The following is a 230686-nucleotide window of genomic DNA, read 5'->3' on the forward strand; positions in this document are numbered from 1 at the left end:
GCTGCTGATCGTGCCGTTGTTCTGGTTGCGCACGCGTCCCCGGACGGTGTTCGCGATCGTCTCGCTGGTGAGTTTCGGCCAGTGGCTCATCGACGTCCGGCCTCTCTCCTTCAACCTCGCCGTGCTCATCGCCATGTACGGCGTGGTGTCCCGCCGCCCGACACGCTGGGCGGTCGCGGCGGGCCTGGTAGCCGAGCTGGGACTCCTCCTCTCCTTCGGGCAGATAGCGGCGGATCCCAACCTCATCAGCTTCACCAGTGCCTCGGTGTTCGTCGTCGCGATCTGGATCGCGGGAATCTACGCCAACACCCGGCGCCGCTATCTGGAGAGCCTGGAGGAGCGGGCCGAGCGGGCCGAGCACGAACGTGACCAGCAGGCCAGGCTGGCCGCGGCGGCCGAGCGGGCCCGGATCGCCCGCGAGTTGCATGACGTGGTCGCGCACAACGTGAGTGTGATCATCGTTCAGGCCGATGGGGCGGGTTATGCGATCGACACCGATCCCGAGCAGGCACGCGAGGCCATGCGGACGGTGTCGGCCACGGGGCGGCGGGCACTGGCCGAGATGCGCAGGATGGTGGGCGTGCTGCGGACCGACGAGGTCACCGAGGAGTACGCGCCGCAGCCGAGCCTGTCGCAGTTGGACGAGCTGGTGGCGCAGGTGCGCTCGTCCGGGCTGCCCGTCGATCTCCGGGTGACCGGCGGCCCGCGGGAACTTCCCCAGGGCGAGCAGCTGACGGTGTACCGGATCGTCCAGGAGGCTCTCACCAATACCCTCAAACATGGCGGTCCCGGTAGCAGGGCCAGTGTGGAGATGGAGTACTGCGTGCGCGAGCTGCTCTTACGGGTGACCGACGACGGCCGCGGCGCCGCGGCGCCCGGACACGAGGGTGGGCACGGCCTGGTGGGCATGCGAGAGCGGGTCGCCATGTTCGGCGGGACCGTGGAGGCCGGGCCCCTGCCGGGCGGCGGGTTCCGGGTGACCGCGCGGCTGCCGGCCGGGGAGAGTCGGGCGGCTTGAGCGAGCAGGTGATTCGCGTGATGCTGGTCGACGATCAGGAGTTGTTGCGTGCCGGGTTCCGCATGATTCTCAGCTCGCAGCCGGGTATCGAGGTCGTCGCGGAGGCGGCCAACGGGGCCGGGGCGGTGGAGGCCGTACGGACGACGGAGATCGACGTCGTGCTGATGGATGTGCGGATGCCGGTCATGGACGGGGTGGAGGCGACCCGGCTCATCTGCGCGGCGGCCGAGAGGCCCCGGGTGCTGATTCTGACCACGTTCGACCTGGACGACTACGCGTTCGCGGCCTTGAAGGCGGGCGCCTCAGGGTTCTTGCTGAAGGATGTGCCGCCTCCGGATCTGGTCAGCGGCATCCGCTCGGTGCACAGCGGGGACGCGGTGGTCGCGCCGAGTACGACGCGGCGGTTGCTGGAGCGTTTCGCCGTCCATCTTCCCTCGCCGGGGGCGGCCGAGCAGGCGAGGCTCAGCGGGCTGACCTCTCGGGAGCGGGAGGTGCTGGTGCTGGTGGCCCGGGGCCTGTCGAACACGGAGATCGCGGATCGGCTGAATCTGGCGGAGGCGACGGTCAAGACGCATCTGGGCCGGGTGCTGGCCAAGCTGGGCCTGAGGGATCGGGCCCAGGTGGTCGTGTACGCCTACGAGACGGGACTTGTGACGCCGCATTCGACGGATTAGCGGCCCTAAGCCGTTGACCGGACGATGCCGCGAGCCGTTCGGTACGGCGAGCCGTCAGTCGGAAGGCGCGGACAGAAGCACCCGGACCTGGGTGTTGCGGTAGCCGGCGCGCTCGAAGGCCGCGGCCATGGGCGCGTTGGTCGTGTCGGTGGTGGCCGTGATCAGTTCCGCGCCGTTCTCCGCGTGGATGCGGGTGATCTCGGCGAGGATGTCGTCGACGTAGCCGTGGCCGCGCAGTTCCGGGACGACGCCGAGGTAGCCGACGTTGGGGTTGTAGGGCGTCGCCGACGGGATCGCGAGCCCGGCGACCGCGCCTTCGGGGGTGTGGACGATCCGCCACCACTCGCGTTCGCCGGGGCAGTCGAGGTAGAAGTCCATCTCGTGGCGGGCGGTGGCCTCGGCGCCCTTGGCTGCGAGGTTCCTGCGGGTCTCGGCGTCCAGGCTGCCTTCGGCGATCCGGCGGAACACCTCCAGGAACTCCTCGTCGGAGGCGTCGGTGAAGGTGAGCCGGCCACGGGAGGCGGGAACGCCGAGGTCGGGTGTCCACTCGAAGCGCAGCCGTTCCACCTCGTCGGTCAGCCCGGCCGCGAGTGCGGCCTGGCGTCGCCAGGCCAGGGCGGCCGAGACGGCGGGGTCCGCGCGCCAGCCGTTGGGCAGCGTCAGGTTGTACAGGGGCGGCTTGCTCGCGCCCTGCTCACCGAACGCCCGTAGTCCCGCGGTGAGCAGTTCGGCGGCCACGGCCGCGCGGTCGGGGACGGAGGCGTCGACGTACAGGCAGTCCAGGGCGATCGGGTGCGTGCTGTCGGACTGCCCCCACCACAGCGCGCGTGCCATCACCCGGTCGCCGTCCTCGGCGATCCAGGTCCACTGCGGCCGGTACATCCCTTCGGCCAGTTCCGCGAGGTAGCGGTCGGCGGGGATCCAGCTGATGGGTTCGTCGACCGTGCAGGCGACGACACGGTCGAGGTCGGCTTCGGTCGTGGGGCGGAACAACATTCGGAACTCCAGAACTGTCAGTGATCAGTGTTTGACGTAGGTCGTGATCGCCACGCCGCCGTCGAAGGAGCGGGTGGCGGTGAGCGTGAAGGGGGACGGGGCGAAGGGGCCGTCGAACAGGGTAATGCCGAGGACGATCGGGTTGCGTTTGATGACCGGCTCGTCGATCTCGCCGAGCAGTCGGGCTGCCGGTTTTCCACCGCCGCACAGCCGGATGCCCGTCCCGTCCCGCTGTTTCAGGTCCCGGACGAGCCCCACCGGACGCCTCGGCCGAACGCCGAACGCCGACTGGCCGAATGCCGAATGGCCGAATGGCCGAATGGCCGATGCGGGACTACCCCGCAGGTAGCACCGGGCTCGCGCGGAGAGTCCTGCGGCGGAGAGGAAGTCCGTCCGCCAGTCCGATGAATCCCATCCGTCCCGTCAATAGCGTTTGTCCAGCCATAACGCATATGTTGCCGAGGAGAATCAACGTGACCATCACCGGAGAGGTCGGCGCGTGGAACGCGCGGGAGGACGCGGCACCGGCCGTGACGGCCAGAGGCCTTACCAAGGTGTACGGCCAGGGGGACACGGCCGTACACGCCCTCCGAGGGGTTGACGTCTCCTTCGCGACCGGCGCCTTCACCGCGATCATGGGCCCTTCCGGCTCGGGCAAGTCCACGCTGATGCACTGCCTGGCCGGGCTGGACACGGTCAGCGCCGGGCAGGTGCACATCGGGGACGTGGAGCTCACCGGGCTGGGCGACAAGCCGCTCACCCTGCTCCGCCGTGAGCGGATCGGCTTCATCTTCCAGGCGTTCAACCTGTTGCCCACGCTGACCGCCGAGCAGAACATCCTGCTCCCGCTGGAGATCGCCGGGCGCCAGGCCGACCGCGATCTGTTCGACCGGGTCGTGGAGACCGTGGGCCTGCGCGACCGGCTCGGCCACAAGCCGACCGAGCTGTCGGGCGGCCAGCAGCAGCGCGTCGCGGTGGCTCGCGCCCTGATCAGCAAGCCGCAGGTCATCTTCGCCGACGAGCCGACCGGCAACCTGGACTCACGCAGCGGCGCCGAGGTGCTGTCCTTCCTGCGCACGTCGGTACGGGAACTCGGCCAGACGATCGTGATGGTCACCCACGACCCGGTCGCGGCCTCCTACGCCGGACGCGTGGTGTTCCTGCGCGACGGCCTGCTGGTCAGCGAGTTGGCGGAGCCGAGCCCGCAGTCCGTGCTCGACACGCTGATAAAGCTGGAGGCCTGAGGTGCTGAGGACGACCCTGGCCGGGTTGCGGGCGCACAAGCCGCGCCTGCTGCTCACCTCTGTGGCGATCGCGCTGGGGGTGGGCTTCATCGCGGGCACGTTCGTGCTCACCGACACCATGGAGGCGGGCTTCAGCCAGAGTTTCTCCGCGGCGGCAGACAAGATCGACGTCGCCGTGCTCCCCGCTCAGGACACGAGCGCCCGTGAGGCGCCGCCCATGTCCGGCGCCACGCTGGAGAAGATCCGGGCCGCCGACGGTGTGGCCGACGCCCAGGGGCTGGTGCGGGGCTCGTCCGCCCTGATCGGCAAGGACGGCAAGGCCGCCGGGGACTTCCCCACGGCGGGCATCTCCATCCCCGAGGGTTCGCTGAACCGCACCTCGGTCACCAGCGGTGCCGCCCCGAAGACCGCGACGCAGGCCATTCTCGACGAGAACACCGCCGAGGCTCAGGGCTTCAAGGTCGGCGACACCATCGCGGTGCTGGACTCCAAGGACGCCAGGCACGAGTTCACGTTGGTGGGCCTGTTCGACGTCGGGCTCGACCAGCAGCTCCTCTACAGCGGCGCGGTCGGCTACACCACCGAAGCGGCCGAGGCGATGACCGGGGTGAAGGGCTTCAAGGAGATCGACGTCGCGGCCGCCGAGGGCGTGACGCAGGAGACGGTACGAAATTCGGTCGCCGCGGCCCTGGGCACGGGCTACCGGGTCGTGACCGGGGAGCAGTACGCCGCCGACCTGGCCAAGGGCAACGGCGCCAGCACCGAACTGCTGACGGCGGGCCTGCTGATGTTCGGCCTGGTGGCGATGTTCGTGGCCGCGCTGGTCATCTACAACACCTTCAACATCCTGGTCGCCCAGCGGACCCGCGAGATGGCGCTGCTGCGCTGCATCGGGGCGACACGCGGGCAGGTGTTCGGCTCCATCGTGCTGGAGTCGGCCGTGGTCGGCCTGCTCTCGTCGGTGCTGGGCCTGCTGCTCGGCTATCTCCTGGGCGCGGGGGCACTCGCCGTACTCGCCGGGTTCGGCACGGCGCCGATCACCGGGAGCCCCTCCCTGACCACGCGCACGATCGCTCTCGGCCTGCTGATCGGCCTTGTCGTCACGGTGGGGGCCGCGCTGCTGCCCGCCCGGTCGGCGACGAAGGTCGCGCCGATCGCGGCGCTGCGCTCGCAGGTCGAGGAGCACACCTTCAAGGCCGGCCTGCTCCGCGTGATCTTCGCGGCGCTGTTCCTGCTCGTGGGCGTGGGCGCCACGGTGGCCGGGGTGGGCATGGGGCCCGGCGAGACCGCGCTCTTCGCGGTGGCGGCGGGCGGTTCTTTCGTCTTCCTCGCGGTGCTGATCCTCGGGCCGGTGATCGTCAAGCCGCTCGGCGCCTTCGTGGGCTGGCTGCCCGCCAGGCTCTTCGGGGTGCCGGGCAAGCTCGCCGTGGACAACTCCCGGCGCAACCCGAAGCGGTCGGCGACCACCACCGTGGCGCTCACCGTGGGCGTGACGTTGATGACGCTCATCGCGGTCCTCACCGGCACGATGCGGGCGACGTTCACCCAGCAGATCGACGAGCAGTTCCCCGTCGACTACATGGTCCAGACCCAGGACCGCGGGCCGGGATTGCCCCGCGCCCTGGCCGAGGACCTGCGGACCAGGCCCGAGCTCACCTCGGTCGTCTCATCCCGCGAGACCTCCGCGACGGTCGAGGGCAAGGACGGGGAATATCAGGTCGGGGCGTTCACCGCAGGACCGGACTTCAGGCCGAAGCTCGACGCGGGCTCGATCGACGTCCTCAAGCCCGGGACCGCGGTCGTCGCCGACTACGTCGCCGAAAGGCTCGGCGTCAAGGTCGGCGACCGGATTCCGGTACGGACGACGAAGGCAGGGACGGTCGAGCTCACGATCGTGGGCACCTTCGAGTCCGGGGAGGCCAACCTGACCGACGTGACCGTGCCGGCGGAGGAGTTCGACCGCTACTTCGGCCCGGTCGCCGACAGCTGGGTGATGATCGACGCCAAGGAGGGCGTCAGCCCCGAACAGGCCCGCAAGGCGGTCGACGCGGCGGCGCAGCCGTACCCCACGGCCAAGGTCGCCAGCTCCACCGAGCTCCGGGGCGCGTTCGACGAGCAACTCGACACGATGTTGACGCTCATCACCGGCCTGCTGGGACTGGCGGTCCTCATCTCGCTGCTGGGCATCGCCAACACGCTGTCCCTCTCGGTCCACGAGCGGACCCGGGAATCGGCGCTCCTGCGGGCGCTCGGGCTGACCCGGCCCCAGTTGCGTCGGATGCTCTCGGTCGAGGCGCTTATCCTGGGGCTCATCGGCGCGCTGGTCGGCGTGGTGCTCGGCGTCGTGTTCGGCTGGGCCGCGGGACGGACGCTGGACGATGACGTCGCGTTCCAGCTGCCGGTCCTGCAGATCCTGGCGTTCGTGGCCCTGTCCGGTCTGGCCGGGCTGCTCGCCGCGGTGCTTCCGGCCCGCAGGGCGGCGCGCGCCTCCATCGTGGGGTCGCTGGCCAGTAGCTGACCGGGGCCACCCGAACGGGCGACCGGCCGGACCCGTCCGAACCGGTGACCGGCCGGAGCCGCCATGGGCCACACGGCCGGAGCCGCCGCAGGCCGCATGGCCGGAGCCGTCCCCGCGGCCGGGGCGCCTTCCATCGGGGGCGGCGCCCCGGCCACAATCCGTCCGGAGGCGGCGCCCCGGCCGCCGTCCGGCTTACCGGGGGCGGCGCCCCGGCCACTGCTCGGCCACCGTCTCGGGGTTGAGCAGCGGCCGGATGACAAGCTCTCCGGTGGCCCTGTCGATGACCACGCATCCGGCTCCGACCGTGTCGGGCAGCACGCTGGGGTCGTCCGCCTCGGGCTCCTTCGACCAGGCGACATAGCCCTCCTTGAAGGCATAAATCCTGATCTCGGTGGCAGAGCCCGGGTTGCGGACCCCGTTGAAATACTCCTCCGCCACAGCCCTGGCCTGGTCGGGATTCACAGTCGCCTTCCCTCCCGGTCGATCACGACGCAGAAGACGCCGGTCACCGATTCGTACGGCGGGTCGACCGCCATGTGACCCCGCTGCGCGTCGATCCAGATCACCTCTCCCTCGAAGTTCACCGCGTTCCACGCGTGGCTGCCACCGGCCGGCCAGCGGGTGATGATGATCGCGGCGGCCCCGTGTCCCCCGGCCAGCAGCGCCTGGGCGATCGGGACGTAGGCGTGCCGCCCCTGCCCCACGTACTGGAACCGCTGTCCCAGCCATCTCTCGGCCCTGGCCGCTCCACCGGCCTCGCCGCTGAGCAGCGGCTTGCCGACCCGGTCGTACTCGGGCCGCCGGGGCGCGGCCACCGCCGGCACGCCGTGCCAGGTGGACAGCACCGACAGCGCGCAGTCGACCGCGTTGGTCGCCCTGAACGGGTCCTCGGCGGCCCCGGCCCCGTTGATCAGCCTGATCCACATGCCCCGGGGATCCGGGAAGCGGCGCGGGACCCCCTGTTCGGTCACCGGCACGGCTCGCACCATGTCTTCCTCGGTCTGCGGGTCGGGCCGCGCCAGCCCACCGGCCACGCCGTACGGCCTGCACCGGTCCAGCACCGCGGGCCGCCACTGCATCCGCTGCATCCGCTCGGGCTCCCGCATCCGCTCCGGTTCCCGCGCCCGCTCGGGTTCCCGTACGGACTCCCGCGGCCCCGCCGCCACGACCGGCCCCTGAGGCTCCAGCTCGAAGTCCCGCCACCGCTTCCCGTCCGCGGTCACGACGGGGTTGTAGACGCCCGCAGGCAAAAAACACTCAGTCACGCGGTCCCCCTCGCCCAGCCACCGAGAGCCCGATGTTAGGGCGACCGGCCGCGCGACGCGGACCAGTTGACCAGATCGGGGGCCTGGAGCTTGGGGGCTCATCGCGGAGACGTTGACCGGAAGGCGTCGGATTCGCCTGGTTCCTGTTGTCGTGCACCGGGGCAGGCGCGCCAGGATGAGCGCCTCGGCGGCCGTCCGGTTTCGGACGCACAGGCCCGGCCGACGATCGCGCGCCGAGCCGCTAGCGATCCCCCTCGCCCTGTGCGAGCTTGGTCAGGACGGTGTCCGAGATGTCGCCGAGAACTTCGATCTGCTCCCTGGTGAGCAGGTCGATCAGGTGACGGCGAACGGACTCGACATGGTCGGGTGCCGCGGCCTCGATCGCGCGCAAGCCCCCCTCGGTGAGGACGATGACCGAGCCTCGGGCGTCGGTGACGCATTCCTCACGCGTGACCAGACCGCGTTCCTCCATCCGGCTGATGTGCCGGGACAGCCGGCTCTTGGACCACAGCATCCGCGCGGCCAGCTCGTTCAGCCGCCACCGACGGTCCTCCCTGGAGCTCAGCGCGGACAGCACGTCGTAGTCGGCGTCGGACAGGCCCGAGTCGCGAGTGAGGTCACGGGCGATCTGGGCGTCGAGCAGCAGGCGCATCCGGCGGTAGCCGAGCCATGCCCGGAACTCTCCCTCATCGAGCCATCGCGGGTTCGTCATAGGGCCACCCTAACAATTAGTTGACATGTAACCAAAGCGTCGGCAGACTCTGTTTACACGTTAACAACTTGAAGGAGGGCACGTCATGCCGCTGTTGAAGGTCATTGTCGCCAGCACCCGGCCGGGCCGGGTGGGCCGGAACATCGGCGACTGGTTCGCCCGGCACGCCGTGGAGCACGGCGGATTCACCGTGGAGATCGTCGACCTGGCCGAGGTGAAGCTGCCGTTCCTGGACGAGCCCGAGCACCCGGCCACGGGAAACTACCTCCATCAGCACAGCAAGGACTGGAGCGCCACGATCGGCGAGGCGGACGCGTTCGTGTTCGTCATGCCGGAGTACAACTACGCCTTCAGCGCGCCGCTGAAGAACGCGATCGACTTCCTGTACCACGAATGGCGCTACAAGCCCGTCGGCTTCGTCAGCTACGGCGGGATGTCAGGCGGCCTGCGCGCCGTCCAGATGATGAAACAGGTGGTCACCACCCTGCGCATGGTGCCCGCGGGCGAGGCGGTGACCGTCTTCACCCGCAGGCAGCTCGACACGGACGGCCGGCTGATCGCCGACGACGACCTGTCCGCGTCGGCGACCGGGATGCTGGACGAGCTCGGGCGGCTGGCCCAGGCGATGTCCACGATGCGAAGCGCGGTCTGAGGCCTGAGGTCTGTCCGAAAGCGGATCAAGGCGAAGAATGATCATGTCCCGCGCCGGAACGGCCGGCACCGCCCCGGCCGTCGATCGGCTCAGTGTCCTGCTCCGGACGCGAATCCGGCTTCCCGTACGCCGCGTTCGAGCACGCGACCGGTTCAGGCGACCTCGACGGTGATGGTGTGCCAGCCGGTGGCACCGTCCGGGACGACATCGGCCAGGGCCTCGGTCTGGGTGTAGCCGGTGGCGTCGGTGGCCCGCACCTGGATGGTGTGGCTGCCCGGAGTGGCGTCCCAGTCGTCGATCACCCATTGACGCCAGGTGTCGGCCGTCGGCGCCTCGGCCAGCCGGGCCTGCCGCCACGCCCCCCGGTCGACGCGCACCTCGACCGCGTCCACTCCCTTGTGCTGCGCCCAGGCGACGCCCGCGATCACCGTACGGCCCGCCGGGACGCTGTCGCCGTCGTGCGGCAGGTCGATCCGCGACTCCGTCTTGATCGGCCCCTTGGCCGACCAGCCCCTGGCCGTCCAGTAGGCCTCCTCCTGGTCGAACCGGCTGACCTTGATCTCCGTCACCCACTTGGTGGCCGAGACGTAGCCGTAGAGGCCGGGGACGACCTGCCGGACCGGGAAGCCGTGGTCCACGGGGAGAGCCTCGCCGTTCATCCCGAAGGCCAGCATCGAGTCGCGGCCGTCGAGAACGATGTCGACCGGGGTGCCGGAGGTCCAGCCGTCGGCGGAGGTGTTGAGCAGCATGTCCGCGTCCTTCTGGACACCCGCGTCACGCAGGAGGTCCGCCATGCGGACGCCCAGCCAGCGGGCGTTGCCGATGTACGGTCCGCCGACCTCGTTGGAGACGCAGCACAGCGTGACGTCGGCCTCCTCGATGGAGCGCTTCATCAGGTCGGCGAAGGTGAGCTCGACGGGCCGGTCCACCATGCCGTAGATCTTCAACGTCCAGTTGCGGGGGTCGACCTGGGGCACGATGAGGGCGGTGTCCACCCGGTAGAAGTCGTTGTTCGGGGTGACGAACGGCGACAGCCCCTTGATCCTGAAGTCGACTCCGGCGGGAAGCGGGGCCAGCGGGACCGTGGGGCGCGGCAGCGTGAGGTCGACCCTGGCCGCGCTCACCTCCGCCCGTCCCGACAGCATCTGCCCGGCCACGCCGGCGACCCCGGCGACGACGGCACCCCCGACCACTCCGGTCAGCAGTCCTCGCCGGTCGAACGAGCGGAGACTGTTGCCCGCCCGCATGATCGGCGGCACCGGTGCGTCCTGCCGCTCCGCCGCCTCCGTGCCGGTCTCGGTGGAGAGGGGCGAGCGGGGGGCGGACGGACCGACGGCGGGCGAACCAGGTGAGCGGGAGGCGGACGGATCGGGAACGAAGGCGCGGCCGATGAGGCGGTGGAGGGCGAACATGGCGGCGGCGACGCCTACCAGCGTGGGGACGACGTCCACGACGCCCGCACCGGGGCGGGTCAGGACGGCGAGGATCCCGACGACGCCGAATACGGCCAGGCCCACCAGGCCGTACCGGATCTCGCGGAGGGCGAGGATCCCGATGCCCGCGGCGATCGCCGCGAGGACCACGAAGATGCCGAGCAACAGGATGGTCTTGTCGTTCTCCCCGAAGGCGCGGATCGCCCAGTCCTTGAGCCAGGCCGGGGTGAGGTCGACGGCGGCGTTGCCGACCGCGACGACCGGGAAGGCCGAGGCTTTCACCAAACCCGCGACCAGCAGGGAAACCCCGACCGCCACCGCGCCGGACACCAGGCCGATCAGCGCCGCCGCCCACGTGGGCGTGCGCCTGTTGCTCTTCATACTCCGACGCTACGCCCACCCGGGACCGTAAGATCTTACGCGCCGATTACGTACCTGCTCGGGCCATCACAATCGGCTTCTCCGCCGGGGTCCGGCGTCGATCCACGCCGGTTCCCCACGCCACCTCTCCCCGTGAACCCGCGCCGGTTCCCCACGCCACCTCTCGTCGCGGATCAGCGCCGGTTCTCCCCGCCGCTCCGTACCCGTCCTCGCCGATCCACCCCGGTTCTCCGCGCCGACGATCGGCTGGAGGAGTCTCATCGGCGAACGACTTCCGAAAGACCCGCTATCGGACCGTTTCCACGAGGATCGGGACCAGCGCGCGGAAGGCGCGGCCTCGGTGGCTGATGGCGTCCTTCTCCCGCGCCGACAGCTCGGCGGTCGTCCGGCTCTCCCCGTCGGGAACGAAGATCGGGTCGTAGCCGAAGCCGTTGCTCCCGCGCGGCACGTCGATGATCACACCGTGCAGCGCGCCCTCGGCCACCCGTTCCTCCCCCGAGGGCAGGGCCAGCGTCGCGGCGCACGCGAAGTGGGCCGCGCGACGATCGCGCGGCACGTCCGACACCTGCGCGAGCAGCAGGTTCAGGTTCGCCTCGTCGTCGCCGTGCTTGCCGGACCAGCGGGCGGAGAAGATGCCCGGCATGCCGTTCAGCGCGTCCACGCACAGGCCGGAGTCGTCGGCGATCGCGGGAAGACCGGACTGCTCGGCGACCGCGTGAGCCTTGAGCAGGGCGTTCTCGGCGAACGTCAGGCCGGTCTCGGCGACGTCGCCGATCTCGGGGAACTCCTCAAGACCGACGATCTCGATCGGCACCGAGGCGTCGGCCAGAATCCGGCGAAGCTCGACGATCTTTCCTGCGTTCCGGGTGGCCAGGACCACTCGCCGCACGCTCACGCCAGTGTCTCCCGCTGCAGGCGGGTGAGCTCGGCGCATCCGGCGATGCCGAGGTCGAGGAGTTCGTCCAGCGCGGCGCGGTTGAACGGCTTGCCCTCGGCCGTGCCCTGGACCTCGACGAACTCGCCGGAACCCGTCATCACGACGTTCATGTCGGTCTCGGCCGCGACGTCCTCGGTGTAGCAGAGGTCCAGCAGGGGCGTGGATCCGACGACGCCGACCGACACGGCGGCGACCGAGTCGATCAACGGGTCGCCGCTGCACATCTTCCGCTCGCGCATCCAGCGCACCGCGTCCGCCAGCGCCACGTAGGCTCCGGTGATCGCGGCGGTGCGGGTGCCCCCGTCGGCCTGGAGCACGTCGCAGTCGATGACGATCGAGTTCTCGCCCAGGGTCTTGTAGTCGACGCAGGCCCGCAGGGAGCGGCCGATCAGGCGGGAGATCTCGTGGGTCCGGCCGCCGATCTTGCCGCGCACCGATTCACGGTCGTTGCGGGTGTTCGTGGCCCTCGGCAACATGGCGTACTCGGCCGTGACCCAGCCCTGGCCGCTGCCCCGGCGCCAGCGTGGCACGCTGTCCTGCACGGAGGCGGCGCAGAGCACCTTGGTACCGCCGAACTCGACGAGCACCGATCCCTCGGCGTGGGCGAGCCAGCCACGGGTGATGGTGACGGGGCGGAGCTGATCAGGAGAACGTCCATCTGCGCGAGCCATGAAACTCACCCTAGGTCATACTGAGCCCCACTCCGTGCGAGCTCCATCCGCCCTCCGAATCCGCCCCGGGAGGCGTCTTCCAGGATTTGGCCGCAGTCGTTCCAGGGCACGAGGTGGGTCAGCACCAGGGTTCCCACGTCCGCCCTGGCCGCGTGCTCGGCGGCCTGCCGGCCGTTCAGATGGAGATCGCGGGGGAGATCCGGCTTGTCCACGAACGAGGCCTCGCACAGGAGGATGTCGGCCCCCGCGGCGAGCTTGACCAGTTCGGCGGACTCGCCGGTGTCACCCGAGTAGGCCACCGAGCGCCCGCCGTACGAGACCCTGAACCCGTAGGTCTCGACCGGGTGGTTCATCAGCGCGGCCGTCACCTCGAACGGGCCCACCTCGAACACCCCGGGCGTCAGCCCGATGAAGTCGAAGGCGGTCTCCAGTCTCGGCTCGTCGGGCATGGCGTAGGCGGACGACAGCCGCTGCGGCGCGTCGGGGGGCGCGTAGACCGGCACCCGGGGCTGCGGGCCCTGCGGGGAATAGGTGCGCACCACGTGGTAGGGACACATGTCGAGGCAGTGGTCGGCGTGCAGGTGCGACAGGCAGATCGCGTCCACGTCGTAAAGCCCGATGTGCCTCTGAAGCGCGCCGAGCGCGCCGTTGCCGAAGTCCAGCAGCATGCGGAACCCCTCGGCCTCCAGCAGATAGCAGGAGGAAGGGCTGTTCGGGCCGGGGAAACTTCCCGAGCACCCGATGATTGTCAATTTCAAGACGGCCTCCTACTCTCACATTGCGACGCTACGCGTCGCGCCTCCGGCACCGGTGACCGGCGTCTTCTCGCCGCTCACCCGCTGCCGTTCGTTTCTCCGTCCAGATCACGTGAGCACCCTCACGAGTGCCGCCCGTTGCTGGAGACATCCCCCACCACGGCGACTTCGACCGCCTCGATCTCGGGTCCGAGGAACCGTCGCCCGAGCTGGGCGAAGACGGCCGAGTCGCCTGTGGCGCGGAAACGGTGCCTGGGCGCGCCCCCTACGGCGGCCAGGCACCGGTCGTGCAGGATCCGATAGACGTCCTTGGCCGTCTCGTCGGCGCTGGACACCAGGGTGACGCCGTCTCCCACGACGTAGGAGATCGGCCCGGTGAGCAGCGGGTAGTGCGTACATCCCAGGATCAACGTGTCGCATCCGTCGGCCAGCACGGGCTTCAGGTAATCGCGGATGACCTCGATGAGCTCGTCGCTCATCGTCTCCCCGCGTTCCACGAACTCCACCAGCAACGGTGCCGCCACTCCGGTCAGCCGGACGTCGGGTGCCGCGGCGAACGCGTCGTGATACGCCATCGACTCGATCGTGGCCCTGGTCCCGATCACTCCGACCCTGCCGTTGCGGGTGGCCCGTACGGCACGGCGCGTCGCCGGCTGGATCACCTCGACGACGGGCACGTCATAGCGTTCGCGCGCGTCCCGCAGCACTGCCGCGCTGGCGCTGTTGCACGCGATCACCAGCATCTTGACGTCGTGCTCGACCAGATGGTCCATCACTTCCAGCGCGTGGGAACGAACCTGCGCGATGGTCTTGGGGCCGTACGGCTGCCGCGCGGTGTCGGCCACATAGAAGATCGATTCGTTGGGCAACTGATCGATGATCGCTCTGGCCACGGTGAGACCGCCCACACCGCTGTCGAATATTCCGATGCTCGCTTGCGACACGGTTCCCAAGGTTAGGCGAGCCGGCCCGACAGATCACGGTAAGAATCCTCACACGGCCGATTCCCCACCCGGCCGCACCCGTCCGTCCCTGCCGATCCGGTCACACCCGGTTCGGCGGCGCCTCGCTCAGCCGCGCCCGACCCGGGCCAGTTGACGGGATTGGGCGATCAGACGGCCGGTGGAGTCCCGGACCTCCACCTCCTCGTCGAACCAGCCGTCGCTGATCATGCGGCCGCTGCCGAGCAGGGTGAGCCAGCCGGGGGCGGGCAGGGCTCGCAGGTGCCAGGTGAGGTCGACCGTGGGCGCCCAGCCGCGTTCTCCGGCGGAGAAGACCACCGGCGGGAGCGCGTCCACGGCCAGCGCGAGCACGTACGGGTCGGGGTCCTGCGGCTCGGCCATCCGGAAGTAGGCGCGGGCCTCGGGACGCCCGGTGGGCCTTCCGTCGAGCCAGCCGATGGTGGGCGGGTCGAACGCCATCTCCATCTGCGCGTTGAGCGTCATGTTCGACTCGGGTTTGGGATCGGGCAGCCTGACGCACTCCTCCAGCGGCGGCATGACCACCGGGGGACCGTCCATCCAGTCGGGGGCGACGTCGGCGAGGGTCGCCGTTGTGACGAGGGTCTCGATGAAGGACCTGTCGTCCTGGACCAGGGTGGCGCGGGTCATCGTGGCGGTGCGGCCGGTCTTGATCTGCTCCAGCCGCACCCGGGCGGGACCGGGGCGGGGCGCCCGCAGGAACTGCGCGCCGGTGGTCACCGGGTGCGCGTGGGGGGAGGCGTCCACGACGGCGCGCAGGATCACGGCCATCAGGTAACCGCCGTTGAGCGGACCACCGATCGAGTATCCGGAGTCCAGACACACGTCATAGGTGTTCTCGTCCACCCGGATGGCCTGTGTCGCCTCGTCGAACTTCGTCATCCACACTCCCGAACCTTGTTCTAGAGGGCTCACTTTACCCATTCCGGGCGAACCTCGCCTCCCCGGTCTCCCGAACATCCTCCGAACGGGGAGAACACACTTCCACCGAGGCGGCGGCCGTTTTTCAGAGAGGCGCCAGAGGGCTCCGGGAAGATTCCAGAGGATCGGGAGCCCCGGGAGGGCGTTCGGGGCGGGTGGCGGATTCCCGGGGACACCGGAGCCTGTCCACGACCCGGGCAAACCGATTCTTAGAGAAATACCCGGGCCTTCTACGACATTCCGTATCGGCAACGGTTCGGCCCCCCGGGGCGCGGGGCCCACCGTCAAAAACCGGCAAGATCATCTAATCGGGGCCGGTCAGAGCCCTGGACAGGCGTTGATTGTGCTTAGACGACGCAATCGCGCAGTTAGTTCAATGCAAGCCGATTGCTAGCAATGTGCACTAACTTACTTAGCTATATCCAAGAAACCCACATTGTGAGTGAGCATGCCTGCCAATAACCCCCCTGACCAGTCGCCTACGCCGGACGAGCAGTCCGACAAGACGATCGCCTACCGCAGGAACGAGGGTGGGCAGCAGAACAGCCAGCCACACACCCAGGGCTACCCCCAGCAGGGCGGATACCCCCAGCAGGCCCAGCCCGGATACCCCCCGCAGGGACACCCCCAGCAGGCTCAGCCCGGATACCCCCAGCAGGGGCACCAGCAGCCCGGATACCCCCCGCAGAACGCGGGCGGCTACCAGCCGACCCAGCCCGTCCACCCCCAGCAGGGCGGATACCCCCAGCAGAACCCCGGGGGATACCAGCAGGCCCAGCCCGGTTATCCCCAGCAGAACCACGGACAGCCGGCGTACGGCCAGCAGCCCGGCTTCTCGCAGCAGCCCGGCTTCTCGCAGCAGCCTGGCTTCTCGCAGCCGGCCTACGGCCAGCAGGGCGGCTGGCAACAGCAGAACACCGACTACCTGGGCACCGGGCAGCCGCCCGCTCCGCCCTCCCGCAGGGGTGGCAAGGGCTGGCTGCTCGCGGCGATCGCCGCACTGATCGTGGTCCTCGTGGGCGGTGGCAGCGTCTTCGCCGTCAACCTGCTCAGTGGCGGCGGCACGCAGCCGCACGACGTGCTGCCCGGTGACGCCATGGGGTACCTGCGTCTCGACCTCGACCCGGCGGCGAACCAGAAGGTGGCGCTGTTCAACATCGCGCGGAAGTTCACCGTCACCAAGGACTCCTTCCGCGGCGACGACCCGCGCACGGCCATCTTCAACCTGCTCAAGAAGGACACCCAGGGCCTCGGAAAGATCGACTACGCCGCCGACGTCGAGCCGTGGCTCGGCAGCCGCATCGGCATGGCCGTGCTCTCACCCCCCAAGGGCGTCACCGACCCCGGCTTCGTCTTGGCCGTGCAGGTCACCGACGAGGCCGCGGCCAAGACGGGGATCGCCAAGCTGATGGGCGAGGAGAAGTACGGTCTCGCCTTCCGCGAGGACTACGCGCTGATCACCCCCACCCAGGCGGAGGCCGACCAGGCTGTCAACGCGGCACCGCTGTCGGGGAACGTCGACTTCTCCGACGACCTGGGCGCCCTCGGCGAGACCGGCGTGCTCTCCTTCTGGCTGGACGCGGGCAAGCTGGTCGCGCTCGCGCCCGAAGTGACCGCCCAGGACCCCGCCGTGCTCGCGCAGATCAAGGATGCCCGCCTGGCGGGCGCGCTCCGCTTCGACGGCGACTACGTCGAACTCGCCGGCATCGGCCGCGGCGTGCAGGACATGGGCCTCGGCACTCCCGAGCCCTCTCGCATCGGCACGCTTCCGGCCTCCACCGCCGGCGCGGTCTCGATCTCCGGCCTCGGCGACACGATCGTCAAGCAGTGGGAGCAGCTCATGAAGGCGAGCGAGCAGGCCGGCAGCGCGTCCTTCAAGCAGTTCGCCGACCAGGCCCAGCAGAAGGCCGGACTGGCGATCCCCGCCGATCTGGCGACACTGTTCGGCCAGAACCTCACCCTGGCCCTGGACGGAAACGGCCTCGACGGCAACCAGCCCAGGGTCGGCGCCCGGATCACCACCGACCCGGCCAAGGCCCAGGAGGTCGTCGGAAAGATCGAGAAGTACCTGGCCGCCTCCGGGACCGTGGCCCCGCAGCTCGCCAAGGTCCCGGGTGACGGCACCCTGGTCCTGGCCAGCGCCCAGGACTACGCCGCCGAGCTCGCCAAGGACGGCACCCTGGGCGACAGCGAGAGCTTCAACCTCGCGGTTCCCAACACCGACGAGGCGACCGTCGCGGTCTACGTCGACCTCGACAAGATCGAGAAACTCTACCTCGCGGACATGGAGGGCGACGACAAGGCCAACCTCCAGGCCCTGCGTGCCGTGGGCATGAGCGGAACCCAGTCCGGTGGCGACTCCTCGTTCGCCCTGAGGGTCCTGTTCAACTGAACGGCCAGCCGGTGATCAGCGATCTCCGGTGAACGGAGACGACAAGGGCGGGCATCCCCATCGGGACGCCCGCCCTCGTCGTCGGTCCTGCGATCCGCAGGACCGCTTCACATCAGGACCTCGTTCGCCCCGGGAGGACGGTCACGCCCAGAGCTGACCTTCGAGTCGTTCCTCGGCGTCGTCCAGCGTTCCCTCGTAGGCGCCGGTGGACAGGTATTTCCATCCGCCGTCCGCCACCACGAACGCGATGTCGGCCCGCTCCCCCGCCTGAACGGCCTTGCTCGCCATGCCGAGGGCGGCGTGCAGGGCCGCTCCGGTGGATATCCCGGCGAAGATGCCCTCGGTGCCCAGCAGCTCCCGCGTGCGCCGGAGCGCGTCAGCGGAGGAGACGGAGAAGCGCGTGGTCAGGACCTCGGGGTCGTAGAGCTCGGGGATGAAACCCTCGTCCACGTTGCGCAGGCCGTACACCAGCTCGCCGTATCGCGGCTCGGCGGCGACGATCCTCACGTCGGGGACGCGCTCGCGCAGGAAACGGCCGACGCCCATCAGCGTGCCCGTGGTGCCGAGGCCGGCCACGAAGTGGGTGACGGACGGAAGGTCCTCGAGGATCTCCGGGCCCGTCGACTCGTAGTGGGAACGCCAGTTGGCCGGGTTGCCGTACTGGTAGAGCATCACCCAGTCCGGGTTCTCCACGGCCAGGCCCTTGGCGACCCTGACCGCCTCGTTGGAGCCGCCCGCCGCAGGGGAGGAAATGATCTCCGCTCCCCACATGCGCAGGAGCTGGCGGCGCTCCTCGGAGGTGTTCTCCGGCATCACGCAGATCAGCTTGTAACCCTTGAGCCGGGCGGACATCGCCAGCGAGATGCCGGTGTTGCCGCTCGTGGGTTCGAGGATGGTGCAGCCCGGCTGGAGGAGCCCGTCCTTCTCGGCCTGCTCGATCATCCACAGCGCCGGGCGGTCCTTGATCGAACCTGTCGGGTTGCGGTCTTCGAGCTTGGCCCAGATCCGCACGTCCTGCGAGGGTGACAGCCGCGGCAGCCCGACCAGGGGTGTACGGCCGACCGAGTCGATCAATGAGTCAAAGCGCATGATGTACGGCTTTCGCCTCGGGTCAACGAACAAGGAACAGCGGCGTGCGCCGCCGGCCCGGAGAGGCAGGCGGCGCTGTGCGACCTAGCGTGCGCCGCCGGCCACGGCGGGCAGGACGGTGACCGTGTCGCCGTCCGCGACCGGGGTCTCCAGCCCGCCCAGAAAACGGACGTCCTCATCGTTCAGGTACACGTTCACGAAGCGACGCAGCGCGCCCTTGTCGATCAGGCGGTCCTTCAGCCCGGGGTGTCCGGACTCCAGATCGTCGATCAACTCCTCCAGCGTGGCGCCCTTGGCGTCGACGGCCTTGGCACCGTCGGTGTAGGTGCGCAGGATGGTCGGGATGCGAACCTCGATGGCCATCGCGGGTCAATCTCCTTGTGTCGTCAGTCGTCATGGGAGTGCCGCCCACCGGATTCAGAACACCGGCGGACACGGGGGGATTCCGGGATACCGATCAGCGACAGTCGTAGACGACGACGGACGGGGTGTGCGCGAACAGAAAGTTCTGCACCGGCGCGACACCCGCTTGCCGCGCCCACGCACCGGGACGTGAGAGCACGACGTCCTCCGGGCTCGGGTCAGCGGTCAACATGCTTTCCAGTTTACCCACCTCCGCACGGCCGTATCGGTCGGCAGGTCACCGATCACCCCAAAGTGATCGTGACCTCTTCCTCGTTCACGACGCCGTCGGTGATCCGGTAGGAGCGGAACTCCGCCTCCTCGCCCAGCTCCTCGCGGGTGGAGACCAGCACGTAGTGGGCGTTCGGCTCGGAGGCGTAGCTGATGTCGGTGCGCGAGGGGTACGCCTCGGTCGCCGTGTGGGAGTGATAGATGATCACCGGCTCCTCGTCGAGGTCGTCCATCTCCCGCCAGACGCGCAGTTGTTCCAGCGAGTCGAAGCGGTAGAAGGTGGGTGATCGCTCGGCGTTCTCCATCGGGACGAACCGCTCGGGGGAGTCCGAGCCGATCGGCCCCGCGATCACGCCACAGGCCTCGTCCGGATGGTCGGCCCGGGCATGCGCGATGATCTTGTCAACCAGTTCCCGAGAGATGGTGAGCATGTCTGGAAGTTACCAAAGGGCACGGACCAGGGTGTCCTGGAGGTAGGTCAACCAGTCGTAAGTGACATACGCCGGGTAGCGGGGATCGTCCTCCGGCATCTCGGCGATCTCGTCATGGATCTCCTCGGTCACCTCAAGCCGGGTGCCGAGCGCCAGCCGTACGTCGTTCAACGCGCGCATCCACGCCTGCGCCTGCTCCTGGGTGAGCTCCACCCTGCCGGGCTCGGCGCTGTCGAGCATGGTCTGGGCGTCGGCCCGCTTGCCGTCGCGCAGGGTCGCCTCGGTGTAGCGGCGGAACTCTGCGGACTGCTCATGATCCTCGTAGGCCGAGGGGAACAGCCGGGCCAGCACCGGATCGGTGGACTGCTCGGACGGGCCGATGCCGAGCGCCCGCTCCAGAGGGTCGTCCCCGGTCTCCCCCGGCTCGATCAGGCCCAGGATCTGGGAGACCAGCGAGCGCAGGATCGAGACCTCGGCCGCGTCGAAGACCGTGATCACACCGCCCCTGCGCCCAGGCATGAACCCCGAACTCACTTCTCACCCACCACTCTTCGCCGGTTTCGCGGGATGCTCGGCCACCGCCCGCCACGCGACGAGCCACCCCCGGCCCGAGGCCCGCTCATGAATCCCGCTGAACGGTGGCCCACAGGCCGTAGGAGTGCATGATCTGCACGTCGCGCTCCATCTCCTCGCGGGTACCGCTGGACACCACGGCCCTGCCCTTGTGATGCACGTCGAGCATCAGCTTCTCCGCCTTCTCCTTCGAGTAACCGAAGACGGATTGGAAGACATAGGTCACATAGGACATCAGGTTGACCGGGTCATTCCAGACAATCGTCAACCATGGCAGATCGGGCCGTACGTCGATTGACGGACGCTCGACCTCCGTTGGAGCGGTGCTACCCACGTTCACCAGTCTGCCCTACCCCGGCCTTAGTCTTCGACTCATGACGATGGCCATGAGCAGTGCGTTGCTTACTGATCACTATGAGCTGACGATGCTGGAGGCCTCCTTGCGCAGCGGGGCCGCATCACGGCGTGCGGTGTTCGAGGTGTTCGCCCGGCAGCTGCCCGGAGGGCGGCGATACGGGGTGGTCGCGGGGATCGGCCGCGTCCTTGAGGCATTGGAGCGCTTCCGCTTCGAGGACGAGGATCTCGCCTTCCTCCGGGACAACCAGGTGGTCGACGAACCCACCCTGGACTTTCTCGCCGGCTACCGGTTCTCCGGGCACGTGTACGGCTACGCCGAGGGCGAGTGCTACTTCCCCGGCTCCCCCATCATGACCGTGGAGGGTACGTTCGCCGAGGCCGTCCTGCTTGAGACGGTGATCCTGTCGGTCCTCAACCATGACTGCGCGATCGCCACCGCGGCCTCCCGGATGATCCGCGCCGCCGGATCCAGGCCGATCATCGAGATGGGCTCGCGGCGCACCCACGAGATGTCCGCCGTGGCGGCCGCCCGCGCCGCCTACCTGGCGGGGTTCTCCGCCACCTCCAACCTCATGGCCGGCCACGTGTACGGCGTGCCGACCACCGGGACCGCGGCCCACGCCTTCACGTTGCTGCACGACTCCGAGGAACAGGCCTTCCAGGCCCAGATCAACTCCCTCGGCGCCGGAACCACGCTGCTCGTGGACACCTACGACGTGGCGCAGGCCGTACGGACCGCGGTGGAGCTGGCAGGTCCCAACCTGGGCGCCGTCCGCCTCGACTCCGGCGACCTGGCCGAGGTCGCCCACGAGGTCCGTAAGCAACTCGACGCGCTGGGGGCGCACAAGACCCGGATCATCGTCACCAGCGACCTTGACGAGTACGCCATCGCGGCCCTGGCCTCCGCGCCCGTGGACGTCTACGGCGTCGGGACCTCGCTCGTCACCGGCTCCGGCTCACCCACGGCCGCGCTGGTCTACAAGCTCGTGGCCCGCGAGGACGCCGACGGGGTCATGCGGCCGGTCGCCAAGAAGTCGGTGGGCAAGCCCAGCAGGGGCGGTCGCAAGGACGCCTTCCGCAAGCTCGACGCCACGGGCACGGCGGTCACCGAACTGGTCACCGTCTCCGGCGACCGGCCCGCGGATGCCCGCCCGCTCCAGGTTCAGCTGGTCAAGGAGGGCGAGGTCGTCGGCAGGGAAAGACTGGAGGTGGCCCGCGGGCGGCACCGTGACGCGCTCGCCGAACTCCCGGCCACGGCCCATCAGCTATCCCGGGGTTACGCCGCCATCCCGACCGTGTTTGACTAGGGCCCGTGGCCACCGCATTGATCATCACCGATGTCCAGAACGACTTCTGCGAGGGCGGCAGCCTGGCGGTGGGAGGCGGCGCCGAGGTGGCCGCCGCCATCTCCCTGCACGCCGCCTCCCACCACTACGACCACGTCGTGGCCACCCGGGACTTCCACGTGGATCCCGGCGCCCACTTCTCCGCCGAACCGGACTACGTGACCACCTGGCCCGTCCACTGCGTGGCGGGCACTCCGGGTGCGGACTTCCACCCGGCCCTTGACACGGCACGCGTCGAGGAGGTGTTCAGCAAGGGCGCCCGCACCGGCGCCTACAGCGGTTTCGAGGGCGCCGCCGCCGACGGCACGAGCCTGGCCGACTGGCTCTCCGAACGCCAGGTGGACACGGTGGACGTCGTCGGCATCGCCACCGACCACTGCGTACGGGCCACCGCTCTGAGCGCGGTCAAGAACGGTCTCGCCGTACAGGTGCTGCTGGATCTGACCGCCGGAGTGGCCGCGCCGACCACCGAGGCCGCCCTGGCCGAACTCGACTCCGCCGGAGTCCGGCTCACCGGCGCCCCGGTGGTCCGCCCGGCCTGACCGGCGCCCCTCAGCTCGGCGGCATTCCCAGCCATTGGATGACCCGGTCGAGCTTCCCGTCCATGACCCCGAAGTTCTCCTTGAGCTCTCCGACATCCGTCTTCAGGTCGGAGACATCCGCCCTGACCTCATCAAGACCGACCTTGAGACCGGCGACGTCCGTCTTCAGGACGGAGACATCGGTCTTGAGCTCGGAAACATCGGTCTTCAGAACCGCGACGTCGGTCTTGAGCTCGGATACATCGGTCTTCAAGACGGCGACGTCCGTCTTGAGCTCGGAAACATCGGTCTTGAGCTCGGAGACGTCCGTCTTCAGGATCGCGACGTCCGTCTTGAGCTCGGATACATCGGTCTTGAGCTCGGATACATCGGTCTTCAGAACCGCGACATCCACCCTGACCTCATCAAGACCGACCTTGAGACCGGCGACATCCGTCTTGAGCTCGGAGACATCCGTCTTGAGCTCGGAGACATCGGTCTTCAGGACGGCGACGTCGGTCTTGAGCTCGGAGACGTCCGTCTTCAGGACGGAGACATCCGTCTTGAGCTCGGATACATCGGTCTTCAGGACGGTGACATCCGCCCTGACCTCGTTGAGACCGACCTTGAGCTCGGAGACATCCGCCCTGACCTCGTTGAGGTCTTCCTTGGTGGCGAGGGTGTCCATCCTCACCATGATCTGCTCGAACATGGGCGCGACGTACTCCCTGATCTCCGCGCGAACCAGCTCTGACAACACACGTCCTCTTTCCAGAGAAGGTACTGGGATCCGGTGGAGGAGCCGGAGGTGGTTGCGGGCCGGCAACTTCAAGGATGGTAACGCTTGGAATGCGCACGATCACCGATTGGATATGAAAGGTTAAACACCGTCGCGACCCGGTGCGACAGGAGTATCACGGAGAGTTGCAATCCTCATACCACCGGTGGTGATCTCACGTGTTCATGCTCGGTATCTCATGGCTGGTCCTGACCCCTCTGTGCCTGTGGAATCTGTTCAGAGGCGGGACACTGATCCGACTGACGAGCGTCATGGCGCTGGTCTCGCTGGAGGCGGCCACGATCTGGGCCACTTCAGCCGTCCAGCCCCCCGCACCGGCTCCGGTCGCCGCGTCCCCGTTCCCGGCGGGAACAGCGGCTCCGGCGGAAACGGCGGCTCCGGCGAGAACGACGGCTCCGGCGGCGAAAGGTACCCGGCACGCGGCGTCCTGCCCCACCCGGCTGCCCGCTCCCGAGCGGGCGCGGCTGGCCCGGCATCAGGGCACGCTGCGCAGCATGACGTTGTTCTGGACGGCCAGGACGGACGAATGTGACACCGCGACCGTCGTTCTGCGTCACAGGAACCGTGCGATCAAGGTCTGGATGCACGAGGGAGATTTGAGGCGCAAGCCCAACGACGCCAGGACGCTCCCGGTGAGTGTGGCGGGCGGGGTGGCCTCCATGAAGGTGCCCCTCGCCCCGCCGCTGTCCGGCACGGGGACGATCAGGGCGATCGACGGCCGGAGTGGCAGGCCGATCGCCCTGAGGTGAGCGGGTCGCGTCTCTAGTGGGACCGCTGGGTGGCCCACTGGCGGATCTTGCCGATTCGCTCCTGGATCTGCTCGGCGGAGGCCTGTGCGATGGCCGGCCCTCCGCAGGCCCGGCGGAGCTCGGCGTGGATGACGCCGTGGGGCTGCCCGGTGCGATGGTTCCAGGCGCCGACCAGCCCGTTGAGCTCCTTGCGAAGGTTGGCGATGAGTTCGTGCGGGGCGAGCTGGGGCTCCTTGGGCTCGGGCTTGTTCCGCTTGGCCTTGAGCTGGTCGGACTGGCGCTTGCTCAGCAGGGTCCGCACCTGGTCGGGCTCCAGCAGTCCGGGCAGTCCGAGGAAGTCCTCCTCCTCGGGGGAACCGGTCTCGGCGGCGCTGCCGAACTCGCCGCCGTCGAAGAGCACCCGGTCGAAGGTGGCGACCGCCTCCAGGGTCTCGAACGGCAGCTCGTCACCCAGGACATCCGGATTGTCCTTCTGGCGCTGGGCGTCGTCGAGGAGGAAGTCGTCGAGCCCCTCCTCGGGCAGTTTGCGGTCGAGCACATGGTCGCGCTCGGTCTCCATCTCCCCCGCCAGCCCCATCAGGGTCGGCACCGAGGGCAGGAACACCGAGGCGAACTCGCCTCGCTTGCGCGCGCGGACGAAGCGGCCGACGGCCTGGGCGAAGAACAGCGGGGTCGAGATGCTCGTGGCGTAGACGCCGACGGCCAGACGCGGGATGTCGACGCCCTCGGACACCATCCTGACCGCGACCATCCAGCGGTCCTGGGCGTCGGAGAACTGCTTGATCTTCTTTGATGCCTCCGGGTCGTCGGAGAGCACGACGGTGGCGCCCTCCCCGGTGATCGCCCGGATGTGCTTGGCGTAGGCGCGGGCCGTCTCGTGATCGGTGGCGATGACCAGGGCACCCGCGTCGGGCACGCCCCTGCGGACCTCGGTCAGCCGCCTGTCCGCCGCCTTGAGCACCTGCCGGATCCAGTCGCCCTTCGGGTCGAGCGCGGCCTTCCACGCCTGGCCGAGCTGGTCCTTGGTCAGCGGGGTGCCGAGGGTCGCGGCGATCTCGTCGCCGGCGCGGGTCCGCCAGCGCATCTCGCCCGCGTAGGCGAGGAAGATGACCGGCCGGACGACGCCGTCGGCGAGGGCGGGGCCGTATCCGTAGGAGTAGTCGGAGACGCTGCGGCGCACGCCGTCGCCGTCTTCCGCGTAGGTGACGAAAGGGATCGGGTTGACGTCGGACCGAAAGGGGGTCCCGGTCAGCGCGAGACGTCGCGCGGCGGGCTCGAAGGCATCGCGCACGCCGTCGCCCCAGGACTTCGCGTCGCCGGCGTGGTGGATCTCGTCGAAGATCAGAAGTGTCTTGCGGGCCTCGGTCCGGGCACGGTGCAGGGCGGGGTGCATGGAGACCTGGGCGTAGGTGATGGCCACCCCGACGTAGTCACGGGAGGTCGTGCCCTGGCTGTTCTTGAACTCGGGATCGATGGCGATGCCGACCCTGGCCGCGGCATCCGCCCACTGCTGCTTCAGGTGCTCCGTTGGTGTGACGATTGTCACGGCCCGGATGACCCCCCGCGCCAGAAGATCGCTGGCGATGCGGAGTGCGAAGGTCGTCTTGCCCGCGCCCGGCGTGGCGACCGCGAGAAAGTCTCGCGGCTCACGGCTGGAGTACAGGTCAAACGCCTCCTGCTGCCAGGCGCGAAGCTTTGGCGCGGTGCCCCAGGCGGCACGGTCCGGAAATGAGGGCGACAGGTGGGATGCGGCGAAAGTGCTCACAGTGTCATCAGCGTAATCGGCGTCGCCGACAAGACGTGCCGATCCGCCGAGATCCTCGTCAAGGTCGCCTCCACGTGCTAGAGATTTTTGGATCCCGTACGGCCGTGCCCGCCTCCTCCGGCAGCCCCGCCGTCCCCGGCCCCGCGGAACCTCCTGTCGTCTCCGGAGCGCTCCCCGGCGGCGTGCGCCGTACAACGGCGGCCGGGCCCGCCGTCGCGCCGCCAGGGCGCCCGTGAGAACCGTGAGGACGCCGGTGTGAACCCGTCCACGGGCCCACCCGCCGGTGACGGGACGCCATCAGTGAATTCCCATGATCAGCAGGTCGATCTCGGCTCGCAAGGTGAGGCTGTCCGGTTGGGCCACGGCGACCACGACGACCGGACGCCCCCCGGAACCCGTGAGAAACACCACATTGAGATAGGAGGGCCGGTTGACCACGTCCCGGTACACCGCGCGCAGGGAACGGCTGTGGCCGGTCCGCCCGCCCACGGTGATCGGCTGGTCCTCCAGGACCTCCACCTCGTCGCCGTGGAGCAGCAGCCGCGCGTACACCTCGCTGAGCTCGACCGTCGCCTTGCGCACGTCGGCCACCTGCTCGCCCGGTCTGACCATCACCGTCGCCGATCCGCCGTTGCCCACCACCGAGGTGAACGCGGTGACCGGCGGCACGCTGCCCGCGAGCCAGCCGTCGGGCAGCGGGTAGCTCACCCCCGCGGCCGTGTCGCTCATCTGGCCGGGTGGAGACGAGGAGGAAGGAAGCACCCGTAACACCAGGACGACCAGCCCGGAGAGGATCCCTCCGCAGACCGCCAGGGCGAGCGACGCGAACAGGAGGCGCCGCAGGCCGTCGCCGGTCCGGCGCGGCGGCGGGGGCACGGGCATGCCGTACCAGCGGGCCGAGGGCGGGAGGTCGTCCCCCGGCTCGGGGATCCGAGGAGGCCAGCTCATGCCGGACCGGTCGCCCGCCCGCGCGGACTCCTCGGGCGACCGCTGCCACTCGTCGTTTTTTCCGGACTCGTACGGCGGGCGCGCCCGGCGAGGTCGTTCGTGCACGACGCCTCCTCATGGCGGTCACGGTTCTCCTCGTCCTACCATGCATGCCGGGGCGCGGTCCGGCTATGGGTGATCACCGTTATGGGAGGACCCAATGAGTCAGGAGGTGTCTCGCATGCGTCCGGCGACGATCACCCCGAGCAGTGCCACGGCGGACATCAGGACGACGATCGTGGTGTAGCCGGTGGAGATGTCGTCGTGGCCGACCAGGTTGACCAGGACCCCGCCGAACCCGATCGTGAGCGCGCTGCCCAGGGTGTCGACGACCTGGAGGGCCGCGGAGTTCGCGCCCTGTTCCGCGTCGGGCGACTGGAGCATCGCCGTCACGTTGACGCTGGTGACGCCGATGCCCATGCCGAATCCGGCGACGACCCAGGCGGGCACGACGATCCATCCGGTGATCCCGGGGACGAGCGCGAGCGACGTCAGCAGGATTCCCGTGGTGACCGCCGTGGCGCCGAGCCGTACCAGCAGGGGCCGGTCGTAGACGCGACGGGTCTGCAGGTAGGAACCGGCCGTCCAGCCCAGGGCGCCGATGGTGAGCGCGATCCCTCCCTCCAGGACCGAGAAGCCCCGCACCTCGGTGAGAAACAGCGGGATGAACGCGTTGACCCCGAAGAACGCCGCGGCGAGCACGCCGCGCATCATGACCGTGGTGGGCAGACCCCGGCCGAACCTGAGCGCCTTCGGGGGCAGCAGCCTCGGCAGGCCCACGGCCAGCCCGACCAGTCCGGCGGCGGCGATGATCCCGCTGGACACCGGGAGGAGGTGCAGCCGGTCCACGCCGTACAGCAGCACCCCGGCGCCGGCCGCCGCGGCCGCCGCCGACAGGGTCATCGCCAGCGGCCGGGACCGGGGGCCCGTCCCCGGCTCGGGCGTCGGTCCCCGTCCGGTGCGCAACGCGGGCAGGAGCATCACCATGGCCGGGATCACCAGCGGCACGATGCCGTAGAAGACCCACCGCCAGCCGACCGTCTCGGCGATGATCCCGCCGACGCCGGGTCCGATCAGGGCCGGCAGCACCCAGGCGGCCGACAGCGCGGCGAACACCTTGGGCCGGGCGTCGGGGACGTAGACCCGCACGATCATCACGTAGATCGCCACGATGACCGCGCCGCCGCCCAGTCCCTGTACGGCGCGCGCCAGGATGAACAGTTCCTTGGACCCGGCCGCGCCCGCCATGGCCATTCCGACCACGAACAGGCTCACGCCGAGCAGGAAGGGCAGGGCGTGGCCTCGCCGGTCGGACCACAGTCCCGTGACGACGTTGGCGAACAGGCCGGCGATGAGGAAGGCCGAAAAGCTCATGCCGTACAGGTCGAGCGCGTTGAGATCCTTGGAGACGGCGGGCATCACGGCGCCGACGGACATGCCTTCGAACGCGATCAGTGTGACGACGAGCAATATGCCCAGGGACGCCGTACGGTATTCGGGACCGAAGATCCGTGGGGGTGCGTATGGAGTGTCGAGTGTCTTCGGTGCTGTCACCGGTTAAGGGTAATGTCCGCCTTCAGACTCCGGTAGGTGGACCACGTCTCCTGCATCTTGAGCGCCTGACCGGCGGTGAACTCCGACATGCAGCGGTCGTCGGAGTAGTCCATGAAGTTGTGGATCGGGTCCGCCCCGTCGTCCTCGCAGGTGTCCTTGCCGATCACGCAGCCGTCGGTGGCCGAGCCCTGGGGTGAGGTGTCGGCGATCCCGTCGCCCGGCGAGGTGCAGCCGTTCTCGAAGGTGTGCAGCAGCCCGAGCCAGTGGCCGATCTCATGGACCCCCGTGAACCCGCGGTCGAAGCTGCGCAGCGATCCGCCGGGCAGGGTGCGCCAGTCGATGACCACACCGTCGAGCTTGGGCTCGTCCTTGTACCAGAGCGGGTAGGTGGAGTAGCCGAGAACCAGTTCGCTGAGCTGGGCGATGTAGAGGTTGAGAGTCTCCGGACCGCCCTTGCGCATCTGCTTGATGGCCCGCTCGTTGGTGATCGGGTCGCGGAACCAGAGCGCGTTGGTGGTACGGGTGAGACCGTCGAGCCTGAACCGGACGCCGGTGTCCACCCCGCCGAACTGCCCGGCGTAGGCGGCGTTGAGCGTGGCGACCTGGTTGCGCGCCGCGACGTCCGACGCCCCCAGCTGACCGTCGGTGATGACGTGCACCCAGGTGGGGATGACGACGGAGGCCCCGGGCTCGTTCGACCCCGGCACGCGTGGCGTCGCGTCGGCGAGCGTCTCGGCCGCCTCCACCCGGGGCGGCGTGTGCGGCTCGGACCTTCGTCCGGGAGCCGTGCTCCGCACCGCGCGAACACATCCGGGCGGTTCTGACATACCAGGCACAGCGGACGCCAAGGTGGGGATGGGAGGAGCGGCGCCCGCTGTGAACAGGCATACCGAGATGACGGCGATGGCACGCCGGACCATGAACTCCCCCGAGAAGTCACACCTACTGATCGGTCGCCGCTCCCCAGCGACATCCCGACCGTAGCCTCATCGGTGGCGATCACCCATGAACAACACTCACTCCTTGTTGTCTTCGCCCTTGGGCAGCCCTCCGTAGATCTCCTTGCACTCGGGGCAGACGGGAAACTTCTGAGGGTCGCGGTTCGGCACCCAGACCTTGCCGCAGAGCGCGCGCACCGGAGTGCCGCTGAGCGCGCTCTCCATGATCTTGTTCTTCTCGACGTAGTGGGCGAACCGCTCGTGGTCGCCGTCGCCGTGCGACAGGTCCGGCCGGACGTCGCTCTCGGTCTCTGGGAGAATCTTCGTGCTCATCCTGCTGATTTTAAGCCCGCGTCACCACGGTTCCGGCGCCGGTACTCGCCGAGGTCGCGTGCGGGTGACGCCGTCCCGCACGACGTCCCAGGCAGGCGGGGTGGGCGGAATTTTCGCGCAGATCTCCGAATCGTCCCCGTGAACGGCCGCGGCTCCCACCCGGGGGTGGGAGCCGCGAAGGAAAGGGTCGCGGCGCTCCTCGAAGGACCCGGGTCCTTCGAGGAGCGCCGCGGCCGCGCGCGAGGAGCGGTCAGCCCATGTGGACCACGGGGCCGTCGCTCTTGCGGCCCGCCTTGACGAACAGCGCGAGCAGCGCCGCGAGTACGGCGACCGCCGTGCTGACCGTGAAGCCGACGTGCATGCCGTCCAGGAAGGACAGGTGAACGACGCCCTCGATGGCCCGCATGACCGGCTCGGGCGTCCCGGGAGCGGCGCCGGCCTCGGCGAACGAGGCGGCCTGCTGGACCTGTTCCAGCTGGCCGGCGGAGAGCGCCGGCAGCTTGGCGTCCGCCCAGTAGCCCGGGAGCACGTCGGCCACCTTGCCCGCGACGATCGCGCCGAGCACCGCGGTGCCCACCGAGCCGCCGACCTGCATCGCCGACTGCTGCACGCCGCCCGCGACACCGCTGAGCTCCTCGGGGGCGTTGCCCACGATGATCTCGGTCGCGCCGACCATCACCGGGGACAGGCCGAAGGCGAGCAGGGCGAACGGGATCGCGCTGTCCAGATAACCGGCCTCCAGCCCCAGCCGGGAGAGCAGGAACATCGAGACGGCGGTGATCAGCATGCCCGCGGAGATCGTGATCCTCGGGCCGAGCTTGCCGATCGCGATGCCCGCCAGCGGTGAGGCGACGATCATGCCGGCGCTCATCGGGAGCATCCGCAGGCCCGACTCGAGCGGCGAGAGCCCGTGCACGCCCTGGAAGTAGAACGTGAGGAAGAACATCGCGCCGAACATCGAGAACGCCATCAGAATCATGAGGACCGTGCCGACCGCGACCGAGATGTTGCTGAACAGGCTGAGCGGGATCAGCGGCTCGGCGGCCTTGGTCTGCCAGTAGACGAACCCGGCGCCGAGCAGCGCGGCGGCGACCAGGAAGCCGAGCGTCTTGGCGTCGCCCCAGCCGTACTCGGGAGCCTTGATGATCGCCCAGATCAGGCAGAACATCGCGCCCGAGAGCAGCACCACGCCGAGCCAGTCGACCCTGGACAGGGCGGCGGCCTTGCTCTCCTTGACCACGAGGATGCCGACGATCAGGGCGACGACGCCGACGGGGACGTTGACGAAGAAGACCGACTGCCAGCTCACGTTCTCCACCAGGAGACCGCCGACGAACGGGCCGGCGGCGCTGGACAGGCCGATCGTCGCTCCCCAGACGCCGATCGCCATGTTCAGCTTCTCGGCGGGGAAGGCGGCGCGGAGCAGCGCGAGCGCGGCGGGCTGCAGCAGCGCGCCGAAGAGTCCCTGGAGCACCCGGAAGGCGATCAGCCAGGTGATGGAGTCGGACAGGCCGATGGCGAGGGACGTGAGCGCGAAGCCGGCGATGCCGATCACGAAGATCCGCTTGTGCCCGAACAGGTCGCCGAGCTTGCCGGCCGTGATCAGGAACACCGCGAGCGCGAGCAGATAGCCGCTGGTCACCCACTGCAGGTCGGCGAGGGAGGCGTTGAGCTCCTTGCCGATCACGGGGTTGGCGATGGAGACGACGGTGCCGTCGAGCATCACCATCATCACGCCGAGCGACACCGCGAGAAGCGTGAGCCACGGATGACCCTGCCTGGACGACGTGCCCGGATGCGACGGCGGTGGTGCGGCCACCGTCTTGGCCTGTGCCATGGAAAGGGTCCCCCTCGTGATCACGATCTGCCCCGCATGGGGCGTCAACCCGAGGTAACTTATGGCAGCTCATGACATGTGACAAATCCTTTTATGCGGCAGATCATGACATATGGCAGAATGTGAACTTCATGTTTCGAAGAGGTGACAAGCATGGGTCAGCCCGGCCTACGCGAGCGCAAGAAACAGAAGACGCGACTGGCTCTCATCGACGCCGCCCTCGACCTGTTCCTTGAGCAGGGGTACGAGGCGACGACCGTCGACCAGATCGCGGCTGCCGTGGACGTCTCGCCGCGCACGTTCTTCCGCTACTTCGCGACCAAGGAAGACGTCGCCCTCTCCCCGCCGGCCGACGGACAGGAGGCCATGCTCGCCGAGCTCGCCTGCCGTCCCGGGGAGGAGCCGCCCTTCACTGCGCTCTCACACGCCGTGCGCGCGATGGTCACCGCCCTGGAGGAGGAGGACCCCGCCGAGAGGGCGAGGTTCCTCAAGGCCCGCGAGGTGATCGACAACACCCCCGCCCTCTTCGCCGGCAGCGTGCGCCGGATGATGGAGAACGAGCGGCGGCTGATCGCCGAGATCGCGCGGCGCGAGGGCTCCGGCGGCGACGACCTTCTCCCGCACTTCGTCGTCGCCCTCTCCACCACCGTGGCCAGGGTGGGCTTCGAGCTCTGCCCGCCGGGGGACGTCGACGATCTCACCGCTCTCGCCTCCCGCCTGGAGGCGACACTGGCCCTGGCCGAACGCTCCCTGCGCCCCGGCTGGGACCGTCCCCGGCCCTCCGGCGGCGACGGTGATCCGCCCGTGTACCTGAACGCCGCCGTCGGGACGAAGCGGGACTAGTTCATCGAGGGGTCGTCGGGGCAGGTGGCCACGTAGGCGAGTTCGCCGCGCTGGCGGCGGAGCACCGCGCGCCACAGCGACTCGGGCCGCTGGTGGAAGGTGTCGCCGGGCTCGGAGTCCACGACGTACCACGCACCCTCGCCGATCTCGGTTTCGAGCTGCCCGGCGGACCACCCGGCATAGCCCGCGAAGATCCGCATCTGAGCGATCTCCCCGGCGAGGATCTCCGGCGGCGCGTCGAGGTCCACGGTGCCGAGTCTGGACACCGCCGGGGTGCCCGCGTGCAGACGACGCCAGCCGAGTGGCTCCTGCCCGCTCGGCACGGCGGCCAGCGCCAGTGCGCTGTCGGTCTGGACGGGGCCGCCCTGGAACAACACGGACGGACCGGTGACCATGGTGTCCCAGGTGGGCAGCACCTGCGTCACCGCGATGTCGCTCGGCCTGTTGAGCACCACGCCCAAGGTGCCGCCGTCGAGATCGTGTTCCAGCACCAGGACCACACAGCGCCGGAAGTTGGGATCGTCGAGTTGCGGCGTCGCCACCAGAAGTCCACCGACGTAGATCGCCTCCGCCATACCTCCATCATGAGGGGTGAACCCCGGATCGCGCTGCTCCCCTCTTCCTTCAGATCTTTCGAACCTCGCGTTATGGTACAGAGAGTGATCGGGTAGACACTCTAGGCGGCGAAGATCGCGATCGGAGGGAAAAATGCTACAGATGTCCAAAGGGTCCATGCTGGTGCTCGCCCTGTTCTTCGGCATGGCCCTCGCGACCAAGGCGAACACGCCCTCGCTCTCGGGGAAGGATGTCACCGCCTCCCCCGTCGACTGCCGGGAAGGAAAGGGCACGACCGTCGCGCCCTCCGGAGGCGGCGACGGGGCCGCCTTCGCCGTCCACCGCGGCGGGCCGGCCGTTCAGGACGGCTCGCTCGACACGGACGGCGAGCGGAACGTGGCCCTCGGGGCCCGGCGGGGCGCCTCGGCGTACATCCCGGCCATGACCGAGGGACACGTCGCGGGGCGGCGGGCCACGGCGGACCGCGCCGCCGAGCCCTCGTGCGAGGGGCGGCGGTCCTACCAGTACACGAGCTATCACGCGGATCGTCACGCGACCGGCGGGCGGCTTCCCTTCACGGGACCGCCCGCCGATCTGATGGGCAGGATCGCCATGGCCGGAGGTCTGGTGCTGACCGGCGGCCTGTTCTGGTGGTACGGCGCCGTCTGGCCGCGCCGGACCCCGATCGGGCCGATCGTCACCCGGCGGTCACCGTACGGCCCGCGCCGCCACCCCGGCCCCGGGCCCCGGCGACCCGCCACCCGCTCTCATGGTCACGCCTCGGTCATGCCGGTGCGCGCCCGTCCTCCGGCCGACTCCCGCACCGCCGCCGCGACGGCGCCCGACACGTCCGGGTGAAACACGCTGGGGATGATGTAGTTCGGGCCGAGCTCCTCGGGGGTGACCACCGCGGCCAGCGCCTTGGCGGCGGCCAGGAGCATCTCCTGGCTGACCACGGTGGCCTGGGCGTCGAGCAGACCGCGGAAGACCCCGGGGAAGGCCAGCACGTTGTTGATCTGGTTCGGGTAGTCCGAACGACCGGTGGCGACCACGGCGGCGTGCTCGCGGGCGACGTCGGGTGAGACCTCGGGCTCCGGGTTGGCGAGCGCGAAGACCACGGCGTTCTGGGCCATCGTGGCGATGTCGTCGCCGTTGAGGATGCCCGGGGCCGAGACCCCGATGAACACGTCGGCGCCCTTGACCGCACCGCGCAGGTCACCGGAGTAACCCTCAGCGTTGGTGTGGTCGGCGATCCACTGGAGCGAGTCGTCCAGGTCCGTGCGCCCGCGGTGCACCGCGCCCAGGTAGTCGCAGACGATCACGTTGCGGGCGCCGGCCGCGAACAACAGGCGCAGCACCGCCGTACCGGCGGCCCCGGCACCGGCGAGGGTGATCCGCACCTCGCCCAGCTCCTTGCCGACCACGCGCAGCGCGTTGGTGAGCGCGGCGAGCACGCAGATCGCGGTGCCGTGCTGGTCGTCGTGGAAGACCGGGATGTCGAGCAGCTCGCGCAGCCGACGCTCCACCTCGAAGCAGCGCGGCGCCGAGATGTCCTCCAGGTTGATGCCGCCGAACCCGGGGGCGATGACCTGGACGGTCCGCACGATCTCGTCGACGTCCTGGGTGTCCAGGCAGATCGGCCAGGCGTCGATGTCGGCGAACCGCTTGAACAGCGCGGCCTTGCCCTCCATGACGGGAAGCGCGGCGGCCGGGCCGATGTTGCCGAGGCCGAGCACCGCCGAGCCGTCGGTGACGACGGCGACGGTGTTGCGCTTGATGGTGAGGCGGCGGGCGTCCTCGGGGTTGCGGGCGATGGCCATGGAGACCCGGGCGACGCCGGGCGTGTAGGCCATGGAGAGCTCGTCACGGTTACGCAGCGGCACCTTCGACCGCATCTCGATCTTGCCTCCGAGATGCATGAGGAAGGTCCGGTCCGAGACCTTGTGGATGACGACGCCTTCGACGCCCTCCAGCTTGTCCACGATCGCCTGGGCGTGATCGGTGTCACGGGCGGCGCAGGTGACGTCGATGCGAAGGGTCTCGTGCCCGGCGGTGGTCACGTCAAGAGCGGTGACCACACCCCCGGCGGACTCTACTGCGTGGGTGAGCTGGCTGACGGCCTTACCGCCGGCCGGCACCTCCAGGCGCACGGTGATGGAGTACGACACGCTCGGCACGGTGGCCACAGTCAATCCGCTCCTTTGCGACTGACTTGGTTGGGATAGCTCCATCGTGCCATCTCCGAACGGGTGGGTGCGCCGAGGGCGGCCGACCCGAGGCTGCCAATGCGGTCACGATCGAGCTCACCCGCCCGGTGGGCGGCACGCGGGAACCGCCCGCCGCCAGGCGGCGAAGGACAGCCTGGCCGGGCCGCCGCCGGTCTCGACCGGCGGCGGGCCGCCCCGCGAGGTCACCGGGACCCACGCGGGACGGGACGCTCAGAACAGGGCGCTGGCCAGGTTCCTGCGGGCCCTGGCGATGGACGGGTCGTCGGCGGAGAGCGTGTCGAACAGGCCGAGCAGGTGCACCCGGGCCCTGTCGCGCTCGCTGCCCGAGGTCCTGCGCACCACGTCGACGAGCCGGTCGAAAGCCCGGTCCACCTCGCCGGAGAGCATCTCGAAGTCGGCGGCCAGAAGGTGCGCCTCGACGTCGGCCGGGTCGTTCAGGCGGCGCTCCACGTCGGCGGGATCGACGTCCTGGGTCCGCCGGATCAGCCCCAGTCCGGCCAGGCCCAGCTTCGCGTCCTCGTTGTTCGGCGAACGGGCCAGCAACCGCTCGTAGGCGGCCACGGCGCCGTCGAGGTCACCGGCGTCGACGGCCTGCTCGGCGGCGAGCACGTCCGGGTCGACGGGGGGTTCCTGAGGCTCCCCCTCGGCCTCGGGGTCCGCGGGGTTCTCCTCGGCGGGCGGAAGGTACTGGGCCAGGGCCTCCATGAGCTGGGTCAGCCACTCGCGCAGCTGCTGCTCGGTGGCGATTCCGGGGACGACCGCCACCGGCTGGCCCTGGAAGATGGCGTACAGGGCGGGCACGTTCTGCACCCGGAGCGCCTGCGCGATCTGCTGGCTGATCTCGACGTCCACCCGCGCCAGGACCCACCGGCCCGCGTTCTCGGCGGCCAGCTTCTCCAGCAGCCGGCTGTACTCCTTCGCCTGTTCGGCGCGGGTCACGGTGAGCTCCAGCAGCACGAGGCTGTTCATGGAGCGTTCGACGACCTCCGTCGCGAAATTGGCGTCGTCGACGTCGATGACCGGCGCCGGAACGCCACCGCTTTCCTGCGCGGCGCTCTCCCGCCGCGCCTGCGCCTCCAGCGCCTGCTTGCGGGCGCCGAGATCCACGGCACCGTATAGCGATCCGGGTCGAGTGAAGTCCGCTGGGCTCATACCCCTAATCCTGCCGTATCCCAGTCACTGCACCGACTCCCCCTCGTCAGAAGCGGGCGGGCTCGGTGTAGACACCCCACTCGTCACGGAGCGCGTCGCAGATCTCGCCAAGGGTGGCCTCGACGCGGACGGCGTCGAGCATGGACGGGATCATGTTGCCCTCACCCCTGGCGACCTGCACCATCGTGGCCAGCGCGGCGTCCACGGCCGCCTGGTCGCGGCCTGCGCGTCGCTCGGCGATGACGCGGTTCTGCTCGCGCTCGACCTCGTGGCTGACGCGGAGGATCTCCAGCGGCTCGTCGATGGAGGCCGTGTGGCAGTTCACCCCGACGATCCGCTTCTCCCCCTTCTCCAGCTTGCGCTGGTAGTCGAAGGCGGCCTCGGCGATCTCGGACATGAACCAGCCGTCCTCGATGCCGCGCAGGATTCCCGAGGTCATCGACCCGTCCGACCCCATGTCCCGGATCCGCTCGAAGATCGCCTCGGCCTCGGCCTCGATCCGGTCGGTCAGCGCCTCCACGTACCAGGATCCGCCGAGCGGGTCGGCGACGTTGACGACCTCGGTCTCCTCCATGATCACCTGCTGGGTGCGCAGAGCGATCTCGGCGGCCTTCTCCGAGGGCAGCGCCAGGACCTCGTCCAGCGCATTGGTGTGCAGCGAGTTGGTGCCGCCGAGCACCGCCGCGAGCGCCTCGACCGCGGTGCGCACCACGTTGTTGTACGGCTGCTGCCCGGTGAGGGAGACCCCCGCCGTCTGGGTGTGGAAGCGCAGCCACTGCGCCTTGTCGGTCTTGGCGCCGTAGACGTCGCGCATCCAGCGCGCCCAGATCCGCCGCGCGGCCCGGAACTTCGCGATCTCCTCGAAGAAGTCGATGTGCGCGTCGAAGAAGAAGGACAGACCGGGGGCGAAGACCTCGATGTCCAGCCCGCGTGACAGGCCCAGTTCCACGTAGCCGAACCCGTCGGCCAGGGTGAAGGCCAGCTCCTGGGCGGCCGTGGAGCCCGCCTCGCGGATGTGGTAGCCGGAGACGCTGAGCGGCTTGTACGACGGGATCTCGGCGGCGCAGAACTCCATCAGGTCGCCGATCAGCCGCAGGTGCGGCTCGGGGGTGAACAGCCACTCCTTCTGCGCGATGTACTCCTTGAAGATGTCGGTCTGGAGCGTCCCGTTGAGCTTGCCGACCGGCACCCCCTGCCGCTCGGCGGCGACGACGTACATGCAGAAGATCGGGACGGCCGGGCCGCTGATCGTCATCGAGGTGGTGGTGTCGCCGAGCGGGATGCCGTCGAAGAGCAGGTCCATGTCCAGCGCGGAGTCGATCGCCACGCCGCAGTGGCCGACCTCGCCGAGCGAGCGCGGGTCGTCGGAGTCGCGGCCCATCAGCGTCGGCATGTCGAAGGCGACGCTCAGCCCGCCGCCGCCGGCGCCGAGGATCATCTTGTAGCGCTCGTTGGTCTGCCGGGCGTTGCCGAACCCGGCGAACTGCCGGATGGTCCACGCCTTGCCCCGGTAGCCGGTGGGGTGCAGGCCCCGGGTGAAGGGATACTCCCCCGGCCAGCCGATGCGCTCCATACGGGGGTCATCGCCCTCGGGACCGTAGACCGGCTCCACGTCGAGACCGGAGAGCGTCCGGAACTCGGAGTCGCGCTTGTTTGCCTTGTCGAACCGCGCCTGCCAGCGCGCGCGCCCCGCCTCGATCTTCTCGGCGTCCATCAGCCAACTCCCTTGTACGGCTTGCGGCTTCCCTGCACGGCTTGTGGCCTCAGCCAAATACTAGGACGTCCTAGTAATTTTTGGCGAGGATTCCGCCGATGGGATAACCGCTCGCGGCGCACCGGCCGGGGAGCACGGCGCCCGGACCGAGACGGCCCTACGAGCGCCGGACATCAGCCCTCGAAATCTCCGGCGGCCACTCGCAACGTCCTGAACAGGCCGAACATCTGCTCCAGCTCCGCCTCGCCGTACATGGTCATGGCGAAATCGGCTTCCGTCAGATCGGTGGTCGCCTTGCGCACGACCTCGCGACCCCGGTCGGTGATCTCCGCCAGCACCCCACGGCCGTCCCGGGGATTGCGAAGGCGTCGCACCAGCCCGGCCCGCTCCAGCCGATCCACGGTGTTCGTCACGCTTGTCGGGTGAACCATCAGCCGCTCACCGATCTTGGACAGTGACAGCGCACCTGTCTTGCTGAACGTCAGCAGAACCAACGCCTCGTACCGAGCGAAGGTCAAGTCATGCGGTTTAAGTAGCGTGTCCAGTTGCGACAGCAGGATCTGGTGCGCTCTCATGATCGATGTGACGGCGGCCATGGCGGAGGAAGGCCCGAAATGAACGCGCCATGTCTCCGCGGCGCGCTCGATGGGGTCGAACGGCAAATTCAGCTGACCTGTAACCACAGGGCTACGGTAGCGCGGCCTCATCCCGGTTCGCCCATATACGTAGCGTCATCAAATTGATGGCTTCACCAAGAACACCGACGCCAAACGTCACGCTCAGTTATGGTTCCCACATCGAATGGTGAGGCCGTGGCCAAGTGGCCGCGCAGACTCAGTCCGGCCTGCGGGGGACGCGGTCCGGACCGGTGCCGAGGGGACCGGCTTCCGCACATTCACGGCACGGGGGGTGCTTGGTGAACGACAACTCAATGGCGTTCAGACGCCACACGGACTTCGGCGCGGCCGACACGGCGTGGATCCCTTCCACGCCCGCCGGTGCGTGAGCACAGGGGCGTTTCGCGCGAGGAACTCCAGCAGAGCGGGTTGATGGCGGTCGCCGTCCTGCTCGTGCTGGGGGTGGCCGCGGCGTGGAGCGTCCTGATTCCCGGTGTCAGCGCGTGGGAGAACATCATCGTCGCGGTGATCGGCTCGCTCCGGCTCACCGGCCCCGTGGCCGCCGCGTTCGCCGCCTGGGTCGCGGTGCGCAGGCGGCGAGGAACCGGCGGGCGGTTCCTCACCACCTGGCAGGCGGTGCGCGCGCCGCTGGCGGTCCTGGTGGTGGCCGGTGGCGCCTTCACCGCCACGGTGCTGGTCCTGGCGATCAGGATCATGATCAATGAGCAGGCGGGGCGGCTGCTGCCCAGCGGCCTGGTCATGGGCGTGGCCGGGCTGGCGCTGTACGTCGTCATCGGCTGGGTGACCGGCTGGCTGCTGCCATGGACGATCACCCCTGCGCTCGCGGGACTCGGCTGCTACGGCCTGTTCACCGGCCTGGCCCACGGGCCGTCCTGGGCCGACAGGCTCACCCCCGCCACCCGGGAACCGTACGACCTGTTCCAGGGACTGAGCGCGGCGGCCTTCGCCGACCAGACGCTCTGGTTGCTGGGAATCAGCGCCGCCCTGCTGCTCGGCTGGGCGGCGGTGGTGACGCGCCAGGCACTCGTCCTGGCCGCCGCCCTGCTCGCGGTCCTGGCGGCCGGGACCGGACTGGCCCGGCTGTTCACCGAGTCGCAACCGGGCTCCGCCCAGCAGGTGGTCTACAGCTGCCAGGAATGGCCGATCATGGTTTGCGTGCACCCGGGAATACACGCCGGGCTGCCCGAGCTCGGCACCGCGTTCATCAAGATCGCATCCCGGCTGGCGGGAACGCCCGGCGAGTTCTCCCGGCTGGAGCAACGCCCCCGGCGCGACCAGGCGCCCCTCGCTCCCGGGACTGTCCCGATCCACGTGGACGACCTGTCCACCGGATTCGCCGAAAAGGCGGCCGACGAGTTCGTCGAGGGCCTCGGCACGAAGTGCGAGGACACCCCGGCGAGCGGATACCGCGACATCGTGATCGCGTGGCTGCGCGGCAAGCCGCTCCCCGGCGGGCCGCTCCCCGAGCACCAGTACGCCGCCGCGTGGTTCTCCGGGCTCACCGAGGACCAGCGGCGCGACTGGCTCCGGCTGTACTACACCGACTTCACCGACTGCCGGCTACAAAACACTCACTTCGGAGGGCAGGCGGGGCAGACCGGTCCGACAGTGCAGCCGGGGCAGAGCGGCAAGACCGGCCAGGGGGCCGGGGGCGCCTCGATCACGCCGGTCCCGCAGATCCCGCAGGCCGAACCGTCCCACCGGGCGCCCGGCGTCGCTCCCTCGATCCCGTCGGCCCCTCCGTCGGCCTCACCGTCGGCCCCCTGGAAGTTCTCCTCCGGAAAACCCGATGCGAATCCGTCCCCACGCGGCTGACAAGATCGGCATAGGCTCCGCGTGAGAAAGCGCTCGCCCAGGGAAGGAGACCGGCGTGAAAGCCCCCTCAGAAGCACCTCCCGAGGCACCTCAGGCGCCGCGCAGGCGCCCCTGGCGCTTCTTCGCCGGGCTGCTCGTCGTCGTGATCATCCTTGTCGTGGGTGCCCGGCTGACCTGGTCGTGGCTCAACCCGTTCGGCGAGACCTCGATCGACCGCAGCCAGCCCGTGCTGCTGGAGTCCATTCACAATCTCAGCCGCTTCGAGGCGGCCACCGGCAACTTCCAGGTCATCGTGGACCTTGAGAAGGACGCGTCCTTCCTGCCCGACGCCGTCAAGGGCAGCCGGACACTCTTCGTCGGCGCGGGCGGCGTGGACGCCTACGTGGACTTCGGCGGCCTCACAGGCGGTGCGCTGACCGTCTCCCCCGACCGCGAAGAAGTCACGATCAAGCTGCCGCGCGCCCAGCTCGAGAAGCCCAACCTCGACAACGCGCGCTCCTACGTCTACGCCCAGCAGCGCGGGCTCTTCGACCGGGTCGAGGACTTCCTGTCCTCCTCTCCCGCCGACCAGCGGGAGCTCTACACGCTGGCCGAGAAGAAGATCGCCGAAGCCGCCCAGGCCAGTGATCTGCGCAACCGGGCCGACCAGAACACCAAGAGCATGCTCCAGGGCATGCTGAGCACCCTCGGCTTCAACAAGGTCACCGTCAAGTTCGCCGACGAGCCCTAGCGGGACCGGCGGGACCGGCGGGACGCGCTCGGGCGGCGGGAGGCGTGTCCGGGTGACGCCCGGCCGGAACCTCGGGTCGCGGATCTCGTTGGCCGAGAACGGCGGAGAGCCTTGACGGGATTTCCCGGCGCCGGGTTCAAGGATCCCGGATTCTCTCCGAGAAGGCGCTCACTTCATCAAGCGGCGACGCGATCCCCCGAATAGACGATCAGGGGAAATCCCAACATCAAGATTTTTCGGACGACTCCTCACCAAGCGCAGCCGGTCCCCCTGGTCTCCCATTCGCCCGAAGAGGCGAATGGGAGACCAGGGGACCGGAAATCCGCGATCGTGTCCACCGGACTTTCATATCTCCGCCCGGCTCCGCGAATATCGCCGAATAACTGAGGCCTCGAACGGAGACGGGCCGGGGGCGAGAGCCGAGACCGGTCAGCCGACGGCCGCCAGGAGTTCGTCGGCGGCCGTGTAGGGGTCGAGGCCGGTGTCCAGGACACGGGTGGCCAGGGCGTCCAGGCGGCTGTCGCCGTGCAGGTGGGCGAAGCGGGAGCGGAGGGTCGTGAGGGCGATGGCCTCGATCTCGTCACGAGCCCTGACGTGGTGGCGGCGGGCGAGTTCGCCCGACTCCTCAAGGTAGGCCAGGTGCTCGTCCAGGGCGTTGACCACGTCGTCGGCGCCCTCGCCCCGGTAGGCGACGGTCGGCACGATCGGCGGCCTCCACGCCCGCTCGACCAGGCCGATCATGTTGCGGAGCTCGCGGATCGTCGCCTGTGTCCCGTCGCGGTCCGCCTTGTTCACCACGAACACGTCGGCGACCTCCAGGATGCCCGCCTTGGCCGCCTGGACGCCGTCGCCCATTCCCGGGGCGAGCAGCACGACGGTGGTGTCGGCCAGCGAGGCGATGTCCACCTCGGCCTGACCGACCCCGACGGTCTCGATGAGGATGACCTCGCACCCGGCCGCCTCCAGGACGCGCAGCGCCTGGGGCGTGGCCCACGACAGCCCGCCCAGATGACCTCGGCTGGCCATCGACCGGATGAACACCTCGGGGTCGGTGGCGTGGTCCTGCATGCGGACCCTGTCGCCCAGCAGCGCCCCTCCGGTGAACGGCGAGGACGGGTCCACCGCGAGCACGCCGACTTTCTTGTCCCGCTTGCGGAACGCCTGGACCAGCATGCCGGTGGAGGTGGACTTGCCCACGCCGGGAGAACCGGTGAGCCCGATGATCCGGGCCCGGTGCGGCCGGTCGGCGCAGAGCTCGACCATGATCTCCCGAAGCAGGGGCGAGCCGTTCTCCACCATGGAGATCAGCCGGGCCACGGCCCGCGGCTGACCGTCTCTCGCCCGCGCGATCAGGTCGGAGACCTCCACGGTCAGGCCGAGGGGACGCGGACGATCAGGGCGTCGCCCTGGCCACCGCCGCCACAGAGCCCGGCCGCTCCGAGACCGCCGCCCCGGCGCTTGAGCTCGTGGGCGAGCGTGAGGACGATGCGGGCGCCGGAGGCGCCGATCGGGTGGCCGACCGCGATGCCGCCGCCGTTGACGTTGACCCGGTCGAGGGGAACGCCGAGCTCCTTGGCCGACTGGAGGACGACCTGCGCGAAGGCCTCGTTGATCTCCAGCAGGTCGAGGTCCGCGGCCGAGAGCCCCTGCTTGCCGAGGGCGTGCTTGATCGCGTTGGCGGGCTGGGACTGGAGCGAGTTGTCCGGCCCGGCCACGTTGCCGTGGGAGCCGATCTCCGCCAGCCACTCGAGGCCGAGCTCCTCGGCCTTGGCCTTGGACATCACGACCACCGCGCAGGCGCCGTCGGAGATCTGCGAGGCCGAGCCGGCGGTGATCGTACCGTCCTTGGTGAACGCCGGCCGCAGTCGCGACAGGACCTCGACGGTGGTGTCGCCGCGCACTCCCTCGTCCGCGGCGAAGAGCACCGGGTCGCCCTTGCGCTGCGGGATCGACACCGGGACGATCTCGTCGTCGAACGTGCCGTTCTTGATCGCGGCGGCGGCGAGCTCGTGGGAGCGGGCGGAGAAGGCGTCCTGCTCCTCGCGGGTCAGGCCGAGTCGCGCGTTGTGCCGCTCGGTGGACTCGCCCATGGCCACCTGGTCGTAGGCGTCGGTCAGGCCGTCGAGGGCCATCGAGTCCACGATGCCCGCGTCGCCGTACTTCACGCCCCTGCGCAGGCCCGGCAGCAGGTGGGGGGCGTTCGACATGGACTCCATGCCGCCCGCGACCACGATGTCGAACTCACCGGCCCGGATGAGCTGGTCGGCCAGGGCGATGGCGTCCAGTCCGGACAGGCAGACCTTGTTGATCGTCAGCGACGGCACGGTCATCGGGATCCCGGCCTTGACCGCCGCCTGGCGGGAGGGGATCTGACCGGCACCGGCCTGAAGCACCTGGCCCATGATCACGTACTGCACGGCGTCGGGGGCGACGCCGGAGCGCTCCAGCGCGGCCTTGATGGCGATGCCGCCGAGCTCGACGGCCGAAAGGCCGGACAATGAACCCAGCAACCGGCCGATGGGTGTGCGAGCTCCGGCGACGATGACGGAACCAGACATAGAAGGGGCCTCCCTGACAGGGCTTGCGGCGACTTTGCCACCATACCCATGAGTACCTGAGCGACCACCATGGAGGTTGGACCCATGTTCATGCGCATCGATCATGTGGGAATCGCCTGCCACAACCTGGAAGAGAAGATCGCTTTCTTCGAGCGGACCTTCGACCTCACGGTGGTGGCACGAGAGATCAACGAGGAGCAGGGCGTCAAGGAGGCGATGCTGCACATCGCCGACGGCGACGGCGGCGCTTCCTACATCCAGCTCCTCGAACCGCTCAGCCCCGACACCCCGGTCGGCAGGTTCCTCGCCAAGCGCGGGGAGGGGGTGCACCACGTCGCGTTCGGCGTCCCGGACGTCGCGCGCGCCCTGGAGGAAATAGGCGGCAAGGGCATCCGGCTGCTCGACGAAAAACCGCGGCACGGGTCGATGGGGTCCTCCATCGCGTTCCTGCACCCCAAAGACGTCGGAGGAATGCTCACCGAGCTCGTCCAAGCTCCAGATCATTAAAGACACGCCGTGTCAAATGCAAGAAACGTTCATACGTAACAAGTCGTGCATAAAATTGGACGAGACCTCCAACGCGGCGACACCAGAGTACGCTGGCCTACCACCGGACGTGGATCCCGCCACGGCTCCCGCCTCGGATGTCCGAATCCCCCGTCCGGCCCGTGTAGCCGTCTCGACAACCCAGGATCGAGCCTCCATGCAGTCCGACATCGATGCCCAGCTCAACAATTTCTTTGAAGACGCCCCCGCTCGGGAATTCGACGTGGTGCTCCGTGGCTACGACCGACACCAGGTCCACGACCATCTGAAGCAAATCGATGGCGAGTTGCGCCAGACCCGAGAGCAGCTTCAGGGTCTGCAGCGAGACCTGTCCGACTCCCAGCGGCAGTTGCAGGAGCAGGAACGTCCGACCTACTCCGGCCTCGGCGCCCGGATCGAGCAGTTGCTCCGCCTCGCCGAGGAGCAGGCCACCGAGCTGGTCCAGGCCGCTCGTTCCGAGGCGAACGAGATCAAGGCCGCGTCCAAGGTCGACGCCGCCGACCTGCGCGCCGCCGCGGAGAACGAGGCGGCCGAGAAGCGCGCTCTCGCCACCCGCGAGGCCGACGAGATGCGCACCAGCGCGGAGCGCGAGGCCGAGGAGATCCGCTCGACCGCCCGCCGCGAGTCGGACGAATTGACCTCCACCACCGAGCGCGAGGTCGCCAAGCTGCGGGCCACCGCCGACCACGAGGTGGCCGAGAAGCGCGCCGACGCCGAGCGCGAGATCGCCAAGCTGCGCACCACCACCGAGCGCGAGGTCGCCCAGCTGCGCGCCTCGACCAAGCGCGAGCGCGACGAGGTCCTCACCACGGCCAAGCGCCAGGCCGACGAGATGCGCGCCCAGGCCCAGCGGGTCCTGGAGGAGTCCGAGGCCAAGCGCGCCCAGGACGAGGCCGAGTTCGACATCCAGCTCGCCGCCCGCCGGGAGGACGCCGAGCGTCAGGAGGCCGAGCGCCACGCCACCGCGCAGGCCGCCACCCAGAAGCTGGTCGCCGAGGCCGAGCAGCGCGCGGCCACCGCCGAGCAGCGCGCCACCAAGGCCACCCAGCAGGCCGAGCAGACCCGCCGCGAGGCCGACAACCACGCCAAGCAGCTGGTGGCCAACGCGCGCAAGAACGCCGACCAGGTCGTCTCCGAGGCCAAGTCGAGCGCCGAGTCGATCGTCTCCGAGGCCAAGGCCGAGGCCGAGCGGAGCCGTTCGGTCGCCCAGCGCCAGGTCGACGAGCTGACCCGTCAGCGCGACAGCATCACCAGCCACCTCGCGCAGCTGCGCCAGCTGCTCGGCGGCGCCCCGCTCCCGGCTTCCGAGCCGGAGCCCGCGATCACCGCGGCCCCGTCGAAGCCGGCCATCCCGGCCGCGAGCAACAACGAGAAGCCGGTCTCCGCGCCCCCCAGGGCGGAGACGAAGGACGACGACGCGGAGTGGTGGCAGGAGTAGGCCCGCCTTGACTCCGGGGCGTTGGCGACGGCTACAGAGAGCCTGGTGACCTGACGGTCGCTAGGCTCTCTTTGTCTTCCCGCCGTCTCCACGGTCTCGCGTGCCTCTCCACTCCGCTAGGAGCAGCCTTGCCCGAAGCGTCCCAAGTATCCGACGATCCCAAGGTGTCTGCCCCTCCCCCGCCCACCTCCCTCGAGACCTCCGGCACATCGGAGACCTCCCCCGAGACCTCCGGAACGCCGGAGACCTCCGCGGCGCACGAGAAGCCGGACGTCCCCGACGGACGCAGGACGGCACACCACGGCAAGCCGCGCGCCTCCGGCGGACACGAGGCCCTGTACGGCGAGCCGGGCAAGCCGTTGGCCAGCAACCCCTTCCTGATCGGCCTGACCGCCGGACTGGGCCTGCTGACCGCGTGGGCGCTCTCCCAGGCTCTGGTCACCTCCCGCAGTGTGATCGTCCTGGTCGTGGTGGCGATGTTCCTCGCCGTGGGGCTCAACCCGGCCGTCGAGGCGCTGCAGCGGCGGCGGATGGCCCGGCGCGGGGCGATCTCGATCGTCTTCGGCGCGGTGATCCTGTTCTTCGTGCTCTTCGGCCTGGCGATCGTGCCGCCGGTGACCCAGGAGGCGACCTCGTTCGTCGGCGCGGTCCCCGGCTACATCCAGGAACTGCTCGCCAACCCCACGCTCAAGGAACTGGACAGCGACTACCAGATCCTGACGAGGGCCGGCGACTACATCACCAGCGGCGGCCTCGCCCAGACCGTGGCGGGAGGTCTGCTCGGCGCGGGCGCGGTGGTGTTCAACGCGTTCTTCTCCGGGGTCACGCTGCTGGTCCTGACGCTGTACTTCCTCGGCTCGCTGCCCTCGATCAAGGACTACCTCTTCAAGCTCGTGCCCAGCAGCCGCAGGGAGCGGTCCCGGGCGCTCGGCGACGAGATCCTCGACGGCATCGGCGGCTACGTGGCCGGCAACCTGCTGATCTCAGTGATCGCGGGCGTGGTCACCTGGGTGTTCCTCTCCATCATGGGCGTCGAGTACGCGCTGGCCCTCGCCCTGATCGTGGCGGTCACCGACCTGATCCCGCTCGTCGGCGCGACGATCGGCGCGGCGCTGGTGACCGTGGTGGCGCTCCTGCAGTCGGGAACGCTCGGCATCGCCTGCGCGATCTTCTTCCTGGTCTACCAGCAGGTCGAGAACTACCTGATCTACCCTCGCGTGATGAAGCGCTCGGTGGACGTGGCCCCGGCGGTCACCGTCATCGCCGCGCTGTTCGGCGGCGCGCTGATGGGCATCGTCGGCGCGCTGCTGGCCATCCCGGTGGCCGCGGCGATCGCGCTGCTCATCCGCGAGGTGGTGATCCCCCGGCAAGCTCATCTATGAAGCCGGCCACGGCGCGGTTGAACGCCTCGGGCTGCTCGACCGCGCTCAGGTGACCCGCCTTCTCGATCACGGCCAGCCGCCCGTCGGGCACGGCCCGGGTCATCGCCTCCGCGTCGGCGAGCGGGGAGGTCTCGTCCTCCTCCCCCACGATCACCAGGACGGGCACCTTGAGCGCCCGCAGGGTGTCGAAGGAGTCCAGGCGGCCCGCCATGGCCCGCTGCGCCCAGGCCACCGCGCCCGGCGGAGCCGCCTGGACCAGCCCGCGCACCCGGCCGAACACCATCGCCCTGCGCCGTACGGTGGTCTGCCCGAGCAGCCCGGGAAGCACCTCCTCCAGCAGGACCGAGGTGCCGCTGTCGAGCACGGTGGCGGCGATCCGCTCGCGGTTCGACCTGGCCGCCTCGGGGTCGGCGCCCGCCTTGGTGTCGGCGAGGATCACCCCCAGCACCCGGTCGGGGTGGCGGCGGCACAGGGCCATCGTCACGTAACCGCCCATGGACAGGCCGCCGACGACCCCCCGCTCGATTCCCTCGCGGTCCATCAGGCGCACGACGTCGTCGGCCATCACGTCGAGGGAGGGCTCGTCCTCGCCCAGCACCGAGCCGCCGAAGCCGCGCAGGTCGGGGGTGATGACCTTGCAGGTGGTCGCCAGGCCCTCGCGCTGGGCCAGCCACATGGCCGATGACAGGGGGAAGGCGTGGAGGAGGACGACCGGAAGTCCCTCGCCCGCCGATCGCGTGTACAGGTCCACGCCGTCCACCGTATTCCCGTACTCACCATCTGACACCCCTTGATTCACAAGGGGTTGTGACATCGTGACGGCGCCGCCGTGGAGGACCCGGCGGGAGACGTACATCGCGATGACACCGCCACCGCCGTGGAGAGCCCGGCCGGAGACGTACATCGCGATGACACCGCCGCCGACCTGGAGACCCCGGCCGGCGACGTGGAGAGGTCACGACATCGCGGTGGCGCCGCCGTCGACGTAGAGGACCTGCCCGGTGATGTAGGCGGAGGCCGTGGCGGCGAGGAAGACCGCGGGGTGGGCCATCTCCTCCGGAGTGCCCCAGCGGCGCATGGGAACGGTCTGGACGGTAGCCTGGCCGGCGCTCTCGTCCTCCCAGAGACTGCGGTTGAGGTCGGTGGCGGTCCAGCCGGGGCACAGGGCGTTGACCCGCACGCCGCTCCCGGCCCACTCCAGGGCCAGGGTCTTGGTCAGCGCGACCACTCCGGCCTTGGCCGCGGCGTAGGCCGCCAGGAAGGGGGCGCCCTTGGCCGCCACCGAGGCCACGTTGATCACCGAGGCGGAGCCGCGCTCGGTGAGGTGCGGTGCGAACGCGTGGCAGACCGCCATGGCGGAGTCGAGGTTGAGCCTCATCAGCTTGTCCCAGCCGGCCAGCCTCAGGTCCTTGAACGGCACGAGGAAGTTGGACCCGCCCGCGTTGTTGACCACGATGTCCACGTGGCCCAGTTCCTCGATCCCCCGCTGTACGGCTGCCGCCACGGCGTCCCTGTCGGTGACGTCGCAGGGGATGACGGCGGCCTGCCGCCCCAGGGCCTTCACCTCGGAGGCCACCTCGGCCAGCGACTCGGCCGACCGGGAGACGAGCGCGACGTCGGCGCCCGCCTCCGCGTAGGCGAGCGCGATCGCCCGTCCGATGCCCCTCGACGCCCCGGTGATGAACGCCTTCCGGCCGGAAAGATCGAACGCCTGCATGGCCGCCTCCTCGTTGACTGTGACCTCGATCGCCAGGTCCGCCGGATGCGGCGCGCTGGAACCGAACAAGATTCTACGAGTCGGGGACCTCGGTGGGGAGAGGATGGGCCGCCGGATTCACCCTGCGGACGATCTCGTTGAGGACGATCCGCACGTACGGCTCGCCGACCCACAGGTGCTTGGCCTCGTCCACCCCGACGACCTCGGCCTGGGGCACCCGGGCGAAGCGCTCACGGGCCTCCTGCGGGCGCAGGTAGTCGTCGAACTCGGGGACGAGCGCGATCAGCGGCCGTCCGAACTCCGCCCACGCGTCGAGGTCGGCGTCGGTGGTCCGGTGCAGCGGCGGGGAGAGCAGGACTGCGCCCTCCACGAGCGGGTCGCGGCCCCACTTGAGCGCGAGTTCGGTGCCGAAGGACCAGCCGACCAGCCAGACACGGGGCAGGTCGTTGAACTCCGCGTACTCCAGCGCGGCGGCGACGTCGAAGCGCTCCTCCTCACCACCGCCGAAGACGCCCTCGGAGGTGCCCCGTTCGGAGGTCGTGCCGCGCGTGTTGAACCGCAGCAGCGCCAGATCCGCGAGGGCGGGCAGCCTGTTGGCGGCCTTCCTGTAGACGTGGCTGTCCATCATGCCGCCGTGGGTGGGCAGCGGGTGCAGGCAGACCAGCGTGGCCACCGGGGGCCTTTCCGCCGGAAGGGCCAGCTCGCCGACGAGCTTCAGCCCGTCGCCGGTGGACAGCTCGATCGGTTCCCTGCGCGCGGGCAGCACCGTAGAGGCCCTGATCTCCATTTGTCTCCTCAATATCTGCTGCGGCCGGGACCACGTCTGACCCGGTTGCGCCAGCACGCGGTGTGCCAGTGCCTGCGCTCGTCCTCCCCGCCCGACCAGGCGGGCCAGCTCACCAGGTGCGGCAGGCCGGGTCTGATCTCCTGGTCGCAGCCGGGGCACCGGTAGACCTTGTCCGCTCCGCCGCCGGCGACCCGGCGCACGTGCCAGTCGCCGTCGGGCCACTCCTCCACCTGGTCGACGCCGGGCACGAACGGGCCGACGGGGCGGGAGGAGCCACGGTTTCCACCGCGGTCGAAGGGGTCGGCCCGGCGGGCCTTTCGGGGACTCACGGCAGGTCTCGGAAACCTCGCGCCCCGGCCGTGACAAGCCGGTCGAACGGCTCGGGGCTCCCGACGCCCGTCTCCGCGAGGCCGGCCGCTCCGGCCGCCCCAAAGATGCTCGTCATCACTCTCCCCGTCACACCCGCGAAATCCACTTCACACCAATAATCGCCCACTTCGGGACCACAACAGTCTCCCAGAGACCCCTCGGTTACCCCAAAGCCGGGACGGCACTCCCCATGAGAGTCATCAGAAAGTACTTGAACGGGAGTTGAGTATTAATTACCATTTGAGAAGATGAGCGGAGGAGGAGCCGTGGAAGGCGAATTCAAGCCGACAGAGGCGCTCCGGCGGATCGACGAGATCGACCGCCGCGCGCGGCGACCGGCGCGGACGGCCGGATGGATCTTCGTGATCGTGGGGCTGGGCACCACGCTGTACTGGCCGGCCATGTCCTTCGGCCCGATGTGGGCACAGGTGACGGCGGGGGTGGGCTGGGTGGCGCTCACGGTCGCGAGCACCTTCTACCTGGGCGCCATGAAGGTCCAGGACCGCGAGGTCGCCTGGGTCAACAACCCGACCTCTCCGGTGAGCATCGCCTACGTGGTCTCCGTCCTGGTCACCTTCGTCTTCGGGATGTTCCTCCGTCCCGAGGATCCGAGTGGCGCCTGGATCACGGCGCTGATCGCGCTGGCGGTGCTCTCCGGCCTGCCCGCGCTCTACGGCGGCTGGCGGATCCTGAGGGCGAGCCGATGAGCGAGGGCGGCTCGCATCCTCGGCACGCCCTGGACGACGTCATCCACGCCCCGGTCCGCCTGTCGATCATGGCTGCCCTGTCGGCCACGGAGAAGGCGGAGTTCCGTTTCCTGCGCGACACGATCGAGGTCAGCGACTCCCTGCTCTCCAAGCACATCATCACCCTGGAGGAGGCCGGCTACGTCCACGTGGAGAAGGCCTTCGTCGGTAAGCGCCCGCGCACCTGGCTGGCACTCACCGAGGAGGGGCGTCAGGCTTTCCAGGAGTACGTCTCCGTGCTGAGACGGCTTACCGAAGGATCCCCCCATGATCGAAATTAACGACCTGCACAAACGCTACGGCGACAAGACCGCCCTGGACGGGGTCACGTTCTCCGTGAAACCGGGCGAGATGTTCGGCTTCGTCGGCGCCAACGGTGCCGGGAAGACCACCACGATGCGAATCCTGATGGGAGTGCTGACCGCCGACTCCGGGTCGGTGCTCCGGGACGGCCGGCCGCTGACGTTCGAGGCCCGGCGCAGGTTCGGTTACATGCCGGAGGAGCGCGGCCTCTACCAGAAGATGAAGGTCGTCGAGCAGATCGAGTACTTCGGCCGGCTCAACGGCCTGGGCTCGGGCGACGCCAGGCGGGCGACCGACGAGCTGCTGGCGCGGCTCTCGCTCACCGAGCGCCGCAACGACACGGTGGACGCGCTCTCCCTGGGCAACCAGCAACGCGTGCAGCTCGCGGTCGCCCTGGTGCACGACCCCGAGGTGCTCGTCCTGGACGAGCCCTTCTCCGGCCTGGACCCGCTCGCCGTCGACGCGCTGGCCGACGTGCTCGCCGAACGGTGCCGCTCCGGCGTTCCCGTGCTCTTCTCCAGCCACCAGCTTGATCTGGTGGAACGGCTGTGCCACTCGGTCGGCATCGTCTCCGCCGGCCGCATGGTGGCCAGCGGCACGGTCGAGGACCTACGGGACAGGGAGGGCCGAGGCCGGCTCAGGGTGGTCGTCCGCGACGCGCCCGCCGGCTGGACCGCGGACCTTCCGGGAGACGTCACCGAGAACGGCGACGAAGTCCTCGTCACCGGCGTGGAGGGCGACGACCAGGAAATCCTCCGCCTCGCCGTCAAGGCGGGAAGGGTCGAGCACTTCGGCTGGCAGCGGCCCACACTCACCGAGATCTTCAGAGGAGCCGTGGCGTCAACGACCCCGGTCTGAAGGCCAGGGCTTGAGGTGCAGTGATGCGCTTAAAGCCCCACGTTGACCAGCCTTAGTCATCACGTTATGGAGGTGTGACCAGATGGCTACGTTGAACACACGCCAGCAGACCGACTCCGGGGTGCTTCCTCAGCCCCGGACCCTCGAATCCACGTCAGCAGACATCCCCGAGGGTGGGGACGAAACGGGACGTAGACGCCGTAAGGCAACGGGTGTTCGACATGGGCGAGGGGAGATCGGTCAGGCCGCACCACCTGACCGGCGTCACCCCAAGGGCTCTTCGGTGTCCGAGGGAGCGAACCGTGAGGTTCACCCGGCCGTGTTCGTCCTGGATGCGTATGGCCAACCGCTCGACCCGTGCCACCCGGCCCGTGCTCGCCGTCTTCTGGCGGCGGGGCGCGCAGTGGTGGCCCGGCACACCCCGTTCGTCATCCGGCTGCGCGACCGCGCCGCCGCCAACTCCACCATGCAGGGCGCCCAGGTCGGCATCGACCCCGGCTCCCGGCACACCGGCATCGCCGTGTTCGCCGAACGCGACGCAAACCGTACCGGCTTGTACAGCATCCAGCTCGACCACCGGGGCGGGGCAATCCGCGACAAGCTCACCGTCCGATCGCAGTACCGGCGTCGGCGTCGCAGTAAGAACCTGCGTTACCGGGCACCCCGATTCCTCAATCGGACGAAGCCTAAAGGGTGGCTCGCGCCGTCCCTGAAACACCGTGTGGACACCACCATGTCGTGGGTATCGCGGCTCACTCGATGGGCGCCCATCACGGCCGTCCACGTCGAGAAGGTCGCGTTCGACACCCACACCCTGTCGGCCGGTCGGCCGCTCGAAGGAGTGGAATACCAACAGGGCACCTTGTACGGGTATGAGGCCCGCGAATATTTGCTGGCCAAGTGGAGCCGTAAATGCGCGTACTGCGGCGCCACCGACACCCCGTTGAACATCGACCACATCCACCCGCGTTCCCGGGGCGGCTCCGACCGCATCAGTAATCTGTGTGTGGCGTGCATCGGCTGTAACCAGGCGAAGAACGCCACCTCGGTGGAGGTATTCCTGGCTGACCGGCCGAAGGTGCTGGCTCGGGTCCTGGCTCAGGCGAAGACTCCCCTACGGGACGCTGCCGCGGTGAACTCGACCCGGTGGACGCTGTGGTGGGCACTGACCGGCACCGGCCTGTCCGTCGCCACGTCGTCGGGTGGGCGCACAAAGTGGAACCGATCCCGCACCGGTGCCCCGAAAGCGCACACATTGGACGCGCTGCACGTCGGTGACCTGGACACCGTCAGCGCCTGGCCGCACACGGTGCTGGTCGTTACAGCGACCGGGCGCGGAACCTACGCTCGCACCCGAACCGACAAGTACGGCTTCCCGCGCCTTGCGCTGCCCCGCACCAAGACCATTCGGGGCTTCCAAACCGGCGACCTGGTCCGGGCCATCGTCCCCTCCGGCAAGAAAGCCGGGGTTCACACGGGCCGGGTCGCGATTCGTTCCACCGGCAGCTTCAACATCCGCACCCGGAACGGTCTCGTACAGGGCATTCACCACCGCCACGTCGGCCTACTTCAACGAGCCGACGGCTACGGCTACGCCACCCATCCAGAGACGCGGCACTGTGCCGCGTTTCCTCCCGGCTCTGAAGAACCGGGTTTCCACACTGGAGGCAATCGATGAACAGTCTGTGGCTGGTCGCGCGGCGGGAGATCGTCACGCGCGGCCGTACGAAAGCCTTTGTCATCGGCCTCGTGGTGAGCGCCGCGCTGGTCGCCGCGCTCGCTTTTCTGCCCCAGCTCTTCGCCGGGCCCGATTCCTACACGGTGGGGATCACCGGGTCGCAGTCGCTGCGACCCGCGCTCACCGAGACGGCGAAGGACGTCGAGATCACCGTCAGGGAGTTCCCCGACGAGGCCGCCGCGAGCAAGGCGGTGACCGCCGGAGACGTGGACGCCGCCGTGGTGGCCGACAGCAAGGTGCTCGCCGACGGCGAGGTCGACCGGGAGCTCGGCCTGCTGCTGGAGAACGCGCACCAGGCCGCCCAGGTCCAGAGACAACTCGCCGAGGCGGGCCTCGACCCCGCCAAGGTGACCCAGGCGATGCGGGTCACCCCTCTGGAGCAGGTCTCGGTCGGGACGGACACCCGCTATTCGGGCGTGCGAACCGCCCTCGCGTCGCTTCTGGTCATGGTGCTGTTCTTCCTGATCATCTACTCCTCCATGTATGTCGCCATGGGAGTGGTCGAGGAGAAGGGGAGCCGCATCGTCGAGATCCTGCTGACCTCGATCCGCCCCTGGCAGTTGCTCGGCGGCAAGATCGTGGGCCTGGGCGCGCTCGCGCTGATCAACCTCGTCGTGGTCATCGTGGCAGGCCTCGGCGCCGCCGCGGCGACCGGCCTCTCCGCCGACCTGCCCCCGGGCATGACGGGGATCGTGATCAGCACTCTGTTCTGGTTCCTCCTCGGCTACGGGTTCTTCGCCGCGATGGCGGCGGCGCTGGGCTCGCTGGTGTCCCGGCAGGAGGATGTGAGCAGCGTCCTCACCCCGATGACGATGATCATGATGGCCACCTACCTGGTCGCCTACTACGCGGCCTTCGATCCCAGCGGCCCGGTGGCCCGCATCCTGTCGCTGGTGCCGCCGTTCTCCTCGATGGTCATGCCGGTCCGGATGGCCGGCGGCGAGGTGGCCGCCTGGGAGATCGCCCTGGCGGCGGTCCTGATGCTCCTGGCGACCGTGGGCACCCTCGTTCTCGGGGCTCGCATCTACCAGCGCGCGGTCCTGCGCACGGGCGCCCGCGTCAAGCTCTCCGAGGTCGTGCGCTGACCACCGGACCATGTCGCGGGGGCTCGTCGTGAGTTCTTGACATCCTCCCCGGCCTTGCAACCGGATGCCGACGGGTCGCGCGCCGTGTCGCGCGACCCGGCGCGCGCCGGGGAACCGGGAACCCGCCACCCCGGCTGGACGGATCCTGGAGAGCCGGGTCCCGTCCGGCCGGTAGGGTTCGCTCATGCGTCTGGTCATCGCGCGGTGCAGCGTGGATTACGTGGGAAAGCTCACTGCTCATCTTCCGATGGCGCCCCGGCTCATCCTCATAAAAGCCGACAGCAGCGTCTCGATCCACGCCGACGATCGAGCGTTCAAGCCTCTCAACTGGATGAACCCGCCGTGCAAACTCCGCGAGGAGGAGGGCGTCTGGACGGTGACCCACGGCAAGACCGGTGAGAAGCTCGTCCTCACCATGGAGGAGATCCTCCACGACTCCAGCCACGAGCTGGGCGTGGACCCCGGCCTCATCAAGGACGGCGTCGAGGCCCACCTGCAGGAGCTGCTGGCCGAGCACATCACCACGCTGGGCGCGGGCTGGACGCTGATCCGCCGCGAATACATGACGGCGATCGGCCCGGTCGACATCCTCTGCCGCGACCACACGGGCGCGACCGTGGCCGTGGAGCTCAAGCGGCGCGGTGACATCGACGGCGTCGAACAGCTCACCCGCTACCTGGAGCTCCTCAACCGCGACCCCCTGCTGGCCCCGGTGAAGGGCGTCTTCGCCGCCCAGGAGATCAAGCCGCAGGCGCGCGTGCTCGCCGCCGACCGGGGCATCGGCTGCGTCACCCTCGACTACGACAAGCTACGGGGCATCGAGCGCAACGACACCCTGTTCTGACGGCGTTCTGGCGGTGCTCGGACGGCCTCCTCGTCCGAGGCCCCGCCGGCGTGTACGACTCCTCGCCGTGATCCGCTGTCCTTCGAATGGAGGACAGCCGGTTCCACCGGTCGTTGGTGTCGCGGAAACCGTACGGACGCGACATTTGAAGCATGACGACAGCGGTGAAAGTGCGCGGCCTGACCAAGCGCTACGGAGACGTGCAGGCGGTCGGGGGGATCGACCTGGACATCCGCGCGGGTGAGGTCTTCGCGATCCTCGGCCCGAACGGGGCGGGGAAGTCCACCAGCGTGGAGATCATGGAGGGATACCGCACCCGGGACGCCGGAGAGGTCAGCGTTCTGGGCACGGACCCGAACAGGCCGACCCGCGAGTGGCGCTCCCGGATCGGCATCGTGCTCCAGACGGCCGACGACGTGGCCGAGGCGACGGTGCGGGAGACCGTACGGCATTTCGCGGGCTACTACCCGAACGCCAAGGATCCGGACGAGGTGATCGAGCAGGTCGGCCTGACGGACAAGGCAGGCAAGCGCATCCGCCAGCTCTCCGGCGGCCAGCGGCGCCGGGTGGACGTCGCCCTGGGCGTGATCGGCGCTCCCGAACTGCTCTTCCTCGACGAGCCGACCACCGGGTTCGACCCCGAGGCCCGGCGGCAGTTCTGGGGGCTGATCGAGGGCCTGGCCCACAACGGCACCACGATCGTGCTGACCACCCACTACCTGGACGAGGCCGAGGCGCTCGCCGACCGGGTGGCCGTGGTCGCCAGGGGCCGGATCGTCGCCGAGGGCGAGCCCAAGACCCTGGGAGGCCGGGCGACCGCCAAGGCCAGGGTGAGCTGGTCCGACGAGGGCGAGCGCCGCACTCTGGAGACGGACACCCCGACGAGGACCGTTCTGGAGCTGACCCACCGTTTCGACGGCGAGGTCCCCGAGCTGACCGTGACCCGTCCCTCGCTGGAGGACGTCTACCTCCAGCTCATCGAGACCCCCGCCTGACCGCGGTGAGCGTCCCCCGCACCCCGCGAACGACCACCGGGCGAGCGGTCCCGCTCCGCGAAGAACCGCCCCCCTCCCCCGGCGAACCGGCCCACCCGTGGGCGACCGGTCCCGTCTCCCGGGAGGCCGACCCCCTCCAGCGTCAACCGATCCCCCGAGGTGACAATCCCATGAGCGAAACCGTGATCCGAGCCCCCGCCACACCCCTCCGCGCCTCGCAACCTTCCGCGATACGGCTGGGGCTGTCGCGGGCGGCCATCGAGACCAGGATGTTCTTCCGCGAGAAGGACGCGGTCATCTTCACCTTCTCCTTCCCGATCATCCTGCTGGTGATCTTCGGTTCGATCTTCGCGGACGATCTGGAGGGAACGGGACTCAACGTCTCCCAGCTCTACGTGGCGGGGCTGATCGGCTCGGCGGCGATGACCGGCTTCCAGAACCTCGGCATCAACATCGCGGGGGACCGCGACGACGGCACGCTCAAGCGGCTGCGGGGTACGCCGCTGCCTGCCGGTTCCTACTTCATCGGCAAGGCGCTCAACACCCTGTTCATCTCCTTCGTCCAGGTCGTCATCCTGCTGACCATCGGGGTCACGATGTTCGGCCTGGAGTTACCGTCGGAGGCGGCCAGGTGGGCGACCTTCGTCTGGGTGTTCGTTCTCGGGGTGTTCGGCTCGTCCCTGCTCGGCATCGCGGCCAGCAGCCTGCCCCGGTCGGCCAAGAGCGCCAGCGCGGTGATCGCCATGCCGTTCGTGGTGCTGCAGTTCATCTCCGGGGTGTTCATCCCCATCGGCCGGCTTCCCTCGTGGCTGGTGGACATCGCCTCGGTGTTCCCCCTCAAGTGGATGTGCCAGGGTTTCCGCTCGGTCTTCCTCGGTGACGCCGGTGCCACACTGGAGGTCGCGAAATCATACGAGCTTGACCGCGTCGCCCTGGTCCTCGGAGCCTGGGTCATCGGAGGACTGGTGCTGTGCCTGATGACGTTCCGCTGGAAGAGCCGCCGCGACGGCTGAGTCATGGGGGCCGGCTCGGCCGGGTCATCACCCCGGCCGAGCCGCACATGTGGGAGTCGCTGCGTATCTGGGAGATCCTCCTGGTCGTGGCGACGCTCGTCCCCGCCACGCTCATCCTGCTCGGCGACCTGCCCGTGCGCGACAGGGTGATCGTGGCCGGGTGCCTGGTCTCGATCCTGCTTCTCTACGTCGTTCTCGGCCGCCCGGCGATCGTGGCCGAGAACCAGCGGCGCGGGACGGTCTATCTCGTGCTCCTGGCCCTGCTGTTCGTCCCGGCCACGTTCATCACCCCCGATGCGACGTTCGCCCTGTTCGGACTCTGCCCGCAGTGCTTCATGGTGTTCCCGAGCAAGCGGGCCATGATCGGTGTGGTCGTGCTGAACCTCGCGCCGGCCATCCGTTACCTGTTCCTGGGGCCGGAGCTCGGCTGGCTCGGCTTCCTGACCATCGCCACCATCGTGATCTTCTTCTCCTGGGTGTTCGGGATCTGGATGGAGGGGATGTCACAGCAGAACCGGGAACGGGCCGAGCTCATCGAGGAACTGATGAGCAGCCGGGCCGAGGTGTCCAGGCTCTCGGCCGAGCGCGGGGCCCTGACCGAGCGCGAGCGCCTGGCCGGGGAGATCCACGACACCCTGGCCCAGGGCTTCACCAGCATCATCATGCTGGTCCAGGCCGCCCAGGCCCAGGCGGACCCGGCCCGCCATCTGGCGCTGGCCGTACAGACCGCTCGCGAGAACCTGGCCGAGGCCCGCGCGCTGGTGGCCGCGCTCAGCCCGGCGCCGCTGGACGGCTCCAGCCTGGACGAGGCGCTGGTACGGCTGGCCGACCGTCTCACGGAGGAGACGGGGATCGCCGGGGCCTTCGCCGTCCGCGGGGAGTCGCGCCCGCTGCCGCCCCACATCGAGGTGGTGCTCATCCGCGCCGCCCAGGAGGCTCTCGCGAACGTGCGCAAGCACGCGGCGGCGAACCGGGTGGACGTCTCGGTGACCTACGGCCCGCGGCGGGTGACGCTGGAGATCGGCGACAACGGGCGCGGCTTCGACCCGTCCAGGGCCGGCGGGTACGGCCTGCGCGGCATGCGGAACCGGGTGGAGCAGGCGGGCGGCTCGATGCGGGTGTGGAGCTCACCGGCGAGGGGGACGACGCTGACCGTCGACATGGGAGAGTGACCACCGTGTCATCTCAGGACAACCCCCCACCTGTGCAACAGCACGCCTTCATGCGCCTGAACGGCTGGGAACTGCTCTACCTCGTCGCTTTCCTGTCCGCCCTTCTCTTCGTGTCATTCGACGGCACCCTCGGGACCGCCGAGCGGGCGGTCGCGATCACGCTGATCGGCGGTTGCCTGGTGGCCTACGCGCGCCTCGGGCGACGGGCCGTCGGCGTGGGATACCGCTCGTGGGAGGGCCGGACGTACGTCGTCCTGCTGATCGTGCTGTTCACCCCGGTGGCCGCGATCTGCCCGCCCACCAGGTTCGTTCTCTTCGCACTGTGCGCGCAGTGCTTCATGATGATCCCCAAGAACCAGGCGAAGGTCGCCGTGATCGTCTTCAACGTGGCCCCCGCACTGGAGTTCCTCTTCGCCCCGCCACCCCTGGAGGAGCTGGTCGTCTTCCTGGGGGTGACGATCCTCGTCCTCACCTTCGCGATGACCTTCGGTCCCTGGATCGTCGACATCATCGGCCAGAGCAGGGAGCGGGCCTCGCTCATCCAGGAGCTGGAGATCCGCCGGGCCGAGGTGGCCACGCTCTCGGCCGAGCGCGGGGCCCTGGCCGAGCGCGAACGCCTCGCCGGGGAGATCCACGACACCCTGGCCCAGGGCTTCACCAGCATCATCATGCTGCTCCAGCAGCCCGAGGCCCGGCGAATCGAGCTGGCCGTACAGACCGCGCGCGAGAACCTGGCCGAGGCCCGCACGCTGATCACCGCGCTGAGCCCGGCACCGCTGTCGGGCGCCACCCTGGAGGAGGCCCTGGACCGGATAACCGCGCAGTTCGGCGAGGAACTCGCGGCGTCCGCCACCTTCGAGGTCCGGGGCGACTCCAGGGCGACGTCGACCAGGATCGAGGTCGTCCTGCTCCGCGCGGCGCAGGAGGCTCTGGCCAACGTGCGCAAGCACACCCGCGCCAGGAGCGTCACGGTGACGCTGGAGTACACCCCCGACACGACCCGGCTGACCGTCCGCGACGACGGCGCGGGCTTCGTTCCGTCCGCCACCGAGGGGTACGGCCTGCGCGGCATGCGTGCCAGGGTCGAACAGGTGGGCGGCACCCTCACGCTGACCGGCCCTCCGGCCGGGGGCACCTTCCTTGAGGTCGCCATCCCCGCCGGCCGGCCCGGCCGGCCCGACCAGCCCGACCAGCCCGACCAGCCCGACCAAGGAGCATGACAGTGCTGCGTCTGATGATCGTCGACGACCACCCCGTGGTCCGCGAGGGCCTGCGGGGAATGCTGGAGGCCGATCCCGGAATCACCGTGGTGGGTGAGGCGGCCTCGGGGAACGAGGCGGTCGTCCGGGCCGGGGAGCTCCGGCCGGACGTGATCCTGATGGATCTGCGCATGCCGGACGGCGACGGGGTGAGCGCCACCTCGCGCATCCTCGCGAACCGGCCGGAGAGCCGGGTGATCGTGCTGACCACCTACGAGACCGACCAGGACATCGTGCGGGCGGTCGAGGCGGGGGCCGCCGGATACCTGCTGAAGGACACGTCCAGGGCCGACCTGCTGGCCGCGATCGTCTCGGCGGCGCGCGGCGAGACCGTGCTGTCACCGTCGGTGGCGACCCGGCTCGTCACCCGGATGCGGGCCCCGGCGACCGAGTCGCTGTCGCCGCGTGAGGCCGAGGTGCTCTCCCTGGTGGCCAGGGGGCTGACCAACGCGGAGATCGGCAAGGCCCTGTTCATCAGCGAGACCACGGTCAAGACCCACCTGTTGCGCGTCTTCGGCAAGCTCGGCGTCGCAGGCCGCACCGCCGCCGTGACCACGGCCCTGGACCGGGGGCTGCTCCCCCGCTGAACGACCGAGACCGGCGTCTCGCACCACGAGAATCAACCTCACCTCACTCATTCACCGACAGAAGGAGCTTGACCGACTAGTCAGGCTTGTGACCTTCTTGCATGGACTACGCAAGCAATAGCGCATTGACTCTTCCACAAAAAGGATCTTGCACCCATAATGGTGGATTCCGGGGGCCATGACCATGAGGTGGAAGTGATAAAGCGAGTATTTGTCAACCCCACACTGACGGTGGGAGCTTGACATGAATGGACGGTCATACAGGGGAATGTCGGCGGAGGAGCGGCTGGCGGAGCGCCGGGAGCGCCTGATCTCCGCGGCGTACACCCTTTACTCCGACCCGGGCTTTCCGGAGACCACGATTGAGAAGTTGTGCGCCTCCGCGCGCATTTCCAATCGAGCCTTCTACGAGTGCTTCTCCGGACGCACGGAGTTGATGCAGGTGGTCCACGACCGGTGCGTGCGCGAAACCCTGCTTTCAGTATCGAAGTCCATCCAACAAGCCCCCGACACCCTGCTCGGCCGGGCCGAGGCCGGCATCGCCGGGTACATCGGCTTCGTCACCGAGGACAGGCGCCGTGCCCGGATCATGCACCTGGAGGTGCGCCGGGCGGGCGACTGCCTCATCACCTCTCGCCAGCAGGCGGTGACGGCCTTCACCCACATGGTCGAGACGATCGTCGCCGACCTGCCCGAAGCGGTCAAGACCAACCGGCGCCTGCTCGCGCTGGGCATGATCGGAGCGCTTCAGGAACTGCTCATCGAATGGGTGCTGTCCGACGAGCCTCCCGAGACCGACCGCCTGATCAGGACGGCCGTGCACATCTTCCACCGGTCCTTCGCGGCATGACCGTTCTTCCGCCGGCGAACGACCGGCTCACACCCGGGCGGGCACAGGACGAGGACGGGCTCATACGAACCCGTCCCCCTCGATATGATCCGGTCCGCCGGGGCCCCGAAGCCCGGCGGTGGCCGGGATCAGGCCACGGCGGCCATGGGGAGTTCGACGGTGAGCACCCGGTTGAGCCGGGTCACCGCCAGCACCCGCATGACCCGCGGTGGCACCCCTCGCAGAATAAGGCGGCGTTCCGCGCCCACAGCGCGGCGATGCGTGCCCACCAGCACTCCGAGACCGGTGGCGTCGATCATTTCCAGGCCGGAAAGATCCACGATCAGGTCACCCTCGCCCGAGTCGACTGCTTCGTGCAGCCGCGGGCGAACGTAGGCGACGGTTCCCACGTCGAGACGGTTACCGACGCTGACCACCTGAGCCTCGGGGTTGCCGGGGACGCGCATGCCTCCTCCTCAAACCCGGCCGTTCAACGGACACGGCCGGGCACAACGGCGATGCGCCACCACAGCCAGTCAGTCACGCACCGTATTCATACGATGTCACAGCACGAAAAGGGCATGTACCCCGCACGCGCCCCGATTCACACTTCTTACGGCCATGGGATTCCCTTTCCCGAACGAAAGGAGAAGATGCCGTCAGAGCCAGCCCTTTTCCTGGGCCTCGCGGATCGCGTTGATCCGGTTGGTGGCGCCCAGCTTGGTGATGGCACTGGACAGGTAGTTACGCACGGTGCCCTCGGTGAGGTGCAGCGACGCGGCGATCTCGCCGACCGACGCGCCCTGCGCGGCCATGGCCAGGGCGTCGCGTTCCCGCTCCGTGAGCGGGCTCTCCCCCGCCATCATCGCCGAGGCCGCCATCTCCGCGTCGAGGTAGCGGCCTCCGGAGTGGACCTTGCGAATCGCCGCGGACAGCTCGTCCACCGAGGCGTCCTTGGGAATGAAACCACGCACCCCCGCCGCGAGCGCCCGCCGCAGGTATCCGGGCCTCCCCAAACTGGTCAGTATCACCATCGCACGACCGGGCAGCGTCTCGGCGACGCTCAGCCCGTCCATGCCCGGCATCTCGATGTCCAGCACGATCACGTCGGGGCGGTGATCCTGTACGGCCCGCGCCACCAGGTCTCCCCTGGCCACCTCGGCCACCACCTCGATGTCCGGCTCCAGACCCAGCAGGGTGGCGATCGCCCCCCGGATCAGATGCTCGTCGTCGGCCAGCAGTACCCGGATCATCACATTCCCTCCAGCGGAACCGTCGCCCGCAGCCTGAACTCTCCCGCACCGCCGGCGCCGGCGGTGACTCTGCCCCCCGTGGCGGCCAGCCGCTCCGAAAGCCCGACGAGCCCGGTGCCACCGCGTCCGCCCGCCTCCGTCATCCCGTCGTTGGTCATCTCCAGCACGGCCGTACCGTCGCGAAGCGCGACCACGATCCGGCAGCGGGTCGCCGAGCTGTGCCGCAGCACGTTGGTGGTGCCCTCCCTGACCACCCAGGCCAGCAGCGTGGCCGACTCCTCGGGCAGCCGCTCCTCGGGCGTATCCAGCGTGCAGCGGATCCCGGCCGCCTCCAGCACCGCGGTCATGCTGCGCAGCTCGGCGTCGAGGTCGACGGTCCGGTAGCCGCGCACCGCCGTACGGATCTCCTTCAACGCCTGCCGCGCCAGTCCTCGCACCTCGTCCATCTCGGCGACGGCCCGCCCGGTGTCGACCTTCGACAACTTGACGGCCACCTCGCTCTTGACCGCGATCGCGGAGAGACTGTGCCCGACCAGGTCGTGCAGGTCCCGGGAGAACCGGAGCCGCTCCTCGGTGACGGCCAGCCGTGCCTGAGCCTCCTTGCCCTCCTCCGCCGACTTGACGATCTTCCAGAACCAGAGCTGGAACCGGTTCGTGCCGGGCAGCACCAGGGCGAACCCGATGAAGGCGCCGGTGAGGGCGGAGTCATCGGCCGTATACGGTGCGACCATCGCGCGGCCGAGGACGGGAACGGCGTCGAACGACGCGAGAAGCAGTCCGGCCGCGACCGCGCCCACGCTGACGACGAGCGTGCCGGTCCTGTTCAGCAGAAGCGCCGCGCCCACCGCCCAGGACGGGGCGAGCAGCCCCCAGCCCCACAGATGGGTCTCCTGGGTCAGCAGCAGGACGACCGTGAGCACGCCCGAGGCCACGATCTCACGGTTGGCCGTGGTCCCGGCGACGGCCGCCTTCACCATCCTCATGTAGAGGACGCTGAAGACGACCAGTCCCAGCAGCCCGAAGACGAGGGTGAGAGCGGACTCCTGATCCCCCTGCCGGCCCTCCGCGATCCCGCTGAGACCGCCGGTCCAGGCCAGGGGGATGCCGACGGTCAGTGACCAGAAGGTCCATCGACGGAGCCGTTCGATGCTCGTCCGCTTCTTGCTCCAGGGAAACCCCGAAGGGACGAGGCGACCGAAGCGCCCCGTCCCCTTCTCATCATCATTTATCAGCATTTGGTGACCGACGTTAGCCGTGCCGGGGCTCCCAGCGGAACAGCCATCTGGCCAGCAGGGCCGCCACCGCGATCCAGGCCAGCAGGATGCCCAGGGAGGGCAGCGCCGCCGTCCACTGCTGGACCATGGTCAACGTCTCGCCGCTCCCGGAGAAGTGGTCCTGACCGAGGAAGGCGGTACGCATGATCGTCACGACCGGGGTCACCGGGAGCAGGCTGGAGATCGTGCCCAGCGGACCGGGAAGCATGTCGGCGGAGAAGGCCACCGGCGCGCCGATCATCATGATCAGGATCACCGGGAGCACCGTGATCTGGGCCAGCTCGGCGTTGGGCGTGACCCCGGAGAAGGCGGCGGCGAGCAGGCCGAACAGCGCGACCCCCAGGACCGCCGCGAGCACCAGCAGCGGCACGTTGGCCGGCAGCACCCCGTCGGACCGGTTGATCCAGATCACCAGCAGCGCCACCTGGCCGAGAAAGAGCGCGAGCGCGCCGAGAGCGCTGCCGCCGAGGACCGCCGCCGAAGACGGCTGGCCCCCGCGCAGCCGCTTGAGCACCAGTTCCTCACGCCGGGCCGTGAAGGTGTTGACCAGGTTGGTGAAGACCGCGAACCCCAGCATCAGTCCGGGCACGCCGGTCAGCACGTAGAGCTCGCTGGGCACGCCGGAGATCTCCGCGCCCACCTGGGTCTGCGTGAACAGCCAGGCCATCAGGAGCGGCAGCAGCAACACGTTGAACAGCACCGTGGTGTTCCTGCCCACCAGGGTCAGGTCGAGCCTCGCCAGCCGTACGGCGTGCAGAACGTCGGTCTTCATGGTCACTCACCACTCCTCGTGCGCTGTGCCCGCTGCTCGGTCGCCGCTTCCTCGCGGATCGCTCCGCTTCCCCCGCCGGATCCGGTCCGCCTCATCGGACGTCTCCGACCACTCGCATGAACGCGTCCTCGAGGGTTCCCCTGCGTACGGCCAGCCGCTCCAGGGTTTCGTCCTGCTCGTCGGCCCACCTCAGCAGCGGCCGGAGCGCGGCGTGAGCGCGGGCCTCGGCCTGTTCGCCGGTCAGGATGTAGCCGACCTCGGTGCCGCCGCCCGCGTAGGTCAGCGTGGGAGCGGTGCCGTCCAGGGAGGGCAGGTCGCCGAAGGACCAGGTGGTGCCGGGGAGCCGGAAGGAGATGGTGTCGCCGGAGCCGGCCACCACCTCCTCGACCGTGCCGTAGGTGTGGATCCGGCCCTCGTGCATGATGGCCAGCCGGTCGGCGAGGCGCTCGGCCTCCTCCAGGTAGTGGGTGGTGAGGAGCACGGTGGTGCCGCCGGCCCGCAGATCCTCGATCACCTTCCACGTGGTCCGGCGGGCCTCGGGGTCCATCCCCGTGGTCGGCTCGTCCAGGAAGAGCACCTCGGGGGCCGACAGCACCGCGAGCGCGAGATCGAGCCTGCGCTTCTGCCCGCCGGAGAGCTGCCGGACCTTGGTCCTGGCCTTGTTCTCCAGGCCGACCAGCTCCAGCGCCCCCATGGTCCGCCGGTCCACTCCCCTGACGCGGCCCATGAGGGTGAGGTGGCCGGGCAGCGTGGTGGTGCCGGACAGGGTGACGGGACGCCCCGCGTCCTCACTCAGTCCCTTCCACAGGTCCACGGTCTCGGCCACACTGAGGTCGCCGAGGAAGCCGCCCTCCTGCAACATGATCCCCACGCGGAGGCGCAGCTCGCGCCGATTCCTGATCGGATCGAGGCCGAGCACCCGGACGGTGCCGTCGGTGGCGGGGGTGAAGCCCTCCAGCACCTCCATCGTGGTCGTCTTGCCGGCGCCGTTCGTGCCGAGCAGGGCGAAGATCTCGCCTCTCGGAACGGTGAAGGAGACGCCGCGCACGGCCTCGAAGTCACCGTACTTCTGCCGGAGCCCGCCGACCTCGATCACGTTGTCGAGGTCGGCGGCTTCGGTGTCCGTCACGTCCACACGCTGTCGTAGTGTCATGTGGATAATCATCGACTTCCCGCCTTTTGGCAGGTAGTCGTCGATATCACCGGAGAGATACGGATCTTTCAGGTGATCGAGATGACAAATGTCATCTACGAGCGGGGGGGCAGTGCCGGGCGGCGGCGGGAGGGACGGGTCGCCGGGTCCGGCGGGGTCGCCGCGGGACGCTCCTGCAGCGCGGCCAGCGCGAGCCGTACCGCCTCCTCGATCTGCGGATCCCGCCCGGCCGCCCAGTCATCGGGAGTGATGTCGACCTCGACGTCCGGGTCGACGCCGTAGTTCTCCACCCCCCAGCCGAGTCCCTCGAACCAGAACGAGTACTTGGGCACGGTGATGTGCGACCCGTCGACCAGGCGATGGCCGTTCTCGATGCCGATGACGCCACCCCAGGTACGGGTGCCCACCACGGGCCCGATCTTGTGGATCTTGAAGGCGGCGGTGACGATGTCGCCGTCGGATCCGGCGTTCTGATCGGTGACCGCGACCAGCGGACCGCGCGGGGCGTCCTCGGGGTAGGTGATCGGCGCCATGCCCCTGGGCAGGTCCCAGGCGATGACCCGGCGGATCAGCTTCTCGATGACGAGCTCGGAGGTGTGGCCGCCCCGGTTGCCCCGGACGTCCACGACGAGCCCCTCGAAGGCCATCTCCTTGCGCAGGTCACGATGGAACTGCGCCCAGCCCTCGGCGACCATGTCCGGGATGTGCAGGTAACCCAGACGGCCCCCGCTGAGCTCCCTGACATGCGCCCGGCGCCCGGCCACCCAGTCCTGGTAGCGAAGACGCCGATCGTCGTGGAGCGGGGTGACGACCACTCGCCGGCCGCCTTCCAGCGTCAGCTCGACCGGTTTGTCCGCGGCGCCGACCAGCAGCCTGGCGGGCCCCTCCGGCGGCACCGGGCGGCCGTCGACCGCGAGCAGCGTCTCCCCCTGCCGGACTCCCGCCCCGGGCACGGCCAGCGGTGAGCGGGCATGCACGTCGGAGGACTCGCCGGGCAGCACCCGGTCCACCTGCCAGCGGCCGTCACCGTTCACGGACAGGTCGGCGCCGAGCAGACCGACCCGCTCGAACCCCATGTGCTCCCACGGAGCGCCGTTGACGTAGGCGTGCGAGCTTCCCAGCTCTCCCAGGACCTCCCAGAGCAGGTCGGCGAAGTCGTCCGCGGTGGCGACGCGATCCACCAGCGGCCGGTACTCCTCCAGCACCGCGTCCCACTCGACGTCGGCCATGTCGTCGACCCAGAAGTCGGCCCGCATCCGGCGGCCCGCCTGGGTGTAGGCGTGATGCCGGTAGGCCTGCGGGTCGCCGGTGATCCGGATCCGCGACAGGTCGACGGTCGTGTCGTCGCCGTTCTTGCCGCCGGACGACTTGCCCGTGGCCGAGCAGACCGTCAGCGTTCCCTTGTCGCTGACGACGAGCTGGGTGCCGTCACCGCTCACCCGGTACCAGTCGAGCTTCTCCACCACCTCTTCGCACTTGCGCTTGGCGAGGTCGTAGCGGTCCAGCGCCGGACGGGGGGACTCACCCCCCACCCGGTCCCTGTCCTCACCGAGCTCTCCGGCCAGCGGCTCGCGGAGCCAGACGAACCCGCCCTTGACCGACCTCAGGTCCGAGTAGCGGCCCTCGGGCACCGGCACCTGCACGACCCTGGCGGCGATGCCGTCCAGGTCGACGGTGAGCGCGGTGCCGCCCTCCTCCTTCTTGTCCTCCCCGGAGTCGCCGGAGTCCCCGGAACCCCCGGAATCGCCCGTCGACCGGCCGTCGGAGCTGGGCGCGAACGGCGACGGCGTGGACGCGGCCAGCGGCACCAGATAGGGGCGGTAGCCGAACGGGAAGGCCATGTCGAAGGAGTGCGCGTCGTAGACGGGGTCGAAGCCGCGTCGAGACAGAAACGCCAGGTAGTCACCGGTGAACGCGGGCGAGATGTCCATGAACCGGCCGTCGGTGACGTCGGTGACGACGCGGTCCGCGATCCTGGCCAGCCGGATCCTGCGCAGGTGCTCGCCCTCCGGCTGTGACCAGGCCAGCCAGGCGGAGTCGGGCGACCAGGTCGGCCCGTTGATCTCACCGTTGGCCCTGGCCAGCTCGGTGACCTCGCCGGAGGCCACGTCGACCAGGAGCAGCCGCCCGTCCCTGGCTGCCACCGCGATCGTGTTCTCATTGGGCGCGACGGCCAGATCGCCGACCTCGCCCAGCTTTCCCGCGGCGATCCTGCGGCTCTCCCCGCCGCCGACCGGGCCGATCTCCAGGCCCTGCCGCTCGCCGTCGTCGAAGGCCCACACCACCCGGTCCGCGCCGAGGACGCGAGGCCGGCCCGCCGACAGGCCGGTGCTGAGCTGCCGCGCCGGGCCGTCCCGGTGGGTCACCCAGTGCACCGAGCCCTGGACCTCCACCGCGCTGGCCCGGCCGGTCTCGTCCACGGCCAGGTCGTGCAGCCGCCTGCCCGCGTTGACCTGGTACGGCTGCCGCCCGCGCGGCGGGGAGCCGAGCGTGACGTCGAGCTTGCGCCCTTCGCCGTCGAGGTCGTCCAGGAGGTAGAGGTCACCGGCGTTCTGGTAGACGATCCGGGTGCCGTCCGTGGTGGCGTGCCGGGCGTAGAAGACGTCGTGGTCGGTGTGGCGGCGCAGTCCGGTGCCGTCCAGCGCGCAGGAGTAGAGGTTGCCGACGCCCTCGTGGTCGGAGAGGAAGGCCAGACGGCCGCCGACGAGCATCGGGCTGGCGAAGTGACCGTTCACCTCCGCCAGGAGCCGGGTGAAGTCACCGCCGGCCTCCTGGACCCAGAGGCGCCCCGCCGTGCCGCCCCGGTAGCGCTTCCAGGCCGCGGGGTCACGGGCGAGGGAGGCGGCGAGCAGCGCCACGGAGTCCTCGGTGATCGAAAGGTCGCCGACCGGGCCGTAGGGCAGACGCTCGGCCTGACCGTCACCCAGCGCGTAGGCCCAGGTCCGCGAGGCGAACGGCTGCCCGGTCGCGCTGACCGCGAGAATCCTGCCGTCCGGTGTCCACCCGCGCGTACGAGTCCGGGCGTCGCCCCAGTAGGTCAGCCGCTCGGCCGAGACGGACTCCAGGTCGGCCAGGAAAACTTCGGGAGCCCCCTCTCGAACGCTCGTCCAGGCGACCTTCGTCCCGTCGGGGGAAAGGTGGGGATGACTCGCGGGAGCCCGGTCCGAGGAGAGACGCCACGCTCGGCCACCGTTCGCGGGGACCGCCCAGACGTCGTCGTCGGCGACGAACGTCAGCGTCTCATGGGATATGTGAGGGAATCGCAGGTAGAAACCAGAAGCCATCGGTAAATCATATTGTCCGCTATAGGGTCAAACTGATTATTTCCCAGCGGATACGCTGAGCCCTATGACGCGAGCCGATAAAAACCAGCCGGTTGTGCTCTCCAAGATCTACACGCGCACCGGCGACGACGGCACCACCGCGCTCGGCGACATGAGCCGCGCTCGCAAGACCGATCCCCGTCTGGCCGCGTACGCGGACGTGGAGGAGGCCAACGCGGCGATCGGCGTGGCCCTGGCCACTGGAGCCGCCGACGGCTCCCTCGACGAGGACATCGCCCGCGTCCTCGTCCGGATCCAGAACGAGCTGTTCGACGTCGGCGCCGACCTGTGCACCCCGGTCGTGGAGAATCCCGAGTTCCCGCCGCTGCGGGTCGAGCCCTCCTACGTCGAGTGGCTGGAGGAGCGGTGCGATGAGTTCAACGAGCGGCTCAAGCCGCTGCGCAGCTTCATCCTGCCGGGCGGCACCCCGGTCGTCGCCCACCTTCACGTGGCCAGGACCGTGATCCGGCGGGCCGAGCGGACCGTCTGGTCCGCCCTGGAGGCGCACGACGACGTGAACCCGCTGACCGCGCGGTACCTCAACCGGCTGAGCGACCTGATGTTCATCCTCTGCCGGGTGGCCGCGGGCGGCGAGGAGATCCTCTGGAAGCCCGGCGGCACTCGTTAGGTCCCCGGCACCTCGCCGGGTCCTGCGGCTCGGAGAGGTCAGCCGTCCTGGCTCGGCACCTCCACCTCAAGCTCGGTGGAGCGCGGTCGCGGGGTGACGGTCACGTCGTCGATCGCCGGGCCGTACGCCCCGTTGGTGGTGGACACCAGGCTCAGGGTCGCCTCCGGGCCCTCCGCGCAGAAGTGAAGCCTCTCCCGGACGTAGCCCATGTTCAGCGGCGTCTTCCCGGTGATGTCGAAGGTGAAGTTCTTCTGCACGGTGACGGGCCCCTGGGTCACCCGCGCGTATCCCGCCTTCACGATGGGAGGGCCGAAGGTGTTCCCCGCCAGGGCGAAGCTCACGGTGTAGCAGCGCCCCGCCGTCGTGGGGATGGTCTGCTCGATCGTCCCGGGCCGGTAGCCCGTGAGATCGAGAGACTGCTTTCCCTTGGCGGGTCGCAACGGGCCGCCGACACCGATCAGGTCGACGGATCCCGCCGTGACGCTCCACGCCCCGATGCTGCTCCCCGTGTCGTGGAAGGCCTGTCCGACGGTCGGCGGGCTCTCGAACCCGCCGTTGCCGACCGGCGGAGCCGTCGCGAGGGCGTGCGCCCCCGCGGCCGGCAAGACGACGGAGACGACGGAGACGCAGAGGGCCAGGCCGCAGGCCGCCGGCCTGGCCGGTTTCGGGCGACGGGCCGAAAAAATCATGACCTTCCTCCTATGGTGCGATCCGCTTCGCGACGGGATGAAGTGGCCGCCGCGACGGGACCGGCACGCATCGCGCACCCTTCGTCAACGAATCGGCACTCTCGGTAGCCAACGAAGATCCACGGTAACGGAGAGGAAGGGATCTGTCCTGATGGCACGCCCGGCCGGCGGGCCGTACGGCAGACGTCAGGCGACGTCGAGATAGGCGCTGGGCGGGGCGGACTCCAGCCAGGCGACGAACCCGGTGAGGGCGCGGTAGCCCATGGCGAGTTCGAAGGCGCTCTGCCCGTTGCGGCACTCCAGCGCGGTCACACCCTCGATGAACCCGAAGAACTCACCGGACCCGACCGTGCGACGCCCGGAAACAACAAGGCCGCGCCTCACGATGACGTGGCGCGGCCTTGGAAGCAGACCTATGAGTGGAATCCAGTTGAGCTGGCCGTCGGCGTATCGGGCTACCCCCACCCGCCAGCCTCGCTCCCCCGGCATCGGGCGCAGACAACACAGCACCGAGCCGCGAGATCGGGTCAGAACGAGCACCCGGGAGGCCAGAAGGGCGACGAGCAGCGCCACCACGATGAGTACGTCCAGCACCACCATGTCTGCGCCCCCAACGCCCGTACCGCTAAGAAGCCGAATTTATCCGACTTCTTCGCCGGCCGCTCGCAACCGGGCCCTGGCACGCTTGGCCTCGGCGGCGGCGTCCTCATCCTCCCGGTTGCCCTCGGCCGAGGTCTGCGCACGCTCCAGGGCGTTTCTCGCCCTCGAGACGTCCACTTCGGAACCGAGCTCGGCTACTTCGGCCAGGATCGACACCTCGTCGTTGGCCACCGAGAGAAACCCGCCGTGAACCGCGGCGACGAGGTCGGACTCACCGTCGCCACGCTTGACCGTCAACACTCCACCCTCGACGAGAACGCCGAGCACGGGTGCATGTCTAGGCATGATACCGATCTCGCCGTCGACGGTCTTGGCAATCACCATGTCGGCCTCGCCGGACCAGATCTCACGTTCCGGCGAGACGACGCCTACTCGCAGCTTCGCCACTTTCTCTCCAGTTCCTTTCGAACCAGGTGCCGGTACGGCAAGCCGTACCGGCACCGAAGGCGACTAGCGGGCGAGTTCCTTGGCCTTGGCGACGGCCTGCTCGATGCCACCGACCATGAAGAACGCCTGCTCGGGCAGGTGGTCGTAGTCACCGGCGCACAGACCCTTGAACGAGGCGATGGTCTCGTCCAGCGGAACGTTCTCTCCGGGCTGACCGGTGAACGCCTCGGCGGCGTACATCGGGTGGGAGAGGAAACGCTCGATGCGGCGGGCCCGGTTGACCGTGACCTTGTCCTCTTCGGACAGCTCGTCGATACCGAGGATCGCGATGATGTCCTGCAGTTCCTTGTACTTCTGCAGGATCCGCTTGGTCTCCTGGGCGACGCGGTAGTGCTCCTCGCCGACGATCAGCGGGTCGAGGATCCGCGAGGTGGAGTCGAGCGGGTCCACCGCGGGGTAGATGCCCTTCTCCGAGATCGGCCGCGACAGAACGGTCTGCGCGTCGAGGTGCGCGAACGCGTTGTGCGGGGCCGGGTCGGTGATGTCGTCCGCGGGGACGTAGATCGCCTGCATCGAGGTGATCGAGTGACCACGGGTCGAGGTGATGCGCTCCTGCAGAACGCCCATCTCGTCGGCCAGGGTCGGCTGGTAACCCACCGCGGACGGCATGCGGCCGAGCAGGGTGGAGACCTCGGAACCGGCCTGGGTGAACCGGAAGATGTTGTCGATGAACAGAAGCACGTCCTGCTTCTGCACGTCACGGAAGTACTCCGCCATGGTGAGGGCGGAGAGCGCGACGCGCAGACGCGTGCCCGGGGGCTCGTCCATCTGGCCGAAGACGAGCGCGGTGTCCTTGAGGACGTCCGCCTCCTCCATTTCCAGCCAGAGGTCGTTGCCCTCACGGGTGCGCTCGCCGACGCCGGCGAACACCGAGGTGCCACCGAAGTTACGGGCGACCCGGCGGATCATCTCCTGGATCAGAACGGTCTTGCCGACGCCCGCGCCGCCGAACAGGCCGATCTTGCCGCCCTGCACGTACGGGGTGAGCAGGTCGATGACCTTGATGCCGGTGGTGAGCATCTCGGTCCGCGACTCGAGGGTGTCGAAGGCGGGCGACGGACGGTGGATGCCCCAGCGCTCGTTGATCTTGAGCGACGCGGTCTCGACGTCCAGCGACTCACCGAGGGTGTTCCACACGTGGCCCTTGACGACGTCGCCGACCGGCACCGAGATGGCGTCGCCGGTGTCGGACACCGCCGCACCGCGGGTCAGACCGTCGGTGGGCTGCATGGAGATGGCTCGGACGAGGTTGTCACCCAGGTGCTGGGCGACCTCCAGGGTCAGAACCTTGGTCTCGCCGCCGAGAACGACCTCGACCTTCAGGGCGTTGTAGATCTCGGGCATCGCCTCGACGGGGAACTCCACGTCGACGACGGGACCGGTGACGCGCGCGACGCGGCCCACGCCGGTCTCAACAGTCTGTGCAGTCATTTCACTCTTTCCCCGCTGCGGAGTCAGCCAGCGCGTTCGCGCCGCCGACGATCTCGCTGATTTCCTGGGTGATCTCGGCCTGGCGGACCTGGTTCATCTGCCGTGTGAAGTCGCCAATCAGGTCGTTGGCGTTGTCGGTCGCCGACTTCATTGCCCGGCGCCGCGCGGCCTCCTCGGAGGCCGCCGACTGGAGCAGCGCGGTGAAGATGCGCGACTCCACGTACCGGGGCAGCAGCGAGTCGAGCACGTCTCCGGCGGTGGGCTCGAACTCGAAGTACGGCAGCGGCGTGTCGTCGGTCTTCTCGGCGGTCTCCTCGACCACCAGGGGAAGGATCCGCCGGACCACGACCTCCTGCGTCAGCATGGACACGAACTCGGTGGAGACGATGTGAATCTCGTCGACACCGTCCTCCGCGGAGAACGCCTCGATCAGCGCGTTCGCGATCTCCTTGGCGTCGGCGTAGGAGGGCTTACGGGAGAATCCCGTCCACTGCCCACCCATCTCCCGATCGCGGAAGGTGTGCCAGGCGACGCCCTTGCGACCCGTCACGAAGGGCGTGGGCGTGACGCCCTTGTCCTTCAGCAGGTTGCTCAGGGCCTCGGCCTCACGCAGGACGTTCACGTTGAAGCCACCGCAGAAGCCGCTGTCGCTGGTGACGATGAGAACGGCGGCCTTGGTCGCGTTCTCCTTCGCCACGGTCAGCGGGTGGTCGATGCTGCCGGTGTTGCTGACAACACCGGTGACGGCGCGAATGATCTCGCGCTCGTACGGCACGGCCGCCTGCATCCGCTGCTGCGCCTTCACGATGCGCGACGAGGCGATCAGCTCCTGAGCGCGCGTGATCTTCGCCATGGACTTCAGCGACCTGACACGCCGCCGCAGCATTCTTAGCTGGGCACCCATCGGCTACTTCTTCTCTGCCGGACGGACGCGCTTGGTGATCTTTTCCTGGCCGACCTCGGAAGCGTCGAGCGCCTCGACGGGCTCGTCGTTGACCAGCAGGTCGCCCGAAGCGGTCTCGAAACCCTTCTTGAACTCGGTGATGGCGTCCTTGAGCGCCTGCACCGTGTCGTCCGACAGGTCGTTGGTCTCGCGGATGCTGTCGAAGACGCCCTTGTGCTCGCGCGACAGGTAGTCCAGGAAGTCCGTCTCGAAGCGGCGGATGTCCTCGACCGGGACGTCGTCGAGCTCGCCGGTGGTGCCGGCCCAGACCGAGACGACCTGCTTCTCGACCGCGAACGGGCTGTACTGGGCCTGCTTGAGCAGCTCGACCAGTCGCTGGCCACGCTCCAGCTGGGCACGGGAGGCCGCGTCCAGGTCGGAGGCGAAGGAGGCGAAGGCCTCCAGGTCACGGAACTGCGACAGCGACAGGCGCAGCGTACCGGCGACCTTCCGCATCGCCTTGACCTGCGCGGAGCCACCCACTCGGGAGACGGAGACACCGACGTTGATGGCCGGACGCACACCCGAGTTGAACAGGTCGGTCTCGAGGAAGCACTGGCCGTCGGTGATGGAGATGACGTTGGTGGGGATGAACGCCGAGACGTCGTTGCCCTTGGTCTCGACGATCGGCAGACCGGTCATCGAGCCCGAGCCCATGTCGGCGGAGAGCTTCGCGCAGCGCTCGAGCAGACGGGAGTGTAGGTAGAAGACGTCGCCGGGGAAGGCCTCACGGCCCGGCGGGCGGCGCAGCAGCAGCGAGACGGCGCGGTAGGCGTCGGCCTGCTTGGTCAGGTCGTCGAAGACGATGAGGACGTGCTTGCCCTGGTACATCCAGTGCTGGCCGATGGCCGAACCGGTGTAGGGGGCGAGGTATTTGTAACCGGCCGGGTCGGACGCCGGAGCGGCGACGATGGTGGTGTACTCCATCGCGCCCGCCTCCTCGAGGCGGCCCTTGACCTGGGCGATCGTGGAGCCCTTCTGACCGACCGCGACGTAGACGCAGCGAACCTGCTTGTCGGGGTCGCCGGAGAGCCAGTTCTCCCGCTGGTTGAGGATGGTGTCCACGGCGACGGCGGTCTTGCCGGTGCCACGGTCACCGATGATCAGCTGGCGCTGTCCGCGGCCGATCGGCGTCATGGCGTCGATCGCCTTGAGGCCGGTCTGCAGCGGCTGCTTCACCGGCTGACGCTCGACCACGGAGGGGGCCTGGAGTTCGAGGGCACGCAGGCCCTCGGCCTCGATGGCGCCCTTTCCGTCCAGGGGTACGCCCAGCGGGTCGACCACTCGGCCGAGGAAGTTGTCGCCGACCGGCACGGACAGGACCTCGCCCGTCCGGCGGACCGACTGGCCCTCCTCGATCTTGCTGAAGTCGCCCAGAACGACGACACCGATCTCCCGGACGTCCAGGTTCAGTGCCAGGCCACGCGTGCCATCCTCGAACTCAAGCAGCTCGTTCGCCATCGCCGAGGGAAGGCCGGAGACATGGGCGATACCGTCGCCGCAGTCGACGACGGTCCCGATCTCCTCGCGCGCGGCGCCTTCCGGCTCGTACGCCTGGACGAAGCGCTCAAGTGCGTCCCGGATCTCATCCGGCCGGATCGTAAGCTCCGCCATCTCTCTTCAGTCTCCCTATTCGCCTAGCCGGCCAACCGGCGGCGGACTTCTTCGATTCGTCCCGCGATGGTGGTGTCGATGAGGTCGTCCCCGATGTGAACCGAGAACCCTCCGATCACTCGCGGATCCACCTCGACGTTCAGATGAACGTCGTGGCCGTACGAGGTGCGCAGCCACGTGGCGAGACGCTGCTTCTGCTCCTCGGAGAGCTCGATGGCGCTGCGCACCACCGCGACGAGCCGCTGCCGCTGGGCGGCGACCAGCCTGCCGAACTCCTCCAAGCCTCTGTCCAGGCTACGTCCTCGGGGATGAACCACGAGTTGCGTGATCAGACGAAGGCTGGTGGGGGCGACCTTGCTGCCGAGCAGGGAGGTGAGGAGCTCTCCCTTGCCCTGCGCGGAGACGCCCTGGGCGGCCAGGGTCCGGTGCAGCTCCAGGTTCGAGGCGACGATGCGCCCGAACCGGAACAGCTCGTCCTCGACCTCGTCGAGCTTGCCCTGCGCCTCGGCCTCGGCCGCCGCGGCGATGACGCCGAGACGTTCAAGCGCGTCGGACAGGTCACCGGAACGCGCCCACTTGGCGGACACGGCCGCGGTCACCGTCTCCAGTGCCGCGTTGCTGACCTTGCCCTCCAGCAGGACCCGTACGGCTTGCGCCTTCTGGGCCGCCGGACGGGCGGGGTCGGACAGGTTTCGGCGGAGTCCGTGCTCACGGTCGAACAGGTCGGCGACCGAGAAAAGCTCGTCGGCCAGCGTGCCGAGGTCGGCGCTTCCCGCCACCGCGTTGAAGCGCTCTTCGACCTCGGCCAGCGAAGCCCTGCTCAGGCCTCTCATCATCAGCGAACCGCCGCGTTGCTCGACTCGAGCTCCTCAAGGAACCGGTCGACGGTGCGGCGCTGACGCACCTCGTCCTCAAGGGACTCACCGACGATGCGGCCGGCCAGATCGGTCGACAGGCGACCGATCTCAGAGCGAAGCTGGGCGAACGCCTGCTGGCGGTCGGCCTCGATCTGGGTGTGCGCGGCCTCGATGAGACGGCGGGCCTCGGCCTGCGCCTCCTCGCGGAGCTCGGCCTTGATCTGCGCGCCCTGCTCACGAGCCTCTTCACGGAGACGTGACGCCTCGTGACGAGCCTCGGTGAGCTGGTCCCTGTACTGCTTGAGAGCTTCCTGAGCTTCTTCTTGCGCGTCCGCGGCCCGCTTCAGGCCGCCCTCGATCGCGTCGGTCCGCTCGGTCAGAGTCTTCTGAATGCGAGGGGTGAGGATCTTGCCGACAACGAGGAGTACGAGGAAGAACGCGAAGCCGCCGACAACCAGCTCGGAAGTATGTGGGATAAGAGGGTTGCCACCCTCCTCCGCTGCCAGGAGCGAAGCTGCCAGAATCATTGGTGCAGCCTTCCGTCAGGGTTCTTGCGTCTTAGCGGAACATGAAGGGCGCGACGAGGCCGATCAGAGCCAGCGCCTCGGTCAGAACGAAGCCGAGCAGCATGTTCTGGCGGATCAGGCCGTAGGCCTCGGGCTGGCGGGCGATGGCCTGCACACCCTGACCGAAGATGATGCCGACACCGATGCCGGGGCCGATGGCGGCAAGACCGTAACCGATCGAACCGAGAGCGTTGAGGGAGCCGGTGACCTCAGCGAGGACGGACATTCCTGTTTCCTTTACGGTCGGCCGGTGGAACCTTCCACCGGTCTGAACTATTGGAGGTTGGTCTCAGTGGTCGGCGTGGAGCGAGTTGCCGATGTACATCGCGGCGAGCATCGCGAAGAGGAACGCCTGCAGGAACTGAATGAACATCTCGAAGCCGGTCATCGCGACCGTCATGATCACGCCGACCACGCCGAGCGGGGCGCCCAGCGGCGTGAGCTTCTCGAAGAGGAACCAGAAGCCGACCGTGCTGAAGAAGGCAAGAATGAGGTGGCCGGCGAACATGTTGGCGAACAGTCGCACCGCGTGGGTGAAGGGAGCGATGATCATGTTCGAGAGAAACTCGATCGGGGCCAGCAGCGCGTAGATCGGCTTGGGCAGCCCCGGGGGGAACATCATGTTCTTGAAGTAGCCGACCGGGCCCTGGTGCTTGACGCCCAGGTAGACCTTGAGGACGTAGATGCTCACCGCCAGCACGATCGGGAAGGCGATGTGCGAGGCGACCGGGAACTGCAGGACGGGAACGACACCCATCACATTCCAGATCCAGACCAGGAAGAAGATGCTGAGCAGCAGGCCCATCCACCGGTCAGCGTCCTTGCCGAGGAACGGCCGGGCGACCTGGTCGCGGACGAACGTGTAGCCCATCTCACCGATGTTCTGGACGCCCCGGGGCACCAGCTTCGGGTTGGCGAAGGCGGACCAGCAGAAGGCGACGACGATGAGCGTGCTCAGGATCGCCAGCAACACCGGCTTCGTGAACCAGTCGACACCTGAGATTATCGGCGGGGAGTCGAAGAGTTCCAGGCCCGGAGGCGTGAACTCGTCCCCGGGGGCGAGGAGCGTCAGCGTGCTCACGCGGCGTTCCCTTCAGCGTGGTAGTGGATCGAAATGGCTTCGTCAGCGAAGCGACCGCCGCCGAAGGCTAGCGACCGTACTTCCGGTAGACCAGGTAGACGGCTAGAGCGACTCCGAGGATCAGCCCGATCGGAGTGAAGGCGACCACGCCGGTCCATTTGGACAGCAACCAACCGGCACCGCCGTACAGAATCATCCCGGAGAGGAGATAACTGGGGATCGACCAGGCGGCGCTGGCAAAGTCGCGACCGTCGTCCTCGGGCCGGATTTTCTTTTCGCTCATCGCGGGCATGACGATAGCAGCCGCGACGAGGACTAGTCATATCGGGCAGGGTCGGACCCGCCAGCGAGATAATACGCCTCACCGGGAACCGTCCCGGCCCACAGTCCCCGCCTCGGGGTCGACGTAGAGCATTTTAAGTTTCATGAAGCCGCGCATCTCACCCACGCTCCAGGCGACCGTGCACACGATGGCGGCCCAGCCGAATGCCTTCGGCTCGAAGACGGTGACGTCTTCGAACGTCCTGAGGAGGACCATGATGATGAGAATCTTCACCACGTAGCTCAGAACCGCGGCGGTCATCATCATCATGGGCGAGACGCGGCTGGCATAGGAGACGACGATCACGCCGATGGTGAAGAAAGCGCAAACGATCAGGGTCCCGACGGCGGCGCCCAGTGCTCCCTTGCCTCCGGCGATCAGAGCGGCGACCAGGATCACGAGCAGACCCACGAGCACCGTGGGTATCGCCGCCCCCTTCAGGAGACGTATGTCGTTGGCCTGCATCGGCACTCCAAGTAACTTTTATCAAGCGAGCGATTGCTACCTTGCAAAGCTCATCTGGTTGAGCTTCTGTTAGTGAAAGCTATCACAAGCTCTTGGAAGGCCGCCTTTACCTGCCGTTTCAAGTAAACGATCATTGGGTTACCGGAGGGTGCTCAGAGCCGCGTCTCAGGGTTTGAGAAACTCGACCGGGGGGCGACGAGCGTCATGTCGGGGAGCGCGGTCAGCATCGCCGTGTCGTTGTCGGCGGCCGACCGGGGACCCGGCCCCTCGGGGGAGGGCGGAGGAGACTGGACCGGCACCGTGTCAGGGCGCGAGCGACGACCGGCGCTGTGCGCCCCGTGGCCCCCACCACCGCCGGCCTCCCGGCGTGCGCGCCAGCGCGGCAGCGACATCACCACCAGCACGCCGACGGCCAGCAGCACGGTCAGCGGGAACAGGACGAGCGGAACGCCCTCGATGGACAGCCCCACGACCGTGAAGGCGAACAGGAAGGTCCAGGTGTACATGATCAGGACGCTGCGCCGGTGCGAGTGGCCGACGTCCAGCAGCCGGTGATGGAGATGGCCCCGGTCGGGGGCGAACGGCGACAGGCCGTTGGAGGTGCGCCGCACCACCGCCATGATCAGGTCGAGCAGCGGCAGCACCAGGATCGCGACCGGCACGATGAGGGGAAGGACCACGGGGAACCGGTTGATGTTGCTGGAGTCGAGCGGCGTCACGGTGATCATCGTGGAGGCGAGCACCAGGCCGATCAGCATCGCCCCGGTGTCACCCATGAAGATCTTCGCCGGATGGAAGTTGTGCGGCAGGAAGCCCAGACACATGCCGATGAGCACCGAGGCGATCACCGCCGTGACGTTGATGCTGCTGTCCCCGTAGTCCTTGGACAGGGCGATGGAGTACGTCCACGTGGCCATGGCCGCGATGCCGACGATGCCGGCCGCCAGACCGTCCAGACCGTCGACGAAGTTGACCGCGTTGATCATGATGATCACGATCAATATCGTGATCACCGGTCTCAGCGTCGAGTCCAGGCTGGTCTGCCCGCCCAGAGAGGTGGGCAGCGGGAGCCACGGCAGGCTGACGTCGAAGGCGACGAGCACGCCCGCGGCGCCGATCTGCCCGGCGAACTTGATGAGGGCGTCCATGCCCCACCAGTCGTCCAGGAAGCCGGTCAGCGTGATCAGACCGCCCGCGAGGATCAGCGCGATCACGGTTTTGCCCTCGGCGAGCTTGCCGCCGGCGTAGGGCAGTTCGCTGGCGACCAGCAGGCCCGCGACGAGCCCGCCGTACATCGCCAGGCCGCCGAGTCTGGGCGTCGGCGTGGTGTGCACGTCGCGGTCACGGACCTCGGGCATCGCACCGATGCGAATGGCGAAAACGCGGACCAGCGGGACCAGTAGATAGGTCATCGCCGCCGCCACCAGCGCCATGAGTAGATATTCGCGCACGGACCTAGTTTCGCGGATAGTCCGGCCAACTGTGACCGGAAAACGACACAGAACAGCTCATAGTTCCCTGGGATATGCCGGACAGGCCCGCGTCAGCTCCATGACCCGCCTTCTTGTCTCTCCTGCCGCGTCCGGGCTCCGGATGACCTGCGCCACCATCGAGGCCACCTCTTTCATCTCCTCGGGCCCCATCCCCTGCGTCGTGACGGAGGGGGTGCCGACCCGGATCCCGGACGTCACCGTGGGCGGCTCGGGATCGTACGGGATCGCGTTGCGATTCAGGATGATCCCCGCGTCGTGGCACCGCTGCTCGGCCACCGCGCCCGTGACCCCGGCGTCCCTCAGGTCGATCAGCGCCAGATGGCTGTCCGTGCCCCCGGAGACGGGCCGCATGCCCTCGGCCGCCAGGGCGTCGGCCAGCACCCGGGCGTTGTCCACCACCCGCCGCGCGTACTGCGCGAACTCCGGCTGGAGCGCCTCGCCGAACGCCACCGCCTTGGCCGCTATCGCGTGCATGAGCGGACCGCCCTGGACGAACGGGAAGACCGCCCGGTCGACCCTGGACGCCAGCTCCTGCGTGCACATGATGCCGCCGCCCCTCGGGCCGCGGAGCGCCTTGTGCGTGGTGAAGGTCACCACGTCGGCGTACGGCACGGCGGACGGCAGGGCTCCTCCCGCCATCAGGCCGATGGTGTGCGCGACGTCCGCCAGCAGCCAGGCGCCCACCTCGTCGGCGATCCCCCTGAAGGCCGCGAAGTCGATCTCGCGTGGATACGCCGTGGCACCACAAATGATCATCTTGGGCTGGTGCCGCAGCGCCAGGCCCCTGACCTCGTCGTAGTCGATCAGCTCGGTGTCCCTGCGCACGCCGTACGCCACGACGTCGAACCACCGGCCTGAGAAGTTGACGCGGGAGCCGTGAGTGAGATGGCCGCCGTGCGGCAACGCCATGGCCAGCACGGTGTCACCCGGCTGGAGGAGGGCCGCGTACGCGGCGAGGTTGGCCGAGGCGCCCGAATGGGGTTGCACGTTGACGTGGTCGGCGCCGAAGAGCCGCTTGGCCCGGTCGATCGCGAGCTGCTCCGCCCGGTCGACCACCTCACAGCCCGCGTAGTAACGCCTGCCGGGATACCCCTCGGCGTATTTGTTGGTGAGCGTCGAACCGAGCGCGGCGAGCACGGCGGGCGAGGCGAGGTTCTCGCTCGCGATGAGCTGGATGCCGCCGCGGAGCCGGTCCAGCTCATCGAGGAGAACGCGCGCGACCTCAGGGTCCTGCCTCTGCAGGAGACCGAAATCAGGCCCGTAGTACGGCTCTGCGCCCATGGCTCACATCCCGGGGATGACGACTCACCCCCACTGTAAGCCCGCTCGGCCCTCTTTTCCCACGTCAGCCGCGCGTCGTCATGAGAATGCGTGCGGTGCTCCGGCGGCGACGGGGATCCACCTCGGCGTGTCGGCGGCCTGATCACTGATCGACGTGAGGATCGCCTGCCGGTAGAGACCGAGACGGGTGCGCCACGCCGTCATGTCCTCGACGTAGCGGCCCGAGACGGGTGCGTCCCAGACGTCCCTGCTCCTGGCGAGCTGGTAGGCCTTGTCCAGGGAGGCGGTCAGCGTGTCGAGCACGGGGAGCACCTGTCTCCACATCATGACCAGCCGCTGGTAGTCGGGATTGAACTCCCACGACATGGCGGTGTCCGGAGACGGCAGCCCGACGCCTCCCGAGACCGGCGGGGTCTCTCCCGGCTGCAGCGGCTGCGGTGCGGGTGGATCCACGAACATCACAGACTCCTCACGCTCACTGTCCGCCTCACTTTCCGCCGCCGAGTGGCGGAATCGACCGCAGCGGGTCACCGGGATCCACGTCGTCCGCCGGGCCGTCGGGCCTGATGTCCATGGGCGCCCAGGCGCCCTCGCCCCAGGTCTCTCCGTCGGGCACCTGCACGCCCGGCATGTCCAGTGGCTCGATCTCACTGACATTGTCGACGAGCGTCTTGAGCGCGTCCATGTCCAGCGGGCCCGCCTCGGCCGAGACGACGTCACTGCCGTCGTCCGCCCACCGCGCGACCGCCCCCTCGTCTCCCGTCCCCACGGTCTGCCCCGGGGCGTTCCCGGTCGCCGTTCCCGCGGCCTGCGTCCCGGCGTCGCCGGAGACGCCCGTTCCGATCGGCTGCGTCCCGGCGTCTCCGGAAGTGGTCGTGCCCACCGACTGCGTCCCGGCGTCCACAGAAAGAGCCGTCCCGATCGACTGCGCCGGGGCACCTCCCTGAGCCGTTCCGGCCGGTGGCGTGGCCGCCTTTCCGTCCGTGTCCGGCGGCTGGACCGTCTGACCGGGAGCCGGCTCGGCGGTGTCGAGGAGGGGGAAGTCAGGCTTCGCCGAGGACAGCGGTTCGTTCGGCTCGACCCAGCCGGGTTGGCCTGAGACGTCGGAGACGCCGTCGACCTCGGGCATCCCCAACGGCGGGATGTCCTCGATGTTCTTCAACAGCTCGCTGACCTGCTCCGCCGTGGGCGAGTCGAGCGGGATCTGCAGCACCTTCACCCCATCGATCTCCACGACCTTCGGTTGCGAGTCGCCGCTCTGGTCGATGTCGTCGGGATGGTCCTTCTGCGGGGTGTCCACGATGTCGGTGCCTGACGTGCCGCCCTCTTCCCTGGGGGAGCGCTCGTCACCCTTGGAACCGACGTCGCCCTTGCCGTCGGGGTCGTTCGCGGGGGCGTCGGGCGTGGTCTCCCCGGTGCGTGGCGACGTGTCGTTGATCTGGTCGACCTGTGTCCGCGAGTCGTCCGCCCTCGGCTCCTCCGGCACGGGATCGGGATTCGGCGTCTCCCTCGGCGCCGGATCGACAGGCTGCTCACCGCCCTGAGCACCCTCGCCCGGCCCCGGAACCGCCCCACCTTGAACGTTCTCACCCGGCCCCGGAATCTCACCGCCCTGAACGTTCTCACCCGGTCCTGGAGCCACCCCACCTTGGACGTTCTCACCCGGCCCCGGCCCCGCCCCGCCCTGAACGTTCTCACCCGGCCCCGGAACCGCCGGTTTCAAGTCCTCGACCCTCGGCGCCTGCGGCCGCGCATCGTCCGCCCTCGGCTCCTCCGGCACGGGATCGGGATTCGGCGTCTCCCTCGGCGCCGGGTCAACAGGCTGCTCACCATCCCGAGAACTCTCACCCGGCCCGGGAACCACCGAGTCCACATACTCGTCTCGCGGAGCCTGCGGCTGTGCGTCCTCCGCCTCGGGCCTCGGTTCCGGCACAGGGTCGGGATCCAGTGGTTCCGGCTTCACGACGTCCTTGGGCTCCTCCCCCTCGCGTGGGGAGATTTCGTCACCCTTGGAACCGGTCTCCGGCTTGGGATCACCGGCTTGGGGAGAGTCCTTGGAGCCCGTCTCCGGCTTGGCATCCTCAGCCCGCGGAGAATCCTTCGACCCCGTCTCCGGCTTGGCATCCTCAGCCCGCGGAGAATCCTTCGACCCCGTCTCCGGCTTGGCATCCTCAGCCCGCGGAGAATCCTTCGAACCGTCCCGGGGAGAGGTCTCGTCGCCCTTGGAATCGGTCTTGGACTTCGCGTCGTCGCCCTTGGGAGTGTCCGATGCGGGCTGATCCTTGGGATTGTCACGCGGAGCGGTGTCAGCCGACTGGTCACCGACACGGGGCCTGGCGTCGCCACCCGGGGAATCAGTCTCGGCCTTGCGAGAATCGGATCCCACGCCTCCGGCCCTCGGCTCCGCGGGAGGGGCCGTGCCCTCCTGCTTGACCTTCTTCTCCAGCAGCTCCACGCGGTTGGAGACGTCACGGATCATTTTTTCGCAGTCGTCGGCGATCTGGGCCGGACGGTGAGTGGACGGCGCGGGCAGGCCCGCCCCGCGCATCAGGTGGTTGACCCGCTCCTCATCGCTCCGCATCCGCACCGCGGCTTGTTGCACCTCGGACAGCAGGTCACGGACCAGCTTGGGGTCCATTCCTTCGAACTTGCCCATGGACGTCTCCCGGAGGGTGTCGGCCCACTTCACGGTACCGGGGAGAACGCCGCGCGTCACGGTGATAATCAGACGGCATGGATCACGGGCCCGAACGGCATTCGGTGACGTGGAGTCCTCCGGCCGATCACCCCGGGCGTACGCCACTGGGCGCGGCCCCTTCGTGACGTCAAGCCCGCCGCGACCTCGGTGACGCAAAAACGAGGAAACCGAAAGTGCCAAATATCATTAGTGCGGCATAAGGTAGCGCAGGTTGCATAGCAACTCTTGTTGGTATGTCTGACCCGATAGGGGCATCCCCCATGCACCGCGCTCTCCGCCTCCTGTTGATCACGGGAACCGCAGGAATCCTGATGGGCGCCTGCACCGCTGGAACGCTCTACGCCTTTCAGAGCAGCCTTGACTCTGAGATCGTTCGCATCCCCGACGCCCTCCCCACCCTTGAGTCCGAGCGGCCCCCGCCCGAAGTGGGGGTGGGTGAGAACTGGCTGCTCGTCGGAACCGACAGCCGGTCGGAGAAGGCGACCACCGGCAAGGACGCGACGACCCGGCTGTGGCGGCCCGGCGAGCAACGCACCGACACGATCATGCTGATCCATCTCTCCGAGAGCGGAAACCGCGCCTGCGTGATCTCGATCCCGCGAGACTCGTGGGTCTCCGTTCCCGGGAAGGGCAAGGCGAAAATCAACGCCGCCTTCTCCTGGGGTGGGCCCGCCCTGCTGATCAAAACCATCGAGAAGGTCACCGGAGTCCGGATCGATCACTACGCGGCGATCGACTTCCAAGGGTTCTCCTCGGCCACCGACTCGATCGGCGGGGTTGACGTCGAGATCGCACGGACCGTGCGAGACCCGTTCAACAACGTCACCTGGAAAGCCGGCCGCCAGCACCTGAACGGTGAGCAGGCCCTGCAGTTCGTCCGCCAGCGCGCCAACCTTCCCGGTGGGGACCTCGACCGGATCAAGCGTCAGCAGGCACTGCTGAACTCCATCGCCGACAAGGTGCTCAGCACCGAGACCCTCACCAATCCCCTGAAGCTCAACGATTTGCTGCGGTCCCTGACCAAGGCGATCAGTGTCGACTCGGGGGTCACCCCCGGCGTCCTCAGATCGCGGATGCTCAAACTGACCGGCCTCGACTCGCTCGACTACGTCACCATGCCGGTGAAGGGCACCGGCATGGAGGACTCACAGAGCGTCGTCTATCTGGATCTGCCACAGGTCCGAGCCCTCAGCGAGGCGATCCAGGACGACAGAGTCGACGACTACGTCAGGGAGAACGACAGCGGCAACGCCGTAGACGAGGTCCGCTGAGAGCCGGCCGGGATCACCGGGCTCCCCCGGCCCTCGCGACCACGTCCCCCGGGCTTCCGGGACAGCTGCGGGGCTGGGGACCGGTTCTCGGCACGCCGCCGGTCCCTTCGCGTCCGCTCCCCGGGAGAGGTCCGGGCGACCCGCTCACCGCCACAGCCCAGCCGTCCCAGTGTCCGCACGGTGCCGACGGCACCGGGGTGGAGCGGGCAACGCCCGGTCCCGACAGCAGGAAGCGGAACGCTCGGGTCTGTGGTTACCCGTCCGACTCGGAGCCGCCGTCAGTGGCGACATAGCCGATCACACCACGCAGCTTCTCCACCGATACGGCCCCGCGGCGCAGCAGCCGGGGCACCGCCGTGGTCAGGTCGAGGATCGTGGACGGGGTGTTGTCGTTGCACGGGCCGTCGTCGAGATAGACCGAGACCGAGTCGCCCAGCTGCTTCTCCGCGTCGGCGGCCGTGGTCGCGGCCGGGGCACCGGAGCGGTTGGCGCTGGAGACCGCCATCGGGCCGAGGTCCTTGAGCAGGTCGAGGGCGACGGCGTGCAACGGCATCCGGAGGGCGACGGTGCCCTTGCTGTCACCCAGGTCCCACGACAGCGACCTGTTCACGCGGCAGATCAGCGTGAGCGGACCGGGCCAGAAGGCGTCGACGAGATCCTGGCCGTACGGGCCGAGGTTCTCCACGAGGGCGTTGGCGGCCCGCACGGTCCCGACCAGCACGGGCACCGGCATGTCCCGGCCACGCCCTTTGGCCTCCAGCAACGAGGTGACCGCGGACGGGGTGAAGGCGTCCGTTCCGATGCCGTAGACGGTGTCGGTCGGGAGCACCACGAGCTCACCCCGCCGTATGGCCGACGCGGCGTCGGTCAGACCGGCGGCTCGCTGCTCGGGGTCCGTGCAGTCATAACTTCGGCTCACTTTGCCTCCTCGCCTAGCGGCTCGTCATCAGTGAGCCAAAGGCTGCTGTGTCTACTGGTTCACTCGCTACGCTCACTCGCATGCCTCCCCGCCCAGCGGCTCGTCATCAGTGAGCCAAAGGCTGCTGTGTCTACTGGTTCACTCGCTACGCTCACTCGCATGCCTCCCCGCCTAGCGGCTCGTCATCAATGAGCCAAAGGCTGCTATATCCACTGACATTCACGCCGTGCCATCCTATTCCTGGCCAAAACGGGCGGTGACGAAGCGGTCCCTGCGGGTGAGATCCTGGCGGCTGCGGACGTCGCGCCATCCGTTGTCCTCGGAGAAGATCAGGTAGACCGGGGTGCCCTGCTGGTCGGCGTGCTCCACAGCGACGAACCCACCGGGGCGGAGCAGCCGTCTGGCGGTCCGTTCGACCGCCCTGACCTCGTCGAGGCCGTCGCTGCCCGAGCCGTACAGCGCGCGGTGGGGGTCGTAGTCGCGGACCTCGGGATCGCGGGGAATCGCGCCCGGCGGGATGTAGGGCGGATTGGAGATCACCAGGTCCACCTGGCCGTTGAGTTCGGACAGGGCGTCGGCCAGATCCTCAGGGTGCAGGTGGACGCGGCCCTGGCCGTGCTCCAGGATGTTGCGTTTGGCCCAGCGGTAGGCGTCCGGATCGACCTCGACCGCGTGCACCGTGGCCAGGGCGACCTCCTGGGCGATCGACAGGGCGATGGCGCCCGAGCCGGTGCCGAGATCCACGACCACCGGCGAGGCGACGTCCATCTCCCGCAACCGCTCGATGGCCCAGCCCGCCACGACCTCGGTCTCCGGACGCGGCACGAACACCCCGGGCCCGACCTCCAGGGACAGGTAGCGGAAGTACGCCCGCCCGGTGATGTGCTGCAACGGCTCGCGGGACTCCCGCCGGGCGACGCCCTCCCAGAACAGCGCGTCAAAGTCCGAGTCCTTCACCACGTGCAGTTCGCTGCGCCGTACGCCGTGGACGCAGGCGGCGATCTCCTCGGCATCGGTGCGCGGCGACGGCACACCTGCCTCGGCGAGCCGGGCGGTGGCGAGGGCGATCTCGTCCAGCAGAAAGGTCATGGGCGCGTTCTATGAGTGGGCGGCGAGCTTCTCCGCCATCTCGGCGTCAAGCAGGGACTGGATGACGGCGGTGAGGTCACCGTCGAGCACCTGATCGAGGTTATAGGCCTTGAAGCCGACACGATGATCGGAGATGCGATTCTCGGGGAAGTTGTAGGTGCGGATGCGCTCGGAGCGGTCGACCGTCCGGATCTGAGACTTGCGCTCGGCCATCGCGGCGGCGTTGGCCTCTTCTTCGGCGATGGCCTGCAGGCGGGCCCGCAGGATGCGCATGGCCGACTCCTTGTTCTGGAGCTGGCTCTTCTCGTTCTGGCAGGAGGCGACCACGCCGGTCGGGATGTGCGTGATCCGCACGGCCGAGTCGGTGGTGTTGACGCTCTGGCCGCCGGGGCCGCTGGACCGGTAGACGTCGATGCGAAGGTCGTTCGGGTCGATCTGGACGTCGACGTCCTCCGCCTCCGGGTAGACCAGCACACCGGCCGCACTGGTGTGGATGCGGCCCTGCGACTCGGTGACCGGCACTCGCTGGACGCGGTGCACACCGCCCTCGAACTTCAGCCTCGACCAGACGCCTTCGTCGCCCCTGGCCTTCAGGGCGACCGTGACGTCCTTGTAGCCGCCGAGGTCGGAATGGGTCGCGTCGATGAGCTCGGTCTTCCAGCCGACGCGCTCGGCGTACCGCAGGTACATCCTCAGGAGGTCGCCGGCGAACAGCGCCGACTCCTCGCCGCCCTCACCCGCCTTGATCTCCATGATGATGTCCTTGTCATCATTGGGATCACGCGGGACCAGCAGGTGCCTGAGCTTCTCTTCCAGCTCGGGGATCCGGGCCTCGAGCTCCTTGGCCTCGTCGGCGAAGGCCTGGTCCTCCGACGCCAGTTCCCTGGCCGTTCCGAGGTCGTCCCGCGTTCCCTCGAGCTCCCGATAGGTGGTGATGATCGGGGTCAGCTCGGCGTACCGCCTGCCGAAGGTGCGAGCCTGTGCCTGGTTGGCGTGCACGGTGGGATCGGCGAGCTTGAGTTCCAGCTCGGCGTACTCACTGAGTAGCTCGTCGAGGTTCACCGTGCGTCCTTCCTTGAAAGCGCTGAAGCCTGCCTAATCACCACGAACGCCGACCCGGGCGCACCCCCTGGAAATGAAAGGGGGTGGTTCCGAGCCGGCGTCGAGATGAGGCTACTGACCCGTCGTGGGCTTCTTGCCGAAGCGCTTCTCGAAGCGGGCCACCCGGCCGCCGGTGTCGAGGATCTTCTGCTTGCCCGTGTAGAACGGGTGGCAGGCCGAGCACACGTCGGCGTGGATCACGCCGCTCTTGGCGGTGCTACGGGTGGTGAAGGTGTTACCACAGGTACAGGTCACCGAGGTGGTGGTGTACTCCGGGTGAATGTCGGGCTTCATGTCTTAGATCCTCTCCAAAGCGCGGTCGCCGGGTCGCCACTGTCTCTCGCCTGTAAGGCTTGCGCGCTGAGCACACCAGGGTGCGCGCGGGCGGGAACCGGAACCGCTGCGGTTCGGCTACCAGTGTGCCAGATCCTCCAACCATCCCAGGCCACAAGACATTCCCCGGCGGGGGCGGCCGTGTCCGCGGGCGGGTCACAGGGGCGGTCTCGGGCCCCGATTCGCGAACCTCGTCTTTACCTGTTCTTCATCTTCCCTACCTGCCCAGGTAGGCGAGCACGGCCAGGACCCGGCGGTGGTCGTCGGAGGCGGGCTCAAGACCGAGCTTGGTGAAGATGCTGGAAATGTGCTTCTCCACCGCGCCCTCGGTGACGAGCATGCGCCCGGCGACGGCCGTGTTCGAGCGGCCCTCGGCCATCAGGGCCAGGACCTCTCCCTCCCTGGCGGTCAGGGATTCCAGCGGATCCCCCTTGCGCTGGCGGCTCAGCAGCTGCCCGATCACCTCGGGGTCGATGACCGTCCCTCCGTCCGCCACCCGGCGTACCGCGTCGAGGAATTCGGCCACGTCGGCTATCCGCTCCTTGAGCAGGTAGCCGACCGCCGCGGCGCCGCCGCCGATCAACTCGGTGGCGTACTGCTCCTCCACATACTGCGACAGCACCAGGATCGGCAGTCCCGGCCGCCGCGACCTGGCCTCCAGGGCCGCGCGCAGCCCCTCGTCGGTATGGGTCGGCGGCATCCGCACATCCACGATCGCCAGGTCCGGATCATGCTGGGCCACCACGGCCACCAGCCCCGGGCCGTCCCCCGCCACCCCGACGGTCTCGATCCCGCCGTCGGCCAGCAGCCTGGCCAGTCCCTCGCGCAACAGCACCGAGTCTTCGGCGATCACCACCCGCATACGCTCGTCCCTCACCACTCGCAGGGCAGTTCTGCGCGGATCATCGTGGGCCCCCCGAGCGGGCTGTCCACGCTCAGGGTGCCGTCGATGGTCGCCGCCCGGTCCGCCAGCCCCGCGAGGCCGCCCCCGGGGCGCGGCACCGCGGCGCCGACCCCGTTGTCGTACACCTCGACGACCACCAGCTGACCCTGACGGCTGACCCGGATGAACGCCTCAGTGGCCTCGGAGTGCTTGGCCAGGTTGGTCAGGCACTCGGCCACGATGAAGTACGCGATGCTCTCCACCGCCGCCGGCGGGCGGTGGGACACCTCCACCGAAAGATCCACCCGTACGGGCGCGCGGGCCGCGAGCGAGGAGAGCGCGGCTCTCAGCCCCCTGTCGGTGAGGATCGCCGGGTGGATCCCTCTCGCGAGATCACGCAGCTCGGCGATGGCGGCCTTGGTGCCGGTGTGCGCCTGGGCCAGGAGCTCCCTGGCCCCCTCGGGGTCGGAGTCCATCTTGGCCTGGGCCCGCCCCAGATCCATGGCCACGGACAGCAGCCGCTGTTGAGCGCCGTCGTGCAGGTCACGCTCGATTCTGCGCCGCTCGGCCTCGGCCGCGTCGACCCCGCGGGCCCTGCTGGCCCGCAGGTACGCCGCACGGGCGACCAGCCGGTTCTTCTCCCCCGTCCCCAGCAACGCGATGCCGAACAGCGCGTGCAGCCAGGCCATCCCCCGGGTCGCGTAGAGCGCGGCGAGGAAGAAGCCTGTCCCGACGGACATGCACAGCAGCGCCTCGGGCACCGTGTCGATCAGCAACTCGCCGCCGGGCGTCATCGGCTCACCGACGAGCAGCAGGGGCAGCGGCGCGACGGTCAGGCCGAGCGCGAAGCACCACAGGACCACCGAGACGACGAACTCCCCGATCCCGATCGGCAGCAGCAGCAGGAGGTAGAGAAGATCCTTCCAGGTCGCGGGGTCGACGAACATGTCCTTCCACCGCAGGAACAGGTTGTCGCCCTCGGAGGGCCGGTAGGGGGCGGGGATGTCCACGCCGAAGCCCAGCCGGAGGAAGCGGCGTTCGAGCATCGCCGCGCCGCGCCAGGCCAGCATGGTCAGCGCGAGCAGCGGCACCCCCACCCACACGACCGCCAGGACCAGGGAGAGCAGGATCGCCGACGCCAGGACGGCGAAGCAGGCGATGCCGTAGAACATGCTCACCAGCAGGTAGGGCACCGCCCGCCAGGTCATCGGGTCGACGAGCATGCCCACGGGCCCGTTCGGCCCCAGTGGGACACGCCGGCGGAGCGGCGTCCCCGTCACAGGTCGGCTCGCTGCGCTCTCGGCCACCATGCGCTCACCTTTCGTCTTCACGAACTGCGATCACGGCTATGGCCGTGCCCGAACCTCGTATCGGACCATCCAAGCCTGTTGGAGGAAGCAGGCACGGCGAAATGCGGCAGGCGGGCGTTCTGAAAGTAGGGATATCCCGAAGTCTCCGGTCACACAAGACCTCGGAGACGACGAATGCCCCGGTCACGGGGACCGGGGCATTCGTCGTACGTCAGGGTGATCGACTTTTACAGCGAAACGATCAGTCGCGGTCGGAGCTGACCGTGGTCTTCTGGACCTGGAGGAGGAACTCCGCGTTGGACTTGGTCTCCCTCATCTTCTCCAGGAGAAGCTCCAGAGCCTGCTGCATGTCCAGAGCGTGCAGCACGCGCCGCAGCTTCCAGGTGATCTGCAGCTCGTCCTTGCCCATGAGGATCTCTTCCTTACGGGTGCCGGACGCGTCGACGTCCACCGCGGGGAAGATCCGCTTGTCCGCGAGCGAGCGGTTGAGCTTGAGCTCCAGGTTTCCGGTGCCCTTGAACTCCTCGAAGATGACCTCGTCCATCTTGGAGCCGGTCTCGACCAGCGCCGTGGCGAGGATCGTCAGCGAGCCGCCGTTCTCGATGTTGCGGGCGGCGCCGAAGAAACGCTTCGGCGGGTAGAGCGCGGTGGAGTCGACACCACCGGACAGGATTCGTCCGGAGGCCGGGGCCGCCAGGTTGTAGGCCCGGCCCAGACGGGTGATCGAGTCGAGCAGCACGACGACGTCGTGACCGAGCTCCACCAGACGCTTGGCACGCTCGATGGCGAGCTCGGCGACCGTGGTGTGATCTTCGGCCGGACGGTCGAAGGTCGAGTGGATGACCTCGCCCTTGACCGACCGCTGCATGTCGGTGACCTCTTCCGGACGCTCGTCCACCAGGACGACCATCAGGTGGCACTCGGGGTTGTTGTGGGTGATCGCGTTGGCGATCGCCTGGAGCACCATCGTCTTGCCGGCCTTGGGCGGGGAGACGATGAGACCGCGCTGACCCTTGCCGATCGGCGCCACCATGTCGATGATCCGGGTGGTCAGGATGTTCGGCTCGGTCTCCAGGCGCAGCCGCTCCTGGGGGTACAGCGGGACGAGCTTGTTGAAGTCGGGCCGCTGCCGCGCCTGCTCCGGGTCCATGCCGTTGACCGTGTCGAGGCGGACGAGCGCGTTGAACTTCTCGCGGCGCTCACCGTCGCGGGGCTGGCGGACGGCGCCGGTGACGACGTCACCCTTGCGCAGGCCGTTGCGGCGGATCTGGGCCAGCGAGACGTAGACGTCGTTGGAGCCGGGCAGGTAGCCGCTGGTCCTGACGAACGCGTAGTTGTCGAGGATGTCCAGGATGCCGGCGATCGGGATCAGGACGTCGTCGTCGCCCACCACGGGCTCGTTGCTGTCGAAGCGGTCACGGCCACGACGGTTCCGCTCACGGAACCGGCCGCGACGGCCGCGACGGTCGTCGTCCTCGCCGACGCCGTGCTGGTCGTTGCGGTCCTGCGGGCCACGGTTCTGCGGGCCGCGGTCGCCACGGTCACCGCGGTCGCCGCGGTCGTTGATCCGCTCGTTGCGGTCGCCGCCACGGTCGCCCCGCTCGCCGCGGTCACCGCGGTCGTTGAGACGGTCACCGCGGTCGTTGATCCGCTCGTTGCGGTCGTTGATCCGCTCGTTGCGGTCGCCGCCACGGTCACCGCGCTCGCCGCGGTCACCGCGGTCGTTGAGACGGTCACCGCCACGCTCACCGACGCGCTCGCCGCGGCTCTGGCCGGGGTCGGCGGCGCGCTGGTCGGCACGGTTGTCGCCACGCTCACGCCGGTCGTTGGTGCGCTCGCCGCGCTCGCTGTTGCGACCGCGGCGTTCGCCACGCTCGCGACGGCTCTCGCCACGCTCGGGGCGGCCTTCGGTCTGGCCGGTGTCGAGCTGCTGCTGCTGCTCGATCACGGGCTCGGCGGCGACGGCGGACACGGGCTCAGGCGCCGGGGGCGCCTGCTCCACGACGGGCTCGGCGGCGACGGCGACGGCGGCGGGACGGGAACGTTCCCTCCGGGTGCGCGCCGGACGCTCGGTGATCCGCTCGGCCGCAGGCTCGGCCACGGCGACCGGGGCTGCCGGAGTCTCCTTGACGACGGTGGGAACGGGGGCGGAAGCCGGGGCGCTCTCAGGGGATACGCCCTGCTTCTCCTGGATGGCCGCGATGAGCTGGCTCTTGCGCATCCGCCCGGTCCCGCTGATGCCGAGGCCTGACGCCATGGCTTGCAGCTCGGGCAGCACCATGGCGGACAGGCCGGTGCCGGAGCGACGACGCGGCTTGGCCGCGGCGCGGATGGGGGTGTCGCCGGTCGCCGGCAGCGTGCCGGTGTCGGAGAGGAGTTCGGTGGTGTCGCTCACTAATGGGTCCTTCCCAGGGGTCGGGCGTGGCCATGATCAGCCAATCGTCCCGGTGGTGCGATCAACCCGGTGGGACAGACCGGGTCGGGTTGCACGTTGCGATCCTCGACGGTCCATGAGAACCGCCGCCACTGTCGGAGAAGGGCGTATCCAGACCGCCACCATCGAGATTCGCCGACGGTGGGGCTTGGAGGACACCCCCCGGATTGCTACCGGCAACCAGATGTCGAGGTAGATCGAACGCGCATGTCCCCTTAAACGCCGCCTCTCGTTGCCCCAACCGAATGTGGAGCATTCGGAGGCGACGGATTCGGGGAGGCCACTGCGGCGCTCATGCCTCACGAAGTGAGACATGGTGCAGCGATGTGTGACTGACAAGCACGCACCCAACGCGGGGCACCTGGTGCGGCTATCAGCCTAACATCACCAGCGCACACAGCTATTCCCTGAAGGTCGAAGAGGTATCAGCGTGTCTCGGGAGAAACAACGCAAGCACCGCGGGTTTCGACATCCAGTGGCTGGATGTGCCAGTCAGTACCCACTTCTGGTGCGATCAAATCCTGCGTATCCGCAGTCGAAAACGCAAGGATCGTGGGACCGGCTCCCGAGACAACCGTGGGAACGCCGATCCCGCGCAATCGTTCTACCAGATCGGCGGTCTGTGGCATCGCAGGCGCGCGGTAATTCTGATGGAGCCGGTCCTCCGTCGCGGCCAGCAGCACTCCCGGTTCGAGCCCGCCGGTGAGCGCCGCGATCAGCAGCGCCGCCCGGCCGGCGTTCGCGGACGCGTCGACATGCGGCACGTCCTTGGGGAGCAGCCCCCGGGCGACCTCGGTGGAGAGTCTGTTCCGGGGAATGATGGCCACGGGCCGGATGCCGGCGTGTGGAATCAGTTTCACCATATGCGGAACGTTCGACTGATCCGTCCATGCGATGGTCAGCCCGCCCGCGAGGCACGGCGCCACGTTGTCGGGATGGCCCTCGATCTCGGTGGCCAGCGCGAAGACGTCGTCATCGGTGAACGCGGGCCGCGTCCGGGAAGGATCGAGGGGATCGTCCGGATGGGGACCCGCCGCGTACGGCGTGCCGGCCAGCGCGCGGGCGGCGAGGATGCCCGCGCAGATCGCAGCGGAGGAGGATCCGAGGCCGCGGGCGTGGGGGATGCGGTTCAGGCAGCGTAACCGGATGCCGCGCGGCTGCGGGACCCCCATCCGGTCGAAGGTCATGCGCATCGTCCTCACGATGAGATGGCCCTCTCCCGGGGCGAGCTCGCCCGATCCCTCGCCCTCGACCTCTATGACGACCTCCCGGGAGGCGGCGCTTCCGGGGAGCTCGAAGAGGGCGGCCTCGACCTCGTCGTACAGACCGAGGGCCAATCCCAGCGTGTCGAACCCGGGTCCGAGGTTGGCCGACGTCGCCGGGACCCGGACGACGACCTTGCTGCTGTCGGTCATCAAGTCTCCGGAGCGGGCCCCCTGCCGGGAGCCGCGCCCCTACTCCTTAACGCTCGGGCCTGACGCTTAGGCGAGTTCGAGGGCGGTGGCGGCGGCGTGGGCGTCGATCGGGATCGTCACCGGGGTGGGAGCCCCCGAGATGGCCCAGTCGGGGTCCTTGAGGCCGTTTCCGGTCACCGTGCACACGATGCGCTGGCCGGGGTCGACCAGTCCCTGCTCGTGGGCCTGGAGGAGGCCCGCGACGCTGGCGGCCGAGGCGAGCTCGACGAACACGCCCTCCTCCTGGGCCAGCAGCTTGTAGGCGGCGGCGATCCGGCGGTCGGTGACGGCCTGGATGACCCCGCCGGACTCGTCACGGGCGGCCTCTGCGAGCTGCCAGGAGGCGGGGTTGCCGATGCGGATCGCGGTGGCGATCGTGTGGGGGTGGGTCACCGGGGCGCCGTTGACGATCGGCGCGGCGCCGCTGGCCTGGAAGCCGAACATCCGGGGCTTCCCGGACGCGACACCGTCCTCGGCGTACTCGGTGTAGCCCATCCAGTAGGCCGAGATGTTGCCGGCGTTGCCGACCGGGATGCAGTGGATGTCGGGGGCGTCGCCGAGCGTGTCCACGATCTCGAAGGCCGCGGTCTTCTGGCCCTGGAGCCGGAACGGGTTCACCGAGTTGACGAGCGCGATCGGATAGTTCTCCGACAGTTTCCTGGTCATGTCAAGGCAGTCGTCGAACGAACCCTCGACCTGGAGCAGCTTGGCGCCGTGGACCAGGGCCTGGGCCAGCTTGCCCATCGCGATCTTGCCGCGGGGCACCAGCACGGCGCAGGTCAGGCCCGCGCGGACCGCGTAGGCGGCGGCGGAGGCGCTGGTGTTGCCGGTGGAGGCGCAGATGACGGCCTTCGCGCCGTCCTCGACGGCCTTGCTGATGGCCATGGTCATGCCACGGTCCTTGAAACTGCCGGTCGGGTTCAGGCCCTCGACCTTGAGGTAGACCTCGCAACCGGTCAGCGCCGAGACCCTGTTCGCCGGGATGAGCGGCGTGCCGCCCTCCAGGAGCGTGACGACGGGCGTCGCCGTGGTCACCGGAAGTCGGTCACGGTACTCCTCGATGAGGCCCCGCCACGCCCTGGCCATGATCACTCCTCCCGCGCGCGGACAGACCGTGCGCGTCCTACTACCTGCGGTACTGGGAACCGAGTCTACGGGCAACCGTCTCGGCAGCGGGATGCGTTGTCCACCAAATGGACAAGTCAGGCGTCTTGCTATCAGGAAACTCTAAGCAACGTTCTGTAGGGTCATCAGCCCTTGACAGGAGTTGACAGGCACGCACGCATGTAAAAGGGGCACCTGAATCATGACGGACGACGCGGTGATCCATCAGCCGCCGATCCGGCACAACGACTACTCACCTCTGGATCCCCCCGCGCTCGGCGAATGGAGTCCGCGGCTCTCGGTCAGCGTGATCATCCCCGCGTACGGCGGTCAGCGCCGGCTCGACCTGGCCCTCGCGGCCCTGGCCGCGCAGACCTATCCCGATCACCTCATGGAAGTGATCGTGGTCGACGACGGCAGCACCCCGCCGCTGCGGCTGCCGGAGATCGCTCCGTCCGGCACCCGGATCGAGGTGGCCGACCCCTCGGGCTGGGGCACCGCCAACGCGGTCAACACCGGCGCCGCCCTCTCGGAGGGCCGGATCATCCAGCGCCTTGACTCCGACATGGTCGTCTGCAGGGAACACATCGAGGCCCTGGCCCGCTGGCATCACCTGGCCGACTACCTGGTCACCATCGGCGCGAAGAAGTTCATCGAGGAGCCCGACCTCTCAGCCGCCCGGGTGTACGACGGCGTGCGCACGAGCCCGCTGGAGTCCGTCTTCGACCTGTCGGGGGCCCTGCCCAGCTCCACCGAACGGACGATCCAGCGCACCAACGGCCTGCGGGCCAGCCGCAACCCCTATCACGTGTGCACGGGGCCGACGGTGTCGATGCTCCGCGAGACCTTCCAGGCCGTGGGCGGGGTCGATCCGAGCGTGCTCAGGGGTGAGGACACCGAGTTCGCCTACCGGCTGGCCCAGCGGGGCGTGGTCTTCATTCCCGACCCGACGGCCCAGGCCGTGCATCTGGGGCTTCCCGCCCAGCGCCTTGACAAGGAACGGACCGTCCGGTCCGTCGCCCCCTACCTCGCCCAGCGCGTTCCGCTCCGCCGTGACCTGCGCAAGGACCGGGGCCGGCGGTGGCTGGTGCCGTACGTGGAGGTGGTGCTCCACGTCGACGCGCCCTCCGACCAGGTGCGCAGGGCGGTGAGCGCGGCTCTTGAGGGGACGGTCGGCGACGTGCTCGTCACCCTGGTCGCCCCGTGGTCACAGCTGCCCGAGGGCCGCCATCCGGTGCTCGACGACCCCTTCTTCGAGCTCCGGACGCTGCGTGAGTACTTCTCCCACGACGAGCGCGTACGGCTGGCCGACAAGGTCTCCGACACCCCCGCCCCGATCCCGTTCCGCTACACGGGCCCGGTCTCGGTCCCGCTGGGAGACGACTCGCTGGAGCGGATGATCGGCGCGATGCAGAAGGACCGGCCGGGCATGCTCGTCGTCGATCTCTCGGACGCCGGCAGGGCGACGCTGGAACGGACCGAGGCGCTGGGCCGGGCGAAGCTGCTCGGCGCCGACGACGTCGTCATCTCGATCAAGGCCACCCACGGCGTACGGCACGGCGATCGGTCGGAGTTCTGGCCGGTCAGGACCGCGCCCCCGGCCCCAGGGAAGGAGCTCGCGTCCTCCGCGCGAAAGCCCTCGCCGGACGCCCCGGCCCAGAACGCGCCTGCGACGAAGAGACCTGCGGCGCCGAAGCCCACGCAGACCAGGCCGGAGTCCTGGTTCGGCAGGTTCCTCGCCAGACCCCGCTCCGGCTGAGCGTCCGGGCCTGACCCGGCCTCGCTGTCCCCTCCCGGGAACCGGGCGCACGGCGAAGGGCCGGGACCTACGGCGGGCACAGGCCCGGACGACGATCGGGCACTTCTTCCCCGGCGAGGCCGGCCTGGTCACCGGCGGCGGGTGAGCGCCCGTTTGACGGAGGAGAGCAGGCCGTACTGGACGACCTTCCGCGCGGCGGCCAGTTCCTTGCGCAGGCCGCCGACCTCGCGCCGCAGCTCGACCGCGCTCCTGCGCCAGGTCCCCGCCTCGTCGCGCCACTTGGTCACCTGACCGCGAAGCCGTTCGGCCTCCTTGGTGAGCCGGGCCACCTCGGCCTCCGCCTCGGTCCTGGCCCGGTGGGACCCGCGGCGGCCGGTGACCGGCCGGGCCTCGGGCAGGAAGCCGTAGGTCTCGCCGTCCACCCACAGGACCCCGAAGGTGTCCTCCACGGCGTCGTCGAGGTCCTCGCCCTCCGCCAGGACGATCGCGGCGCGGGCGAACGCCGCGGCCCGTTCCAGCCGTGCCGTGACGAGCCTCCGGTCTCCCCGGGCCCGGCCCTCGACGCCCTCGGCGCCCCCCGCGCTCCCGGCGTCCTCGGCGTTCCCGGTGGTTTCGGCCCTTCCGGCGCTCCCCGGGCTCTCGGCGGCCTCGGCCAGCAGCACCGAGACCAGGCCGTAGCCGTCGTCCTTGGCCACGTCGAGCAGCCGCGCCAGGCTGTCCTCGCCCGGCACCCACCCCGCCGGCAGCCTGAGCCGGTACGGCACCGCCGGCAGTCCCTCGCCGGTCGCCGGATACGACGGGGCCGGCCGTACCGACTCGGGGGCGCCGAGCGAGAAGCGCACCTTGGGCTCGTGGGCGTAGTGGCCTCGGATCAGCACGAGGTCCAGGTCCGGGTTCTCCAGTGGCGCGCGGTCCTCGGTTCCGAGCCGGTCCCAGGGGCCGGTGAGGGTGACCACGACGTCGGGCAGGGTGCCCGCGAGCACGGCGTCCACGGTGGCGCGGACCTCGTCGTAGCCGTAGCCGCCCCCCGGCCGCCCGGCGGGCTCGACGACCACCTCCAGGTAGGGCACCTTCCACTGCCGGGTCGGGTGGGAGCGAAGCCAGCGGTAGGCCGGGATCCGGTCGGCCACGAAGGCGTGACTGACCCGGTCGATCGAGGTCTTGTCGCGCATCCGCATCGTGGGGCCCAGGTGGAAGGCGCGAGACAGCGGCTCGGGCACGAACACGGCGCCCGCCTGGGCCAGCCGGTAGCCCATCTCGGTGTCCTGGCCGAGGATCAGGCCTGCGTCCATCGGCCCCGTCTGGGCGAGCAGGGCGGCGTTGACCGAGGTGGCGCCGCCCACGTGCAGGCTGAAGGCGCGGTGCGGGTTGTCGATGAGGCCGCCGGTCCGTTCGACCAGGTCGACCAGCCAGGCGTGCGGCTCGGCGGGTTCGAAGATCTTGGCCAGGTCGTCGGCCGCGGCCACCACGCCGGGAGCGGGCAGCTCCGCCGGGGTGAAGCGCAGGTAGCCGGTCACCACGAGGTACGGCGCCACGTGGTGCCAGCGCATGTGCGCCTCGACCGACCTGCGATCAAGGACCACGTCGGAGTCCAGCCAGTGGATCACGTCGCCGGTGGCGGCCAGGAGGCCGGCGTTGCGGGCGTGGGCCCGGCCGGGCACCGGGCAGTCGATCAGCCGGGTCCCCGCGGGACGAAGCTCGGGCAGGCATAAGGACGGCAGGCTGCCGTTGTCCACTACGATGATCTCTGTCAGCGCGGCGGGGTAGGTCTGTCCGGCCAGCCCGGCGAGCACCAGGTCGAGCTTTTCCTGGCCGCTGTAGGCGGGCACCACCACGCTGACCCGCAGCGAGGGCGTCCAGGCGCCGATCTCGGGAGGAATGAGGCTCCCGTAGTCGTTACCGGCGATCCGTACGATCATGGTCATCCAGGATGAGACTCGGTCGGAAGCCGCGCCACTGGTTCGACGCGACGCGCAGGAAATGGGCGAGCGAGAGCCGCCACGTGTGATCGGTGCTCACCGAACGCCGCAACATGTAGCCGAGGCCGTGGGTGCGGTAGATGCGCGCCTCCGCGGCGTGCGCGGCCTTCAGGAACGCGGCGTCCACCCCTCCGCGCAGGGCGGGGAATCCGCCGAGCTCCTGGAACCTGGCCAGATCGAGCAGGATCGTGCCTCCGGCCACGTGCTCGGACCAGATCTCGCTGGTGTAGTCGGTACGGCGGATCGTGGCGTCGAGCGGCTCCAGGTAGAAGAACTCGGCCGCGGTGCCCACGATGTCCGCACCGGTGTAGGAGCGCGCGAGGAGAAGATCGGCCAGGTGCTCGGGGCCGTACCAGTCGTCGTCGTCCCACTTGGCGAGGTGCTCGCCACCCGCCCTGGACGCGGCCCGGTTGAGCACCTCCCCGAAGGGGATCTCCGAGCCGGCCTCGACCACGGTGATCGGCAGGTCGAACTCCCGCACCGCCCGCCGTACCTCCTCGTGCTCGGCGGGGACGCCGTGCAGGCCCAGCAGGACCTCGACCTCCACTCGCCGCTGCCGGGCGATCTGGCCGAGCGCCGAGGCCAGCAGGTTCGGCCGCATGCTGGACATCACGACGCTCACCTTGGGCAGGGCCGCCGTGGCCGCCCCGGCACGGCTCCGGAGCCCGTGGCGGCGCAGCCGTACGCTGTGCTCCTCCCGGCGCAGGTCGGTCACGGAGCGCCGGTCGCCGTCGCCCTCCTCGGGGGTCCACGCGGCGAGCAGGCCGGCCAGCTCGGGCTCCACCCAGGCCGGTGTGCCGGCGGCGTGCAGCGGCACTCCGGCCGCGGCCAGGACCGTGATCACCTCGATCGGGACCCGTGAGGAGGGCCATCGGATGTTCAGGCCCCGCAGCGGCCTCAGGCGGGCGACGCCGTCGGGGTCCAGCCGGTCACCGAGCGGCTCGCCGGCCGCCAGCCACCCTTCCCCGGTCCAGGACATCTCGGCCGTGCCCTCGGCCGCCGACCGTGAGAAACCGACCGGGGCCGGAAGGGGGGAGGTCGGCTGTACAGGCACGATCGAAGGATAGCGATGTCAGAAGAGCGCGTCTCGTCCTACTTTCAACTTGACAGGGACGCTCACAATTGATCGTCTACAGCTGTCATCGGATCACGAGACGCTCGGAGTTTACCCTTTATAGGCATATTTCATCTTGAACAACGGATAGCCTCGATTGCCACACCATAGGCAGATATTTAGATAGAGCAGTACGGAAGGTAAGCGCAGATGTCCACGGCCCGAAAGCTGATGCTCCTGGCAGGGGGCATCGGTCTCTGCGCTCTGATCGCGTTGACGCTGCTCACGGGCGCGGACGTCATCTCGGCCACGGCGGCGGTCGTGATCGGGGCGCTCGCGGTGGTGCTCGCCTTCCAGCTCCTGACGGTCGTGAGCATCCGCAGGGTCGACGGCAAGGCTCTGCGCATCGACAACCGAGTCAAGCGATACGAAACCGAGATGGCCAAGGTCAAGGCGTCGACAGAGCGGCTGGACCGGCGGCTCGACGAGATCGTCACGCTGCTCGGCAGTCGTGAGGTCAAGTACGAGGAGGACCTGCAGGCGATCCTGGTCTCCCTCGGAGAGCACCGGCTCATCTCCCGGCCCCAGCGCCGGCACCAGGAGGGAACTCCCGGGCTGCTGCCCTGCCTGGACGCGGCCGAGGCCAGATCCGAAGCAGAGGGGAAGGCGTGACGGTGCCCGGCCTCGAAACCGGCCCCGGCGGCTCCCGGCCGTCTCGTCAGGCTCCCCCCGAGGGGCCTCCCCCGTTCTCCCCCGCTCTCCCGGGTGACGGCCGCGGCGCCGTTCCCAGCGCCCGGATCAGGCACAACGACTACGGATCGCTACGGCCGCACGACCTCGGCAAGGGGGAGCCGCGCCTGACGGTCAGCGTGGTGATCCCCGCGCACAACTGCCAGGAGGCGCTGGACCGCACGCTCGCCGGCCTGGCCGCGCAGAGCTACCCCTCGCATCTGACCGAGGTGGTCGTCGCCGACGACGGCAGCGTCCCGCCCCTGCGGATCCCCGAGCTCGCCCCGGCGAACACCCGGCTCGTCCGGGTGCCCGACGGCCGCTGGGGCCGTGGCTGGGCCCGCCAGACCGGCGCGGCGGCGGCGAGCGGCGACGTCCTGCACTGGATCGACTCCGACATGATCCTCGACCGGGAGCACATCGAGGCGCACATGCGCTGGCACCACCTCGCCTCCTACACCGTCGTGCTCGGCGACATCCGCTTCACCCCCGACGGGGAGGAACCCCCGGCTCAGGAGGTCTTCACGGCCGTCGAGTCCGGCGACGCGGAAAAGCTGTTCACCACCTCGGCCCCGCACACGTGGCGAGCGGGCGTGCTCGAGAAGAGCCGGTGGCTGCGGGACGCTGGCGCGGGCGCCTACGGGCTCCACTCCGGCGCCACCACCTCGGTCTCCATCGCGCTCCTGCGGTCGGTGGGCGGGGTGAACACCACCTTGAACATGGGTGAGGACACCGACCTCGGCTTCCGCCTCGCGCAGGCGGGCGCGGTCTTCATCCCCGACCCGCAGGCCCGCAGCTGGCACCTCGGCTCGTCCACCGTGATGCGCAGGGAGAAGGAGGTGCACCGGCACAACTGGTCGGTGCTGCCCGACCTCATCCCCGATCTGCGCTGGCTGCGCGCCCACCCGCGCAGGCACTGGCTGGTGCCGTACGTCCACGTCGTCGTGGACGCCCGCGGCGCCTCCTACGAGGACGTCAGGGCGACCGTGGACGCCGCGCTCGCCGGAACCGTCGTCGACGTCGCCGTCACCGTCGTCGGCCCGTGGACGGCGCTCACCGGCGGGCGTCGCTCCTCCCTCGACGAGCCGCTGCTCGACATGCGCCTGACGCACAACCTCTACGCCCACGAGCCCCGCGTCTCCTTCGCCGAGGAGGCTCCCCGGACCTCGGCCCCCGCCCCGTTCCGCCTCACCTGCCCCGCCGGATGGGTGCTCGGCGCCGACAGCCTGTCGGAGCTGGTGAAACTCGCCGAGCGCGAGGAGTACGGCCTGCTGAGCGTGGTGCTCGAAGAGAGCCCCGAGGGCGTCAGGGCCGCCAGGCTCGAACGCACGGCCGCCTTCGCCAGGGCGGCCCTGCTGGTCGGCGACGGCGCCCCCGCCGCCGACACCGACGACGTGGTGCACGAGCTGTTCGGCTCGTTCTGGGCGGGCGCGGACCAGTTCGGCCTCACGACCGCCGGAGAGGCCGAGCCCGTCACCGGGGATGTCGCGAAGTGGCGGGCCTCCGCGGCCCAGTCGCGACGCGAGGCGGCCCGACTGGAGGGCGAGCTCAAGGACCTCCGCGCCGAGACCGAGCGCCTGCGAGCGAAGATCGGTCAGCTGGAGGACAAGCGGCCGCGCGGTCCCCTGCGAAAGATCATCTCGACGGCCATACGCCAGGGGAAAACCGGCTGATGTCTTTTCTGACCGACCTTGTCCGCGCCGCCGTGGAGCGCAACGGCAAGCAGCAGGTCCTCGTCTACTGCGCCGGCTTCGAGACGCCCGCCGAGCTGGAACCGTACGACGTGCTGGACCTCGACGGAGACCTCGACGGGGCTCCGCCGCCGGACGGGGGCGTCGCCGCGATCCTGGTGCTCGCCCGGACGCCGACCGATCTCCGCAGGGCCGCGACCCTGCAGTCCTCGCTCCCCATGGCGAGGCGGGTCATCGTCGCCGTGGAGGAGACCCCTCCGTGGTACACCGCGCCGGTCATGTCGCCCACCCCCGCCCACCGCTGGCGGGCGCTGACCGAGCTGCGCGTGTACCAGCCGAAACCGCCGGCGTGGGTGGTGGACGCGAAGTTCTCCAAGCTCACGCCCTCCGGCCGGACCCTCGCCGCGACCGCCAGGGCGTTCGCCGCGCACCGGCTGGACGCCGTGACGGCGCCCGTGGTCGGCCTGGCCGGTCCGGGAGCGGCCCACTGGCGTCCCGGCGACCCGAACGCGGCCCCGGCCGGCGTGAGCGGCCCGGTTCCCGAGCGGTTCGGCGCGCGCGGCAGTGACCTGGTCCTGCGCACCATCGGCCAGGATCCGATCCCCTGGACCGGCGACGAGATGCCGGTGGACCGCCCGGTCGCCGAGCTGATGAGCTGGGAACGGCTCGGCCGTCCCGGCGGGACCGGGATCCTGGAGGCGGGCTTCGGCGACCTCTCCGAGCCCTGGACCATCCCGCCGGTCGACGACCGCTCGGTCAACCCGACGAACTTCCTCACCGTGCCGTCCCTCGGCATGGCCGATCTGTCGGTCGAGTCCGGCCGATGGGCGATCACCTGCGACGGCGAGACGCTCACCCGGTTCGCCACCTCCGGGTGCGTCACCGACGTGGACGTGAACCGGATCAGGCGGGTCCGGGGGGTACGCGTGGACTGGGGGCGGAGCCACAGCGGCCCCGTGGCCGCGCTCCGGGTCGTCACCGGGCTGGCGGCGGCCGGCGTGCCCCTGATCTCCGAGGGCGTGCCGCGCTGGGCGGGAGCCCTCGGGCCGGAACTGGCCTGGCTGCTGACCTCGACCGGCGAGTCCGGTCTGACGGACGACCTGGAACGCGAGGAACACAGCATCCGGCTCCGGCGCGAGGCGCTGCGCACCCACGGTGTCCGCGCGCGCTGGGAGCAGCTCGGCGCCCCCGCCTCGCCCGCGCCGCTGATCTCCGTACTGCTCACCACCCGCCGCCCGGAGATGGTGGGCTTCGCGCTGGAGCAGATGGCCAGGCAACGCGGCGTCGAGTTCGAGACGATCCTCACCCTCCACGGGATCCCCGCGGGGCACCCCGACGTGGTGGCGGCGCTGGCCTCCTTCGACCGGCCGGTGACCGTGTTCCAGGCGAGTCAGAAGACCGTGTTCGGAGCCGTGCTGAACGAGGCCGCGTCCAGGGCCTCGGGAACGTTCCTCGTCAAGGTGGACGACGACGACTGGTACGGGCCCGACTTCCTGTCCGACCTGCTTCTGGCCCATTCGTACTCGGGGGCCGAGGTCGTGGGCACGGTACCGGAGTTCGTCTACCTGGCGTCGATCGACGTGACCGTGCAGCGGCAGCAGATCACCGAGCAGATCACCAACTTCATCGCCGGAGGGACCATCTTCGCCGAACGCTCCGCCTTCGAGGCCGTGGGCGGGTTCAGGCCGCTGCCGGGCACGATCGACGCCCAGTTCCAGCACGCGATACAGGCCGCCGGGGGGCAGATCTACCGCACCCACGGCCTGGGCTACATCCTGCGGCGCGGCAACGCCGCCAACCACACCTGGCGCGAGCCGATCGGCACCTTCCTGCGGGACAACAAACGTCAGTGGCGCGGCTTCCGGCCCAACGCGCTCATGGAGCTCCCCGTGGAGACGGCGTGAACACACCATCGGTTCCCGGCGACCGCCACGGGGTGGACGCACCGCGAATCCCGGGCAACGACTACGGCGTGCTCAACCCGCCCGCCATCGGCGCGTGGGAGCCCCGCCTGCCGGTGAGCGTGGTGATCCCCGCCAGGCAGAACCAGGGGAAACTCGACCTCACCCTGGCCGCCCTCGCCGCCCAGACCTATCCCGCGCACCTCCTTGAGGTGATCGTCGTGGACGACGGCAGCGCGCCCCCGCTCCGCCTCCCCGAGGTCGCCCCCGAACGCACCCGCCTCATCGGCGCCGCGCCCGGCGGCTGGGGCATCGCCTGGGCCCTGGAGTCCGGTACGGCCGTCGCGGACGGCCAGGTGATCCACCGGATGGACTCCGACATCGTCGCCTACCGGGACCACGTCGAGGCGCACATGCGCTGGCACCACCTCGCCGACTACCTGGTGGTGATGGGCACACTGCGCTTCACCGCCATGGCAGGAACCCCGCCCACCCCCTCCGAGGTCCAGATCGCCGTCGCCAAGGACAAGACCGCCTCCCTCTTCGAGGCGGACCCCGACCACGGGCACGACTGGATCGACGAGCTCATCGCCAGGCACCGCGACTTCCGCGACGCCCCCAGCTCGCTCCTCCACCGCATCCACGTGGGCGCGACCGTCTCCCTGCCCAAGGCGCTGTTCCGGGCCGTCGGAGGGACCGACCCGTCCCTGACGCTCGGCGAGGACACCGAGCTGGGTTACCGGCTCACCCAGACGGGCGCGGTCTTCGTCCCGGACACCGGCGCGCTGAGCTGGCATCTCGGCACGACGACGGCGATGAGGCGGTCCCAGGACGTCCGGCGGCACAACGATCCCTTCATCGCCGACCGCGTGCCCTACCGGCGGTACCTGCGCACCGACCCGGGCCGCCAGTGGCTGGTCCCCTATGTCGACGTCGTGGTCGACACCCTCGGCGCCGCTTTCGAGGACGTCCGCGCGAGCGTGGACGGGGCGCTGGCGAGCACGCTGCCCGACCTGCGTGTCACGGTGGTCGGCCCGTGGTCGTCCCTGACCGCCGACCGCCGGGCACCGCTGGACGATCCGCTGCTGGACCTGCGGCTGATCCAGGGGCAGTACGCCCACGACAGTCGTGTCTCCTTCGTCGAGGAGGTCTCCCCGACCGCGTCCCCCACGCCGTTCCGCCTCACCTGCCCCGCCGGATGGGTCCCCGGCGCCGAGTCGCTGGCCCTGCTGGTCGAGCAGATGGAGAAGGACGACGAGGGCCTGCTGCTCGTGGCGCTGGAGGAGTGCGAGTCCGGGGTCGTGGCCGCCCGTCTGGAGCGGACCGCCGCCGTCGCCCGCGCGATTCGCGTCGCCCGTGACGGCGAGTCCCTGGACGATGTGATCGCCGACCTCTACGGCGCGACCTGGCTGGACGCCGAGTCGTGGAAGTTCCGGCCCGCGGCGCGGGCCTACCCGGCCTGGGCCTCGGGCCGGAACCGCGAGGCCGTGCGCTGGCGCGCGGAGGCCGAGTCCCGCAAGCGGGAGGCCGAACGGGCCCAGCGGCAGGTCGCGACGCTCAAGGCCGAGCTCAAGGAACTACGTGCCTCGGTGGCCAAGAGCCAGCGTGACACCTCCAGATGGCGGGAGAAAGCCGAACAACGCCGGCAGGAGGCCGTGGCCCTGCGCAGGACGCAGAACCGGCTGGAGGCCGGGGCCCTGCGCAAGGTGCGGAAACGCTCGTTCCTCGGCCGCGCCGCCCGCCGCCTGCGGAAACTGGTACGGGACTCCACCTAGCCTGCCTGCGGCCCCGGCCCTCCTCGGCGGGCGGTCGTCCCCCGGTCCCCGCCGTGACGGCGGGGACGCCCGGGGAGGCGGGGGTCACTGACGCGGCAGCGGCCTGTACTTGGCCCCGACCGCGTCGCGCATGGTCTTGACCACCGTGCCGTGCGACTTGCGGGTGGCCAGCCAGCCGAGGAACGCGTCCAGGACCTTGGGTGACACCGAGTAGACGCCGCAGCCGGCGCACACCCGGTGGAACACCAGGGGAAGGACCCCGCCGCTTTTCTCCGCGTTGAGAACCTGCTGCTTGATCTCGTGCAGTGAGGTGTCCTCGCGGACCGAGCTCGGAGTCCGGATCCCGTAGCGGTCCGCCGGGCGGAAGGGCTCGGCCGCCTGGCAGGTGGGGCATCCCCACTCCTTGAGCCCGCCGACCGTGCGCGCCGCGTCGTAGCCGCACTGGCGGGCCACCTTTTTGGCGTCGGAATCCACCGAGCCGAACGGATAGGCGAGGGTCGTGGCCCGGTACCCCCACGTGGCCAGCGTCCGGCGGTCGTCGCAGATCTGTGTGCGCTGCTCGCTCGGAAGGAGCTCGGAGAGCCGGAGGTGGGTCAGCGTGTGACCGCCGATCTCGTGCCCCCCCTTGGCGATCGTGGCGATCTGGGCGCGGGTCATCTTGAGCTTGTCCCCGACGGTCCCGGTGTTGATGTAGAACGTGCCACGCATCTTTCGCTTCTCCAGCATGCGTGCCGCGGCCACGTGGGTGACGTCCCCGTCGTCGAAGGTGAGCGAGACGACCGTGCTGATCTTCTTCTGCGGCTTCGCGGCCTCTCCCTGGGCGGCTTTCTGCGGCTTCGCGGCCTCTCCCTGGGCGGCCTGCGCCGGCACGGCCGGCATCACCAGCACGACCGATGCGATCAGCAGGGCTGCCACCCCACGAGCGATCCTCACTGTAAGCCGTCCTTTCGAAAGGGGTACGCGACCCGGAAGGGTTCCGCGTCGCGTTCGCGCAGCACGTGCCGCTCCCGGCCCACCGTTCCGGAGGGCGGGCTCCCACCGATCAGGAGCGCGAGAGTCCGCCCGGCCTCCGCCGTTCGGACCTGGGGAACCGGCCGTGGTCGGCGGCGTCGCCGACCGGAGCCCGGCGCGAACGCGGCCGACCGCCCGGAGGAGGACGACGGAGCGATCTACCGGACGAAAAGCCAGGGACATAAGCACCAAGTACCTTATATGCCCATAGAAAACACTTGGATGAGTTCTTACCAAACAGCTAAGTATGAATCTCAGCTCGGCCGGAGTCGGCAAGAACGATGACACACCCGCACGTCCCGTGCGTGACCCTCCCGCGAACAGGCCGGGAGGGCCGTGGAAACTCCTGGGAGGCGTCCTCGCCCCCGGTGCCGGCGCCGTCACGGAAGACGCGGGCCGTCATGGAAACCCCTAGGAGGCGTCCTCGCCCTCGACCCGCATGACGCTCACCACGTCGCGGACGATGTCGAGCTCGCGCAGTCCTTCGAGCGTCGCCGAAAGCGCGGCGTCGGTGGCGCGGTGGGTGACCAGCACGAGCTGGGCGTCGTCGCCGCGCCCCTCCTGGAGGACGGTCTGGATGGAGACGTCCTGCTTGGCGAACATGTCGGCGACCCGGGCGAGCACGCCCGGCTTGTCGGCGACGTCCAGGGAGACGTGGTATCGCGTGACGGTCTCGCCCATCGGGTGCACGACCAGGTCGGCGTAGGTGGACTCCTCGGGACCGCGTGCCCCGGCCAGCCGGTTGCGGGCCACGGCCACGAGGTCGCCCAGCACCGCGCTCGCCGTCGGGGCGCCGCCGGCGCCCGCGCCGTAGAACATCAGCCGCCCCGCGGACTCGGCCTCCACGAAGACCGCGTTGTAGGCCTCGCGGACCCCGGCCAGCGGGTGCGTCCTGGGGATCATGGCCGGGTGCACCCGGACGCCGAAGGAACGGCCGTCATCGGAGCGGGCGCAGATCGCCAGCAGCTTGATGACGTAGCCCATCGCCTTGGCGCTGGCCACGTCCGTCGCGGTGATCTCGGTGATGCCCTCGCGGTGCACGTCGGCGGCCGTCACCCGGCTGTGGAACGCGATTCCGGCGAGGATCGCGGCCTTGGCCGCGGCGTCGAAACCCTCCACGTCGGCCGTGGGGTCGGCCTCGGCGTAGCCCAGGGCCTGGGCCTCCTCCAGCGCGTCGGAGAACGAGGCCCCGCTGGAGTCCATCTTGTCGAGGATGTAGTTGGTGGTGCCGTTGACGATGCCGAGCACGCGGCGCACGCGATCTCCGGCCAGCGACTCGCGCAGCGGCCGGATCAGCGGGATGGCGCCCGCGACGGCCGCCTCGAAGTACAGGTCCGCGTCGTTGGCCCTGGCCGCGCCGTGAACGGTCGCGCCGTCCTCGGCGAGCAGCGCCTTGTTGGCCGTGACGACCGACTTGCCGCTGTTCATGGCCGCCATGATGAGCGACCTGGCGGGCTCGATGCCGCCGATCACCTCGACGACGATGTCCACGTCGTCGCGGGTGGCCAGGGCCTCGGCGTCGGTGGTGAACAGGGCGGGGTCCACGTCGATGTCCCGCCTGCGGCCCAGCCTCCGCACGGCCACACCGGCGAGTTCGAGCGGGGTCCCGATGCGCGCGGTGAGGTCGTCGGCCTGCTCCTGCATCAGCCTGACCACTTGGGAGCCGACGACGCCGCATCCCAGGAGCGCGACTTTCAGCGCCATCCGGTCATCCTCTCCCGCTCGTTCGCTTCGTTCACTCGGCGGTTCACCGCCTGAGGTCGTTTCACAGCTGCCCTCTCAGCAGGTCGTCCTCGGTCTCCCGCCGGACGATCACACGGGCCCCCCCGTCCTTGACCGCGACGACGGCGGGCTTGGGGAGGTAGTTGTAGTTGTTGGAGAGCGAGCGGCAGTAGGCGCCGGTGCCCGCGACGGCGATCAGGTCGCCGGTGGCCAGATCCTGTGGGAGCCACAGGTCGCGGATCACCATGTCGCCGCTCTCGCAGTGCTTGCCGACCAGGCGCGAGAGCATCGGCCCGGAGTCGCTCTCGCGAGAGGCCAGGCGCGCGGTGTACTCGGCGCCGTAGAGGGCCGTGCGGATGTTGTCGCTCATGCCGCCGTCGACGCTGACGTAGGTGCGCAGTCCTTCGACGTCCTTGATCGTGCCGACCTCGTAGAGCGTCATCCCGGCGAGCCCGGCGATGGCGCGGCCGGGTTCGACGGTGAGCTTGGGCACCGGCAGGCCCGCGGCCTTCGTCACCTTGGAGACGATCTCCCGCAGGTTGTCGGCGATCTCCTTGACGTCGAGTGCGGCGTCGCCGTCGACGTAGGGGATGCCGTAGCCGCCGCCGAGGTCGAGCTCCGGCAGGACGACCCCGTGCTCCTCCTTGATCTGCACCAGAAGCGTGGCCAGGCGGCTCGCGGCCACCTCGAAGCCCGCGGTGTCGGTGATCTGGGAGCCGATGTGGGAGTGCAGGCCCACGAGTTCCAGCTGGGGCAGCGCGAGGATCCGCCGGGCGGCCTCCGCGGCGGCGCCGCCGCTCAGCGAGAAACCGAACTTCTGGTCGTCGTGGGCGGTGGCGATGAACTCGTGGGTGTGCGCCTCCACGCCCACGGTCACCCGGATCATGATCTGGGGACGCTTGCCGTGCTTGTCCGCGAGGAAGCCCAGACGGGCGATCTCCTCGAAGGAGTCGGCCACGATGTGCCCGACGCCGGCCACGATGGCCCTCTCCAGCTCGGCGAGCGACTTGTTGTTGCCGTGCATGGTGATCCGCTCGGGCGGGAACCCGACGCTCAGCGCGACGGCGAGCTCGCCCGCGCTGCACACGTCGAGGCCGAGGCCCTCCTGCATGATCCAGCGAGCGACCTCGCGGCACAGGAACGCCTTGCCGGCGTAGTGGACCTCGCCTCCGTCGAACGCGCTCCTGTAGTCGCGGCACCGGGACCGGAAGTCTTCCTCGTCCACCACGTAGAGCGGCGTGCCGTGTTCTTCGACCAGGTCTCTGACGTCCACGCCGCCGACCGTGATCGAGCCGCCTGTGCGGTTCGACGTCCGGGACCAGATCGTCGGGTCAAGCGTGTTCAGGTCGGCAGGCGTGTGCGGAGGGCGGTCCTCGGGCAACACTTCGGCATGCCGGTCACCGGCGGGATGGGCGAATCGACTCACCCGATCGAGGCTATAGGACCCGGTGATCCCTGTGGGACGACTGCTCACCTATCGAGACGCGATCAGCCCCAAATACGCGAACTTTTTACGCAATTGAGTGCTTAAGCCATACATTTTTATGTTTTGTGGCTATTTGACCGTTAGGACACCTGGTTCGCGGGAGCGCCCCAGGTGTTGCACGCCGCGACGGTGCCCGCCTGCCCGCCGCGGAGCATCCACGCGGCACTGCTGGCGCCCGAGCCGTGCGACTGCAGGTAGCCGGACTCCTGCTCGCCCGTCGTGTCGGATTGGCCCCCGGCCAGCCTCCGGAAGTTCTCCAGCTGGTTCGGCCAGGAGCTCCGCAACGTCACCGCGGCCAGGCAGTCGGCCTGCAGTTCGAGCCGCCGCGACCACGCCTCGTCGAAGACCTCCGAGCCCCGCTGGTCGGCGATCCCGCTGATCTCCTGGACGTGGTGGGCGTACTCGTGCGCGAGCGTGAACATCATCGGGAAGGCGTGCCAGTCCTCGATCAGCACGTTGACCACGCGACGCTCCGGACAGTAGATCCCCGCCCAGTCGTAGTCGTCGATCCCGCACGCGGCCTTGTCCCGGGCGGCGATCAGCCGCACTTCCCGTGGCCGCTCGTAGTCGAGGTCCGCCTGTGCCAGCGTGGCGGCCCACATCCGGTCCAGGCACGTCGAGAGCGCCCTCAGCGACGCCGCGGGGTCGGCGTCGACGTCGTCGGGCAGGGTGTCGCAGCGGGCGTCGATCGGGCCGGTCTCCTCGTAGAGGCCATGCGTGGCCGCCGCCGACCGCGGCGAACCCGGCGCGGTCCCGAGCAGGTCCTGGAGATCGCCGCTGAAATACGCCATCCCGCCGAGGATGACCGCGAAGGCGAGCACGGTCGGCAGCACCCGCCGGATCACTCCGGGCCGGCGCGGCTCCCACGCCTCCCCGTCACGCGCGCCGTTCACTCGTCCTCCAGGGCCTGTTTCGGGAGGGCCTTTCCGGCAGGGTCTATCACAGTCTGTCGGACGCCGTCTCGCCCAGCGCCGCCAGACCTTCGGCCAGTACGGCTCCCACGGCCCGCGCCAGCCACACCCGGGCGGTGTGGAGCGCCGACGGCTCCTCGTCCCCCTTCGGCAGCGCCGCCTCCCGCTCGAACGCGTCGTGGTAGGCCAGGGCCAGCCGCTCGGCGTAGGCCGCCCATCCGGGATCCCGGCTCGCCCGCCTGCCGTACACCTCGGCCAGCAGCCTGAGCACCGCCCTGTCCCATCGGCCGTCGAGCAGCTCGGGCCGGAACCTCCCGCCGACCCCCAGGTCCTCCGCCCAGCGCGGTACGGCAGCCGCCCGCATGTACGCATATTTCACGACAAATCCAGTGTTGCTCCACGTCCGCGGGGCGTCGGGCCACGGCGACACCCCCGTGACGGGGAAGGCCCCGGGAACCTGCCCGGCGAGCTCCGCGACGAGCTCCCCGGGCACGGCCACCGCGATCTCCAGGAACCCGTCCGCCCGCACCCGGACCTCCGCGATCCCCGGCAACGCCCGGAGCCGTGCCGCCATCTCGCCGGGCTCCCGCCGGCGGCGCAACGCGGCCGGGGAGACGTAGAGCGCCTCCTCTGCCCACGTCCCCTGCGGGATCGGCGGCAGGCCGAGGAGCTCTCCGAGCCGGCCGGGCGTCATGCCCGACAGCCTAGATCAGGGCGTGCGGATCGGCCGGGCCGTACTCGACGAGCCGGGACGAGTCGAGAAGCCCGCGGTCGTGGTCCCGGAGGCAGACGTAGCCGAACCGGTCGGCGGAGAAGACCTTGACCCCGTCCGTGCGGCACTGGCGCATGAGCACCTCGGCCCAGCCCTCGGAGACGTCGGCGAACCCGAGGCCGCGCAGGACCGTACGACGGGCCAGCAGGGTGGCTCCGGCGACCTCGGGAAGGTAGGCGTACTCGGCGGCGGGCTGTCGCAGCACGGTCGCGGTGACGTCGCGCAGATGGGCGTAGTGGGCGGCCTTGCCGACGATGTCGGCGGTGGTGAACAGGAAGGCCCTGCTGAGGTCGGTCAGATAGTGCGGGCCGTACAGGTCCTGGGCGTCCATGACGGCCACCAGGTCGCCCTGGCACAGGTCGAGGGCGTGGTTCAGCATGCCTCCGGTGGTGAGGCCGGGATCGGTCCGGCGGACCACGATCTCCACCCGGTCGGGCATCGCGGCGCGGGCCCGCCTCTCGGCGTCCTGCGCGTCGGTGAGGAGCACCAGCTGGACGACGCCCCTCTGCGGCGCGACCTGGGCCAGGGTGTGGTCGAGGTCGCCCCGGTCGATCATGATCACCGAGATGTTCAGGGTGGCACGGCCGCTGGGCAGGCCGATCGCGTCGAGAAGGTCGTCGATCTTGTTGGTCATCGTGCCGGCGGCGTAGGCCTGGCGCAGCGCCGCGTGCGCCCGGCGGTCGTCCTGCTCGGTGCCGATCGACGTGCCGCAGGCGGCCAGCTCGGCCATCAGCCAGGACTCGGTGCCCGGCGGGCAGTCCACCGCCACCGGCCAGCGGTAGGAGGTGAGCACGTCCGGATACGACAGGTGCGCGGGGAGCAGCTCCTCCAGGGTGAGCACCCGGTCGAACCGGTCTCCGGTCAGGGGCAGCGGGTTGTGCACGCGCGGCTGGACGGCGAAGGGCAGGATCCCCAGCGAGGGGGCCCTGCGCCCGGCCTCGGGCTCCCGGGAGGCCAGGGCGGCGCTCCACGGGCCCACGGACTTGGGCAGCGCGGTGACGATGTGCTCGAACAGCCTGGCGGCGGCCACGAAACGGTCCGCCTCCCCCTTGGTGTGCCAGAAGACCGTGCGGATACCCCGCTCGGCGCACCAGGACAGCAGGCCGCGCAGTCCCTCGCCCGGCCGGCTCAGCTCCTCGGCCCACGGCCCCTCGGTCACCGACTCGACCAGCAGCAGGTGCGGGACCTCCACGGCCAGAACCCGGGCGAAGTCCCGGGGCGTGAAGCCGATGGTCTGCCGCCACTCGTAGCGCAGCAGCGCCTCGGCGTGGGGTTCGGCGACCACGGCCACGGTCAGGTGCGGGCGGGTGTTCGGTCCGGTCGGGACGCGGAAGGGCTTGAGCTTGACCGACTTTCCGCCGACGACCCTGAACGAGGTCGTGGCCTGGAAGGACACCCCGGGGGCCGGCTTGTCGCCGCTCTTGCGCGGGACGGGCTGGCGCTCGGGGGCGACCGGGCGTTTGGCGGGCCTGGCGGCCCCGCGCAGGCCGCGCGCCAGCCGTACCGGGTTGCTCTTGCCCGTCTTGATCGCGTCACCGATCCGGGACCAGCGGGCCAGCTGCACCGAGGAGAGCTTCCATTTCGCCACCTCGGCCTGGTAGCGCTGCTCCGCGAGGTCCTTGCGGAGCTTCTCCTCGGTCGCGTTCGCGGCCGTCAGCCGCTCCTCCGTCTCGCTCAGCCGCTCCCTCACCGCACGCAGCTCATCGGCCGCACGCTCCGCGTCGGCGGTCCTCGCCTGCGCCTCGTCGAGCAGTCGAGCCAGTTCGGCAGCCCGCTCCGCATGGGCCATGGCCTCCCGCAACGCCTGCCGCGTGTTCTCGAGTTGCTCGCTCGCCACGTCGTCCTCCGTTTTCTAAGCCGGGCGAAAGGATACCCTTTGGTCTATCTCGACACAGAGGAGTCAGCACGGTGCAGTGGCCGACGTTCAATGTGAGACCGTACGTCTGCGGCGGCATCGGCCACCTCAACCAGGCCGTCCTGGAGACGCTGCGGAGGGCCGGACCTCGCGTCACCCCCGCGCTTCACGCGACGGGAGCGGCACTGTTCAGCTCCTCCCCGCTGCCGCCCTACCAACGCGACCCGCTGACCTGCGCGTTCGCCTGGGGGGAGCGCACCCCCACCGCGGTGGCACCGTGGATCACCGTGGCGGAGACCTTCGAGACGCCCGGCCTGATCGACGACGGGAAGCAGATCACGCTGCACGCCGGCGGGCTCGGCCTCGTGGACGTCTACTACCTGTTCAGGGGCGGAGCGGTCTACTTCTCCTCCCTGCTCGAACCGCTGCTGTCCCTCTCGCGCGGGCCCTACGAGATCAACTGGGACGCCTGGGCCTCGATCATCCAGTTGACCTTCCCTCTTCGCGACGACACCCCGTACGCGCAGGTCAAGCGGATGGGCGGATCGAGCGCGCTGATCTTCGACCGGGCGTCGGGCCGGATCTCGACCGAGCGGAGGCTGCCCCGGTGGCTGCGTGAGGAACCGTACGAGGCGGGCCGGACGGCCGGGGAGATCCTGGAGATCCTGCACGAGGTCTACAAGGAGTTCGACGGCCGGCCGCTGCTCGTGCCGGTCAGCGGCGGCTACGACTCACGGCTGCTGTGCTCGGTCGCGGTTGCGCGGGGCGCCGACGTGGAGTCGTGGACGACGAGCCCCGACGACGGCACCGACACCGACATCACCTTCGCCCGCGCGATAACCGCCGAGCTGGGCGTACGGCACCGCGTGATCGCCCAGGACGCCGCCTCCTACCCCGACGACGCCCTGGACGTGGCGCGGCGGCTGGAGTTCCTCACCCCGCACCACGCCTGGTACACCCCGTTCGCCCGCGAGGTGCACCGGGCCGGGCGGACCCTGGTCGACGGGCTGGCCGGGGGCCCGCTGCTGAAGAACTTCATGATCAGCGGGGCGGCGCTGGAGGCCTCCTCGCAGGCGGAGCGGAAGGCGGCGCTGCTCGGCTCCCTGACGCTGGGCGCCCCGTCCGTGCCGTTCCTGTCCGAGCGGGCCTCCGCCTGGATCTCCGACAGCGTCGAGGACGCCTTCGCCCAGTCGACCTCCATGTTCAACGGCCACCGGGCCGAGTTGCCGCTGTCGGTCCTGCACACCCGGACGGCCCGGGGCATCGCCCGCTCCCCGGTCAACCTGGTCGGCCCCGAGGTCTCGTTCGCGGCGCCCTTCATCCATCCCGACTTCTTCGACGCGGCGCTCTCGGTGGGCGTGGCCCGCAAGGACGGGGGCCGGTTCTACCGGGAGGTGCTGTACGCGGCCAATCCCCGCGTCGCCGCGCTGCCCTCCACGAACGTGGTCAAGCAGCCGCTCCAGCGGGTCCCGCTCCGCTCGGCCGCCGCTCCCGCCAGGGAGTACGGTCACCGGATGCTGACCCGCGTCGCCGGCGCCGTGCCGTCCCTGCTGTCGGAGCAGCTCCACCTGGTGATCGCCGAGGGGCCCGACGCCCTGGCGCGGTTCAACGGCTGGAACGACCGGTTCTGGGTGCGGAGCCTGGTGCTGTTCGGAGCCTGGCTGGGCGACTACGAGGACCGCCTCCCCGAGCTCACCCCTCCCTGGCTCTGACCCCTCCCGTCACCGGCGCGGCCCGCGCCGGTCGGCCGCGTCCCGGCCTCCCTCACACGGCCCCGCCTCCCGGTCGGCGCGCATGAGACGCGACGCCGGAAACCGGTCGTCCGGGCCGCCGCCAGACCCGGTGAGAAAAAGCTTTACCTTCGCGCGCCGCACGGGGAAGGCCGGGCCTTCGAGGGCCGTGGCCCGGGGCCGGGCGGGGTCCGGGCGGGCGCGCGTCCCGGGACGAAACGGGGCGCATGCCTCGCCGAAGCCCGTATCCACCGGCACTTCAGGTGGCACGCGCCCCGGACGGATCTTCGGACATCCTCCGAGGTCGCCGCCACGGCGCGTGACGTGTTTCGCAGAAAAGAACGGTAAGTATCAGGGCGATTACGCGGAGATGACGCGACGGATTGAATATTCCGTGCCGCGAAGAGGTTTAAGCCTGTTACGCAGGCTTCGAAGTTGGCATGCGGCTGGTAGTGTTCGGCCCAGAAAGCGCCACAACGGATGGCACCGAATTACAAATTCGGTCCGACCGAGGGGCACGGAGCTCGTAGGGATGACGGCTTCCCCAGGCGCGGTCACCAAATTTCATCAGCCGGGACACCCGGTGACTTCGTCCTGCCCTTTAATCACCGTGAGCGAGAACACGATGAACGCATCCCCCCTGCCCGAATCCGTTTCCGAGGACTTCGTCTCGGCGGACCCCCAGTGGTACAAGCGTGCGGTCTTCTACGAAGTGCTGGTCCGAGGGTTCAAGGACTCCAACGGAGACGGCACCGGAGACCTGCGCGGCCTGATCGAGAAACTGGACTACGTCCAGTGGCTCGGCGTCGACTGCCTGTGGCTGCTCCCCCTGTACGAGTCGCCGCTGCGTGACGGCGGCTACGACATCTCCGACTACATGAAGATCCTGCCGGACTTCGGCGATCTCGGAGACTTCGTGCAGCTGATCGAGTCGGCGCACCAGCGGGGCCTTCGCATCATCACCGACCTGGTGATGAACCACACGAGCGACAAGCATCCCTGGTTCCAGGCCTCGCGCCACGACCCCGAGGGCCCCTACGGGGACTTCTACGTCTGGGCCGACGAGCCGGGCGGGTATCCCGACGCGCCGATCATCTTCATCGGCGCCGAGGAGTCCAACTGGACCTACGACCCGGTCCGCAAGCAGTACTACTGGCACCGCTTCTTCCACCACCAGCCGGACCTGAACTACGACAACCCGGCGGTCCAGGAGGCCATGCTGGAGGTCCTGCGGTTCTGGCTGGACCTGGGCATCGACGGCTTCCGCCTGGACGCCGTGCCGTACCTCTTCGAGCGCGAGGGCACCGACTGCTCCGGCCTGCCGGAGACCCACGCCTACCTGCGGAAGGTCCGCAGCGAGGTCGACCGCCTCTACCCGGACCGAGTCCTGCTGGCCGAGGCCAACGGCTGGCCCGAGGACGTGGTGGAGTACTTCGGCGACCCGTCGGTCGGCGGCGACGAGTGCCACATGGCCTTCCACTTCCCGCTCATGCCCCGCATCTTCATGGCGGTACGGCGAGGCAGCCGCGAGCCGATCTCCGAGATCATGTCGCGGACGCCGAAGCTCCCCGAGACCGCCCAGTGGGGCATCTTCCTGCGCAACCACGACGAGCTGACCCTGGAGACGGTCACCGAAGAGGAGCGCGACTACATGCACGCCGAGTACGCCAAGGACCCGCGCATGCGGGCCTACCTCGGCATCCGGCGTCGCCTGGCCCCGCTGCTCGAAAACCACCGCGACCAGATCGAGCTGTTCACCGCCCTGCTCCTGTCGCTGCCCGGTTCGCCGGTCATGTACTACGGCGACGAGATCGGCATGGGCGACAACATCTGGCTGGAGGACCGCGACGCGGTCCGCACGCCGATGCAGTGGAGCCCCGACCGCAACGCCGGCTTCTCCCAGGCCGACCCCGGCCGCCTCTACCTGCCCGCGGTCATGGACCCGATCTACGGCTTCCAGGCGGTCAACGTGGAGGCGCAGCAGAGGAACCCCGCGTCGCTGCTCCACTTCACCAGGAACATGCTGGCGATCCGCCGGAGCCACCCCGTCTTCGGCACCGGCGCCTACAGCGAGCTGTGGTCCAGCAACCCGGCGGTGCTGACCTTCATCCGCGAGGAGGGGGACGACATCATGCTGTGCGTCAACAACATGTCGAAGTACCCGCAGCCGGTGGAGCTGGACCTGCGCCGCTTCATCGGCATGACGCCCGTCGAGGCCAGGGGCGGGGTGCCGTTCCCCCCCGTGGGCACCCTGCCGTACCTGCTGACCCTGCCGGGTCACGGCTTCTACTGGTTCTCCCTCAAGAACACGGACTGACCGCTTCCCCGCGTGTTCCGGGCCCGCCCAGGCCAGACCTGGGCGGGCCCGGACGCGTTGTGGCTCTCTCCTCAGGACGGTACGGGTACGGCCCTGCCGTACACCTCAAGCCCTCCCTGCCGCGCCACAGGCGGGCGCCGGGACTATCTGATGCCCGTCGGCGCCTGGGCGCGTGCCGCCCTGCTGGCCGGTATCAACGTCACCAGCAGGGCCGCCCCCACCGCGAGCAGCACCGCGGAGACGAGCGTCAGGGTCGACGGCGTGCGGCCGATGCCCGCGCCGACGCCGCTGGTGTAGCCCTGCAGGTCGATCAGGCCGCTGACCAGCGAGGCCCCGGCCGCGGTGCCCGCGACCACGCCCAGCACGGCGAGCAGGCCGGTACCGGTGACCAGGGTCGCGGCCACCTGCCGGGGGGTGAGGCCCATCGCCTTGAGCACCGCGAGGTCGAAGGCGTGGTCGCGCAGGCCGAGGGCGCTCGCCGTGAGCAGGTTGGCCAGCCCGAGCAGCGAGAGCACGGCGATCAGCGCCATGATCACCACGCGGATGACCGAGAGCCGTTCGGCCGGGTTGACCACCCGGTGCACCTCCAGGGCCTCGCCCGAGGCGGTCAGCAGCCGGGCCCGCACCGCGGCGGGATCGGCGCCGGGCCTGAGCACCAGGCTGTAGAACTGCGGCGGCACCGCGTCCTTGGCGGCGAGGCTGTCCAGGCCGAGGGAGAGCACCTGACCGTCCTGGTCGGGCTCCACCACCCGGCCCACGAGGTGCACGATCAGCGGTGTGCCGCCGACCGTCATGCGGACCCGATCGCCGATCTTGACGCCCAGCAGGTCGAGCAGCCCCTGCCCGGCGACGGCCTCGCCCCTGGCCGCGAACATCCGCCCCTCCACGACCGAGAAGGGGTACGGCTCGGCGGACGTGCCCAGCGCGCGGGCCAGCACGCTCCTGGTCTGCTCGGGCTCCAGGGCCGACACCTCGCTGCCCGGGTAGGCGGCCAGCACCTCCGGATCGGCCCTGGCGATCCGGGCCGCGTCCTCGGCGGGGAGCTTGTCCGGGCGGACGATGAGGGCCGCCGCCTGGCCGACCTGTTCCGGGTGACGCAGGAAGTCGTCCAGGGTGGCCCAGCACCCGAGGCCGATGGTGATCATCATCATCGGGATCGCGAGGCCGAAGATGCTCAGGAACGCGGGGACACGCCTGGTGAAGGCGTCGCGGGTGCCCAGGACGAGGGCGGGCGGCAGCCGTACCAGGAGGGCGACCCTGGCCATCCGCGACAGGTGGCCCCGGGGCGGCGCCGTGGAGGCCGCGGGGATGGGCGGGGTGCGGCCGCCGCGCCAGGCGGGCAGGGCCACCGCGATCAGGACCACCGCGGCGGTGCCGCCGGTGATCGCGAGCAGCGGGATCGGGGAGAGCGGCAGGATCGGCGTGCCGTACAGCACGAGCGAGGCGGCGACCTGGCCGCAGACGAGCCCGATGGCGATGCCCAGCAGCCCGAGCGCGCCGTGCTCGGCCATGAGCACGCCGAAGACCTGGCCCCGGGTGTAGCCGATGGACTTGAGGGTGGCGATGTCGCGGGTCTGGGCGAGCACCCGCCCGCCCACCGCGTTGGCGATGGCGAGCGCGGCGGCGACCAGCCCGGTGACGCCGAACAGCGCCAGCAGCAGTCCGAGAAGACGGTTGTCGAGCTCCATGGAGGCGCGGACCTCGCGCCAGGTGGACATCCGCTGGATCTCCTCGTCCAGCAGGGTGACGGCGCCGTGGACGACCGGCAGCGTGTCCTCGCCGTCGGCGAGACGCAGGCCGGTGACCGACTCGCTGCGGCCCAGGGCGGGCTCGACCCTGGCGAGGACCTCGGGCAGGGTCCAGGCCAGACCGGGCGTCCACTCGGGGTAGAACCCCTGATCCGCGGTGTCGGCCAGTCCGACCACGATGAGCGCGTGGGAGGCGCCGTTGAGCGCGGTGACGGTGAAGGGACCGCCCACCCGCAGATCGAGCGCCGTGGCGAAGGAGCGCTCGACGATCACGCCCTCGGTGTCGCCGGCGCGGAGCCACCGCCCCTCGCGGATCAGCGGCGCGGCCACCGAGGGTGGTTCGGCGGACGTCTCCCGCAGCGCCACGGACGACTTCCTGCCGTCCATCGTGAGCGTCACGGGCGCCGTCCGGTACGGCCCGGCCACCTGGGTCACACCCGGGAGCCGCGACAGCGCGGCCACGTCCGGGGCGTCCTTGGTGTGGATCCACACGTGCGCGCCCCTGGACTCCGTGAACAGCCCTCGCCACGGGTTGGTCCCGTCTTCCAGCAGGGTCGCCGAGGTGATCAGTGCCGTGACGATCCCCGCCACGGCCAGCAGCGTCAGCAGCGCCTGCACCTTCCGCGCCCTGAGGTCCGCCTGGATCCACCTCACGGAAGCCCGGACGGTGCTCACGCTAGCTCCTCAGCTCGACGACGTCGCCCGCGGTGGCCTTGGGGCGGCGGCGGGTCAGGCCGATGGCGCCGTCGTCGACGATCTGGCCGTCGAAGAGGGAGACCACCCGGTCGGCCAGGCCGGCCACCCGGGCGTCGTGGGTCACCAGGATGATGGTCTGGCCTTCGCGGTGGACGTCGCCGAGGAGGCGGAGGACGTCGCGGGTGTTGCGGCTGTCGAGGTTGCCGGTGGGCTCGTCCGCGAGCAGCAGGCTCGGCTGGTTGGCCAGCGCGCGGGCCAGCGCGACCCGCTGCTGCTCGCCGCCCGCGAGCTGGGAGGGCGCGGCGTCGGCGCGGTCGGTCAGGCCGAGCTCGCCGAGGAGGTACTGCCGCCGCTGGCGCGCCTCACGCGCGGAGGCGCCGGCCAGCAGCGCGGGCAGCTCGACGTTGTCGGCCACCGTCATGTTGGCGACCAGGTTGAAGAACTGGAAGACGAAGCCGACCTTCTTGCGGCGCAGCAGTGCCCAGGCGCTCTCGTTCAGGGTGTCGGCCCGCTGCCCGTCGAGCCAGATCTCGCCGCTGGTCCGGGCTTCGAGGCCGCCGAGCATGTGGACCAGGGTGGACTTGCCCGATCCGGACGGTCCCATGATCGCCACGAACTCCCCGGGCATCACCCGGAGATCGACTCCGCGCACCGCGGGGACCGGCACGGCGCCGTTCTGGTAGATCTTGACGAGATTGACGGTATCGACCACGGGGGAAGTCAACTCAGGTCCTCCTGGCAGCGCTCAAGCCAGTCGAGGTCGGCCTGCAGGTGGAGCATAGCCCCCTCGACGAGGAGGAGCGCGACCCGGTTCTCCGGATCGGTCCGCTCCACGAGCTCGTTCAGGTCGCGCATGAGCGTGAGGTAGTGGCGGCGCTGGCGGTTGATCAGCGCCATCCTGTCGGCGATGCCGGTCATCGGGGCCAGCACGAGCTTCATGAAGAACTCGTCACGGACCCGCGGCCCCTCCGTGGGCTCGTCCACCCACGTGTCGAGGAGCTCCCGGCCCGCGGCGGTCAGGTAGTAAACCTTCTTGTTCGGCCGGTTGGACTGTTCGACGTCCACGACCCGGACCAGCCCGTCCTTCTCCAGGCGGCCGAGCGTAACGTAGATCTGCCCGATGTTCGGTGACGGATAGGCGCTGCCGAAGACCTGTTCAAGCGCCTGTTTCAGCTCGTATCCGTGGGCAGGTTCTTTAGCGAGGAGCGCCAGCAGCAACAGCCGCACGCCCCACCTCCTCAGAGTGCTCGTTACCTGAGCGTTACGGGTCTATCCGTTGACGTTCATGTTATCGCTATGCATAACATGCATGCATCTACCTAACACGTATGTAACTACCTCGAAATCTGGAGGTCACAGTGCGCCGCCTCATCCCCCTCCTCCTCGCCGTGCTCGTGCCGGTGGGGTGCACGGGGGTGGGCGCGCAGGAGACCGAGAGGTTCGGGGGAACCGGCCCGTTCACCCTCGTGACCGGACGTGACACGACCGCCTACCTGCAGCCGTTGCTGGACAGGTGGAACCAGACCCATCCCGGGGAACGGGTCACCCTGCTCGAACTCCCCGAGGCGGCCGACGAACAACGCGCTCAGATGGTCGCCAACCTCCAGGCCAAGAGCGACCGCTACGACGTGCTCGGCCTGGACGTGGTCTGGACGGCGGAGTTCGCCGACGCGGGCTGGATCCTGCCACTGGAACGCGGAATGTTCCAGCTGGACCGGTTCCTGCCCCCGGTCGTCGACACGGCGGTCTACCGGGGCAAGCTCTGGGCCGTGCCGTACACCAGCAACGCCGGACTGCTCTACTACCGCAAGGATCTGCTCGCCAAGCAGGGCTTCAAGCCCCCCAAGACCTGGGAAGAGCTTCGCGAACAGGCCGGCGCGCTGCACGAGAAGTACGGCATCGGCGGCTACGCCGGGCAGTTCCTGGCCTACGAGGGGCTGACCGTCAACTTCGCCGAGGCCGTGCAGTCGGCGGGCGGGCAGATTCTCAGCCCGGACGGCACGCAGGTGACCATGGACGTGGCGAAGGCGAAGGCCGGCCTGGACTTCCTGGCCGGCGGGTTCCGGGAAGGCTGGATCCCGCCGGAGTCGCTCTCCTTCAAGGAGGAGGAGTCGCGGCTGGCCTTCCAGGAGGGCCGCCTGGCCTTCGCCCGCAACTGGCCGCACGCGTACGGCCCCGCCACCGAGTCGGCCGTCGCGGACAAGTTCGCGGTCACCCGGCTGCCCGGACTGAACGGTCCCGGCTCCAGCTCGCTGGGCGGCGTCAACCTCGCGCTCAGCGCCTACTCCAAGAAGCAGAAGTCGGCGGTCGAGTTCATCCGCTACTTCACCGGACTGGAGAACCAGCGGCGGGTTCTCACCGACGGCTCGTTCCCGCCCGTGTGGGCCGAGCTGTACGACGACCCCGCCCTGATCAAGCGTTTCCCCTATCTCCCCGTGCTCAAGCAGAGCATCCTCTCCGCTCGGCCGAGACCGGCCAGTGCCAACTACAACCAGGTGAGCCTGGTGATCGCCAGTGCGGTCTCCAACGCGCTCACCCCACCCTTCGAGGAGGCAAGCGACGACATCATCACCTCCATGAAAGGCCAGCTGAACGAGATCATCCGAGCTCAGTGACCCGGGGCGACCCTCCGGCGAGCCGTCATCCCTCCCCGATCTCGATTTCAGCCCTCCACGCTTTTTGTTTCGCTTCTCCCGAATCCCTTTTCTCCCGAATTTCGGGGCTTTGACAACCACAGGAGGTTTGTTCAGCATGCGCAAATCCATTGCCATGGCGACAACGGCCGGACTCGCACTCGCACTCGCCGCGTGCGGCGGCGGCGAGACGGCGGCGCCCGCGGCGCCGGCCACGAGCGGCAGCGCCTCCGCGCCCGCCGCGGCCAAGACCCTCGAAGGCGTGACGCTTGAGATCGCGGCCAAGTGGACGGGTGCCGAACAGACCAACTTCGAGCAGGTGCTCAAGGCCTTCGAGGCCAAGACGGGCGCCAAGGTCACCTACGCCTCCACCGGTGAGGACACCGGCGCCTACCTCGGCCCGCGCATCCAGGGCGGCAACCCGCCGGACGTCGCGATCCTGCCCCAGCCGGGCCTGGTCCAGCAGTACGCCGACCAGAAGGCGCTCAAGCCGCTGTCCGCCGAGGTGCAGAAGCAGCTCGACGACAACTACACCCCGTACTGGAAGGAGCTCGGCTCCGCCGACGGCCAGGTGTACGGCGTGCTGGTGAAGGCGGCGCACAAGTCGCTCATCTGGTACCGCGACCAGGCCTTCCAGGACGCCGGGGCGCAGCCGCCGGCCACCTGGGACGAGCTCATCACGACCGCCCAGACGATCGCGGACTCCGGCACCCCGCCGTTCTCCCTCTGCGGCGCGTCCGGCTGGACCCTGACCGACCTGTTCGAGAACGTCTACCTGTCCAGCGCGGGCCCGGAGAACTACACCAAGCTCTCCAAGCACGAGATCCCCTGGACCGACGCCAGCGTGACCACCGCGCTGGAGAAGATCGGCCAGCTCGTCGGCAAGAAGGAGTTCCTGCTCGGCGACGTCTCCGGCGCCCTGCAGACCGACTTCCCGACCTGCGTGACCCAGGTCTACGGCCAGGACAAGTCGGCGATGGTGATCGAGGCCGACTTCGTGGGCACCACGGCCGAGGAGTCCGGCGCGAAGCTCGGCGAGGAGGCCAAGTACTTCCCGTTCCCCAAGGCCGGTGACACCGAACCGGTCGTGCTGGGCGGCGACGTCGCGGTGGCCATGAAGGACTCCAAGGGCGCGATGGCGCTGCTGGAGTTCCTCGCCTCCAAGGAGGGCGGCGAGATCTGGGCCAAGCTCCCCGGCTACCTCTCCCCCAACCGCAACGTCTCGCCCGACAACTACCCGTCCGAGCTGACCAAGAAGCTCGCCGAGACGATCATCTCCGCCGGTGACGCGGTCCGCTACGACATGTCCGACCTCGCCCCCAGCGCCTTCGGCGGCACCGACGGCAAGGGCGAGTGGAAGCTCCTGCAGGACTTCGTGCGCGACCCGTCCGACATCAAGGGCATCCAGAGCAAGCTCGAGGACGAGGCCAAGAAGGCCTGGAAGTAAGGGGAGAGGCCGTGACCGATCGGTTAGACGGCCCGCAGGCGCCCGCTCCGGCACCGGAGACGGTGCCGGAGGCGGCCCCTGACAAGGCGAAGCCCGAACCCCCCAAGGGGGCCGGGAAAGCCGGGAAGGCCGGAAGGCTGGGCCCTCCCGCGACGATGGCGCTCTGGTTCCTGTTGCCGGGCGTGATCCTGCTCGGCGCGATGGTGATCTACCCGATCATCTACTCGATCTTCCGTAGCCTCTACGACTCCGCCGGGAACACCTTCGTCGGCGTCGACAACTACGCGGCGATCTTCAATGACTCCTCCACCCTGACCACGATCAGGAACAACCTGATCTGGGTCGCGGTGGCTCCCGCCCTGGTCACCGCGGTAGGCCTGGTCTTCGCGGTGCTGACCGAACGGATCCGCTGGGCGACCGCCTTCAAGCTGATCGTGTTCATGCCGATGGCCGTCTCCCTGATGGCCTCCGGCGTCATCTTCCGCCTGGTCTACGAGCAGGCGCCGGACCGGGGCGTGGCCAACGCCGTGATCACCTCGGTTCAGGACCTCTTCGGCTCCTCGGACGGCTACCCGGACGCCCGGCCCCGGGAGAACGACCAGTCTCCGGTCGCCGGTCAGCAGGGCGCGGTGGTGACCAAACAGCCCACGGGGCCCGGCGGCGCCGTGCTCCTCCCGCTGGTCGGCGTCAAGCCCGAGACCCTCGCCTCCGCGGCGACGGCGAAGGCGCCCCAGCAGGGTCCCGGCGAGCTGACCGGGACCGTGTGGGTGGACTTCACCCAGGGCGGCGGAGGCACCGTCAACCAGGTGGACCCCACGGAGAAGGGCCTGACGGGGGTGACGGTCGAGGCGGTGCAGAACGGCGCCGTCAAGGCCACCGCCACCACCGAGGCCGACGGAACCTTCCGCTTCACCGGGCTGGCTCCGGGCGACTACCTGGTACGGCTGCCGCAGTCGAACTTCCAGGCGGCCTTCAACGGGATCTCCTGGCTCGGCCCGACGCTGATCACCCCGGCGATCATCGGAGCCTTCATCTGGGTGTGGGCCGGATTCTCCATGGTGCTGATCGCGGCGGGGCTCTCCGCCATCCCGCGTGACGCGCTGGAGGCGGCCCGCATCGACGGGGCCACCGAGTGGCAGGTGTTCCGCAAGATCACCATTCCGCTGCTCGCGCCGGTGCTGCTCGTCGTGTTCGTCACAATGATCATCAATACGTTGAAGGTCTTCGACCTGGTCTTCGTCATCGCGCCGGGATCGGTGCAGCCGCAGGCCAACGTGATCGCGCTGGAGATGTGGCGGGTCTCGTTCGGCGGCGGAGGCGACCAGGGGCTGGGCAGCGCGCTGTCCATCTTCCTGCTGGTCCTCGTCCTGCCCTTCATGATCATCAACATCCGCCGGTTCAGGAGGGACAACCAGTGACGACCTCCACTCTCGGCGCCCCGCCGCGCAGCGCGTTGAGCCGGATCGTGGACAAGGTCGGCGGCGGCCTCGTCCAGGCGGTACTGGTGCTGATCGGCGTGTTCTGGCTGGTCCCCACTCTCGGCCTGTTCGTGGTCTCGCTCCGCGAGGAGACGGCCAACAACTCCACCGGCTGGTGGACGGCGTTCACCAAGCCGGCCGAGTGGACCATCAAGAACTACGCCGACCTGCTGGCCACCGGGTTCACCGCGTCGTTCTGGAACACCGTGCTCATCACGGTGCCCACGACCCTCCTGGTGATCGGCATCGCGGCCATGGCCGCCTACGCGTTCGCCTGGATGGAGTTTCCCGGCAGGGACGCGCTGTTCCTGGTGGTGATCGGCCTGCTGGTGGTGCCGATCCAGATCGCGCTGATCCCGATCGCGAAGCTCTACGGCTCGATCGGGATCTTCGGCTCCATCGCCGGCGTGGTGCTCTTCCACGTCGCCTTCGGACTCCCCTTCGCCATCTTCCTGCTGCGCAACTTCTTCGCGGGCATTCCACGCTCGCTGCTCGAAGCCGCGCGCATGGACGGCGCGGGTGAGTGGAAGATCTTCTCGACCGTGGTGTTCCCGCTGGCCAAGCCGGCGGTCGCCTCGCTCGGCATCTTCCAGTTCCTCTGGGTCTGGAACGACCTGCTCGTCTCCCTGGTCTTCGCCAACACCGAGAACCAGCCGATGACCAAGGCCCTGCAGTCCCAGATGCGGCAGTTCGGGACCAACGTCGACATCCTCGCGCCCGGTGCCTTCCTGTCGCTGATCATCCCGCTGATTCTGTTCTTCGCCTTCCAGCGATACTTCGTGCAGGGCATGATGGCGGGCTCGGTGAAATAAAGGGGCAGGTCCGGTGCGGAGTTCGCTGTTCGCCGATTTGCGGCGCACGCCGTACCGGACCTCAAACCTCGATAGGGTTTTCCGCATGGCTGCGCGTCCTTTGAATGAAATCGTGGAAGCCGGGTGGGCCACGGCCCTCGAACCCGTCGCTGCAAAAATCGCTGAGATGGGCGATTTCCTCCGCAAGGAGGTGGCGGAAGGCAGGCAGTACCTTCCGTCGGGAGACAACGTGCTCCGTGCCTTCCAACAGCCCTTCGACCAGGTCAAGGTGCTGGTCGTCGGCCAGGATCCCTATCCCACGCCGGGGCATCCGATCGGCCTGAGTTTCTCCGTGGCCGCGGATGTGCGCCCGATTCCGGGGAGTCTGCGCAACATCTACAAGGAGCTCACCGAGGACCTCGGCCTGCCGATGCCGAGCAATGGCGATCTGACCCCGTGGACCGAGCAGGGCGTGCTGCTGCTCAACAGGGTCCTCACCGTCATGCCGGGCAAGCCCGCCTCGCATCGGGGCAAGGGCTGGGAAGAGGTCACCGAGCAGGCCATGAAGGCCCTGGTCGCGCGCGACAAGCCGATGGTGGCGATCCTGTGGGGGCGCGACGCCCGCAACCTGCGCCCGATGCTCGGCGATGTCCCGGCCGTCGAGTCGGCCCACCCGAGCCCCCTGTCGGCCCGCAGCGGCTTCTTCGGATCCCGCCCGTTCAGCCGCGCCAACGACCTTCTCCAGCAGCAGGGCGCAACACCGGTGGAGTGGAAGCTCCCTTAGGCGATCGCACCCCACAAGGGCACTAGGATTTACACCATGAGTGATGAATCGGGCACTGAACGCTATCTACGTCTGACTGTCGAGCTTACCGTGGAGGTGCAGGACATCGCGGGCCTGCAGGCTGCCGCGCTCAAGGAGATCAACCACCCGGACGCCGATCTGGACGACGACGAGCGCAAGGAGCAGGCGGAGATGGTCTCCGCCGACGACACCGGAGCCACGGCGCTGCAGTGGCTGATCGAGCCTGACCACGTCCTGGGCCTGATCGAGCACGTTGAGCAGATCGAGCCCCGCGAGGCCGTGCTGGGCGTCGAGCCCTCCGACGGCCCCTCGGACGAGGATGAGGACGAGGAGCACGACCACGACCACGGCGCCGTCGGCCACAAGCACTGAAATCGCTTGTTGACCATGGAGTCGTCCTCGAAGCTCCAGAGCTGACCCCGCGGGCATCCGGCCCGTCAGCTCTGGTGCTTCCGGGGGTCTCCCTCAGCGGGTGAGGACGTCCTCGCGACGGGCGACGCAGGAGTCACGCCCGCGCCTCAGCTCTCCGCAGCGGGCGGCCAGGCCGTTCACCGTGGCTCCCACCCACTCGGCGACGTCGCCGACGGCCTCGCCGGTGCGGGCGATCCGCTGATGCTTGATCGCATCGGTGACGATGTTGTCGAAGAACATGTCGGCGAACCATCGGGTGTCCACCTCGGGAAGTTCCGGGTTGACGTGCACGCCGATGTCGACGAGCTCCCTGGCGAAGGCGTCCAGGAGCCGCTGGGCCTGCCAGGCCGCCTCGTCCGCGTCGCGCAGATGGCCGTGCTCCATCATGTCCGCGATGCCGCCACCGCCGGCGAGCATGTCCCAGGTGGAGGCGCCTCGCGCACCGCCGAGGCAGCGCAGGACCTGGCCGACCGCGTGGGCGGCGGCGACTCCGGCGCGGTGGGCCTCCTCGTGCTCCCGGAGGTCGGCGTCGGTGTCGGCGAGCTGCCTGCCGATCTCGGCCAGCTCGCGGCCCCGGGGGTCGTCCGACTCCACCAGCAGGCGTTCCTTGCGTTCGAGCAGTGCGGCGAACTCCTCGCGAGCCGGCCCGACCTCGGCCAGGGCCTCCTCCACGGCCGCCCGGTCGGCGTTCAGCCATTCGAGGCGCGTTCGCTGCCCGTGCAGGCGCTGCCGTACGGCCAGCGCCTGGGCCCGTTCCCTGGCGAGCTTCTCCTCCTTGGATCCGGTGAGCCCGGACAGGAACGCCGAGAAACCGCCCTCCAGCCGGGAGACGTCCCGCTCCTCCCTCGCGAGCTCGGCTTCGAGCTCGCCGAGGAGCCGCCCGACCTCGTCGAGCTGGACGTCCACCGCCTGACGCTGCCTGGTCAGTTGTTCCAGCCGTCGCACTCGCCCGCGGACGACGAATACGTCATCGTCGATGCTGTCAAAGGAGGTCACATCTTCTGCGACGTGCGACGGGAGTGAATTGTTCCGGCCGGGCGCCATCGGTCCTCACGCTCGTGTTCTCGTCCGAGCGGGCCCCGGCCGTTCGCCGGTCAGTCCATCGAGACCAGGGGCCGGGGGTAACCGGCGACGGCCACCGGCGACCGCCAGGGCTCGTGGATCGTCCTCGCCGGCATCGACCCCAGCTCGGGCACGTATCGCCGGACGTAGTCGCCGTCCGGGTCGAACCTCCTGGCCTGCCGGAGGTGGTTGACCGTCTGGTTGGGGCGGGTGTTGTTGCCCGTCCCCGCCATCCACTGCCAGTTGCCGTAGTTGTTGGCGACGTCGGCGTCGAGCAGCAGCTCGAAGAAATGGTCGGCCCCCACCCGCCAGTCGACGTGGAGCCGCCTGACCAGGAAGGACGACACGATCATGCGGGCCCGGTTGTGCATCCAGTTCTCGGCGAGCAGCTGCCGCATGCCCGCGTCCACGATCGGGACCCCGGTCATGCCCTCCTTCCACGCCTGCGCGGCGCCGGAGTCGGCGCGCCACTCGTGGCCCCGCGGGCGGTAGTCGTCCCGGTTGATGCGGGGGAAGGCCGCCGTCACCTGGTGGAAGAAGTCCCGCCAGCACAGCTGCCTGACGAAGTCGCCGCCCCCCGCGGCCCCCGTCTCCAGCTCCAGGGGCGACAGGCAGCCGAAGTGCAGGTACGGGCTCAGCCGGGAGGTGCGGTTTCCCGCGAGGTCGTCGTGACCGTCGGCGTAGTCCGCCACGCCATGCTTCAGCCACCGCCTCATGCGCTCTCTCGCCGCTGTCTCGCCGCCCTCGAACAGCGCCGACGGCCGGTGACCCGGCTCGGGCGGCGAGCCCGCGTCCAGCTCGGGAACGCTCACCGTGCCGGGAACCTTCGACAGCTCCCGGCGCGGATGGGCGCTCCAGGCCCGCCAGTAGGGCGTGAAGACGCGGTAGTGGTCACCGCCGCCCGAAGGTCTGAGCGCGTCGGGCGCGACGATCGTCACGCCGGGGAACCCGCGGAACTCCGTCCGGTTCCGGTCGCATTCGGCGGCCAGCCGCCGCTGCCTGCTCCGCGCGAGCGCGCTGACGTCCAGAGCGGTGTAGACGGCCCGGGCCGAGAGCATCCGTGCCAGCCGTACCGTCTCCGTGACCGTGTCGCCCCGGCGGATCACGAGTTCGCCGCCCAAGCCCCGAAGCGACCGGCGCAGGTCGGCGAGACACTCGGCCAGGAACCCCTCGCGGTGCCCCGTGGGAAGGGCCGGGTCCAGCACGAACAGCGGGACCACCTGGCGCGCGTTCTCACACGCGGCGGCGAGGGCCGGGTGGTCGTGCGTCCGGAGATCACGATTGAACAGGACGACGATGATGTCCATCACGACCTTCCCTTCGGGCGTCACGGCCTCAGCGGTTGCCTCTCACCAGGAGATGTTCCCGTTGGCGCGTTCCGCCGCCGTGGTTGCATCCGCCGGGGACCGCCGTTCGAAGGAACGTCCGGGGAGCGACCACCCGAATCGCCTGGCAGCCTGGTAGGGCGATCACAGGCATGAAACAGCCGAGAATGAGATGAGATGGACGAGCAGCGACAGGTCACCGCCGAGGAGGAAACGGGCTACGGCATCGGAGCCGTCGCACGGCGGCTCGGCGTGCCCGCTCCCACGCTGCGGACCTGGAACCTGCGCTACGGCATCGGCCCGAGTCGCCGCAGCCCGGGGGGACATCGCCGCTACGACCTGGGTGACCTGCGGCGTCTTGAGGAGATGAACCGGCTCATCCGGACGGGCGTACCCGCCGCCGACGCGGCGCGGGAGGTCCTGAGAAGCGGGGCCCCGCCGGCCGTCCCCCTCCAGGACCCCCATGGCGAACCCCCTTCCGCCGCGTCGGAACCGCGTTCCGAGATCCCCACGGTGGCGATGCTGACGCGAGCGGCGATCATGCTGGACAGCCGGCTCGTGTCCGACTGGATCGGCGTGGCACTGGCCAGGCGGGGGATCGTGTGGACGTGGGAGGAGCTGGTGCTCCCCGTTTTCGAGATGATCTGCAGGCGCCAGGCCGAGACCGGCGCGAGCATCGAGGTCGAGCACCTGTTCTCCGAGCGGGTGCTGGCATCCCTGAGCCGGCTGATCGAACGCCCCGCCCGGCCGGTCAACGTCCGGCCGGTGCTTCTCACCTGCTCCGAGGAGGAGCAGCACACCCTGCCGATCTACGCCCTGGCCGCCGCGCTGACCGTCGACCACCACGTGGAGACGCGGATGCTGGGCGCGCGGACCCCCCACGCGGCCCTGGCGGACGCGATGCGCCGCCTCGGGCCGTCCGCGGTCTTCGTCTGGTCCCAGGCGCCCGCGACCGGTGATCCGGCGCCGCTCGCGTCACTGCCCCTGCTCCGCCCGGCGAGCCACGTCATCGTCGGCGGCCCGGGATGGTGGGACGAGCTTCCTCCGCAGGTCACCCGCGTCACGTCGTTCCGCGACGCGCTCACCCGGATCGGCGCCGCGCTCCGCTGACCGTCCCGGCACGGCGCCGCGGCCCCGCTCCTCCCTGACCTATCAGGCCGTTTCGCCCCTCCTCACCGGCGGATCACCGTTCACGCTTCACCACGCGGGCCGTCATCGTTTCGCCATGTCCTCTCCCAGGGGTTGCGATCACGAAGGTGGATGAGTATGAATAAGTTTTGAGTAGGTTTTCTCGGCAAGAGGAGTTGCCATGACAGACACCCTGAACATCCGGCTCGCCGAGGGCGACGAGGCCGCGCTGGTCGAGTGCTTCCGCACGCATGGGTCACTGATCCGCTCCTACCTGCGGCGATTCGTCCCTCCGCAGGATGTCGAGGACCTGCAGCAGATCGTGTTCGCGGAGGTCTGGCGATGCCGGCACCGCTTCGACCCGGCCCGCAACCTCCCGGCGTGGCTGCTCGGCATCGCGCACAACCGGGCGGTCGACCAGTTGCGGATGCGGACGCCGCGGACGGTCCCGCTGGACGTGGTGGCCGATCCGGCCGGTGCGGACGGCCGCGCCCACGGTGACGGCATGGCCGACCGCGACCAGGTCCAGCGGGCGCTGGCCGAACTGCCCGCCCCGCAGCGCCAGGCGATCGAGCTGGCCTACTACGGCGAGCTGACGCAGCGGGAGATCTCCGAGAGGCTGAGCGTGCCGCTCGGCACCATCAAGGCGCGTACGGCCCGCGGCCTGCGCCGCCTGTCGAACATCATCACCCCGATCGCGGCCTGATCGGGACGAGCCGAACCGGGGTAGTGATCCGGACAGACGACGGGAGCGAGACGGGCAACACGATTGACATGGGTGAAGCGGGTGGCACGAGCGAAACCGGAGAGATGAGTGGTGTGAGCGGCATGAGCGGAACGAGTGACGTCACCGGGGCCGTCCGGCCCAGGGTCGCGGTGTCCAGCTGCCTGATGGGCGAGCTGGTGCGCTTCAACGGTGGCCACAGCCGCGACCGGTTCCTCAGCGGGGAGCTCGCCCCTCACGTCGACTGGGTGCACGTCTGCCCGGAGATGGAGATCGGCCTCGGCACCCCGCGCGAGACCCTCCGCCTCGAACGCTCCCCCGAAGGACCGCGCCTGGTGACCAGGAAGACCCGGGTGGACCTCACCGACCGGATGGCGGCCCTGTCCGCCGAGCGGGCGCGCACCCTCGACGTGGACGGCTACGTCTTCAAGTCCAAAAGCCCCAGCTGCGGGGTGCACGGCATCCCCGTCTACGAGGGAGACACGGCCGTGGACCGCAAGGGCCGGGGCGTGTTCGCGGCCAGGATCCTCGACGCCCACCCGCTGCTGCCGGTGGAGGACGAGGGGCGCCTGAACGACGCGCTGCTCCGCGAGACCTTCGTAGAACGGATCTTCGCGCACGCCCGGTTGCGGGCGCTGCTGGAGAGCGACTGGCGGGCGCGCGACCTGGTCTCCTTCCACTCGCGGCACAAGATGCAGATGCTGGCCCACGACCCCGTCGCCTACGGCGAGGCCGGCCGCGTCGTGGCCCAGGCGGGCGTGCGCCCCCGCGAGGAGCTGGCCGCCGACTACGCCCACGTGTTCGGTACGGCCTTCGCCACGAAGGCCACCATCGGCCGCAACGTCAACGTCCTGCAGCACTGCATGGGCATGATGAGCGACGCGCTCGACCCGGCCAGGCGGGCCGACCTGGCGGAGGTCATCGCCTCCTACCGGGCCGGCCGGGTCGCCCTCAGCGTGCCGGCGACCCTGCTCCGCCACCACGCGCGAGGCGAGGCCGCGGAGTACGTACGGGATCAGACCTACTTCTCCCCGTACCCGGAAGAACTCCGCCTACGGAACCACGTTCCCGCGTAAGTGGCCGGTCGGCCAGGGGACCTACCCGAGGACCACGTCCCCGCCTGAGCCGCCGGACCGCGTCTCCGGGAGAGCCGCCGGACCACGTTTCTCGCGAGCCGCCGGCCCAGCGGGCGGCATCCACCGGTGCGCGTCCCCGGCCCGCGCCCCCGGTGCGCGTCAGTTCGCCTTCAGGATCGCGAGGGAGCGGGCGGGCAGGGACAGCTCCTCCTCGTCCACCGTCGTCCTCGGGTCGGAGGCGAGCAGGATCTGGCCGGGCGTGAGCCGTACCGTGATCGGGATCGGACCGAGGTTGGCGGCGACGCGGAACGCCCCCCGGTGGACGACCAGCCAGGTCTCACCGTGATCGACCTGGACCCGGTCGAGCCTCGGGTCCGACAGGTCGGGGTGGGCGCGACGCAGCGCGATCAAGGCCCGGTACCAGTCGAGATGGGCCCGGTGGGCGTCATGGTCGAGCTCGCTCCAGTCGAGCTTGGACCGCAGGAAGGTCAGCTCCTCACCGGGGTCGGGGGCCTTTTCCGCCCAGTCGTCGTAACCGAACCCGACGAACTCCCGCCGCCGCCGGTCGGCCTCCCCCTCGCGGAGCTGCGGCTCGACGTGGTCGGTGAAGAACAGGAACGGCGTGCGCGCCCCCCATTCCTCCCCCATGAACAGCATGGGGGTGAACGGCGAGGTCAGCAGGAGCCCCGCGGCCAGCCTCAGCGCGTCGGGCGCGAGCCGGTCGCCCTCGGCCCGGTTGCCGATCTGGTCGTGGTTCTGCGCGCAGCAGACGAAGCGGTAGCCGGGCACGTGGCTCGCCGGCCGGCCGTGGGAGCGGTGGCGGAAGGTCGAGTAGGTCCCGTCGTGGAAGTATCCCCGGGTCAGCACCTTGGCCAGGGCCCCGGCGAAGTCGGCGTAGTAGCCGTGCCGCTCACCGCTCACCGCCACGTGCAGGGCGTGGTGGACGTCGTCGTTCCAGGAGGCGGCCAGGCCGTACCCGCCGGCCTCGCGCGGGGCCATCAGCCGGGGATCGTTGAGGTCGGACTCGGCGATGAGCGTCAGCGGCCTGCCCACGGCCGCCGACAGCGCCTCGACCTCGACGGCCAGTTCCTCCAGCAGGTGTACGGCCCGCTTGTCGTGCAGCGCGTGCACGGCGTCCAGCCGCAGGCCGTCGATGTGGTAGTCGCGCAGCCACTGCAGCGCGTTGCCGATGAAGTAGCCGCGCACCTCGTCGGAGCCGGGGCCGTCCAGGTTGACCGCCTGGCCCCAGAAGGAGGAGGCGGAGGAGTGGAAGTACGGGCCGAAGGGCGCCAGGAAGTTGCCGGACGGGCCGAGGTGGTTGTAGACGACGTCCAGGATCACGCCGAGCCCCTGCCGGTGGCAGGCGTCCACGAAGCGTTTGAGCCCGTCGGGGCCGCCGTAGTTCTCGGTGACGGCCCACAGGTCCACCCCGTCGTACCCCCAGTTGCGCTCCCCCGGCACCGGGGGCACCGGCATGATCTCGACGAAGTCGACGCCGAGCTCCGCCAGGTGCTCAAGCTTGCCGATGGCCGCCTCGAAGGTGCCCTCGGGGGTGAAGGTGCCGATGTGCAGCTCGTAGATGACCGCCCCGGCCAGGCCCCGCCCCCGCCAGAGGTCGTCGCTCCACTCGAACCGGTCGTGCTCGTAGACCCGGCTCGGCCCGAAGATCCCCTCCGGCTGCCATCGGGTGCGGGGATCCGGCAGTGCCTCACCGCCGTCCAGCCGGAAGCGGTAGTCGGTCCCGTGCCCGGCCCCGGGCACCTCCACCGACCACCAGCCCGCCGATCCCGCCGACATCGAGTAGCGGACCCCTTCGATCTCCACATCGACCGCCGTCGCGTGCGGAGCCCAGACCTCGAACATCGGCTAGTGCCTTTCCAGGAGTGCCACGGGATGAACGGACAGCAGATGCGCCAGGGGGATCCTGCCGGTATGCTCGGCCCCGGACAGCAGGTCCCGCCACCTTCCGTGCGGCAGCGTGAGCGTGTGGTTTCCCCAGCCTCCGCGCCGCTCCAGCCCGACCGGCAGCCGGGTGGCCACCGTCACGGCCCGGTCCCCGCGCGCGAAGGCGACGGCGTGCTCGTCGGCCTCCAGCGGGAGGTACGGCGCGGCCGGATCCAGCCGCCGGCGCAGGTTCAGCGCCCGGGTGGTGACCATCAGTTTGGCCTCGTCCCACGACAGATCGCCGGTCTTGCCCGCGTCCCGCGGCAGGCCGGCGGCCTTGGCCCCGTCCCACGACGGTCCGGGGGCGATTCCACCGGTGGCGACACCGCCGCCGGCACCGGCGAGCATCCGGCGGCGCAGGTCGAAGTCGACCGGGCGGCGGTTGTCCGGATCCACCAGGGAGAAGTCGGTGATCTCGTTGCCCCAGTACAGGTCGGGCACGCCCGGCAGCATGAGCTGGACGAGCTTCTGCCCCAGGGAGTTGGCCCGGGCGTACGGACTGATCCTGTCGGCGAACTCCGCGATCGACGCGCCGCACTCGCCGACGGCCCGGGTGACGAAGTCGCGGACACCCGCCTCGTAGGCGGGGTCGGGGGCCGCCCAGGAGATCGAGGTCTTCGCCTCGCGAGCCGCCTTGAACAGGTAGTCGAAGAACCTGTCCTGGCTGATCGGCCAGGCCGCCATCAGGTTCTGCCAGGCCAGATAGTCGAGCGCCGGGTCGAAGGAGACCTTCGAGGACCACTCCCCCACCGCCGCCGCCCACTCCTCGGGCAGTTCCGACAGCACGGCCAGCCTGGCCCGCACATCCTCGGAACGCTTGGTGTCGTGCGTGGACAGCGTGGTCATCGTGCCGGGCGACATCTCCATGCAGAACGTGTGGAAGTCGCCCACGGGCTCCCCGAACCGGTCCGGCTCCCCGCCCACCTCGTTCAGGCAGGCCAGCGGGTACCACCGGTAGAGCGCGGTGTCCTCCACCCCCTTGGCCATCACCGGCCCGCAGGTCTGCTGGAAGCGGGTGACCGCCTCCGCCGGGCCGTACAGCACCCTGTCCACGACCTCCGCGACCGGAGCGCCCTCGGGCAGCCGGTCGGCGGCGAGCCGCCCGGCCGTCTCGACGATCCTGGCCGAGACCTCGGGCACCGGCTCTCCCGGCACCGCGTAGGCCCGGTAGACGGGCATCGCGGCGATCAGCTCCACCAGCGCCCGGCGGTCGGAGCCGACGACGGCGTGCAGCCGGTCGATCTCCGAGGTGAAGAACAGGTCGAGGACCTCGGCCTTGGACTCCTGGACCACCGCGGCGTAGTCGGAGGACACGCCGGTGTGCGCCACGAACAGCTCCACCAGCCGTTCCTTGCTCGCCGGGTCCACGAACAGCCCGGTTATCCGGTTGAGCACCTCGTAGCCGGTCGTGCCGTCGCAGTCCCAGTCTTCCGGCAGCTGCTCCGACCCGATCAGGATCTTCTCCACCACGGTCCACACGCCCGAGGCTGCGCGGAGCCGGGACAGGTAGCCGCGCGGCTCCGCCAGCCCGTCGGGGTGGTCCACCCGGAGCCCCTGAACGATCCCCTCCCTGACCAGGGAGAGCACGACGGCGTGCGTGGCGTCGAAGACCTCCGGGTCCTCCACCCGCAGCCCGATCAGCGAGGACACGTCGAAGAACCGCCGGTAGCCGGGCCCCTCACGCCAGTCGACCAGCCGGTAGTGCGTGTCGGGCAGGGGGAACTCGTGATCGTGGTAGCGCAGCACGTCGCCGTCCGCCACCGGCTCGCCGACGTCCCCGAGGACCGGCATGTTCAGCCTGCCGTCCGCCCAGTCGATGTCGAACCAGGAGGCGTACGGCGAGGCCGGACCGTCCTTGAGGACCGACCAGAGCTGCGCGTTGCCCGACTCCGGCACCGGGACCGTCATGTGGTTGGGCACGATGTCCGCGACGATCCCGATCCCGTGCTCGGCCAGCGTCGCCGACAGCTCCCGCAGCCCCTTGATCCCGCCGAACTCCGCCCTGACCCTGGAGTGGTCGGTCACGTCGTAGCCGTGCCTGGACTCGGAATCGGCCTGCAGGAGCGGCGACAGGTAGACGTGGCTGACCCCCAGGTCCCGCAGGTAGGGGGCGAGCTCGGACACCTGCGCGAACCCGAAGTCGGGGGTCAGCTGGATCCGGTAGGTCGAGATCGGCGCCGGGCGGGCAGGCGCCCGCTCCTCGAAGGGCTCGGAGAAGAGCTCAGACACGACGCAACACCCTTACCGAACGGCCGACCACCGGCACGCTCTCTCCCGCCCTGCAGATCCGGGTGTCGACCGTGATCGGCATCGCCGTGTCGATCTCCATTAGCCACATCTCGCCGTAGTCCTTGGGAATCGTGAACGTGATGACATCGTGGTGCGCGTTGAACAGCAGCAGGAACGAGTCGTCGGTGATCTGCCGTCCCCGGCGGTCCGGCTCGGTGATCGCCTCACCGTTCAGGAAGACCGCCAGCGACTTGGCGTAACCCACGTTCCAGTCCGCGTCGGTCATCTTCTCCCCTCTCGGGGTGAACCATGCGATGTCGCTGAGGTTGTCCTCCGAACCGCGCACCGGACGGCCGTAGAAGAACCTGCGCCGCCGGAAGACGGGGTGGTCGGCGCGGAGCTTGGCCAGCCGCCGGGTGAACTCCAGCAGCAGCCAGTTCTCCCGGACGTCCGACCAGTCCACCCAGCTCAGCTCGTTGTCCTGGCAGTAGACGTTGTTGTTGCCCTGCTGCGTGCGGCCCAGCTCGTCGCCGTGGGAGATCATCGGCACGCCCTGGGACAGGAACAGCGTGGTCAGGAAGTTGCGCTTCTGCTGCTCGCGCAGTGACTCGACCGCCAGCGAGGCGGGTCCCTCGGCCCCGCAGTTCCATGACCGGTTGTCGTCGGTGCCGTCGCGGTTGTTCTCCCCGTTGGCCTCGTTGTGCTTGCCGTTGTAGGAGACGAGGTCCTGGAGGGTGAACCCGTCGTGACAGGTCACGAAGTTGATCGAGGCGGCCGGGCGGCGGCTGTCGTCCTGGTAGAGGTCGCTGGAGCCGGTCAGCCGGGAGGCGAACTCCGGCAGGGAGGCGGGCTCACCCCGCCACAGGTCGCGGATCGTGTCGCGGTACATGCCGTTCCACTCGGTCCACCGGGCGGGGAAGTTGCCCACCTGGTAGCCGCCGGGACCCACGTCCCACGGCTCGGCGATCAGCTTGACCTGCGACAGCACCGGATCCTGCTGGACCAGGTCGAAGAAGGCGCTCAACCGGTCCACCTCGTGCAGCTCCCGCGCCAGTGTCGCGGCCAGGTCGAACCTGAACCCGTCCACGTGCATCTCGATGACCCAGTAGCGGAGCGAATCCATGATCATCTGAAGCACGTGCGGGGAGCGCATGAACAGGCTGTTGCCGGTCCCCGTGGTGTCCATGTAGTAGCGCTTGTCGTTCTCGACCAGGCGGTAGTAGTCGGCGTTGTCGATCCCCCGCATGCTCAGCGTCGGACCGAGGTGGTTGCCCTCGGCGGTGTGGTTGTAGACCACGTCGAGGATGACCTCGATGTTCGCCTCGTGCAGCGCCTTCACCATGGCCTTGAACTCCAGCACCTGCCCGCCGCGCTGGCCGGTGCTCGAATAGGCGTTGTGCGGGGCGAAGAACCCGATGCTGTTGTAGCCCCAGTAGTTCGTCAGCTCCCGTTCGGCGAGGACGTGGTCGGTGACGAACTGGTGCACCGGCATGAGCTCGATCGCCGTCACCCCGAGCGAGGTGAGGTGATCGATGATCTCCGGATGGCCGATCGCCGCGTAGGTGCCTCGGATCCGTTCGGGAATCTTCGGATGGTTGATCGTCAGGCCCTTGACGTGCGCTTCGTAGATCACCGTGTTGTGGTACGGCGTGCTGGGCGGGCGGTCGTGCCCCCACCCGAAGAACGGGTTGATCACGATGGAGCGGGGCACGAACGGGGCCGAGTCGGCGTCGTTACGACTGTCCGGCTGGCCGAAGCGGTAGCCGTACACCGCCTCGTCCCACTTCACATCCCCCTCCACCGCCTTGGCGTAGGGGTCGAGCAGGAGCTTGCTGGGATTGCACCGCTGCCCGCGCGACGGGTCGTACGGGCCGTGCACGCGGTAGCCGTACCGCTGCCCGGGGCCGATGCCCGGCAGATACCCATGCCAGACGTAACCCTCACACTCGGTGAAGGTGACCCTGGTCTCCTGGTTGTCGTCGTCGAACAGACACAGCTCGACGCGTTCCGCGGCCTCGGTAAAGAGCGCGAAGTTGGTTCCCGCGCCGTCGTAGGTCGCCCCCAGAGGGTAGGGGTCACCCGGCCAGATCTCGATCATTGCACCGCCCTTCAGCGGTGGACAAATATGCCCCATGTTTTCCCAGCCATGCACACATTCCTACTCCTGTCACGGTGAACTCAGACTCAAGGAATGACATGCCTTTATTCGCGGCGTGCTCGTAAGGGGGGTGGGGATACCCCTAACCGGCACGGCTCACATGAAACTCGGCTCACATGAAAATCAGCCAGAGCACGGAGTGCGGGCTCGTACACGCGCAGCCCGGCCTCGCCGACGAAGGCCTCGGCCGCCCGCAGGTGGGCCGGGGCCCGCTCGTCGCCGTCCAGCAGGGCCAGCCGCGCCAGGCACAGGTCGGTCACCGACCAGCCCAGTAACCGGCCCGCGTTCGGGGCGAGCCTGCCGTACAGAACCCGCCCGGCGGCCACGTCGCCGAGCGCCGCGCAGATCTCGCTGACGGCGTCCGGCACGAACCGGTAGGCCAGATCCGGGCCGATCTCGGCGAAGTCGTCGCGGGAGAGCCGGGCGAAGACCGCGCGCGCCTCGTCCGGCCTGGCCAGGTCGATCAGGGCCAGGCAGCGCAGGATCTGCCAGGGCCGCTGCCCGGGACGGCGGGTGAGCATCTCGTCGGCCAGCGCGAGCGCCTCTCCCGGCGCGTTCTCCGCCCGCAGGGCCAGGAAACGGAACAGCTCGCGCCGCAGGCGGGCGTCGTCCCGGCCCAGCGCCCCCTCCGGGTAGGCCGCGCCCGAGGCGTCGGCCGCGGCGAGGGCGTCGGCGAAACGCCCGCCCAGGTAGGCGTGGACCGCCGTCTGCCAGGCGGCCAGGCTGACCATCGAGGGGAGCCGGAGCCTGCCCGCGGTCTCCCCGAGCCAGGTCAGCACCCCGGCGGCCCGCTCCGTCCTGCCCTGGGCGTTCAGCTCGACGTATTCGGCCTCCCTGCCGACCCACTCGGTGGCCAGGTCGCCGGTGCGGCGGCCGATCTCCACGATCTCGTCGATGACCGACCGCCTGAGGTCGTGATCATGATCGGGCCGCAGCAGGATCTCCCAGGCGATCAGCGCCCTGGACAGGGTCCGGTCGTCGCCGGCGCCGCGGGCCAGCCGTACCGCCTCCCGCGCGATCGCCGTGCTGCTCTCGACGGGCCGGGCGGTCGAACCGGTCAGCGCGGCGGCGGCGAGCAGCTGTGCCCGCCACGGCGAGTCGCCTGCCAGGCCGGAGGCGAGGACCCGCTCGATGCGCTCGGAGAGCCGGTCGATCCCGGTCATCTCCTCGTACATGGCCAGATAGATCGGGTCGGTGAAGCCCAGCGCCGCCCGGGCCAGCCGGTTGTCGTCGCCGAGCCCCTCCGCGATCTCCGCGGCCGCCTCCAGGGAGACGTGGGCCGCGAGGCTCATCCCCGCCGCCGCCTGCGCCTCGGCCAGGTCGAGGAGGAGGTCGCAGCGGAGAGCGTCGTCCGACCTGGGCAGCCGGTCGATCAGCCCGATCGCCTGCCCCAGGTTCTCCACCGCGTCCTCGTGGGCGAACTGAGCCGTGGCCTGGGCCGCCGCGCGCCGGGTGTAGCCGATGGCCTTGCCCGTCGTCCGGGCGGTGAGCAGACCTTCGCGGTAGTGGTGGGCGATCTCCTCAAGGCGCGTCCCGCTCCGCTCCTCCAGCACCTCGGCGACCCGCGCGTGCAGTCGCCGGCGGCGCAGCGGCGGCAGTGCCTCACGCAGCACGTCCCTGACGATGTCGTGGACGAAGCGATAGGAGGGGCCCTCCTCCTCGACCAGCAGCCGGGCCCCGACCGCGGCGTCGACGAGGTCGAGCACCCGCTCCTCGGGCAGCTCCAACACCCGGAACAGGACGTCGATCGCCGCGTTCCTGCCGAGCAGGGCCGCGGCGGTCAGCACCTCCCCGGTCTCCGGCGGAAGGCCGGCCATCCGGCCCCTCACGACGTCGGACAGCGCCGCGGGGGTCTCGCCCAGTTGCAGGACCTCCCCCAGGAAGAACGGGTTGCCGGCGGTCAGCCTGCCCATCTCGGCGGCCCGGCCGGGATCGGCGCCGGCCCTGCCGAGGTATTCGCGGACCTCCCCCTCGGCCAGACCTCGCAGGAGAAGCCGCCGCACGTTCGGCAGCCGGAGCAGCACCCCGAGAGCCTGCTCCAGCGCCCCGCCCTGCCGGACGTCCGTGTCGCGGTAGGTCGCCACCACGGTCAGCCTCGGGCAGAGCCGGGTCGCGGCGAGGAACTCCAGCAGCCGGAGCGACGACGCGTCCGCCCACTGGAGGTCGTCGAGGACGACCAGGACCCGGCCGTGCTCGTTCAGCAGCCGGGCGAACGCCTCGTAGAGCTCGAACTGCCCGGCCCCCGCGAGCTGGGCCAGCTCGCCGTCCCTGCCGACCAGCTCCTGTACGGCCTGCGTCCACGGCCAGAAGGGCGGTGCGCCCGTACCGTCCCAGCAGCGGCCCCAGACCACGCGGTGCCCCCGTGACCGCGCGGCCTCGGCCGCGTGCTCGGCCAGGCTGGTCTTGCCGATGCCCGGCTCTCCGGCCAGCAGCACCGTCCGGTGCCCGTCGCCCGTGACCGCGAGATCCAGTGCCTCGGTCTCGGCCTTGCGGCCCACCAGCCGGGCGCTCTCTCCCGTCGTCACCCGGACTCTGGGGGTGAGTTCCGGATCCTGCGCGAGGATGCGCCGCTCCATCTCCCTGGAGCGGGGATCGGGGTCCAGTCCCAGGTCCTCCACCAGCAGCCTGCGCCCCTCGGCGAGCACGGCCAGCGCGTCGGCCTGCCGTCCGGCCTGGTAGAGCGCGTGGGCGCCGAGCACGCGGAGCCTCTCCCTGAACGGATGGGCGGCGATCAGCCGGACCAGTCCCGCGGCCTGTGCGGCTCCCCCGCCGAGTGCGAGGTCGGCCTGGGCCAGGTCCTCCTCCAGCGTCAGCCGGAGCTCGGCCAGCCGGACGACCTCCTCCGCGGCCCAGGGAGCGTCCGCGAAGTCGGCGAGCGGCTCGCCGCGCCACTCCCCCAGCGCCAGCCGCAACCGCCGGCCCGCGCCCTCGTGGTCTCCCGCGACGATCATGCGCCCGCCCTCGTCCGCGTGCCGCCTCACCCTGCCCAGGTCCAGTGCGGTCTCGGGGATGTCGAGGGCGTAGCCGCCGGGCCGGGTGACCAGGATCGCCGGGGGCACGTGCCGCCGCCTGCCGGGCTCGAAGGCGCGGCGGAGCTTGGAGACGTAGGCCTGGACGGTGTTGACCGCTCCCGGAGGCGGCTCCCCCTCCCAGAGCGCGTCGATCATCTGGCTCGGCCCGGCCGGACGGGGTGCGATGAGCATGCACATGGCCAGCACCGCCCGCTGCTGGTAGGGCCCGATGTCCAGCGGTGTCCCGTCGTCGGCGATCACCTCGACCGGCCCCAGCACACGGAAGTCCATCGGCCCACCTCGCTCGCGAACTGGGCCGATAGTAACCTTCCGCGCCCCGGCCACGTCATCGCCGTCCTGCCGTCAGGGGAGACATCGTCCGGAACGTGCCTCGACGCGACCGGGGCATCGACGACAACCGGCGCTCGAATTCCTCGAAACGCGACAATCGGCCTGGCAGGACATGAGAACGCCATGACGACCTTCACCTTGTGACCTTCTGGGACGACTTTCCACCCTGAAGCGAATTCCCTAAGGACCAAGAAAGCCGCCATGCGCATTGGCGATCCGAAACCCATGGATAAATGCGGGACAACGACGGGAACCCACGTCATCGACGGCATGCGCGCGGGAAACCGTATGTCCTTCAAGGGCAGGAACAGGGTCCTCCCGGACAGGAGGGTCACGCCTTCCGGAGCCTGGTCAACGGGGTGTTTTCTCTGACGCGGTATGGGCGACACGCGGCGATGAGCAGGCGATCTCCATCGAACCATGAAAAGCGGTGCCTTTCACGTTTGGCCCTGGCTGCCGGGGTAGTTCGGGCGTTCTCACGGACGGAGGATGCAGCGGATGGGCGGATTCAAGAAATTCCTGATGAGGGGCAACCTCGTCGAGCTCGCCGTGGCGGTGGTAATCGGGGCGACCTTCAGCGGACTGGTGCAGGCACTCGTCAAAGACCTCATCACACCGTTGATCGCGGCGATCACCGGCGGCGGGGGACCGGACTTCTCCCAGTACGTGTTCACCGTCAACGGCGCCAAGTTCATGTACGGCGACTTCGTCAACCATCTGCTGAGTTTCCTGATCATCGCCGCGGTGATCTACTGGCTGGTCGTGATGCCGATGACCCGGGTCATCGCCTTCTTCGACAGGAACCAGAAGTCCACCGAGAAGCAGTGTCCGGAGTGCCTCAGCGACATCCCTCTCGAAGCCGTCCGCTGTGCCTTCTGCACGGTGGAACTGTCCCGGGTCCCCGCCGCGGAGAAACCGCCCGCCTGAACCCGGACGCCGGCCTGTCCCCCGGCCGCCGGATGCGGCCGTGGTCACAGGACTCCGGCCGCGAAATCACCGGCCGGGCCCGGAAGCCGCCTGCGGGACAATGGGACCGTGAGTTTCGAACTGGCCGTCTGGCATGAGCCCAAGCCGATCACCAAGGAGTACGCCGAGAACGTCTACCAGGCGCTCCGTCGTGGAGACCCGGAGGCCGCCACGACACATCCCGGGGTGGCGATGTTCGCCGAGCGGTTGTCCGAGGCCGAGCGGCGCTCCGCGGCCCACGCCGTGGTCACCGTGGACCTGGAGCGGGCCGACGAGGTGTCGGGCGAGGCCTTCGCCCTGGCCGTCGAGTGCGGGCTGGTCTGCTACGACCCGCAGCGCGGGCTCGTGCACAACCTGGGCCCGCTGGGCGTCCACCCCGCCATGGAGATGCGCACGGGCGACGGGATGATCGTGGTCAATCCCGATCTCCAACTCGTCTCCGACGCGCTCGCCACCATGTCCCCGCAGAACCCGTTCACGGCGCTGGTCGTCTTCGGCGCGCACTTCGTCCAGAGCTCCCCGGAGATCTCGGGATACGAGCTGGAGTACAAGGACAGCGTCAAGGATCTGATGTTCCGTACTCACGTCGCCGAGCTGGAGGCGGTCCAGGACGCCTTCACCGAGTACGCCACCGGCGAGCGCGCCTTCCTGGAGCGCCACGAATGGAGCCGTGTCTAACCCGCCGGACCACGCCCGAGCCACGCCCAGGCCGCCGGGCGTTCCGAGGCGGTCATTCGCCGGGGTAGCGGACTCCCACCTGTGAACGGACCTCGTCCATGATGCCCATCACGTCGAGGGTGGCCTGCCAGGGCACGAGCGGGCTCTCCAGCAGGCCCTCCCGCAGGCAGCGCATGGCCTCGGCGGCCTCGTGCAGCATGCCGGTCCCCTCGAAGGGGACGTGGAAGGTCTGCGGCTCGCCGTCGGTGGGATACAGGGTGAAGGTGTCGGGGTGGAAGAAGCCGTGCGGCAGCTCGATGCGGCCGAGAGGGCCCGAGACCGACGCGAGGGCCGGGCTGGAGGTGGTGATGCCGCAGGAGAGCAGCGCGACCGCCCCGTTCTCGTAGCCGAGCAGCATGCCCGTGTTCTCGTCCACGCCCTCGGGCGTCAGCCTCGCCCAGGACTGCACGCTGGTGGGGTCGCCGAGCATGAGGTAGGCGAAGGAGATCGGGTAGACCCCGAGGTCGAGCAGCGCGCCGCCGCCCAGTCCGGGAGCGCGGAGCCGATGCTCAGGACCGATGTCGAAGGAGATCCCGAAGTCGGCGTGGACGGTGTTGACCGGGCCGACCGCGCCGCCCTCGACCAGCTCCGCGATCTTGCGGATGGCCGGGATGCAGCGCATCCACATGGCCTCCATCAGGAACAGCTTCCGCTCGCGTGCGAGGTCCATCAGTGCGGCGGCCTCGGCCTTGTTGATCGTGAAGGCCTTCTCGCACAGGACGGCCTTGCCCGCGTTCAGGCAGGTCATCACCGCGTCGTAGTGGGCGTTCTGGGTGTTGGCGACGTAGATGATGTCCACGTCGGGGTCGGCGGCGAGCTCGGCCCAGCTGCCGTGGGCCCTGGGGATGCCGTGCTTGCCGGCGAACGCCTGGGCCGACTCGATCGTCCTGGACCCGACCGCCACCACCTCGGCGTCCGGCAGGAGCTTCAGGTCCTCGGTGAACGTGGCGGCGATCCCGCCGGTCGCAAGGATTCCCCACTTAATCGCACTCATAAGCACACATTTCACCACGTACGGCCCGCGCCAGGATCCTCGGTGCGGGCCGTACCGGGGATCCCGGCGGAGTCGTACCGGGCGATCAGCCGCGGGTGTCGGCGAGCAGGGCGTTCAGCACGAGGTCCGGATACTCGCGCATCACGCCTCGCATGCGCCATTCGTCGGTGAACAGCGCCAGCAGGGCCCCGTCGAGCGTCCGGGTGAAAACCTCCACCCCGCGCTGGCGGGCCAGGATCGGCGCCGACTCGGCGTCGGTGAGCCTGGCGATGCCGAAGTCGAGCCTGTCCATCGCGATCTCGGTGTTGAACTCGACGGCCATCCGGTGCTTGACCACGTCGAACTGCATCGGTCCCACCGCCGCGAGCACCGGCGACTGGTCTCCCCGGACATCGGACCGGAGAACCTGGACCACGCCCTCGGCGTCCAGCTGCTCGATGCCCTTGCGGAACTGCTTGGACCTGCTGGAGTCTCGGACCCGGGCGGTGGAGAAGTGCTCGGGCGCGAAGCTCGGGATCTTCGGGAACTCGACGGCCGGGCCGTCGTAGAGCGTGTCACCTGGGCGCAGGGCGCTGGCGTTCACCAGGCCGACCACGTCACCGGGGAAGGCCTCGTCGATCGTGGCGCGCTCCTGGCCGAAGACCGACTGCGCGTATTTCGTCGCGAACGGGCGGGCGGTGGCCGCGTGGGTCAGCACCATGCCGCGCTCGAACCTGCCCGAGCAGATCCGGACGAACGCGATCCGGTCGCGGTGGGAGGGGTCCATGTTGGCCTGCACCTTGAAGACCAGTCCGGAGAACGGCTCGTCCAGCGGGCGAGGGTCCTCCGCGACGTCGAGGCGGGGTGTGGGCGCCGGGGCGATGTCCACCATCGCGTCGAGCAGGCGGCCGACGCCGAAGTTGGACAGCGCGGCGCCGAACAGCACCGGGGTGGACTCGTGCGCCTCGAACGCCTTCTGGTCGTGATCGGAGCCGATCGCCGAGAGCAGGTCGATCTCGTCCTTGGCCCGCACCCAGTCTTCGCCCAGCTCGGCCTGGGCCTGCTCGGCGCTCAGATCGGTCTCGATGGCCTTGGTGGCGCCACCGGGGGTGCGGGTGTAGCGGACGATGCGGTCGGCGGCACGGTCGGCCACACCGTGGAAGAAACCGCCGTTGCCGATCGGCCAGGTGATCGGCGTGGGCCTCAGGCCGGTCCGCTCCTGGATCTCGTCCAGCAGCTCCAGCGCCTCACGCCCCGGCCGGTCCCACTTGTTGACGAACGTGATGACCGGGATCTTGCGGTGCCTGCAGACCTCGAACAGCTTCAGGGTCTGCGGCTCCATGCCCTTGGCCGCGTCGAGCAACATGACCGCGCAGTCGACGGCGGCCAGCACCCGGTAGGTATCCTCGGAGAAATCGGCGTGACCGGGGGTGTCGACCAGATTGAACATGTGGCCGCGGTATTCGAACCGAAGCGCGGCGGAGGTGATGGAGATGCCCCGGGCCTTCTCCATCTCCATCCAGTCGGACGTCACGCCTCGGCGCCCGGACTTGCCGTGCACCGCGCCGGCCTCGGTGATCGCGGACGCGTGCAGTGCCAGCGCCTCCGTCATCGTCGATTTACCGGCGTCGGGGTGGCTGATCACCGCGAACGTGCGACGGCGCGCCGCCTCCTGAATGATCGCGGCCATTTCCTTGTCTCCTAGCCATGCGTAAGGTGGGGGATTCCCGGTACTGTCCGGGGCCTCGAACAGCTTACGCGCCACCACAGCTGTCAACAGATGTGGCAACACTTCCCCAGGCCGCTTGCGCCACCATGGTGTTCAGTGGATCGTGGAACATCTCGGTTCGCCCCATGCCCCTCCCAACTGTCCGAAAGCAGCTAGCTCGTGCAACTCGACGTTCCAGTGGTGTGCAGATGATCACGCTCCGCTATGCGGCAGGTTCCGATGTCGGCCGGGTCCGGCAAGGCAACGAGGACGCGGCCTACGCCGGCCCCCGGCTTCTCGCCGTCGCCGACGGGATGGGCGGCCATGTGGGCGGGGAGGTCGCCAGTTCGGCGGCGATCGCCACGATCGCGGCCCTGGACCAGGAATGTCCGGGTGACCTGGCCGCCGCCGCCGAAGCGGGGGTCCGCAAGGCCAACCAGCGCCTGCGCGACCTGGTCAAGGAGGACCCGACCCTCACCGGCATGGGCACCACCCTGACCCTGATGCTCTGGAACGGCTCGCGGGTCGCCCTCGCCCATGTCGGCGACTCCCGCGCCTACCTGCTCCGCAACGGGGATCTCTACCAGATCACCTACGACCACACCCTGGTCCAGACCCTGATGGACGACGGGCGCATCACCCCCGAGGAGGCCGCCCGGCATCCGCACCGTTCGATCCTGCTCCAGGTGCTGGACGGCGGGGACAACCTTGAGCTCGACCTCTCCCTGCGGGACGCCGAGGTCGGCGACCGCTACCTGCTCTGCTCCGACGGCCTGTCCGGGGTGGTCGACGCCGTACAGCTCCGTCACGTGCTCGCCGAGTTCGACGACCTCGACGAGGCCATCCGGCAGTTGATCCAGCTCGCCTGCGACGCCGGGGGACCCGACAACATCACCTGCGTGGTCGCCGACGTGGTGGAGGGCCCCGCCGTGGACTCCCCCGTGGTGGTCGGCTCAGCCGGCCCTTCCTAAGCGGGCCCGGCCCTTCCTAAGCGGGCCCGGCCGGTCCTCGCGGGCCGCGCCGGCCGGCCCTCCGCGGGGCACGGCCGCACCCCGGGGTGCGCCCTTCGCAGGTCGTGTCGGCCGGCCCTTCGCAGGGCGTATCGATCGCGCCCTTCGCGGGGCGCGGCCGGTTCTCCTCAAAGGAGGGCCTGGTCATTCGTGTAATCCGCGATGTTTTCCCGTGCCCGGCCGGACACGCCTTCATTTCCTCCGGAAGCTGTGATCGACTGGTTCTGGTCGCGGCGGGAGGCAGCCGCTATCGTCGGTTCTGCGCTCCTCGCTGATTACCACTCCGAAGGGACGGTCTCATGTACAAGGAATTCGCCATCGAGGCGGTCGTATGGCTCATTCCCGTCGTGATCCTCGTCGGTCTCGCCTACGTGATCACCCGGCCCGCCTGACGCTCTCCCGCGAAGCCGAGGACCTGGAGCACCGGCTCCGATTCCTCGGCTTTTTCGTGCCTCCGGGACGCCCGACGATCCCCCCGGAAGGACATGACTCAATTTCGGCAACCACCCCCCTTGGCCGATTTTTACGTATATACGGCCATGTACGTGTGCTCGGGGGGCGCAATGCACGGCACGTCGTCAGGGGGACCCCACCCGCCGCCGACTCAGTTCATCGAGACCGTATCGGCTTTTCCGGACGCCCTTTTCACGTTTCCGCTTCCGGCGGTTTTCGGTTGCCGGCCGGTCGTCGTATCCGGTGAGGTCGAGTCCGACGGCGACGAAACCGAGGCGGCGAGTTTCACCGGACGGGCGGCGATCCCGGGACACGGCGGAACACCGGTCGCCGTGGTCGTCTCGCCGCAGGTCGTCATCGCGCGATTTGTCAGCCTGGTGGACGGCGCCCTGTTCAGCGGCCCTCCTCTGTGGTGTCTCGCGTCGTGATCCCCACATTACGGGCGTACTCCTGGGCATCACGGTCATCAGTGATCCAGAACGAGCCGTCGTAATCCTTCCAGTTTCGGATCACATGACAGGTCTGCGCCTCACCGAGATGCTTCAGCGGTTCTTGGCCTGTGCCGCCGAACACCGCTCGTCGAACACGGTTGATCTGCTCGACCTCACGAGGGTCATCGATCTCAATCGGCTCTCCGAGCCATCCGTCTGGGGCGATGGTTTTGAGGTCGGGGTAGACGTGTGCAGACCTGCTCGCCTCGTAGGCGATCGCCTCGGTCCAGCGGCCACGCTCACGCAGGATTTCCCGCAGGAGTGGAAGCTGATATACGGATGCGAAGTTGCACAGCACCGTGTTGTCGGGAAACCAGTACCAGGTCATAACGCGAGGGGGGAATCCTCTCTCGTTTCACTGATGGCTTGTCGCAGCGTGTCGGTGTCACGACCGATCAGATTCGCGAACGGTCGAAGTGTCGCCTTGCCGTCCGCGTACGCCTGAGCCGTGGCGCGCACCAGCAAGCGCGGAATCCGTGGAGTGGAGGAGTGCTGGAGCCACTCGCCGAACGATTCGAAAGACCCTGTCAGCCCCGCCGCGTCCCCGGCGGTCATCGTTCTGAAGGAGTCGCACAGGCTCCGATCTATCAGCTTGAGGTTGAACAGCCGCCAGGCGAGCGTGCTCGGCGATACCCAGAGCCGACAGGCGAGCCGGGCGAAGGTCTCTCGTGACCACGTCGTATGGGCCGACTCCTCCCTGAGGATGTCTCCTGGAAGGAGGAGCTCCGCGGCGAAGGCGTTCGCACGCACCTCCGAGGGCTTCCGCTTGTGAACGGCGTCCTGGATGTTCGCGTCGACGTGCAGCCCCTGATCGTCTCCTGCGAGAAGGTGCCCCAGTTCGTGAGCGATGGTGAACCTCTGGCGGGCGGGGAACTCGGATGTTCCGACCACGATGAGCGACGCCTCTTCGTTGACCCACGACAGTCCGTCGAAGCCGTCGGGGAGACGATGAACGCGCACGTCCACGCCGAATGCGGTTTCGACCGCTTCGGCCAGATCCCTGCTCCGCCACAGCGTGACCTCTTTGGCCGCGGCGCACTCTGTGGCGGAGACGGCCAGGTCGCGCCCCTGATCCACATTGAGAAGGGAGGTGGGAGCCCACCGGAACTTCGGCACATCCTGCCGGTAGCCCAGGAACGCGAGGTCCGCGCGAAGCTGCGCGAGGCGCTCGGCTTCGCGGATCGCGGCATCGGACGCGGTCAGGGTGTCCGTCGACGTCCTTGCGGCCATGGAGGGAGTCAGAGAGCTCGCGCCAAGGAGCCAGTCGACGGACACGCCACACAGGTCGGCGATTCTGGCCAGGTCAAGCGAGGTGAACCTTCGAACACCTGACAGCGACTTGGACATCTTGGATTCGTCAAGCCCTACCTTGCCGGCGAAGACCGCTTGGGTAAGGCCGCTCTCTGTAATCAGTTGGCGTACTCGAACAGCTGTCGCATCCCCGGCCATAAGAAAATCCTACGCACCACTTGCGAAAAACGCAAGAATAGATGATCATGAAAGCGTATGCTTTCCGCGATTGAGCCGTTACCCATCGACAGATTCAAGCGCGTGTCAGAGTGCGATCTACGGCGAGCAGACGGCCGCCGGCGGGGAGCAGGACGAACAATGTGGCGGTGCGTCCGCCTTCGGAACCGCCGTCCATACCGGGGACGAACCGGTACGGACCCCGGACCCGGGCGTCGGCCTCCTCCGGGGTGGACATGCTCGCAGCGACGGGTTCGCGATGTGAGCATGATGACTCACCGGCCGGAGCCGAATCGGCGTCATCGGACCCTCGCGCGTCGGCTCTCGGTCATGAGTCCGGAATCGCCGGGCCGGTACGGCGGGCGGTGCGCCTGCGGCGCAGGAGTGCGGCCAGCACGGTGAGGACGATGCCCCCGAGCGCCACGGCGAGCATGAACCCCACGGGGATGAACTGCCCGCCGAGGTAGCCGAGCAGGACCGCGGGACCGGCCCACAGGAGCTCGGCGGTCAGGGCGGCCAGGGCGTAGGCGCGCCAAGGGTGGGTCAGACGTCCCGCGGTGGTCGCGGCGACCGTACGGCCCGCCGGGAGGTAGCGAGCGATCAGCAGTGACAGGAAAGGGTGCCGCAGGATCCACCCCTGCCAGCGGGACTCACCCGCTCGGGAGCCGTCCCGGAAGCGAAGGCGGGTCAGGCCGCGGGCGATCCGGCGGCCGAGCCGGTAACCGGCCAGGTCGCCGATCCACGCGCCCAGGGCGCCGATCGCGCCGAGGAGGACGGGGTTCAGGTCGCCCTGGGCGGCCAGAGCGCCCCCGGCCAGCAGCAGGGTGCCGGGCGGCAGGATCGGGATGAACAGATCCAGCGATGACACCAGCCATACGACCAGGTAGGCGGCGAACGGGGCGGAGGGAAGCACTATGTCGATCATTTATGGCCCTCTGGGATGCAGGTTTCCCGCGGGAGCGCCCCGCAAGGTCGACCGCCGGTACACGTTTCTTTTGGATCGGTCCAGGGGCTCAGGCGCCGAAGAGCCGGGCACACGGGCCGGCGAGGCCTGTGTGCCCGGCTCTTCATGGACGTCGGTACGGAGTGCTCAGACGCTGGCCTCCGCCAGCTCCGCCTCCTTGATCGCGGCCGCGGCGCCGCCACGGAGCGGGACCTGGCGGATGAACAGGGCGATGACGATGCCCACGGCGGCCACGATGGCGCCCCACATGAAGAGCGCGGTGACACCGTCGGTGACAGCCTGCTGGAAGACGTGCTGGGCCGCCTCCGGCAGGGCCTGCAGGGCCTTCGGAGTCATCGACGTGGCGGCGGCGCCGAGGGGCTGAGCTCCGACTCCGGCTCCGGCTTCGGTCAGCGAGTCGGTCAGGTGGTTGACGTAGACGGCGCCGAGGAGGGAGATGCCGAGCGAGCTGCCCATGTTGCGCAGGAAGGTGGAGGCACCGGTGCCCGCGCCCATGTCGCGCAGCTCGATGCTGTTCTGGGCGATGAGGGTGCTGGTCTGCATCAGCCCGCCCATGCCCGCGCCCAGGACCGCCATGTAGACACCGGACATCACCGTGGAGGTGTTGACGTCCATGCTGGCGAACAGCAGCAGGCCGACGGTGACGAGGATGGTGCCGGCGATCGGCAGGGACTTGTAGTGCCCGGTCCTGCTGATCAGCACACCGCCGGCCAGACTGACGATCATCGCGGCGACCATCATGGGTGCCAGCAGCAGGCCGCTGTTGGTGGCGGAGGTGCCCTGGACGAACTGCTGGAACTGCGGCAGGAAGCCGATGGCGCCGAACATCGCGAAGCCCGAGATGAAGGCGAGCCCACCGGCCAGGTTGAAGTTGAGGCTGTTGAAGACCCGCAGGGGCATGATCGGCTCGGCCACGCGACGCTGGACGACGATGAAGGCGACGAAGGCGACCACCGTGAGCGCCGCGAGCCCGAGGATCTGCGGCGAGCCCCAGTCGTACTGGACGCCGCCCCAGCTGGTGATCAGCACCAGCGCGGTGATCCACACGGTGAGCAGGGCGGCGCCGAACCAGTCGATGCGAGCCTTGCCGGCGCCCTTCGGAAGCTTGCCGAGGGTGATCCAGCAGACCACGAGCGTGATCACGCCGAGCGGCAGGTTGACGTAGAAGGCCCAGCGCCAGTCGAGGTTGTCGGTGATGAAGCCGCCGATGAGCGGGCCACCGATCATCGCGACCGGCATGACGGCCATCATCAGGCCCTGGTACTTGCTGCGGTCGCGCGGCGGGATCATCTCACCGATGATCGACATGACGCCGACCATCAGGCCGCCCGCGCCCAGGCCCTGGATCGCGCGGAAAGCGATCAGTTGCGTCATGTCCTGGGACAAGCCGCACAGCACCGAGCCGACCAGGAAGATCACCACGGAGGAGATGAAGATGATGCGGCGGCCGTACAGGTCGCCGAGTTTGCCCCAGATCGGGGTGGACACCGTGGAGGCTAGGATGTATCCCGTGGCCACCCATGCCAGATGATCCAGACCGCCCAGCTCGCCGACGATCGTCGGCAGCGCCGGAGCGACGATCATGTTGTCCAACATCGCCAATAGCATCGCGATGACCAGGCCGCTCATCGTGACCATGATCTGGCGGTGACTGAATCCCAGTCCCGCCCCTTCCGCCGGTGCCCCCGCAGCCGCCCCCGGGACCGGCGAAGTCACCGTTTCCTTCGTTCCGTCCTTCGCCACCAACTACACCTTTTCTACTCTGTTTGCTAGCCGACCGGTAAGTACCGTACTTACTAACCGGCCGGTTAGCAAACGTGCAAAGATGGGAATAAATCCGGAACGTCGACAAGGAAGGCGAAACGGTTGACGGGTATGCGGCGCAAGGGAACGGACACGCGAGCGGAGATCCAGGACGTCGCGCTGGCCCTGTTCACCGAGCACGGTTACGACGCGACCTCGATGCGTGAGATCGCCGAACGACTCGACATCACCAAGGCCGCGCTCTACTACCACTTCAAGAGCAAAGAGGCGATCATCCTCAGTCTCTTCGAGGAGCACCTGAGCGCGTTCGACGAGTTGCTCGCCTGGGCCGCCGCCCAGCCGCACTCCCCGCAACTGTCCTCGAAACTCCTCGGCGGATGGCTCGCCCTGAGCACCGGCCGCGGGCTTCCGATCATGCGTTTCGCGGCCGCCAACCAGACCGCGCTACGCACCGTCCTGCCCGCGGACCAGGGCACCGTCCAGCAGCGGCTCGAGAAGGCCACTCAGATCATCTCGGGTCCGGACGCCCCTCTCCAGGAACGCCTGCGCGTCCGGATGGCCCTGCTCAGCGTGCACATCACCGTGATGGCCTCCCACGAGACGGAAGCCGGCGACGCCGACATCCTCGCCGCCGCGACGCACGCGGCGGCGTTGCTGACCGGCGACCTGTTCCCGGCCCCGCAGCTCCCGCTCACCGAGCGGTGCGGTTCGACCGGGATGTGGCCGGAGACGACCGGCGACCAGCGGTGTTCGTGACCTCGGGGGCCCGGGCCCGGCCGCGGCGCGCCGATGGAAGGTCACGCTGAGGAACGGGAGACTTCTTTGCGTCGCCGTACCGTCTCACCGGCGGGGAAGTGGCCGGCCACGGTTCGGAGCGTGCTCAGCGTAGGTGCGACCGGCTGCCCTGCGAGCATTTCCTCAAGCGCGTCGTTCAGCCCGTCCTGGACCGTCCGGACGCGCTCGGCCAGCTGCCTGCCGGTTTCCGTGAGTGTCAGGGTGACGTGCCGCCTGTCGCTCGCGCTGGTCGTCCGCTCGACGAGCCCCGCGGTCACGAGCCGGTCGACCAGCCTGCTCGGGTTCGCCCCCGACTCGCACACCAGCAGCTCACCGAGTCCGGAGAGGGTGAGGGCTCCACGGTCGTCGAGGACGCTCACCACCTCTCCCTGGGACGGCGTGAGACCGAGCGGGCGGAGCGCGGCGGCGAGCATGCGGTTGCCCTCTCGCTGCACCGCCAGGATCAGGTAGCGGAACTCCTCGGCGTCCTTCACTCCTGCGGATCCCTTCTCTGCGAAGACTCTCGGGGAGACTCTCAAGCGGAGTGCCCCGCGGGTGTCACTCTCGCACGTGCATGCTACGACAGACGATGACGTGTCATCGGCCGGCTCGGTGACGATCACCCGCACCGCCGCCTCTTCATCGGCGGGGTGCCGGTGACGGTCATCCGCCCCGCCTCCCCATCGGCGGGGTGCCGCCACCGGGGCCGGCACGGTGGCGGTCACCCGTGCCGTCGCGTCCCGGCCGGCGGGGCGCGGCCGAGGCCTCCTCACCTCGGACGGCCGTCACCACGCTTTTGTGTTCCTCGCGTCGGGGCCTTCGAGGATGCCCTTGAGGACGCGGAGGTTCTGTGCGACGGCGCCGGCGATGCCGCGGGTCGCCAGTCCGCCCAGCACGCTCGGTGCCCCCGCTTCGAGCTCGAACGCGTTGACCAGGTCCGTCGTGGTGGCGGACCCTTCGAGATCGTAGATCGCGCGCCCGTGGAAGGCGCCGAAGCCGCCTTCGATCACGAGACGGCGGTCGCGCTCGTACTCGATGATCTCCAGTTGTTCCCGCATGGGCCGGGGGAGACTGCGAAGCTGCCGGTAGACGGTTCCGGGACCGGCCGGTCCCGGGGTGATCGGCCGGGTCTCGCGGATCGCGTAGTTCCAGGCGGGAAGGTTCCGCAGATCGGCCAGGTAGTCGAAGACCACGCCGACCGGACGCTCGATGCGCAGGACATTGCTGAACCTCACGTTCTTTCCCGTCCGCGAGGATCGGAAGAAGTCTGTGATCATCATTCACTCCTTGGGGAATTCTGGGTGGGTCGCGCCGGATCGCCGGCGCACGGTGGAGAGGGACGGCGAAGCACCCTCGGTTCTCACGCGCTCCGCACGGGAGCGAGCGCCCCGGCGAGGCGATCGGCCGCCCCGGGGTCGTGGGCCGCCAGAACCTCCAGGTCGGGCATCGTGGCGCGCAAGGCGTTCACCTTGCTCACCGCGTCACGCATCTGCTTCTTGTCGCCTATCCCGGGCAGTGCGCCGGCGGCCAGGAGGCCGGCGTCGTAGGTGAGGTCACCCACCAGGATCAACGGCGCGTGGTCCGGGCGGCGGATCAGCATGGAGAGCGAGCCGGGCGTGTGCCCCGGGGTGGGCAGCAGCAGGATGCTCCCGTCGCCGAACAGGTCGTGGCCGGTGTCGAACGGTGCCACCGCCGGGTCCGCGAGCGGTTCGGGTGTGATCCGCCTCCAGTTCAGCCCGGGCAGGTCGATGTGCGATGACATCAGGCCGCGCGCCTCCGGCAGCGGCTTGTGCAGGGACTCCCACTCCCGGTGGTCGACGACGATGTCGGCGTGGCCGAGCAGCGGCAGCCCGCCGATGTGGTCCTGGTGGAGGTGGGAGATCACCGCGGTGTCCACGTCGCCGACGGCGTACCCCAGCCTGAACAGGCCGGCCGTCAGCGTCTCGTCCGGTTCGATGGCGAATTTCGCGAGGCGCGAGTAGATCAGCCCGCTGAACCCTCCGGGGAAGTAGTTCGGATCGGTCACCGACGCGCGGTCCTGCCCGGTGTCGAACAGCACCACGCCGTCGCGGTGCTCGATCACGTAGACGTTGATCGGCCGGGGAGCGGTCCATCGCGTCGAGGTGAACAGCCAGACGTAGAGGTTCTTCCACGTCGGCCCGACGTGCTCCGGCCGGATGGCCACCGAGCCGGTGCTGAGGACGGACACGCGCTTGATCGGATCTGCCGAAGCGTTCATTGGAGCCTCCCGGGGATTTGTGTGCTGTGTCATTAAATTACACGACACACATTTCGGTCAAGACTCTCTTGGACGCCGGTTCACCGGGGACCCACCCCGGCGCCCGGTTCGGAGCCGAGGGGTCCGGCCGTGGCACGCGGTCCGCTCCTGGCGGCCGAGCGCCCCCTGTGCGGCGGTTCGGACACATCGCGACCCCGCACCTGCGGGGAAGGCGCTCCCGACCGGACGGCTACTCTGTTGGGTGCCGACCGGCCCCGCGCCCACCGGGACGGTCTCCGTCATCGAATGCGATGAGTGCGTGTCGATCAGCGATCACCGGTCCTCCTGCGGCCACGGGATCGCGCGAGAGCAGGGAACAGCGTGAAGCTTCTACACTCCGGGAAGGTCCGCGACGTATACGAGGACCGGGGGGACATCATCCTCGTGGCCTCCGACCGGGTGTCGGTGTACGACGTGATCCTGCCCACGCCCATCCCCGACAAGGGGAAGATCCTCACCCGGCTGTCGCTGTGGTGGTTCGAGCAGCTCGCGGACATCGTGCCCAACCATGTGATCTCGGCCACCGACGTGCCCGCCGAGTTCGAGGGGCGCGCCGTACGGTGCCGGAGGCTGAAGATGGTCCAGGTCGAGTGCATCGCCCGCGGCTACCTGACGGGACAGGGCCTGAAGGACTACCAGGCGGCCGGTTCGATCTCCGGGGTGTCGCTCCCCCCCGGCCTGGTGGAGGGGTCCCAGCTCCCCGAGCCGATCTTCACCCCGAGCACCAAGGCGCCGCTCGGCCAGCACGACGAGGGCATCACCTTCGGCGACGTGGTCGCGCAGGAGGGCGCCGAGGTCGCCGAGGAGCTCAGGCGGATCACGCTGGAGGTCTACGGGCGGGGAGCCGAACTCGCCGCCGAGCGCGGTGTCATCATCGCCGACACCAAGATCGAGCTGGGCTGGGCCCCTGACGGCACGCTCACCCTCGGCGACGAGGTGCTCACCTCGGACTCCTCGCGGTTCTGGCCGGCCGACGACTGGAAGCCCGGCCGCACGCAGTTCTCCTTCGACAAGCAGTACGTCCGCGACTGGGCGACCGGCACGGGATGGGACAAGAAGGAACCCGCGCCGGAGGTGCCCGCCGAGGTCGTCGAGGTCACCCGGGCCCGCTACATCGAGGCGTACGAGCGCATCACCGGCACCTCCTGGTGAACGACGCGTGAACTCCCCGGCGCCGCGTCCCCGACGCGGCGCCTCCACGAGGGGCCGGTGTGAACGACTCGCGCGCACCGGCCTTCTCCGCGGGGACGAACGTCAGACGGCGAATTTCCTCTCCGCCGCGGCGCCCACGATGAGCGGGGTCGCGGAGGCGGAGCCGGTGGGCGCGCCGAAGTCGGCCACGATGCAGGTGATGTTGTCGGGGCCGCCGCCCCGGTTGGCCAGGTCGATGAGCCACCGGGCGGCCTCGTCGGGATCGGAGATCTCGCTCAGCGTGTTGAACATGGTCTCGGGCCCGACCACGGCGGTCAGGCCGTCGGAGCAGAGCAGGTAGCGGTCCTCCGGGTAGGCCTCGCGCAAGGAGAGATCGAGCTCACCGTCACCGGTGCCCTCAAGGACCCGCAGCACCATGGATCGGCGCGGGTGCTCCGCGGCCTGTTCCGGGGTGATCCGCCCCTCGTCCACCAGCGACTGGACAAGGGTGTGATCGTGGGTGATCTGGTAAAGGGCGCCGTCACGCAGCATGTAGGCGCGGGAGTCGCCGACGTGGGCCAACGCGAAGGTGCCGCCGTCCCAGAGCATGGCCGTCAGGGTGGTGCCCATCCCGCGCAGAGTGGGGTCCTGCTCGCTCATGTCGCGCAGCGTGTGATTCACGTTCTTGGCCGCGTCCTTGAGGGCGGCGAGCAGGTCGACACCGCTTCCTGGAAGACTCTCGTCCAACGCCGCCATCGCTGTGACGGCGAGTGAGCTGGCGACCTCTCCGCCCGCATGACCACCCATACCGTCGGCTATGGCGAGCAGGCGTGCGCTCGCGTAGCCCGAATCCTCGTTCGCCTCGCGGCGGACGCCTACATCAGAGCGAGCCGCATAGCGCAGTGCCAATGCTTCGTTCAGTGCCATGAAGGCAGTAAAGCATTGGTTGAGGCACTTCACAAGCAAAGTTCCTGTAGACCGTTGCGGCACAGTGAACTACTGTGACCCAATATGGAGGAGCGCCAGGACATCACCGTGAACGCGGGCGACATCGCCCGGCTCGCCGGCGTCGGCAGGGCAGCGGTAAGCAACTGGCGCCGCCGCCATGAGGACTTTCCCCAGCCGGTGGGCGGCACCACCTCCAGCCCTCATTTCTCCTTGCCCGAAATTGCCGCATGGTTGCGGGCGAATGGCAAATCTTTTGAAGTCTCCCTCGGTGACCTGGTCTGGCAGCGGCTGCGAACCTCGGTCGACGACCTGCGCCTGGGAGATCTGGTGGGCAAGGTGGGCGCGTTCCTGCTGTTCCTGCACCGCGAGCCCGGAGCCTGGCGTGATCACGGAACGCGGTCCCTGACCCGCCTGGGCGCCGTGACCGCCGATCTTCCCGGCTCCCCCGACCCGCGCCTGGACGACCTCGCCCTCGTCGGGCTGGTCGCCGAGCTGGCCGCCGAGCGCGGGCCGCTGGACGCCTTCGAGTTCCTCTGCGAGCGCTACGTCGAGGCCCACTCCCGCCGGCTCTCGGTCACCCGGGACGACGTGGCCGAGCTCATGACCCGGCTCGCCGTCCAGGAGAAGGGGACCGTCCTCGACCCGGCGTGCGGCGTCGGGACGCTGCTGCTGCACGCGGAGTCCTCACGCGGTCAGGAGATCAACGAGACGAACGCGATGCTCTCCGCGGTCCGGGTGCTGCTGCGGGGCGCCGATGCCCGGATCGTCGCCGGCGACTCCCTCCGCGAGGACGGACTGACCGGCGATCTCGCCGACGCCGTGATCTGCGACCCGCCGTTCAACGAGCGCGCGTGGGGCTACGAGGATCTGGCCGCGGACCCCCGCTGGGAGTACGGCCTGCCGCCGCGCGGGGAGTCCGAGCTCGCCTGGGTGCAGCACTGCCTGACCCACGTGAAACCGGGGGGCCTGGTGGCGATCCTGATGCCCGCCGCGGCGGCCGGCCGCCGTCCCGGCAAACGGATCCGCGGCAACCTGCTGCGCGCCGGGGCGTTGCGGGCCGTGGTGACGCTGACGCCCGGCGGCCCCGACCTGTGGATGCTCCGCCGTCCCAACGGTGAGCGGCCACCGTCCCAGCTCCTGATGGTGGACGCGAGCGAGGACCTGTCGATCGTGGAGCCCGCCTGGCGGGCCTACATGGAGGATCCCGAGGCCGAGCTGTCCGGCGCCGGCCGTACCGTGCGGATCATCGACCTGCTCGACGACGAGGTGGACCTCACCCCGGCCAGGCATCGCCCGCAGCAGGGCGGCCCGGACTTCCTGCGGGACTTCACCGACGCGCTGGCCAGGTTCAGGGGCACCTCGGCCGTGCTGTCGGACGCGCCTCCCGCCCTTGAGCTGCTCGACGAACGGCAGGACCTGCCGACCACCACCATCGGGGAGCTGGCCAAGGCGGGTTTGATTGCAATTCTCCAAGCCCCGCCCAAGATGTCCGCTGATGAGGGACCTCTCCCGGTTCTGACCGCCGACGACATCGCCTCGGGCGCCTCTCCCTCGGGACGGACCACCCTCGATCCGACCCTGGTCATGATCAAACCCGGTGACGTCGTGACCACCGTCCTGGGCGCGGTCCGGGTGGTCGGGCAGAGCGGCGCGGCGCTCGGCCCGCAGGTCACCCTCTACCGCGTGGACCCGCAGCGGCTCGACTCCGGCTTCCTGGCCGGGTTCCTGCGCTCCGCCGACGCGGCCAGGATCCATCCCGGCTCCAGCCGCCTCGACGTACGGCGGGCGCGGGTGCCGATGCTGCCCCTGCCCGACCAGCGACGGTACGGCACGGCCTTCCGCGAGTTGTTCGCCCTGGAGGACAGACTGCGCGAGACGAGGACGCTGGGAGAAACCCTGATCCGGCTAGGCTTTGACGGACTGGTCGACGGCCATCTCCGGCCGTGCGACCAACGGGTGTGACGCCCGCACGTCTGGGAGGGTCGATGGTCATCGGAGACCGCTACGAGCTCGACGACCTCCCTCTCGGACAGGGGGGCATGGGCGCCGTCTACGGCGGTCACGACAAGCACCTCGACCGCAGGGTGGCCGTCAAGTTCCTGAAGCTTCTCACCGGCCCCGACGAGGAGCTGAACCGGCGCTTCCTGCGCGAGGCCCGGATCCTGGCGAAACTGGAGCATCCCGGCGCCCCGGTGCTCTATGACTTCGGCACCTTCGACCAGCGGCTGTTCCAGGTGATGCAGTTCATCGAGGGCGTCACCGTGGCCGACCTGGTCAGCGAGCACGGCCCGCTCCCCGTCCCGTGGGCCGCCGCGATCGCCGCGCAGGCCTGCGCCGTCCTGTCGGCCGCCCACGCGCTGTCCATCTACCACCGCGATCTCAAGCCGACGAACCTGATGCTGTGCCCCGACGGGAGCGTCAAGGTCCTGGACTTCGGCCTCGCGATGCTCCGTGAGGCAGACTCCACCCAGTTCACCCGGGTCGGTCAGCTCCTCGGCACCCCGGCCTACATGGCGCCCGAGCAGATCCAGCGCGGCCTGGCGGGTCCCCGCAGCGACCTCTACGCGCTCGGCTGCGTGATCCACGAGATGCTGACGGGCGAGCAGCTCTTCACGGGACCCACCGAGTACGCCGTGTTCGAACGACAGGTGAAGGAACGCCCCGCCGCGGTCCCCGGCGTCCCCGCCGAGCTGAACCGCCTGATCGAGGACCTCCTGGAGAAGGATCCCGACAACCGGCCCGCGGGCGCCGACGTCCTCTACGAGCGCCTTCAGCCCTTCGCCGTGGACCTGCCCATGCTCCCCGGCTTCCTGCACCCGGCGTCGGTCCCCAGCCCCGGCCGGATGTACGCGCGGATGGTCGGCCGCGTCCTCGCCTGAACCGGGCGTTCAGCCGATGGTCTGCCGGGTCCCCGTCCGGGCCTTGAGCCTGGCGCGGACCGCCCAGACGACAAGCAGCCAGGCCACGACCAGCACCGGCCCCGCGACGGTCAGGTGGGTGGTGATCTGCTGGATGACCTCCGGGGCGAGGTGGTAGCTGAGGATCACCAGCGTCGCCGCCCAGGCACAGGCGGTGGGCAGGCTGGCGGTCACGAAGGTGCGGTACGGCATGCCCGCCCAGCCCGCGAGCCGGGGGGTCAGCGTGCGGGCGCTGCCGATCCACTGGCCGCCCGCCACCGCCCAGCGCCCGTACCTGCCGAGCAGCTCACGCGGCCGATCCCAGCGACCGGGGGCGAGCCGGTGGAAGGAGGGGGCGCCCTCGCGGCGCCGTCCCCACAGGTAGGAGAGCTGGGTGCCGACCACCGCCGCGCACGCCGCCACCGCGACCGCCGTGCCCAGCGACACCACGCCCAGGTGGGAGAAGTAGCCGAGCGCGACGAGCACGCTCGTCCCGGGCAACGCCACGCCGATCAGCAGTCCGGCCTCGGCCACCAGGAACACCCACGCCACGGCCAGCAGCAGCGGCGGGGAGAGCTGGCCGAGCAGGTCAGACATGGGCTGCCGGCCTGCGGCACACGTATGTCATCCCCGGGGGCAGGTTCCGCCAGACCGGCCCGGTGGTCAGCACCTCGTCGAAGGCCGATCGCAGCCGCCGGCGGAAGGACCTGGCCCCGGGGAGCGGGAGGGCGTGCAGATAGGTCACGGTCGTGAACGCGCCTCCGGGGGCGAGCGCCCTGCCGATCTCGCCGATGATCCGCTCCTGCTGCTCGCCGGGGAACAGCGACCACGGCAACGTGCTGACCACCGCGTCCACCCGGTCGACCCCGGCGCCGGCCAGGAGCTCGCCGAGGTCGGCCGCGTCGCCCTCGATGGTCTCCATCCAGGGCTTGGTCCTGCGCAGATGCGCGGCCAGGCCGGGTTCGATCTCCACGGCCAGATGGCGCGATCCGGGGGCCGTCCGCGCCCGGATGGCCTCGCTGATCGAGCCGGTGCCCGGCCCCAGCTCCACCACCACCGGCGTGCCGCTCGTCGGCACCACCGCGGTCAGCGCCCTGGCCAGCGCGGGGGAGCTCGGGGCGATCGCGCCCACCACACCCTGCTTCCGCAGCGCGGCCGTCATGAATGCCCGCAGGTCGGGAGCTGCCGCTGTCTCGTTCATGACTCAATGACATCGCCACGAGGGTGCCGGCCGCAGGGCCCCGGGACCTAGTCTTCGGGGTATGCCTGGCCATACCCCGGCAGGGGGTCTGGACCGACGGAGGCACTCCGCGCAGACCGTACTGTCATAGGGTGCGTTCGCAGGCGGCATGGCAGGCGCTCACCCGGTGGAACCTGCTGGCCACACTCTGGCCCTGGCGTTCGATCATCTATCTGATGACGGGTGCCGTCATCGGCGCGGCCACGCTCCTGGTGGTCCTGGTGTTCCTGCTCTCCGGCGCGGTGCTGACGCTGGTCGTGGTGGGCATCCCGCTGCTGGTCGTGCTGGGACTCAGCGGCATCCCCGTCGCCGCGCTGGAACGGCGCCGCCTGTGGATCATCGACTCGGAGCCGATCGCCTCCCCGCACCGCGTGCCCGACCAGCCGGGGCTCGTCGCGTGGGCCCGGCTCCGCTTCACGGAGCCGGGCACCTGGCGGGAGCTGGCCTACACCGGTCTGCTGGTCACCGTGCTGTGGCCGATGGAGCTCCTGGCCGTGGTGTACGGAATCGCCGGGCCCCTGCTGGCCATGTACTCTCCCATCGCGATGGAGGAGACGGGCGAGGTCAAGCTGCTCAAGTTCTGGCTGATCGACGGCTATCCCGAGGCGTTCGCCGCGGCACTGCTGGGAGCCGTTCTGCTCGCCCTCTTCATCTATCCGCTGACGGCGCTCGCGGTGCTCCACGGCATCCTGGCCCGGTTGCTGCTCGGCTCGCGGGAGACCGACGAGGCCCGGCGGGTCATCGAGCTCACCCGGTCCAGGACCCGGCTGGTCGAGGCCTTCGAGGCCGAACGGCGGCGGATCGAGCGGGATCTGCACGACGGCGCCCAGCAGCGGCTGGTCTCGCTGACCATGACGCTCGGCCTGGCGAAGCTCACGCGCGGGGACGAGAGGACCGAACTCGTCGGCAGGGCGCACGAACAGGCGAAGCTCGCGCTGGCCGAGATCCGCGACCTGATCCGGGGGATCCACCCGCAGATCCTGACCGACCGGGGGCTGCCCGCGGCCGTGGCCGACGTCGCCGACCGCTCCCCCGTGCCCGTCGAGGTCTCCATGACGCTCCCGTCGCGGCTGCCCGAGGCGGTCGAGGCCACCGCCTACTTCGTGGTGTCCGAGGCGCTGGCGAACACGGCCAGGCACAGCGACGCCCGGCGGGCCTCGGTCACCGGGCGGATGGACGGCGACCGCCTCGTGGTGGAGATCGGCGACGACGGCGTGGGCGGCGCCGACGCCGCGGCCGGGACCGGACTGGCGGGACTGGCCGACCGCGTCTCGGTCGTGAACGGCAGACTGATGCTTTCCAGCCCGGTCGGTGGCCCGACCCTGCTCCGTGTGGAGATCCCTTGCGCGTCGATCGATCCCTCAAGATAGTCATCGCCGAGGACGGCGTGCTGTTGCGCGAAGGACTGGCCGGGCTGCTCACGCGGTTCGGGCATCAGGTGGTGGCCACGGTGGGCGACGCCGGGAAACTCGTGGAGGTGGTGCGCGAGCACGCCCCCGACGTCGTCGTCACCGACGTCCGGATGCCGCCGGGCTTCACCGACGAGGGGCTCCGGGCCGCGGTCGCCCTCCGTTCGGAGAATCCGCGCCTGCCCGTCCTCGTGCTGAGCCAGTACGTCGAGCAGACCTACGCGACCGAACTGCTGGACTCCGGTGACGGAACCGGGGTCGGTTACCTGCTCAAGGATCGGATCGGCGACGTGGAGGAGTTCGTCGACGCGCTGCTCAACGTGGTCGACGGCGGGACGGTCGTGGACCCCGAGGTGGTCAGGCAGTTGCTGCGCCGCCGCCGCGACCCGCTGGCACGGCTGTCCCCCCGGGAGCGGGAGGTCCTGGCGCTGATGGCCGAGGGCCGGTCCAACGCCGCCGTCGCCAGGGCGCTGGTGGTGTCGGAGGCCGCCGTGGGCAAGCACATCGGCAACATCCTGACCAAGCTCGACCTGCCCCCGGCCGAGGACGACCACCGGCGGGTGCTGGCCGTGGTCACCTACCTGCGGGGATAGCCCGGCCGCCGGGCTCCCCCGGCGATCGCCTCGACCCCGACGAGGTCGTCGGCGATCGCGTCGGGGATGTCGCGGTCGAAGCCGGAGAGCGAGCGCGTCCGCAGGGCGATGAGGGCCGTGCCGACGATGCCTACCGCGAAGAGGACGTACATGAAGCCGATCCCCCGTCCCGGTCCGGTGCCGACGAGCACTCCTGCGGTCGAGGCCAGCGTGCCGCCGTCGGCGAGCATCGGCTCCAGCAGCGCGCTGACCCCGGGGGCCACGAGACCGAACCCGATCGGCAGCGTGGACCACGAGATCACCGTGTTCAGCGCGAAGACCCGGCCGTGGAACCGCTGGGGGACCTTCACCTGGACGATCGTCGCGTAGATGCCGTTGAGCAGCGTCAGGCACAGGGCCATCCCGAACGCCCCGACGGTGATCACGACCAGGTCGGATCGCAGTCCGGTGACCGCGGAGCTCACTCCGAGCGCCAAGGTGCACAGCAGCACTCCGCGCATCCGCAGACGGCGCGGCCCGCCCCACAGGCTCATGATCAGGCCGCCGAGGAAACCGGCCGCCCCGGAGGCGAAGGCGACCCGTCCGGTGTCCTCCAGGGTCGCGAACGACAGCACCAGCGGGGTGACCATCAGGAACAGAGGTGAGAGGAAGACGTTCAGCCCGGCGAAGAAGAACAGCATCGCCCGGAAGCCGGGATTGCCCCAGGAGTAGCGGAAGCCCTCGGCGATCTCCGCGAGGAGCGTCTCCCTGCGCCGCCAGGCCATGGTGACGGGGAACCGTACGAGGAGCAGCGTGGCGATCGCGATGACGTAGCTGGCGACGTCGAACAGGACGATGCCCTCCAGCCCGATCGTGGCCATGAGGCCGACCGCGATCAGGGGGACCAGGAGCTGCGACGACGAGTTGACCATCTGGACGACGCCGTTGGCGTGACCGAGGAATCGTTTGGGCACCAGCTGCGCGACCGCCGACGCGTAGGCCAGCCGCTGGAAGGTCAGCGCCACCGACAGCATCACCAGCGGCAGGTAGACGTGCCAGACCTGGAGGTTTCCCGTCCACAGCAGCACCCCGAGGACGAGCTGGCTGCTCACCGCCCCGAGGTCTCCCGCCAGCATCACCTTGCGCCGGTCCATCCGGTCGACGAGCGCCCCCGCGAACGGCGCCACGAGCAGGCCCGGTACCAGGGCGAGCACGGCGAACAACGCGAAGCTCGCGACGGACCCGGTCGTCTGGTAGATCCAGATCGGCACCGCGAACTCGGTGAGGGCCGAGCCGATGATCGACACGAGCTGTCCGGCCGCCACGGCGGCGAACCGGCCCATCCCGGGTTCCGGCGCCGGGGACGCGGCGGGATCGTGCTGTCCGTGCCGGGACACCCCCGCCAGCCACCACGTCGCGCCTTCGCTCCGGGCGGGGATCTCCGGGGTCCACGAGGCGAGCGCGCGAGGAGTCTCGACGAGGATCCGCGCGAGTTCCGCCGCCCGGTACTTCAGGAAGAAGTGCCCGGCCTCGCGCATGACGACGAGCGCGGAGGTGTCCGCCAGGAAGTGCCACTCGCGGTAGCGCTCCTCGCGGAACTCCGTGGCCGGGTCGCGGTCGCCGGCCACGGTGATCAGCGGGGCGCGCAGCCGCGTCACGTCCGTGCCGAGGACGGCGGTGAAGTACTCCTCGGCGCGCTCCGCCTCCCTGCGCATGTTCCGCACGATCCGTACGGCGTGCTCGGGTTCGAGGTCGCTCAGGTCCACCCCCATGGAGGCGAGCCAGTTGCCGTAGGCGCGGTCGGAGGAGACGGCGGCGGCCCGTGCGAGCCGGGCCAGCCCGCGCATCACCCTGCCGGTGGGCTTGGAGAAGGGGAAGGCCGCGCCGATGAAGACGGCCTCCAGCTCGCGCCCGGCGGCCTCGACGCGGCGGGCTATCTCCACGGTGAGCGCCGATCCGACGCTGCTCTGCCCGTACAGGACCAGGGGACCGCGCACCCGCCGGAGGATCTCCTCGGTGCAGCGCTCGGCCAGTTCCTCGAAGGGCAGCGCCTCCTCCTCCAGTCCCAGGTCGTTGCCGGGGATCGCGAGCGCGAACAGCCGGCGGCCGGGCGGCAGCGCGTCGGCCAGCGGCCGGTACACCACCGCGCTGCCCCCGCCGTAGGGCACGCAGACGTAGGTGACGACCTCGGTGCCCGGCGGCCGGACGGGGGTGAGCTCATGCAGCAGCGGACGCGCCGTCGCGCCGTCGGGCCCGCCCTCGGGGCGCTCGACCAGCGCGGCGAGCCCCCGCACCGTGGGGTGCTGGAACAGGTCCATCAGGGACACGCCGCCGCCGAGTTCGCGGCGCATCCTGGCGATCGCCTTCGTCGCCGACAGCGAGTGCCCGCCGAGCTCGAAGAAGTCGTCCTCCGCCCCGATCCCGGCGATCCCGAGCACCTGTGACCAGATCCCGGCGATGACGTGCTCGACCGGTGTGACGGGGAGGGCCGCCGACTCGTCCCGTGCCATCCGGGGCGCGGGGAGCGCGCGGGTGTCGAGCTTGCCGTTGGGGGTCAGGGGCAGCCTGTCGAGCGGCACCACCGCCTTCGGCACCATGTACGCGGGGACGGCGGACGCCAGCCACTCGCGCAGCTCGCCGGCTCCATGGCCTTCGCCCTGCTCCCCCGGTTCGCCGGAGCCTCGGCGGTCGGTGTCTCTCACGACGTAGGCCACCAGGGACCCCGAGTCCACGACGACGACCGCCTGCGCCACACCGGGAGCCTCGACCAGGCGGGCCTCTATCTCACCGAGCTCGATCCGGTAGCCGCGCAGCTTCACCTGGCTGTCGAGGCGGCCGAGGAACTCCAGCTGGCCGTCCGGCCGCCAGCGGGCCCGGTCTCCGGTGCGGTAGAGGAGGCCCTCGCCGTACGGATCGGTCACGAACCGCTCGGCGGTGAGCTCCGGCCTGTTCAGGTAGCCGCGGGCCAGGCCCGCGCCCCCGATGTACAGCTCGCCGGGCACTCCCTCGGGGACCAGCCCTCTTCGCTCGTCGAGCACGTACACCGAGGTCTCCGCGATGGGCCGGCCGATGGGCGGGCGCTCGTCGGAGTCGCTGAGCTCCGCGCAGGTGGCGATGATCGTCGCCTCGGTGGGCCCGTAGGTGTTGACCAGCCGGACCCGCCCTCCGAAGCGCCGGTGCCAGGCCCGGACCGCCTGCGGTTGCGCCTGGTCGGCCCCCAGCACCGTCAGGCGCAGCCCCGGTGGCCAGGCGACGGCGTCGACGTCGGCGACCAGCTCGTGCCAGTACGGCGTGGGCAGGTCGAGCACGGTCAGCCGGGCGCCCTCGGCGCTCGCGAGGAAGTCCGGCAGGAACTCGCCCCCGCCGGGCAGCAGCGTGAGCGCCGCGCCCGACGCCAGGCACGGGTAGACCTCCTCCGCGTGGGTGTCGAAGCTGACCGAGGCGAACTGGAGCACCCGGTCGGCCGGGCCCAGACCGTACTCCTCGCGCATCCAGCCGACCCGGGCCGCCAGCGCCCGGTGCGTGACGACCACGCCCTTGGGCCTGCCCGTCGAGCCGGAGGTGTAGATGACGTACGCGGCCCGGTCCGGTGCGGGGGCGGGCAGTTCGGCGGAGCCGTCCCGCGGTCCCTCGCCGGGGTCGACCCGCCGGATCTCCGGCAGGCGCGCGCCCGTGGCGGCGGGGGCGATCAGGACGCCGGCCGCGCTGTCGGCGAGCATGTAGGCCAGCCGGTCGTCCGGGTAGGCGGGGTCGAGCGGCAGGTAGGCGGCGCCCGCCTTCCACACGGCGAGCAGCGCGACGATCAGCTCCGGCGAGCGGCCGAGGCAGACTCCGACGATCGACTCGGGCCCGGCGCCCGCCTCGCGCAGCGCCCGTGCGAGCCGGTCGGACCGTTCGTCCAGCTCGGCGTAGGTCAGCTCGGCGGCCCCGTGGCTCAGCGCCGTCGCCCCCGGAGCCGCCGCCGTCGCGGCGGCGATCAGCTCGGGTACGGTCTCCTGCCGAGGCTCGGGCGCGGTCTCCGGTTGAAGCTCGGGCGCGGTCTCCCGCTGAAACTCGGGCGCGGTCTCCGGCCGAGGCTCCGGCGCGGTCTCCGGCTGAAACTCGGGCGCGGTCTCCGGCCGAGGCTCCGGCGCGGTCTCCGGTTGAAGCTCCGGTGCGGTCTTTCGCCGAAACCGGCTGGGACCGGTGCTCCAGCCCAGGATCCGTTCCCGCTCGTCCTCGCCCATCAGGTCGATCTCGGACAGCCGGAGGTCCGGGTTGCCGGCCACCGCGCGGAGCAGCCGGACGAACCGGCCGGCCAGCGCCTCGATCGTGGACCGGTCGAACAGGTCGGTGCGGTATCCGAACCCGAGGGTCAGGCCGTCGGCGCCGCGCCACGCCTCCAGCGTCACCTCGAACTTGGCCGCCCGGTATCCGGTGTCGAACCCCTCGACCTCGATGTCCCGCATCGGGAGCACCCGGTCGGGGTCGTTCTGGCTGTGCAGGATGAGCATGGTCTGGAAGAGGGCGGAGCGGCTGAGGTCGCGTTCGACCCCGAGGTCGGTCATCACCCTCTCGAACGGGATCTCCTGGTGGCCGAAGGCGTCCACCGCGGTGGATCGGGTACGGCCCAGCAGTTCCCTGAAGGTCGGGTCCCCCGACAGGTCGCCGCGGAGCACGAGGGTGTTGAGGAAGTACCCGATCAGCGGTTCGAGCTCGACGTGGGGCCGCCCGCCGATGGGCGAGCCGACGCAGATGTCCCGCTGTCCCGTGTGGCGCATGAGCAGCGTCTGGTAGGCGGCGAGCAGCGCCATGAACAGCGTGCCGCCCTCCGCGACCGCGAGCCGTTCCAGGCCCGCGGTCACCTCGGCGTCCACACCGCCGGTCAGGATGTCGCCCTCGGAGGTGTGCACGGCGGGCCGCGGCCGGTCGGTGGGCAGCTCCAGAACCGGGGCGCCGTCGAGCTGCTCTCGCCAGTAGTCCAGCGAGCGTCGCGCGCCCTCTCCCCGAAGCTCGCCGCGCTGCCAGATCGCGTAGTCCCCGTACTGGACGGGCAACGGCCCGAGCGGCGACGGCTCACCGGCGAGGAAGGCGCCGTAGAGAACCGCGAGTTCGCGCAGGAGCAGGTTGACGGAGATCCCGTCGGCGATGATGTGGTGGCACACCACGCTCAGCACGTGGTCGTCGTCGCCGAGGCGGAGCAGCGTGATCCGCAGCGGTGGTCCGGCCGTCAGGTCGAAGGGCGTGGAGACGCGCTCGGCGATCACGGCCGGGGCCTCGTCCTCGGGCACGTCCAGGCACTCGAACGGCGCGGGCCCCGGCTCCTCGACGACCTGGACGGGCGCCGTGCCCTCGCCGCCCTCGCCGCCCTCGCCGTCCTCGGTGAGGAAGCGGGTACGCAGCGTCTCGTGCCTGGCCACGATCTCGTCGAACGCCCGGCGCAGGACCGCGACGTCCAGCGGGCCGCGCCACCGCTGGGCCAGGGACATGGCGAACGAGGTGTCCCCGGGGTCGAGCTGGTCGAGGAACCAGATCCGTTCCTGCCCCGAGGAGAGGGGGACGCTCCCCGTCTCCGGGGGGCGCGGGGAGATCGCCGGCGGGGCGGCGGCCGCTCCGCGGCGCAGGCGCTGGGCCAGCAGCGCCTTCCTGTCGGGCGACAGCGTGGTCATGACGCTCCCCCGTCGAGCAGTCGGGTGACCTCTTCGTCGGTCAGCTCGGACAGTTCCTCCATGAGAAGCTCCTCCACCGCGACCGCGAGGTCGGCCACCGTACGGTTCCTGAAGATCTCCCGGATGGGGACGTCGATCCCGACGGCCACGCGCAGGTGCGCGCCGACCCGTACGGCGAGCAGCGAGTGGCCGCCCAGCGCGAAGAAGTCGTCGAACGCCCCGACCCTTTCGACTCCCAGCGCCTCCTGCCAGACCTTCGCGACCAGAGCCTCGGCGTCGGTCCTGACCGCCACGAACGGCCGGTCCTCGTCGAAGCCCGGCGCGGGAAGGGCCCTGCGGTCGATCTTCCCGCCCGAGGTCGCCGGCAGTTCGTCCAGCACCACCCAGACCTCGGGCACCATGTACGGCGGAAGCTCCCCGGCCAGGTGACGCCGGAGGTCCGCCGGGTCGGCGGAACCCGCGACGTAGGCGACGAGCCTGTCGTCGCGGGCGGTGACGGCCGCCTGCCGCACGCCTGGGTGGGCGAGCAGGCGTCCCTCGATCTCGGCGGGTTCGATCCTGAACCCGCGGACCTTCATCTGGTCGTCGAGGCGGCCCAGGAACTCCAGTTGCCCGTCCGCGCGCCAGCGGACCAGGTCACCGGTCCGGTAGAGCCGCCCCGCCTCGGGGTCGGACACAAAACGCTCGGCGGTCAGGTCCGGGTGCCCGAGGTAGCCGCGGGCGAGTCCGGCTCCGCCGAGGAGCAGCTCTCCCGGCGCTCCGGGGGGCGCGTGGTGGCCGTGACCGTCGAGGACGATCGCCCGCACGCCGCCGATCGGTCGGCCGATCGGCGGGCGGCCCTCGGTGTCGGCGGGACCGAGGTCCGCCGCGGTGGCGATGATCGTGGCCTCGGTGGGGCCGTAGGTGTTCACGAGTCGCACCCGGTCACCGAAGCGCTCCCGCCAGCGGGCCACGGCGCTCGCGTGCGCCTGCTCGCCGCCGAGGATGACCAGCCGCAACCGCTCGGGCCAGGCCACGTCGTCCATCTGGTCGACCAGCCGGTGCCAGTAGGCCGTCGGGAGGTCCAGCACCGTCACCTCCCGTCCCCGTGGCCCGGCGAGGATCTCGGGCAGGGTGACCGCGCCGTCGGGCAGGAGTTCCAGGGTCGCTCCCGCGGCGAGGGCGGGGTAGATCTCCTCGGCGTGCGCGTCGAAGCTGAGCGAGGCGAACTGGACCACGCGGTCCCCCGGGCCCAGGCCGTAGACCTCTTTCATCCAGGCCACCCGGGCGGCCAGAGCCCCGTGTTCCACCACCACGCCCTTGGGCAGGCCGGTGGAGCCGGAGGTGTAGATCACATACGCGGCGTCGGCGTGACGCGGCCCTCCGGACGTCGTCCCCGGCCTCTCCCCGTCCGGCTCACCGAGGCCGGCCGGCTCTTCCCGCCCGGTCCGCACTTCGGGTCCGCCCGGGCCGTCGAGCCCGTCCAGGTGCGGCGTCGGGACCTCTCCCCGCGGCAGGTCGTCGAGGTGCCGTCCGGTCACCGTCAGGGCGGCGCCGCTGTCGGCGAGGAGCAGCCGGGCCCGTTCCTCCGGGAGTTCGGGGTCGACGGGCAGGTAGGCGCCGCCGGCCCGCCACACCGCCAGCAGCGCCACCACCGCGTCGATCGACCGGTCCACGCGGACCGCGACGACCGTTTCCCGTCCGACGCCCCGCCCGCGAAGCGCGGCCGAGAGCGAGGCGACGCGACGTTCCAGGCCCGCGTAGGTCAGCGTCTCGTCGCCGCAGCTCAACGCGGTGGCGTCGGCGTGAGCGGCGGTCGCCTCGCCGATCGCCCCCGGCACCAGGAGATCGGCGGGATGACGGACCGCCGCCCCCGTCGTGAGATGGCCGCCGTTCACCCCACCGGTCGCCGCCGGGGCGAGGAAGCCGCCGGGATACTCCGTCACCGCTTCGAGGACGCGCAGCAGGGCGTCGTCGTCGGCCGTACGGACCGGCAACGCGGAGAGGGCGCGGTGCGGATCGGCCGCGATCGCGCGGCACAGGACGGCGAACCGGTCGGCGAGGCGGGCGGCGGTGGCCGCGTCGAACAGCTCGGCGTCGTAGCCGAGCACGAGGGAGAGCCCGTCGGCGTCCCTCCAGGCCTCCAGCATGAGGTCGAACTTGGCCTGGCGGTATCCGGCGTCGAAGAACTCCAGTGCCAGGTCGGCGAAGGTGTCTCGGCTGCCGCCCTCTCCGTCCTGGCTGTGCAGGATGGCCATGGTCTGAAAGAGCGGGGTGCGGCTCAGGTCGCGCTCCACCTCCAGCTCGGCCAGCAGTTTCTCGAACGGCACGTCCTGGTGCGCCATCGCCTCCAGAACAGTCGTCCGCGTTCTGCCGAGGAGGTCGGCGAAGGACGGGTCTCCCGACAGATCGCCTCGCAGGACGAGCGTGTTCGCGAGGTAGCCGACGACCGGTTCGAGCTCGACGCGCTCTCGCCCCGCGAAGGGCGAGCCGACCATGATGTCGTCCTGCCCGCTGTGACGCGACAGGAGCACCTGGTAGGCGGCGAGCACCACCATGAACAGGGTCGCCCCGCGCTCCTGTCCCACCCTCTCCAGCCCCACGGCGAGATCGGCCGGCAGCCGGAAGGCGTGGAACCCTCCCCTGTGAGCCGGAACCCGCGGGCGTGCGTGATCGAGCGGCAGCTCCAGCACGGGCGGATCGGCCAGCCGCTCACGCCAGTGTTCGAGCGCCGCCCCGTTGTCCTGGCCCCGCTGCCAGAACGCGACATCCGCATACCCGATCTCAAGCTCCGCGAGCTCCGGGGCGATCCCGTCACGGTGAGCCGCGTAAAGGCCGGTCAGGTCGTCTCCGAGAATGTTGAGCGACCAGCCGTCACCCGCGATGTGGTGCAGCACGACGCACAGCACGTGGTCGTCCTCGGCCAGGCGTATCAGGCTGACGCGCAGTGGAGGCGCCCCGGTGAGATCGAAGGGGGCGTTGGTCCGCTCGGCGACGAGCCGCCGGGCCGCCTCCACTCGCGCGTCGGGCCCTTCCCCGGCGCGGCCCTGTCCCGCGTGCTCCTCCCTCGGGAACCCCTCGTGCTCCTGCCCGGCGAGGTCGACGTGCTCGATCACCGGCCCGCCCCGGGGCTCGGCGACCGCGACCGGCCTGCCCTCCACGTCGGGATAGCGGGTCCGCAGGGTCTCATGCCGCACCACCAGGTCCCGGAAGGCACGGCTCAACGCCTCGGTGTCGAGCGCGCCGCGCAGCCGCCACACGCTGAACATGTTGTAGGCCGCGTCCTCGGGGTCGAACCGGTGCAGGAACCAGAGCCGCTCCTGCGCGGGTGAGAGCGGCGGCGGCGCGCCCTCCGGCCGCCGGCGGATCGGGGCGCTGCGGGCGTAGCCGGACCTACGGTCCTCCACGGCGGCGCCGAGAGCGGCCGCGAACCCGGAGACGGTGGGCCGGGTGAAAAGCTCCCTGACGGGGATCTCGACGCCGAGCAGCGCGGCGGCCCTCGCCGTGACCTTGACCGCGAGCAGCGAATGACCGCCCAGGACGAAGAAGTCATCGTCGGCGCAGAGCTCCTCCAGCCCCAGCACCTCGGCGAAGATCTCCGCCACCCGCCGCTCCATCGGGCTCTCCGGCAGCCGCCCCCGGCCCGCCGACGGCCGGTCGGGCGCGGGAAGCGCCTTGCGATCGAGCTTGCCGTTCGGGGTCAAGGGCAGCGCGGCGAGCGGCACCACCACGGCGGGCACCATGATCGCGGGCAGGGCGCGCGCCACATGTTCGCGGAGATCCGCGGGATCTCCGACGACGTAGGCCACCAGGGTGTCGTCGAAGACCGCGGCGACCGCGCGGGTGACCGCGGGGTGGGTCTCCAGCACGGCCTCGATCTCGCCCAGCTCGATGCGGTGCCCCCGCAGCTTCACCTGGCCGTCGGCCCGGCCGAGAAACTCCAGCCGCCCGTCGGGCAGCCACCTCACCTGGTCACCCGTCCGGTACAGGCGTGACCCCGGGGGACCGAACGGATCGGCCGGGAAGCGCTCCGCGGTCAGGCCCGGACGGTTCAGATACCCCCGGGCCAGTCCGGTGCCCGCGATGAACAGCTCCCCCACCACCCCGACGGGGACCGGGTCGAACCTCTCGTCCAGCACGTAGACCCGGGTGTTGGCCAGCGGCCCGCCGATCGTCACGACCCCCGGCTCCGCGGGCACCCGCTCGCAGGTCGACCAGATCGTCGTCTCGGTGGGGCCGTAGACGTTCCACATCGCCCGCACGCGGCTCCGCAACGCGCGGGCGAGGGCGGGCGGCAACGCCTCGCCGCCGGTGAGCGCGGTCACCGGCCGCCGGTCGAATCCCGCGTCGAGCAGCGCCCACCAGCCCGAGGGCGTCGCCTGGACGTGCGTCACCTCGTACGCCGAGACGAGTCTCACCAGCGCGTGCGCGTCCGCGGCCTCGGTGCCGCCCGCGATGAGCACCCGCCCTCCGGTGACCAGGGGAAGGAAGAGTTCCAACGCCGAGATGTCGAACGACAGGGACGTGAGCGCCAGCCAGAGGTGGCCCGGCCCGGCGTCCAGCAGGTCCCTCATCGCCAGCAGCAGGTTGACCACGGCGCGGTGCTCGATCGCGACGCCCTTGGGACGGCCCGTCGAACCGGAGGTGTAGATCACGTACGCGAGGTCGTCCGGCGTCGCGAGCGGCGCCGGCGCGACGTCGGACTCGCCGGCGAACGCCTGCGGGTCCTCGATGAGGAGGACCGGAACCGCGTTGTCCGGAAGCCGTCCTCGCAGGCGTTCCTCGGTCAGCAGCAGTTCCGCGCCCGAATCCCGCAGGACGAAGGAGAGCCGCTCCGCGGGATAGTCCGGGTCGAGGGGCAGGTACGCGCCCCCCGCCCTCATCACGGCCAGCAACCCCACCAGCGTCTCCAGCGAGCGGGAGGCGCACAGGGCCACGAGGACGCCGGGCCGTACCCCCTCCCGCCGAAGGCGGTTGGCCAGCCGGTTGACCGCCGCCTCCAGCTCGGCGTAGGTCAGGCTCCGCCCCTCGCACGTCGCCGCGACCGCCCCGGCCTCACCCGAGACCAGGTCGTGGAGTGTCACCTCCGGACGGTGCGCGGCGGTGTCGTTCCAGTCGTGAAGGACCCGCTCACGTTCCGCGTCCGGCGACAGGGCGAGCTCGGACAGCCGGAGCCCTGCGTCGGCGACGACCCGGCGCAGCATGACCTCCAGGTGCTCCGCCATACGCTCGGCCGTGGCGTGATCGAACAGGGCCGTGTCGTAGATCAGGAAGACGTCGAGACCGTCCGCCTGCCGCCCGAACTCCAGCGACAGGTCGAACATCGCCGGCCGTATGCCCAGATCGAGGAACTCCGCGGTGACGCCGGGCAGGGTCAGGGTGGTGCCGCGGTAGTCGTGAAGGACGAGCTGCGCCTGGAAGAGCGGGGTGCGGCTGAGGTCTCTCGGGACGTTGAGCTCGCTCACCAGGCGGTCGAAGGGGAGGCTGCCGTTGGCGTACGCCTTCAGGGCCGCGGTGCGGACGCGGATGAGCATCTCCTGGAAGGTCGGATCGCCCGACAGGTCCCCGCGGATCACGAGCGTGTTGAGGAAGAGCCCGATGAGCGACTCCAGCTCGTCCCTGTCCCGCCCGGCGACCGGCGTTCCGACGCAGATGTCCTTCTGACCGGAGTAGCGCGACAGCAGGACCAGGTAGACGGTCAGCAGCACCATGAAGGGGGTGCAGCGCGTGCGCCGGGCGAGCTCGTCGATCCCGTCGGTCAGCGACCCGGGAAGCCGGAGCGTGGCGCAGCCGCCGACGCTGCTCCTGATCGGGGGACGCGGCCGGTCCGTCGGGAGTTCGAGCGTCGGCGGATCGGCCAGTCGCCGCCGCCAGTATTCGAGCTGCTTGCCGGCCTGGCCGCCGAGACGTCCGAGCCGCTCGCCGGTCAGGCCCTCGATCTGCTCCCTCTGCCACAGCGCGAAGTCGGCGTACTGGATCGGCGGCGGCGCCAGCGGCGACCGGCCGCCGCCCAGGAACGCCTCGTACAGCGAGGCCAGCTCGTGCAGGAACACCCCCACCGACCAGCCGTCCACGGCGATGTGGTGGAACACGGCGTACAGCACGTGCTCCCGCCCGGACAGGCGCAGCAGCCCCGTCCGGAGCGGCGGTTCGCCCGCCAGGTCGAACCGCCGCTCGATCCGTTCCCCGACGAACCGAAGCACCTCCGCCTCGCGCCCGGCCTCGGGGAGATCCGTCAGGTCCCGGGTCTCGAAGTTCAGCCGGGCCGCGTCCCGGTCCGGCTCGTCGACGACCTGGACCGGAGCTCCGCCCCTGTCCGGGAATCGGGTCCGCAGTATCTCGTGCCGGGCCACGATCTCCGCGAGTGCCCGTTCCAGCGCCCCGGCGTCGAGCGTTCCCCGGAGTCGCTCGGCGATGAAGATGTTGTGGGCCTCAGCGCTGCCGGTCCGTTCGAGCCGGTCGAGGAACCACATGCGCTCCTGGCCGAACGAGAGCGGCAGCTCGCGGGTCCCGCCGGGCCTGGGGATGATGTCGCGTCGCGTGGGCGTCTCCGTCATCGGGGCTCCGAGATCCCGGAGCCCGCCGCGACGGGCTCTCCGAATGCCGGATTGTCAGAGAAGGGGAGCCGCGGAACCGTCCTCATGACAAATTCCCCGCAGACAGGCCGCGCCCCCGAAAGGCGATCCATCATAATCACGACGAGATGATGACAGATGTCTATATATACCCACAAGCAGTAAAAATTCATGACTGATATATCAATGACCACAATGGACCGTTCCCAGCATCTCAGGGGTGACGGACGACCCCACGCCTGCCGCTGACATCATGTGGTCTGCCACTTGTTGCCGGCGCACGGGCCGCGAAGGCCCGGCCCGAGAGGTTGACCGCGCCGCCCCGGAGAGTGTCTGATCACTATCGGCCGACGAGCTCACGACCCGTGAAATTCCACCGGAATTCCCGTTGACTCCCTGAAATATCACCGGGCCCGAAGGTCGGCCGTGGCGGTTTCTCCCTCCTTTCACCATTTCGAATTCCGACCACGGGGGAGAATGTCGATATTCGAAGGCGAGACTTCTTATGGCCGGATCCGAATGGTCACCGAGTTCACCGGTGGTGCGGAGCGGAAGGCTCACCTGGGCCCAGCAGGAGTGGGTCCACTGGATTCCCACCGACACCGACACCTCCTTCGAGGACAACATCTGCGCCGTGATACCGGGACGCGACGTACCCGTCGATCACGTCGTCACGGCGGTGCGGGACGTCCTCCTCCGGCACGAGGGGCTGCGCTCGCTGATCCACCGCGCCGGCCAGGAGGGCAGCCGCCAGTACGTCTGCCCGGTCGACGAGCGGCTGGGCGACGTGATCCAGGTGACGGACGAGGACGTCGCGGGCCGTCGGCGGTTCGACACGCCCTGGCGGCGCACGTGCTTCCGGATCGGCGACGAGTGGCCCGTCAAGGTCGTTCTGTACGCGCCGGGCGGGCGCGCCCGCCGGATCGACGTCGTCGTCGACCACGTCGCGATCGATCCGTGGGGGATGCGGGTGCTGTGCGACGACCTGAACAACGCGATCAGGTCGCGGGTGGCGGGCCGCGAGCCGTTCGGCGCCGTGGCCGCCGAGCAGCCGATCGACGTCGCGCTGTCGGAGACCTCCCCTGCCGGGCTGGTCTACCAGCGACGGGCCCTGAGCTACTGGGAACAGCGGCTGCGCGGGTTCAGGAAGGCGCTCGACGGCCACACGCGCGCCGTTCCCCCCGCCCGGTCCCGGCCCTCCTCCGAGCAGGGGTCGTTCCGCTCCTGCTGGCTGATCTCCCGCCGCGCGGGGCAGGCGGCCGGGACGATAGCGCGGGCGTCGAGGGTGTCCCCCTCCGCCGCCTTCCTCCTCGCCTTCGGCACCGCGGTCTGCGCGGTGGAGCGGTCGCCGCGGGCCGGCCTGTTCGCCATCTCCGCGAACAGGTTCTCCGCCGGGGCGAACCGCTCGGTGCGGAAGGCGACCATGACGATGCCGGTGCTCGTTCCCGAGCTGGCGAGCCGGTCCCCCGCGGACTCCTACCGCCGGGCCCTCGCCGACTGCGCCGTCCAGCAGCTGTCCGGCCACCGCTTCGCCAACGCCGACCCGTACGCCACCGAGCGGATGTGCGAGGAGATCCTTGAGGATCTCTACAAGACCGGGGTGGCCTATCCGCGGTTCAGCTACATGGACGACTCGGTCACGAACGACTTCAACCCGGTGTGGCCGGCGGAGAAGGACGGGTTCCCCGCCGGCGGTGCCGCGGGCGACAGGACCGTCACCTTCGCCCCGCCCCGGCCCCTGGGCGCGAGATACATGCTGACGGTGCTCCATCGCCGCGCGGGCGCCGTCCTCAGCCTCCAGTGGGGTGAGGAGACCGGCTGGGGGGAGACGGCCGAGAGCATGCTCCTGCACATCGAGGATCTGATGGTCTGGGCGGCTTCGGGGTACACCCTGGACACGCCGGTGTTCGGCCGTCCGGGGACGATCGCGTAGTGCGGGTACCGGAGAGAACCGAACCGGGAGATGGTCACATGGAAGATCAAGCGCGTCGCCGGGCGGTCCGCGACCGGCATCTCGACTGGGACGGCTGCCACAACGTCCGCGACCTGGGCGGCATGCGCGCCGCCGACGGCCGCGAGACCCGCTGGGGCGCCGTCGTCCGTTCCGACACTCCCCACCGCCTCACCCCGGCAGGCTGGGCGGCGCTCGCCGACTACGGCATCCGTACGGTCGTCGACCTGCGCAACGACGGCGAGCACCTTTCCGCGGTGGACCGCCGCCCGGCGGGGTTCACCACCGTGCGCGTGCCGCTGGACGACCGCGCCGACACCGGGTTCTGGAACGGACTGGGCGAGGGCGTGTACGGCACACCCCTGTACTACCGGCCGTTCCTGGAGCGGAAGGCGGAGCGCTGCGCCGCGGCCGTCTCCGCGATCGCCCGGGCCGAGCCCGGCGGCGTCCTCCTGCACTGCGTCGCGGGTCGCGACCGCACCGGGCTCGTCACCCTGCTGCTGCTCGCGCTCGCGGGCGTCTCCCCCGGCGACATCGCCGCCGACTACGAGCTGAGCACCGTCCGCCTGCGACCGCTCTACGCCAAGCTGGGCGAGCCCGACGAGGCCCCGCGTATCCAGGCGCTGCTCGACCGGGCGAACACCTCCGCCCGCGAGATCATCCTCTCCACGGTGGAGTCGCTCGACGCCGAGGCCTACCTCCGCGCGGGCGGCGTCAGCGACGCCGAGCTGACCTCCGTACGCGCCCGGATCCTCGGACCCGCGGACTGAGCCACCCGCTCGGGCTCCCGCCGGCCCCTGCGCCCACCGGCAGGGGACCCCTGCGGGACGGCCACCGGCTCGGCCGGTCCGTGGCCGTCTCCCTCACGCGCCCCCGCCGCACCGCCGTGGCGGCCCTTCACGCGTCCACGGTCGTCAGGGCGTCGTTCACGGCCTCGTCGTACACCGTCAGCAACCGGTCGACGGCCTGTTCCCAGCCGAAACGGGAGGCGTGGGCGAGCGCGCCCTCCTGGAGCCTCCGCAGGTGCCGCGGCGCCGAGACGAGGTCCCCGAGCGCACGCGCGTACCGGGCCGGGTCGTGCCCGTCCACGAGCACCCCGGAGATCCCGTCCCGCACCGCCGTACGCAGGCCGCCGACGGCCGCGGCCACCACGGGCGTGCCGCACGCCTGAGCCTCCACCGCCACGAGACCGAACGTCTCCGCGTGGGAGGGCACCACGACCGCGGTCGCCGCCCGGTACCAGTCGGCGAGTTCCGGCTGGGGGCAGGGCGGCTCCAGCCGGACCCGACCGGCGATCCCCAGTTCGGCGGCGAGCTTGCCCAGGTGATCCGGGTCGGTCAGCCCGGCCCCGCTGGGCCCGCCGACGATCGCCACGACGAGCCGCCGGGCGAGGCCGGGATCGTGCCGGATCATCCGGGCGGCGGCGCGCAGCAGCACGTCCGGCGCCTTCAGCGGCTGGACCCGCCCGGCGAACAGCAGGACGACGGCGTCCACGGGCAGGCCCAGTCCGTGCCGTGCCCGTGCCTGCGAACCGGGACGGAAGAGGGACAGGTCGACCCCGGGATTGACGGTCCGCACCCTGGCCGGATCGGCCCCGTAGAGCGTGATCAGCTGGTTCGCCTCCTGCACGGTGTTGGCGACGAGCCGGTCGGCCGCGGCCACCACCTCGGTCTCCCCCGCGATACGGCCGGCGGGTTCGGGCTCCTCGCCCGGCACCAGCGCCGCGTTCTTGACCGCGCCGAGCGAATGCATGGACTGCACGAGCGGGACGTCCCATCGCTTTTTGGCGGACGCGCCCACCTTCCCCGCCAGCCAGTGGTGGGCGTGGATGAGGTCGTAGCCGCCTCGCTCGCGGGCGGCCCCGGTGCGCAGCATCTCGGAGGTGAACCGCGCGAGGGTGCCCGGCAGCTCGTTCTTGCCGAGCTCCCTCGGGGGTCCGGCGGCCACATGCCGGACCAGCACGCCGGGGACGAGCTCGGCCAGCGGGGGCATGTCGGGAGAGACCGCGCGGGTGAAGATCTCCATCTCGACGTCCAACGCGGCCATCCGCCGGGCGACCTCGACGATGTAGACGTTGAGTCCTCCGGCGTCGCCCCCACCCGGCTGGGCGAATGGAGAAGTAAGGACGCTGACGGTCGCGATCCTCCGGGGAAGGCGTCGCGGCATGGGCATTCACCTCCGCTTGAACACTCGTCCGGCGGCGTGTCGTCGCCCGCCCGGGGCTGGGGATCTTCAGGTGACGGAATCCCGGCGCCTGTACGGAGTTCACGAGCGGAACGGCGTGAGCCGTGTCCGCCCTCACCTCCGCGAGGGACCGCGAGCCAGGTCCGCGTTCACCCCCGCGAGGGACTGTGAGCCCATCTCCCGCTCTCACTCCCGCAGGGGACCACGCCGCTGCCACGACCGGAGGAGGAGGCTGACGAGGTACGGCAGCCGCGCGTGGTGAACTCGCCGTACTTCCGATGCGGAATCCAACGAAGCGCCCCCGGCCCCGCCCGTGGATCGGCCGTAGCCGCGGCCCGTCAGGACTCGCCGGCCGCGAACTGCTAGTGATCAGACACTCTGGGAGACGGCGACGTCAACCACTTGATCCGGCCCTTCGGGCCCGGCGCGGTGGCAACAATCGGCCATCACCATGGTGCCTGCGGCCTGGGGTGCGGTTATGGCGACGATCGTCGGACGCGGGGCCGGAGCGCGCCGGACGGCGACGCGGGCGGGACGGGCGCGAGAAGACGGGGAAGACGGTTCATCACAACTATCTAGCAATGTTGTGCAATTTTCTGGCACACTCTGGCAAGAAGAGCTGCAAGGGGGTGAAGGCTTGCGGGTGGGTTGTCGGATGTACAGGTTTCGTCTCTGGAGGCGCGGCTACGGCTTCGCCTGCCACGCGAGCCGGTCATCTCCAGGCGGGCCCCGGCCGCACCGGTGGCCGCATCCGCCGAACGCTGCCTGGAACCAGGCGCCCCTCCGCCGGGCGCGCTCAAGGCCGGGGCCGTACATCCCTCTCGACCTCGATCCTCCGTCCGGACGGCCCGCCCTCACGCCGGGCGACCTCACGACGCGAGCCGATCGGAAAATACTCACTCCACGTGGAACCTGCAGGTCGTCTCTCCCGACCGGCTCCGCCGGAAAGCCGTGGGAGAACGATTGTCTGTCGCATGTTCGGTGAACGACGGGGATAGAGATGTACCTCTCTCATTTGCAGCCTGAACATCCACGCGCACTCAACGAAGACGTGGCCTCGGTGTACTTCGAGGCGCTTCACAAGGGCCATATCGGAACGGCCTACGACGTCGCCGAAGAACTCGACCTGGATCCCTGCTTCGTCAAGGACGCCATAGACCAGCTGACCCGACTTCATCTGCTCCGCCCCGATCCCGGCCATCTCTCGAACCTGGTACCGGTGAATCCGGAGATAGCGGCGGCCTCGCTGATATCTCCGATGGAGACGGAGATCCATCACCGCCGCGATCTGATCACCGGAATCCGCACGCAGATGCATTCCCTCATGCACGGCTACGACGAGGCCCAGCGCAGCAAGAAACCGCCGAACTCCATAGAGCCGCTGCCCGACGAGGCGGCTGTGCGCGGATCGCTGCATCTGGCCGCGGAGGCGTGCCACCGCGAAGTGCTGAGCATCGAGCCCAGCACCCCCTCCTGGAACGCGTCACCGGACGCCGCCCTGGCACGCAACCTGGCCATGCTGGAGCGGGGCGTGAGCCTGCGAATGCTCTACCAGCACAGTGCCCGCGCCGACCTTCCCACCAGGGGACACATCAAGAAGCTCGTCGCCGCCGGCGCCAGCGTCCGCACGACGCCCCAGCTTCCGAACCACCTCGTGATCTTCGATGGCGAGATCGCGTTCATGTCCAACCCGGGCGGGTCGGGATCGGCGTCGAGCGCCGTCGCCGCCCGCGACCTCGCCGTCGTCGGATTTCTCGGCGAGATCTTCGAGCACCTGTGGAATTCGGCGACGCCCTACTCCGCCTCCGACATGGGCTATCAGGGGGCCACCGATGAGATCCACCATGCCATCGTCAACCTGCTGGCCGAAGGTTTCACCGACGAGGCCGTCGCCCGCAGGCTTGGGATGTCCGTGCGCACGTGCCGCCGCCACATCGGCGTGCTGCTCCAGAACCTCAGCGCGGTGAGCCGGTTCCAGGCCGGGATCCGGGCCGCCACGACCGGATACGTCGACGCCAGATGAATTCCCCGCGTCACCCGGGACGTGTGCACCCGGCACGGCCGCCTGCGGAAAGGCGACGGCGGCCACCTGCCGGGAAGCGAGAACCGCGATGACGGCCGGAAGAAAAGAGAGACCAACCATGCCGCGTGACCGGCGCATTCTCTTCGTACACGCTCATCCCGACGACGAGTCGATCGGCACCGGTGCGACGATGGCGAAGTACGCGGCCGAAGGCGCCCACGTCTGCCTGGTCACCTGCACCCTCGGCGAGGAGGGCGACGTGGTCCCCGCCGGTCTCCGGCACCTCGCCTCCGCCCGCGAGAACCGGCTGGGCCCCCACCGCGAGGGCGAGCTGTCACGGGCATGCGCCGCCCTCGGCGTGAAGGACCATCGCCTCCTCGGCGGGGCCGGACGCTGGCGCGACTCCGGCATGATGGGCACGCCCACCAACGACGACCCCACGTGCTTCTTCCGGGCCGATCTCGACGAGGCCGCGGCCGAGCTGGTCGGCATCGTCAGGGAGGTGCGGCCCCAGGTCGTCGTTACCTACGACGACAACGGCTACTACGGCCATCCCGACCACATCCAGGCCCACCGGGTGGCGTGGCGGGCGTTCGAGAAGGCCGCCGACCCTTCCTTCGGCACGGGCGAACCGTGGCGGCCCTCCCGGTTCTACGTCACCGCGATGCCGATGTCCGAGCTGAAACGGGCGGTGGGCACGGGGCCGTTCGACCGCGTGAGGTCCGCCGAGGACTTCGGTTTCGGGATCCCCGACGAGCAGGTGACCACGAGGATCGACGCGACCGGATACCTGGAGGCCAAGCTCGCTGCGCTGCGCGCGCACCACACGCAGCTCAGCGTGGACGGCCCGTTCTTCGCGCTGTCCGACAACGTGGGACAGCCCGCGCTGGGCACGGAGTACTACACGCTGCTCGCGGGCATGCCCGGCCCCCTCGGCCGGGACGGCCACGAGACCGACCTCTTCGGCTAGACCGCACGGGCCCTGGAGCGGTCCCGTACCGCCCCCGGCCCGCTTTCGGCCCGAGCCCCGCGCGGGACCGCTGAGAAACGGGTCCGTGAGACGTGGAGCGGTCCGTACATGGCCGGATCCCCTCGCCGGGCCCGGCCGGGTCGGGCCGGGTCGGGCCGGCGCGGTCCGATCTCCTCGCCGGGCGAGGTCAGGTCGAGCCGCCGAGGTCAGATCGACTCGCCGGGTTCGGCCGGGTCGAGCTGGCGCGGCTGGGCCTGCGCGGCCACCCTCGGGTAGTGCAGGTCGAAGGCGGGTCGCTCGGAGCGGATGGTCGGCAGGAAGTCGAAGTTGTGCCGGGGCGGCGGGCAGGAGGTGGCCCACTCCAGCGAGTTGCCGAACCCCCACGGGTCGTCCACCGTCACCCGCGGGGCGTGGCGCGCGGTGCGCCAGATGTTGTACAGGAACGGCAGCGTGGAGGCGCCGAGCAGGAACGCGCCCGCCGAGGAGATCATGTTGAGCTCGGTGAAGCCGTCGAGCGGGCTGTAGTCGGCGTAGCGGCGCGGCATGCCCTTGGCTCCGAGCAGATGGTGGATCAGGAAGGTGGTGTGGAAGCCGACGAACAGCGTCCAGAAGTGCACCTTGCCCAGGCGGTCGTTCAGCATCTTGCCGGTCATCTTCGGCCACCAGAAGTAGAAGCCCGCGAACATCGCGAACACCACGGTGCCGAAGACCACGTAGTGGAAGTGGGCCACCACGAAGTAGGAGTCGGTCACGTGGAAGTCCAGTGGCGGCGAGGCCAGGATGACACCGGTCAGACCGCCGAACAGGAAGGTCACCAGGAACCCGATGGCGAACATCATCGGTGTCTGGAAGGACAGGTGTCCCCGCCACATGGTGCCGGTCCAGTTGAAGAACTTCACCCCGGTCGGGATCGCTATCAGGAAGCTCATGAAGGAGAAGAACGGCAGCAGCACCCGCCCGGTGGCGAACATGTGGTGCGCCCACACGGTCATCGACAGGCCCGAGATCGCGATGGTCGCGCCGACCAGGCCGACGTAGCCGAAGATCGGCTTGCGGCTGAAGACGGGGATCACCTCGGTGATGATCCCGAAGAACGGCAGCGCGATGACGTAGACCTCGGGGTGGCCGAAGAACCAGAACAGGTGCTGCCAGAGCAGCGGCCCCCCGCTCTGCGGTTCGAAGACGCGCGCGCCGAACCTGCGGTCGGCCTCCAGCACGAGCAGCGCGGCGGCGAGCACCGGGAAGGCCATCAATACCAGGACACCGGTCAGCAGCACGTTCCAGGTGAAGATCGGCATGCGGAACATAGTCATGCCGGGCGCGCGCATGCAGATGATCGTGGTGATGAAGTTGACCGAGCCCAGGATCGTGCCGAGCCCGGACATCACCAGGCCCACGCACCACAGGTCACCGCCGACCTGCGGGGAGAAGGTCCCGGTGGACAACGGGGCGTATCCCGTCCAGCCGAAGTCGGCGGCGCCGCCGTTGGTCGCGAATCCGGTGAGGGCGGTGAGACCGCCGAACAGGAACAGCCAGTAGCTGACCATGTTGAGCCGGGGAAACGCCACGTCGGGCGCGCCGATCTGCAGCGGCATGACCACATTGGCGAATCCGGCGAACAGCGGCGTGGCGAACAGCAGCAGCATGAGCGTGCCGTGCATGGTGAACAACTCGTTGTACTGCGACTGGGTGACAAACTGCATCCCGGGCTGCGCGAGCTCCGCCCGGATGATCATGGCCATGAGCCCGGCGATCATGAAGAACCCGAACGCCGTGATCAGGTAGAGGTATCCGATCACCTTGTGGTCGGTGCTCGACAACCATGACGCCAGGATCTGGCCCTTGCCACTCGTGCGCGGCGCCAGCGGGGAGGTCAGCGGCTCGTCGCGAGACTGTTCGAATGTCGTCATGGCGCCTCGCTCATGAGCGGCGTCCCGACGAGAACGGCTCCGGCGCCCCTACGGCGAACCGGCTCGCGGAGAACCGGCCTCCGGTGAATCACCTTCCGATACGACGGAGAACACGTCACACCCCGACCGGGCGCCGACGCCAAGCCGGCGAGCCGAACGCTCCGACTCACTCGCCTACGTACATTGTGGGATGGATTCACTGTGGCCTCCAACCATGGGAAAACAGCCACGTCGTCGCGCTTTTACTGACGAACAGTGCGGTACCCCGTTGTCGTCGCCCATTAACTCGGCCATTTCAGTGCAAATCATTTATGGCACATCGTTGAATCAGATCCGTAAATCGATACCGGCGCTTGACGCCGCCATTCAACGCGCCTTTCCTGCCGCGGTTCAACGCGCCTTTCCCACCGGCGTCGCTCGACGCCGCCTCACGGTGGCGCGCCCGCCCGGTCATCCGAGGCCCGAAACCTCCCGTGCCGGCGCGTGACCTTCCCGAGCACGGCACCGCCGGCCCACCCGGCTACCGGGAATCGCCGCCCGCGGGCCGTACGGGCAGCGGGTGCGTCTCTCCTCGACCGATGTAGTGCACGCGGTCGGACAGGCCGGCGCGCTCGACTTCGCGCCGGAAGTCCCCCAACGGCGAGGTGAACGCCTCGTAGTCGTCGTAGTGCACCGGCATCGCGCGCCGGGGCCGGACGAGGGAGATCCACTCGGCTCCCTGCCTGCCGTCCATCGTCACCATCAGCAGGCCCAGGAGTTTGGTACCGCCCAGGTGGACGATGCCCAGGTCGATGTCGGGAAACCGCTCGGGGATCTCGGCCAGGCAGCCGTCCATCAGCGTGTCACCGGATATGCACAGCCGCAGGTCGGTGTGACCGCCGTCGCGGCCGAACTCCAGCATGCTGCCCATCACCGGGGGCAGCAGCGCCCGCGCCCGCCTCGGCGCGTGGCGACCGGGCAGGGACGTGATCCGCAGCGTGTGGCCGCCCCGCTCGATCGACCGATCCTCCCAGGTGTCCAGCCCCACGGCCTCGCCGAACCCCTGGGCCCAGAGCCGTCGCGCCGCCTGGACCGTGGTCATGATCGGCAGCGCCTTGTCCAGGCCGCGGCGCGCCACCCGGTCCCAGTGGTCGCCGTGCATGTGCGACAGCACCACCAGGTCGAGGGGCGGGAGCCGGTCGATCTCGATCGCCGGATCGGTCCGGCGCCGGCTGCTCAGGCCGTAGCCGAGATAGGCCCGCTGGCCGCGATGGAGGAAGTTGGGATCGGTGAGCAGCGTGAACCCGTGATAGCGGATCAGCATGGTGGCGTTGCCGATGAAGAACACACCGGACCCGTTGAGATCAACCATCATGGGCCTCCATCCGGTACGGCGCCGCCGCCCGACGATCCCGACCGCCTCCTGGCTCTCCTCTCTCTTCAGGGTTTCACACCGAAGGCGTCGGACCGGCCCCCGCCCCCGGCCGAACGGACGGCGCGTCCCACCGCGTCGGCGGAGGACCGGAGCCTCGAAGCCCTCCTACCAGCGGTGGTGGACCTGGGGGCGGATGAGCTCGTCGTAGACGTCCCTCACTCCGGACAGGGCCTCCGCCGGCAGAGGAGCGGCCTCCGCCGCCGCGGCGTTGGCCCGAGCCTGTACGGCGTTGCGCGCACCGGGGATCACCACGCTGACCCCGGGCTGGTCGACGATCCAGCGCAGCGCGAACTGCGCGGTGGTCATCCCCTCGGGCACGAGCGACTGGAGCCTGCGCACGGCCTGGAGCCCGGTGTCGTACTCCACCCCGGAGAAGGTCTCCCCGACGTCGAAGGACTCGCCGTGCCGGTTGAAGTTGCGGTGGTCGTCCTGCCCGAAGGTGGTGCGCTCGTCGTACTTGCCGGACAGCAGACCGCTGGCCAGCGGCACGCGGGCGATGATGCCGACCCCGGCCTTCTGGGCGGCGGGAAGCACCTGCTCAAGCGGCTTGAGCCGGAAGGCGTTGAGGATGATCTGCACGCTGGCCACGTTCGGGCGGGCGATCGCGGTGAGTGCCTCCTCGCAGGTCTCGACGCTCACGCCGTAGGCGGCGAGACGCCCCTCCTCGACCATGGTGTCCAGCGCGTCGAACACCGCGTCGGTGGAGTAGACGGGGGTGGGAGGGCAGTGCAGCTGGACGAGGTCGAGGGTGTCGACCCCCAGGTTGGCGCGTGAGCGGTCGTTCCACGCCCGGAAGTTGTCGAGCGTGTACGCCGACGGCTCCTGGGGCACCCGCCTGCCCATCTTCGTGGCGACCGTCAGCCCCGGACGGTCCTTGATGAGCCTGCCGACGATCTGCTCGCTACGGCCGTCGCCGTACACGTCGGCGGTGTCGATGAAGGTGACACCCGCGTCGACGGCGGCCGTCAGCGTGGCGAGCGCGTCGTCCTCGCTCACGTCTCCCCAGTCGGCACCCAGCTGCCAGGCGCCCAGACCGATGACCCCGACGTTCCGGCCGGTCCTGCCGAGTTCGCGTTGTTCCATGATGAAGGACCCCTGAGTTGGAAAATACGTGGAGGTCACAGTCTGGCCGATACGCGCACAAGATCGGGAACCAGCCCTCGTCCGGGAGCCCGGCGCCGGAGGCCGCTCAAGGACGGCACGGGGGTGACCCCGGAGGCGGGAGGGGTCGTGTGAACGAGATTTCACGTCGGAACGCGACGTGAGGCTTCGGCGATCGCGTTCTGAGTGCCCGTGTCCAACAGAGCGATCATGAACAATGGAACGCCATGATCGCAGCGAACACGGGCACTCTTCCCCTTCGTCGCGGGACCGGGGTTCTTTCCAACCCCGAATCCTGTTACATGTGGTCAGCGTGTTTCGACCCCATGCCGCGTCCGAGCCGGAGAACGGTCTTCATTCAGCACCCGCGGTGACCGCGGTGGCGGCAGCCGTCGTGGTGACGGCCCGAGTCCGAGTCGTGGCCGTCGGCCGTGACGTTGTTGTTGTTGTTGGTGTTGTTGACTTCTTCTCTCGCGTCAGTGGTGTTGTTGTTGTTGAGGTTCACGTTGAGGTGGAACCTCCTGTCGTGGTGGCGGCTGTAGCAGCTGTGGTGGTGGCAGCTGTGGTGACGGCAGCAGCAGCCACGGCGCCAGCCGCAGCCACCTCCACCACAGTTGATGAAGCTCGCACCCGCGGTGACCGTGGCGGTGCCGGCGTTGGCCGCGGTGGTCGCCGCGCCCAGGCTCACGATTCCGCCGGCCAGGGCCGTGCTGATGGCGAACCCTGCGATGACACTTTTGACGTTGGGCATTGCATTTTCTCCCTGAAGGATCAGTTGCCCCGATTTCGACATTTCCCAGATTTTTTGGAAGGTGCCTGGGATGGCCACTGATGGGCGTCCCTGATTGTCGTAGTTTCCTGTGAAGTCATGCGACAAACAGAGGTCGACAGCTTTTGCTGTCTCCTTATCTCTTTATTGAGGTTGTTGGACCCTTATTGATGGTTTTGCTGTGAAATATATTTAATGTCGGATTTGTCGCATAGGCCGCATGACGGGAGGGCCTTTCGGCGCGACAGGCAAGAAGGGAGGGATATGTCGATACGAGAAGGAAGAAGGCGGTGGAATTAGACCGCTTTATCCCTTTTTTTCCTAATTGATCGCGCGGCGACGTCCTGCGACGACACGGGAGGACGGCACGGGGGCACCACGGATGCGAGACGAACGAGATCGTGGCAGGTCACGGCCGGAACGCATCGATCTCACGGCGAAACAGGAATGCCATATATAAAAACACGCGGCTGAACGCCGAAAAAAATCAGTCCACAGATCGGCGAATTGAAAATTCGCCCCCACAACCGAATTCGACGACGGAAAGAAGGATCAAACCTCCGCGGAGACTTTCGGCGAGCTGGGGGATGCGGACACTCGGGAGAATCCGAGCCGCCCGCCCGCCCGTCCGTCCGTCCGGACGATGCCCTCGACGTTCCGCGATGCCGCTGACGGCACGCGGCGGGTTATGACCGTCAAGCCGTCGATCGCCTCGCACACATTTCTGAAATCGGCCGGTCAAGCATGCTGAGAGCCGTACAGACGCTGAGGCCGCGACCGCGGTCGCGCACCGCCGACCCCAAGGGTGCTCCGGCCCTCCCCTGAGTGAGGGAGGACCGGATGGGTGACGTCGGCGATGTGCCGCAGGGGAGGTTCGCAGGAGCCTTGACGGCATGTTCACGGAACTCATCACCGCGCTGGTCCTCGCCGCCGGCCCGGTCCACGCCGCTCAGCCCCCACCGGACCTTCCGGGGATCGGCGCTCTGATCGACGAGTATGTCGCCACGTCCATGGCCGAGGAGAAGGTCCCCGGCGTGGCCGTGACCGTGGTCGCGGGGGGCAGGGAGGTGGTCGACAAGGGATACGGCCTGGCCGACGTGGAACGCCGGATCCCGGTGGATCCCGAGCGCACCCGGTTCCTCATCGGCTCGGAGACCAAGCTGTTCACCGCCCAGGCCGCCCTGCAACTGGTCCACGAGGGCAGGTTGGACCTGGACGCCGACGTCAACACCTACCTGACCACCTTCAAGATCCGCGATACCTATCCGGGGCGTCCGGTCACCCTGCGGAACCTGCTCACCCACACGGCGGGGTTCGACGAGGACTACGTGGTCGGCAGCGGCAAGGACGTCCGGCCGCTGGGCGAGGCGCTGGCCGCGACCCAGCCCGCCCGGCTGCGTCCGCCCGGCACCGGCGTCTCCTACAGCAATTACGGCGTCGCCCTGGCGGGCTACCTGGTGGAGATCGTCTCGGGGATGCCGTTCGAGGAGTATGTCGGACGCCACGTGTTCGAGCCGCTCGGCATGAACGACTCCGTCATCGCCTGCGGCGGGCTGGAGGACACCAGGGCGTACCTGGTGGACGGCTCGGCGGCCCGGGCCGACTGCGCGGACTTCACCGCGTCCGGCGCGGGCCCGGCCTCGACCGCCGCGGACATGGCCAGGTACATGCGGGCCCAGCTCTCGCTGGACGCGCGGCTCGGTTCCGGGGTGGCCGCCGAGATGCAGCGGCAGCAGTACACCGAGGACCCTCGACTGCCCGGCATGGGATTCGTCTGGGAGGAGTCGCCGTACCGCGGACATCGCATGCTGTTCAAGGGCGGCGACATGCCCGGGATGCACTCCTACATGTTCCTGCTGCCCGAGCAGGGCATCGGCATCCACGTCATGTCCAACGGCGACGGCACCGGACGGCACGGGCTGGACGGGTTCGCGCTGGCCGAAAAGATCATCGACCGGTACCTGCCGGCCGCGAGGCCGCCGTCGGTGAAGGCGCTGTCCGGCGTCTCCGCCGAGCGCTACCAGGGCTGGTACCAGAGCAGCAGGACCAGCCACGGCAGTCTGCTGAAAGTGCAGGCGCTGGCGGACGCCCCGGTACACGTCACCGCGACCGCCGACGGCGCGATCCTCACCACCGGCTTCAAGGGCGGCCTGCGGCGCTGGATCCAGTTCGAGCCCGGTGTCTTTCAGGAGGAGGGCGGCTGGGACCGGATCGCCTTCCCCGAGCCGGGGCAACTGGCGATCAGCCGCAGCACGGTCGTCTTCGACCGGATCGGCCCGCTGGACCACCCGTCGCTGCACCTCGCCCTGCTGGGCGCCGCGCTCCTGGCCGCGGTGGCCGCTCTCCTGGGCTTCCCCGCCGCGGCGGCGGTACGGCTTGCCCGCCGTCGACGCCACGGCACCCCCGCCCCGGCCTCACCCCGGGCGCCGCGGATCGCCCGGCTGCTCGCCTGGATCGCGAGCGTGTCCGTAATCGTCGTGGTGGTCGGGCTCGGCTTCCTGCTGGCGGACGAGGGACGAGCGCTGCCGCTGGTCCTTCAGCGGGCTCCCGTGCTGATGGCGCTGCTCGTGGGGGCATCGCTGACGGTGCCGCTCGCCGCCTCCCTACTGGCCTGCTCGGCGATCGCCTGGTGGAAGCGCTGGTGGCGGACTCCGGGCAGGATCGCCTACACCCTGGTCGCGCTCGGCGTCACCGCGTTCGCCGTCGTGGCGGTCACGTACAACCTCGTCGGCCCATCTTGGACCTGAACTATGCTTTCGTCACTTATGTCAACCATTGTCCGCTCGGCCCGTCGTGTCCCCCCGCTTGCCGCGGACATCGCGATCGCACTGGTCGTGCTCGCGGCCCACTCGGCGCCCTTCCTCCTGACGACCCGGGCGGCCGACCCGGTGACGGGCTACACGCTTTCGCAGTACCTGCCCGTGCTCGGCCAGGCGCTGCCGCTGATCTGGCGGCGGCGCGCACCGCTGCCGGTCCTGGTCGTGGTGATGGCCGCGGGGGGAATGTACCTGCTGCACGATCCCGACACCGCGGAGCAGCCGATCCCGTACGCGCTGCTGATCGCGATCTACACGGTGGCCGTGCACGGCTCGCGCCGCACACGGGCGTGGGCGCCGGCTCTCCTCGCGGCGGGCGCCGCCGTCCAGCTCGCCGGGCTGATCCTGCACACGCCGAGCGCGGACACCACCGTGCGGGCGCTGGTGCTGTACGTCGCGGCCTGGGCCATGGGCCGGGCCGTGGCCAACCGGCAGGCGTACGCCCGCCAGCTCGAACGCGAGAAGGAGAGGGAGGCGCACCGGGCGGTCGAGCGGGAGCGGGCGGCCATCGCCCGGGACATGCACGACGTCCTCGGGCACGCGATCAGCCTGATCGTGGTGCAGGCGGAGGCGGGGCCTCTGACCGTACGACCCGATCCCGTCCGCGCCGAGGCCGCCTTCGACGCCATCGCGACGACCGGGCGCGACGCGATGGACCAGCTCCGCCGCCTGCTCGGCCTGCTGGGGCAGTCCTCGCCCGAGACCCCTCCGACCGTGGCACGGATCGGCACCTTGTGCGAAAGCGTGGACCGCGCCGGGCAGCGCACCACCCTCACCGTCAACGGGACGCCGCGCCCGCTGCCCCCGGATGTGGAGGCCGCCGCCTACCGGGTCATCCAGGAGGCGCTCACCAATGCGGTCAAGCACGCCCGCGCGGCCACGGTCGCCGTGGAACTGGACTGGAGAAAGGACGCACTCGTGATCGGGGTGACGGACGACGGCCGCGGCCACACCGGAGGCTCGGGGCACGGACTGGTCGGCATCCGCGAGCGCGCGGCCGCGTGCGGCGGCTCGGCGTCCTTCGGCCCCGGACCGGACCGGCGCGGCTTCGCGGTCTCGGTACGCCTGCCGGGAGCCGCCGCGTGACGATACGCGTCGTGGTCGCCGACGACCACGAGCTGGTACGCAGCGGCTTCGCCCTGATCCTCGACACCCAGCCGGACATCACGGTGGTGGCCGAGGCGGGCGACGGCGCCCAAGCCGTCGAGGCGGTGCGTGCCCACGCTCCTGACATCGCGCTGCTCGACATCCACATGCCCGTCATGGACGGCATCCAGGCCGCCAGGAAGATCTGCGCCGAGACGGACACCAGGGTCGTCATCCTGACCGTCTTCAACCAGGACGAGTACGTGTACCAGGCTCTGCACGCGGGTGCCAGCGGCTTCCTGCTGAAGGACGTGCGGCGCGACGATCTCGTCCACGCCGTACGAGTCGTCATGGCCGGGGAGTCGCTGCTCGCCCCCGTCGTGACCAGGAAGCTGATCGACGACCTCGTCCGCCGCAACGCCCGCCCGCCGATCGAGGTGCCCGGAATGGACGCGCTGACCGGCCGCGAGCGAGAGACCCTCGCCCTGCTCGGCCAGGGCCTGTCCAACCCCGAGATCGCCGCGGCTCTGGTGGTCAGCGAGCACACCGTGAAGACGCACGTCAGCAACGTGCTGACCAAGCTCGGCCTGCGCGACCGGATCCAGGCGGTCATCTGCGCGTACGAGTCAGGCCTCATCCAGCCGGGCCGCTGGCGCCGTTGACGGCGTCGGGCTCGGTGAACGCGAATCGGCCGGCCCCCCGTGAAAGGGAGCCGGCCATGGAGGAACGATCAGTCGACCGCGCGGGCCGCGGTCTCGATGAGCTGGGTGACCGTACCGGGCTTGGAGATCAGGACGGCGTGCGCACCTGAGACCTCGACCGTGTGGGACTTGGCGCGGGCGGTCATGAAGCGCTGGGCCTGCAGCGGGATGACCTGGTCGTCGCGGGGGATCAGCGCCCAGGACGGGATGGTCTTCCAGGCGGGCGCGCCGGAGGGCTCGGTCAGCGCGCCGTAGGTGATCGGCCGCTGGGTGGCGGCGAGAAGCGCGCTGGTGGAGCGGGGCAGGTCGGCGGAGAAGATGTCGGCGAAGCCCTCGGTCTTGACGTAGACGTCGGCGTCACCGGAGGCCAGCGGAACGGTCTTGATCGTGTTGTCGCCGATCTTGCTGCCCGCGTACTTGGTGGACAGGTCGAAGACGGACTCGCCCTGGTCGGGGATGACGGCCGAGACGTACACGAGGGCCTTGACGTCGGGGTCGGCGCCCGCGGCGTTGGTCACGACCGAACCGCCGTACGAGTGGCCGACCAGGATGACGGGCCCGTCCACGGTGGCGAGCAGGCCCTTGAGGTAGGCGGCGTCGGAGGCCAGGCCGCGCAGCGGGTTGGCCGGGGCGAGCACCGGGTAGCCGTCCTTCCTGAGCCGGGTGATGACTCCGTTCCAGCCGGAGGCGTCGGCCCAGGCTCCGTGAACGAGGACGACGGTGGGCTTGGCGTTGTGCGCGGCGGTCGCGTTCGCGGGCTGCGCGGCCAGCGCTCCGGTCAGGACGACCAGTGCGGCGGCGAAGGCGGTCTTCAGGCGGGGCATCGCGGAATCCTTCTTGTTGTCATGACGGGGATGCGGGTGGTGCCGTCCCCCTCCGGGCGGCGCCATGAGGGGGCGGTCATTCGCGGAAGCCGAACAGGGCGGCGTCGACCTGGTCGGTGCGCGTCCGGCCGACGGCGTGCGGGCCGCTCGCGATGACCCCGTACCGCGGGTCTCGGATGTGGGGCATGTCGTTCCTTCGCGTGCGTCGCCCGTTCGGACCTGACCCAATCTGCCGATCCGCGTGATCCTCGACATCGCATGAATGCCTGAGATGGATCCCGCCGTCATGTCCGGGCCGCGTGCGATGCCGATGCCGCCCGCGGCGGAGCCGGCCGCCGCGCATGCCCGTCCTCGGCGCCCCGGGGAGCACCTGGGCACCAAGGGGCGACGTCCTGGCCGCTCAGCCGGATCTCCCGCAGGTCAGTCCCCGTCTTCGCATACCCGGACGGGCGCCCGTGCCGCGGTCTTCCGTTCGCGGGTGGAGCGGATGCGGCGGCGCTCGGTGGGGGTGGTGCCGCCCCACATGCCGTCCGGTTCGCCGGTTTCGACGGCCCAGGCCAGGCAGGGCAGGCGCACCGGGCAGGCCAGGCAGATCCGCCGGGCCAAGGCGCTGTGCTGGGCGGGCTGTTCGTCCCAGGTGAGCGGGAAGAACAGGTCGGGGTCGCTGTCCAGACAGGCCCCGCGGGCCGTCCAGCGCAGGTTCGGTCGGGAGTCGCTGAGATTGTCGTGCTGCCGGGCGATGTTCATGGCCGCCACCTGACTGTTCGATGCTGATGGGTTTGATGCGAGGGGACCGGCACGCCCGTGGCGACAGGCGTGCCGGTCCTGCGCCGGGGTGTCAGCGGGTACGGCGGTCGGCTTCGACGATGGTGTCGGCGACGGTGACCGGGTGGCTGACCTGGACGGTGTGCGAGGAGTTCACCTCGACGACGTGAGCCCCGGCGCGCTTGGCCATCCACCGCTGCCCGGCGGGCGGGATGGCCTTGTCCTTGGTGCTGATGACGTCCCAGGCCGGGATCTTCTTCCACGCCGGGGTGCCCGAAGGACCGGCGTAGGCGGCCACGGCGAAGGGACGCTGGGTGGCGGCCATGCGGCGGGCCGTGGTGATGGGCAGGTCGGCCGCGAAGATCTTGGGGAAGCTGGACTGCTTGATGTACATGTCCACGCCCTTGCCCGCCGTGTCGGCGTACGGGCGCTGGTCCAGGGCGTCCGGGCCGATCAGGCTGCCCGGGTACTTCTTCGGGTCCAGCACGGTCTCGGTGCTCTCTCCCTTGTCCGGCAGGAGCGCCGCCACGTAGACCAGGGCCTTGACGTTGGCGGCGTCGCGGGCGGCGTTGGTGATCACGGTGCCGCCGTAGGAGTGGCCGACCAGGATCACCTCGCCGCGGATGCCCTTGACGATGCCCGCGATGTAGGCGGCGTCTCCCGACAGGCTGCGCAGCGGATTGGCCGCTGCGACCACCGGGTAGCCGCGTCGCTGCAACTGGGTGACGACCCCGTCCCAGCTGCTGGTGTCGGCCCAGGCTCCGTGGACCAGCACCACCGTGGGCAGGCTGTGCGCGGCGGTGCCGGCCAGGGCGGGAGTGGCGGACATCGTGACGACGGCCAGGCCGAGTGCGACGGCGGCGCTCCGCGAAGCGGACGACAGATAAAGCATGACAAAGCCTTTCATTACGGGATAAAGCGGAGCCGGTGAGGGAACCGCCGGGCGACACGGCGTGGGCTGGTCCGATCCCCCGTGGCCGTACCTGCGCACGTCCGTGAGAGTGCTGCTTCGCCCGGCGGCTTCCCCAACCGGTGCGTGCTCCACCGTTCCAGCGGCGACGGCGGGAGACATCACACGAAGACTTGAGATCGCGGCACCGGCTCGCGGCTCGCGACCGGATCCGCCCGACCGGACGGTCCTCTCCCCGACTACCGGCTGACCTGCCAGGTCTTCCCGTGGCATGTCACGTATCCGTGTGATGTCGGCCGATCCCGTCAGGCGTTTGCTGGGTTCACCGACCGGCGCCGCTCTCATCTGGAGGCCACGATTACTCCCGTCCGCCATCTCACCGGAGACGTCAACGGCTTGACCGCCCTCTACCGCGAAACGGGCCCGAAGGACGGGCCCACGATCGTGCCGCACGGTCTCCCGGGCGGCTCCCCCCTGTTCCGGAACCCGGCCCCGGCCGGCCCGGAGAACACGCTTCCGTACTCGGACCGGGCGCCGGGCGCCCGCCGCGGCCCTCGACCGGCTCACCGGAGATCGTCTCCGGGGCGCGACGCCACCGCCGCGTGGGCGGCCGCCACCGCGGACCACGGTACCGACCACGGTCTGCCACGGGCGCGATCGAAGGACCCGGAAAGCGACCGTGATCACAGTGGCATCGCCGGATGCCGGGCGCGAGTGGAGTCGAGACCGTGACCATGAACCTGTTGGAGTCGCTCACAGACGACATGACGCGGACCCGTCCGACGGTCTCCGCGTCCGATGACCGGTTGGCCGACGAGCTGGACGCGGCCGCCTCGGTGTTCGTCACCACCCGGCCCCGGCTCTTCGCGATCGCGCGCCGAGTCCTCGACGACGTGGGCGAGGCCGAGGACGTGGTGCAGGAGACGTGGCTCCGGTGGGAACGCGCCGACCGCTCGGTCGTCGTCAGTCCGCCCGCGTTCCTTGCGATGACCACCACCAGGCTCGCCATCAACGTCACCCACTCCGCCCGGAAACGTCGCGAGACGTCCGCCGGACCCTGGCTGCCCGAAACGGTGGACCACGGTGTCAGCCCCGAGACAGTGGCCGAACGACATGAGGCGGTCGACGCGGCGGTCCGGCTGCTGCTGGAGAAACTGTCGCCCGCCGAACGGGCGGCGTATCTCCTCCGCAAAGCGTTCGACTACCCCTACCGGCGCATCTCCGACGTCCTTCACCTGAGTGCCGACCACACCCGGCAACTCGTACGGCGCGCCCACGAACACATCGCCACCGGGCGGCGTCAGCCGGTGGACGCCACCGCGCATCGCCACCTCGTGCGGACGTTCCTCGCCGCGGCGCAGAGCGGCGACCTCGCCGAACTGGAAGAACTTCTCGCCGCCGACGTGTCCGCCGGGTCCGGCGACGGCGACTCGAGGATGAGGTCCGCGTCGAGTCGCCGTCATCGGACCGCTGACCGGTCACATCACCGACGGATTCCACGGAGCCGATGAGGCTGAGCGAGCCGGAGCCCCTGGCCGGCGTCAGCCGGTCCAGGCGACGGTCAGGACGGCGGCGAGGGCCCGCTCGACCGTGTTGTACACGGGCAGGAGCGCGTGAATCCGGACGATCTCCAGCAGACGGGCGGGGATGCCGCGAACCCCCGCCAGCCGTACGCCCGCGTCGTCGGCGGCGGCCTGCCGCGCGCTGGATATCAGGACCCGCAGACCGGAGCAGTCCAGGAACGACAGCTCGGTCAGGTCGAAGACCAGATGGTCGCCGGGCCGGCGGACGCGGTCGATGTAGGCGGCCAGCCGGCCGCCGGTGGCGAGGTCGAGCTCACCGCCGACCGTGATCAGGCTCGTGCCGGGAAGATGCCGATGACTCAGCGTCAGCGACGCGGCGGAGGATCTCACGGTCATCGGCGGAGGTTGAGGATCGCCACGGGGCAGGTCGCCCGGTGTAGCGCCGTCTGGCTGACCGAGCCGTCCACCAGAGCACCGATCTCGTGACGGTGGTGGGAGCCGACCACGAGCAGCGACGCCTGGGCCGTGGCGTGGACAAGCGTCTTGCCGGGACGACCGGTGAGGTTCTCCTGAACGACCGTGACCCCGGGGAAGCGCTCCTTCCAGAGGGCCAGGGAGCGTGCGGGCAGGGTTGGGCGCCTCGGGCCGGTCGACCCCTTGGTGCTGACGTGTGCGAGGGTCAGGGCGTTCGCGTCGCGGGCGGCGTGGGCGAACGTGAAGGCGATCAGAGCCTCGTTGTCACCGTGGTCGTCGACACCCACCACGACCGGGCCGTGGGGCGTGGCGGAACCGCGTACGACGACCACCGGGCAGGCGGACTCGGTGGCGAGTTCGGCGCCGACCGATTCCAGCAGCAGACCGCTGATTCTGCCGAGTCCCCGGCTGCCCACGACAAGCAGTTCCGCCTGGCGAGAACGTCGCAGCAGGGCGGGCACGGGTGCGCCTTCCGGCATGCCGACGCTCACGTCGAGGCCGGGTGCGACCGTGTGCGCACGATCCAGCGCGATGGCCAGGATCCGTTCGGCGGCGTGCCGGAGGCCGCCTTCGGGTGGTGCTCCCGGGGCCGGTCCGAGCGGGACCCCCAGCTGCGGCCATAAGAAGCCGTGGACGATCTGCAACGGCCGGCGCCGGCGTACGGCCTCGCCTGCCGCCCACTCCACGGCTCGCAGACTTGTCTCGGAGTCGTCCACGCCCACGGTCACGGTGTTCATCGTCGTCGTCCTTTCAGGGGAGACCGCCGGTGCGCCGTCGGGCACCGTGCGGCTTGTCATGTGCTTCGGATCCGCGAGGAGGACTTCGCTCCTCGGCTGCTTCGTCTCATCGCGAGGCGCGGGCCGCCCCGAGCCGGCCCGCGCCCATCACCCGGCCCGCCGCCTCACCCGTCGGACGGGCGACGGGTAGCGGGCCGTCAGACGGTCATCGGCCCTGAGCCGCGGCGGGTGCGGGCCACCGGGCGCCCGCCGGATCAGTCGCCTTCGCGGCGCCGCCAGTGCTCTTCGAGGAGGGCGGCGACCCGCGCGGGCCGCTGCAACACCGTCCAGTGGTTGCAGTCGAGCTTGATCACGTGTTCCGCCCGGATGGCCCGGCCCAGCTCGCCGGCGAACTCGACCGGGCAGGCAGGGTCGCGTGAGCCCCAGAACACGAGGCCGGGCGCGATCATCTTCGCCAGCCCGGGTTCCCACTCCTCCCCCATCCGCACCGCGGAGCGATAGAGCCTGAGAACGCTGTCCCTCATCAGCGCGTCCACGTGCCGCACCATCTCCCTGGCCAGGCCGGCGGGCACCTCGAAGCCGGTGATCAGATCGCCCGCGAAGCCGTCCTGCGTCAGCCCGGCCATGAAACGGTCCCCCTCGACCGGGTCCTGCCAGATCCTGGCCAGCGGATGCCACACGTACCGGGCGCTGATCGGGCCGTTGCCGCCGGCCCAGGTGCGCACCAGGTCGGGACGCAGGGACGCGACCCGGGCGGTGAGGATGCAGCCCCAGTCGTGGCCGACCAGATCGACCGGCTCGCCGACCTCCTCCAGACGGCTGATCAGCCAGTCCGCGTACTCCTCCTTGGTGCTGCCGAAGCCGTCCGGCCGTGGAGCCCCGAACCCCGGAAGGTCCCAGGCCTCCACGTCCGTACGGGTCAGGTGCTCGCGAACGCCCGCCCAGACGCGGTGGGTGTCGGGAACGCCGTGAATGAGGATCGCAGGCACGGGGGCGTCACTTCTGTGCGTGGTCGACGGCGTCGAGAACGGCGGCGGCCACGGCGTCGGGCTGGGACGCCGCGATCGCGTGCGAGGCGCCCGCGATCTCGCGGGTCTTGCGCGAGGAGGCCCGTTCGGCCATGAACCGCAACGCCGCGGCCGGGATGTTGGCGTCGGCGTCGCCGAAGACGAACCAGGACGGCGTGGTGCGCCAGCCCGCCTCGCTCACCGCCAGTTCGTCGCTCAGGGCCCGCTCGGTCACCGGCCGCTGGGTCGCCGCCATCAGCGCGGCCTCGCCGGCGTCGAGGTCGGCGCAGAACTGCTGGTGGAACCTGTCCTCGGCGATGCGGAACTCGTTGCCGCCGGAGGCGACCGGGTAGGCGACCAGCGCGCCGCCGAGGGTGCTGCCCTCGAACTTGCCGGACAGCAGCAGCGCGCTCTCGCCGGGTTCGGGGGCGAAGGCGGCGACGTAGACCAGGCCGCGGACGGCCGGGTTGCCGGCCGCCGCCTGGGTGATCACTATGCCGCCGTAGGAATGGCCGACCAGGATGACCGGCCTGCCGATGCCGGCGATCACGTCGCGCAGGTAGGCGGCGTCGCCCTCGACGCTGCGCAGCGGGTTCGCCACGGCGACGACGGAGAGCCGGTTGCTGTGCAGACGCTGGATGACGCGGTTCCAGCTGGCCGATTCGGCGAAGGCGCCGTGGACCAGGACGATGACGGGCTGCTCGCTCATGAGTGTGCCTTTCCGGTGCTCGAACGGTTGTGATGGCTTCGCCCACTTGGACCGGGTAGCCACCCCGATCTGTGACAACTTCGGCCGGACGTATCCGGTGAAGCGGTCACCGGGAACGGTGACGACGCCCATCCGTGCCCGCGGCCGGCTGTACGGCGACGCGTCCGGCAAGGCGAGGACGACAAGGCGAGGACGGCCGATCGCGGACTCGTCAGGCTCCTGACCTGACGGCGGCCGGGTGGGGGCGCGACGAGAGCCCCGGTCAGCCCTCGCTCACCGGCCGTCCGCCAGGAACCGGAGCAGGGTGCGGTTGAAACGCAGGGGGTGTGTGGCCTGGCAGCCGTGCGGCGCGCCCTGGATGACCTCCACGGCGCTGTCCCCGATCCGTTCGCCGGTGACCGCGAACGGGATGATGTCGTCGTGCTCACCGTGAATGACCAGCGTCGGCAGAGGAATCGCGACCTCGCCGCGCAGATCGCTGCGCGCCATCGTGGTCAGACCGGCGTCGAGCGCCCGCGGCGACGCGGCCGCGCCCTGGGCACGGTAGTGGTCGCGGTGCGGGTCGCTCAGCAGCACGCGCTCGCCGGCCCGGAACATCCGGGTGGCGTACGCGTCGAGCATGGCGAACCTGTCGACGGTCAGACCCGCCTTCAGGCGGTCGAACCGCTCGGGGGCCCACGGGCCCCGCGGGTTGTCGTAGGAGCGGTACAGGTACGGCAACGCCGCGCCCACCAGGACGACCCTCCTGACCCCGGCGGTTCCGTACCGGGTGAGGTAACGCACGATCTCCGCCGCGCCCATCCCGGCTCCCACCAGTGTCACCTCGCTCAGCTTCAACCGCTCCAGCACCGCACGGAGGTCGGTCACCAGGCCGTCGTAGCCGTAGCCGTCCCACGGACGGGAGGAGTCGCCGAAACCCCGGCGATCGTAGGCGACCACGCGGTACCCGGCCTCCACCAACGCGGGCACCTGGGCCGCCCACATGTGCCTGGACAGGGGCCAGTCGTGGAGCAGGACGACGGGACGACCGTGACCGTAGTCCTCATAGCAGAGCTCGACCGGGGTACGGTCGTGATCGACGCCGACTGTCAGGTAGGCCATGCCGCCGTCGCCTCCTTTCCGATGGGTCACCGATCAGCCGTCGTGCTCGACGACCAGCCGGGTCAGCTCCACCCGCGAGTTGACGTCCAGCTTGGTGTAGGCGTGACGCAGGTGGGTGTTGACGGTGTGCGGCGACAGGAACAGCCGCTCGGCCACCTGCCGGTTCGTGGCGCCCTGGGCCACCAGCCGGACCACCTGCAACTCCGAGACGGTCAGCCCGTCCCACCCGTGTACGGCACCGGAGGCGCGGCCGCGGCGCCGTATCCCGGCGTCGCGCAACCGCCGCCGCACCCGTGCCGCCTCCCGCGTCGCGCCGGCCCGCTCGTACAGCTCCAGCGCCGTCTCCAGGTGACCGACGGCCGCCTTCCGGTCGGTCGCCGACAGGGCGCGGCCGGCGTCCTCCAGCGCCGACGCCCGTACGATCGGCCGGGAGAAGCCCGAGAGCCGCTCGGCGGCCCGTACGAGCGACGCCGCGTCGTCGTCCAGCAGGCCGCGGGCGTGCGCCGCGACGGCGGCCAGGAACGGAAAGCCCGGGTTGCGCCCGGCGCGGTCCTCGGCCAGGCGCACCATGTCCGCGGCGGCTCCGCGTTCGCCGGCGCGCAAGGCCATGCGGACGAACACCACGTCGTCGGCCGGGTCCAACGGCGTGGCCGTGAGCCCGCCGTACGGACCGCCGGCGACCGCCGCCGTCGCGTACGCCATGGTGTGCGCCGGATCGTTCTCGCCGTCGGCCGCCAGGGCGAGCATCCAGGCACCCGTCCTGGCGACGAAGCACGCGTCGTCGCGCGTCATCCGATGGCCGTCGGCGACGAGGCGCGCGACGCCCTGCCGGTCGCCTGCGTACAGTGCCGCCCGGCCGAGGGCGTAGAGGGTGGTCACGTCGGCGGCGTTCCCCGATCCCAGGTCCTCGACCATGGCGAGCGCCGCCTCGGCCTCGGCGCGGGCGTCGGCCAGCCGGCCCGCGTCGAGCAGGATGCGGGCGCGGCACATCGACCACATGTGAACGGTGGCCGCCTGTCCGTGCGCCCGCGCCTCACGCAGTCCGGCGTCGACTTCTTCGAGCCCGCGCAGCGACTCGCCGGCCGAGCTCCACAGAAAGCTCTTCCAGGAGGATTCGGGAACCCACAGCGAGCGCAGGATGCCCGCGTCGGCCGCCAGCCGCACCGCTTCGTCCTGCCGGTCGAAGGCCCGCTGCCAGTCCATGCGCTGGAAGGCGACGGCGGCTTCCACCGCGATCGCCATGGCCTCGATGGCGCGATTGCCGCAGGAGGCGGCGGCCGGCAACGCGGACTCCACCACGCGATCGGTCTCCTCCACGTCGCCGGTCATGATCAGCGCGAGGGCCTGCAGGGTGAGCAGCTGCGCCCGGGTCGCCGGTGACAGGCCGGGCAGGGCCAGCGCGAGGCGGCACTGCCTGACCGACTCGGTGAAGGAGCGCCGGCTCGACACCCGGGCCAGGCTGAGCCGTACCTGTGCCTCGGCTTCCGGCTCCAGCAGTCCGGCCAGGGCGTTGTCGGCCATCGCCCTCGCTTCGAGGTCGTGGCCGTTCCGCCACAGCAGGGTGATGGTCTCGGCGACCAACGCCGAGCGGTCGGCGTGGTCCGCCGGGGCCAGTTCCAGTGCGCGGCTGCTCAGGGCGACGGCGGTGGCCGGGGAGGTCGGTGCGAAGTCGGTGGCGGCCCGGCGCAGCAGCGAGACGGCCTCGTGGTCGCCCGGCTGGGCGACCTCCGCCAGATCGGCGGCCACCTCCATGACCGCCGCGCCGCGCCGCAGCCGTACGTCGACGGCCTGGCGGCGTACGAGGTTCCCGAACGCGGCCGGCACGCCGACCTGGACGGCCTCGCGGATCAGGTCGTGACGAAACGCGAGTCGTCCGTCGGTGTCGGTCAGCAGGTCGGCGCGGAGCGCCTCTTGCAGGGGGGCCATCAGGTCGACAGGTGAGCGCCGCAGCAGTGCGGCCAGCACCTCGACGTCGATGTCGCGGCCGAGTATGGCCGCGAAGCGCACGCTGTCGCGGGCCAGTGGCGAGACCTGGTCGAGCCGATGCCGGATCGAGGAGCAGAAGCGCATCGGGATGCGCCCGGTGTCCCTCAGGTTCGCCATTCCGTTCCTGACGGTGATGGCGCCCTCCTCGCGCATCCCGTTCAGCAGTTCGACCAGGAGCAGCGGGCGGCCGTCGGCCTTGCGGGCGAGTTCCAGCAGCGCGGGCTCGGCCACGGCCCGCAGAACGTCCTGAGCCAGGAGCGCGACGGCCTCCGCGGGCAGAGGACGCAGGACGATCCTGTCCACCGGCCACGCGCGCGCCGGACCGGTCCGGTGGTGCTCGCGGGTGGCCAGCACCCACAGGATGGGCCGGTCGGACAGGCGGGTCGACAGCGTGCGCAGCGTGCTGCGGGTGGCCGCGTCGCACCACTGCAGGTCGTCCATGACGATCACCAGAGGAGCGGCCGTCGCGGCGTGCTCCAGCTCGTCCTGCAGTTCCTGCAGCAGCCAGAAACGCTGGTCCGCCGCTTCGTTCAACGCCAGCAGCCGATCGCGTGCCATGAGCGGGACGGGGCCGGACAGCAGCGCGTCCAGCAGGGGGGTGAAGGGGACGGCGTGGCCGTCCGGCACGCCGGCACCCGCGTGGACGCGCAGACCGGCGGCCGCGGCCAGGTCGGCGATCTCGGCGAGCAGCCGTGACTTGCCGGCTCCGGGTGCTCCCTCGATCAGCACGGTCCCGCCCTGCCCTCGTGTCAGGGTGTGCAGCCGGTCACGCAGCAGCAGCAACTCGGCCTCCCTGCCTCGCAGCGGCAGGGAGACGTCCGCGGTTCGGCGCCGTGTGTCCTCGGAAGGCGCGGAGAAGTCGGCTACGGCCGTGGCGTTGCGGCTCATGTGCCTGTCCGCTCCGCGGATCGCCGCTCGGTCGAAGGCAGGGAGAAGGTCATGGGCTTCCACATCTGTCAGTACTCCGAGAAGGATCGGAGCAACGTACGGTTCACGCGCCGAGTGCCGACTACGTCGGGCTCTGTTCCGATGGGACGGTGCGTACGACAATGGAAGCAAGGGTGACCGCTGCGAGGCGAGGCAGAACAACGGGCAGAAGTAATCGGCAGATTTCGCCTCCCCACCGCGACGGGGGCGAGGGGGTCTCCTCCGGGGCGCCGCAGGGGCCTGCCGGCAGGTGGCGGACCTGGCGATCGGGGAGCTCTCGCCCGCTCCGGGGTGAGCGTGCGGGCGATCGGCGGCATGGAGCGGGGCGCTGAGCGCCACCACGACGGTGGAAGCCGGCATCGGCGGGGCATCACTCGTGATACCTGAGATACGTCACATATTCATGCGATGTAACCTGTCGCGCCCGCTGCCACGGTGTCCTCACCGCCTCCCACCGAGGGAGGCCGATATCGGGGCGGGGACGTATGGCGGTCTGGTTCGTCACAGGCGCGGCACGAGGCATCGGGCACCGTGTCGCCCGCGAAGCGCTGCGGCGAGGACACCGGGTGGTCGCCACCGGCCGCGACCTGGCGGCGGTCACGGACGCCTTCGACGGGGTCGCCGGCGAGGTACTGCCCGTGGAACTGGATCTGTTGCGGCCGGAAGCACCGGCCTCGGCGGTCGAGCAGGCGATGCGCCGCTTCGGCCGGATCGACGTGCTGGTCCACGCCGCGTCCAGGACCGTCCGCGACCCGCTCCAGGAGACGACCGACGCGCAGGCGCGGGCCCTGTTCGACGTCAACGTCGTCGGGATGCTCGCGGTGACCCGCGCCGTGCTGCCGGTACTGAGCGCGCAGCGGGCCGGGCGGATCATCGCCGTCGGCTCGGCCGCCGGCTTCTCCACCCCCGCCGGTTCGGGTCTGTACGGCGCGTCCATGGCGGCCGTCGAGGCACTGTGCGAGACGCTCCGCGCCGAGTTGGACGGGTTCGGAGTCTGCGTGACCGTCGTCGAACTCGGCCGCTTCGCCACCTTGCCGACGGCGTTCGATCGCGGCCCGCTCCCGCCGGGGGATCCCTACAAGGCGGCCTCCGCGATCCTCGACCTCCTGACCGTCGACGACCCTCCGCTGCGGCTGCAGCTCGGCGCCGACGCCGTCGCCCACGTCGAGGCCAAGCTCGAACGCGTGTCCCAGGAGCTCGACCTGTGGCGGCCGGTCTCGCTCGGCACCGTCTTCGACCTCGATCTGCCCAGGCAGAACGGTCACCGGCCGCCGAGAGACACGTGACGCCGGGTCTCCGGCGGCGGATCCGCGTGGTGGCCTGACCAGGGCGGACGCGGAGAACGGCCGGGCCGGCGGCGGCTCCGCCCCGGTACGGCCCCGGCCTCGCCATTCGCCCCGGCGGGCCTGCCCGTGATCCCCGTTCCGATCGCGTTCGCCTTCGCTTCGGCGGCCCGGCCGCGGACGTCCGGCTGTCATCGAATGTCCGGCTGTCATCGGACGTCCGGCTGTCATCGCGCGCCGGGCCGCCGCATGGTCGATGCGACGGCCCGGCCGCTGTCAGGGAAGGTCCGGCCGCTGTCGGGGAACCCGACGCCCAGGCCGGACCCTCAGGCGAGACGACCTCCGCGTCTTGTACGGGCTCGCCTCCGTGTCACCCTCGGCGCGAAGCCCCCGGTGTCTCGACGAACATCCCCGGCCGCACCGCGCACCGGGCCGTGAAGCCGCGACGTGGCTGTTCCGCGGTGTTCACGGGTTTGCCTTTCCGGAGGTCAGGGCGGCCTTGAGCACCTCGATGGACTGGGCGACGGCGGCACTGACCGCCTGGGTCGAGCGGAGGGGGTTGAGCATCATGAAGTCGTGCAGGGTGCCGTTGTAGCGGACGCTGGTGGTGGGCACCCCCGCCACGATCAGCTTGCGGGCGTAGGCCTCGCCCTCGTCGCGCAGCACGTCGTTCTCGTCCACGATGACGAACGCGGGCGGCAGTCCTTCGAGCTCGTCGATGGTGGCGCGCAGCGGTGAGGCGGTGATCTCGGCGCGCTGGGCGGGGTCGGTGGTGTAGGCGTCCCAGAACCAGGCCATGGCCTTCGCGGTCAGGTAGGGGCCTTCGGCGAACTCACGGTAGCTGTCGGTGTCCTGGGCGGCGTCGGTGACCGGGTAGTACAGCGACTGGTGCACGAAGGTCACGTCACCGCGCCGCTTGGCCATGATGGTCAGCGCGGCGGTCATGTTGCCGCCGACCGAGTCGCCGGCCACCGCGAGCCGGGCGGCGTCCAGGCCCTCCTCCGCGCCGTGCCGGGTGATCCACTGCGCGGTGGCGTACGCCTGCTCGATCGCCACCGGGTAGCGCGCCTCGGGCGAACGGTCGTACTCCACGAAAACCACTGCGGCCTGGGTGCCGACGGCCAGCTCGCGCACCAGCCGGTCGTGCGTGCCGGCGTTGCCTATCACCCATCCGCCCCCGTGGACGTAAAGGACGACGGGCAGCGTCCCCGTCGCTCCGACGGGCTTGACGATGCGTACCCGCACGTCGCCGACCCCGGCCGCCACCGTGATCCACTTCTCGTCGACGTCGGGCTTGTCGATCGGGGCGGCCTGCAGGTCGTCCAGCACCTTGCGGGCGCCGTCGGGCCCCAGCTCGTACAGGAAGGGCGGGTTCGACGTCGCCTTCGCCAGTTCCCAGGCGGCCTGTTCCAGAACGTGTCTGCTCATGATCTGTTTTCCTCACTCGTGATTTCCTGATGGCCGGCGAGCACGCCGTGGCCCGGTATCCCACCGGCGTCGATCTGCCGGTGGGTGCCGTGGCACAGCGGTTCGTCGCCGGAATGGTCACAGCGGCGCGGCGCGCAGGTGTCCCCGGTCGTCAGGGGCTCACCCGGTCGGCGCGTTCTTCTCCGAAGGGACGATCTTGCGTTCGCGCCGGAGGCGCGCGACGCCGCCGCCGTACACGACCTACCGGCCGTCGCGGGGCAGGACGATCCGCCGCCGGTCGTCGAGGCTCTGTCAGCGTGACTCGGGCGGCACGTAGTCGAAGGTCGGCCCGGCCGTGGTCCCGTCCCCGTCCGGCATCCGCATCAGAGCCTGGGCCTGGCCCTTGAGCGCGAACATGGTGCCGGTGGCGTCAGCCATCTGCTTCGGATCGCCGTTGAACGCCTGCTCCAGCAGATGCAGAAGGGTGCAGTAGGTGTGGTTGAACTCCTCCTGGGCGGTGCGGATCGCGCTGCCCGGGGCGTGGTCGTCCAGCCGGGGGTCGCGCCGCATCGGCAGGACACCGGTCGGATCCACCGAGATCGTCTCGCCGGTGGGCCCGGATCGCGGGGTGTCGCCGCGCCGGTAGCGCCGGCCCGCCTGAAGCTCCTGGAAGCGGTAGTAGTGGCCGACCTCGTCGCGTTCGGGGTGGAAGACGTCCTGGTCGCCGTCCCAGACCTCGCCGTGGGAGGTGCCCTCGCCCTGCTCGACGATCTCCCGCAGCGCCGCCAGCGCGGAGTCCAGGCCGTCGACCGCGATCAGCCGCCCGGCGGTGTGCCGGAAGTGGCCGGCGTTCACCTGGTGGGCCGGGTCGCCGCTGAAGACCGCCCGCTCGCCGAGCCGGTCGCACAGGGCGCGCAGTCCCTGTTCGATCGCGGTGTAGAACTGCCCGATCGTCTCGTAGTCGTCGCCTTCCGCCGGTGCGCCGGGTGGCGCGGGTCGTTCAAGGCGCAGGAACATCTCCAGCGCGTCGGCGCCGAAGGGCACCAGCGACAGCTCCAGGGACCGGTCGCCGTGGGGCAGCCGCCGGGGATGCGGCGGCAGCGTCGTGGGTGTGTCCAGGCGGGGCCGGCCGCCGACGGCGTTGAGCAGGTTCGCCGCGAGCGCCAGGTGCAGCATCTCCTCGACGAAGACGCCGCCCACCACCTCGACGGCTTCGGGGTTGCGCTCGGGGTCCAGCGAGTACAGCGCGCACAGGTACGGCGGCAGGGTCGCGTGTTCCAGCTCGATCGCCCACTGCAGGTGCTCACGGAGACTGTCGAGGGTGTCGATCCGCGCCGGCGGGGCGGCAGCGGCCCCTTGCGGTGGTGAGTGTTTCATGTCTGTCATACCTCGGTTGTCGAAAAGGGGCGGATCGCGCCGCCGCCAGACGGGCGCCGGGGGTATGGGCGCGGCACGCCCTGTCGTCGGCCTACTTGCCGGTGGCGGCCCGGTCGAGCCAGTCGCGGTACCGGATCTGGCCGAGGGTGGCGCCCTCACCGGGGACCAGCGTGCGCTCGCCCGGCACGCTGCCGAAGTAGTGCGCCTGCGGGTCGGCGACCACCTCACGCGGGTCGCCCCATGCGGCCAGGGCCTTCCTGAAGAAGTCATCCATCCGGAACCGCTCGGGTCCGCCGACCTCGGTCCTGCCGTTCAGCGGCGTTCCCACCGCGACCCGGCCGACCGCCTGGGCGACGTCGTCGCCGGCCATGGGCTGGAAGAGCACGGGCGCGATCCGTACCTTGTCGCCGTCGGTGGCCTCGTCCGCGATGCTCCGGACGAACTCGAAGAACTGGGTGGCGTGCACGAGCGAGAACGGGATCGACGAGTTCTCGATCATCGTCTCCTGGGCGATCTTCGCCGCGAAGTAGCCGTTGTCCGGCATCCGCTCGGTGCCCACGACCGACAGCGCGACGTGGTGACCGACGCCGGCCGCCGCCTCGGCCGCGAGCACGTTGCGGGTGGAGGTCTCGAAGAACTCCATCACCGCGGTGTCCTCGAACGACGGGGAGTTCGACACGTCGATCACCACCGACGCGCCCTTCAGCACCTCGGCCAGCCCCTCACCGGTGAGGGTGTTGACACCGGTGTTGGGCGCCGCCGCGACCGCCTCGTGACCGTGCTCCCCCAGCTTGGTCACCAGCTTCGACCCGATGAGACCGGTCCCGCCGATTACCACGATCTTCATGGTGAACCTTCCTGTCAGCCGGGGCGCCTGTTGCCAACCGGTCGCCATCTAAGACCGGGCAGCCGCCGGTCTCGTGACAGCCGCCGCGAAATTCTTTTCCGGACCGCTGCTGGAACCGTCGGAAACGATCGCCATCTCCGCAGCCGGCGGGCACGGAGCTCACGCCTTTGTGCGATGTGCGCGGTGACTCGGCGGGAGAGCGTTCATGCGCAGGGCCGAACGTCACGGAAAGGCGCATCATGAACGTTGAACTCCCGGGTTCGTGCACCCATGTGCATGGGACACGTCCACCCGTTCCGGCCGGTTACGCCGACGGCTGCGAGGAGTGCCTGCAGACGGGTGGCCAATGGGTGGAACTGCGTGAATGCCTGGCCTGCGGCTATGTCGGCTGTTGCGACACCTCCCCCGGCCGGCACGCCGCCGCGCACTGGGCGGCCACCGCCCATCCGGCGACCGCCTCCTTGGAGCCCGGCGACCGGTGGGGGTGGTGCTATGCCGACCGGCACTATCTCAGGTCCGTCCGGCGGGACCGCGCATCGTGGCGGAGTCGTGTTCGAGGACGAGCCGGGTGAGCTCGACACGTGAGCCGATCCCGAGCTTGGCGAAGGCGTGCCACAGATGGGTGCTGACCGTGTGCGGGGACAGGAAGAGCCGGTCGGCGACCTGCTTGTTGGTGGCGCCGTCCGCGACCAGCCTGACGATCTGCAGTTCGGAGGCGGTGAGACTGTCCCAGCCCTCGGTCGGCCTGCCGGAAACGGCGCGCGATCGGCGCTCGCCCATGCCCTTGAGACGGTCACGCACGCGGGCCGCGTCGTATTCGGCCTCCGACTGCTCGTAGAGCCGCAGTGCCGCATCCAGGTGGGGGATCGTCCCGGTGTCCTCCAGCGCCCCCGCCAGCGCCAGCGGCCGGGGAATGTCCTGATACACCTCGACGGCTCGGACCAGCAGGCCCGCGTCGCCGTCCACGAGGGCACGGGCGTGCAGGGCCGTGGCCGTGTAGATGGGGATGTCGGGGTTGTCGCGGTGACGGGTCTCGGCGAACTCGGTGACCAGGGTGGCACGGGCGCGGTCTCCGGCCCGCAGCGCCATCCGGACGAGGACGGGCTCATCGGCCGGGTCGGACGGGTAGGACAGCGACGAGGTGGGCCGATAGTAGGAACGGGCGGCCTCGGCGGTCAGCTCCATGGCCCGCGTGTGATCGCCGTCGTCGGCGGCGGCCTGGGCGGCCAGCCACGCTCCCGCTCGTCGCATCTGCCCGGTCTCGGCCCGCATGACGGCGTCGGCGAATTCACGGCCGCGCGCCAGTTCGCGCGGATCGCCGGTGTGCAGGCCGACGCGGCCGAGCACGTATCGGGCCGTGACGTCGTCGAAGTTGCCGGGGCCGAGCTCGTCGGACATGGCCATGACCGCTTCGGCCTCGGCTCGGGCGTCGCCGAGCCGGCCCGCGTCCAGGTACACCCGGCAGCGCACCGTGCCCCACAGCCGCAGCAGCTTGGCCTGTCCGTGATGCCGGGCCTTGCGCACGCCGTCGTCCGTCTCGGCCAGTGCCTCCTCCACCCGTCCCAGCATGCTGAGCAGGGCGGCCTTCCAGACGCCGGGCATCCACAGCACGTCGGTGTAGCGGACGTCGCGCGACGCGGCCACCGCCTGGTCGGCGAGGTCGAGCGCGCGGTGGATGTCGAGCCTGTTACCGGCGATCATCGAGCCCACGCTCAGCAGGGTGGCACGCGAAGCCTGGTCGGCCGCCTGATCCGCCGCGGCCAGCGCGGCCGGGAGCAGGCTTTCGGCCTCGGCGATCTCCTCGGCGTCGAGGAGGGCGAGGTTGAAGACCAGCATGGCCATCAGCTGAGCGCGAATGCGGGGCGGCAGGCCGGGCAGTGCGACCCCGGCGCGGCTCTGCTCTACGGCCTCCCTGAAGGAGCGCTGGTTGGCCACGAGCGTCAGGCCCAGCCTGATGCCCGCCTCGACCTCGATCGGCAGTGGCCGGCGCAGCGCGGTCTCCGCCAGTGCCAGGGCTTCGCCGAGGTGGCCCGTCTGGCTGAACAGGGGCAGGGCCTCGGCGATGAAGCCGGCTTGGCGCAGCGGGTCGAGGGCGGAGAGTTCGATCGCGCGGCGGCTCATCTCCACGGCGGCGGACGGCGCGGTGCTCGCCAGGTCGCGGGCGGCCCGGCGAAGCAGCGCGATGGCCGTTTCGTCGCCGGGCTCGGCGGTCTCCACGAGGTCGGCGGCGATCCGCGCGACCGGGATGCCGTGATCGAGTCGCAGGTCGACGGCCTGGCGGCGGAGCGCCTTACGCAGCGTCGCGGGCAGGGTCGCCTGGACGGCCTCGTGGATCAGGTTGTGGCTGAACACCAGCGTGCCGTCGCTCTCGGTCAGAAGGTCGGCCGACAGCAGTTCCTCCAGCGGCTCCAGCAGCGTGACGGCGGACTCACCGGTGAGTTCGGCGAGCTGGTCGATGGAGACGGTCCGGCCCAGAACCGATGCGATCTGCGCGGCCTTCTTGGCCATCGGGGAGACCTGTTCGAGCCGATGCTGGATGGAGGCGTGGAAACGCAGGGGCAGGCGCCGTCGAGTCAGCCGTGCGACGCCCTCGGTGACGGCGACCGCCCCCTCGTCGAGCACGCCGTTGATCAGCTCGGTGAGCAGCAGCGGGTGTCCCTCCGCCTGCCGCGCCAGGTGCAGGACGCCGGGATCGGGAGTGGCCGCCAGCAGGTCTCCGGTCATCGCCGCGACCGCCTCGCCCGGCAGAGGTGCCAAAGTGAGCAGATGACCGCCCGGCAGGCTCAGTGCGGAGATCGTGGCGCGTACGTCGGGGGTGAGCGGGCCGGTTCGCACGGCGGTGATCCAGACGATGGGATGCATGGACAGGCGCTGCGGCAGGGTCCGCAGGGCCAGGAGGGTGCCCTCGTCGCACCATTGGAGATCGTCGATGGCGATCACCAGCGGCGCGGTCAGCGCGGCGCGTTCCACGTGCTCGTGGAGCTCCTGCAGCAACCAGTAGCGTTTCGCGGAGGTCGCCGGAGCGGCCTTGAGCACAGCGGCCGGGAAAATCGGGTCGGGGCCGGAGTGCAGAGCCCCGAGCAGCGCGCCGAAGGGGATGGTCCGCCCTTCCGGGTCTCCCCCGCCGTGCATCACGCGGAGTCCTGTCGCCTCGGCCATGCGGCGCGTCTCGGTGAGTATGCGGGTCTTGCCGATGCCGGGACCGCCCTGGATGAGCACCTTCGTGCCCGTGCCGCGCGACAGCGCGGCCACGTGGGTCCTCAGGGCGGCGATCTCGGGCTGTCGTCCGCGCAGCCGGTGACGTCCGGACAGGTTCATGGTCACGGTCTCGACTCCACTCGCACACGGCATCCGGCGATGCCACTGCGATCACGATCGCCTCTCGGACCCCTCCGTCGCGCCCGTGGAAGACCGTGGTCGGTACCGTGGTCCGCGGTGGTGGCCGCCCACGTGTCAGTGGCGTCACGCCCCGGAGACGATCTCCGGTGAGCCGGTCGAGGGCCGCGGCGGGCGCCCGGCGCCCGGTTCGAGTGTGGGAGCGTCCGCCGGACCCGTCACACCGGAACGTCCGGCGCCGCCTTACGGCCGCCGTCCGTCACGGATGCGGGCCCACCCGGCCGATTCCGGCGCGATCAGGCGGTCGCGAGAGGCGGCGGCCGCCTCCGGTTCGTGGCCGCGGGGATCCCGGGTCGCGTCGCCGCCGGGGTCGCCCGCCCGGCCGCCGTTCGCGACCGGGCCCCGGGGCCGGACCGGCGTCCTGGCCTGTTCCCGTGCGTTTACGTACTCCTACGTACGCAAACCACCGTCGACCACTCGTACGTTCTTGAACAGGCCGGGAGTTGGAGTGACGGGGTGGAGGTGGTTCCGGGGTGCTCGGCGATCTGAGCCTCGGGCTTCTCTGGGACGTGGGCCGGCACGGCGGGAGACTCTCGGTCCTGGACGGCGTCGACGGCCTGCCCGGCGGCTTTCACCGCTCCGGCACGACGGCCGGCCTGCTGGGCCGGCAGGCCGAGTGCGAGGAACTCGATCGGCTGCTCGCCGCGGTTCGCGTCGGCCGGGGCCGGGCGCTGGTGATGCGCGGTGAGGCGGGGGTGGGCAAGTCGGCGCTGCTGGACTGCCTGACCGAGAGGGCCTCCGGGTTCCGGGTGGTGTGCGTCGCGGGGGTGCGGTCGGAGACGGAGCTCGCGTTCGCGGCGCTGTACTCGCTCTGCGCGCCGATGCTGGACCTGCTGGACGGCCTGCCGGGACCACAGCGCGACGCGCTCGGCACGGCGTTCGGGCTACGCGCCGGACCGGCACCGGATCGCTCGCTCATCGGCACGGCCGCACTCGGCCTGCTCGCGGCGGCGGCCGGAGAACGTCCGCTGGTGTGCGTGATCGACGACGCCCAGTGGCTGGACCACGCCTCGGCCCAGGTGCTCGCGTTCGTCGGGCGCCGGCTGTACGCGGAGCCGGTGGCCTGCGTGTTCGCGGTACGCGACGACGGTGAGGCGGACGAGCTGTCCGGGCTGCCGGTGATGGACGTCACGGGCCTGTCCGCCGGCGATGCCCGGGCGCTGCTGTGATAGCGCTGCTGGACATCCTGGACTGCGCCATGGAGGACCTGATCGAACCGCTACCGGCCCGGCCGCCGGACCTAGACGGGAACCCGGACGTAGACGGGAACGCGGACGCGGACGGGGGGCGAGACTGACCGGCGCCGAGCCGCTCAGGCGCGGGTCACCGGCGTGCCGTCATCGTCGCCGAACGGCTCACCCCGGACATCGACCACACGCCTCCGCCCCTCTCGTCAGAGGGCCGACGCCTGTCAGAGGGCCAGCGCGGCCATGAGGGCCATGCTGGCCGCCATTCCGGCCGAGCACACCTCCTGGTTGAGCGCCCTTCGGCCCGCGCCCCGCTCGGGCAGGACGCGGATGAGCCGAGCGCAGGTCCAGGCCAGCCCGATGGCCAGGGTTATCGGGGCCGGCGACCCGCCTCCGTGCGAATGCCCGGACGAGACGCCGGCGAGAGGGTGCCCGCTGAACGCCGTCAGCACCAAGAGGATGGACATGATCGCGAAGTCCTGGATGTGATGTCCGGTCTCCGCCCGGCGGGAGGGGGAGCCGCAGAGCCAGCCGGCGGTCAGCAGCGTGAGCACCGCGACGGCGAGGAACACGCCGCCCAGGTGCCCGGCCGCCATGCCGAGCGCCATGACGACGTGCGGCCACCTCCTGGCGGGACGCGCGGAGGGCAGCAGGGCCGGAGCGAGAGCCAGGACGCAGCCGGCCACCACCGCCACCGTGTGGAGGAAGGCATGCATCAGGCGATCTCGGCTTCCACCGGCTTCCAGGTACTCCTCGTTATCCGAACTGGCCCGGCTGGTAGTCGCCGGCGGGCTGCCGGACGACGACGTTCGCGCGGTTGAAGGCGTTGATAACGGCGATGAGGGACACCAGGGCGGCGAGCTGGTCCTCGTCGTAGTGCTTGGCGGCGTTCGCCCAGGTCTCGTCCGGGACGCCGCCGGCCGCGTCGGCGATGCGGGTGCCCTGCTCGGTCAGCTCCAGGGCGGCGCGCTCGGCGTCGGTGAACACCGTGGCCTCCCTCCAGGCGGCGACCAGGTTGAGACGCGCCGAGGTCTCCCCGGCGTGCGCGGCGTCCTTGGTGTGCATGTCGGTGCAGAAGCCGCAGCCGTTGATCTGACTGGCGCGGATCCTCACCAGGTGCTGCGTCGCGGCCGGCAGCGTCGAGTCGGCGATCACCTTGTTCGCCGAGACGAGGTGCTTCATGACCTTGGCCGCGATCGGGTTGCCGAAGAGGTTCAAGCGGGCATCCACGATGTGCTCCCTGCCGTTGTCGATGGTTACACCCTTCTGACAGGACAGCCCGGCAAGCTGTGACAGGAACGAGGGGAAGATGCGTTCCCTTCCCGCCGGACGACTGCGGGGTCTTCGGGCGGTTGCGGGGTCTTCGGACGGCTGGGGATCTTCGGGCGGCAGGGGCTCGCCGACCGGTGGGGGTCGCGTCGACGCCGGATTCCGGGCCGGATCTCCCCAGCCCTCCTTGTCACACATCGGGACGCTGTCTTGTCTGAGCTGGTGCACGGCCGGATCGAGCCGGCCACTTTCCACGGAGGAAGCCCGATGAGCACCGATCACGCCCACGCCCACCACCTCGAGAACCCCGACAAGAGCGGACCGCCGCCGAAGATCGACGTGATCGCCACCGTTCCGGGGGCGCCGCCCGCGCCGGAGGGGGCCGAGGCGATGACGATCCTGGTCACGTTGCCGCCGAAGAGCCCTGGCGCGCCGCCTCACCGGCACTCCGGGCCCGCGTACGGGTTCGTGGTCAAGGGGGCCATCAACTTCGAGCTCGAAGGCGAGCCCGTGCGGGTGGTCCGGGCCGGCGAGGCGTTCTGGGAGCCCGGTGGAGACGTGATCCACTACCAGGACGGCAACCACTTCGCCGACGAGGAGTCGGCCTTCGTGGTGACGATGTTCTGCGCGCCCGGGCAGCCGATGCTGACCGTGGTCAGCCCGGAGGAGCTCGAAGCCCGGCGAGACCGTCGCGCGCCGCGGTCATGACCAAGGTTTCGCTGACCGCGCTCGTTCGCGATCTGCTCAAGCGTGCCCATGAGGTGGACAGTGGCCGCAGTGCCACCACCGTCCACGGTGGACACGATCGTTCGTTGCGGCAGACCGTGATGGCGTTGCGGCAGGGCGAGCACATACACGAACACGAGCATCCCGGCGAGGTCACGGTGCACGTGCTGCACGGGCGGGTGCGGCTTGTCGCCGGGCCCGACTCGTGGGACGGACTGCCGGGCGATCTGCTGGTCATGCCCGAACGCCGTCACCGCGTGGAGGCCGTACAGGACTGCGCGTTCCTGTTCACCACCGCGCGCTGAAAGCGCCGAGGGCGGGAACCGGGATCCCGCCTTCAGCGCCGCCGGACGTCAACGGTGGAGACGCTTCACCCGCGGGGCCGGGATGTCGCGCGCGGCTCCCCCGCCGGCCGGATCAGAGGCCGGCGAAGAACTCCCGTACGTCCTCGACCAGCATGCCGGGCTGCTCCAGCGCGACGTGGGCGCCGCCCCTGTCGAACTCCGTCCACCGTGCCACCGTCGTGTCGCGCTCGGCGAAACGACGGACGGTGACGCCACCGGGGGTGACCACGCACACCGTGGGGACGGTCACCCGATCCTTTTTCTTTGCGCGTTCCCTGCCCAGTTATCTTATGTCGATTATATGATTCGCCTATGAGGAAACGACCTGTCACCGTCACGGTGGACGCCGAACTGCTTGACTACGCCGAACAGCAGGTACAAGGCGGTGATGCTCGGTCCCTGTCCGCCTACGTCAACGAGGCCATCGCCGCGCGCGTCCGCCTCGAACGACGCGCCCGCGCCGCCTGGGGCGGACTCGTCGCCAAGGCGCAGGAAGACGGCGACGCCGTCGCCCGAGCCCAACGTATGGCCGCCAAGATCAGGGCGCAGCTCGGGTGACCCACATCCCCCCGCTCATCCTCGACGTAACCGTCCTCGGCGAACTCGCCCGCGGCGACGCCACGATCATCAACCTGATCCAGATATTCGACGCGGGAGAGCAGCCGATGGTCATCCCCGCGCTGGCCATCACCGGGGCCACGCTCGGCAACAAGTCGCCCGAGGCCGCCGACGCGCTGCGCGGCCTGGCCCTGATGGAAGGCGTCACCGTCGTTCCGCTCGACGGCCCGGAGGAGAGCATCGCCCTGGCCGACATGATCAGTGCAACCCGGTTGGCAGCCTGGGACGCGCACGCCGCCACCGAAGCGCTCAGCCTGATCGGCGCAATTCTCACCATGGACGCCTCACGGTGGGAGGATCCGCAGCGCCAGCTTGAGGAACACTTGCAAGTAATCGAAATCTCCGACGCCCTGTAGCCCGACGGGAGCCACCCATGCCGAGCAGGATCCGCAGATCCTCCGCCAGCAGCACCCCGATCATCCGACACTCCTCTCCCGCGCCATCGGACATTTAAGGCAGATGCCCCGTCCTTCAGGGCAGAGAGGAAGCACTCCTTAACGCTGTTCCTGAATCTTCTGCCGGACGATCGTCCACTCAGCCCCCAGAGCCTCCTTGGCGAGCCGGAGCGAAGAGAAGGCAGGGTGAGGTTGTTCAAGCTCTCTCAGCGCGACGCGGACCGCGATACCGGCCCTCCACCGGGATTTCGCTGAAACAGCATCCTCGTCGGAGGATTCGCCAGTGCCTTCCAGCCACTTCCTGCCGAGGCGGAGTGTTCGATCCATGACCTTTTCGCGCAGCTCCGCGCTGAGGACGCCACCCGCGGCCAGCGCATCCCGTGCGTCGACGATTTCGGGCCAGTCAAAGCCGAACTTTGTCGAGAGATGATCAATGACCCAGAAGAGCAGTGCGGATTTCTTGTCCTTCGGCCATCCCGCCAAGGACGCGGCGATATCGGGTTCCACGGCGGCGAAAGTGGGATGCTCCAGGTAGTCCGCCTCGACAGGAGTGTCCACATATATGGCCTGGTGCGTTGAGTTAAGCCACTCCTCGCTGATACGGAGCCCGGACCGCGCTTCCAGGATCGCCAGCGCCGCCGCCTTTTGCAAGAGAACACCCTCCGGGGTGTCCTCCGAGAACTGATGGATGAACTCCATCTCCCGCTCCAGCGTCTCCGGCGTGGTGCCACCTCCGAGTTCGCGCGAAAAGCCTTCCTGATAAATCGCGAGAATTTCGCCGTTCTCGGCATACAAAAGCGTCTCCCATACCTTGCCTCCCCACACCACTCCCAGAGCTGTGGCGCCACCACCACTCAGTGCGCGGCAATAGTCACGCAACGAGGAATATCCGGAAGACAGGTTGAGAATCGAGATGGTTCCATCCGTTTCGGACCGGTGGACGAAGAACGCCGTCACCGGGCAGTGGAGCGTTATCAGAAGATCGCACCCCTCCTCCTCCCGGGTCTCCGGGGGTGTGCCCCCGGAGAGGACTGTGTAGACGTCTTCCAGCTGAATGGATTGATGGTTTCCCGGTGTAACAGAAATCCACCACATGCGGTCGGCGAGCCACTGAGCCCGGCTGTCGCGAAGCAGATTCTCGTAGTAGGCAACCGTGCTCATGTCGTACATATCTATTCGATGCTCCTATAGCGAGGGAACGCCCATCTCGAGCAGTTCGGCACGGCCCCGGACGGACGATTGTTTCAAAACGAACGCGGTGGCGTGCCAGGAGTCTCTGCTCGCACCCGGGTTCGGGAAGAGGCGAGCCGCCTCACGCTGACGCCACACCAGGTCGCCTCTCCCCCTTGCCGGGCGGCCGTACGATCTCCGGCACGCGGCCTTGTCCACACAGCTCAACGCAGGTATGGATACGACAGAGGTGGCTCGCCGCGCGGGCGACAGCGTGGAAGTTCTTCCGCAGTGGAGCGAGATCGCCGCCGAGGCAAGGGGGTTCGGCTGTCCAGCCCGTAGGCAGCCCACGACCAGCAAACGCCAACAAGAACGGGCGGGACTCCATGAGATTGGAGTCCCGCCCGTTTCGGCGTTCTATCCCCAGGTCAGGCCCGTGTTCGGGCTGGCCTGGCGTGTGTGCCCCCTGCAAGATTCGAACTTGCGCTCCCGGCTCCGGAGGCCGGTGCTCTATCCCCTGAGCTAAGGGGGCCAACGAGTGATTAGGCTACCAGCATCTTGAGGGGAACCGACACTCACGGCGTGAAGCGGGTGATCTCAGGGGCAGGTGTGTCATCCGAGGGCTGGGCGGACGGCTCCTCGGTAGTGGAGACGGTAGTAGGCGGAGTCGGCGAAGTTCGTCGTCTTGACGACGTCGCCGCGCTTGGGAGCGTGCACCATGACGCCGTCCTTCACGTAGACGCCCACATGGGCGGGATCGCCCGTGCCTCCCCCGAAGAAGACCAGGTCGCCGGGGCGGAGCTGGGAGAACGGCACGCGGCGGCCCTGTTTGAACTGACTGCCGGTGTAATGGGTGAGCGTGGCTCCCGCCTTGGACCAGGCGTGCAAGGCGAGGCCCGAGCAGTCGAAGCCGCCGCCGGTCGGGCCCGCGCTCGAACCGCCACCCCAGACGTACGGTGTGCCGATCTGGCGAAGCGCCGCGATCGCCGCGATCTGTCCGTGATCCAGACGTTGTGATCTCTTGTCGGACGGATCTTGAGACGGGGGCTGTGATCGCTTGTCGGACTCACTGTGAGACGGGCTCCGCGGCGGCTCGGCGGGCTGGGGCCGGGACGGACTCCGCGATGGTTCGGCGGGCTCCGGTGAAGGCGAGGTCAAGGAGGTCTCCGGCCCCGAAGGCCGGGAGGCCCCCGGCGTCGCGGAAGGGACGGCGACCGGCGGGCGGATGAGGGTGGGTGGTTCGGAGGCGGAGCCGTCGGCGTTCACCGTCCGCCCGTTGTCCTCGGCGAAGGGGGCGGCGTCGGCGCGGGGGTCTCCCGCCGCGAACCCGGGACCTGTCGGGTCGGTCTGCGGCGCGCCTCCGGACCCTGCCCCGCCGGTCGACGGAGCGACCCCGGACTCCGTTTGATCGAACCATGTCGCATCCCCGGATTCAGGCCCGCCGGCCGACGACGCGTCTCCTGCCCCTGGCCATCCGGCCGGCGACGGGAATCCGGACTCCGGCCGGTCGGCCCGTGACACCTCCTCGGATCCCGCCCGGTCCGCCTGCGGCGTGGCCCCGTGCCCGGCGCGCTCGGCCTCACACGCGGCGGCGAGCACGACGCGGATCCTCTCCAGGAACCATCGCCAGCTGTCGTCCGGCGACGCGATCTCGGAGAGCAGCCGATCTCTGCCGTCGCCGGCTTCCGGGCAGGGAGGGTCCACCGGCGCCTGAGGGCCCCCGGCAAGGACTCTCGCGAGGATGGTGGCGGTGATGAGCGTCGTGATCACGCAGGGCCTCCTGGGCTCGATGAACGATCGAGGCCCCAGGATGGGCGAGGCAGAATGATCCCCAAGAAACCGAACCAAATTCTGTGGAAAACCTGTCGCCTGTGGATAGCTCTGCGTACACATCCGGTGAAACCCGCGCGTGGCCCGGTTGAAGGAGTTAGCCTCACGCCCGTGGGCGAGGTTCTGGGCAAGGTGTTGGTAGTGGATGACGACGACGTCATCCGGCAACTCATCGCGGTCAATCTGACCCTGGAGGGTTTCCAGGTGGAGACCGCCTTCGACGGCCAGAACTGCCTGGACCGGGTGCTGGACGTCATGCCCGACGTGATCACACTCGACGTCATGATGCCCAGGCTGGACGGTTGGATGACCGCCACCAGGCTGCGGTGCGACGAGGGCACGCGCCACATCAAGGTGGTCCTGATCACCGCGAGGGCGCAGGAGGACGACAAGCGGCGAGGGCTCGGCATCGGAGTCGACGCGTATCTCACCAAGCCGTTCGACCCCGCCGAGCTCATCCAGGTCGTCCGCGATCTGGCCCTGGCCACCCGCAGCGGCTAGAGCGGGCCGGCCCTCTCACCGCAGCCGCTGAAACGGCCTCGCTCTCCCACCACGATGGCCGGTCCGGCCTCGGCTTCCCCTCTCATCGGCCGGCCTGGATCCGCCTTCCGCCACAACGGCCAGAGCAGACCTTCCCACCGCAACGGCCAGAGCAGACCTTCCCGCCACGACGGTCAGAGCAGGCCTTCCCCGCGGGCGGCGGCGACGGCCTGGGTGCGAGAGGAGACACCGAGTTTGCCCAGGATGTTGGAGACGTGCACGCTCACCGTCTTGGGCGCGATGAACAGCCGCTCGCCGATCTCGCGGTTGGGAAGGCCCTCGGCCACCAGCATGAGCACCTCCTGCTCCCTTGAGGTCAGCAGGTTCGACCGCACCGAGACGAACCGGGCCCTGCGGCCCAGCTCCTCCAGGGCGGTGCTCAGCGGCCGGGCACCCAGTGACGCGGCGTCCTTGACGGCGCGCTGCCACTCCTCCAGCGCCGAGTCGCGGTCACCGGAGACGAGCAGCGCCTCGGCCAGCCGCCATCGCGAACGCGCGGTCTCGTAGACGAATCCGAAGTCGAACGCCTCGACCACCGCGCGCCACGCCTCGACGTCGAAGCGGCCGTGCGCGCGGTGCCACTCCGCCTCGGCCCTGGCCAGCCACGCCAGTCCTTCGGGCCCCATCGGACCTCGAACGCCGGAACCGGGGCCGATGACGGTGGGGAATCTGGCTCGCTCCAGGAAGCCGTCCGCCTCCGAGGCGCGCCCCAGATCGGCCAGTGCCCACAGGGCCGTGGTACTGAGCCGGATCATGGCGGGATCGTTGGGGGAGAGTTTTTCGAGAACCGCGTCGACGTGCTCCAGCGCGGCCTCGGGATCGCCTCGCCACAGGGCGTGTTCGGCGGCCAGGCCGTGGGCCATGTAGGACACCAACGCGTCGGAGGACCAGAAGGGCTCCAGCCAGGAGAGGCGCTCCTCCACGACGGGCAGGCCCCGTGCCACCTCGACGAAGAGCGCGAAGGACGAGAGAGTCGCCTCGGAGGGAGTGCCGACGCGGATGCCGAAGCCGGCGGCGACCCGCTCCGCCAGGTCCCACTCTCCCGCCACGTAGTGGATCAGAAACCGCAGGAATCGCAGGTCGGTGCCATAGGTGCTCCAGTTGAGCCCGGTTTCGTCCGCCAGCCGCATTCCTCGGTCGGTCGTGACGGCGGCTTCCCCGAGGTCGCCGTACTCGTACTGGATCCGGGCGTAGGTGAAGATCGCCCGCAGGTCTATGGCGAGGTTGCCCGAACTCTCCGCGGTCGCGCAGGCGAGCAGCCCCGTCGCACGGGGGATGTCGTCGGCCAGGGCGGCGAGGGAGGCCAGCGTGATCAGTGCGCTGGTCTCCGCGTCGGCGGCGCCGGCGGCACGCGCCACCTCCAGAGCCTGGGTGGCGAGGGGTTCCACCTCATCGTGTCGCTCGCTCCAGTAGAGGGCGCGGGCATAGGTGGCGAGCGCACGGGCGAGCACGGGACCTTCGGGCGCCATCTCGACGGCCGCGTGCGCGGCGGCGATGGCCCCCTCCTCGTCGTTGGTGTCGCTGAGGAAATAGGCCAGCCGCTCGGTGACCTCGGCCGAGGGCGGGAGCCGTCGCAGCTGGGAGATCGCCCGGTGGTTGTCACCGCTGTCAGCCGCCGCGACGGCGCTGCGGGTGGCCAGCGGAACGTGGTCGATTCCGGCGAGCCGCTCCGCGTCGGGAACCCGGTCCCAGAGGCCGAGAGCCCGGTCGAAGTGGCGATGCGCCTCGGCGGGGGCGCCCAGCCGTTCGGCCCGCCGCCCGGCTTCGACGGACGCGGCCAGGGCTCCGGCCAGATCGTGGCCGGCCAGATAGTGGTGGGCGAGCTCGGCCGCCGCGCCCTCCCGCAGGGTCAGCAGGCGGGCGAACTCGGCGTGTGCCCGGGTCCGCTCGCCGGGCAGCAGGTCGGTGTAGACGACCTCCTGGAGGAGCGCGTGCCGGAAGGCGTAGCCGTACTCCCCGTCGAGGCGGAGCAGCCCGCGCGAGACGATCTCTCGCATGGCGTCGTCGAAGGCCAGGTTCTCCAGCCCCGAGACCTGCTGGAGCAGGTCGTGGTCGACGCGGCGGCCGGCGACCGCCGCGCCTCTGAGCACCCCCTGGGCGGCGTCGGAGAGCAACTCCACCCGGGAGAGCAGCAGACCGGCCAGGTCGTCGGTGATCGAGGAGCCGTCGGAGGCGGCCTCCAGAAGCTCCTCGGCGTAGAACGGGTTGCCCTCCGCCCGGTCGACGACCTCGCCCATCATCCGGGCGTCGGTGCCGCCGAGCGTGACCAGGTAGTCGGTCATCTCCCCGCGGTCGAGCGGGCTAAGCTCGACGGCGGTCACCGACGGGAGGCGCTTGAGCTCGGCGAGGACCCGGCGCAGCGGGTGGCGGCGGTGGAGATCGTCGGTCCGGTAGGTGCCGATCAGGCAGACGCGCTCGGTCTGCAGCATCCGGCTGAGGAAGACCAGCAGGTCACGAGTGGACTGGTCGGCCCAGTGCAGGTCTTCGAGAACCAGCAGCACGGGCTGGACGGACAGGAACCCGAGCATCGAGCCGAAGAGCTGCTGCTGGGTCAGGCCCGACGTGCTCTCCTGGCCGAGGTCGCCGCCGCCCGGCAGGAGCCTGCCGAGGACCGGCCGCGCGTCGATCGCCGCGCTCAGCTCCCCTGTGGCGCCGCGCAGGGCGTCGGCCAGCGGGAGGTACGGCAGGGCGTCGCCGAGCTCCGCGCACTGCCCGACGAGCACGGCGAAGCCGTCGGCCCTGGCCCGCTCGGCCAGCTCCGTGACCAACCGGGTCTTGCCGATGCCCGCGTCGCCCCCCAGAAGGGCCACCCCGGCCAGCCCGCCGTCGGCGGCGTCGAGCACGGCGATCAGACGGTCAAGCTCCGCCGTTCGCCCGATCAGAGCGCTCCGCGCGCCTTGCCATCCCACGTCGGTGAGTATCGCATGGCATGCCGGAAACGCCCCGATTGGTCCAGGAAAGGACTCTCCCATTGGTCCTGACCGAAGGACCAAAGCGGTCCTAAGGTCGGGAAAATGATCCCGTTGTCCACATTTCTCATCTTCGCCCTCGCATCTCTGGCACTGGTGCTGGTGCCCGGGCCGAACCACCTCTACATCGCCGCCCGGGGCATCGCACAGGGCCGGGCCGCCGGGGTCGCGAGCGCGCTCGGCGTCGAGACGGGCACGATGGTGCACATCGCCGCGGCGGCGGCCGGGCTCTCGTACGTGATCGCCCGGTCCGCGACGCTCTTCAACGTGATCAAGTGGGCCGGTGTGGCCTACCTGATCTATCTGGGCGTCCGGGCGCTGACGAGCAGGCAGGAGCTCAAGGCCCGCGAGGCCGGCCCGCAGCCACTGCGCACGATCTTCTTCGAAGGCGTGATCGTCAACGTGCTCAACCCCAAGGTGATCCTCTTCTTCCTGGCGTTCCTGCCGCAGTTCGTCGACCCCGGGGCGGGCGCGGTGCCGCTGCAGATCATCGTCCTGGGCGGCACCCTGCTGGTCCTCGGCCTGGTCAGCGACCTGATCTACGCCGCGGGCGCGGGGGCGCTCGGCAGGCGGATGCGGAACCGGTCGAGCCTGCTGAGCCGTCTCAGCGGGGTCGTCTACCTGGGACTCGGCGTCGCGACCGCGCTCTCCGGCCGCCCCGTCTGATCCCGCCGCCCCACCCGATCCCGCCGTCCCGCCCGATCACATCGCTCCGTCTGATCGCACCGCCCCGGCCGCCCCCACCTGGTCGCACAGGTCCCCCAGCAGCCGGACCAGCGGCCCCGGGGCAGCCATCACCCCCAGGTGCCCTCGGCGGGGGATCAGGATCAGCCGCCCGTTCCGGCAGACGCGCAGGAAATCACGCTCGTTCGCCCGGAACGGGTCACGGGTCCCGTTGACCAGCCACACGCGCCCCGGGTAGGCGGCCAGCGCCGCGAGCTGGTCGTGCCCGGCGACGGCCTCGACGACCTGCGGCATCACCTCGCATGACAATCCTCCCGCCACGAAGGCCTCCCCCACCGGACCCGGCAGCAGGCGGCGCAGGCCGTACGCGCTGATCCGGTTCGCGAGCGACGGGTTCCGGGCGGCGAGCGAGGCCGCGAAGCGGTAGGCGCCCAGCGCCGACGGGCCACGGGCCGTGCATCCCATCGCCACCAGCCCGGCCACCCGCCCGGGGAAACGCTCGGCGGTGGCGATGCCGACGTATCCGCCCAGCGAGAGCCCGGCCACGAGCGCCCGTCCGCCGAGCGCGTCGATCGCGGCGGCGACCGCCGTCGTCGCCCCCTCCATCGAGAACGGCTCGCCCCTGCGACTGCCGTGACCGGGCAGGTCCACGGCCGTGGCGGGCCTGCCGAGGAGGGTCAGGCGGGAGACGACGGGATCCCACATGGTCCCGCTGACCCGGATTCCATGGACGAGGACGATGGGCGGCATCACGGACCTCCTGACGGTACGTCGATTAAAACACAACGCACCGTTGCGTTGCTATAATCGGGCGCATGGCACCGCGCAAGGAACAGCAGATCTTCCAGGCGACACTCGAACTCCTCGCCGCCAAGGGCTACGAAGGACTGACCGTCGAGGGAGTGGCCGAGCGCTCGGAGGTCAACAAGACCACGATCTACCGGTGGTGGCCGTCGAAGGCGGCGCTCCTCGCCGCCGCGCTGGTCCAGGCCGATCTGCTCGTGGTGGAGCCGCCCGACACCGGCAGTCTCCGAGGTGACCTGGAGGCGCTGGTCCGAGGGGTGGCCGCGCTGCTCACCCGGCCTCCGGCGGCAGGCGTCGCGGTGGCCGCGCTCGGCGCCGCCGTGCACCATCCCGAGCTCGCGACCGCGGCCCAGCACTTCTTCGCCGACCGGTTCGCGAGGGAGGAGGCCGTCTTCGACCGCGCGAGGCGGCGCGGCGAGCTCTCCGGCACGGCGGACCCCCTGCTGATCATGGATCTGCTCGCCGGTGCGGTATGGCTGCGCACGGTCTTCCGAGGACTTCCCCTCGACGACGACTTCGCCGCCAGGGCCGTGGGCACGGTCTTGGACGGCGCGGCCTCCCGGGCACTCCCCGGGCCGGATCAAGGCGTGCGGAGCGGGGCCGGAGCCCCGGAGCCCGGGGGCCGGCCGGCCTGAAGGCGCGGAAAGCACGGAAAGCACGGCTCCGGCCGATCCGGGAACGCATCCCGGAGCACGGGAGCGGTCAGCCCGAGAGCGCGCCCGGGATCCGGTCCAGGATCGGGTACGGCATGAGCCCGTAGGCGTAGAAGTCGACCGCGTCGGCCCCCGCGGCCCGGACGGCGCGCACCTTGGCGGCGAGGCGGTCGGCCGAGTCGGTGTCGGGCAGACCCGGCCGGAGCACGACCCGCAACTCCTTGTCCTTGCCCGTCGAGCGGCGGTAGGCGATCACGTCGTCGGCGACCCTGGCCGCGTCGCGGGCGTAGGCGAGCACGCCGAGCGAGGGCACCAGATCCCCGAGGGCGACCAGGTCCACGCCGAGCTGCCAGGCGTCGTGCGCCGCGAGCCCCGCCGAGGGCAGGCCGTCGGCGTAGCCCTTGTACGCGCCCGTCGCGTCGAGGTAGACGAGCTTGGAGCCCTCGGCGGTGACGGCCGTGGAGATCTCGGAGACCAGCGAGGTCACCACCTCGGAGCGGGCTCGCGCGTAGGCGACCACCTCGGGCCCCGCGTAGGCGGTCAGCGCGGCCCGGGTCACCTCGCCCTGTGCGGGCGGGTCGCCGTCGAGCACGCCGCCGACGATCCGGGAGCACTCCTCGCGCGCCACCTCGGCCTTGACGCCCAGGTCGGCCGCGCGGCGCATGCAGAAGTCGCAGAAGCACAGGCCGAGCAGGAACTGGTCCATCGGCCCGAGCGGGACGAAGCTGCGCTCGTTGTGGTAGCCGGGGCCGAAGGTGCCGAAGTGCAGCCCCTCGGCGACCACGCTGTCCACCCCCAGCCTGGCCACCGCCCGGCCCAGCGCGACGGCGTACAGGCGGACGTCCGGATGGGAGGGGCACAGGTCGGTGGGCGAGCCGCGGTCGCCGAAACAGTTGCGCACGGTCACGTCGGGGTGGGCCAGGCCGAGCGTGGTGTTCTGCAGGAAGACGGTCCAGCCGTGCAGCGCGAGCCCCCGCTCGGCGGTGGCCCGGCGGAGCGCGGCCAGCGGCTCCTCCCCGGCCCCCTCCTGGACGGGCGGGGCCAGGCGGAGATGGCCGAACAGGTCTTCGGGCGGTGCGAAGTGCGCCCCGTCCTTACGGATCGTCACCCGGGGACGGCCGTGCGGGGTGACGTCGCGGGCACGGTGATAGGCGGCGGCCACGGTCACTCCCGTCACGCCGTACCCGACGATCCGGTCGAGGACCGCCTCCAGGCCCTCCCCGCGTACGTCCTCGACATAGACGTATAGCGAGCTGTCCAAGCCGCCGCCCTCCCACGAAGTCGGTCAGACTCTAACGCGCCTTGTAGGCCACGAAGTCAATCTCGACCAGGATGTCCATCAAGTCCGAGCCGACGGTCGTGCGGACGGGATAGGGCTGGGTGAAGTAGGACTTGTAAGCCTCGTTGTAGGCGGCGAAGTCGCGCTTGAGGTGCTGCAGGTGCACCGTCGACTTCACCACGTCGTCGAAGCCCAGGCCGTGGGCCTCAAGGATCGCGCCGAGGTTCCGCATCGTCTGGTGGGTCTGCTCCGCCACATCGGTGCCGACGACCTCGCCGGTCTTGGGGTCCAGCGGGCCCGCGCCCGAGGTGTAGACGAAGTCCCCGACCACGAGGCCCTGCGAGTACGCCCCGATCGGCGCGGCGCCCTGGTCCGTCCGCAGCTCCTGCTTGTCGCTCATATCCGCACCCTTCATTAGAAAAACGTAGTAATCCAGTCAACGACGACGTAATCGTCGTCCACCACCGGCATGATCCGCCACTTGTCGAAGGCGGTGCACGGGTGGGAGATGCCGAACGACACCAGATCCCCCACCTTCACGGGGGAGTCCGGGGCGAGCCGCAGGACGGCGTGCTGGTCCTGGACCTTGAGCACCGTGGCGTCCGCGACGGCCCCGCGCGGCACGGGCGTTCCCTCGTCGAAGGGCGCGTCGCGCTTGCCGAACCCGACGACGGCCAGGCCGGGCTCGGGGATGCTCAGCACGTGCGCCCAGACCTCCAGCGCGGCCCGCAACTCCCCCTCGATCCGGGTGTACGGCGTGCGCTCACGGTAGTAGCCGTCGTCGTGGGAGACGTAGGCGCCACTGCGCAGCATGATCCTGGCCTGGCAGGCGGCGAGTTCCCTGCCGATCACGTCGAACCACTGGCTGCCGCCCACCGACAGGATCGGGTCACGCACCCGCAGGTGCTCCAGGGCCTCCACCAACCGGTGCAGGTAGGTCCGCACCTCGGCGGCCGACCCCAGCGCCCCCTCGTATCCGGCGACGCCCGCCAGCTCCACGCCGTCCGCCGCCTGCGCCGCCGAGGCGACCTCCAGGAACTCCGCGAGCGTACGGCTGCCGCTCCGCCCGCCCTCGTGACCGAGTTCGGCCAGCACCCGGAACGGCCTGGTCCCGGCATGCTTGGAGAGCGTCTCCACCCCGGCCACCGAGTCCACGAAGCAGAGGAACTCGAACGACGGGTCCCCGGCGAGCAGGGCGGCGATGGCGTCGAGTCCGGCCGGGTCGAAGACCTGGTTGGCGAGGATGATCCGGGAGACCCCGAACTCGCGCAGGGTGAGCACCTGGCTGGGGGTGGCGACCGACAGCCCCCACGCGCCCGCGTCGAGCTGGGCCCGGACCAGTTCGGGCGACATGGTGGTCTTGGCGTGCGGGACCAGGGTCAGGCCGTACTGCCCGGCGAAGGCCGCGAGCGTGGCGATGTTGTGCTCCAGCGCGCTCCTGTGCGCCACCATCACGGGGAAGCTGAACGCCCCTCCGAACAGCGACGACCCCACGGCCCTCTCGGGATCCACGATCCCCTTCACGCTATGCCCCCTTTGTTCGCTTCGGTGGACTCTATTCTCAGGCCCGCGCCCCCGGCCGCGTCCCTCCGACCGCCCCCCGGCCGCGTCCCTCCGACCGCCCCCCGGCCGCGTCCCTCCGACCGCCCCTCGACCGCGTCCCCCCGACCGAGCCTCCGACCGTCCCTCGGCCGCGCCGTCCGGCCGCGTCCCCCGACCGAGCTCTCGACGCCGTCGAGAGCGATCCCGAGGAGACGGCTCCGCGGGACCTTCACGCCGCGCCCCCGCGAGGGCCTCAGGACCTCAGGGCCGCAGGGCCCTGCCCGGAGTGGCGCCGGTGAGCCGCCCTCCGGAGAGGACGGGGACCCCGGAGACCAGGACGTCGTCGACACCGGTGGCAAGCGTGCGCGGAGCGGCGTAGGTGGCCCTGTCCGTGACCGCCTCGGGGTCGACGACGATGACGTCGGCGGCCTGTCCCGAGCGGATGAGACCGCGGTCGCCGAGGCCGAAGCGGCGTGCGGGGTGGGAGGCCAGGTGGACGGCGGCCTGCTCCAGGGTCCAGTCGCCGGTCTCGCGGACGTGGTGGCCGAGCATCCGGGCGAACGCTCCGTAGCCGCGCGGGTGGGGGTGGCCGCCG

The 230686-nt window shown here is 69.9% G+C and carries 201 protein-coding genes and 1 tRNA gene (2 of these 202 running past the window's edge); 74 read left to right on the forward strand and 128 right to left on the reverse strand.

The genetic code is table 11. The annotated features are described in order from the left end of the window. On the forward strand, positions 1–1018 hold the 3' portion of the coding sequence (locus tag J2853_RS25980) for a sensor histidine kinase (protein WP_307562300.1). It extends 173 nt beyond the left edge of the window; the window shows 1018 of its 1191 coding nt (coding positions 174–1191); its start codon lies beyond the left edge, outside the window; its stop codon occupies positions 1016–1018. A gap of 8 nt (positions 1019–1026) precedes the next feature. Next, positions 1027–1692, forward strand: coding sequence for a response regulator (locus tag J2853_RS25985; protein ID WP_307568819.1), 666 nt, complete (start codon positions 1027–1029; stop codon positions 1690–1692). 54 nt (positions 1693–1746) lie between these two features. Here the strand turns inward: J2853_RS25985 and J2853_RS25990 are convergent, their stop codons facing one another. Next, positions 1747–2688: a GNAT family N-acetyltransferase gene (locus J2853_RS25990; protein ID WP_307562302.1), complete on the reverse strand. Its 942-nt coding sequence runs from the start codon at positions 2686–2688 to the stop codon at positions 1747–1749. 24 nt (positions 2689–2712) lie between these two features. After that, positions 2713–2946, reverse strand: coding sequence for a dihydrofolate reductase family protein (locus tag J2853_RS25995; protein ID WP_307562303.1), 234 nt, complete (start codon positions 2944–2946; stop codon positions 2713–2715). Positions 2947–3161: 215 nt separating this feature from the next. Here J2853_RS25995 and J2853_RS26000 point away from each other — a divergent pair, with 215 nt between their 5' ends. Together J2853_RS26000 and J2853_RS26005 are read left to right on the forward strand one after the other, a co-directional pair. Continuing rightward, positions 3162–3932, forward strand: coding sequence for an ABC transporter ATP-binding protein (locus J2853_RS26000; protein ID WP_307562305.1), 771 nt, complete (start codon positions 3162–3164; stop codon positions 3930–3932). Between the two features lies 1 nt (position 3933). Beyond that, positions 3934–6450, forward strand: coding sequence for an ABC transporter permease (locus tag J2853_RS26005; RefSeq protein ID WP_307562307.1), 2517 nt, complete (start codon positions 3934–3936; stop codon positions 6448–6450). Between the two features lie 192 nt (positions 6451–6642). On the opposite strand, the gene J2853_RS26010 is transcribed toward J2853_RS26005, so the two are convergent. From J2853_RS26010 to J2853_RS26020, 3 genes are all read right to left on the reverse strand, one after another. Next, entirely contained in the window at positions 6643–6912 is a 270-nt protein-coding gene (locus tag J2853_RS26010) for an SUKH-4 family immunity protein (RefSeq protein ID WP_089207993.1), read from the reverse strand. Next, positions 6909–7715 (reverse strand): toxin glutamine deamidase domain-containing protein, encoded by an 807-nt coding sequence (locus J2853_RS26015; protein ID WP_307562311.1) that lies wholly within the window; start codon positions 7713–7715, stop codon positions 6909–6911. The genes J2853_RS26010 and J2853_RS26015 overlap by 4 nt, the downstream gene beginning before the upstream one ends. A gap of 241 nt (positions 7716–7956) precedes the next feature. Beyond that, positions 7957–8427 carry a MarR family winged helix-turn-helix transcriptional regulator gene (locus J2853_RS26020; protein ID WP_307562313.1) on the reverse strand — a complete coding sequence of 157 codons (471 nt, stop codon included), beginning with the start codon at positions 8425–8427 and terminating at the stop codon, positions 7957–7959. Between the two features lie 85 nt (positions 8428–8512). Here J2853_RS26020 and J2853_RS26025 point away from each other — a divergent pair, with 85 nt between their 5' ends. Further along, positions 8513–9079, forward strand: a complete 567-nt coding sequence (locus J2853_RS26025; RefSeq protein WP_307562314.1) for an NADPH-dependent FMN reductase — start codon at positions 8513–8515, stop codon at positions 9077–9079. Positions 9080–9231: 152 nt separating this feature from the next. Here the strand turns inward: J2853_RS26025 and J2853_RS26030 are convergent, their stop codons facing one another. From J2853_RS26030 to J2853_RS26055, 6 genes are all read right to left on the reverse strand, one after another. Then, entirely contained in the window at positions 9232–10893 is a 1662-nt protein-coding gene (locus J2853_RS26030) for a molybdopterin-dependent oxidoreductase (RefSeq protein WP_307562316.1), read from the reverse strand. Between the two features lie 286 nt (positions 10894–11179). Further along, entirely contained in the window at positions 11180–11827 is a 648-nt protein-coding gene (gene rdgB, locus J2853_RS26035) for an RdgB/HAM1 family non-canonical purine NTP pyrophosphatase (RefSeq protein ID WP_370879337.1), read from the reverse strand. Continuing rightward, positions 11785–12501 carry a ribonuclease PH gene (rph, locus tag J2853_RS26040; RefSeq protein ID WP_307562318.1) on the reverse strand — a complete coding sequence of 239 codons (717 nt, stop codon included), beginning with the start codon at positions 12499–12501 and terminating at the stop codon, positions 11785–11787. The genes rdgB and rph overlap by 43 nt, the downstream gene beginning before the upstream one ends. Positions 12502–12506: 5 nt before the next feature. Next, positions 12507–13259, reverse strand: coding sequence for an MBL fold metallo-hydrolase (locus J2853_RS26045; RefSeq protein ID WP_307562320.1), 753 nt, complete (start codon positions 13257–13259; stop codon positions 12507–12509). A 119-nt stretch (positions 13260–13378) separates the two neighbouring features. Then, the gene (gene murI / locus J2853_RS26050; RefSeq protein WP_307562323.1) at positions 13379–14200 is read right to left on the reverse strand and encodes a glutamate racemase; all 822 of its coding nucleotides are present in this window, start codon (positions 14198–14200) and stop codon (positions 13379–13381) included. Positions 14201–14326: 126 nt separating this feature from the next. After that, the gene (locus J2853_RS26055) at positions 14327–15118 is read right to left on the reverse strand and encodes a thioesterase family protein (protein WP_307562324.1); all 792 of its coding nucleotides are present in this window, start codon (positions 15116–15118) and stop codon (positions 14327–14329) included. A gap of 487 nt (positions 15119–15605) precedes the next feature. On the opposite strand from J2853_RS26055, the gene J2853_RS26060 reads away from it, so the two are divergent. Further along, on the forward strand, positions 15606–17549 hold the full coding sequence (locus tag J2853_RS26060) for a DUF3352 domain-containing protein (RefSeq protein ID WP_307562326.1): 1944 nt from the start codon (positions 15606–15608) through the stop codon (positions 17547–17549). A 141-nt stretch (positions 17550–17690) separates the two neighbouring features. On the opposite strand, the gene J2853_RS26065 is transcribed toward J2853_RS26060, so the two are convergent. The 6 genes from J2853_RS26065 to clpS form a co-directional block, all read right to left on the reverse strand. Next, a complete protein-coding gene (locus J2853_RS26065) occupies positions 17691–18638 on the reverse strand; it encodes a PLP-dependent cysteine synthase family protein (RefSeq protein ID WP_307562328.1) in 948 nt (315 codons plus the stop codon). A gap of 84 nt (positions 18639–18722) precedes the next feature. Further along, positions 18723–19001, reverse strand: a complete 279-nt coding sequence (locus J2853_RS26070; protein ID WP_307562329.1) for a MoaD/ThiS family protein — start codon at positions 18999–19001, stop codon at positions 18723–18725. 94 nt (positions 19002–19095) lie between these two features. Continuing rightward, on the reverse strand, positions 19096–19233 hold the full coding sequence (locus J2853_RS26075) for a hypothetical protein (RefSeq protein WP_307562332.1): 138 nt from the start codon (positions 19231–19233) through the stop codon (positions 19096–19098). A 52-nt stretch (positions 19234–19285) separates the two neighbouring features. Next, entirely contained in the window at positions 19286–19702 is a 417-nt protein-coding gene (locus J2853_RS26080; RefSeq protein ID WP_307562334.1) for a M67 family metallopeptidase, read from the reverse strand. A 9-nt stretch (positions 19703–19711) separates the two neighbouring features. Then, positions 19712–20221, reverse strand: coding sequence for a DUF2017 domain-containing protein (locus J2853_RS26085; protein WP_307562336.1), 510 nt, complete (start codon positions 20219–20221; stop codon positions 19712–19714). Positions 20222–20321: 100 nt separating this feature from the next. Beyond that, a complete protein-coding gene (gene clpS, locus J2853_RS26090; RefSeq protein WP_089208117.1) occupies positions 20322–20609 on the reverse strand; it encodes an ATP-dependent Clp protease adapter ClpS in 288 nt (95 codons plus the stop codon). Between the two features lie 40 nt (positions 20610–20649). Here clpS and J2853_RS26095 point away from each other — a divergent pair, with 40 nt between their 5' ends. Continuing rightward, complete coding sequence (locus J2853_RS26095; RefSeq protein ID WP_307562339.1) at positions 20650–21939, forward strand: nicotinate phosphoribosyltransferase; 1290 nt, start codon at positions 20650–20652, stop codon at positions 21937–21939. A gap of 5 nt (positions 21940–21944) precedes the next feature. After that, entirely contained in the window at positions 21945–22520 is a 576-nt protein-coding gene (locus J2853_RS26100; protein WP_307562340.1) for an isochorismatase family protein, read from the forward strand. A gap of 10 nt (positions 22521–22530) precedes the next feature. On the opposite strand, the gene J2853_RS26105 is transcribed toward J2853_RS26100, so the two are convergent. Continuing rightward, the gene (locus tag J2853_RS26105; RefSeq protein WP_307562342.1) at positions 22531–23325 is read right to left on the reverse strand and encodes a hypothetical protein; all 795 of its coding nucleotides are present in this window, start codon (positions 23323–23325) and stop codon (positions 22531–22533) included. Between the two features lie 131 nt (positions 23326–23456). Between J2853_RS26105 and J2853_RS26110 the strand changes: the two genes are divergently transcribed. After that, complete coding sequence (locus J2853_RS26110; protein ID WP_307562344.1) at positions 23457–24047, forward strand: hypothetical protein; 591 nt, start codon at positions 23457–23459, stop codon at positions 24045–24047. Between the two features lie 13 nt (positions 24048–24060). Here the strand turns inward: J2853_RS26110 and J2853_RS26115 are convergent, their stop codons facing one another. The 6 genes from J2853_RS26115 to J2853_RS26140 all read right to left on the reverse strand — a co-directional run bounded on the left by J2853_RS26115 (position 24061) and on the right by J2853_RS26140 (position 31461). Beyond that, positions 24061–25812, reverse strand: coding sequence for a DEAD/DEAH box helicase (locus J2853_RS26115; RefSeq protein WP_307562346.1), 1752 nt, complete (start codon positions 25810–25812; stop codon positions 24061–24063). 297 nt (positions 25813–26109) lie between these two features. Then, positions 26110–26865, reverse strand: coding sequence for a hypothetical protein (locus J2853_RS26120; RefSeq protein WP_307562348.1), 756 nt, complete (start codon positions 26863–26865; stop codon positions 26110–26112). A 99-nt stretch (positions 26866–26964) separates the two neighbouring features. Beyond that, on the reverse strand, positions 26965–28353 hold the full coding sequence (locus J2853_RS26125; protein WP_307562351.1) for an MFS transporter: 1389 nt from the start codon (positions 28351–28353) through the stop codon (positions 26965–26967). Continuing rightward, positions 28350–29150, reverse strand: a complete 801-nt coding sequence (locus J2853_RS26130; protein ID WP_307562353.1) for a zinc metalloprotease — start codon at positions 29148–29150, stop codon at positions 28350–28352. The genes J2853_RS26125 and J2853_RS26130 overlap by 4 nt, the downstream gene beginning before the upstream one ends. A 219-nt stretch (positions 29151–29369) precedes the next feature. After that, positions 29370–29624, reverse strand: a complete 255-nt coding sequence (locus J2853_RS26135) for a DUF3039 domain-containing protein (protein WP_307562355.1) — start codon at positions 29622–29624, stop codon at positions 29370–29372. A gap of 250 nt (positions 29625–29874) precedes the next feature. Continuing rightward, complete coding sequence (locus J2853_RS26140; RefSeq protein ID WP_307562357.1) at positions 29875–31461, reverse strand: DHA2 family efflux MFS transporter permease subunit; 1587 nt, start codon at positions 31459–31461, stop codon at positions 29875–29877. A 153-nt stretch (positions 31462–31614) separates the two neighbouring features. On the opposite strand from J2853_RS26140, the gene J2853_RS26145 reads away from it, so the two are divergent. Beyond that, positions 31615–32304, forward strand: a complete 690-nt coding sequence (locus tag J2853_RS26145) for a TetR family transcriptional regulator (RefSeq protein WP_307562359.1) — start codon at positions 31615–31617, stop codon at positions 32302–32304. On the opposite strand, the gene J2853_RS26150 is transcribed toward J2853_RS26145, so the two are convergent. Beyond that, on the reverse strand, positions 32301–32879 hold the full coding sequence (locus J2853_RS26150; protein WP_307562361.1) for a YqgE/AlgH family protein: 579 nt from the start codon (positions 32877–32879) through the stop codon (positions 32301–32303). The two genes, J2853_RS26145 and J2853_RS26150, sit on opposite strands and share 4 nt — an antisense overlap. A gap of 142 nt (positions 32880–33021) precedes the next feature. On the opposite strand from J2853_RS26150, the gene J2853_RS26155 reads away from it, so the two are divergent. Next, a complete protein-coding gene (locus J2853_RS26155; RefSeq protein ID WP_307562363.1) occupies positions 33022–33717 on the forward strand; it encodes a hypothetical protein in 696 nt (231 codons plus the stop codon). Here the strand turns inward: J2853_RS26155 and J2853_RS26160 are convergent. The 4 genes from J2853_RS26160 to J2853_RS26175 form a co-directional block, all read right to left on the reverse strand. Beyond that, entirely contained in the window at positions 33633–35045 is a 1413-nt protein-coding gene (locus J2853_RS26160) for an NAD-dependent malic enzyme (RefSeq protein ID WP_307568823.1), read from the reverse strand. The genes J2853_RS26155 and J2853_RS26160 overlap by 85 nt on opposite strands. 252 nt (positions 35046–35297) lie before the next feature. After that, positions 35298–36239: a tetratricopeptide repeat protein gene (locus tag J2853_RS26165; protein WP_307562365.1), complete on the reverse strand. Its 942-nt coding sequence runs from the start codon at positions 36237–36239 to the stop codon at positions 35298–35300. A gap of 46 nt (positions 36240–36285) precedes the next feature. After that, complete coding sequence (gene icmA, locus J2853_RS26170; RefSeq protein ID WP_307562367.1) at positions 36286–37953, reverse strand: coenzyme B12-dependent isobutyryl-CoA mutase large subunit; 1668 nt, start codon at positions 37951–37953, stop codon at positions 36286–36288. A 173-nt stretch (positions 37954–38126) separates the two neighbouring features. Further along, positions 38127–38660, reverse strand: a complete 534-nt coding sequence (locus tag J2853_RS26175; RefSeq protein ID WP_307562369.1) for a MarR family winged helix-turn-helix transcriptional regulator — start codon at positions 38658–38660, stop codon at positions 38127–38129. A gap of 291 nt (positions 38661–38951) precedes the next feature. Here J2853_RS26175 and J2853_RS26180 point away from each other — a divergent pair, with 291 nt between their 5' ends. Beyond that, positions 38952–40406 (forward strand): hypothetical protein, encoded by a 1455-nt coding sequence (locus J2853_RS26180; RefSeq protein ID WP_307562371.1) that lies wholly within the window; start codon positions 38952–38954, stop codon positions 40404–40406. 55 nt (positions 40407–40461) lie between these two features. Beyond that, complete coding sequence (locus tag J2853_RS26185) at positions 40462–41136, forward strand: DUF4230 domain-containing protein (protein WP_307562373.1); 675 nt, start codon at positions 40462–40464, stop codon at positions 41134–41136. A gap of 429 nt (positions 41137–41565) precedes the next feature. On the opposite strand, the gene meaB is transcribed toward J2853_RS26185, so the two are convergent. Next, entirely contained in the window at positions 41566–42504 is a 939-nt protein-coding gene (gene meaB, locus J2853_RS26190; protein ID WP_307562375.1) for a methylmalonyl Co-A mutase-associated GTPase MeaB, read from the reverse strand. 2 nt (positions 42505–42506) lie between these two features. Beyond that, the gene (locus J2853_RS26195; protein WP_307562377.1) at positions 42507–43694 is read right to left on the reverse strand and encodes an acetyl-CoA C-acetyltransferase; all 1188 of its coding nucleotides are present in this window, start codon (positions 43692–43694) and stop codon (positions 42507–42509) included. 84 nt (positions 43695–43778) lie between these two features. On the opposite strand from J2853_RS26195, the gene mce reads away from it, so the two are divergent. The 3 genes from mce (at position 43779) to J2853_RS26210 (ending at position 47060) form a co-directional block, all read left to right on the forward strand. Then, on the forward strand, positions 43779–44201 hold the full coding sequence (gene mce, locus J2853_RS26200; protein WP_307562379.1) for a methylmalonyl-CoA epimerase: 423 nt from the start codon (positions 43779–43781) through the stop codon (positions 44199–44201). Positions 44202–44397: 196 nt separating this feature from the next. Continuing rightward, entirely contained in the window at positions 44398–45678 is a 1281-nt protein-coding gene (locus J2853_RS26205) for a DivIVA domain-containing protein (RefSeq protein WP_307562381.1), read from the forward strand. Between the two features lie 164 nt (positions 45679–45842). Beyond that, a complete protein-coding gene (locus J2853_RS26210) occupies positions 45843–47060 on the forward strand; it encodes an AI-2E family transporter (protein WP_307562383.1) in 1218 nt (405 codons plus the stop codon). On the opposite strand, the gene J2853_RS26215 is transcribed toward J2853_RS26210, so the two are convergent. The 4 genes from J2853_RS26215 to J2853_RS26230 all read right to left on the reverse strand — a co-directional run bounded on the left by J2853_RS26215 (position 47020) and on the right by J2853_RS26230 (position 49893). Continuing rightward, on the reverse strand, positions 47020–47811 hold the full coding sequence (locus J2853_RS26215) for an alpha/beta fold hydrolase (RefSeq protein WP_307562385.1): 792 nt from the start codon (positions 47809–47811) through the stop codon (positions 47020–47022). The two genes, J2853_RS26210 and J2853_RS26215, sit on opposite strands and share 41 nt — an antisense overlap. Positions 47812–48015: 204 nt before the next feature. Further along, a complete protein-coding gene (locus J2853_RS26220; protein ID WP_307562387.1) occupies positions 48016–48846 on the reverse strand; it encodes an SDR family NAD(P)-dependent oxidoreductase in 831 nt (276 codons plus the stop codon). 4 nt (positions 48847–48850) lie between these two features. After that, a complete protein-coding gene (locus J2853_RS26225) occupies positions 48851–49564 on the reverse strand; it encodes an alpha/beta hydrolase (RefSeq protein WP_307562389.1) in 714 nt (237 codons plus the stop codon). Positions 49565–49572: 8 nt separating this feature from the next. Further along, positions 49573–49893, reverse strand: coding sequence for an Rv1322 family protein (locus tag J2853_RS26230; protein WP_307562391.1), 321 nt, complete (start codon positions 49891–49893; stop codon positions 49573–49575). A gap of 306 nt (positions 49894–50199) precedes the next feature. Here J2853_RS26230 and J2853_RS26235 point away from each other — a divergent pair, with 306 nt between their 5' ends. The 12 genes from J2853_RS26235 (at position 50200) to J2853_RS26290 (ending at position 61383) form a co-directional block, all read left to right on the forward strand. Next, positions 50200–50640 carry a hypothetical protein gene (locus tag J2853_RS26235; protein WP_307562393.1) on the forward strand — a complete coding sequence of 147 codons (441 nt, stop codon included), beginning with the start codon at positions 50200–50202 and terminating at the stop codon, positions 50638–50640. After that, positions 50637–50960 (forward strand): winged helix-turn-helix domain-containing protein, encoded by a 324-nt coding sequence (locus J2853_RS26240; RefSeq protein ID WP_307562395.1) that lies wholly within the window; start codon positions 50637–50639, stop codon positions 50958–50960. Before J2853_RS26235 ends, J2853_RS26240 begins: the two co-directional genes overlap by 4 nt. Then, the gene (locus J2853_RS26245) at positions 50947–51840 is read left to right on the forward strand and encodes an ABC transporter ATP-binding protein (protein WP_307562397.1); all 894 of its coding nucleotides are present in this window, start codon (positions 50947–50949) and stop codon (positions 51838–51840) included. The genes J2853_RS26240 and J2853_RS26245 overlap by 14 nt, the downstream gene beginning before the upstream one ends. A 319-nt stretch (positions 51841–52159) precedes the next feature. Next, positions 52160–53518 carry an RNA-guided endonuclease IscB gene (iscB, locus tag J2853_RS26250; protein ID WP_307562399.1) on the forward strand — a complete coding sequence of 453 codons (1359 nt, stop codon included), beginning with the start codon at positions 52160–52162 and terminating at the stop codon, positions 53516–53518. Then, complete coding sequence (locus tag J2853_RS26255) at positions 53515–54663, forward strand: ABC transporter permease (protein WP_307562401.1); 1149 nt, start codon at positions 53515–53517, stop codon at positions 54661–54663. The genes iscB and J2853_RS26255 overlap by 4 nt, the downstream gene beginning before the upstream one ends. A gap of 184 nt (positions 54664–54847) precedes the next feature. Then, positions 54848–55507: an endonuclease NucS gene (gene nucS, locus J2853_RS26260; RefSeq protein ID WP_307562403.1), complete on the forward strand. Its 660-nt coding sequence runs from the start codon at positions 54848–54850 to the stop codon at positions 55505–55507. 152 nt (positions 55508–55659) lie between these two features. Continuing rightward, positions 55660–56502 (forward strand): ABC transporter ATP-binding protein, encoded by an 843-nt coding sequence (locus tag J2853_RS26265; protein ID WP_307562405.1) that lies wholly within the window; start codon positions 55660–55662, stop codon positions 56500–56502. A 170-nt stretch (positions 56503–56672) separates the two neighbouring features. Beyond that, a complete protein-coding gene (locus J2853_RS26270; RefSeq protein WP_307562408.1) occupies positions 56673–57515 on the forward strand; it encodes an ABC transporter permease in 843 nt (280 codons plus the stop codon). After that, positions 57473–58687 (forward strand): sensor histidine kinase, encoded by a 1215-nt coding sequence (locus J2853_RS26275; protein WP_307562410.1) that lies wholly within the window; start codon positions 57473–57475, stop codon positions 58685–58687. Before J2853_RS26270 ends, J2853_RS26275 begins: the two co-directional genes overlap by 43 nt. A gap of 5 nt (positions 58688–58692) precedes the next feature. Further along, positions 58693–59907, forward strand: coding sequence for a sensor histidine kinase (locus tag J2853_RS26280; RefSeq protein WP_307562413.1), 1215 nt, complete (start codon positions 58693–58695; stop codon positions 59905–59907). Positions 59908–59909: 2 nt separating this feature from the next. After that, a complete protein-coding gene (locus J2853_RS26285) occupies positions 59910–60533 on the forward strand; it encodes a response regulator (RefSeq protein ID WP_307568824.1) in 624 nt (207 codons plus the stop codon). Positions 60534–60777: 244 nt separating this feature from the next. Next, positions 60778–61383, forward strand: a complete 606-nt coding sequence (locus J2853_RS26290) for a TetR/AcrR family transcriptional regulator (protein ID WP_307562415.1) — start codon at positions 60778–60780, stop codon at positions 61381–61383. 128 nt (positions 61384–61511) lie between these two features. Here the strand turns inward: J2853_RS26290 and J2853_RS26295 are convergent, their stop codons facing one another. From J2853_RS26295 to J2853_RS26320, 6 genes are all read right to left on the reverse strand, one after another. Further along, positions 61512–61829 carry an STAS domain-containing protein gene (locus J2853_RS26295; protein ID WP_307562417.1) on the reverse strand — a complete coding sequence of 106 codons (318 nt, stop codon included), beginning with the start codon at positions 61827–61829 and terminating at the stop codon, positions 61512–61514. 192 nt (positions 61830–62021) lie between these two features. Continuing rightward, a complete protein-coding gene (locus J2853_RS26300) occupies positions 62022–62615 on the reverse strand; it encodes a response regulator transcription factor (protein WP_307562419.1) in 594 nt (197 codons plus the stop codon). Beyond that, complete coding sequence (locus tag J2853_RS26305; RefSeq protein ID WP_307562420.1) at positions 62615–63850, reverse strand: sensor histidine kinase; 1236 nt, start codon at positions 63848–63850, stop codon at positions 62615–62617. The genes J2853_RS26300 and J2853_RS26305 overlap by 1 nt, the downstream gene beginning before the upstream one ends. Positions 63851–63863: 13 nt before the next feature. Beyond that, positions 63864–64661, reverse strand: coding sequence for an ABC transporter permease (locus tag J2853_RS26310; protein ID WP_307562423.1), 798 nt, complete (start codon positions 64659–64661; stop codon positions 63864–63866). Between the two features lie 91 nt (positions 64662–64752). Next, positions 64753–65814 (reverse strand): ABC transporter ATP-binding protein, encoded by a 1062-nt coding sequence (locus tag J2853_RS26315; RefSeq protein WP_307562425.1) that lies wholly within the window; start codon positions 65812–65814, stop codon positions 64753–64755. 95 nt (positions 65815–65909) lie between these two features. Beyond that, positions 65910–69098 (reverse strand): S41 family peptidase, encoded by a 3189-nt coding sequence (locus J2853_RS26320; RefSeq protein ID WP_307562426.1) that lies wholly within the window; start codon positions 69096–69098, stop codon positions 65910–65912. 64 nt (positions 69099–69162) lie between these two features. Here J2853_RS26320 and J2853_RS26325 point away from each other — a divergent pair, with 64 nt between their 5' ends. After that, a complete protein-coding gene (locus J2853_RS26325; protein WP_307562428.1) occupies positions 69163–69765 on the forward strand; it encodes a cob(I)yrinic acid a,c-diamide adenosyltransferase in 603 nt (200 codons plus the stop codon). A 38-nt stretch (positions 69766–69803) separates the two neighbouring features. On the opposite strand, the gene J2853_RS26330 is transcribed toward J2853_RS26325, so the two are convergent. The 16 genes from J2853_RS26330 to J2853_RS26405 form a co-directional block, all read right to left on the reverse strand. Further along, a complete protein-coding gene (locus J2853_RS26330; protein WP_307562430.1) occupies positions 69804–70454 on the reverse strand; it encodes a choice-of-anchor C family protein in 651 nt (216 codons plus the stop codon). A gap of 186 nt (positions 70455–70640) precedes the next feature. Continuing rightward, positions 70641–71054 carry a DUF2550 domain-containing protein gene (locus tag J2853_RS26335; RefSeq protein WP_307562432.1) on the reverse strand — a complete coding sequence of 138 codons (414 nt, stop codon included), beginning with the start codon at positions 71052–71054 and terminating at the stop codon, positions 70641–70643. A 39-nt stretch (positions 71055–71093) separates the two neighbouring features. Further along, a complete protein-coding gene (locus J2853_RS26340) occupies positions 71094–71501 on the reverse strand; it encodes a F0F1 ATP synthase subunit epsilon (RefSeq protein ID WP_307562434.1) in 408 nt (135 codons plus the stop codon). A gap of 63 nt (positions 71502–71564) precedes the next feature. Next, on the reverse strand, positions 71565–72992 hold the full coding sequence (gene atpD, locus J2853_RS26345) for a F0F1 ATP synthase subunit beta (protein ID WP_307562436.1): 1428 nt from the start codon (positions 72990–72992) through the stop codon (positions 71565–71567). Between the two features lies 1 nt (position 72993). After that, the gene (locus J2853_RS26350) at positions 72994–73896 is read right to left on the reverse strand and encodes a F0F1 ATP synthase subunit gamma (RefSeq protein ID WP_307562438.1); all 903 of its coding nucleotides are present in this window, start codon (positions 73894–73896) and stop codon (positions 72994–72996) included. Positions 73897–73899: 3 nt separating this feature from the next. Beyond that, on the reverse strand, positions 73900–75549 hold the full coding sequence (gene atpA / locus J2853_RS26355) for a F0F1 ATP synthase subunit alpha (protein ID WP_307562440.1): 1650 nt from the start codon (positions 75547–75549) through the stop codon (positions 73900–73902). Between the two features lie 23 nt (positions 75550–75572). Continuing rightward, the gene (locus J2853_RS26360) at positions 75573–76382 is read right to left on the reverse strand and encodes a F0F1 ATP synthase subunit delta (RefSeq protein ID WP_307568825.1); all 810 of its coding nucleotides are present in this window, start codon (positions 76380–76382) and stop codon (positions 75573–75575) included. 2 nt (positions 76383–76384) lie between these two features. Further along, a complete protein-coding gene (locus tag J2853_RS26365; RefSeq protein WP_307562442.1) occupies positions 76385–76933 on the reverse strand; it encodes a F0F1 ATP synthase subunit B in 549 nt (182 codons plus the stop codon). 31 nt (positions 76934–76964) lie between these two features. Beyond that, positions 76965–77198, reverse strand: a complete 234-nt coding sequence (gene atpE / locus J2853_RS26370; protein ID WP_012888402.1) for an ATP synthase F0 subunit C — start codon at positions 77196–77198, stop codon at positions 76965–76967. Between the two features lie 63 nt (positions 77199–77261). After that, a complete protein-coding gene (gene atpB / locus J2853_RS26375) occupies positions 77262–78053 on the reverse strand; it encodes a F0F1 ATP synthase subunit A (protein WP_307562446.1) in 792 nt (263 codons plus the stop codon). 67 nt (positions 78054–78120) lie between these two features. Further along, on the reverse strand, positions 78121–78336 hold the full coding sequence (locus tag J2853_RS26380; RefSeq protein ID WP_307562447.1) for an AtpZ/AtpI family protein: 216 nt from the start codon (positions 78334–78336) through the stop codon (positions 78121–78123). A 78-nt stretch (positions 78337–78414) separates the two neighbouring features. Next, a complete protein-coding gene (locus J2853_RS26385; RefSeq protein WP_307562449.1) occupies positions 78415–78840 on the reverse strand; it encodes a Cg1360 family ATP-synthase-associated protein in 426 nt (141 codons plus the stop codon). Positions 78841–78992: 152 nt separating this feature from the next. Next, on the reverse strand, positions 78993–80291 hold the full coding sequence (locus J2853_RS26390) for a glycosyltransferase family 4 protein (protein WP_307562451.1): 1299 nt from the start codon (positions 80289–80291) through the stop codon (positions 78993–78995). Between the two features lie 57 nt (positions 80292–80348). Then, on the reverse strand, positions 80349–81614 hold the full coding sequence (glyA, locus tag J2853_RS26395) for a serine hydroxymethyltransferase (RefSeq protein ID WP_307562453.1): 1266 nt from the start codon (positions 81612–81614) through the stop codon (positions 80349–80351). Positions 81615–81692: 78 nt separating this feature from the next. Continuing rightward, on the reverse strand, positions 81693–82073 hold the full coding sequence (locus J2853_RS26400; RefSeq protein WP_307562455.1) for a hypothetical protein: 381 nt from the start codon (positions 82071–82073) through the stop codon (positions 81693–81695). Positions 82074–82101: 28 nt separating this feature from the next. Further along, entirely contained in the window at positions 82102–84270 is a 2169-nt protein-coding gene (locus J2853_RS26405) for a hypothetical protein (RefSeq protein WP_307562457.1), read from the reverse strand. A gap of 275 nt (positions 84271–84545) precedes the next feature. Between J2853_RS26405 and J2853_RS26410 the strand changes: the two genes are divergently transcribed. Beyond that, positions 84546–85583: an LCP family protein gene (locus J2853_RS26410; RefSeq protein WP_307562459.1), complete on the forward strand. Its 1038-nt coding sequence runs from the start codon at positions 84546–84548 to the stop codon at positions 85581–85583. Positions 85584–85836: 253 nt separating this feature from the next. On the opposite strand, the gene J2853_RS26415 is transcribed toward J2853_RS26410, so the two are convergent. The 9 genes from J2853_RS26415 to thrC form a co-directional block, all read right to left on the reverse strand. Continuing rightward, the gene (locus J2853_RS26415; protein ID WP_307562462.1) at positions 85837–86502 is read right to left on the reverse strand and encodes an L-threonylcarbamoyladenylate synthase; all 666 of its coding nucleotides are present in this window, start codon (positions 86500–86502) and stop codon (positions 85837–85839) included. A 234-nt stretch (positions 86503–86736) separates the two neighbouring features. Beyond that, positions 86737–87591, reverse strand: coding sequence for a peptide chain release factor N(5)-glutamine methyltransferase (prmC, locus tag J2853_RS26420; protein ID WP_307562464.1), 855 nt, complete (start codon positions 87589–87591; stop codon positions 86737–86739). 9 nt (positions 87592–87600) lie between these two features. After that, complete coding sequence (gene prfA, locus J2853_RS26425; protein ID WP_307562467.1) at positions 87601–88653, reverse strand: peptide chain release factor 1; 1053 nt, start codon at positions 88651–88653, stop codon at positions 87601–87603. 111 nt (positions 88654–88764) lie between these two features. Beyond that, positions 88765–88986 carry a 50S ribosomal protein L31 gene (gene rpmE / locus J2853_RS26430; protein ID WP_307562470.1) on the reverse strand — a complete coding sequence of 74 codons (222 nt, stop codon included), beginning with the start codon at positions 88984–88986 and terminating at the stop codon, positions 88765–88767. A gap of 256 nt (positions 88987–89242) precedes the next feature. Beyond that, positions 89243–89887 carry a response regulator transcription factor gene (locus tag J2853_RS26435; protein WP_307568827.1) on the reverse strand — a complete coding sequence of 215 codons (645 nt, stop codon included), beginning with the start codon at positions 89885–89887 and terminating at the stop codon, positions 89243–89245. 11 nt (positions 89888–89898) lie between these two features. Next, positions 89899–91218: a sensor histidine kinase gene (locus J2853_RS26440; protein WP_307562472.1), complete on the reverse strand. Its 1320-nt coding sequence runs from the start codon at positions 91216–91218 to the stop codon at positions 89899–89901. Between the two features lie 241 nt (positions 91219–91459). Then, a complete protein-coding gene (gene rho, locus J2853_RS26445) occupies positions 91460–93613 on the reverse strand; it encodes a transcription termination factor Rho (protein ID WP_307562473.1) in 2154 nt (717 codons plus the stop codon). Positions 93614–94077: 464 nt separating this feature from the next. Further along, positions 94078–95067, reverse strand: coding sequence for a homoserine kinase (locus J2853_RS26450; protein ID WP_307562475.1), 990 nt, complete (start codon positions 95065–95067; stop codon positions 94078–94080). Between the two features lie 66 nt (positions 95068–95133). Further along, positions 95134–96192 carry a threonine synthase gene (thrC, locus tag J2853_RS26455; protein WP_307562477.1) on the reverse strand — a complete coding sequence of 353 codons (1059 nt, stop codon included), beginning with the start codon at positions 96190–96192 and terminating at the stop codon, positions 95134–95136. 220 nt (positions 96193–96412) lie between these two features. On the opposite strand from thrC, the gene J2853_RS26460 reads away from it, so the two are divergent. Further along, positions 96413–97969 carry a glycosyltransferase gene (locus J2853_RS26460; protein WP_307562479.1) on the forward strand — a complete coding sequence of 519 codons (1557 nt, stop codon included), beginning with the start codon at positions 96413–96415 and terminating at the stop codon, positions 97967–97969. 128 nt (positions 97970–98097) lie between these two features. On the opposite strand, the gene J2853_RS26465 is transcribed toward J2853_RS26460, so the two are convergent. Together J2853_RS26465 and J2853_RS26470 are read right to left on the reverse strand one after the other, a co-directional pair. Next, positions 98098–99894, reverse strand: coding sequence for a glycosyltransferase family 2 protein (locus J2853_RS26465; RefSeq protein ID WP_307562481.1), 1797 nt, complete (start codon positions 99892–99894; stop codon positions 98098–98100). Then, positions 99866–101002 (reverse strand): glycosyltransferase family 2 protein, encoded by a 1137-nt coding sequence (locus tag J2853_RS26470; RefSeq protein ID WP_307562484.1) that lies wholly within the window; start codon positions 101000–101002, stop codon positions 99866–99868. Before J2853_RS26470 ends, J2853_RS26465 begins: the two co-directional genes overlap by 29 nt. Before the next feature lie 210 nt (positions 101003–101212). Here J2853_RS26470 and J2853_RS26475 point away from each other — a divergent pair, with 210 nt between their 5' ends. The 4 genes from J2853_RS26475 to J2853_RS26490 are packed head-to-tail and all read left to right on the forward strand — an operon-like array spanning position 101213 to position 107098. Next, entirely contained in the window at positions 101213–101674 is a 462-nt protein-coding gene (locus J2853_RS26475) for a hypothetical protein (protein WP_307562486.1), read from the forward strand. Between the two features lie 2 nt (positions 101675–101676). Continuing rightward, complete coding sequence (locus J2853_RS26480; protein WP_307562488.1) at positions 101677–103404, forward strand: glycosyltransferase; 1728 nt, start codon at positions 101677–101679, stop codon at positions 103402–103404. After that, complete coding sequence (locus J2853_RS26485; RefSeq protein ID WP_307562490.1) at positions 103404–105326, forward strand: glycosyltransferase family 2 protein; 1923 nt, start codon at positions 103404–103406, stop codon at positions 105324–105326. Before J2853_RS26480 ends, J2853_RS26485 begins: the two co-directional genes overlap by 1 nt. After that, the gene (locus J2853_RS26490; RefSeq protein WP_307562492.1) at positions 105323–107098 is read left to right on the forward strand and encodes a glycosyltransferase; all 1776 of its coding nucleotides are present in this window, start codon (positions 105323–105325) and stop codon (positions 107096–107098) included. The genes J2853_RS26485 and J2853_RS26490 overlap by 4 nt, the downstream gene beginning before the upstream one ends. A gap of 84 nt (positions 107099–107182) precedes the next feature. Here the strand turns inward: J2853_RS26490 and J2853_RS26495 are convergent, their stop codons facing one another. The 6 genes from J2853_RS26495 to J2853_RS26520 all read right to left on the reverse strand — a co-directional run bounded on the left by J2853_RS26495 (position 107183) and on the right by J2853_RS26520 (position 114837). Then, positions 107183–108031: a polysaccharide deacetylase family protein gene (locus J2853_RS26495; RefSeq protein ID WP_307562494.1), complete on the reverse strand. Its 849-nt coding sequence runs from the start codon at positions 108029–108031 to the stop codon at positions 107183–107185. Between the two features lie 489 nt (positions 108032–108520). Continuing rightward, on the reverse strand, positions 108521–109813 hold the full coding sequence (locus J2853_RS26500; RefSeq protein WP_307562496.1) for a homoserine dehydrogenase: 1293 nt from the start codon (positions 109811–109813) through the stop codon (positions 108521–108523). Between the two features lie 61 nt (positions 109814–109874). After that, entirely contained in the window at positions 109875–111257 is a 1383-nt protein-coding gene (gene lysA, locus J2853_RS26505; RefSeq protein WP_307562498.1) for a diaminopimelate decarboxylase, read from the reverse strand. A gap of 140 nt (positions 111258–111397) precedes the next feature. Next, positions 111398–112210 (reverse strand): neutral zinc metallopeptidase, encoded by an 813-nt coding sequence (locus J2853_RS26510; RefSeq protein ID WP_307562499.1) that lies wholly within the window; start codon positions 112208–112210, stop codon positions 111398–111400. A gap of 46 nt (positions 112211–112256) precedes the next feature. After that, positions 112257–112922: a DALR anticodon-binding domain-containing protein gene (locus tag J2853_RS26515; RefSeq protein ID WP_307562501.1), complete on the reverse strand. Its 666-nt coding sequence runs from the start codon at positions 112920–112922 to the stop codon at positions 112257–112259. 10 nt (positions 112923–112932) lie between these two features. Continuing rightward, positions 112933–114837: a glycosyltransferase gene (locus J2853_RS26520; RefSeq protein WP_307562503.1), complete on the reverse strand. Its 1905-nt coding sequence runs from the start codon at positions 114835–114837 to the stop codon at positions 112933–112935. Between the two features lie 71 nt (positions 114838–114908). On the opposite strand from J2853_RS26520, the gene J2853_RS26525 reads away from it, so the two are divergent. Together J2853_RS26525 and treS are read left to right on the forward strand one after the other, a co-directional pair. Beyond that, positions 114909–116567 (forward strand): asparagine synthetase B family protein, encoded by a 1659-nt coding sequence (locus J2853_RS26525; RefSeq protein ID WP_307562505.1) that lies wholly within the window; start codon positions 114909–114911, stop codon positions 116565–116567. 643 nt (positions 116568–117210) lie between these two features. After that, entirely contained in the window at positions 117211–118902 is a 1692-nt protein-coding gene (gene treS / locus J2853_RS26530) for a maltose alpha-D-glucosyltransferase (RefSeq protein WP_307562507.1), read from the forward strand. A 143-nt stretch (positions 118903–119045) separates the two neighbouring features. Here treS and J2853_RS26535 read toward each other — a convergent pair whose 3' ends face one another. The 3 genes from J2853_RS26535 to J2853_RS26545 are packed head-to-tail and all read right to left on the reverse strand — an operon-like array spanning position 119046 to position 122573. Continuing rightward, positions 119046–121325 carry an ABC transporter permease gene (locus J2853_RS26535; protein WP_307562509.1) on the reverse strand — a complete coding sequence of 760 codons (2280 nt, stop codon included), beginning with the start codon at positions 121323–121325 and terminating at the stop codon, positions 119046–119048. Between the two features lies 1 nt (position 121326). Beyond that, positions 121327–122070, reverse strand: a complete 744-nt coding sequence (locus J2853_RS26540) for an ABC transporter ATP-binding protein (protein WP_307562511.1) — start codon at positions 122068–122070, stop codon at positions 121327–121329. Further along, the gene (locus J2853_RS26545; protein WP_307562514.1) at positions 122067–122573 is read right to left on the reverse strand and encodes a PadR family transcriptional regulator; all 507 of its coding nucleotides are present in this window, start codon (positions 122571–122573) and stop codon (positions 122067–122069) included. Before J2853_RS26545 ends, J2853_RS26540 begins: the two co-directional genes overlap by 4 nt. Positions 122574–122704: 131 nt before the next feature. On the opposite strand from J2853_RS26545, the gene J2853_RS26550 reads away from it, so the two are divergent. The 6 genes from J2853_RS26550 (at position 122705) to J2853_RS26575 (ending at position 128872) form a co-directional block, all read left to right on the forward strand. Further along, positions 122705–123961 (forward strand): ABC transporter substrate-binding protein, encoded by a 1257-nt coding sequence (locus J2853_RS26550; RefSeq protein WP_307562516.1) that lies wholly within the window; start codon positions 122705–122707, stop codon positions 123959–123961. 136 nt (positions 123962–124097) lie between these two features. After that, a complete protein-coding gene (locus tag J2853_RS26555; protein ID WP_307562518.1) occupies positions 124098–125426 on the forward strand; it encodes an ABC transporter substrate-binding protein in 1329 nt (442 codons plus the stop codon). An 11-nt stretch (positions 125427–125437) separates the two neighbouring features. Continuing rightward, the gene (locus tag J2853_RS26560; protein ID WP_370879339.1) at positions 125438–126844 is read left to right on the forward strand and encodes an ABC transporter permease; all 1407 of its coding nucleotides are present in this window, start codon (positions 125438–125440) and stop codon (positions 126842–126844) included. Then, complete coding sequence (locus J2853_RS26565; protein WP_307562520.1) at positions 126841–127716, forward strand: carbohydrate ABC transporter permease; 876 nt, start codon at positions 126841–126843, stop codon at positions 127714–127716. Before J2853_RS26560 ends, J2853_RS26565 begins: the two co-directional genes overlap by 4 nt. A gap of 85 nt (positions 127717–127801) precedes the next feature. Further along, a complete protein-coding gene (locus J2853_RS26570; RefSeq protein ID WP_307568830.1) occupies positions 127802–128479 on the forward strand; it encodes a uracil-DNA glycosylase in 678 nt (225 codons plus the stop codon). A gap of 36 nt (positions 128480–128515) precedes the next feature. Next, positions 128516–128872, forward strand: a complete 357-nt coding sequence (locus J2853_RS26575) for a hypothetical protein (RefSeq protein ID WP_307562522.1) — start codon at positions 128516–128518, stop codon at positions 128870–128872. A 93-nt stretch (positions 128873–128965) separates the two neighbouring features. On the opposite strand, the gene J2853_RS26580 is transcribed toward J2853_RS26575, so the two are convergent. Both J2853_RS26580 and J2853_RS26585 read right to left on the reverse strand, forming a co-directional pair. Then, the gene (locus J2853_RS26580) at positions 128966–129907 is read right to left on the reverse strand and encodes a hypothetical protein (protein ID WP_307562524.1); all 942 of its coding nucleotides are present in this window, start codon (positions 129905–129907) and stop codon (positions 128966–128968) included. Between the two features lie 98 nt (positions 129908–130005). After that, positions 130006–131280, reverse strand: coding sequence for a cryptochrome/photolyase family protein (locus J2853_RS26585; RefSeq protein ID WP_307562526.1), 1275 nt, complete (start codon positions 131278–131280; stop codon positions 130006–130008). A 195-nt stretch (positions 131281–131475) separates the two neighbouring features. Here J2853_RS26585 and J2853_RS26590 point away from each other — a divergent pair, with 195 nt between their 5' ends. The 3 genes from J2853_RS26590 (at position 131476) to J2853_RS26600 (ending at position 134226) form a co-directional block, all read left to right on the forward strand. Further along, entirely contained in the window at positions 131476–132408 is a 933-nt protein-coding gene (locus tag J2853_RS26590) for a MerR family transcriptional regulator (protein ID WP_307562527.1), read from the forward strand. A gap of 199 nt (positions 132409–132607) precedes the next feature. After that, entirely contained in the window at positions 132608–133132 is a 525-nt protein-coding gene (locus J2853_RS26595; protein ID WP_307562530.1) for an RNA polymerase sigma factor, read from the forward strand. Between the two features lie 122 nt (positions 133133–133254). Beyond that, a complete protein-coding gene (locus J2853_RS26600; protein ID WP_307562532.1) occupies positions 133255–134226 on the forward strand; it encodes a YbgA family protein in 972 nt (323 codons plus the stop codon). 159 nt (positions 134227–134385) lie between these two features. Here the strand turns inward: J2853_RS26600 and treZ are convergent, their stop codons facing one another. The 4 genes from treZ to J2853_RS26620 form a co-directional block, all read right to left on the reverse strand. Further along, a complete protein-coding gene (gene treZ, locus J2853_RS26605; protein ID WP_307562534.1) occupies positions 134386–136089 on the reverse strand; it encodes a malto-oligosyltrehalose trehalohydrolase in 1704 nt (567 codons plus the stop codon). A 3-nt stretch (positions 136090–136092) separates the two neighbouring features. Then, a complete protein-coding gene (gene treY, locus J2853_RS26610; RefSeq protein ID WP_307562536.1) occupies positions 136093–138399 on the reverse strand; it encodes a malto-oligosyltrehalose synthase in 2307 nt (768 codons plus the stop codon). Further along, the gene (gene glgX / locus J2853_RS26615; RefSeq protein ID WP_307562538.1) at positions 138392–140497 is read right to left on the reverse strand and encodes a glycogen debranching protein GlgX; all 2106 of its coding nucleotides are present in this window, start codon (positions 140495–140497) and stop codon (positions 138392–138394) included. Before glgX ends, treY begins: the two co-directional genes overlap by 8 nt. 104 nt (positions 140498–140601) lie before the next feature. Further along, the gene (locus J2853_RS26620) at positions 140602–143859 is read right to left on the reverse strand and encodes an ATP-binding protein (RefSeq protein ID WP_307562540.1); all 3258 of its coding nucleotides are present in this window, start codon (positions 143857–143859) and stop codon (positions 140602–140604) included. Between the two features lie 558 nt (positions 143860–144417). On the opposite strand from J2853_RS26620, the gene mscL reads away from it, so the two are divergent. Together mscL and J2853_RS26630 are read left to right on the forward strand one after the other, a co-directional pair. After that, positions 144418–144846, forward strand: a complete 429-nt coding sequence (gene mscL, locus J2853_RS26625; protein WP_307562542.1) for a large conductance mechanosensitive channel protein MscL — start codon at positions 144418–144420, stop codon at positions 144844–144846. 108 nt (positions 144847–144954) lie between these two features. Beyond that, positions 144955–145563: a hypothetical protein gene (locus J2853_RS26630; RefSeq protein WP_307562549.1), complete on the forward strand. Its 609-nt coding sequence runs from the start codon at positions 144955–144957 to the stop codon at positions 145561–145563. A 52-nt stretch (positions 145564–145615) separates the two neighbouring features. Here J2853_RS26630 and J2853_RS26635 read toward each other — a convergent pair whose 3' ends face one another. Together J2853_RS26635 and J2853_RS26640 are read right to left on the reverse strand one after the other, a co-directional pair. Continuing rightward, positions 145616–146596, reverse strand: a complete 981-nt coding sequence (locus J2853_RS26635) for a Gfo/Idh/MocA family protein (protein ID WP_307562560.1) — start codon at positions 146594–146596, stop codon at positions 145616–145618. 85 nt (positions 146597–146681) lie between these two features. Further along, complete coding sequence (locus tag J2853_RS26640; RefSeq protein WP_307562563.1) at positions 146682–148265, reverse strand: peptide chain release factor 3; 1584 nt, start codon at positions 148263–148265, stop codon at positions 146682–146684. A gap of 227 nt (positions 148266–148492) precedes the next feature. Between J2853_RS26640 and J2853_RS26645 the strand changes: the two genes are divergently transcribed. Continuing rightward, on the forward strand, positions 148493–149254 hold the full coding sequence (locus J2853_RS26645) for a PP2C family protein-serine/threonine phosphatase (RefSeq protein ID WP_307562564.1): 762 nt from the start codon (positions 148493–148495) through the stop codon (positions 149252–149254). Between the two features lie 602 nt (positions 149255–149856). Then, positions 149857–150174 carry a hypothetical protein gene (locus tag J2853_RS26650; RefSeq protein WP_307562566.1) on the forward strand — a complete coding sequence of 106 codons (318 nt, stop codon included), beginning with the start codon at positions 149857–149859 and terminating at the stop codon, positions 150172–150174. Here J2853_RS26650 and J2853_RS26655 read toward each other — a convergent pair. From J2853_RS26655 to J2853_RS26675, 5 genes are all read right to left on the reverse strand, one after another. Next, the gene (locus J2853_RS26655) at positions 150140–150565 is read right to left on the reverse strand and encodes a hypothetical protein (RefSeq protein ID WP_307562568.1); all 426 of its coding nucleotides are present in this window, start codon (positions 150563–150565) and stop codon (positions 150140–150142) included. The genes J2853_RS26650 and J2853_RS26655 overlap by 35 nt on opposite strands. Further along, on the reverse strand, positions 150562–151686 hold the full coding sequence (locus J2853_RS26660) for a helix-turn-helix domain-containing protein (protein ID WP_307562570.1): 1125 nt from the start codon (positions 151684–151686) through the stop codon (positions 150562–150564). The genes J2853_RS26655 and J2853_RS26660 overlap by 4 nt, the downstream gene beginning before the upstream one ends. A gap of 94 nt (positions 151687–151780) precedes the next feature. Continuing rightward, positions 151781–151942 (reverse strand): hypothetical protein, encoded by a 162-nt coding sequence (locus tag J2853_RS26665; RefSeq protein ID WP_307562572.1) that lies wholly within the window; start codon positions 151940–151942, stop codon positions 151781–151783. Positions 151943–152032: 90 nt separating this feature from the next. Then, the gene (locus J2853_RS26670; protein WP_307562574.1) at positions 152033–152629 is read right to left on the reverse strand and encodes a DedA family protein; all 597 of its coding nucleotides are present in this window, start codon (positions 152627–152629) and stop codon (positions 152033–152035) included. Positions 152630–152794: 165 nt separating this feature from the next. Further along, positions 152795–154306 carry an MDR family MFS transporter gene (locus tag J2853_RS26675; protein WP_307562577.1) on the reverse strand — a complete coding sequence of 504 codons (1512 nt, stop codon included), beginning with the start codon at positions 154304–154306 and terminating at the stop codon, positions 152795–152797. A 237-nt stretch (positions 154307–154543) separates the two neighbouring features. On the opposite strand from J2853_RS26675, the gene J2853_RS26680 reads away from it, so the two are divergent. Further along, positions 154544–155188 (forward strand): TetR/AcrR family transcriptional regulator, encoded by a 645-nt coding sequence (locus J2853_RS26680; protein ID WP_307562579.1) that lies wholly within the window; start codon positions 154544–154546, stop codon positions 155186–155188. Between the two features lie 41 nt (positions 155189–155229). Here J2853_RS26680 and J2853_RS26685 read toward each other — a convergent pair whose 3' ends face one another. From J2853_RS26685 to J2853_RS26695, 3 genes are all read right to left on the reverse strand, one after another. Continuing rightward, a complete protein-coding gene (locus J2853_RS26685; RefSeq protein WP_307562581.1) occupies positions 155230–155700 on the reverse strand; it encodes a MarR family winged helix-turn-helix transcriptional regulator in 471 nt (156 codons plus the stop codon). Positions 155701–155991: 291 nt separating this feature from the next. After that, positions 155992–156483 (reverse strand): SRPBCC family protein, encoded by a 492-nt coding sequence (locus J2853_RS26690; RefSeq protein ID WP_307562582.1) that lies wholly within the window; start codon positions 156481–156483, stop codon positions 155992–155994. 83 nt (positions 156484–156566) lie between these two features. Beyond that, positions 156567–157445: an N-acyl homoserine lactonase family protein gene (locus J2853_RS26695; protein WP_307562584.1), complete on the reverse strand. Its 879-nt coding sequence runs from the start codon at positions 157443–157445 to the stop codon at positions 156567–156569. Between the two features lie 360 nt (positions 157446–157805). Here J2853_RS26695 and J2853_RS26700 point away from each other — a divergent pair, with 360 nt between their 5' ends. Then, a complete protein-coding gene (locus J2853_RS26700; protein WP_307562586.1) occupies positions 157806–158636 on the forward strand; it encodes a phosphoribosylaminoimidazolesuccinocarboxamide synthase in 831 nt (276 codons plus the stop codon). A 102-nt stretch (positions 158637–158738) separates the two neighbouring features. Here the strand turns inward: J2853_RS26700 and J2853_RS26705 are convergent, their stop codons facing one another. Continuing rightward, on the reverse strand, positions 158739–159542 hold the full coding sequence (locus J2853_RS26705) for a PP2C family protein-serine/threonine phosphatase (RefSeq protein ID WP_307562588.1): 804 nt from the start codon (positions 159540–159542) through the stop codon (positions 158739–158741). An 84-nt stretch (positions 159543–159626) separates the two neighbouring features. On the opposite strand from J2853_RS26705, the gene J2853_RS26710 reads away from it, so the two are divergent. Together J2853_RS26710 and J2853_RS26715 are read left to right on the forward strand one after the other, a co-directional pair. Continuing rightward, positions 159627–161525, forward strand: coding sequence for an N-6 DNA methylase (locus J2853_RS26710; RefSeq protein WP_307562590.1), 1899 nt, complete (start codon positions 159627–159629; stop codon positions 161523–161525). A gap of 23 nt (positions 161526–161548) precedes the next feature. Further along, entirely contained in the window at positions 161549–162442 is an 894-nt protein-coding gene (locus J2853_RS26715) for a serine/threonine-protein kinase (RefSeq protein ID WP_307562592.1), read from the forward strand. A 9-nt stretch (positions 162443–162451) separates the two neighbouring features. On the opposite strand, the gene J2853_RS26720 is transcribed toward J2853_RS26715, so the two are convergent. Both J2853_RS26720 and J2853_RS26725 read right to left on the reverse strand, forming a co-directional pair. Next, positions 162452–163057, reverse strand: coding sequence for a DedA family protein (locus tag J2853_RS26720; protein ID WP_307562594.1), 606 nt, complete (start codon positions 163055–163057; stop codon positions 162452–162454). Beyond that, entirely contained in the window at positions 163050–163661 is a 612-nt protein-coding gene (locus J2853_RS26725) for a class I SAM-dependent methyltransferase (protein ID WP_307562596.1), read from the reverse strand. The genes J2853_RS26720 and J2853_RS26725 overlap by 8 nt, the downstream gene beginning before the upstream one ends. A gap of 131 nt (positions 163662–163792) precedes the next feature. On the opposite strand from J2853_RS26725, the gene J2853_RS26730 reads away from it, so the two are divergent. Continuing rightward, positions 163793–165070, forward strand: coding sequence for a sensor histidine kinase (locus J2853_RS26730; protein ID WP_307562598.1), 1278 nt, complete (start codon positions 163793–163795; stop codon positions 165068–165070). Next, complete coding sequence (locus tag J2853_RS26735) at positions 165043–165702, forward strand: response regulator transcription factor (RefSeq protein ID WP_307562600.1); 660 nt, start codon at positions 165043–165045, stop codon at positions 165700–165702. Before J2853_RS26730 ends, J2853_RS26735 begins: the two co-directional genes overlap by 28 nt. Here the strand turns inward: J2853_RS26735 and J2853_RS26740 are convergent. Next, positions 165687–171329, reverse strand: coding sequence for a non-ribosomal peptide synthetase (locus J2853_RS26740; protein WP_307562602.1), 5643 nt, complete (start codon positions 171327–171329; stop codon positions 165687–165689). The two genes, J2853_RS26735 and J2853_RS26740, sit on opposite strands and share 16 nt — an antisense overlap. Next, positions 171326–177865 carry a non-ribosomal peptide synthetase gene (locus tag J2853_RS26745; protein WP_307562604.1) on the reverse strand — a complete coding sequence of 2180 codons (6540 nt, stop codon included), beginning with the start codon at positions 177863–177865 and terminating at the stop codon, positions 171326–171328. The genes J2853_RS26740 and J2853_RS26745 overlap by 4 nt, the downstream gene beginning before the upstream one ends. 523 nt (positions 177866–178388) lie before the next feature. On the opposite strand from J2853_RS26745, the gene J2853_RS26750 reads away from it, so the two are divergent. Further along, a complete protein-coding gene (locus J2853_RS26750) occupies positions 178389–179816 on the forward strand; it encodes a condensation domain-containing protein (RefSeq protein WP_307562606.1) in 1428 nt (475 codons plus the stop codon). Positions 179817–179854: 38 nt separating this feature from the next. Continuing rightward, positions 179855–180604 (forward strand): tyrosine-protein phosphatase, encoded by a 750-nt coding sequence (locus tag J2853_RS26755; RefSeq protein WP_307562608.1) that lies wholly within the window; start codon positions 179855–179857, stop codon positions 180602–180604. Between the two features lie 127 nt (positions 180605–180731). Here the strand turns inward: J2853_RS26755 and mshA are convergent, their stop codons facing one another. Then, positions 180732–182006, reverse strand: coding sequence for a D-inositol-3-phosphate glycosyltransferase (mshA, locus tag J2853_RS26760; RefSeq protein WP_370879341.1), 1275 nt, complete (start codon positions 182004–182006; stop codon positions 180732–180734). 1027 nt (positions 182007–183033) lie between these two features. Between mshA and J2853_RS26765 the strand changes: the two genes are divergently transcribed. Then, positions 183034–184041, forward strand: a complete 1008-nt coding sequence (locus J2853_RS26765; RefSeq protein ID WP_307562612.1) for a helix-turn-helix domain-containing protein — start codon at positions 183034–183036, stop codon at positions 184039–184041. Positions 184042–184159: 118 nt separating this feature from the next. Continuing rightward, positions 184160–185011: an N-acetyl-1-D-myo-inositol-2-amino-2-deoxy-alpha-D-glucopyranoside deacetylase gene (gene mshB / locus J2853_RS26770; protein ID WP_307562614.1), complete on the forward strand. Its 852-nt coding sequence runs from the start codon at positions 184160–184162 to the stop codon at positions 185009–185011. Positions 185012–185217: 206 nt separating this feature from the next. On the opposite strand, the gene ctaD is transcribed toward mshB, so the two are convergent. The 4 genes from ctaD to J2853_RS26790 form a co-directional block, all read right to left on the reverse strand. Further along, positions 185218–186921 carry an aa3-type cytochrome oxidase subunit I gene (ctaD, locus tag J2853_RS26775; protein ID WP_307562615.1) on the reverse strand — a complete coding sequence of 568 codons (1704 nt, stop codon included), beginning with the start codon at positions 186919–186921 and terminating at the stop codon, positions 185218–185220. Between the two features lie 520 nt (positions 186922–187441). Beyond that, the gene (locus J2853_RS26780) at positions 187442–188275 is read right to left on the reverse strand and encodes an MBL fold metallo-hydrolase (RefSeq protein WP_307562619.1); all 834 of its coding nucleotides are present in this window, start codon (positions 188273–188275) and stop codon (positions 187442–187444) included. A 165-nt stretch (positions 188276–188440) separates the two neighbouring features. Then, positions 188441–189418, reverse strand: coding sequence for an aldo/keto reductase (locus J2853_RS26785; protein ID WP_307562621.1), 978 nt, complete (start codon positions 189416–189418; stop codon positions 188441–188443). A 376-nt stretch (positions 189419–189794) separates the two neighbouring features. Next, complete coding sequence (locus J2853_RS26790; protein ID WP_307562623.1) at positions 189795–190187, reverse strand: hypothetical protein; 393 nt, start codon at positions 190185–190187, stop codon at positions 189795–189797. 911 nt (positions 190188–191098) lie between these two features. On the opposite strand from J2853_RS26790, the gene J2853_RS26795 reads away from it, so the two are divergent. From J2853_RS26795 to J2853_RS26805, 3 genes are read left to right on the forward strand one after another with little or no spacing between them, the layout of a single operon-like run. Beyond that, positions 191099–192952 carry a serine hydrolase domain-containing protein gene (locus tag J2853_RS26795; protein ID WP_307562625.1) on the forward strand — a complete coding sequence of 618 codons (1854 nt, stop codon included), beginning with the start codon at positions 191099–191101 and terminating at the stop codon, positions 192950–192952. An 18-nt stretch (positions 192953–192970) separates the two neighbouring features. Next, positions 192971–194107 carry a sensor histidine kinase gene (locus J2853_RS26800; protein ID WP_307562627.1) on the forward strand — a complete coding sequence of 379 codons (1137 nt, stop codon included), beginning with the start codon at positions 192971–192973 and terminating at the stop codon, positions 194105–194107. Continuing rightward, positions 194104–194769 (forward strand): response regulator, encoded by a 666-nt coding sequence (locus tag J2853_RS26805; protein ID WP_307562629.1) that lies wholly within the window; start codon positions 194104–194106, stop codon positions 194767–194769. The genes J2853_RS26800 and J2853_RS26805 overlap by 4 nt, the downstream gene beginning before the upstream one ends. A 68-nt stretch (positions 194770–194837) precedes the next feature. Here the strand turns inward: J2853_RS26805 and J2853_RS26810 are convergent, their stop codons facing one another. From J2853_RS26810 to J2853_RS26820, 3 genes are all read right to left on the reverse strand, one after another. Continuing rightward, complete coding sequence (locus J2853_RS26810; RefSeq protein WP_307562631.1) at positions 194838–195632, reverse strand: alpha/beta fold hydrolase; 795 nt, start codon at positions 195630–195632, stop codon at positions 194838–194840. A gap of 420 nt (positions 195633–196052) precedes the next feature. Next, positions 196053–196379: a WhiB family transcriptional regulator gene (locus J2853_RS26815; protein WP_307562633.1), complete on the reverse strand. Its 327-nt coding sequence runs from the start codon at positions 196377–196379 to the stop codon at positions 196053–196055. A gap of 91 nt (positions 196380–196470) precedes the next feature. Further along, entirely contained in the window at positions 196471–197289 is an 819-nt protein-coding gene (locus J2853_RS26820; RefSeq protein ID WP_307562635.1) for an alpha/beta fold hydrolase, read from the reverse strand. 752 nt (positions 197290–198041) lie between these two features. On the opposite strand from J2853_RS26820, the gene J2853_RS26825 reads away from it, so the two are divergent. Then, a complete protein-coding gene (locus J2853_RS26825; protein WP_307568832.1) occupies positions 198042–198818 on the forward strand; it encodes a sigma-70 family RNA polymerase sigma factor in 777 nt (258 codons plus the stop codon). 30 nt (positions 198819–198848) lie between these two features. Here J2853_RS26825 and J2853_RS26830 read toward each other — a convergent pair whose 3' ends face one another. The 6 genes from J2853_RS26830 to J2853_RS26855 form a co-directional block, all read right to left on the reverse strand. Further along, entirely contained in the window at positions 198849–199226 is a 378-nt protein-coding gene (locus J2853_RS26830) for an STAS domain-containing protein (RefSeq protein ID WP_307562637.1), read from the reverse strand. Next, a complete protein-coding gene (locus J2853_RS26835) occupies positions 199223–200041 on the reverse strand; it encodes a universal stress protein (protein WP_307562639.1) in 819 nt (272 codons plus the stop codon). Before J2853_RS26835 ends, J2853_RS26830 begins: the two co-directional genes overlap by 4 nt. A 254-nt stretch (positions 200042–200295) precedes the next feature. Further along, positions 200296–201030, reverse strand: coding sequence for an alpha/beta fold hydrolase (locus tag J2853_RS26840; protein ID WP_307562642.1), 735 nt, complete (start codon positions 201028–201030; stop codon positions 200296–200298). Positions 201031–201037: 7 nt separating this feature from the next. Beyond that, positions 201038–201757, reverse strand: a complete 720-nt coding sequence (locus J2853_RS26845; RefSeq protein WP_307562644.1) for an alpha/beta fold hydrolase — start codon at positions 201755–201757, stop codon at positions 201038–201040. Positions 201758–202030: 273 nt separating this feature from the next. Beyond that, positions 202031–202858, reverse strand: a complete 828-nt coding sequence (locus J2853_RS26850) for an alpha/beta fold hydrolase (RefSeq protein WP_307562646.1) — start codon at positions 202856–202858, stop codon at positions 202031–202033. Between the two features lie 33 nt (positions 202859–202891). Beyond that, complete coding sequence (locus tag J2853_RS26855) at positions 202892–205732, reverse strand: ATP-binding protein (RefSeq protein WP_307562649.1); 2841 nt, start codon at positions 205730–205732, stop codon at positions 202892–202894. Between the two features lie 524 nt (positions 205733–206256). Between J2853_RS26855 and J2853_RS26860 the strand changes: the two genes are divergently transcribed. Further along, complete coding sequence (locus J2853_RS26860; RefSeq protein ID WP_307562651.1) at positions 206257–207057, forward strand: SDR family NAD(P)-dependent oxidoreductase; 801 nt, start codon at positions 206257–206259, stop codon at positions 207055–207057. A 462-nt stretch (positions 207058–207519) separates the two neighbouring features. Here the strand turns inward: J2853_RS26860 and J2853_RS26865 are convergent, their stop codons facing one another. The 3 genes from J2853_RS26865 to J2853_RS26875 form a co-directional block, all read right to left on the reverse strand. Beyond that, positions 207520–208482, reverse strand: a complete 963-nt coding sequence (locus J2853_RS26865; RefSeq protein ID WP_307562653.1) for an alpha/beta hydrolase — start codon at positions 208480–208482, stop codon at positions 207520–207522. A 291-nt stretch (positions 208483–208773) separates the two neighbouring features. After that, positions 208774–209838, reverse strand: a complete 1065-nt coding sequence (locus tag J2853_RS26870; RefSeq protein WP_307562655.1) for a ferritin-like domain-containing protein — start codon at positions 209836–209838, stop codon at positions 208774–208776. Positions 209839–209929: 91 nt separating this feature from the next. Next, positions 209930–210685, reverse strand: coding sequence for an SDR family oxidoreductase (locus tag J2853_RS26875; protein WP_307562657.1), 756 nt, complete (start codon positions 210683–210685; stop codon positions 209930–209932). Positions 210686–210924: 239 nt separating this feature from the next. On the opposite strand from J2853_RS26875, the gene J2853_RS26880 reads away from it, so the two are divergent. Further along, positions 210925–211257: a UBP-type zinc finger domain-containing protein gene (locus J2853_RS26880; protein WP_307562659.1), complete on the forward strand. Its 333-nt coding sequence runs from the start codon at positions 210925–210927 to the stop codon at positions 211255–211257. Here J2853_RS26880 and J2853_RS26885 read toward each other — a convergent pair. After that, positions 211196–214003 (reverse strand): helix-turn-helix transcriptional regulator, encoded by a 2808-nt coding sequence (locus tag J2853_RS26885; protein WP_307568834.1) that lies wholly within the window; start codon positions 214001–214003, stop codon positions 211196–211198. The two genes, J2853_RS26880 and J2853_RS26885, sit on opposite strands and share 62 nt — an antisense overlap. Positions 214004–214554: 551 nt before the next feature. Here J2853_RS26885 and J2853_RS26890 point away from each other — a divergent pair. Continuing rightward, positions 214555–215250 (forward strand): ATP-binding protein, encoded by a 696-nt coding sequence (locus tag J2853_RS26890; RefSeq protein WP_307562661.1) that lies wholly within the window; start codon positions 214555–214557, stop codon positions 215248–215250. A gap of 242 nt (positions 215251–215492) precedes the next feature. Here J2853_RS26890 and J2853_RS26895 read toward each other — a convergent pair whose 3' ends face one another. Beyond that, a complete protein-coding gene (locus tag J2853_RS26895) occupies positions 215493–215984 on the reverse strand; it encodes a hypothetical protein (protein WP_307562663.1) in 492 nt (163 codons plus the stop codon). 40 nt (positions 215985–216024) lie between these two features. Continuing rightward, positions 216025–216498, reverse strand: coding sequence for a carboxymuconolactone decarboxylase family protein (locus tag J2853_RS26900; RefSeq protein ID WP_307562665.1), 474 nt, complete (start codon positions 216496–216498; stop codon positions 216025–216027). A gap of 306 nt (positions 216499–216804) precedes the next feature. Between J2853_RS26900 and J2853_RS26905 the strand changes: the two genes are divergently transcribed. Then, entirely contained in the window at positions 216805–217245 is a 441-nt protein-coding gene (locus J2853_RS26905; RefSeq protein WP_307562667.1) for a cupin domain-containing protein, read from the forward strand. After that, the gene (locus J2853_RS26910; protein WP_307562669.1) at positions 217242–217568 is read left to right on the forward strand and encodes a cupin domain-containing protein; all 327 of its coding nucleotides are present in this window, start codon (positions 217242–217244) and stop codon (positions 217566–217568) included. Before J2853_RS26905 ends, J2853_RS26910 begins: the two co-directional genes overlap by 4 nt. A gap of 112 nt (positions 217569–217680) precedes the next feature. Here the strand turns inward: J2853_RS26910 and J2853_RS26915 are convergent, their stop codons facing one another. Beyond that, the gene (locus J2853_RS26915) at positions 217681–217857 is read right to left on the reverse strand and encodes a hypothetical protein (RefSeq protein WP_307562671.1); all 177 of its coding nucleotides are present in this window, start codon (positions 217855–217857) and stop codon (positions 217681–217683) included. Positions 217858–217919: 62 nt separating this feature from the next. Here J2853_RS26915 and J2853_RS26920 point away from each other — a divergent pair, with 62 nt between their 5' ends. Both J2853_RS26920 and J2853_RS26925 read left to right on the forward strand, forming a co-directional pair. Next, the gene (locus J2853_RS26920; protein WP_307562672.1) at positions 217920–218165 is read left to right on the forward strand and encodes a hypothetical protein; all 246 of its coding nucleotides are present in this window, start codon (positions 217920–217922) and stop codon (positions 218163–218165) included. After that, a complete protein-coding gene (locus tag J2853_RS26925; RefSeq protein ID WP_307562674.1) occupies positions 218162–218581 on the forward strand; it encodes a hypothetical protein in 420 nt (139 codons plus the stop codon). The genes J2853_RS26920 and J2853_RS26925 overlap by 4 nt, the downstream gene beginning before the upstream one ends. A gap of 138 nt (positions 218582–218719) precedes the next feature. On the opposite strand, the gene J2853_RS26930 is transcribed toward J2853_RS26925, so the two are convergent. The 3 genes from J2853_RS26930 to J2853_RS26940 all read right to left on the reverse strand — a co-directional run bounded on the left by J2853_RS26930 (position 218720) and on the right by J2853_RS26940 (position 221560). Next, positions 218720–219790, reverse strand: coding sequence for a hypothetical protein (locus tag J2853_RS26930; protein WP_307562676.1), 1071 nt, complete (start codon positions 219788–219790; stop codon positions 218720–218722). A gap of 460 nt (positions 219791–220250) precedes the next feature. Continuing rightward, positions 220251–220322, reverse strand: a tRNA-Arg gene (locus J2853_RS26935). A gap of 80 nt (positions 220323–220402) precedes the next feature. Continuing rightward, on the reverse strand, positions 220403–221560 hold the full coding sequence (locus J2853_RS26940) for an NlpC/P60 family protein (protein ID WP_307562678.1): 1158 nt from the start codon (positions 221558–221560) through the stop codon (positions 220403–220405). 171 nt (positions 221561–221731) lie between these two features. Here J2853_RS26940 and J2853_RS26945 point away from each other — a divergent pair, with 171 nt between their 5' ends. Continuing rightward, complete coding sequence (locus J2853_RS26945; protein ID WP_307562680.1) at positions 221732–222121, forward strand: response regulator transcription factor; 390 nt, start codon at positions 221732–221734, stop codon at positions 222119–222121. Positions 222122–222294: 173 nt separating this feature from the next. Here the strand turns inward: J2853_RS26945 and J2853_RS26950 are convergent, their stop codons facing one another. After that, the gene (locus J2853_RS26950) at positions 222295–225069 is read right to left on the reverse strand and encodes an ATP-binding protein (RefSeq protein ID WP_307562682.1); all 2775 of its coding nucleotides are present in this window, start codon (positions 225067–225069) and stop codon (positions 222295–222297) included. A gap of 105 nt (positions 225070–225174) precedes the next feature. Here J2853_RS26950 and J2853_RS26955 point away from each other — a divergent pair, with 105 nt between their 5' ends. After that, positions 225175–225795 carry a LysE family translocator gene (locus J2853_RS26955; RefSeq protein WP_307562684.1) on the forward strand — a complete coding sequence of 207 codons (621 nt, stop codon included), beginning with the start codon at positions 225175–225177 and terminating at the stop codon, positions 225793–225795. A 36-nt stretch (positions 225796–225831) separates the two neighbouring features. Here the strand turns inward: J2853_RS26955 and J2853_RS26960 are convergent, their stop codons facing one another. Beyond that, positions 225832–226563, reverse strand: a complete 732-nt coding sequence (locus J2853_RS26960) for an alpha/beta fold hydrolase (RefSeq protein ID WP_307562686.1) — start codon at positions 226561–226563, stop codon at positions 225832–225834. A gap of 65 nt (positions 226564–226628) precedes the next feature. Here J2853_RS26960 and J2853_RS26965 point away from each other — a divergent pair, with 65 nt between their 5' ends. Next, complete coding sequence (locus tag J2853_RS26965; protein WP_307562688.1) at positions 226629–227252, forward strand: TetR/AcrR family transcriptional regulator; 624 nt, start codon at positions 226629–226631, stop codon at positions 227250–227252. 67 nt (positions 227253–227319) lie between these two features. On the opposite strand, the gene J2853_RS26970 is transcribed toward J2853_RS26965, so the two are convergent. The 4 genes from J2853_RS26970 to J2853_RS26985 all read right to left on the reverse strand — a co-directional run. Further along, a complete protein-coding gene (locus tag J2853_RS26970) occupies positions 227320–228531 on the reverse strand; it encodes a hypothetical protein (protein ID WP_307562690.1) in 1212 nt (403 codons plus the stop codon). A 31-nt stretch (positions 228532–228562) separates the two neighbouring features. Further along, positions 228563–228949, reverse strand: coding sequence for a Rid family detoxifying hydrolase (locus J2853_RS26975; protein ID WP_307562692.1), 387 nt, complete (start codon positions 228947–228949; stop codon positions 228563–228565). Between the two features lie 14 nt (positions 228950–228963). Then, positions 228964–230073 (reverse strand): alanine racemase, encoded by a 1110-nt coding sequence (locus J2853_RS26980; protein WP_307562694.1) that lies wholly within the window; start codon positions 230071–230073, stop codon positions 228964–228966. Positions 230074–230352: 279 nt separating this feature from the next. Next, positions 230353–230686, reverse strand: partial view of an N-acyl-D-amino-acid deacylase family protein gene (locus tag J2853_RS26985; RefSeq protein WP_307562696.1) — the end only. It continues 1190 nt past the right edge of the window; the window shows 334 of its 1524 coding nt (coding positions 1191–1524); the start codon falls outside the window, past its right edge; its stop codon occupies positions 230353–230355.

Source organism: Streptosporangium lutulentum, assembly GCF_030811455.1.
Classification (GTDB): Bacteria; Actinomycetota; Actinomycetes; order Streptosporangiales; family Streptosporangiaceae; genus Streptosporangium; species Streptosporangium lutulentum.

What these genes read in the sequence shown, in the direction of transcription:
- rdgB (WP_370879337.1), bottom strand. Translation starts at nt 11,827, where the DNA reads ATGCGCCGAGCTCACCCGCCTGCAGCGGGAGACACTGGCGTGAGCGTG.
- J2853_RS26575 (WP_307562522.1), top strand. Translation starts at nt 128,516, where the DNA reads ATGAGTGATGAATCGGGCACTGAACGCTATCTACGTCTGACTGTCGAG.
- J2853_RS26270 (WP_307562408.1), top strand. Translation starts at nt 56,673, where the DNA reads ATGAGCGAAACCGTGATCCGAGCCCCCGCCACACCCCTCCGCGCCTCG.
- J2853_RS26475 (WP_307562486.1), top strand. Translation starts at nt 101,213, where the DNA reads ATGTCCACGGCCCGAAAGCTGATGCTCCTGGCAGGGGGCATCGGTCTC.
- treS (WP_307562507.1), top strand. Translation starts at nt 117,211, where the DNA reads ATGAACGCATCCCCCCTGCCCGAATCCGTTTCCGAGGACTTCGTCTCG.
- J2853_RS26410 (WP_307562459.1), top strand. Translation starts at nt 84,546, where the DNA reads ATGTCTGACCCGATAGGGGCATCCCCCATGCACCGCGCTCTCCGCCTC.
- J2853_RS26500 (WP_307562496.1), bottom strand. Translation starts at nt 109,813, where the DNA reads ATGGCGCTGAAAGTCGCGCTCCTGGGATGCGGCGTCGTCGGCTCCCAA.
- J2853_RS26590 (WP_307562527.1), top strand. Translation starts at nt 131,476, where the DNA reads ATGGACGAGCAGCGACAGGTCACCGCCGAGGAGGAAACGGGCTACGGC.
- J2853_RS26245 (WP_307562397.1), top strand. Translation starts at nt 50,947, where the DNA reads ATGATCGAAATTAACGACCTGCACAAACGCTACGGCGACAAGACCGCC.
- ctaD (WP_307562615.1), bottom strand. Translation starts at nt 186,921, where the DNA reads ATGACGACATTCGAACAGTCTCGCGACGAGCCGCTGACCTCCCCGCTG.
- rph (WP_307562318.1), bottom strand. Translation starts at nt 12,501, where the DNA reads ATGGCTCGCGCAGATGGACGTTCTCCTGATCAGCTCCGCCCCGTCACC.
- J2853_RS26835 (WP_307562639.1), bottom strand. Translation starts at nt 200,041, where the DNA reads ATGAACACCGTGACCGTGGGCGTGGACGACTCCGAGACAAGTCTGCGA.
- J2853_RS26930 (WP_307562676.1), bottom strand. Translation starts at nt 219,790, where the DNA reads ATGTACGACATGAGCACGGTTGCCTACTACGAGAATCTGCTTCGCGAC.
- J2853_RS26585 (WP_307562526.1), bottom strand. Translation starts at nt 131,280, where the DNA reads ATGGACATCATCGTCGTCCTGTTCAATCGTGATCTCCGGACGCACGAC.
- J2853_RS26555 (WP_307562518.1), top strand. Translation starts at nt 124,098, where the DNA reads ATGCGCAAATCCATTGCCATGGCGACAACGGCCGGACTCGCACTCGCA.
- J2853_RS26825 (WP_307568832.1), top strand. Translation starts at nt 198,042, where the DNA reads ATGAACCTGTTGGAGTCGCTCACAGACGACATGACGCGGACCCGTCCG.
- J2853_RS26350 (WP_307562438.1), bottom strand. Translation starts at nt 73,896, where the DNA reads ATGGGTGCCCAGCTAAGAATGCTGCGGCGGCGTGTCAGGTCGCTGAAG.
- J2853_RS26725 (WP_307562596.1), bottom strand. Translation starts at nt 163,661, where the DNA reads ATGAACGAGACAGCGGCAGCTCCCGACCTGCGGGCATTCATGACGGCC.
- J2853_RS26385 (WP_307562449.1), bottom strand. Translation starts at nt 78,840, where the DNA reads ATGCAGGCCAACGACATACGTCTCCTGAAGGGGGCGGCGATACCCACG.
- J2853_RS26360 (WP_307568825.1), bottom strand. Translation starts at nt 76,382, where the DNA reads ATGAGAGGCCTGAGCAGGGCTTCGCTGGCCGAGGTCGAAGAGCGCTTC.
- J2853_RS26265 (WP_307562405.1), top strand. Translation starts at nt 55,660, where the DNA reads ATGACGACAGCGGTGAAAGTGCGCGGCCTGACCAAGCGCTACGGAGAC.
- J2853_RS26315 (WP_307562425.1), bottom strand. Translation starts at nt 65,814, where the DNA reads ATGACACTACGACAGCGTGTGGACGTGACGGACACCGAAGCCGCCGAC.
- J2853_RS26055 (WP_307562324.1), bottom strand. Translation starts at nt 15,118, where the DNA reads ATGACGAAGTTCGACGAGGCGACACAGGCCATCCGGGTGGACGAGAAC.
- J2853_RS26745 (WP_307562604.1), bottom strand. Translation starts at nt 177,865, where the DNA reads ATGACGGAGACGCCCACGCGACGCGACATCATCCCCAGGCCCGGCGGG.
- J2853_RS26790 (WP_307562623.1), bottom strand. Translation starts at nt 190,187, where the DNA reads ATGCCCAACGTCAAAAGTGTCATCGCAGGGTTCGCCATCAGCACGGCC.
- J2853_RS26635 (WP_307562560.1), bottom strand. Translation starts at nt 146,596, where the DNA reads ATGAGTGCGATTAAGTGGGGAATCCTTGCGACCGGCGGGATCGCCGCC.
- J2853_RS26910 (WP_307562669.1), top strand. Translation starts at nt 217,242, where the DNA reads ATGACCAAGGTTTCGCTGACCGCGCTCGTTCGCGATCTGCTCAAGCGT.
- glgX (WP_307562538.1), bottom strand. Translation starts at nt 140,497, where the DNA reads ATGATCGAGATCTGGCCGGGTGACCCCTACCCTCTGGGGGCGACCTAC.
- J2853_RS26085 (WP_307562336.1), bottom strand. Translation starts at nt 20,221, where the DNA reads ATGCCTGGGCGCAGGGGCGGTGTGATCACGGTCTTCGACGCGGCCGAG.
- J2853_RS26175 (WP_307562369.1), bottom strand. Translation starts at nt 38,660, where the DNA reads ATGAGGCCGCGCTACCGTAGCCCTGTGGTTACAGGTCAGCTGAATTTG.
- J2853_RS26640 (WP_307562563.1), bottom strand. Translation starts at nt 148,265, where the DNA reads ATGGCCGCGATCATTCAGGAGGCGGCGCGCCGTCGCACGTTCGCGGTG.
- mscL (WP_307562542.1), top strand. Translation starts at nt 144,418, where the DNA reads ATGGGCGGATTCAAGAAATTCCTGATGAGGGGCAACCTCGTCGAGCTC.
- rpmE (WP_307562470.1), bottom strand. Translation starts at nt 88,986, where the DNA reads ATGAAGCCCGACATTCACCCGGAGTACACCACCACCTCGGTGACCTGT.
- J2853_RS26820 (WP_307562635.1), bottom strand. Translation starts at nt 197,289, where the DNA reads ATGCTTTATCTGTCGTCCGCTTCGCGGAGCGCCGCCGTCGCACTCGGC.
- J2853_RS26850 (WP_307562646.1), bottom strand. Translation starts at nt 202,858, where the DNA reads ATGGCCTACCTGACAGTCGGCGTCGATCACGACCGTACCCCGGTCGAG.
- J2853_RS26845 (WP_307562644.1), bottom strand. Translation starts at nt 201,757, where the DNA reads ATGAGCGAGCAGCCCGTCATCGTCCTGGTCCACGGCGCCTTCGCCGAA.
- J2853_RS26020 (WP_307562313.1), bottom strand. Translation starts at nt 8,427, where the DNA reads ATGACGAACCCGCGATGGCTCGATGAGGGAGAGTTCCGGGCATGGCTC.
- J2853_RS26885 (WP_307568834.1), bottom strand. Translation starts at nt 214,003, where the DNA reads ATGAACCTGTCCGGACGTCACCGGCTGCGCGGACGACAGCCCGAGATC.
- glyA (WP_307562453.1), bottom strand. Translation starts at nt 81,614, where the DNA reads ATGGGCGCAGAGCCGTACTACGGGCCTGATTTCGGTCTCCTGCAGAGG.
- J2853_RS26460 (WP_307562479.1), top strand. Translation starts at nt 96,413, where the DNA reads ATGACGGACGACGCGGTGATCCATCAGCCGCCGATCCGGCACAACGAC.
- J2853_RS26435 (WP_307568827.1), bottom strand. Translation starts at nt 89,887, where the DNA reads ATGCGGGTGGTGATCGCCGAAGACTCGGTGCTGTTGCGCGAGGGACTG.
- mce (WP_307562379.1), top strand. Translation starts at nt 43,779, where the DNA reads ATGTTCATGCGCATCGATCATGTGGGAATCGCCTGCCACAACCTGGAA.
- J2853_RS26960 (WP_307562686.1), bottom strand. Translation starts at nt 226,563, where the DNA reads ATGCCGCCCATCGTCCTCGTCCATGGAATCCGGGTCAGCGGGACCATG.
- J2853_RS26290 (WP_307562415.1), top strand. Translation starts at nt 60,778, where the DNA reads ATGAATGGACGGTCATACAGGGGAATGTCGGCGGAGGAGCGGCTGGCG.
- J2853_RS26150 (WP_307562361.1), bottom strand. Translation starts at nt 32,879, where the DNA reads ATGGCGGAGGCGATCTACGTCGGTGGACTTCTGGTGGCGACGCCGCAA.
- J2853_RS26060 (WP_307562326.1), top strand. Translation starts at nt 15,606, where the DNA reads ATGCCTGCCAATAACCCCCCTGACCAGTCGCCTACGCCGGACGAGCAG.
- atpD (WP_307562436.1), bottom strand. Translation starts at nt 72,992, where the DNA reads ATGACTGCACAGACTGTTGAGACCGGCGTGGGCCGCGTCGCGCGCGTC.
- J2853_RS26715 (WP_307562592.1), top strand. Translation starts at nt 161,549, where the DNA reads ATGGTCATCGGAGACCGCTACGAGCTCGACGACCTCCCTCTCGGACAG.
- J2853_RS26570 (WP_307568830.1), top strand. Translation starts at nt 127,802, where the DNA reads ATGGCTGCGCGTCCTTTGAATGAAATCGTGGAAGCCGGGTGGGCCACG.
- J2853_RS26450 (WP_307562475.1), bottom strand. Translation starts at nt 95,067, where the DNA reads ATGACCGACAGCAGCAAGGTCGTCGTCCGGGTCCCGGCGACGTCGGCC.
- mshB (WP_307562614.1), top strand. Translation starts at nt 184,160, where the DNA reads ATGCCGCGTGACCGGCGCATTCTCTTCGTACACGCTCATCCCGACGAC.
- J2853_RS26155 (WP_307562363.1), top strand. Translation starts at nt 33,022, where the DNA reads ATGTCCAAAGGGTCCATGCTGGTGCTCGCCCTGTTCTTCGGCATGGCC.
- J2853_RS25990 (WP_307562302.1), bottom strand. Translation starts at nt 2,688, where the DNA reads ATGTTGTTCCGCCCCACGACCGAAGCCGACCTCGACCGTGTCGTCGCC.
- J2853_RS26465 (WP_307562481.1), bottom strand. Translation starts at nt 99,894, where the DNA reads ATGACCATGATCGTACGGATCGCCGGTAACGACTACGGGAGCCTCATT.
- J2853_RS26800 (WP_307562627.1), top strand. Translation starts at nt 192,971, where the DNA reads ATGTCAACCATTGTCCGCTCGGCCCGTCGTGTCCCCCCGCTTGCCGCG.
- J2853_RS26655 (WP_307562568.1), bottom strand. Translation starts at nt 150,565, where the DNA reads ATGACCTGGTACTGGTTTCCCGACAACACGGTGCTGTGCAACTTCGCA.
- J2853_RS26310 (WP_307562423.1), bottom strand. Translation starts at nt 64,661, where the DNA reads ATGAAGACCGACGTTCTGCACGCCGTACGGCTGGCGAGGCTCGACCTG.
- J2853_RS26485 (WP_307562490.1), top strand. Translation starts at nt 103,404, where the DNA reads ATGTCTTTTCTGACCGACCTTGTCCGCGCCGCCGTGGAGCGCAACGGC.
- J2853_RS26975 (WP_307562692.1), bottom strand. Translation starts at nt 228,949, where the DNA reads ATGAGCGACAAGCAGGAGCTGCGGACGGACCAGGGCGCCGCGCCGATC.
- icmA (WP_307562367.1), bottom strand. Translation starts at nt 37,953, where the DNA reads ATGGACGCCGAGAAGATCGAGGCGGGGCGCGCGCGCTGGCAGGCGCGG.
- J2853_RS26365 (WP_307562442.1), bottom strand. Translation starts at nt 76,933, where the DNA reads ATGATTCTGGCAGCTTCGCTCCTGGCAGCGGAGGAGGGTGGCAACCCT.
- J2853_RS26755 (WP_307562608.1), top strand. Translation starts at nt 179,855, where the DNA reads ATGGAAGATCAAGCGCGTCGCCGGGCGGTCCGCGACCGGCATCTCGAC.
- J2853_RS26830 (WP_307562637.1), bottom strand. Translation starts at nt 199,226, where the DNA reads ATGACCGTGAGATCCTCCGCCGCGTCGCTGACGCTGAGTCATCGGCAT.
- mshA (WP_370879341.1), bottom strand. Translation starts at nt 182,006, where the DNA reads ATGCCCATGCCGCGACGCCTTCCCCGGAGGATCGCGACCGTCAGCGTC.
- J2853_RS26815 (WP_307562633.1), bottom strand. Translation starts at nt 196,379, where the DNA reads ATGAACATCGCCCGGCAGCACGACAATCTCAGCGACTCCCGACCGAAC.
- J2853_RS26795 (WP_307562625.1), top strand. Translation starts at nt 191,099, where the DNA reads ATGTTCACGGAACTCATCACCGCGCTGGTCCTCGCCGCCGGCCCGGTC.
- J2853_RS26860 (WP_307562651.1), top strand. Translation starts at nt 206,257, where the DNA reads ATGGCGGTCTGGTTCGTCACAGGCGCGGCACGAGGCATCGGGCACCGT.
- J2853_RS26225 (WP_307562389.1), bottom strand. Translation starts at nt 49,564, where the DNA reads ATGGAGATCAGGGCCTCTACGGTGCTGCCCGCGCGCAGGGAACCGATC.
- J2853_RS26075 (WP_307562332.1), bottom strand. Translation starts at nt 19,233, where the DNA reads ATGTTGACCGCTGACCCGAGCCCGGAGGACGTCGTGCTCTCACGTCCC.
- J2853_RS26255 (WP_307562401.1), top strand. Translation starts at nt 53,515, where the DNA reads ATGAACAGTCTGTGGCTGGTCGCGCGGCGGGAGATCGTCACGCGCGGC.
- J2853_RS26720 (WP_307562594.1), bottom strand. Translation starts at nt 163,057, where the DNA reads ATGTCTGACCTGCTCGGCCAGCTCTCCCCGCCGCTGCTGCTGGCCGTG.
- J2853_RS26025 (WP_307562314.1), top strand. Translation starts at nt 8,513, where the DNA reads ATGCCGCTGTTGAAGGTCATTGTCGCCAGCACCCGGCCGGGCCGGGTG.
- J2853_RS26515 (WP_307562501.1), bottom strand. Translation starts at nt 112,922, where the DNA reads ATGACGCCCGGCCGGCTCGGAGAGCTCCTCGGCCTGCCGCCGATCCCG.
- J2853_RS26070 (WP_307562329.1), bottom strand. Translation starts at nt 19,001, where the DNA reads ATGGCCATCGAGGTTCGCATCCCGACCATCCTGCGCACCTACACCGAC.
- J2853_RS26690 (WP_307562582.1), bottom strand. Translation starts at nt 156,483, where the DNA reads ATGATCACAGACTTCTTCCGATCCTCGCGGACGGGAAAGAACGTGAGG.
- J2853_RS26665 (WP_307562572.1), bottom strand. Translation starts at nt 151,942, where the DNA reads ATGTCCACCCCGGAGGAGGCCGACGCCCGGGTCCGGGGTCCGTACCGG.
- J2853_RS26380 (WP_307562447.1), bottom strand. Translation starts at nt 78,336, where the DNA reads ATGAGCGAAAAGAAAATCCGGCCCGAGGACGACGGTCGCGACTTTGCC.
- J2853_RS26855 (WP_307562649.1), bottom strand. Translation starts at nt 205,732, where the DNA reads ATGAGCCGCAACGCCACGGCCGTAGCCGACTTCTCCGCGCCTTCCGAG.
- J2853_RS26780 (WP_307562619.1), bottom strand. Translation starts at nt 188,275, where the DNA reads ATGATGGTTGATCTCAACGGGTCCGGTGTGTTCTTCATCGGCAACGCC.
- J2853_RS26955 (WP_307562684.1), top strand. Translation starts at nt 225,175, where the DNA reads ATGATCCCGTTGTCCACATTTCTCATCTTCGCCCTCGCATCTCTGGCA.
- J2853_RS26645 (WP_307562564.1), top strand. Translation starts at nt 148,493, where the DNA reads ATGATCACGCTCCGCTATGCGGCAGGTTCCGATGTCGGCCGGGTCCGG.
- J2853_RS26710 (WP_307562590.1), top strand. Translation starts at nt 159,627, where the DNA reads ATGGAGGAGCGCCAGGACATCACCGTGAACGCGGGCGACATCGCCCGG.
- J2853_RS26320 (WP_307562426.1), bottom strand. Translation starts at nt 69,098, where the DNA reads ATGGCTTCTGGTTTCTACCTGCGATTCCCTCACATATCCCATGAGACG.
- J2853_RS26330 (WP_307562430.1), bottom strand. Translation starts at nt 70,454, where the DNA reads ATGATTTTTTCGGCCCGTCGCCCGAAACCGGCCAGGCCGGCGGCCTGC.
- J2853_RS26920 (WP_307562672.1), top strand. Translation starts at nt 217,920, where the DNA reads ATGAGGAAACGACCTGTCACCGTCACGGTGGACGCCGAACTGCTTGAC.
- J2853_RS26705 (WP_307562588.1), bottom strand. Translation starts at nt 159,542, where the DNA reads ATGGCACTGAACGAAGCATTGGCACTGCGCTATGCGGCTCGCTCTGAT.
- J2853_RS26300 (WP_307562419.1), bottom strand. Translation starts at nt 62,615, where the DNA reads ATGATCCGGGTACTGCTGGCCGACGACGAGCATCTGATCCGGGGGGCG.
- J2853_RS26145 (WP_307562359.1), top strand. Translation starts at nt 31,615, where the DNA reads ATGGGTCAGCCCGGCCTACGCGAGCGCAAGAAACAGAAGACGCGACTG.
- nucS (WP_307562403.1), top strand. Translation starts at nt 54,848, where the DNA reads ATGCGTCTGGTCATCGCGCGGTGCAGCGTGGATTACGTGGGAAAGCTC.
- J2853_RS26785 (WP_307562621.1), bottom strand. Translation starts at nt 189,418, where the DNA reads ATGGAACAACGCGAACTCGGCAGGACCGGCCGGAACGTCGGGGTCATC.
- J2853_RS26295 (WP_307562417.1), bottom strand. Translation starts at nt 61,829, where the DNA reads ATGCGCGTCCCCGGCAACCCCGAGGCTCAGGTGGTCAGCGTCGGTAAC.
- J2853_RS26135 (WP_307562355.1), bottom strand. Translation starts at nt 29,624, where the DNA reads ATGAGCACGAAGATTCTCCCAGAGACCGAGAGCGACGTCCGGCCGGAC.
- J2853_RS26675 (WP_307562577.1), bottom strand. Translation starts at nt 154,306, where the DNA reads ATGGTCACGATGAGCGGCCTGGTCATCGCGATGCTATTGGCGATGTTG.
- J2853_RS26030 (WP_307562316.1), bottom strand. Translation starts at nt 10,893, where the DNA reads ATGAAGAGCAACAGGCGCACGCCCACGTGGGCGGCGGCGCTGATCGGC.
- J2853_RS26140 (WP_307562357.1), bottom strand. Translation starts at nt 31,461, where the DNA reads ATGGCACAGGCCAAGACGGTGGCCGCACCACCGCCGTCGCATCCGGGC.
- J2853_RS26165 (WP_307562365.1), bottom strand. Translation starts at nt 36,239, where the DNA reads ATGAGCCCAGCGGACTTCACTCGACCCGGATCGCTATACGGTGCCGTG.
- J2853_RS26895 (WP_307562663.1), bottom strand. Translation starts at nt 215,984, where the DNA reads ATGCATGCCTTCCTCCACACGGTGGCGGTGGTGGCCGGCTGCGTCCTG.
- J2853_RS26405 (WP_307562457.1), bottom strand. Translation starts at nt 84,270, where the DNA reads ATGGGCAAGTTCGAAGGAATGGACCCCAAGCTGGTCCGTGACCTGCTG.
- J2853_RS26080 (WP_307562334.1), bottom strand. Translation starts at nt 19,702, where the DNA reads ATGCTCACCATCTCTCGGGAACTGGTTGACAAGATCATCGCGCATGCC.
- J2853_RS26440 (WP_307562472.1), bottom strand. Translation starts at nt 91,218, where the DNA reads ATGGTGGCCGAGAGCGCAGCGAGCCGACCTGTGACGGGGACGCCGCTC.
- J2853_RS26740 (WP_307562602.1), bottom strand. Translation starts at nt 171,329, where the DNA reads ATGACCACGCTGTCGCCCGACAGGAAGGCGCTGCTGGCCCAGCGCCTG.
- J2853_RS26595 (WP_307562530.1), top strand. Translation starts at nt 132,608, where the DNA reads ATGACAGACACCCTGAACATCCGGCTCGCCGAGGGCGACGAGGCCGCG.
- J2853_RS26750 (WP_307562606.1), top strand. Translation starts at nt 178,389, where the DNA reads ATGGCCGGATCCGAATGGTCACCGAGTTCACCGGTGGTGCGGAGCGGA.
- J2853_RS26065 (WP_307562328.1), bottom strand. Translation starts at nt 18,638, where the DNA reads ATGCGCTTTGACTCATTGATCGACTCGGTCGGCCGTACACCCCTGGTC.
- J2853_RS26810 (WP_307562631.1), bottom strand. Translation starts at nt 195,632, where the DNA reads ATGCCCCGCCTGAAGACCGCCTTCGCCGCCGCACTGGTCGTCCTGACC.
- atpA (WP_307562440.1), bottom strand. Translation starts at nt 75,549, where the DNA reads ATGGCGGAGCTTACGATCCGGCCGGATGAGATCCGGGACGCACTTGAG.
- J2853_RS26400 (WP_307562455.1), bottom strand. Translation starts at nt 82,073, where the DNA reads ATGTTCGTGGATCCACCCGCACCGCAGCCGCTGCAGCCGGGAGAGACC.
- J2853_RS26905 (WP_307562667.1), top strand. Translation starts at nt 216,805, where the DNA reads ATGAGCACCGATCACGCCCACGCCCACCACCTCGAGAACCCCGACAAG.
- prmC (WP_307562464.1), bottom strand. Translation starts at nt 87,591, where the DNA reads ATGACCTTTCTGCTGGACGAGATCGCCCTCGCCACCGCCCGGCTCGCC.
- J2853_RS26325 (WP_307562428.1), top strand. Translation starts at nt 69,163, where the DNA reads ATGACGCGAGCCGATAAAAACCAGCCGGTTGTGCTCTCCAAGATCTAC.
- J2853_RS26620 (WP_307562540.1), bottom strand. Translation starts at nt 143,859, where the DNA reads ATGGACTTCCGTGTGCTGGGGCCGGTCGAGGTGATCGCCGACGACGGG.
- J2853_RS26195 (WP_307562377.1), bottom strand. Translation starts at nt 43,694, where the DNA reads ATGTCTGGTTCCGTCATCGTCGCCGGAGCTCGCACACCCATCGGCCGG.
- thrC (WP_307562477.1), bottom strand. Translation starts at nt 96,192, where the DNA reads ATGGCCAGGGCGTGGCGGGGCCTCATCGAGGAGTACCGTGACCGACTT.
- J2853_RS26965 (WP_307562688.1), top strand. Translation starts at nt 226,629, where the DNA reads ATGGCACCGCGCAAGGAACAGCAGATCTTCCAGGCGACACTCGAACTC.
- atpE (WP_012888402.1), bottom strand. Translation starts at nt 77,198, where the DNA reads ATGTCCGTCCTCGCTGAGGTCACCGGCTCCCTCAACGCTCTCGGTTCG.
- treZ (WP_307562534.1), bottom strand. Translation starts at nt 136,089, where the DNA reads ATGTTCGAGGTCTGGGCTCCGCACGCGACGGCGGTCGATGTGGAGATC.
- J2853_RS26305 (WP_307562420.1), bottom strand. Translation starts at nt 63,850, where the DNA reads ATGCTGATAAATGATGATGAGAAGGGGACGGGGCGCTTCGGTCGCCTC.
- J2853_RS26660 (WP_307562570.1), bottom strand. Translation starts at nt 151,686, where the DNA reads ATGGCCGGGGATGCGACAGCTGTTCGAGTACGCCAACTGATTACAGAG.
- J2853_RS26870 (WP_307562655.1), bottom strand. Translation starts at nt 209,838, where the DNA reads ATGAAACACTCACCACCGCAAGGGGCCGCTGCCGCCCCGCCGGCGCGG.
- J2853_RS26600 (WP_307562532.1), top strand. Translation starts at nt 133,255, where the DNA reads ATGAGCGGAACGAGTGACGTCACCGGGGCCGTCCGGCCCAGGGTCGCG.
- J2853_RS26205 (WP_307562381.1), top strand. Translation starts at nt 44,398, where the DNA reads ATGCAGTCCGACATCGATGCCCAGCTCAACAATTTCTTTGAAGACGCC.
- J2853_RS26875 (WP_307562657.1), bottom strand. Translation starts at nt 210,685, where the DNA reads ATGAAGATCGTGGTAATCGGCGGGACCGGTCTCATCGGGTCGAAGCTG.
- J2853_RS26680 (WP_307562579.1), top strand. Translation starts at nt 154,544, where the DNA reads ATGCGGCGCAAGGGAACGGACACGCGAGCGGAGATCCAGGACGTCGCG.
- J2853_RS26095 (WP_307562339.1), top strand. Translation starts at nt 20,650, where the DNA reads ATGACGATGGCCATGAGCAGTGCGTTGCTTACTGATCACTATGAGCTG.
- J2853_RS26880 (WP_307562659.1), top strand. Translation starts at nt 210,925, where the DNA reads ATGAACGTTGAACTCCCGGGTTCGTGCACCCATGTGCATGGGACACGT.
- J2853_RS26865 (WP_307562653.1), bottom strand. Translation starts at nt 208,482, where the DNA reads ATGAGCAGACACGTTCTGGAACAGGCCGCCTGGGAACTGGCGAAGGCG.
- J2853_RS26240 (WP_307562395.1), top strand. Translation starts at nt 50,637, where the DNA reads ATGAGCGAGGGCGGCTCGCATCCTCGGCACGCCCTGGACGACGTCATC.
- J2853_RS26695 (WP_307562584.1), bottom strand. Translation starts at nt 157,445, where the DNA reads ATGAACGCTTCGGCAGATCCGATCAAGCGCGTGTCCGTCCTCAGCACC.
- J2853_RS26335 (WP_307562432.1), bottom strand. Translation starts at nt 71,054, where the DNA reads ATGGTGGTGCTGGACGTACTCATCGTGGTGGCGCTGCTCGTCGCCCTT.
- J2853_RS26650 (WP_307562566.1), top strand. Translation starts at nt 149,857, where the DNA reads ATGCACGGCACGTCGTCAGGGGGACCCCACCCGCCGCCGACTCAGTTC.
- J2853_RS26670 (WP_307562574.1), bottom strand. Translation starts at nt 152,629, where the DNA reads ATGATCGACATAGTGCTTCCCTCCGCCCCGTTCGCCGCCTACCTGGTC.